Genomic DNA, 164311 nt, shown 5'->3' on the forward strand with positions numbered 1-164311 from the left:
TGCCTCCGGCGCGGCCGTGCAGAACATGGACCTGATGCTATCGGCATAAAGAGAAAAGGCGGCCTCAACGGGCCGCCTTTTCTCTTTCACGAGCGCGGATATTCGCCGTAAAATCCGCGCCAATGGGCAACCGCAAAGCCGAGAACGACCAGCGCCCCACCCTGATGCAGCAAGGCCCAATGCAAGGGTACCTGCATCACCAGCGTAACGATGCCGATCGCGGCTTGCGCAGTTACCAGCAGGAACAGCACGACGGAACGGCGCGCATGCGTCGTCTGCGGCGCGACACGCAGGGAAGTGATCATGTGCAGCAGGACCAGCGCAAACAGCACGTAGGCGCCGAGGCGATGGACGTACTGCACCGTCTTCGGATTTTCAAAAAGATTGATGAAGGCGGGTTTCTGGATGAAAAGGTCGCCCGGAACAAGGGCGCCATCCATCAGCGGCCAGGTGTTGTAGGCAAAGCCGGCGTCGAGACCGGCCACCAGCGCGCCCAGATAGATCTGGAACATGGCAAAACAGGCGATCACCGCCGCCATTGTGCGTGAACCCGTGGTCGGCGCCCGGTCGGCGGAATGGGGAGAAAGCCCGCGCATGATCCACATGCAGCCGGCGAAGATCAGACAGGCGATGACTAGGTGTGTCGCCAGCCGGTACTGACTGACATCAGTGCGGACAGCAAGGCCTGACGACACCATCCACCAGCCGATGAAACCCTGAAAACCGCCCAATGCCAGCAGGCCGACCAGCGGCCAGCGCAGCCGGCGCTCGATGCGTCCCGTTGCCCAGAAGAAGGCCAGCGGCAGGGCGAAGACGATACCGATGCCGCGTGCCAGCAGCCGGTGCGACCATTCCCACCAGAAGATCGTCTTGAACTCGTCGACCGTCATGCCCTTGTTGATTTCCTGGTACTGGGGAATGCGCTGGTAGAGGACGAACTCCTCATCCCATTCCTCGGCGGACAAGGGGGGAATAACGCCGTGGATCGGTTTCCATTCGGTGATCGACAGGCCGGACTCGGTCAGCCGCGTGGCGCCGCCGACCAGCACCAGACAGAAGAGCGTCACCAGCACGACACCGAGCCAGATGCGCACGGCCAGGCGGCCTCGCGGCTGCCGTGCGTTGACGTCCAGAATGGAGCTTTCGTTTGCCGGATGTGATACTGCCATGATCTTCCTCGTTTCTGGCGGTTGATTTGCCTGACCCGCCTGTGCAAAACAAGGCCCAAGCCTTTGCGGCATCCCGTCGCGGCCGGTTTCGGGCGCTGAAATGGCTGCCGCTTCTGACGAAAGATAGATCATGCCCCTTCGCCTGCGCAAATTCATCGGCACAATCCTGCTCATCGTGCTGGTTCTCGGATATGCCCTGCTGGCGACAACCTTCGCCTCGCTGCTGCTCGGCCAGTCGCCGTGGTGGGTTCATCTGCTCTATTTCACGCTGACTGGTCTTCTCTGGATTCTCCCCGCCATGGTCCTCATCAAGTGGATGGCGGGACCGATCAAGAAATAGAGCTTTTCCATCGGGCTTTAACCGGACGATAACTGCATTCCGCGGAAAAGCCGGCCCCGCCCGCCGGCTTAAACCATTTCTCCGGCATCCCTGCCTAGCATCGCGCCACAAGCGCCAAAGCCAGGGATTTCCGCCGTGCAACCAGACAGGTTAGACCTATCGTCCATGGGATCGGAAGAAAACTCCGTGCCGGCGGCAACGCATGGCGGGGGTGATCCGACGTCCCCGATGACGTTCGAGATCCATCATCGAATGGAGCCGCTGGAGCGCGAATGGCGCGACCTCGAGCGTGACAACGGCAATTCGCTCCACCAGAGCTTTGACTGGTGCGCGGCCTGGATCAAGACCCACGATACGCAACCGGCAATCGTCCGCGTCATCGATGCCAAGGGAACGCTCTTCATCCTTCCGCTCGAAATCGTCCGCCACAACATGGTGCGCACGGCGCAATTCATCGCCGGCCGTTTCAGCAACATCAATACGGGACTGTTTTCATCCCGGTTCCGCAGCGGGGCAGATGAAGCCCGCATGCGCACCATCGGCGAGCAACTGGTGGCGAGCCTGAAGGACAAGGCGGATATCATCACGTTACGGAATGTCCCGCTGCAGTGGCGCGACGAACCGCATCCGTTTCGATACCTGCCGTCGGTCGTCAACCAGAACCATGCCTTCCAGCTACCCTTGCTCGAATCCTTCACGGCAACGATCGCGCAATTGAACGCCAAGCGCCGACGCAAGAAATATCGTTCGCAGGTCAAGCGGCTGGAGGCTTCCGGCGGATTTGACCATATCGTTGCCCGAACCCCTGGAGAGCGCATTGCGCTGCTGGATCTGTTCTTCCAGCAGAAGGCAACAAGGTTCAAGGCGCTCGGCCTGCCGAACGTGTTTCGCGCCCCGGAAACGCAAGCCTTCTTCCATCTGCTGCTGGAAACCGATGGCGGTGGGCGGGACACGCCGCTGCAACTGCATGCAATCAGGCTGAAAGGCGAGTTTGAGGGGCAGATCGCTGCCATCGCCGGCCTTTCGCGCAAGGGCGACCATATCATCTGCCAGTTCGGTTCCATCGATGAAAGCGTGGTGGCCGAGGCGAGCCCGGGCGAACTGCTCTTCTGGCTGATGATCGAAGAGGCTTGCGCCGAAGGGGCGGCACTTTTCGATTTCGGCATCGGCGACCAGGGCTACAAGCGCAGCTGGTGCCCGGTGGAAACGGTGCAGCACGATATCCTGCTGCCGATCAGCGCCGTGGGACGGCTCGCCGTGGTGGCGCAACGCGGCGTGACGCGCACCAAGGCCGCCATCAAGGGCAATCCACGCGTCTACGCGCTGCTGCAACGGCTACGTGCCAAGGCAGACACCGCCGAAAGCGCCGACGACTGACGCTGGAGGTTCAGGCGGCCTCAGGCCGCCTTGTTCTGATGTCCGTGTTGCGGCAATTCACCCGACAGGAAGACGAGATCGTCGAAACCGGCCTTCTCGAAATCGCTGACCACCGTCATCAGCAACTCTTCGGTCGGCTGCGGGATGGACAGGATGATTTCCGCCTTGCGGGAACCCAGCAGGCGCGCCACGGCCGGCGCCGGCGCCGGGCCGCATTCGACGAGCACGAGATCGTAGACCTCGGAAAGCGAGTCGATCACCATCGACAGCCGGTCGGCAGCCCGCATCGCCTTGCGGATGTCGGCGCCGCCCTGCGGGATGAGGTGAACCTTCGAGGCGCGATCCGAATGGATCGTGTCGGCGAAAGCCACGTCTCCCGTCAAAAGGTTGGTGATGCCGGCAAGGCCGGAGGAAACGGCCATCAACCGCGTCGGCCAGGCCGAGCCGGTCAAATCGATCAGCACGACACTCTGACCGCTCTCGGAGATCTTGCGGGCAAGATGCACGGTCGCTTCCGAACCGTCGTCGCCCGTCGGCGAAATGCTGACGGCAATCACAGGCATGCGCGCTGTCAGGAAAGCTGCAACGGTGTCGAGGGAATATTCGTTTTCCGCTGCGGCGGCCACGGCAGGCTCATCCGCAGCCTCACTTGTCTCAGGCTGCAGCGCAAGCAAGCTCTGCGCGACATTGTTGGACCGCTGCGGGCTTGCGCGTTTGACGACCGGCTTTTCCTCGACCGGAACCGGTTGCACCGCTTCCTCTTCCACCAGAGTGTCTTCCCTCCTGGTGGTGACGACGGTCGTGGTCGCGCCGGCGGAAACGGGCCGCAATGCCCGACCGCTGAAAAGCTCCATCAGCATGATGACCACGGCGCTGACGACAAGCGCTGCCATGGCCGCAACGATGACGATCGGGAGCACTTTCGGGAAATACGGTTCCTGCGGCAGGATAGCACGCGAAATGATGCGCGCATCCGCCGGGCTGGAGTCCTTGTCGATGCGGGACGATGCTTCGCGGTAACGGGACAGATAGGTTTCGAGCAACTGACGCTGGGCGGCAGCTTCACGTTCAAGGGACTTCAGTTCCACCTCGTCTCCGCCGGCGCGGGCGGTATCCGCCTTGATGGCGTTCAGTTGCTGCACCAGTTGCTGTTCGCGCAGCTGCGACACCCGGGCCTCGTTTTCCAGGCTCGTCAAAATCTTCTGCGTCTCCCGCTCGCGCTGCGCACGGATGTCGGCCAGTTGCGCCCGCAGGCCCTTCAGGCGCGGATGCCCGTCCAGCATGGCGGTCGAGAGATCGGAAATCTGCGCCTGTACGGTCGATTCGCTTTCTTTCAGCCGCTGGATCATCTGGGAGCCGACCACATCGGTCAGGGTGTCCAGCGACCGACCATCCTTTAACGCCGCACGCACGCTCTGCGACCGCGCCTCCGCCGTGGCGCGCTCGCCGCGCACCCGGGCAAGCTCTGCGGAAATGTCGGTCAACTGCCGGTTGGCGAAAGTGCCGCCCTGCTCATCACCGACCAGCAAAAGGTCGCGGGAGGCGCGGTAGTCGGCAACCTTCTTCTCGGCGTCGCGAACCTTTTCGCGCAGGTTGGCGATTTCCGGCTCCAGCCAGCGCGTCGCGTCGGAATTGGAATCGAGCTTGGCGCCGCTCTGCAGCGCCAGATAGACATCGACGATCGCGTTCGGCACTTCCGCCGCCAGCTTCGGGTCCTTGGAGGTGAACTGGATGCCGATCACCCGCGATTTTTCCGCCTGGTAGACAACGAGCTTTTCGGTGAACTCCTTGATCACCCGCTCTTCCGGCAGCAGCTCCAGCGGGTTTTTCTTGAGGCCCAGGAGCACCATCACATCCGAAATCACCGACGGATTGACGGTGGGATCGAACTCTTCCCGTTCATAAAGCTTCAGATTGCGCGCCACCTGCTTGATCAGGTCCACCGACTGCAGCACCTGCACCTGGCTGGCGATGTTGAGTTCGTCGAGCAAAGGCTGGTTCTCGGGCGTGGCACCCTGTTCGCCTCCGGTGTAGGCCGGTGTTCGCTGTTCGATGAGAATGCGCGTCTCGCTGCGGTAGGTCGGCGAGATCAGTTGCGAGGCGCCAAACGCCAGCGCGGCAGCAGCGGCCGTGATGAACAGCACCCTGCCCTTCCGTTGCCAGATCGCACCGAACAGCTGGCCGAGATCGATATCCACATCCTGCTGGTGATTGTTTACGCTCGCCATACCCGCACTCCGAATACTCGTTTGAAACAAGCGTAAAGGAACATGGTAACCCAACCGTTAAGAGTGAAAACCACCGGATTACGCACCGTGATCGCCGCTTTTTCCAAAATCCCGGCCGGCATTTACCGGGCATTAACCCTAACGGATTGATAACAGCGACATACGAACCGAGTTGGAGCGGCCGACGGATGTCATTCGCGAAGTCAAAACATGTCATGGCACTGGTGTTCGCTGCATCCGCAGTGATCCTGCCGGGCTGCTCGACATACAAACCGGCACCGAAGGCCTTTCACGAAGTGACGATCCAGCCCTACACGCTGGATGCCGGCGACCGACTGCGCGTGACCGTGTTCGAACAGGAAGGGCTGACCAACACCTATACCGTCGACCAGGCAGGCTACATCGCCTTCCCGCTGGTCGGGCAGATTCCGGCCCGCGGCCGTACCCTTCAGCAGCTGGAGGGCCTGCTCGCCCAGAAGCTGAAGCAGGGCTATCTGCGCGATCCGGACATCTCGGTGGAAGTGGATCGCTACCGTTCCGTCTTCGTCATGGGCGAAGTCGGACAGGCCGGGCAATATTCCTACGTGCCGGGCATGACCGTTCAGAACGCCATCGCCATGGCCGGCGGCTACAGCGCACGCGCCTATCAGGGGAATGCAGACATAACACGAAGAATAAACGGAGAAATTCTGACCGGCCGGGTCCCGATCTCGGACCCGCTGATGGCCGGTGACACCATCTATGTCCGAGAGCGGTTCTTCTGACCGTCCAATGCAGACCTCCGACCGTCCGCTACGCATCCTCCACTGTTTCAGATCCCCGGTTGGCGGAATTTTTCGCCATGTGCGCGATCTTGCGGAAGAGCACAGCAAGGCAGGCCACGAGGTCGGCATTCTCTGCGACAGCTCGACGGGCGGCAGCTACGAAGATCGGCTTTTCGATCAGATCCGGCCCTATCTGGCGCTGGGACTGACACGGCTGCCGATCCAGCGTTCGGTGACGCCCTCGGACATTGCTGCGCTCTGGCACAGCTACAAGGAGATCAAAAGTTTGCGGCCTGATGTTTTGCACGGGCACGGCGCCAAGGGTGGCGCTGTTGCCCGCATCATCGGCTCAGCCCTGCGGGTGAACAGGTATCGCGTAGCCCGCCTCTATTCGCCGCACGGCGGCAGCATGCACTTCAACCGGCACTCGCTTGCCGGCCAGTTCGTGCTGCGGCTGGAGCGGCTGCAGGAAAGACTGACCGACGCGCTGGTCTTCGTCTGCAATTACGAGCAGAAGACCTACGAAACGAAGGTCGGCAAACCGCGCCCGGTGGCGCGGATGATCTATAACGGCATCGCCGATGGCGAGTTCGAGACCGTGCCGACGCGCTCGGATTCCGTCGATCTCCTCTATATCGGCATGCTGCGCGACCTCAAGGGACCGGATGTCTTCATCGAGGCCTTCGCCAAGGCGGAGCGGCTGGTCGGCCGGCCGCTGACGGCGCTGCTCGTCGGCGACGGGCCTGACAGGGACCGATACGAAAAATTGATCGTGCAAAGCGGCCTCGGCCGGCGCGCCAACATCTTGCCGGCGATGAAGGCACGCGATGCCTTCACGATGTCGCGCATCGTCGTGGTGCCGTCGCGGGCCGAATCCATGCCCTACATCGTCCTGGAGGCGCTGGCCGGCGGCAAGACCGTAATCGCTTCGCGGGTCGGCGGCATTCCCGAGGTGCTGGGAACCGAAAGCCAGGCGCTCGCAGCACCCGGCGACCCCGGCGATCTCGCCCGCATCATGGCGACAGCGCTGACGACACCCGGCTGGCACGATGCCGTGATGCCGCGCCCGGAAGCCTTCAGGGCGGCATTTTCGGCCAAGGTGATGGCGGAAAACGTCTTGAAACTGTACTGCGAGCTGGTCAGGGGAGATCAACCGTCATCCCATTGAAGGCAAAGGGTAAGCGTTTTTTAGGGCCTTTCTGGTATTGGCTGTTCACTGAGAGGCAAGGTGAACGCGATGAACCAGTTTCACAGACCGGAAAACTTCGACCTTGAAGCCGTCCGACGGAAGGTTTCCGAGATCCAGTCCCGTGATCGCACGGCGGAGCCTGACGGCGAAACGCCCGAAAATCCCGAGCTGAATTCCTTCGCCCGGCGCATCGCCGCACAGTTTCGCGAGACCAGCTATTCGCCCAACATGATCCTCGGCCAGATCAGGCTGCTCGAGTTTCTGGCGCTTTTTGCGATCGGCCTCGGCGTACATGCGTTCTATTGGGGCGATGACGTGCTGAGTTCGCCGATTTCACTCGGCGTCATGGCGCTCGGTACGGCGCTTGCCGTGCTCCTGCTGCAGATTGTCGATGCTTATCAGGTGCAGTCGTTGCGCGGGCCGCTGCGCGCCCTGCCGCGCATCCTCGGGGCCTGGGCAATCTCCTTCGCCCTGATGGCGTTGGCGCTGTTCCTCCTGAAGTCCGGCGATCAGTATTCCCGTCTCTGGTTCGTCACGTGGTTCGGCGTCGGTACGGTCTACCTGGCCATCGAACGCAAGCTTCTCGCCGACGCATTCTATCGCTGGGGCCGCAACGGCGTCATGGAGCGGCGTGCCGTCATCATCGGCGGTGGAGAGCCGGCAAAGAACCTCATCCGTGCGCTCGAACAGCAGCCGGACAACGACATCCGCATCTGCGGCATCTTCGACGACCGCGACGACAGCCGCTCGCCGGCCATGGTCGCCGGCTATCCCAAGCTCGGGACCATTGCCGAACTGGTGGAGTTCGCCCGGCTGGCACGCATCGACATGCTGATCATCTCGCTGCCGCTCAGCGCCGAAGGCCGGATCCTGCAGATGCTGCGCAAGCTCTGGGTACTGCCGGTTGACATCCGGCTGGCAGCGCACGCCAACAAGCTGCGCTTCCGTCCGCGTTCCTATTCGCATGTCGGCGCCGTGCCGATGCTGGATATCTTCGACAAGCCGATCCGTGACTGGGATTCCGTCGCCAAGCGCATCTTCGACATCACCTTCAGCCTTATCGCGCTGACGCTGCTCTGGCCGGTGATGATCGGCGCAGCGATTGCCGTGAAGGCGACCTCGAAGGGGCCGATCTTCTTCATGCAGAAGCGCCACGGCTTCAACAACGAGATCATCAACGTCTTCAAGTTCCGCTCGATGTACACCGACATGGGCGACCCGACGGCCCGCAAGGCCGTCACCAAGGGCGACCCGCGCGTGACCCCGGTCGGGCGCTTCATCCGCAAATCCTCGATCGACGAACTGCCGCAGCTTTTCAACGTGCTGCGCGGCGACCTGTCGCTCGTCGGTCCCCGGCCGCATGCGGTGCTGGCACAGACACACGACCGGCTGTTCGTCGATGTCGTCGAAGGGTATTTCGCCCGCCACCGCGTCAAGCCGGGTGTCACCGGCTGGGCCCAGATCAACGGCTGGCGCGGCGAGGTCGACAATGACGACAAGATCAAATTCCGCACGGCCTACGATCTCTATTACATCGAGAACTGGTCGCTGCTCTTCGACCTCAAGATCCTGTTCCTGACGCCGATCCGGCTTCTCAACACGGAAAATGCCTATTGAGCGCGATCGTTCATCACGATGTCGTTCTCCGGCCGCAGCTTGCGACGCTGCGGCTGCTCGGCTCGGCGCTGACCGCGTTCGGCGTTTTCCTCTCCGGCTTCGTGATTTCGGAACCCGCGCCTTACGAGCTGGTGATGGTGGTGCTCGTCGCCATCAGCTTCCTGTGCGGACTGAAGATCTCCCGCAGCGTCGCACCGCTGCTTGCCCTGCTGCTGCTCTTCAACGTCGGCGGTATCTTCTCGCTGACGGTGATGTCGGATCTCAACGACGGGCCGATGTATCTGGCCGTTTCGCTGTTTCTGGCCCTGACGTCGGTCTTTTACGCCGCAGCGATCGAAGAAAACCCCTCGCGCTTGCGTCTGCTGTTCAAGGCCTGGGTGGCGGCTGCGGTAATCACTTCCGCCCTCGGGATTCTTGGCTATTTTCAAGCGGTGCCCGGCTTCGAGGTCTTTACCCTCTATGACCGTGCCAAGGGTGCCTTCCAGGACCCGAACGTTTTCGGACCCTTCCTGATCGCCCCTGCCCTCTACCTGATGCATGGGCTGCTCAACGACAAGATCAGCCGTTCACCGCTGAAGGTCGCCGGATTGCTGGTCATCGCGCTCGGCGTTTTCCTCTCCTTCTCGCGTGCAGCCTGGGCGCTGTTTCTGTTTTCCGCCTGCGCCCTGGTCTTCATCATGCTCCTGAAGGAACGCACCGGCGCTTTTCGCCTGAAGATCCTGGTCCTGTCGCTTGCCGCAGTGCTGATCCTGGTCGCAGCGCTGATCGGCGCGCTGCAATCGGAAAAGGTGTCGAACCTGTTTTCCAGCCGTGCGCAGCTGGAACAGGACTACGACGCCGGACACCTCGGGCGCTTCGATCGCCATCGCATCGGCTTCCTGATGTCCATGGAAGCGCCGCTCGGTATCGGGCCGATGGTTTTCAGCCAGATCTTCCCCGAAGACGAACACAATATCTGGCTGAAGTCGCTCACCACCTATGGTTGGCTCGGCTTCGTCACCTATGTTTCAATGATGATCTGGACCTTGTCGATGGGTTTCCGAAACATGCTGCGCAACAGGCCGTGGCAACCCTATCTGATGATCGCCTGGATCGTCATCGTCGGTCACGTCGTCATCGGCAACGTCATCGATACCGATCACTGGCGGCACTTCTATCTGCTCCTCGGCATCATCTGGGGCTGCGGCGCGCTCGAAAACCGACATCAAAAAACGGTACGGCAATAATGATGCAAAGGGTCTCTCCCACCCATCTTTCCATCCTGCAGGTTCTCGAGCCGAGCGGCGGCGGATCCGGACGGCATTTCATCGATCTGTGCGGCGGACTGAAAGATCGCGGACACCGTATCACCGCGGTCTATTCCCCGTTGCGCGCGGAAGACCGCTTCCTCGACGAATTGAAGGCACTCGACCTCCCCAGCGTCCATGCCATTGACATGACGCGCGCGCCGGGACTGTCTGACATCCGCAGCTGGCGGCAACTTGGCAGCATCCTTCGTCGCGAAGGACCGTTCGACGTCGTCCATGCCCATAGCTCGAAAGCGGGCGCCCTCAGCCGCATCCGCCTGCCTGGACCGCACGTCCCGCGCGTTTACACACCGCATGCCTTCCGCACCATGGACCCGACGCTCGGACGGGTCGGCCGGCTTGTGTTTGGCGGCATCGAATCCTTGCTTGGCCGCTATCTCTCCGATTGCATCGTCTGCGTTTCGCAGGATGAGTACGACCATGCCGTTTCCCTCGGCATTCCCGCCAAGCGGCTGCGAACCGTCATCAACGGCACGACCCCTCCCCCGGAAGGCCGCCGTGACGAACTGCTTCAACGCTTCGCCATTCCGCAGGAGGCCCTCGTCTTCGGCTTCATCGGCCGTCTCTCGCAGCAGAAGGCACCGGAGCGCCTGGTCGAAGCATTTGCCAAAATTGCCGGCAGATTGCCGGCCGCACATCTCGTGATGATCGGCTTCGGAGAGCTGGAGGCGGATATCCGTGCGATGATCGCCGCCAGCGGCTTCGCCGATCGCATCCGGCTTACCAGCGAGATCACCGGTCGGGATGCAATCTCCTGTTTCGACGTACTGGTGATGCCGAGCCGCTACGAGGCGATGTCCTACGTCATGCTGGAGGCAGCCGCTGCCGGCAAGCCGATGATCCTCAGCCGTGTCGGCGGCGCCAGCCGCGTGCTCGAAGACGGATGCAACGGCATCCTCATCGAAAACAGCGACGACACAACGGCACTGGCGCAAGCGATGGCCAGCTTTGCAGATACCGAACGCCGGCGCGCCTTCGTCAAGGAAGCGGACGCCCGCAAGCACCGCTATGCTCTCAAGACGATGGTCGACGGCATCGAAGCCATCTATTGCAATCTCATCGACCCAAAAGGCGCACGCCGGACATTGAACAAGTCGATCCGCGCACTAGCTTTCGAGGCATGACGACACCAGCCCAGATCCGCGCTGCCCGGGCCATGCTCGGGCTCACCATAGGCGAAGTTGCAGCCATCACCGGTCTCTCCGAGGCGTCGGTCGAAGACGCCGAACGGCCGAGCGGCAATGACGACACCACAGTCCTGCGCATCGTGACGGACGCGCTGGAAGGTCGGGGCGTTCTGTTCCTCTCGGCGGGCGACGAGGAAGGTGGCGGACCCGGTATCCGGCTGAAGCGTCCGCCGCAAGCCGACGATGCAACCCGCCCGGAACACCTCAACGCCGCCAACGACGACTGAAGCACTGTCGAATACGTTTACGCCACGAGGCTTTGGCTCATGCCCGCCGGCGCAGGCTCGTCGGGCGCTTCAATCCCCACAATTGCATCAATTCCAGCGGCGCGGAGATGTCCGTTTCGAGAATGAAGCGGTCGGATTTCGCGCCTGCCCCTCGGGCTGCGGCCTTCACCGGCAGACCGTGCCCCATGCCGCGGATTCGATAGAGGCTCACAGCTGCCCGTCCGTCGGCATTCCAGCGACGGATCTCTCCCCATGAACGGTCAGTCCTGGTGCCTTCCACCGCGTTCAGGCCATGAACGTCCAGCCACTGGTCGCGACATGCCTCGGCATTGACGGGGCTGACAACCCTGTCGTCATCGCCCTGCCAGATGGAAATATCGGGCCAGCGCCGCGCTTGCGGCGAAACCGCCCGGACGAGATCGCCCCATTCCTGCGGGGTGCGGCTGGCCCCGGAGTTCATCACGGACAGCGCGGTCATCGCATCGCGGGCGGCACCGACCGGCAGGCCGGCAACGATTGCGCCCGCGGCAAAACTGTCCGGATAGGTCGCCAACAGCGCATTGGCCATCGCGCCGCCCGCCGACAATCCGACGATGTAGACACGCGAGGCATCGAGCCGGTGCTTGGCGCAGGCATGATCGATCATCTGTCTGATCGACAGCAGTTCGCCACGGTCGCGGGCGACGGCGCTCGGGCGGAACCAGTTGAAGCAGAGATTAGGATTATTGCTATGCGTCTGCTGCGGATAGAGCACCGCAAACCGCCGTTCCGCCGCCAGCCTGGCAAAACCGCTTGCATCGTCGAAGGCCTGCGCCGTTTGCAGGCAGCCATGCAGCACCACCACCAATGGCGCACGCTCCGGCAGATGCGGCGGACGATAGAACAACATGCTGAGCCGGCCCGGATTGCTGCCGAAGCCTTCGATTTCAACAAGCCTTTTCGAGGCGACGCTACGCGCACGGCGCACGCGTTTCGGCTTGATCGCAGACCGGGTCGCCCTGGCGGTCCTTTCGAGCAGACGGCGCAGCTGCTTCTGGCGCTTGAACAGACGGGCGAGCGAGATCGGCAATTTCAGCGTCATCGATGGTTCCTTCAGAAATCCGGTATCGACGCTCGCTCCTGCGGCCTCCCAACCACCCATCGATGCAGTTCTGCTTAGTTCAATAGCGTGGCAAAGCCTTGACAGCCATTCACGATTTCCGGCGCAACGATCCGGCGCCCACATCGAACAAGTTGGCAGACACGAAAAGACGGCGGACAACGCCCGCCGTCTCGTCAGACCATATTTGCCGTTCAATACGGGGAATTGCAGCGATGCCGGCGACCGTCATTGCCGACGTAGGTATCGGTGCGCACACTGTAGGAACGATAGCGGTTGGCGCACCACTCCTCGTGCGAACCACCATCGTTGCGACTATTGGCAATGGCGCCGCCGATGATCGCACCGGCGCCGAAGGCTGCGAGCGGATACCAGAAACCGTCGCTATGACGGCGATAACCGCGGCGACGTTCGCGATAGCCGCGATGACCCTTCCAGTGCCCGCGACGGTCGTGGTACTGCACGCCCTGGACATCCGAACCGATGCTGAAAGATTTTACGGCCATCGGTGCTGCCTCGACCGGGAGCAGCGAGGTGAGACCGATGATGGCGCTCATGGCGCAGGTGGTGAAGAATTTCATAACGGAACCTTTCACGAGAACATTTCCGTTTCCGTCGATGACGGAAACGTCGTATTTTCTTGTTTTTCCAGCGAAGCTTGGGCATGTGCCGGCGGCGCTGCAGACCAGGATTAACGCCGTCCAGCAAGGATTGTTCCTTGCTGGAGAGATCCTCGTTGCGCGCTTATCGTAAAACCGCCATACGGCTTGCCAGACACCGATCAGTTCTGCTGTTTCGTGCCGGCACTCTTGCCGTCGGAGCTTCTGGAGCGTTCCTCGAATCGGTCAGCACCCTTTGCAAGGGCCGAACCTTTCTCTGCTTCCACCTTGCGCTCCTCGGCGCTGGTTTCTCTCCGCAAACCTCTTGCGCCTTCCTTGCCCTGCGGCGTTGGTGCATTTTCGATACCCATGACCGTTCCTCCGTCAAACAAACGAGCAAACAGCGATGAACGAGGATTTGTTCCACCGGCAGGCAATATCCAGCCGCCGCATCAAATGCGGGAAAATAAATATCATATTGAAGATATTGAAGAAAATGGTCGGAATGGCGGGATTCGAACCCACGACCCCTTGACCCCCAGTCAAGTGCGCTACCGGGCTGCGCTACATTCCGACCCGGCCTAAAAGGCTTGGGTTGTTTATGGTTTTCGGTTCCCGAGCGCAAGGGGGAAAATGCAGCGGGACAACAATAAAATGGATTCCTTCGGCCCGCCGCAGAAAAGATTACCGCACCTGGTCGAGCAGGCGTTTGCACTCCAGAAGGTCGTAAAGGGCTTCCTGCAGCAAGGCACGGTCCTCTTTGTTGACACTGCCCTTGCCGATAGACACTTCCGGAACCGCATCGTCGTCGCCCGCCATGAACGAAAAGAAACGACGGCTTGCCGGCGGTTTGGCGCGGCCGACGATCTGGTCCTCTTCGGCGTGGCTGATCTTCGGTTCTGCGTGCGGTTGCGGTTCCTCTCCCGCGGCCGCCAGGGCTTCGACGGTGGCAAGGTCGCCGGTGGCGATGGCGGCGACGAACTTGTTGCCGTTGGTCTTCAACAGCTTCTGCACGCCCTTGATCGTATAGCCATGGTCGTAAAGCAGATGGCGGATGCCCTTGAGGAGATCGACATCCTCCGGCCGATAATAACGGCGCCCGCCGCCGCGCTTCATCGGCTTGATCTGCGGAAAACGCGTTTCCCAGAAACGAAGGACATGCTGCGGCAGGTCGAGATCGTCGGCAACTTCGCTGATGGTGCGAAAGGCATCCGGGCTCTTGTCCAACTTTTTAGATCTCCCAACGCAGCGAAAACAGTATGCCGAAAACGATCCAGGCAGGATACGACAAGGCCAAATAGAGCGGTCCTTCGCTCGGAAGACCGCATAGCCTTGCCCGCATCAACGGGCATGGATCGAGCCCAAAACTCGAATCATCCATATTTCAACGGCTTATAGAGACAAATTCAAGTCCCGCAGCGCCTTGTCTACGGCTTTCGCCGGTCACACGACTCTCAGGTCGCGGGATTGGCCGGCTTCTGCTTGGTCTTGCGGATGTTGTGCGCCTTGAGAACGCGCTGCTTCAGGACGTTGGACGCCTTGAAGGTCATCACCCGGCGCGGCGAAATCGGAACTTCCTCGCCGGTCTTCGGATTGCGGCCGATACGCTCGTTCTTGTCACGAACCTGGAACGTGGCGAAAGAGGAGAGCTTGACGGTTTCACCCCGCACGATGGCGTTGCAAATCTCATCGATGACGGTCTCGACGAGTTCTGCCGATTCCGTTCGCGAAAGCCCGACTTTCCGGAAAACCGATTCCGCCAGATCCGCACGCGTCACTGTCTTCCCCGCCATGAGTTCCCGCCCATTATCTCAAATGAATTTGAAAGCCGGCAGAGAGTATTGCCCTTGGCCCGAGCGGTCAAGCTCTTGTTAGGTGGTGATTTTTTCGACTCACCACTACCAGCGCAACAGCACGGCACCCCAGGTAAAGCCGCCGCCCATGGCCTCCAGCATCACCAGGTCGCCCTTCTTGATGCGTCCGTCGCCGGCAGCCACGGCCAAGGCCAGCGGAATGGACGCCGCCGAGGTGTTGCCATGCTGATCGACGGTGACGACGACCTTCTCCAGCGGAATACCGAGCTTCTTTGCCGAACCGTCGATGATCCGGCGATTCGCCTGGTGCGGCACCAGCCAGTCGAGATCGTCCGGCCCAGTGCCGGTCGCCTGGAAGGCGGCGTCGATCACATCGGTGATCATGCCGACGGCATGTTTGAAGACCTCTCGGCCTTCCATGCGCAGGTGGCCGACTGTGCCTGTGGTGGAAGGACCACCGTCGACGAACAGCTTGTCGCGGTGCGCGCCATCGGACCGCAGGTGCGAGGTCAGCACGCCGCGATCGGCAATGACGCCCTCGCCTTCGGCTGCTTCCAGCACAAGCGCGCCGGCACCGTCGCCGAACAGCACGCAGGTGGTGCGGTCAGTCCAGTCGAGAATGCGCGAAAAGGTTTCGGCACCGATGACGAGAACACGTTTCGCCAGGCCGCCGCGCAGATAGGCGTCCGCCGTGGTCACGGCATAAACGAAGCCGGTACAGACGGCCTGCACGTCGAAGGCGAAGCCGTGATGCATGCCGAGGCGGTTCTGGATGTTGACCGCGGTTGCCGGAAAGGTGTTGTCCGGTGTCGAGGTGGCGACGATGATCATGTCGATATCGGCAGGCGTCAGCCCGGCATTGTCGAGCGCGGCGCGCGCGGCCTGTTCACCGAGAGAAGCGGTCGTCTCGCCTTCGCCGGCGATGTAACGCTGGCGGATGCCGGTGCGCTGGACGATCCATTCATCCGATGTCTCGACCATGCCCTCCATATCGCGATTGGTGACCACCCGCTTCGGAAGCGCTGCCCCGAAACCGCGAACCACTGAACGGATCATTCTTGTCTTACCCCGCCATTCATGCTGCTTCCGGCCCGGCAGGGGGCAAGCGCCTTGCATGGTATTTTTTCAAATCGTTTTGTATTTTTTCGGTGAGCCCGTTGCGCACCATGTCGTAGCCCACATCCACGGCCGCCGCAAATCCTTCGGCATCCGTGCCGCCATGGCTCTTGATGACGATGCCGTTCAAACCCAGGAAGACGCCGCCATTGACCTTGCGCGGATCGAGCTTTTCACGTAGCCGGTCGAAAGCGCTGCGGGCAAGCAGGTAGCCGATACGCGACAGGAGCGTCCGCGACATGGCGTTGCGCAACAGTTCGGCGATCTGCCGCGCCGTGCCTTCGGCGGCCTTGAGCGCGATGTTGCCGGTAAAACCTTCTGTGACGACGACGTCAACCGTGCCCTTGCCGAGATCGTCGCCTTCGACGAAACCGTAATATTCGATGGTACCGAGGTTGGACTCGCGCAGCATGCGCGCCGCTTCCTTGACCTCTTCGAGGCCCTTGACCTCCTCGACACCGACATTGAGCAGGCCGACCGTCGGACGTTCGATTTCGAACAATGCCCGCGCCATGGCGCCGCCCATCAGGGCGAAATCGAGAAGCTGCTGCGAATCGGCGCCGATCGTGGCGCCGATGTCGAGCACAACGCTTTCGCCCTTCAGTGTCGGCCAGATGCCGGCGATGGCCGGCCTTTCGATATTGGCCATGGTGCGCAAGCAGAACTTCGCCATCGCCATCAACGCGCCGGTATTGCCGGCGGACACGGCGACATCGGCCTCGCCCGTCTTCACCGCCTCGATCGCCCGCCACATCGACGAGTGGTAGCGGCCGCGGCGCAGGGCCTGGCTCGGCTTCTCATCCATCGCAACAGCGACTTCACAGTGATGGAAGACCGATTTTTCCTTGAGCTTGGGGTATTTGGCCAGGATAGGCAGGCACTGCGATTCGATACCGAACAGAATGAAATTGACATCAGGATGCCGGTCCAGCGCCTTGGCGGCACCGGGGATGACGACATCAGGACCGAAGTCGCCACCCATGACGTCAAGAGAAATTTTGATCACGCGTTCCTGATCCTTCCGTTTCGCCGAGTGGCAAAAGTTCGGCCAAATTACCTGTTTTGCGGCTGCTTACAACTCTATTATGTCAAAAGCTCAACGCCTATTCGCCCTTTTTCCAGTCCTTGAGCGCGGCAAACGGGTTGGGCCGAACGTCTTTTTCGGCGCTGTCTTCGATATGTCCGGAGAAGGCTATTCCAGGCTTTCGGGGATAGGGATCGATCGCCATCGCGGCAAATTCCGTGACGACGGCGCCGGCATCGATTGTGTCGCCGGTGAACATTTCCGGCATGTCGGGACCATCGGGATCGAGCACCATCTCGCCGCGCTCGTCGGTAACGATGCGCGCCAGCTTCGAGCCTTCCGGCACGAAGATCTGATCGACCGGCTCATCGATTGCCGACTCGACGGGATCGAGCGTGACGACGCAGGACTGGGTCAGGCGCGCATGGACGCGGCCCCTGATCCGCACGCCGTCTTTCTTCCATTTGCCGATCTGCAGTTCCGCCGTCAGCGCCTCGACGGACACGACATTCCAAAGCCTTGCGAGGCCGACGCGCTCTGCGGCATCCGCCTCCAGATTGACGGTGACGGGATTGGCGGAGATATGGCCCACCTTGACGTCATAGGAGAACGGAACCTCGTCCTTCACAGGCTTTTTCATGAGCGTTGCTCCACGGCGGGGATGGGAAAGAGAGCGGAGCCGGTGGCAATGTCGTTTTCCGGCACCGTGGCGAGTGCCGCTTCGGCTTCGAGCGCCCAGCCGGCCAGCCGCACCATGGGAGAAGCCGCCTCGCCGGCCTGAGGATACACGTTGCGCGACAGGGCCGCGGCCAGTGCTGCAGCATCACCGGAATCCAGCGCCGCGGCATAGGATTCCAGCCGACCGTAAAACATGCCGGCGAGCTTCTTCATGCGCTTGGGCACGCTGGTATCGCCGATGCCCAGTTCACGGATCGAATAGTCGATATCCTGGAAGAAGGCGTCAACGATTTCCTGGGCGATCTCCTGACCGCTGGTCTCGGATGCCCGTGTGCGGCGGAAATAGAGGATCAGCACCAGCGACAGCATCTCGAAACGGCCCATGACAGTGTCGGGCACGTCGAAATCGAGATAGAAGACCGGCTCGCGCGCGACGGAGGTCAGTGTTGCATACTGCCGATCGACGATCGAGCGATTGTGATTTCTTTTGCGAAAAAGACCGAAAATCATCAAAAATCCCAGAATAGATCCACGCGATAACCGGTTCGGCGCTCCGGCTTGTTGCATGATTGCCAAAGCTGGTTTACCGAAGCAGGCACGAATTGCAATGCCGTTTGTGCAGGGTTCCCTGCCGTCGGGAAGCTCTTCCGGCGGTTCGCCAAGACCTGTCGTCACATTCATGCCAGCCGGACGTCACCGTCCTTGAAAGGCCACAATGAGTGTGCAGCAGGTCTAGAGCCAAATGGGGCGTATGTGTGGTTAAGTGGGGAAGATGTCGTTGAGGACACGGTATTTCAAGTCTGAGATCAAATTTGTCAGCAGTGCCGCCCTCGCCCTGATGCTCGCAACCGGGACATTGACCGGATGCGCCTCGACGGGCGAAGTGCTGAACAACGGCTACATCGTCGATGAACAGTCCCTGGCACTCGCCCCGGTCGGCGCAAGCCGGGAGCAGGTGCTCCTGTCGCTGGGTTCGCCCTCGACGACGGCGACCTTCGATGGCGAGGTTTTCTATTACATCTCGCAGAAGCGCACCCGTCCGGTCGCCTTCATGAAGCCGAAGCTGGTGGATCAGAGCGTGCTCGCCATCTATTTCGACAAGGACGGCGTGGTGACGCAGCGTTCCAACTATACGCTCCAGGACGGCAAGGTCTTCGACACGATCTCGCGCACGACGCCAACGGGCGGCAAGGACCTCACCTTCCTGCAGCAGTTGCTTTCGGGCGGCAGCGCCGCGAACCTGGCGAAGGGCATGATCGGCGGCCAGCCGCAGCAGTAACGGCAGGCATTGACATCAAAAACCCCGCGGGATGGACAATCCCGCGGGGTTTTTCTTTGTCAACAAACGCTGTGTATCAGGCCAGGACGGCGAGAAGCAGCAACGCCACGATGTTGGTGATCTTGATCGCCGGGTTGACGGCGGGACCCGCCGTATCCTTGTAAGGATCGCCGACGGTATCGCCGGTCACCGAAGCCTTATGCGCCTCGGAACCCTTCAGGTGGCGAACGCCGTCCTTGTCGACGAAGCCATCCTCGAAGCTCTTCTTTGCGTTGTCCCAGGCACCACCGCCCGAGGTCATCGAGATCGCCACGAACAGGCCGTTGATAATGACGCCGAGCAGCGAGGCACCCAGCGCCGCGAAGGCCGAGGCCTTGGAGCCGGAGATGACCAGCACGCCGAAATAGACGATGATCGGCGCCAGCACCGGCAAGAGCGACGGAATGATCATTTCCTTGATCGCCGCCTTGGTAAGCAGGTCGACGGCCTTGCCGTAATCCGGCTTCTCGGTTCCCTGCATGATGCCGGGCTTTTCGCGGAACTGGCGGCGTACTTCCTCGACGATGGAACTCGCCGCACGGCCAACGGCCGTCATGGCGATACCGCCGAAGAGGTAAGGCACCAGACCGCCGAACAGCAGACCGGCGACGACATACGGGTTCGACAAGTCGAAGGAAATCGTACCGACATCGGCGAAGTACGGATACTTGTCGCCGTTCGATGCGAAATACTGCAGGTCGTTGGCATAAGCAGCAAAGAGCACGAGGGCGCCGAGACCGGCGGAACCGATCGCATAACCCTTGGTGACGGCCTTGGTGGTGTTGCCGACGGCGTCGAGCGCATCGGTGGATTTGCGCACTTCCGGCGGCAGATGCGACATTTCGGCGATACCGCCGGCATTGTCGGTGACCGGGCCGAAGGCGTCGAGCGCCACGATCATGCCGGCGATGCCGAGCATGGCGGTAACGGCGATGCCGGTGCCGAACAGGCCACCGAGCTGATAGGTGGCGATGATGCCGCCAACGATGACAATCGCCGGCAGCGCCGTCGATTCCAGCGACACGGCCAGGCCCTGGATGACGTTGGTGCCGTGACCGGTCACCGATGCCTGGGCGATGGAATTCACCGGGCGCTTGTTGGTGCCGGTGTAATATTCAGTGATCACCACGATCAACGCCGTCACCACCAGGCCGACAAGGCCGCAGATGAACAGATTGGTGCCGGTGATGTCCTTGCCGGCAACGGTGCCGATCGAACCCCAGCCGATGCTGAGCTGAGTCGCGACCGCAAGTCCGGCGATAGACAGCACGCCTGTGACGATCAGGCCCTTGTAGAGCGCGCCCATGATCGAGCCGTTGGAGCCGAGCTTGACGAAGAAAGTGCCGACGATCGAGGTGATGATGCAGGCGCCGCAAATGACGAGCGGATAGATCATCGCCGAATCGAGCACCGGCGCGCCGGCGAAGAAGATGGCGGCGAGCACCATGGTGGCGACCACCGAAACCGCATAGGTTTCGAACAGGTCGGCGGCCATGCCGGCGCAATCGCCCACGTTGTCGCCGACGTTATCGGCAATGGTGGCCGGGTTGCGCGGGTCGTCCTCGGGAATGCCGGCTTCGACCTTGCCGACGAGGTCGCCGCCGACGTCAGCACCCTTGGTGAAGATGCCGCCGCCGAGACGGGCGAAGATCGAGATCAGCGAAGCGCCGAAGCCGAGGGCGACCAGCGCGTCGATGACTTCGCGCGAGCCGCTGGCATGACCGAGCAGGCCGGTCAGGATGTAGAAGTAGATCGAGACGCCGAGAAGTGCCAAGCCCGCGACCAGAAGGCCGGTGATGGCGCCGGACTTGAAGGCGATGTCGAGGCCCGCGGAAAGGCTGTGCGAGGCGGCCTGGGCAGTGCGCACGTTGGCGCGCACGGACACGTGCATGCCAATAAAGCCTGCGGCACCGGAAAGAATGGCACCGATCAGGAAACCAATGGCGGCTTCGCCCGAAAGCAAAAGCCATGTCGCTATGAATACAACGATACCAACAATCGCAATCGTCTTATACTGGCGTGTAAGATAGGCCTGAGCCCCTTCGCGTATGTAGCCGGCAATCTCTTGCATGCGGCTGTTCCCCTGGTCGGCGGCAAGCACCGACTGGGTCGCCCAGATGGCATAAACCACCGAAAGCAAACCGCATGCGATAACGCCAAATAAAATGGTCATTTCGCTTTATCCTCTCCCAATATGCCGGGCTCACTCCCTCCCGGCAGCCTCGCAGGCAGACCCCACGCTCCTCTTTCATGGCCGGTCCCCACGTGGAGGCGAGATTGCGTGCAGGATGTCGTGGCGTCAAGCCCCGGCTTTTTACGCTGTGCATAAGGAAAGGAAGGCCGGAGACATGGCATTAAACTATGACATGTCGCGGCAGGAAATCAGCGGCTTGCGCGGGAGCGTGACCGCAGAAGCAGGGCAACCAGCAGCAGGCAGAAAATCGTCACCGGCCAGATGACGAGGTTCATCACCGACCACCCAAAGGCCGAGAAAACCTTGCCGGATGCGAAGGATGACAGCGCCACCGTGCCAAACAGGATGATGTCGTGGAAGCCCTGCACCTTGTCGGCTTCCTCGGGGCGGTAGCTCGATGCGACGATGGCCGTCGAACCGATGAAGCCGAAATTCCAGCCGATGCCAAGCAGGATCAACGCCCCCCAGAAATTCCAGAGTTCGATGCCGGCATGGGCGACGATGGCGCAGCCCATGAGAATCACCAGGCCGGCCGCCACGACCTTTTCGCTGCCGAAGCGCGAAATAAGCATGCCAGTGAAGAAGCTCGGCGCATACATGGCCAGCACGTGCCACTGGATGCCGAGCGTGGCGAGATCGGAGGAAAAACCGCAACCGATGACCATGGCGAGCGGCGCGCCGGTCATCATGAAGGTCATCAGCGCATAGGTGGAGATGCCGCAGACCATGCCCGTGGCGAAACGTTGCGTCATGACGATTTCGGACAGCGGCCGCGTCGGCACCGTCGAGGCAGCGGCGGACGCTTTCTGGTCTGGCAGTTTCAGGAAGGCAAAGATGCACAGGGCGACGAGGCAAAGCGGGATCAATGCCATGAACGAGCCGGCAAAGGTCACCGGGCTGAAGATATCCTTGGCCCAGATCGCCAGCTGCGGCCCCAGCACGGCAGAGACGATGCCGCCGGCAAGGATCCACGAGATCGCCCGCGGCTTGTAGAAACCCGGCGAGGCATCGGCAGCGGCAAAGCGGATCTTTTGGGCAAACCCGGCCGAGATGCCGATCAGCGCCAGGCTGACGGCAAACATCCAGAAATCCGAGCGAAACAAGGAGATGGCCGCCATCGCGCTGCCGAACGCGCCGACGACGGAGCCCAGCATGAAGCTCATCTTCCGGCCGATCCGCTGCGACAGAAGCGCAATGAGCACGGCACCGGCGGCGACGCCGATGTTGAAGCCGGTCAAGGGAGCGGTGGCGAGTGACTTGTCCTCGCCGAGCAGCTGGTAGCCCACCAGGCCGCCGACGGCAAAGCTCACCGGCGGCGCACCGCCGAGCACCGCCTGGGCGGCGGTGAGGATGAAAACGTTGCGTTTGGCGGAAGATAGCTGCCGCTGGGGATCTGCGGCTGCCTCGGTCTCGATCGTCATGGCGGCGTTTCCTCCCCCGCTTCACGTCACAGTGGATGCGGGCGGCGATCTTTCACCGTCCACAAGCCTCGGCTTGAGATGGGAAGCGAGGGCGTGAGACCGCCCTCAGTCCTTCTTCTTCTGGTCGCCGCGTATCTGCTTGGCGATACGGTCGAGGACGGCATTGACGAGCTTGGGCTCGTCTTCGGAGAAGAATGCCTGGGCAATCTCGACATATTCGGTGACGATCACCGCGACGGGAACGTCCTTGCGCTCGATGATTTCGAAGACGCCGGCGCGCAGGATGGCGCGCACGGTGCTGTCCATGCGCGACAATGCCCAGTCGTCCTGCAGCGCCGAGCCGATCAGCGGATCGAGCTTCGTCTGGTCGCGCACGACACCGGCAACGATCGAACGGAACCAGCCGGCATCGGCCTTCAGATAGGTCTCGCCGTCCACTTCCTGGCCGAGGCGATGGACTTCATATTCCGCCACCACCTCGAGGACGCCGGCACCGCCGATGTCCATCTGGTAAAGCGCCTGCACAGCCGCAAGGCGGGCTGCGCCGCGCTGATTGGCGGTCTTTACGGGTTGTCCGGGTTCCTGCTTGCTCATTGCTCGCCACCGAATTTCTGCCGGAGAGCGACCATGGTCAGCGCCGCGCGTGCGGCAAAACCGCCATTGTCCTTTTCCGAACGGCGCACGCGCGCCCAGGCCTGGTCGGCATTCTCGACGGTCTGGATGCCGTTGCCGATCGCCAGGGATTCGCTGACGGCAAGGTCCATCAGGGCGCGGGCCGACTCGTTGGCGACGATGTCGAAATGATAGGTCTCGCCACGGATAATCATGCCGAGAGCGATGAAACCGTCGTAAATCGTGCCGCCGTCATCGGCAGCGTCGAGCGCCATGGCGATTGCCGGCGGAATTTCGAGGGCGCCGGGAACCGTGACGATGTCATAGGTCGCACCGGCTTCGTCCAGCGCGAATTTCGCGCCTTCGAGCAGGGCGTCGGCCATGTCACCATAAAAACGGGCTTCGACGATCAGAAGATGGGGGTTTGAGCTGGACATGCGTCACCTGATTGTGCGGGGGGCGCGATGCGCCCGACATAGGCGGGTCAAACCACGGAGCATAGCGCTTTGCAAGCATTTTCGCTGCAGGACCCCGATTTCCGGCGTTGTATCGGCAGACGGAAAGCTTGCCGTCATGCTAGTTTTTCAGGACAACAAAAGGGGAATCACGCGCCTATGAGCAAGAAACCGATCGTCAACATCGCCGATCTCGACCTGAAGCACTGGGTTCGCGGGCAGCGGTACGAAAGCGCAGATGCTTCTTTCGGAAAGCAGCTGGGGTTGACCAATCTCGGCATCGGTTACAGCGAATTGCCGCCGGGAAAGATGGGGTGCCCGTTTCACAACCACTATGTCGAAGACGAGATGTTCATCGTGCTGGAAGGCACCGGCGAATATCGTTTTGGCGCCGAGCGTCACCCGATCCGGGCCGGAGATGTGCTCGGGGCACCGGCCGGCGGCCCGGAGACCGCGCATCACATCATCAATACCGGTGACGTCCCGCTCAAATATTTTTCCATCTCGACCATGGTGAAGACCGATATCGTCACCTATCCAGACTCCGGAAAATTCCTGACGAAGACCATGGGAAGCGACGGCTATCCCCGCTTCCACCATATCGGCCGGGAACAGGACGAGGTGGATTACTGGCACGGCGAAAAGATCGATTGATGCAGCGGGCAGGACACAATCGATGACGACGATTCCCATGCTGGAAACCGAACGCCTGCTGCTGCGCGGCCATCGGCTCGACGATTTCGAGGCCTACCGGGCGCTCTGGAGCGATGCCGATGTCGTTCGTTACATCACCGGCTCGCCGATGAGCCGCGAACAGGTCTGGGCGCGGCTGATGCGCATCGCCGGCATGTGGCACCACATGGGTTTCGGCTTCTTCGCCATCGAGGAAAAGGCGACCGGCCGCTTCATCGGCGAAGCCGGCTTCCATGATCTGCACCGCGAAATGACGCCGTCCATTGAGGGAACGCTGGAGACCGGCTGGGCGCTGATGCCCGACTGTCACGGCAGGGGCTATGCCACGGAATTGCTGAAAGCCCTGCTGGCGTGGGGCGAGGAGAATTTTCCGGAAAAGCGCATGACCTGCATCATCAGCCCGGAAAACACGGCTTCGATCCGGGTCGCCGGCAAGATGGGTTTTCGAGAGACGACCCGTACCGACTACCACGGAGAAACCATTTTGATGGAACGCAGCGGATCAGCCGTTTGACGAAGGTGACGTTGCCGGCTCAGCCGCGGCTGACCGGGAATTCCGCCAGCCGCGCCGCATACCGGGCCATGGTGTCGACCTCGAAATTGACGAAATCGCCGGCCTTACGCTCGCCCCAGGTGGTAACTTCCAGCGTGTGTCGGATCAAAAGCACGTCGAAATCCGTGCCATCCACGGCATTCACCGTCAGCGACGTACCATCGAGCGCCACCGAGCCCTTCGGCGCCACGAACCGCGCCAGTTGCTCCGGCGCCCGGAGGCGATAACGCGTCGCATCGCCTTCGGCCGTGACGGAAAGGATTTCCGCCTTGCCGTCGATATGGCCGGAAACGATATGGCCGCCGAGTTCGTCGCCGATCTTCAGCGAACGCTCGAGATTGATGTGGCTGCCCACCTTCCATGTGCCGACGGTGGTCAGACGCAGCGCCTCTTCCCAGGCTTCCACCTCGAACCAGCGGCCGTTGTCGCCATCCGCCGGCAGGCCGGTCACGGTGAGGCAGATGCCGGAATGGGAAATCGAGGCCCCCATGTCGATGGTGGCCGGATCGTAATGTGTCGCCACCCGCAGCTTGATGCCTTCCTTCAGCTGCGAAACGCTGTCGATCGTGCCGATATCGGTGACAATTCCGGTAAACATCAAAATTCTCTTTCGTATTCGTCGCAGCGGTCGCCGCCATAAAGGAAGGTGCGGGTGTGAACAAAACCCGTTGGCATATCGGTGGCCGACAGCGGCGATTCAATACCGGCGGCGCCGATTTCACCCGGCCCTTGGTAGAGCAGGATGCGATCGACCAGGTCCGCATCGAGGAAAGCGCGGGCGACCCGTGCTCCGCCTTCGACCATCAGCGAAGAAATGCCACGCGTGGCAAGCGCCGGCAACAGTTGGTCGATCCGTTCGGGGCTGCATTGCAACACTTCGACACCGGCGGCAACCAGCGCGTCCCGTCGCGCCTGGAAAGCCTGGTCGGGATCGTCGTCGAGCGAAGGCGGTTCACCGGCGACGGCGATCACCGGCACATGACCGGCAGTGCGGACGAGCTTGCTCGTGACCGGCAGTTCCAGCCGCCGGTCGAAGACGATCCGGAGCGGCGAGCGCTGTTCGAGGCCGGGCAGCCGGCAGGTCAGTTCCGGATCGTCGGCAATCGCCGTACCAGAACCGACGAGGATGGCATCGGCTTCCGCCCTCAAGGCGTGAACCTGCGCCCGCGAAATCGGCCCGGTGATCGCCACCTGGCCCGAGCCGAGGTGACCGATCTTGCCATCGGCAGAAACAGCAAGCTTGAGAATCACATAGGGCCGCTTCTTCGTCTGACGTGTCAGATAAGCGGCAAGCGCCGACCGGCTTTCGGCCTCCAGCACACCGGCATCGACGACAATGCCTGCGGCTCGCAACATCTCGACGCCGCGGCCGGAGACACGTTCATCCGGATCGGTGACGGCAATGACGACACGGGCGACGCCGGAGGCGATCAGCGCCTCGGCGCAGGGCGGCGTCTTGCCGTGGTGCGAACAGGGTTCGAGCGTGACATAGGCCGTTGCTCCCCTCGCCTGTTCCCCGGCTTCGGCAAGCGCCTGCGGTTCTGCGTGCGGGCGACCGCCGATAGCGGTCACGCCACGACCAACGATCACGCCGTCCTTGACGACAAGGCAGCCGACGGAGGGATTGGTGGAGGTCTTGCCGGTGTTCCAGCGCGACAGGCGGATGGCTGCCGCCATGAACCGCCGGTCGTCCGCCTCGTCCACCATGAGCTTACGCGTCCGAGCCGGAATCGCGGCCAATCTTGGCGTTGATCTCGTTGATCACCTTCTCAAAATCCTCGGCATGCGAAAAATCGCGGTAGACCGAGGCGTAACGCACGAAGGCAACGTCATCGAGGCTCTTCAGCGCTTCCAGCACCTGCAGGCCGATTTCTTCGGAGGTGATGTCCGTTTCGCCGGAGCTTTCCAGCCGCCGGGCGATGCCGGAGACGGCCCGTTCGATACGGTCGGCATCGACAGGCCGCTTGCGCAGCGCGATCTGGAAAGACCGCACCAGTTTGTTGCGATCGAACGGCTGCTTGCGGCCGGTCTTCTTGACCACCGTCAGCTCGCGCAGCTGCACCCGTTCGAAGGTGGTGAACCGCCCGCCGCAATCCGGACAGATGCGCCGGCGGCGGATGGACGTTCCATCCTCCGCCGGGCGGCTATCCTTGACCTGGGTATCTTCCGAACCGCAGTAGGGGCAACGCATGGGATCAGCCCATATAGCCGTACATCGGGAAACGGTCGGTCAGCTTGACGACCTTTTCACGTACGCCAGCTTCAACGGCCGCATTGCCCTCGTCGGAATTGGCGACCTTCAGGCCATCGAGCACTTCGATGATCAGGTTGCCGATTTCCTTGAACTCGGCTTCCTTGAAACCGCGCGTCGTGCCGGCCGGCGTGCCGAGACGGACACCGGAGGTGACGAAGGGCTTTTCCGGATCGAAGGGAATGCCGTTCTTGTTGCAGGTGATGTAGGCGCGGCCAAGTGCTGCCTCGGCGCGCTTGCCGGTAGCGTTCTTCTTGCGCAGGTCGACCAGCATCAGGTGGTTGTCGGTGCCGCCCGAAACGACATCGACGCCGCCGGCGACCAGCGTTTCGGAGAGCGCCTTGGCGTTCTTGACGATCTGCGCAGCATAATCCTTGAAGGACGGCTGCAGCGCTTCACCGAGCGCGACCGCCTTGGCAGCGATGACGTGCATCAGCGGGCCGCCCTGCAGGCCGGGGAAGACGGCGGAATTGAACTTCTTCGCCAGATCCTCGTCGTTGGTGAGGATCATGCCGCCGCGCGGGCCACGCAGCGACTTGTGGGTCGTGGTCGTTGCGACGTGGCAATGCGGGAACGGCGACGGATGCTGGTCACCGGCGACAAGACCGGCAATGTGGGCCATGTCGACCATCAGGTAGGCGCCGACGCTGTCGGCGATCTCGCGGAACCGCTTCCAGTCCCAGATACGCGAATAGGCGGTGCCGCCGGCGATGATCAGCTTCGGCTTGTGTTCTTCCGCCTTGCGGGCAACTTCGTCCATGTCGAGCAGATTGTCGCCTTCGCGTACGCCGTAGGAAACGACGTTGAACCACTTGCCGGACATGTTGACCGGCGAACCATGCGTCAGGTGACCGCCCGAGTTCAGGTCGAGGCCCATGAAGGTATCGCCCGGCTGAAGCAGCGCCAGGAATACGGCCTGGTTCATCTGCGAACCGGAATTCGGCTGGACGTTGGCGAAGTTGACGCCGAACAGCTTCTTGGCACGCTCGATGGCAAGTTCTTCGGCGATATCGACGAACTGGCAACCGCCGTAATAACGCTTGCCCGGATAACCCTCGGCATACTTGTTCGTCATGATCGAACCCTGCGCTTCGAGCACGGCGCGCGACACGATGTTTTCCGAGGCGATAAGCTCGATCTCGTGGCGCTGGCGGCCGAGTTCCTTCTCGATCGCACCGAAAATATCCGGATCGGATTCGGCAAGCGGACGGGTGAAGAAGGCTTCGGTGTTCGTCATTTTCGGATGGCTCCCTGAACTGGAATGGCGCGCTTGGGTCTTAGCGGGATGCCGCACCGAGAGCAATACGACTAGCGACATTTGCTGCGCAAACTACGGTGAAGAGCATAGAAACGCAAAAGGCCGGGCGGAAAACCGGCCCGGCCTCAGGTTTATTCAGAAAGCGCTGCTTATTGCGGCAGTACGTCTTCATCCGGCGAGAAGGAACCGGCCGGCTGCTCCATGCCGGCAGTGGTCTGCAGCGCCAGTTCCTCGGCACCGTCCATGCCGTAGATGTCGTCGCGGAACTGCACGACACGGTCGCTCGCCGACCAGGCCGAAATATAGACGAAATAGACCGGCAGTTCTTCGGCCAGCTTGATCGGCGTGTTGACGCGGGCGTTGATCACCTTCTCGATCTGCTGGCGCGGCCAGCCGGGCGTCTCCTGCAGGATCCAGCTGATCAGGTCGCGAACGTTCTGCACGCGGACGCAGCCGGAGGATTCGAAACGCATCAGCTTGTTGAACAGGCCCTGCTGCGGCGTATCGTGCATATATTCGTTGTTGGGATTGTGGAAATTGATCTTGGTCGACGCCATGGCGTTGATCTTGCCCGGATCCTGGCGGAACATCAGGTTCGGCGCCTTGGCGGCGTTCCAGTCGACGCTTTCCGGCGCCACTTCGGTGCCTTGCCCGTCGAACAGGCGGATGTTGTTGCGTGTCAGATAGGTCGGATCCTTGCGCATCAGCGGCACGATGTCCTTTTCGACGATCGAGCGCGGCGCGGTCCAGTACGGGTTGAGGATGACCTCGTAGATCTTCGAATTGAGGATGTGTGTCGGGCGGCTGGCGCGGCCGACAACGGCGGTGTGGCGAAGCGCCACGCGGCTATCCTGAACGGCTTCGATATAAGCGGCCGGAATATTGACCATCACGTAGCGGCGGCCGAGGTCGCCCGACATGGTCTGAAGACGGATCAGGTTGGTATTGAGCTGTGCCAGGCGTGTCGTCGCCGGCACGTTGAGAGCCTTCAGCGTGTATTCACCGATGACACCGTCTGCCGGCAGGCCGTGGCGCGCCTGGAAACGCTTCACTGCACCATCGACGTAGGAATCGAACGCATTCGAAACGCCGGCCGTACGCGACAGGTCCCCGGAAACCATCAGGCGCTGGCGCAACGACTGGACGCCGGCATCCGAAACGCCGAGTTGGAGCTTTGCGCCGCCGGCATTGACCTGCGGCCAGCCGCCATTGGAAACAATCGCCTGATAGTCGTAGATCGCCTGCTGGGCATTCGGCACGGCGCCGGTGCCGAGGATCGGGTTGTTGGAGACGATGGCCGTTGCCGAGCGCGATGCCTTGGCATCGAACTGGTCGTCCCAGTTGCCGCGCCGCGGCGCATTGATCAGATCATCGACAGCCGACTGCGCGAACACCGGGGCCGCAAGCGCCGCGGCGCCAGCCGTTGCCGCCGAACGGAGAAAAGCCCGGCGTGAAAAAGCTGCAAGTTCGGTTTTTTTCGACATCATCCCTACCATCGTCCTCGCAAAGGCAATAATATTCATGCCTTATCATTGCTATGGTTAACAAACGGCCACCGGCTCGCCGCCGCTACAGATCGACCGTTTCCATGTGGTGATTCCCGGCGCATAGATGGCGCCGTATTCCATTGAAGCGGCTCACATATCAATATGGCCAATTCGTGTCACCGGGGCTTTCATCACGCCGGCGTGTCCGCAGACACGGTAAAACCGGAGGCGTTTCCGCCCCCGGTTTTCGGTATAACTCAGGTCGTTCCGACTTAGAGGCGATACATGATCGTATCGTTCCAGAAGCGGTCCAGCCGCTGCAGCAGCTTGTTCATCTGGGTGAATTCGTCGTTGCCGATGCCGCCGACCTTCTGGATCGAGCCGATGTGGCGATCGTAGAGCTTGGCGACGGTTTCGGCGATCTCCTGGCCGGCATCCGTCAGGCTGATGCGGACCGAACGACGGTCGATGCGCGAGCGCTGATGGTTGATGAAGCCGAGATCAACGAGTTTTTTCACATTATAGGATACGTTGGAGCCGAGGTAATAACCACGGGAGCGCAGTTCGCCGGCCGTGAGCTCGGAATTGCCGATGTTGAAGAGGAGAAGCGCCTGAACGGCATTGACGTCGTCGCGTCCCTGACGGTCGAATTCGTCCTTGATGACATCGAGAAGACGGCGGTGCAGGCGTTCGACGAGATGCAGCGATTCCATGTAGAGGGAACGGATTGCATCTTCCTGCGGATCGGCAACGGGCGCCGCGACTTGCGGTTTCATTTTGGTATTCATTGGACTGCCTCACTGTTTTGTTTGGCGGTGTTTGTTTTTCCCGCCTTGAGAGACACCCTATCGAATACGCCTAAAATTCTACTTAAAACGCAGCCTTAACAGGGCCTTACTATTTCACGACCCTGTCTCAGGGTAAATCAACTCCTACCAGGCGCTGTTCCTCCTGCCGCCGCTGCAGCCAAAGCGCGATGCGGAAGGTCGCATAAAGGAAGATGACGATGCAGTGCAGGATCGGCACGATGATGTTGCGGCCGAAGGTCTCCGGCCAGACCAGAAACATCAGCAACTGGCTGCCGGCTGCCGCCATCCAGATAACCGGCCCCCAGGACACCGTCAGCCAGAGACCGAGAGCGGCGACCGGGAAGATCACCGCCAGCGCCGCCGCCGCGACCTTCCAGGGAAGATTGAGAAGATCGAAACGCCCCTGCCCGCCCAGCGAATAGCCGACCAGCATCGCCCAGTACTGCAGACCGAACCAGAAGCAGGAGAGCGCGATCAGCCGGAGGAAGATCACGAAAAGCAGCTGTGTCAGCGTGCGGCGCGGCACGGTCTGGGAATCACGGGTCATGGCGCGCAGCATACGTCGCCGCGGCCATTTGTCACCAGCGGGATGTTGGGTTGCGCGGCGATCGCCTGTATACAACGGACAAGGTGCGTTGTACGCGGGCGCACCGGTTGGAAATGGAGATGAGGACGATCATGCAAGACAAGACCCATCTGGTCGACGAGATTACCGGCCATCGGCGCATGCGCCGCAACCGCAAGGCGGACTGGACGCGGCGGATGGTGCAGGAAAACCGACTGACGGTGGACGATCTCATCTGGCCGATCTTCCTTGTTCCCGGCAGCGGCATCGTCGATCCGATCCCGGCCATGCCGGGCGTCAACCGCATGAGCATCGACAAAGCCGTCGAGGCCGTGAAGGAAGCCGCCGATCTCGGCATTCCGGCCATTGCCACCTTCCCGAACATCGAGATGAACCTGCGCGACGAGACCGGTTCGCACAGCCTGGTTGCCGATAACCTGATCAACCAGGCGACGGCGGCGATCAAGAAGGCGGTTCCCAACATCGGCGTCATTACTGATGCGGCGCTCGATCCCTTCACCAGCCACGGCCACGACGGCATCCTGCGCGGCGGCGAGATCGTCAACGACGAAACGGTCGATCAGGTGGTGCGTGTTGCCATCATGCAGGCCGATGCCGGCGCCGACATCATCTCGCCGTCCGAGATGATGGATGGGCGCATCGGCGCGATCCGGCGCGGGCTGGATGCAGCCGGGCACCAGAATGTCGGCATCATGTCTTATGCCACGAAATTCTCCTCCGGCTTCTACGGCCCCTACCGCGAAGCGATCTGTACCGGCGGGCTGCTGAAGGGCGACAAGAACAGCTACTACATCAGCCCCGCCAACGGCACGGAAGCCATGCGCGATGCGGCCCTCGACGTGGAAGAAGGCGCCGACATGCTGATGGTCAAGCCGGGCCTCGCCTATCTCGACATCTGTTGGCGGCTCAAGGAGGCATACGGGTTACCAACCTACGCCTATCAGGTCTCCGGCGAATACACCCAGATCAAGGCGGCGGCCATGAACGGCTGGATCGACGGCGAGCGGGTGATGATGGAAACGCTGCTCTGTTTCAAGCGCGCCGGCTGCGACGGCATTCTCAGCTACTTCGCCGTCGAGGCGGCGAAAATATTGGCCAGGCGCGCCTGACACCGAATGAGCAGACATTGTTTTCGATGAACCACACCCCACATAGGGTGAAGGACCAACGGAGCACGACGATGAGCATCAACCCCAACCCGCTTTCCGCAGCACCGGACGACTGGCGCGCCTATAGCGGCGTGCTGTCCCGTCGTGTGGTTGCCTTTGTCATCGACTATGCGCTGGTCTTGCTGTTGTGCATTCCGGCGGCAGTGCTGGTGTTCTTCATCGGCGTCTTTACCCTCGGCCTCGGCTTCTATCTGTATCCGCTGCTGTTCTTCATCGTTGCCGGCCTGTATTTCGGCCTGACTGTGGGCGGACGGGCGCAGGCATCGCCCGGCATGCGTGCCGTCGGCCTTGCCATGGTCAGGCTCGACGGCCAGCCGATCGATTTCCTGACGGCGATCATCCATATCGTGCTGTTCTGGATTCTCAATTCGGTGCTGACGCCGCTGATCCTGCTTGCCGGCCTGTTCATCGAACGCAGCCGCCTGGTCCACGACCTGCTCTTGGGCACGGCTGTCATCCGCACGGGTTACTGAAAAAGGACGTGGCCTTTATCCGAGCCGCAAGATAGGCGGGTGATTCGTCATACGAAACGATGCATCACCTGCCGAAAATATCGTTCCACACCCGAAATTCGGTCCGTTCTCAAGGGGATAGGCCAAAAATATGAGGGCAAGGCGCAGTTTTTCCGTCCCGATATGGCCATCGTGACGGCGTAAGGTTGACGTTTTTTAATCTTACGCCATGGTAGGATCGCCATCGACGTGAAAAGGGATTGAACTCCGCCGCAATGAATACACAGGCCGCACCTTCACCGCAGTTCTATCTGACGGCTCCTGCTGCCTGTCCTTATTTGCCAAACGAGATGGAACGCAAGGTGTTCACCCATCTCGTCGGGTCGCGGGCGCCGGAGATGAACGACCTGCTCACCCAGGGCGGTTTCCGCCGGTCTCAGAACATCGCCTATCGTCCCGCCTGCGAAGCCTGCCGCTCCTGCATTTCCGTGCGCATCATCGCCGGCGAATTCGAACCGACGCGCTCGATGCGGCGGGTGATGGCCGCCAACGAAGACATCATCTCGACGGAATATCCGGCTCAGCCATCGACCGAGCAATATTCGCTCTTCCGCCATTATCTCGACCATCGCCATCAGCGCGGTGGCATGTCCGACATGTCGGCGCTCGATTATGCGATCATGGTCGAGGATACCCACGTCAATACCCGGATCATCGAGTACCGCATTCGCGAGGAAGGCGCTGGCCTGCGCCGCAATCCGCGCGGGGAGCTGATCGCCGCGGCCCTCACCGACATGATGAGCGACGGGCTTTCCATGGTCTATTCCTATTTCAATCCCGACCTTGAGAAGCGGTCGCTGGGCACCTTGATGATCCTCGACCATATCCGCCGGACAAAGCAGCTCGGCCTGCCGCATGTCTATCTCGGCTACTGGGTGCGCGGTTCGCGGAAGATGGACTACAAGACCCGCTTCCTGCCGCAGGAACACCTGATGGCCCGCGGCTGGGAACGTTTTACGCCGGCCGACGGCGACGTCCAGAACGATTGATCATGCCCTTCCCGAAAATGTCGAGCCACACCAAAGGCCTTGTTCTGACCACCATCGGCGGGCTGGCCCTGTCGCTCGACGTGCCGCTGGTACGGCTCGGCAACGGCGACGTCTGGTCGGTGATCACGCTTCGCAGCCTGACGACGGTTGCCGCGACCTTTGTCCTGTGGTTCCTGGTGCGTCACTTCACGACGGCCCGCCCGGCGCTCGTTCCCGGCCGGGCCGCGGCCTTTGCCGCCCTGCTCTATGGCCTGTCGTCGATCGCCTTCCTCGGCGCGGTGTTCAACACCACCACTGCCAACGTCGTGTTCATCGTCGCCTTTACCCCTATGTTCGCCGCCTTGCTCTCCTGGCTTTTCCTGCGCGAGCAACCCAGTATTTCGACGCTGGTGACGATGGCGATCATGATCGTCGGTGTCGGCTTCATCGTCGAAGGCGGGCTTTCCGCCGGCCACTGGCTCGGCGACCTGCTCTCGGCGCTAACCGCGCTGCTGATCGGCGGCGCCATCACCATCGGCCGGGCGACGCAGCGGGACATGGGTTTCGTGCCGCTGATCGCCACCGTCATTCCCGCCGCCTTCGGGCTGCTGATGGTTCTGCCGGGCGGTGACTATCATGTCGCCAACCCCTTCTGGGTCATGCTCGACGGTGGTATCATGCTGCCGCTCGCCTTCTGGTGCCTGGCGACGGGGCCGCGCTACCTGTCGGCTTCGGAAGTCGGCATGTTCTACCTGCTGGAAACGATCCTTGCCCCCATCTGGGTGTGGATGATCTTTTCCGAAGTGCCCGCGCTGCAAAGCCTCGCCGGCGGCGGCATCCTCATCGGTGCGCTGATCGGCTATTCGCTGTGGCAGATGCGCAGCCGCTCGCGCATCCTGGCGACCTCCCATCCTCACTGAACGGCAAGATTGCCGACGGCGCGGATCAATGTTATAACCCTGTTATAACTTGAAGGAATTCGCGATGAACGTCACCATCCGCAAGATCGGCAATTCCGAAGGCGTGATCATTCCAAAAGAAATCCTCGACCGGCTGGGCTTGAAGGCGGGGGATACGCTGGATCTCACGGCGGAGAACGGTGGCCTCCACCTGCGGCCCGTCGAAGAGGACTTCAATCGCCAACTCCAGGCGGCGGAATATTTTATGGAAAAATACAAGGTCGCTCTCAAGAAGCTGGCGGAATGAATGACACCGATCTTTCTTAGTCGCGTCGTCGTCGAACGATTGCACCAGATGCAGATCGAACGTTTCGGCGGCGCCTTTGGCCTGCGTGATGAGGGGATACTGGAATCGGCGCTTGCGCGGCCGATCAACAAGGCCGCCTATGGCTGCGACGATATCATCGAACTCGCAGCAGCCTATCTTTATGGCCTGGCCAAGAACCATGCCTTCATCGATGGCAACAAACGTATTGCCATCGTGGCCGCCGCTGTCTTTCTCATGGAAAACGGCTTTGAGATCGAAACGACAGAGGCAAATCTCTATACCTTCGTTCTCGCCGTAGCCGCCGGGGATATCGACGAGGAAGGAGCCGCACGGTTCCTAAGGGATGTCTCCGTTCCCTACTCACCGCAATAGGCGGGCCTCGTTTCCCGAAGCCTACCCCAAAAACTTCCCGCTACGCGGAAAACCCTTCGGCACGGTGCGCCCGGCGGAAGCACGTTCGGCGAGCCATTCGGCCAGTTCGTCCTTGTTCTTCGTGAACGTCCGGCCGGCGCTGTCTTCCCAAGTCAGGCCCTCGGCGATGGAGAAGCAGCGGATGTCGGAAATACCGCCGTCCTTGTAACGCTGCAGGCGTACGCCCTTGCCGCGCACCATCTCCGGAAGCTGCACGAGTGGGAACACCAGCATCTTGCGGTTTTCGCCGACGACGGCGACGTGATCGCCCGAAACGGTCACGACCAATTTCGCCTCGTCGGGCATGCTGACATTCATGATCTGCTTGCCCTTGCGGGTATTGGCGATCATCTCGCTCTCGGCGACGATGAAGCCGTTACCCGAGGTGGAGGCGAGGATCAGCTTGCGGTTCGGATCGTGGACGAAGGCCGTCAGCACGTCCTGGTCGTTTTCCATGTCGACCATGATACGCAACGGCTCGCCATGGCCACGCCCGCCCGGCAGCTTGTCGGCGCCGAGCGTATAGGCCTTGCCACCGGTGGTGACGAGCAGGATCTTGTCGGTGGTCTGCGCCGGGAACGCCACCTTCAGCGCATCGCCTTCCTTGAAGGTCAGGGCGGACGTATCGGAAATGTGTCCCTTCAGCGCCCGGATCCAGCCCTTTTCCGAAACGACGACGGTCACCGGCTCCTTCTCGATCATCGCCTGCTGGATCGCCTCGACATCGGCGTCCGGCGCGTCGGCGAACTGTGTGCGTCGGCGGCCGAGTTCGGTCGCCTTGGCATACTTCTTCTTGACCTCGCCAATTTCCCAAGCGACCGTCTGCCACTGCTTGTCGTCGGAGGAAAGCAGCGCCTCGATCTCGGCCTTTTCCTTGGTCAGGTTGTCGAATTCGGTGCGGATCTCGAATTCTTCCAGCTTGCGCAAGGAGCGCAGCCGCATGTTGAGGATCGCCTCGACCTGGTTGTCGGTGAGATTGAAGCGGGCAACCATCACCGGCTTCGGCTCATCCTCCTCGCGGATGATGCGGATCACCTCGTCGATATTGAGGTAGGCGATCAGGAAGCCGCCCAGAATCTCCAAACGCCGGTCGATGGCGGCCAGCCGGAAACGCGAACGGCGGACGAGCACCTCCTTGCGGTGCTGCAGCCATTCTGTCAGCACCTCGCCCAAGCCCATCACCTTGGGCACACGACCGAGGGAGAGCACGTTCATGTTGAGCGGCAGGCGGCTCTCCAGTTCCGTCAGACGGAACAGCGATTCCATCAGCAGCGTCGCATCGACCGTCCGGTTCTTCGGCACCAGCACGACGCGGATGTCTTCAGCGGATTCGTCGCGCACATCCTCCAGCAGCGGCAGCTTGCGGGCGATCAGCAGTTCGGCGATCTTTTCGATCAGCCGCGACTTCTGCACCTGGAACGGGATTTCGGTGACGACGATCTGGTAACCGCCGCGGCCAAGATCCTCGGTCTGCCACTTGGCGCGCACGCGAAAACCGCCGCGGCCGGTCTTGTAGGCCTCGACGATGCTGGCATGGCTGTCGATGATGATACCGCCGGTCGGCAGGTCCGGGCCGGGAATGAATTCCACCAGCTTCTCGACGCTGGCATCCGGATGCTTGATCAGGTGCAGCGCCGCATCGCAAAGCTCATGGGCATTGTGCGGCGGGATGGACGTCGCCATGCCGACGGCGATGCCGGAGGCGCCGTTTGCCAAAAGGTTCGGAAAGGCACCGGGCAGAACCACCGGTTCGGAATTCGACTCGTCGTAGGTGTCGCGGAAATCCACCGCATCCTGATCGATGCCTTCGAGCAGAAGTTCGGCGACCGCCGTCATCTTCGATTCGGTGTAACGCATCGCGGCCGGGCTATCGCCGTCGATGTTGCCGAAATTGCCCTGGCCGTTGACCAGCGGATAGCGCAGCGAGAAATCCTGCGCCAGACGCGCCAGCGCATCGTAGATCGCCTGGTCGCCGTGCGGATGGTAGTTACCCATCACTTCGCCGACGATCTTGGCGCATTTGCGGAAAGCGGAGTTCGGCCTGAGCCCCATTTCGCTCATGGCGTAGACGATGCGGCGATGTACCGGCTTCAACCCGTCGCGGACATCCGGCAGGGCGCGATGCATGATGGTCGACAGCGCGTAGGCGAGATAACGCTCCTCGAGCGCCGCCTTCAAGTCGACCGGTACGATGTTGTCGTCGCCATCCGATGGTGGCAAAATATCCTTACCCATGTGACTTGACTAGACGACAAGCCGATTCCCGGCAAGGAATCCAGGGCATCCGCCTGTGGATAGTGCACTGCACAGGCGTCATCGGTGCGTAAAATCCACAAGTTAAAGCAGCTTTTAACCGATGGTTACGTAGGAAACATCGCCACGAAACAGTTTTGTGGCATCTCCCTTTTCGCCGCCACAATGTGCCTTACATTGTGCCCCGTCGCTTTTACCAAAAACAGTTCGGCGCATCGTCTGGTGCTCGAATATCCGCTGAATATAACAACGACCACAAACGTTTATAGACCTGACTGGCTGGCTTCTCGGTCAAATTTCACAAAGAAGGACACGTTATGAAACACCTCCGCACTATTCGCTACGCCTTGACCGCCGCGACCTTCCTGACGCTGAGCGGTTCCGCCTTCGCCCTCGATGGCAACGACCTCGTTGCAAAGCTCAATGCGGCCTTCCAGGGCACCACGCTGCACCCGACCTCGATCAATGTCGATGGCTCGAATGTTACCCTGACGGGTGTCAAGGTTCGTATCCCGAGCCCCGAAGCTGCCGGCGAAGGCGCACCGATCGGCAATATCGTCCTGACCGGCGTCGAAGAAAATGGTGGCGGCTACACGATCGAGAAGGCCGCGTTCGACAACATCAACCTTACCAATGAAGGCGTGACCGTCACCGCTTCCGACATTTCGCTCAGCAACATCACGGTTCCGGCCGATGCCACCAAGGGCACGCTCGACTCGATGATGATGTATGAGGAAGGCCATGTCGGTCCGGTCAGCGTCACCAAGGCCGGCGCCGAACTGTTCTCGCTCGCCAGCACCGATTTCTCCCTGTCGAAGCGCGATGGCGACGCCGGTTTCGACTTCGAAGCAACCGCTGCCGGCCTGAAGGGCGACCTGACCAAGGTCGAAGACCCGCAGGCGAAGGACACGCTGCAGAAGATCGGCCTGACGACGCTGGAAGGCGAAATCAACATGGCCGGCGGCTGGGACGTCAAGACCGGCACGCTCGACGTCACCAATTACAGCTTCGATTTCAAGGACATCGGCAACCTGTCGCTGGCCTTCAGCATCTCCGGCTACACGCTCGAACTCATCAAGTCGATGCAGGACCAGATGAAGGCGATGGAAACCAATCCGAACAAGGAAGAGGCCCAGGCAGCAGCCGGTATGGCGATGATGGGCCTGATGCAGCAGCTCAGCTTCAACAGCGCGTCGGTTTCCTTCGAGGATGCGTCGATCACCAAGCGCCTGCTGGACTATGCCGGCTCGCAGCAGGGTGTCACAGGTGAGCAGATGGCTCAGTCGCTGAAGGCCATGGTTCCGATCATGATCGGCCAGCTGAACATTCCGGAACTGCAGAACTCGGTTACCGAGGCCGTCAACACCTATCTCGACGATCCGAAGAGCCTGACGGTCGCAGCAGCCCCTGAAAAGGCGGTTCCGTTCCCGCAGATCCTCGGCGCCGCCATGGGTGCTCCGAACAGCATCCCGGCCCTGCTTGGCGTGACGGTTTCGGCCAACGACGAAATGTAAGCCTCGCAGAGGCGCATGAACAGCGAGCCCGGCCAAAACCGGGCTCGTTCTGTTTCAGGGGTTCTTACCACTGTCGAGACAAAAGACCCGCACAGGTTTTCCCATGCGGGTCTTTTTTGTTTGGAGCATTTCCGGACGCGAAACCGCTGCGCTCTTTTGCTGGAATTGCTCTACCTGCGTTTATTCCAAAACCTGAATGACCATGCGCGTCTGCGGATTGACGATCACCCGCCTTTCGTTGACGACGCTGTAGGCATAATCGCCGTAACCATCGACCGCGTGGATTTCCACGGTGTCGGGAAGCGGCGAGCCGACCACGACGTCGCCTTCATAGACGACAGATGGCACCTGCTGCTCCATAACGTAGGTGCGGACCTCTCCCGGAAGCACGACGGTGGAATTTGTGACCGTCGGATCGGGTTGCTGGACGATGATGGTGTCCTGGGCGAAAGCCGCTCCGGAAACCATCACCATTGCCGCCGATGCGGCCAGAAAAGTCTTGCGCATGTCCATCTCCTGTTGATGCGTCCCACCCACTAACCGCAGAACGCACCGATTGTTCCCACAGGATCCGGCCACACTTTCCTATTCGGCCGGCAACGGCGTCACCTCCTGCCCCGCCTTCTTGCGATTGCCACCCGTCGACCAGTCGATGTTGCGGGTCGAATACATGGTGGCCGCGATGGTGACGAAGGAGATCAGCGCACCGGCGAGCAGCGCATATTCGTCCTCGCGCAGGATCAGGTACATCACCGCATAGGCGAGCGTCAGAACCAGTCCCAGCAGGATGCCGCTCTTCCAGCTTTCCAGCACCACCGCGACATACGAAGCAATCAGCAGGATCGTCGCCACCGATGCCACCAGATAGGCGATTTCGAAGCCGGTATGTTCCGCAAGCGCCAGCAGCATGATGTAGAAAATGATCAACGCCAGGCCGGTGAGCACATACTGGATCCAATGGACCATGCGGTCGCTCTTCAGCTCGATGATGAACACCGCCAGGAAAACCACGGAGATGAAGGCGATCGCATATTTCAGCGTGCGGCTGACCACCTGGTAGAATTTTACCGGCTCGACCAGATTGACCGTCATCAGGCTATCGCTGAGCGGCAGGTCGGAGCCGAGCACCACCCGGTCGACACCGCGGGCGAGATAGGGGATCGTCCATTTCGCATCGAAACCGGTCTCGGCGATGGTCTTTTCTTCCGGCAGGAAACGTCCCTCGAAGCCGGGGTGGGGCCAGTTGGCGCGGGCCGTCAGCACCGTCGTCTGTCCGGCCGGCGCCACCGCGAAGCTGCTCGATCCGTTAAGCGACAGATCGATGGCGAAATCAAAGCCGCTCGTCAGCTTGTCGGCCGGCGGGATGAAATGAATGCCGGAATCCGGACGGCTGCCGTAGACATAGGCGCCGCTGGTCGCTGTGATCGACTTCATGCCCGGCTGGAAGGATGCCTTCTCGCCACCATCGATGCTGATGGCCGCGTCGGAGCGGATGCCGGAGATATCGCCGATATTCATCACCAGCATGGCACGCTGCATGTCGGGCTGGCCGCCGAGGCCAGCGACGTCTTCCTTAAGCGAGGCGGGAAAACTGCCCGACAGGGTGATCTTGGAATTGTAGACGGGCAGCTTGTAGATCGACAGGCGACGCTCTTCCGTCGTCAGCCCGGCATCTATGTTGAGCTTTTCCGGCATGATCAGCGCCCAGTTGGTGACGCTCTGCCAAACGGTCTTGCCGTCCACGACACTCTGCTGGTTGACGTAGAAAGGAACGGCCAGATAGGGACCGTTGATGGTCTGCGGGCCGCCCCACCCCTGGGCGATGCGGGCGGAGATTTCCGCGGCGCGGCTGGCACGCTCTTCGGTCAGCCCCCAGACCAGCAGCGCCGGCACCAAAAGGGCAAGCGAAATGAAGCCGATCATGAAGAATTTCAGGCCCGGCGAGCGCGACATCGCGGTCAGGGATGGGCGCGGCCCGGCGGCCGGTTGCGGCGCCTCATCCGGCGTATCGGATGCGGAATGCATGTCGTCAGTCACGATAACCCCCTTTGAAAACTCTTGAACCCTGCATCTGCAGGCGTCTCAGGTTCCGCGTGCATTGCGGCTTTCTGAAAACTGGACGTTGTCCGGCAGCAGGTTCTTTTCCGGCAAATTGACGGCCGGAGATGGGGAGTTATTCAGGGAGGCGTGGCGCAACCCGGTGGACGCGGGTTGCGCCTGAGAAATCAGGCGACCTTTCGAGCCGCGAGCCGATCGCCCTCGTGGGATGCAGGGCGACCGGATGTGGCGGCCGCCAGGCGGAATTGCGACACCAGCTCGCGCAACCGGTCGGCCTCGTCGGCGAGGACTGAACTCGATACGTTGTTTTCCTGGACAAGGCCGGCGTTCTGCTGCGTGCCTTGGTCGAGAATGTTGATGGCGGCGTTGATCTGGGCCAGACCGGTGGCCTGCTCTCGGGTGGCGACGGCAATGGCATCCATGTGGCTGTCCATGACGTGGACGAAGTCGCCGATCTCGCGCAGCGCGGTGCTGGTGTCGCGCACATGGCGAGCGCCCTCCTCCACGCCGGCGTTGGAGCGCTCGATGAGTTGCTTGATCTCCTGCGCAGCGGTGGCCGAACGCTGCGCCAGCGCGCGGACTTCGTGCGCGACGACGGCAAAACCGCGACCGGCTTCGCCTGCCCGTGCCGCCTCAATACCGGCGTTGAGCGCCAGAAGATTGGTCTGGAAAGCGATCTCGTCGATCACACCGATGATGCTGGTGATGGTGCCGGCGCTTTCCTCGATACGTCCCATGGCATTGATTGCCTCTTCGACCAGTGTGCTGGTCTTGGTGGCGCTGGTACGGGCACGGCTGGCGACATCGCGTGCCTCCTGGGCACGTCGGGATGCCTGGGTGACGTTCGCCGTCATCTCGTCCAGTGCCGCAGCGGTTTCCTCGAGCGAAGCCGCCTGCTGTTCGGTGCGCTGCGCCAGATCGCCGGCACCGCCGCTGATCTTGCGGCTGGTGCCATCGATGGATGCGGTGGAGTTGGCGATATCGCCCATGACCGTGCCAAGCTGGCGCAGCGTCTGGTTCAGGTCGTGGCGCAGGCTCTCGAAATCCGGCGCGAAAGGCTCGGCGATCGCGAAGGAAAGGTCGCCGCCGGCAAGGCGGTTGAGGGCATTGGCCAAGGCGGCTGTTGCATGAGACAGCCGGTCGCGCGCAGCCGCCTCCGCCTCTTCCTGCATGCGCAGCCGGTCGGCCTCCGCAGCCAGGCGCGCTTCGCGTGCTTCGTCTTCCAGGGCATGTTTGGCGATGGCCGCCTGGCGGAAGATATCCAGGGCCTTCGCCATTTCGCCGATTTCATTCTTCCGGCCGAGTCCGGGAATCTTCAAAGCCGTTTCGCCGGTTGCAAGGCGATGCATCGCGCTGCTCATCGACACGACCGGACCGGCAATCGACCGTCCGATGACAAAAACACTCGTCAACAGGATGACGACGGTCGCGGCCAGCAAGCCGCTGACGATGATCAGGTTGCGTTGTGCGACGTGCTGGTTTTCACGCAGATTGGCATCCTTCGCTTCGGCATAGGCGCTCAATACCTCACCGATGACGGGCGTGATGGCGGCATAAGCATCGGAGACAGAAGTGCGTGCCGCCGCCTCCTCCAGGGTCGATGCCGAGTACAGCCGGAACGCGCTGCCGTAAACGTCCAGCGCTTCCATGACCCGCTGGCGCTGCGCGCCGGGACGGAAGAGCTTTTTCGCCAGCACGGTGAAATTCTGGACTTCGGCGGCATGCTTTTCGATGTAGGCGGCATCACGGCGGAGGATGAAATCCTTTTCGTGCCGGCGCAGCATCAGCATGCTTGCCCGCATTTCGCTGTCATCGACCGACTGCAGCTGCTTTTCGATGGAATGCACGGCGCTCCGCATCGCCCCTTCGAGACCGGATGACGGGGTGAGGCCAAGCGCGCGGTTGGCCTTCACCAAGGTCTCGAACGCCTGCGTGTAATGACCGAGCGCCGCCTGGACCGCCGAGATCAGGCCGCCGACCTGCGGGTCAGCACCGGCCTTCAGCTCGTCGAGCAGACGCTGTGCCTCGGCGCGGGCCTGTTCGAACTGGCCGACATCCTCCTCTTTCTTGTTGAGCAGGAAATCCTGTTCCCAGAGCAGGCTGTCTCGAATGGCAGCATTCACACGGCCGACATTGGCCTCGCTGCTTGCCAGGGCTTCCGCTGCGGCGCGGTACTGCGCCTCCACCTGCCGCTGGCCAAGAAAGATCGCCGCGATCATGGCAAGGCCGGCAAGAGCGACGAGCCCAAGCAACATGACACGATGGGCAATTTTGAGGTTGGCGAGAAAAAACGACATGCGGACACCTACTGATAAATCTTCACCTTCAAGAATCGCGTGAAAGATTTAAGCAAAGCTCAATCGGGCATGAAGTTTGCGTGACATTTTACAAAAATGTCATAAAGGCGATGCGCATATTGCAACGCAAAACTGCGGCACGAGGGCCGCAGTTCCGATAGGTTGATTGTCGCAACCGTTTTAGCGTCAGTCTTTCTTCTGCGGCGGGATCACGCGCAGCGCCAGTTCGCGCAGCTGAGTCGGCGTCGCTTCCGAAGGAGCGTTCATCAGCAGGTCCTGGGCCTGCTGGTTCATCGGGAAGAGCGAGATTTCGCGCAGGTTCTTCGCACCGACGAGCAGCATGACCACGCGGTCGATACCGAAGGCGCAGCCGCCATGCGGAGGCGCGCCGTACTGGAATGCACGGTACATGCCGCCAAAACGGTCTTCGACGTCCTGCTGGCTGAGGCCGACCTTTTCGAAGGCCTTGACCATCAGTTCCGGCGACTGGTTACGGATCGAGCCCGAAGCGATTTCGAAGCCGTTGCAGACCGCGTCGTACTGGTAGGCCTTGAGCGACAGCGGCTCCTGGTTTTCCAGCGCTTCCAGACCACCCTGCGGCATCGAGAAGGGGTTGTGCGCGAAGTCGAGCTTCTTTTCTTCGTCGCTCCATTCGTAGAACGGGAAGTCGACGATCCAGCACATTTCATAGCGGTCGCGGTCGACGAGGTTCAGCTCCTCGCCGGCGCGGGTGCGGGCTTCACCTGCGAACTTGTAGAACTTGGACGGTTCGCCGGCGACGAAGAAGCAGGCGTCGCCCGCTTCGAGGCCGAGCTGCTGGCGGATCGCCTCGGTGCGTTCTTCGCCAATGTTCTTGGCGAGCGGGCCGGAGCCGCCGATCTTGCCGTCTTCTTCCTTCCAGAAGATGTAGCCGAGGCCCGGCTGGCCCTGGCTCTGCGCCCAGGCGTTCATGCGGTCGCAGAAGGCGCGGGAACCGCCGGTCTTGGCCGGGATCGCCCAGATCTCGACCTTCGGGTTCGAGGCGATCATGTTCGCGAACACCTTAAAACCGGATTCGGCAAAGTGCTTCGTGGTTTCTTCCATGACGATCGGGTTGCGCAGGTCCGGCTTGTCGGAGCCGTACTTGCGGATCGCCACGTCGTAGGGAATGCGCGGCCACTCCTTGGTGACCGGCTTTCCGTCGGCAAACTTCTCGAACACGGCCGTCATCATCGGCTCCATCGTGTTCCAGACGTCTTCCTGGGTGACGAAGCTCATCTCGACGTCGAGCTGATAGAATTCGCCCGGCAGGCGGTCGGCGCGCGGGTCTTCGTCACGGAAGCACGGCGCGATCTGGAAGTAGCGGTCGAAACCGGCAACCATCAGCAGCTGCTTGTACTGCTGCGGCGCCTGCGGCAGCGCGAAGAACTTGCCCTGGTGGATACGCGAGGGCACGAGGAAGTCACGCGCGCCTTCCGGCGAAGAAGCCGTCAGGATCGGGGTCGAGTATTCGGCAAAACCGGCATCGGCCATGCCCGAGCGCATGGCGGAGATGATCTGCGTGCGCTTGACGATGTTCTTGTGCAGCGTTTCGCGGCGCAGGTCGAGGAAGCGGTATTTCAGGCGCACGTCTTCCGGATAGTCCGGCTCGCCGAACACCGGCAGCGGCAGTTCCTTCGCGGCCGACAGGACTTCGATGTCCTGGGCGTAAAGCTCGATTTCGCCGGTCGCCATGGTCTTGTTGACGGTGTCTTCCGAACGCGCCTTGACGAGGCCGTCGATGCGGATGACCCATTCGCCGCGCACGGTTTCCGCCGCCTTGAAGGCCGGGCTGTCCGGATCGGCGACGACCTGGGTGATGCCATAATGGTCGCGCAGGTCGATGAAGAGAACGCCGCCGTGGTCGCGGACGCGGTGAACCCAGCCGGACAGGCGGACGGTCGAGCCGACGTCCGACTTGCGGAGGGCGGCACAGGTGTGGCTGCGGTAACGATGCATCGTATTCTATCCTGGACTTCTTGGGGCCGGCGGCGAAGGCGCGGATGCGGCCTATCCAGCTGCCGATGGAAAATCGGGCGGAAAAGCGCACGTGCGCTCCGATTTGTCAAGGCTCGACCCCGGAGGCGCACGTTTTAAGCTGTCTTTATGCGGCAAGCTTGGCTAATAAGGAAGCATCTTTTCCGCCGTTCGCCCTTTCATGCCTTCCCCCGCATAGCAGGCCAGTTTCATGAACCAGATTCGCCCCCTGATTCCCCTTCTCGTCACAGCGGGGATCCTGATCGGCGGCAACGGCTTGCAGGGTACCTTCATCTCGCTTCGGGCATTGCAGGAAGGCTTTTCTCCTTCGGTCATCGGCCTGGTCGGCACCGGCTACAATCTCGGCTTCGCCATCGGCTGCGTCTACATCACCCGCGTCATCCGCTCGATCGGCCATATCCGGGCCTTTTCAGCCCTGGCGGCCATTGCGTCCGCGGCGTCGATTTCCATGGTGTTGCTGATCGATCCGTTCTTCTGGTTCCTGATGCGGCTGATCCAGGGCGTCTGTTTTGCCGGGTTGTTTGCCGTCGTCGAAAGCTGGCTGAATGCCCGTGTCACCAATGCCACCCGGGCGCGCACCCTCTCCGTCTACCGTTTCGTCGATCTCGGCTCGGTGACGCTGGCGCAATATCTCATCCCCACCGTCGGCATCGATGGCTTCCAGCTGTTCGCCATCATCTCCATGGCGCTGACGCTGTCGCTGGTGCCAATCTCGTTTGCCGACCGCAGCAGCCCCGAACCGCCGGATGCGGTGCGCTTCAATGTCAAGACGCTGTGGCAGATCTCGCCGCTGGCGACGGTCGGCTGTGTCGTCGTCGGCCTCACCAATTCGGTCTTCCGCTCGCTCGGGCCGGTCTATGCAGAAGGCATCGGCATGTCGATTGCCGCCATCGCCACCTTCATGAGCGTCGGCATCTTCGCCGGCGTGGTGTTGCAATATCCGCTGGGGCACTATTCCGACAAGCTCGACCGGCGCAAGATCATCCTCGTCGCGACGCTGGGGTCGCTGGCCGCCGGTGTCTTCATCGCCTTCGTCGCCGGCGACAGTACCCTGTTGAATTATGCCGGCATCTTCTTCTTCGGCGCGTTCGCCATGCCGCTCTATTCGCTCTGTTCGGCGCATGCCAACGATCATGCCAAGGAAGGGCAACACGCACTGGTTTCGGCCGGCACCCTGTTCTTCTGGTCGATCGGCGCGGTCATCGGCCCGCTCTTCGCCTCCTTCATGCTGGATATCTTCGGCCCGCATGCGTTGTTCATCTACATGGCCGTCGTGCTGGCGCTTTTCCTCGGCTACACCGTGCAGCGCATGACGGTGCGCGAGGGCGTGCCGACGGAAAGGCGGACAATGAGCTTCCGCAACCTGCTCCGGACCTCCACCTTCTTTAACAAGCTGGCGACCCCGCCCTCCGAGGATAAGCCGGAGAACAAATAGGCTGCGGCAAGATGCCGGGCGTCCGGGGATTGATGACGCGCCTGCTCAACTTTAAGAGTGAGGCAACACAGGAGCATTTCCGCTCTTCTCTTTGTTTTTACGCAATTCCGGACGCAAAATCGCTCCGCACGTTTGCTGGAATTGCTCCAAGCCGGAGACGACCATGGCCCAGTTCAGCCGCCGCAACCTGCTCAAAGCCTCGGCGCTCGTTGCCGGAGCCTATGGCCTCGGCATCGGCGCCGCCGCCCGCTTCGGCGCCGCCTTCGCAAAGCCCAAGCCGGTGCTGCTGGAGGCGCGCTCGACGGAAGCCACCCTCTCCGGGGCTGCTGCCACCAAAGGCGTGATGACCTATGGCACCGACGGCATGCCGCCGACACTCAGGATGGCGAAAGGCAAACCCTTTGCCGCCCGGCTGGAAAACCGTCTCGACGAGCCGACCACCATTCACTGGCATGGCTTGCGCATTCCCAATGCGATGGACGGCGTTCCCTTCCTGACCCAGCCCTACGTCTATACCGGCGACGGCTTCGACTATCTGTTCACTCCGCCGGATGCCGGCACCTTCTGGTATCACCCCCATTGCAACACGCTGACGCAGATGGGCCGGGGCATGACGGGCATGCTGATCGTCGAGGACCCGGACGATCCGGTCTTCGATGCCGAAATCGCCCTCAACCTGCGCGACTGGCGGCTTGGCGGCAACGGCCAGTTCATCGAGCAATTCAAGGCGCGCGATGCGGCCAAGGCCGGCACCTACGGCACATTGCGCACCGCCAACTGGCAGCAGGAACCGCAATACGATGCCCCCGCCGGTGGCTTGTTGCGCCTGCGCCTGGTGGTCAGCGACGTGACGCGCCTCTATTCGCTGAAGCTGAACGGCGCGGAAGCGCATGTGATCGCCATCGACGGCAATCCGGTGCCGAACCGTTTTGCCCTGGATTTCCTGATGATCGGACCGGGCCAGCGGCTCGACCTCGCCGTCCGCATGCCGGATACGGAAGGCACCATCGTCGAGTTGGAGGATATCAGGGGATCGAAGCCGAAGATCGTCGCAAGGCTGCGGGCCGTCGGACCTTCGCTGAAGCGCGACTTGCGGGATATCGGCCCGCTCGGCAGGAACCCGGTGCCGGAACCGGATCTCGGCACGGCACAAAACATCCCGCTCGTCCTCAGCGCCACGGCTGAAAATGCCGCGGTCGACAGCATCTGCGGCACGTTGGGTTACTCCTTCTGGGCAATCAACAAGCGGCCCTGGCCCGGCGACACCGCCGATCCGACCGCCCCGCTCGCCGAGATGAAGCTCGGCAAAAGTTACATCCTAGAGGTCGCCAATCCGACGCCGCATATTCATCCGATCCACCTGCACGGGATGAGCTTCAAGGTGGTCTCGTCTTCGGCGCGACCAATCCAACAGTTCGTTTCCGACACCTACCTCATCCTTCCCGATGAGAAAGTGCAACTGGCCGTGGTGGCGGACAATCCCGGCGACTGGGTTTTTCATTGCCACATCATCGAGCACCAGAAGACCGGGATGACCGGCTATTTGCGCGTTACATGACCACTTGTATTGACATCGGAGGCCGAAAGGAGAAGGAAAGATCACGAGATCGTAATCCCTGTCCGACGAATGAATTGAGATGATCGAAACCACCGCCGACCTGAAGGCAGCCTGCGCAGAACTCGCCAAATCCGACTTCATCACCATCGATACGGAGTTTCTCCGCGAGACGACCTTCTGGCCGGAGCTGTGCCTGATCCAGATGGCGAGCCCCGATACGGAAGTCCTGGTCGATCCGCTGGCGAAGGGCATCGACCTTGCGCCGTTTTTCGAGCTGATGGCCAATCCCAATGTGCTGAAGGTGTTTCACGCAGCGCGGCAGGATATCGAAATCGTCTATCATCTCGGCAATCTCATCCCCCATCCGATCTTCGACACGCAGGTCGCCGCCATGGTCTGCGGTTTTGGCGATTCGGTGTCCTACGACCAGCTGGTGCAGCGGGTGAAGGGCGTGCAGATCGACAAGTCCTCGCGTTTCACCGACTGGAGCCGGCGGCCGCTGTCGGAAAAGCAGCTCGACTATGCACTGGCCGACGTCACGCATCTGCGCGAGATCTACCTCGCCCTCAAGGCACAGCTCGAGCGCGAAGGCCGCGCCTCCTGGCTGCGTGAGGAAATGGACATCCTCGAAGCGCGAGAAACCTACGACATTCATCCGGACGATGCCTGGCAGCGGCTGAAGATGCGGCTGAAGAAGCCGCAGGAACTCGCGGTGCTGAAATTCGTCGCCGCCTGGCGCGAACGCGAGGCGCGCAACCGCAACGTGCCGCGCTCACGGGTACTCAAGGACGACACCATCTACGAAATCGCCCAGCAGCAGCCGAAGGATACCGAGGCGCTGTCGCGCCTGCGCACCGTCGCCAAGGGCTGGGAGCGCTCGACCGGCGGTGCTGCCGTCGTCGAGGCCGTCAATGCAGCATTGGCCCTGCCGAAATCCGAGATGCCGCACGTGCCACGCCACAACCAGGCGCCCGAAGGGGCCGCCGCCGCCACCGAACTCCTCAAGGTCCTGCTCAAGCTGACGGCGGAAAAGCATGGCGTCGCCGCCAAGGTGCTCGCCAACAGCGACGACCTCGAAAAGATCGCTTCCGAGGGCGACAAGGCCGAAGTCCCTGCCCTGTCGGGCTGGCGCCGCGACCTGTTCGGCGAAACGGCGTTGCAGCTGATCAGCGGCAACGTCGCCTTGCGTTTCGTCGGCAAGCGCGTGGAAGCCGTCCAGCTTTAGATTTGTTTTACGCAATTCCGGACGCAAAACCGCTCCGCACTTTTGCTGGAAATGCTCCAAGCATCGGAGATTTTCCATCGGGAGCGGGCCGAATCGCTGGCGAAGCCGGCTGCGGCTAACTATATTCGCTCGCACGGTGTCCGGGCTTGCAAGCACCGCCCAAACTGCTGGATCGCTCTATGAAACGGGACGTCATTATCTCCTGGACCCTAGTCGTGGCAGCAGTCGCGCTGAGCGGCGTCGCCTACAGCATGCTCGTCTACGGCAATCGCCCGCTGATCGGCGCGATCTTTTCCCTCTTCATCGGCATGCCGTTGATCGCCTTCGAACGGCGTTTGGTGCTGCCGCGCTTCCATGCCTGGCTGCATGGGCTTTCGACACCGGCCTTCCTGCTTTTATCGATCGTGACCTATTATTTCCTGGTCCTTGCAGGTTACATCTCCGGGGGAACGCTGCTGAACCTCGTCGGTGCCATTTCGGCGCCATGGAAGGAGGTCTTCATCCTGCCGTGGAACGTGGTGATCTACAGTTTCGTGGTGACGGGTACGATCACCTTCATGCTGCGTGTCCGCGAACTCCTCGGCCGCGACATCTTCACCAACCTGCTGCTCGGACGCTATCGCAAGCCGGTGCAGGAAGAACGGGTGTTTCTGTTCATCGATCTCGTCGGCTCGACTTCCTTCGCCGAAAAGCACGGCGACCTGCGCACCCAGCAATTCCTCGCCGCCCTGTTTACCGCCCTCGCCGAGCCGGTTCGCCGCTACAGGGGCGCCATAGATGACTATATCGGCGATGCGGTGATCATTACCTGGCCACTGGAACGCGGCATCAAGCATGCCCGCTGCGTCAATTGTGTCTTCGAGATCATCGAACAGATCGAGGGCAATTCAGGCAAGTGGATCGCCAAGTTCGGGCAGATGCCACGGCTGCGCGCTGCCTTGCACGGCGGTGAGATCATCACCGCCGAAATCGGCGTCGATCACCACAAGATCGCCTATTTCGGCGACACGGTGAATACCACCGCCCGCCTGGAAAGCCTGTGCCGCTCGCTGGAACGGCCCGTACTGATCTCCGAGGAACTGGCGCAGCGCCTGACGCTGCCGCCGACGATCAACGCCGACTATCTCGGCGAACACGCCGTACGCGGCCGCGGCCAGAAAATCGGGGTGATGTCGCTGACCCGGGTTCGCGAAAGCGCTGCAAACCTGCTGCAGGCCCGGATCGTCGGGCAGCCGGCGGAGTAAAATCCGCCCTTTGGCCGCTGTTGCCCGTCACCAAAGCTTCACCTGACCTTTATCGCGCCGACATCTTCGCGCCTTAACGCATCCGTCGTTATCCTCCATTTCACAGGGTTGAAACGATGAACAAAATCCTTTTGACGTCTGCTGCACTCGGCCTGCTCTTCGCCGGCCAGGCATTCGCCGACGAAACCGAATTCAAGGCCAAGCTGGTTGGTCAGGTCATCATTCCGGCAAACACCATCATTGCCGCCCCTGCCGATGCCCCGGAATTCCTGAAGACCTCCGGCAAGTTCACGACGCCCGACCGCAAGCGCACCGAAGCGTTCGGCACCGTTCCGGGCAAGGACGGCGCTCGTATCACCGACGTCAAGCTGCCCCTCGACGGCCAGCCGATGCAGGGCTTCTCCGGCATCAAGACCATGGAAGACGGCTCGTTCTGGTCGCTGTCCGACAATGGTTTCGGCTCGAAGATCAACTCTTCCGACGCCGCCCTGATGCTGCACAATGTCAAGTTCGACTGGGCGACCGGCAAGGCCGACGTCGTCAAGCACATCTTCCTCACGGACCCGGACAAGAAGGCGCCGTTCCCGATCACGCTCGAAGGCGCTGAGAAGCGTTACCTGACCGGCGCCGACTTCGACGTCGAATCGATCCAGCCGACCGCTGACGGCTTCTGGGTCGGTGAAGAATTCGGTCCCTACCTGCTGAAATTCGACACCGAAGGCCGCCTCACCGATGTCTTCCCGACGCTCGTCGACGGCAAGGCGGTGACCTCGCCCGACAATCCGACGCTCACCGTTCCGGCCAACCCGACGCTGAAGTTGCCGGTCTTCAACCTGAAGCGCTCCGGCGGCTTCGAAGGCCTGGCGATGAGCAAGGACGGCGCCAAGCTCTACGGCCTGCTCGAAGGCCCGCTCTTCCTCGAGGACGGCTCGGTCGAGAAGGCCGACGGCAAGACCGCGACCCGCATCATCGAGTTCGACGTCGCCGGCAAGGCCTGGACGGGCCGCAGCTGGCTCTATCCGCTGAACGAAAAGGGCGTCGCAATCGGCGACTTCAACATGCTCGACGAAACGACCGCCCTCGTCATCGAGCGCGACAACGGTGCCGGCACGCCGGACAAGGCCTGCGCCGATCCGAAGCAGCCGAAGCCGGATTGCTTCGATGCGCCGGCCGTGCTGAAGCGTGTCTACAAGATCGAGTTCAACGACGCAAACGTCGGCCAGGCCGCCCGCAAGATCGGCTACATCGACCTCCTGAAGATCGAAGACCCCGACAACAAGAAGCAGGCCGGCAGCCAGGCAGGCATCTACGACATGCCGTTCGTGACGATCGAGAACGTCGACCGCGTCGACGCCACCCACATCATCATCGGCAATGACAACAACCTGCCCTTCTCCGCCGGCCGCGCCGTGGACAAGGCCGACAACAACGAATTCAGCCTGCTGGAAGTGGGTGAATTCCTGAACGCGAAGTAAGACCGCAAAAGCTGCATCGCGCGTCTTTCGGGATGCGCGGTGCGGCATCGTTTCCCATCCGCCGAATATGAGACCGCGTGAAGTCGCGGCTTCCCCATCTCAGTCGAGCCAATTCGTCGTGTCACGCGGGCCGTAGACTATGGCCACTACCAAGATGCCGTATGGCATAGGTTCATAAATGACGATGTAGCGTCCCTCGATCAAAATCCGGGCTGTAGGGCTTAACACCGGCCGGGGTGAACCCATCAAAGGTTGGCCGGCCGCCAATTCGGTCTTTTCCAGAATCCACCTGAGCAAGGCATCGGCGGCGTGTTCGTTGTCGAACGCGATGCTGCGCCAGATTTCGCGCAGCTGTTCCTCAGCGCGAGGGCTGAAAACAGATTTAGCCACGCGAACGCGCTTCAGCTTTCAGCTCAGCCATCAGCGTGTCGAGGTCAATTTCCCGGCCTTCACCGCTGGACTTGCCTTCGTCGTACGCCTTTTTCAGGCGAGCCAGCTCCAACTGCCGCACTTCTTCACGCTGCTCCCACAGGCGCAGAGCATCGCGGACGATCTCACTGTTGGACGCATAACCGCCGTTTTCGACCGCGTTTTGCATCATCGCCGCCTGATGCGGCGTTAAGGATACGGTAAGGGTGCGCATGTTTGTCGCTTTCATGATCCAGCCTTCAACATCTTAACACCCGCAACAAGCTTTAACAAATATTGTTAAAGCTTGTTGGAGCGCCGCCACCTACTCGAAAACGAAAGCCAGCCGCCGACCGGTCAGCTTGCCCAGTTGTTGCAGCCGTCCGTCCAGACGTTCGCCGGCAAAGCCGATATATTCGTGCGGCACGACGAATTCGAGGTCGATATCCGGATTGCTCGACTTGCGCAGGCTCAGATGGCGGACGATGCCGGGCATCGATGCCGAGAACAGGTAGACCACCCGCAGAAGCCCGCCAAGAAGCTTGGCGCGGTCGATGTAGTGCTGGGTGGCGATGGCCGCCAGCGGGCCGGTGGCGCCGTCGTCGTGCAGGCCCTCGAAGCGATAATAATTGGTCAGCGCGATGAAGGCGCGGCCGGGATGGGTGATGCCGACGAAGGAGGAGTGGGCGATGATGTTCAGCGCCTGCAGGCCGCGATAATCCGGATGGGCACGCCAGCTGATGTCGGCAAGCAGGCATGCCGCCTGGCGATAGCGGCTTTCCTCGGCGGTTTCCTCGATGCCGAAATAGGGCATCATCCGACCGGTCCATTCGGCCAGTTCGCGAGCATGCTCCGGAGACCGGGCGCGCAAAATCGCCAGTTCGTCCGCTGCCGCCAGCAACGGGTCCATCCGGCGTTCGTCCTCGGACAGCAGCGAATAGAGATAACCCTCGCGCACACCCTGCGCCGAGAAACAGACCTTGGCCGGCTTCATTGCGTCCAGCACCTCGCGCATGGCGATGGCGCCGAAGGGAAGCAGGCCGCGACGGTTCTTGGAGACGGCGGCAAAGGCCGGGTTCTTGGAATCGCGCGACTGCACCACCTCGTCGAGAAAACGCATGGCTTCGGCGAGCGGCAGTTCGTAGCCCTGCATCATGTGCAGCGGGTATTGCCGCATCTCCATGTGCAGCTTGGCGATGTTGCGCCAGGTGCCGCCGACTGCATAGAAGGTGCGGCCGGCACCGTTCTTCAAAAGATCGGCGCTCTTGATGTGCTTGCGGGCAAAATTGCTCGCCTTGGTCAGCGAGTTGCCGGCATATTCGGAAAGACGCAGGCCGCCGAGCGGCAGCGTGATGCCCTTGCCGAAATCCTTGCCCTTGATGTCGATGAGTTCGAGGGAGCCGCCGCCGAGATCGCCGACGATGCCATCGGGATCAAAAAAACCGCTGATGATGCCAAGCGCCGAAAACTGCGCCTCTTCCTCGCCGGAAAGAACCCGCACCGGCTGGCCGAGGATCTGCTCGGCGGCATGAATGAAGTCGGGGCCGTTGCTCGATTCGCGCGCTGCGGCGGTAGCGAGTACATACATCGTCCTCGCCCGCCCCTGGTCAGACAGCGCCCGGAAGCGATGCAAGGCCGACAGCGCCCGCTGGACGCTGTCCTCATCCATCTTGCCCGTCAGCGCCATCCCCTTGCCGAGACCGCACAGGACCTTTTCGTTGAAAAGAATCGTCGGCGACCGCGACAAGCCCTCGTAGATGACCAGACGAATGGAATTCGAACCGATATCGACGACGGAAACGGGAGCTATGCCAGGTAGCCGCCCCTGAGCTTCAGATTCAACCATGCAATTCCAGTTATCTCTTCTTGCCGGAAATCCAGCCGGCTATCAGTTTGGGCGCACTGGAGTTCAGAGCCTCCCCGCGGCCTGACAGGCTGGGGTTGGTCATGAAATAATGCTGCGCGTTGAAAGGCTCTTCGCCTTGGCGCACTTCCATGCGCCTGGATGTACCATCCGGCAATATCTCGTAGCTCTGCTGGTTGTCAATCAGATTGCCCAACATGATCTGGGAGAGAACCTGCGCATGCACGGTCGGGTTGATCAGCGGCACCAGCGTTTCGACGCGCCGGTCGAGGTTGCGCGGCATCATGTCCGCCGAGCCGATATAGACGAGCGCCTTTTCCGACGGCAGGCCGAAACCGTTGCCGAAGCAGAAGATACGGCTGTGTTCGAGGAAACGTCCGACGATGGATTTGACGCGGATATTTTCCGAAAGCCCGGCGATCTGCGGACGCAGGCAGCAGATGCCGCGCACCACGAGATCGATTTCGACGCCGGCATTGCTGGCCGCATAAAGCGCGTCGATGATCTGCGGATCGACGAGCGAATTCATCTTCATCCAGATCGCCGCCGGCGCGCCGTTGCGGGCGTGCACGGTTTCTTCCTCGATATGGCTGAGGATTCGCGAGCGCATGGTGTAGGGCGAGACGGCAAGCTTCATGCTGGCCGCCGGTTCGCCGTAGCCGGTGATGAAGTTGAAGACGTTCGCCATGTCGCGGGCAATCGTTGGATTGCACGTGAAGAACGACAGGTCGGTGTAGATCTTGGCGGTGATCGGATGGTAGTTGCCGGTGCCGAGATGGCAGTAGGTCCGAAGCTTGCCGTCCTCGCGGCGGACGACCATCGACATCTTGGCATGCGTCTTCAACTCGATGAAGCCGAAGACCACCTGCACGCCGGCCCGCTCCAGATCGCGCGCCCAGCGGATGTTGGCCTCCTCATCGAAACGCGCCTTCAATTCCACCAGCGCCGTCACCGACTTGCCGGCTTCGGCGGCATCGATCAGGGCGCGGACGATCGGGCTGTCGTTCGAGGTGCGGTAGAGCGTCTGCTTTATCGCCAGAACATCAGGATCGCGTGCAGCCTGGAGGAGAAACTGGACGACGACGTCGAAGGATTCGTAGGGGTGGTGGACGACCATGTCCTTTTCGCGGATGGCGGCGAAACAATCGCCGGCATGGTCGCGGACCCGTTCCGGAAATCGGGCATTGTAGGGCTCGAAGCGCAGGTCGTCGCGCGGCGCCTTGGCGATTTCGGACAGCGTGTTGAGCGCCAGCAGGCCGGGCAGAACCGCGACGCGGTTTTCCGGCACGCCGAGCTCCTGCACCACGAACTGGCGCAGCGACGCCGGCATTTCCGAATCCGTCTCGATGCGAATGACCGAGCCACGGCGGCGGCGCTTCAGCGCCGTCTCGAAGTAGCGCACCAGGTCTTCGGCTTCTTCCTCGACTTCGATATCGCTGTCGCGGATGAGCCGGAAGGTACCGAACCCCTTTACCTCGTAGCCGGGGTAGAGCTTGTGGATGAACATGCCGACGACGTCTTCAAGGGTGATGTAGCGGATCACCGGGCCGTCGTCCGGCAGGCGCACGAAGCGGTCAAGCGCCGTCGGCAGGCGCAGCAGCGCCGTCATCGGCTCCTTGTCGCGTTTGCTGACCAGTTGCAAGCCCATCGAGAAGCCGAGGTTGGGGATGAAGGGGAAAGGATGCGCCGGGTCGATCGACAGCGGCGTCAGCACCGGGAACATCGACTGCTCGAATTCGCCGGTCAGCCAGGTGCGGTCATCCTCGGACAAGGCGGCCGGGCGGACGATGAGGATGTCTTCCTTGGCGAGATACTGCTGAAGAACGGCGAGCGATGCCTGCTGTTCCATCTGCAGGTTGTCGATCTCCTTGAGGATTTCCTCCATCTGCTCGGCGGGCGTCTTGCCGTCCGGGCTGCGCACGTTGATGCTTTGCCGCACCTGGCCTTCGAGGCCGGCGACGCGCACCATGAAGAACTCGTCGAGGTTGGCCGCCGAGATCGACAGGAAACGGACCCGCTCCAGAAGCGGATGGGCCGTGTTCAGCGTTTCTTCCAGGACACGCCGGTTGAACTGCAGCCAGGAGAACTCCCGATTGATGAAGCGGGCCGGGCTGCTGAGCAACTCGTTTTCAGGCGCTGGCGCCGTGCCGCTGTCCGTAGTCTGCATGTCTTTCACCGCCGTATCCATGTCCCTGCCCTTTTTGTTCGTCCGCCTTGGCCCGTATTACAGTTTGACGACACTTCTATGACAGTCAATCGGGCTGGTCGTCCTTTCCCAGCGCATTCAAAACCTCCGCGGCCAGCGGCCGGGTGATGCGTGTTCCGCGGGCCAGTGCCAGACGATCGAGGCGGTCGACGATGGTCTGCGCCGCTTCCAGAGACCGCTCCATGCGATTGACGATATAGGCCACGAGTTTGTCATCCGTATAAAGCTGCCGATCGGCGAAGAGCTTGACGATCACCTGGCTCAGCAGGTCTTCATCCGGCTCGCCGATCTCGACCGTGGTCGCCGCCTTCAGGCGTGACTTGAGGTCCGGCAGCGTCACCGGCCATGACATCGGCCAGAGGCGCGAGGTCATCAGCAGGTGTTTGCCGTGCTGGCGCACGCTGTTGATGACGTGGAACAGCTCAGTTTCGTCAAAAGCGATCCGGTCGGCATCCTCGAAAATGACCGGTCCCGCCGCCGCCTGTTCCGACGCCCCCGAACCCATCAGCGGCACGATGTCGACGGCATGAGCGCGCTCGCGCCAGATACTGGCAAGATGCGACTTGCCCGAGCCGACAGGGCCGGCCAGAATGACAACGGGCGACGGCCATTCCGGCCAGCGGTCGATCATCGCCACGGCAGCGGCCAGCGGGTCGCTGACCAGCAGGTCGTCACGCCCGCGCGCTTCCTCGTGGCCGAAGCGCAAGGTGAGTTGCTCCGCACCGCGGCGCGTTGCATCGGTGTTTTTGGGTTCAGTCATTGTCGTAGGCTCAAGGAATCTCGTCTTCTTTCACCGGATTGGGGATATGCGCCGGCCGCTCCCGTCCGTAATAGAGATCGCTGTCAAGGTAGCGCGAGAGCGCGAAGCGGACAAGCACGCCGACCGCCGCTGCGGCCGGTACGGCGACCAGCAGGCCGACGAAGCCGAAAAGGGCACCGAAGGCAAACAAGGCAAACATCAGCCAGACCGGATGCAGCCCGACGCTTTCGCCGACGAGCTTGGGCTGGAGGATATTGCCCTCGATGAACTGCCCGATGAAGAAAACAGCGAACACGACGCCAACCCAGATGTAGTCGGGCCAAAACTGTACGATGGCAACACCGATGGCGAGCACCAGGCCGACCAGCGAGCCGACATAAGGAATGAAGCTGATCATGCCGGCGAAAAGACCGATCAGCAGGCCGAAGTTCAATCCGACGAGCGACAGGCCGACAGCATAGAAGATGCCGAGGATCAGGCACAGCGATCCCTGCCCGCGAATGAAGCCGGCGACGGCCTGATCGATTTCGGACGCGATCTGGCGAACGCTGTCGACGTAGTCGCGCGGCATCCAGCGGTCCACCTTGGAGACCATGCGATCCCAGTCTAGCAACATATAGAAGGCAACGACGGGGGTCACGACCAGAAGCGAGATGACGTCGACGATGGCCTTGCCGGAATTCCAGATCTGGGCAAACAGGCCGGTCAGGAAACCCATGCCCTCCGAAAGAATGGCGGAAAAATTGTCCTTGATGGTGATCAATTGCGCCTTCACCCACTCGGGAAGGACCGAGTTCTGGGTATCGGCGATCAGCGTCCTCAACAATTCGATGTATCCGGGCAACCGCTGCGCCAACTCGTTGAACTGGCTGACGAGCACCGGGATGAGGATCATCAGCGCCAGCACGAAGACGACCAGGAACGTCACAAGGATGACCACCGTCGCCATCAGGCGGCTGAGGCCGAGCCGCTCCAGCCGATCGGCGATCGGATCGAGGAAATAGGCGATCGCCATGCCGGCGATGAACGGCAACAGGATGCTGCTGAACAGATACAGGAAGAAAATGAAGCCGACGAGGACCGACAGCCAGAAAAACACCTGACGCTTGAGCGTGCTGCCGCTGAGATGTTGTGGCATGATCGTCCCCGTTGACCCGCGTGCCGCACCGCACGAACTGTATTCCCAATTAGGCCGCAGGCGCAAACATGGTCAACCCTGCTGCCGTAAATCCCCCACAACGATGAGGAAACGGCGGGAAACCGAGGGTTTCCTCCGCGCACGCCTTGCATAAACGGCCTTCTCATGCAATTGCGACCGGCAGATGACGCGGTATGTTTACCGCACGGATGGGCGATCGGAGATCATCATGAGCCAGTCGGGCAAGAACGGTTTGACCTATAGCGATGCGGGCGTCGATATCGATGCCGGCAACCTGATGGTGGAGAAGATCAAGCCGGCCGTGCGCTCGACGCGCCGCCCCGGCGCAGACGGCGAAATCGGCGGCTTCGGCGGCCTGTTCGACCTCAAGGCCGCGGGCTTCAACGATCCGATCCTCGTGGCGGCCAATGATGGCGTTGGCACCAAGCTGAAGATCGCCATCGACGCCGGCAAGCACGACACTGTTGGCATCGACCTCGTTGCCATGTGCGTCAACGACCTCGTCGTGCAGGGCGCCGAACCGCTGCTGTTCCTCGATTATTTTGCCACCGGCAAACTCGACCCGGATCAGGGTGCCGCCATCGTCACCGGCATTGCTGCCGGCTGCCGCGAGGCGGGTTGCGCGCTGATCGGCGGCGAGACGGCGGAAATGCCCGGCATGTATTCCGACGGCGACTACGACCTCGCCGGCTTTGCAGTGGGTGCCGCGGAACGCGGCAAGCTTCTGCCGGCAGGCGATATCGGTGAAGGCGACGTCATCCTCGGCCTCTCCTCCTCCGGCGTGCATTCGAACGGCTTTTCGCTGGTGCGCAAGATCGTCACCCTCTCCGGCCTCGCCTGGGATGCCCCGGCCCCCTTCGCCGACGGCAAGACGCTGGGCGAAGCCCTGCTGACGCCGACACGCATCTACGTCAAGCCGCTGCTCGCCGCCATTCGCGAGACGGGCGCGCTGAAGGCGTTGGCCCACATCACCGGCGGCGGTTTCCCGGAAAACATTCCGCGCGTGCTGCCAAAACATCTGGCCGCCGAAATCGATCTCGGCGCGGTCACCGTGCCGCCGGTCTTCTCCTGGCTTGCCAAGACGGGCGGCGTGGCAGCCAACGAAATGCTGCGCACCTTCAACTGCGGCATCGGCATGATCGTCGTCGTCGCCGAGGGTGACGTAGCGAAGGTCACGCAGTCGTTGCAGGCGCAAGGTGAAAGCGTCGTGACGCTCGGCCGGATGATCGCCCGCGCCGAAGGCGGCGCCGGAACGGTCTACAAGGGCACGCTCGCCCTATGACGTCTCCGCGCAAACGCGTCGTCGTCTTCATTTCCGGAGGCGGGTCGAACATGCTGGCGCTGGTCAAGGCCTGCGCCGCGCCGGATTTCCCCGCTGAAATCGTCGGCGTCATTTCCGACAAGGCCGATGCCGGCGGCATCGCCAAGGCTGAGGCGCTCGGCATTGCCACCTTCACCTTCGTGCGCAAGGATTTTGCCAGCAAGGAAGCGCACGAGGCAGCGATCTTTGCGGCGCTGGACACGCTCGCCCCCGATATTCTCTGCCTCGCCGGCTACATGCGGCTTTTGACCGCCACCTTCATCAATCGCTACGAAGGCCGGATGATCAACATTCATCCGTCGCTGCTGCCGTTGTTTGCCGGCCTGCATACCCACCAGCGGGCACTCGATGCCGGCGTGCGGGTTGCCGGCTGCACCGTGCATTTCGTCACCGAAGGCATGGATGAAGGGCCGATCATCGCCCAGGCGGTCGTCCCCGTTCTGCCGGCCGACAGCGCCGACACGCTGGCCGCCCGCGTCTTGACTGTGGAACACCGGACGTATCCGCTGGCGCTGAAACTGCTGGCCGAAGGCAAGGTGTCGATGCGTGACGGCCGTACCGTCTTCACCGGCCCTGTCACGAGCGATGAAACAGGCGCGCTGATCAGCATCGGCTGACAACGCCGCATATACCGAAAATTTACCAAACTCGCAGAAATTGTTCCGCATCGTCTTTTTGCGCTTGACGCAATCCGATCGTCGTTCTGCGAGGTTATATCATGGTCTTCTTCCGGTCCCCGGCGATGCTGGCTTGCCTGACCTCGGCTGCACTGGCCCCGGCCCTTCCCGCGCTTGCCGGAGACGAGACCGTCTCGGGCTCGATCGGCGTCGGCCTCGCCAATATTTATGCCACCGAGACGGTCCATTCCAACGGCATGAAAATCAGCCATCTCGATTGGGAATCGCGCGGTGTGAAAGTGTTGCGCGGCGCTCTCGATGTCGAGGTTGGCGGCGGCTGGAACGTCAAGGTCGAGGGCAAGGTCGGTATCGACGGCGACGGTCAGATGACCGACTACGACTGGGTATGGCCCTTCTATTCCGACACATCGAGAGGCGGTTGGAGCCACCGTTCGGTGCATGACGACAACCGGCTGGACCACTACTACACCGGCAGCATCGAGATCAGCCGGCGCCTGTTCGGCGACCATATCCAGAACCTCAATTTCGGCCTGGGCGGCCGCTACACGGATGTGAAATGGAGCGCCTATGGCGGCAATTTCATCTACAGCGTCAACGCCCCGCGCGACACGATCGGCTCCTTTTCGAAAGACGAACGCGGCATCAGCTACCAGCAGAAGATCCCGGTGCTGTATGCGACGCTGAACGGTTCGCAGGATCTTGGCCGTTGGCGGCTGACCGGTGCGCTGGAAGCCGGCGCCACGATCAAGGCCAAGGATGTCGACGACCACTGGATGCGCGACCTGCGCTTCAAGGACGAACTCGCCATTTCCGCCATGTTCGGCGGCAAGGCGGGCGTCGAATACAAGCTGACGCAGGGTATCTCGCTTTATCTCGACGGCTCTTTCGAAACGACGGATTTCCGCAAGGGAAATATCAAGATGAGCAACACCGTCTCCGGCGAGACCGCTACGTACAAGGACAGCGCCGCCGGCAGTTTTGCCGCGGTTTATATCGGCACCGGCATCCGGGGTTCGTTCTGAGGCCGAAGCAGCGTCCGCCTGTCGAAACGAGACGCAGCGCCCTTTCTCTCCTCAAAGGGTAGTCGGGCTGCTAACGCATGCCCAGAACGACGGCCAGCACATTGCCCTTCTTCGACGGGCAATTCCCTGCCTTCTGCTTGGTTGCCCATCCCGCCTTCTTGAGCTTGTCGCAGACGACGGCGACGTCCTTCGGAGTCGTGATGAAGTTACGGCTGTGGTAGATGCCGGAAATGCCGCCAATGCGGGACGAAGCCCCACCTGCCCGCAGGACACGCATCACAAGGTCGGAGCAGTTCTTGCGATACAGCTGGTAGTGGGAGCCGCGCTTGTCGCGCGCTTCCCGCCAGCATTTGCGCATGGCGGAAATATCGAGCCCATAAACGTCATAAACGACATGAGGCTCCGATTCCTCCTCCTCGATATCCTCGTATAGACCAAGCTTCGGCTGCGAAGGCCCCTGGGGCTGGATCAGGTTGGCACCGTCATCATCCGGCCACCAGCTGACATAGTTGTCGTTGAAGTGAAGCCTCTCGATACCGAAGCGTTTTTCTATTTTTTTCGGCGCCCAATAGAGTTCGTCGTTGCCTGGGTCGATCGACAGTTCGAATTTCTTGCCGACCTCGTAATTGCCAATGTACATCGACGCATGGCCGATCTTGTCGAAACCTTCCGGGTACCAGATATAGACGCGCCCGCTGACCGGCCCGCTGGTTGGCATGTGACTCTCCCAATTTTTGAAGCATGCACCGCTGCGCGCACCCGCAAAAGGCTGCTATCGCTATCTTTGAAATTACCGGATGAAAGGCGTGTTAATGTCCTGTTAGGGATAAACGAACCACCAATGGGGTGCGTTGTCAACGCCTGCCGGACACGCAACCGTACATGTCGACAGTTGTGCGTTCAGATGCCCTTCAACTGCCGAGCTTGCCGCGGTTAAGGGCCGCCCATTGCAGCATCATGATCGTCTTGGCATCGCAGATCTCGCCGCGCTCGATCATCGCCATGGCGTCATCGAGGCCGATTTCCATCACTTCGATATCCTCGTATTCGTCGATCAGGCCACCACCATCGCCGGCTTTTTCGGTCACGTCGATCAGTGCCACAAAGAAGTGGATGACCTCGGTCACGGCGCCGGGCGACATGAAGCTGTGGAAGAGCGGCCGCACCTCGCGCACGACGTAACCCGTCTCCTCCATCACCTCGCGGCGGATGGCGTCGGCGGGATTGTCGCCGTCAAGCAGACCGGCCGGCGTCTCGATCAGCCAGCCGGAGCTTTCGTTGAGATAGGCCGGCATGCGGAACTGCCGCACCAGGATCACCGATTGCCGCTTCGGATCGTAGAGAAGGATGGTGGCGCCGTTGCCGCGGTCGTAGACCTCGCGCTTCAGCCGCACGGTCTTGCCGTCCGAACCGGTGTAATCGAAGGTGACGTTGCGCAGGTGGTACCAGTTCTTCGACAGCGTCTCGTCCTTGACGATGTCGATCTTTACATCCTTGAACTTCGTCATCCAGCGGCGTCCCTGACCATCCATACCTTGTTGTCGTGCACCGCCGCACCGCCATAAGGCGCCACCTGGTCGGCGCCGGTCAGCACGTTGATGCCCTCGCCATCCAGATGTTTCTTGTTCGGCCAGATGCCTTCGGCGATCAACAGGCCGGGCTTGACGGTGTCAGAGACCCTGGCATGCAGCCGCACGCTGCCGCGGCGGTTGCCGAGCGTGACGATGTCGCCGCTTGCGATACCCTGCGCTTCGGCGTCGGCGGGATTGACCAGCACTTCCGGCCGACCTTCCTTCTGGATCGACGTCTTCGTTTCGGTAAAGCTCGAATTCAAAAAATTGCGTGCCGGCGAGGTTGCAAGGCGGAACGGATGTTCCTCGTCCGTCAACTCGATCAGCTCGACGTGGTCGGGAAACTCCGGCAGGGCCTCATAGGGGCCGAGCGTGCCGAGGGAACGCGGCGGACGCGTCGCCGCCGGCGTGTTGACCCAGTCGGGGCGGAAACGGAACTTCTTGTCGGGAAAATTGAAGCCGTCGACATAATGCGCCTCCTCGAAGGAGATGCCAGCGTCGAGCCACTTGTTGTCGGAAAGATAATCGAAGCCCGGCCGGCCGCTGGCGGTCAGCATGCGGTCGATGATCTCGCGTTCCGTCAGGCCGAAGCCGGGGCGGTCGCCGACGCCGAGGCGCTTGGCCAGTTCCTCGATGACAAAGAGGTTGGTGCGCACCGTTTCCGGCGGCTCGACCAGTTTCGGGCCAAGCAGGATGTGGCTCTGGCCGCCGCCGCGATAGATGTCGTCATGCTCGACGAACATCGTCGCCGGCAGCACGATGTCGGCGGCATCGGCGGTATCGGTCATGAACTGCTCGTGGACCGCGACGAACAGGTCATCGCGCATAAACCCTTGGCGCACCAGCCGCTGCTCCGGCATGACGCAGAGCGGATTGGTGTTCTGGATCAGCATCGCCGTCACCGGTCCACGATGGCGCAGTGCCTCGGCATCGCCGGTGAGGATGCGGCCGATCTGCGACTGGTCGAGCACGCGGATATCGCGGTCGCGCATGCGCGAGCCGACCAGTTCGGAATTGTCGAACTTGAAGATGCCGCTGTTGGAGTGGAAGGCACCGCCGCCTTCATATTGCCAGGAGCCGAGCACGGTGGCGATCGAGGCGGCCGCATGCATGGCGACCGAACCGTTGCGCTGGCGGGTAAAACCGTAGCCGAGGCGCAGGAAGCTCTTTTTCGTCTCGCCGATCAGCCGGCCGAAGGTCTCGATTTCCTCAACCGAAAGCCCGGTGATCGCAGCCGCCCATTCCGGCGTGCGGGTTTTCAGATGTTCTTCGAGGCCGGCTGGATCGTCGGCATACTTGGCCATGTAGGCGCGGTCGGCATATCCGTCGCGGAAGGCAATGTGCATGGCGGCGCAGGCGAGAGCGGCATCGGTGCCGGGCCTGACGACCAGCGCCAGGTCCGCCTGCTTCATTGTCGGGTTGTCGTAGATGTCGATGACGACGATCTTCGCGCCGCGTTCCTTGCGGGCGCGGATGGCATGGGTCATGACGTTGACCTGGGTGACGACGGCATTGGTGCCCCAGATCACCACGCAGTCCGACTTCGCCATCTCGCGCGGATCGGGGCCGCGCAACGCGCCGGTCGCCATGGTGAAGCCGGTCCAGGCCATGTTGACGCAGATCGTGTCGAAGAAGCCGGAATATTTCTTGGCGTGCCGCAGCCGCTCGATGGAATCGCGCTGCACCAGCCCCATGGTGCCGGCGTAATAATAGGGCCAGACCGCCTCGCTGCCGTGTTTCACTTCGGCCTTGATGAAGGCATTGGCGATCTCGTCCAGAGCGTCCTGCCAGCCGATTTCCTGCCAACTGCCCGCCCCCTTGGCCCCCTTGCGGCGCTTCGGCGTCATCAGCCGGTCGGGATGGTAGAGGCGTTCGGCATAACGCGCCACCTTGGCGCAGATGACGCCGGCGGTGTAGCTGTTGTCTTCTGCGCCGCGCACCCTGCCCATCCGCCCCTCCGCGCTGATCTCGATGTCCAGCGCGCAGGTGGAGGGACAGTCGTGCGGACAGGCCGTGTGACCGATGCGGGATTTGGCGTGAATGGGGGTCGCAATGTTCATGTCATTTCTATATTGCAAGAGGCAAGGCGCCAAAAGGCCAAAACCGGCCGGCCGCCAATTTTCATCACCCTTGCAGGAACGTCCATGAACTACCGGCACATCTATCACGCGGGCAATTTTGCCGACGTCCTCAAGCATGCCGTCCTGGCGCGGCTGATCCGCTACGCGCAGCAGAAGGAAGGCGCTTTCCGGGTTCTCGATACCCATGCCGGCATCGGCCTCTATGACCTGACCTCGGAAGAAGCCCAGAAGACCGGCGAATGGCAGGAAGGCATCGGCCGCCTGATCGACGCCGAGCTGCCGGAAGCGGCGGCGGCGCTGCTCGAACCCTATCTTTCCGCCGTCCGTGAGCTCAATCCCGAAGGCGGCGTGCGGCGTTATCCCGGTTCGCCAAAACTTGCGCGCATGCTGTTCCGCCCGCAGGACCGGCTTTCGGCAATCGAGCTGCATCCGGAGGATTTTTCCGCCCTCAGCCGCGTGTTCGAGGGTGATTTCCAGGTGCGCGTTACCGAACTCGACGGCTGGCTGACGCTTGGCGCCCATCTGCCGCCGAAAGAAAAGCGTGGGATCATCCTCGTCGATCCGCCGTTCGAAAAGCCTGATGACTACGAGCAGCTGGTCGACGGCCTCGCCAAGGCCTACCGGCGTTTTTCCACCGGCACCTATTGCCTATGGTATCCGATGAAGAAGGGGGCGCCGATCGCCGATTTCCATGAGGCGCTGAAGGCGCTGGAGATCAAGAAGATGCTCTGCACCGAACTGACGGTCAAAAGCGACCGCGAAACCACCGGCCTAAACGGCTCCGGCCTGATCATCGTCAACCCGCCCTATACGCTGAAGGACGAGTTGCATACGCTGCTGCCGGTGCTGAAGGAAAAGCTCGGCCAGGACCGTTATGCCTCGCAGCGCGCCTTCTGGCTGCGCGGAGAGAATTGAGACAGGCTGCCAACGGCCAGGCAATGTCGCCCTCTTGACCGTCCGGCATCTTTGGCAACATTCTACTATCCTGTATCCAAGGAGTTTCCCTGATGAAATGCCGCCTGTTTTTCGCCGCCGCTGCGCTTCTCGCCGGGATCGCCGGTACAGCCCAGGCGGCCTCGACACCGCCTTGCACGGCCGGCGGCGTGGTCAACTCCGTGGTCAACCGGTTCGATCGCTATAGCCATCGCTATATCGGCTATCCGATGACGATCACCGCGGTCGAGGACATCCACGAGCGGCGCATCGAGCGGATGGAAAAGCAATACCCCGTCGAGCGGCGCTATTGCGGCGCCTCGGTGGTGACCAGCGACGGCGAGCGCCGCAAGCTGTGGTATCTCATCGAGCACAATTTCGGCTTTGCCGGCCTCGGCTCCTCGGTGGAATATTGCGTCAGCGGCCTTGACCGTTGGCATGTCTATGGCGCGGCCTGCAAGTCGCTGCGTTGATGCGCCGTTTTTCGGGCCTCGGCGCCCTGTTGATCTTCATGGCCGCCGCCGCATGGTTCGCCATCGGTGACGGCGGCAAGCAGGCGCCGCGAGACAATGACTGCTCGACCGGCGAGAATTGCCGGCCGACCTCGCGCGAAACCGTTCCGCCGGCGGCAAGCGGCTTCGATTTTTATATCCTGGCGCTGTCGTGGTCGCCGTCCTACTGCTCCAGCGACGAAGGCAGCGGCAATCGCCAGCAATGCGGCGCCGACAAGGATTTTGGCTTCGTCGTCCACGGCCTCTGGCCGCAGAACGAACGGGGCTATCTGGAATCCTGCGATAGCCGCCAACCGGAGCGCGTGCCGGACAGCCTAGGGCGCAGCCTGTTCGATATCATGCCGAGCATGGGGCTGATCGGTCACCAGTGGCGCAAGCACGGCACCTGCTCCGGCCTTTCGCAGGCCGATTATTTCAAGACGCTGCGCGCCGCCTGGAATCGCCTGTCCATCCCCGCCGACCTGCGCAAGCCGCAAGCCAGCAAACGCCTGTCCGGCGACGAGATCATCCGCAAGATGACGGCCGCCAATGCCGGTCTCGGCAAAGATGCGATTGCCCTGACCTGCAATGGCGGGCAACTCGACGAAATCCGCATCTGCTTCACCAGGGATCTGAAATTTCGCGACTGCGCCAATGCCGGTCGCCAGAGCTGCCGGAAAAACCCTCTCGTGCTACCGGCGGCACCGTAAACCCAGAAGGATCAGCCATGGAACTGTTCTATTCGCCTACCTCGCCCTATTCCGCAAAGGTGCGGCTGGCCGCCCGCTATCTCGAACTCGACATCACCGAAACCATTGTCGATACCAATGCCGATCCGGCCGAACTGATCGCCAACAATCCGCTTGGCAAGATACCGACGCTTGTGAGCGAAGACGGCCCGATCTTCGACAGCCGTGCCATCATGCAGTTTCTCAACCGCGTCACCGATGGCGAACTCTACCCGGAGAAGGATGCGAAACGGACGAAAGCGGAGGTGCTGGAAGCACTGTGCGACGGCATCAACGATTGTCTGCTCGCCATGGTCTACGAACGTCGGCAACGCCCGGCAGAGATCATCCATCAACCCTGGCTCGACCGGCAATGGGCAAAGGCCAAGCGCGGCCTCGACCATCTCGAAGCCAACCCGCCGAAAATCGGCAAGAATCTGCATGGCGGCCATTTCGCCCTGGCGGCGACGCTCGGTTATCTCGGCTTGAGATTTTCCGGCCAATGGGAAAGCGACCATCCGGCCCTCGTCGCCTGGGTGCAGGCCTTTGGCGAACGGTTTGTCGACTATGACGGCCTGTCCCCGAAGGCTGCGGCTTAAGCTGATATCACCGGCTGTAGCGGCTACTGTCGTTGCAGCCGGTAGACGACCAGATCCATCATGATCACCAGCGCGCCGTCTTCGGCCGTGTGGAAATCGAAGACGCCGGTGTCGCAGGCGAGTTGCAGCGTGCGCGACGGATCAGGCAGGCCAGCCGCGCTCGCGAACCGTTTGGCGTCCAGCTGCGCATTCGCGGCATATCCCTGGAAAAAGCCATCGGCCGGCATGTCGGCATAGTCATAGGTGGCGCCACCGCAGGCAAGCGGTCCCGGACCGTCGACGCGATCCTTGCCGAACGTCACCGTCTTGCCGAGGTAAATCGCATCTGCGGCCGGAGCAGGCTGCAAGACATCGCCTTCGAAGCGGTCGGCTTTCGAAAACAGCCATTCACCCGCCGGCGGTTCGGCGGCCGCTGCACTCCCGATCTGCAGGGCCAGCAAACCGGCAAACACCAGAACCTTACGCATCACCTGCATCATCCCCTCCCCGTTTTCCGGCGCACCATCCTTAAACGGCTGCCGGCGCCGTTGCATTCGAACCGAGAAGCAAAATTTAGGCAATAAAAAAGCCGGGACGGACCCGGCTTCTTTATCATGATGCGGAACGATATCAGAACTTGACGCCGATACCGACCTTGACGCTGTGCTCGTCGTAGCCACGCGAGACCGAACCGCTGTTCAGGTCGAAGTCCTTGTTCTGGAAATCGCTGTAACGGTATTCGGCGCGTGCCGTGATGTTGTTGGTCACGAAGGCTTCGACACCGCCGCCGACCGTGTAGCCAACAGCCGTGCGGCTGTCGGACGAGGTCGCATCGGATGCCTTGCTGTTCTGGGCAGCAACACCGGCCGTGCCGTAGACGAGGAACGGGTTCATGTCGTAGCCGACGCGGCCTCGAACCGAACCGTTGACGCCCTGGCGGCTCTGGATGCCGTTGCGGACGGCATCGTTGCCGGAGTAACCGACGTCACCTTCGACGCCGTAAACGATCTGGCCGTTCTGCATGTTGTAACCACCGTAAACGGCACCGCCGAGGGCGTGAGCGTTGCGGTCGCCACTGGCGAAGCGGCCAACATTGTACGAGCCCGAACCACCGATGTAGGCGCCAGACCAGTTGCCGGTCGGGGTGGCTTCCTCGACGGCGATCGGCGCTTCCGGGATCTGATCGATGGCATCGGCAGCGTGAACTGCGGAAACGCCCAGAACGACCAGCGAAGAGGTCATGAGGGTCTTGATAAGAGTACGCATACTTTTCTCCTTTCAACCCCGCACTGTGCCATTCTGTCCAAGGCGATTGCGCGGGTAATGCATAAAATGTCCCTGCCCGGTTCAGACTGGAAAATGATGTGCAATTGCGGAATTGAAAGAGCCAAATTGTGAAATAATCGTGGCAGAAGGACGTCTAAAATTGGATGTTGCTTCATAGCCACAGGTAATTTATTAACCTTAATCAAATGTTACAATGCCATCCCACAAATATAACTTACAATATTCAAAAATATACTTAAATAGAAAAAATCAACTCCGTGTGAAGCAAAGCTATTTATCGTCGCCGCCGGAAATCCTATATGGGTGAACACGAGTAGGTTCGACCATAAGGCAGCACGTTGAGACATCGGAAATTCAAAACCGCGCTGATTACCGGCGCGGCGCGAAGAATAGGCAAGGCAATCGCCGAAGATCTGGCAAATCAAGGGTTTGCCGTTGCCATTCATGCACACCGGTCAATGGACGAGGCCGCCTTGCTGGCGCAGGCGTTGCAGGACAAGGGCGCGGTTGCCACCGCTTTTCGGGCCGATCTGGAAAACGAAAATGAGACCGCCGCGCTGCTGCCGGCTGTCACGGAACGGCTAGGCCCGGTCGACCTCCTCATCAACAATGCCTCTCTCTTTCATGACGACAGTGCCGCCACATTCGATGCGCGTGCCTGGCGGTCGCATTTTGCCGTACATGTGCAGGCGCCGTCGATCCTGGCGGCCGATTTCGCCAGGCTCCTGCCCGATGACGCCGAAGGGTCGATCGTCAACATCATCGACCAGCGCGTCTGGGCGCTCAATCCGCGCTTCTACTCCTACACGCTGTCGAAATCCGCCCTCTGGACAGCGACGCAGACCATGGCGCAAAGTTTTGCACCAAGGATTCGCGCCAATGCCATCGGGCCGGGACCGACGGCGCAGGGTGCGCGCCAGACTTTGGACGATTTTCAGGCGCAGATCGACGGACTGATTCTGAAGGCGGGGCCGACCCTCGAAGAGTTCGGCCGGACGATCCGCTTTCTGTACGAAACACCCTCGATCACGGGACAGATGATTGCCCTCGACGGCGGCCAGCACCTTGCCTGGCAAACGCCCGACGTGGCGGAGATTGTGGAATGAACGGACAGAAGCTGCCGGAAGGCGGCGTTCTCTATGACGAAGCGGAAGACGACGAGGACGATATCGTCGAGGCGGGTGAAGCAGGCCCGGGCCTGACCGCGTCGGTCGACTGGAACGAGGGCTGGAAGAACGAGACCGGCCTGAAAGGCGCCGACCTCATCGCCGAATTCGTCAAGCATCTGCCGAACAAGCCCGGCGTCTACCGCATGTTCAACGAAGGCGGCGATGTGCTTTACGTCGGCAAGGCGCGCAGCCTGAAAAAGCGCGTCACCAATTATGCCCAGGGCCGCGTCCATTCCAACCGGATCGCCCGTATGGTGCGCGAGACGGCCAACATGGAGTTCGTCACGACCCGTACCGAGGTCGAGGCACTGCTGCTCGAAGCGAACCTGATCAAGCGCCTGCGGCCGCGCTTCAACGTGCTGTTGCGCGACGACAAGTCTTTTCCGTATATCCTGATTACCGGCGACCACCGGGCGCCGGCGATCTTCAAGCATCGCGGCGCCCGCTCACGCAAGGGCGATTATTTCGGCCCCTTCGCCTCGGCCAGCGCCGTCGGGCGAACGATCAATTCGCTGCAGCGCGCCTTCCTGATCCGCACCTGCACCGACAGTGTTTTCGAGACGCGCACCCGCCCCTGCCTGCTTTACCAGATCAAGCGCTGTTCCGGCCCCTGCACGCATGAGGTCAGCGATGCGGGGTATGGGGAGCTTGTTCAGGAGGCCAAGGATTTCCTCTCAGGCAAGAGCCAGAACGTCAAGGAAGGCATTGCCACGGCGATGGCGGCTGCGTCCGAAGACCTCGATTTCGAACGGGCCGCCGTCTACCGCGACCGCCTGGCGGCGCTCAGCCACGTGCAGAGCCACCAGGGCATCAATCCGGCCAGTGTCGAAGAGGCAGATGTCTTCGCCATCCATCACGAGGGCGGAACGTCCTGCATCCAGGTGTTCTTCTTCCGCACCGGGCAGAACTGGGGCAATCGTGCCTATTTCCCCAAGGCCGACCCGTCGCTATCGAGCGCAGAAGTGCTCAGCGCCTTCCTGGCGCAGTTTTACGACGACAAGCCGATCCCGCGGCAGATCCTGCTTTCCGAAACGGTGGAAGAACTCGACCTGCTGACGGCAGCCTTCAGCGAAAAAGCGAGCTACAAGGTGCAGATCCTCGTGCCGCAGCGCGGCGACAAGAAGGACGTCGTCGACCACGTGCTTGCCAATGCCCGCGAGGCGCATGGCCGCAAGCTGGCCGAAACCTCGTCGCAGGCGCGGTTGTTGCAGGGTTTTGCCGAGACCTTCAAGCTCACCACCGTGCCGCGCCGCATCGAGGTCTACGACAACTCGCACATCATGGGCACCAATGCGGTCGGCGGCATGATCGTCGCCGGGCCGGAAGGTTTCGTCAAAAACCAGTACCGAAAATTCAACATCAAATCGACCGACATCACCCCCGGCGACGATTTCGGCATGATGCGCGAGGTGATGACCCGCCGCTTCAGCCGGCTGATCAAGGAGGAAGGCATTCCCGACCGCTCGGCGCCGCCGGCTGCGGACGATCCCGCCGACGCCGCCTTCCCGGCCTGGCCCGACGTCATCCTCATCGACGGCGGCCAGGGGCAGATGACCGCCGTGCGCGCTATCCTCGACGAACTCGGCATCCGTGAGTCGGTGACGGCCATCGGTGTCGCCAAGGGTGTCGACCGCGACGCCGGGCGCGAGCGATTCTTCGCCGATGGTCGCAGCGATTTTTCGATGCCGCCGCGCGACCCTGTCCTCTACTTCATTCAGCGGCTGCGCGACGAAGCGCACCGCTTCGCCATCGGATCGCACCGGGCACGCCGCAAGAAGGAGATGGTCAAGAACCCGCTGGACGAGATTTCCGGCATAGGTCCGACTCGAAAACGAGCGTTGCTGCAGCACTTCGGCACGGCAAAAGCGGTGTCGCGGGCGGCTGTCGCCGACCTGATGGCGGTAGAAGGGATTTCCGAAGCGGTGGCGCGACTGGTCTACGATCACTTCCACGATGGCGCCGCCAAGTGAGATCGCCCTAAAAACCGCATAAACACCGTGAATTCAGGGAAAGACCCGTTGACGCTCCCCGGAGAAGACCGTCATCTACAGGCACGAATTCCAAAGGCAGGATAGAATGGCTTCCCGCGCATATAGCATACCGAATATTCTCACCTACGGCCGCATCCTCTGCGTGCCGCTGATCGTGCTCTGCTTCTTCATCGAAGGCCGGCTGCAAAGCTCTGACTTCGCCCGCTGGGCGGCTTTGTGGATCTTCGTCATCGCCTCGATCAGCGATTTCTTCGACGGTTATCTCGCCCGTATCTGGAACCAGACCTCCAACATCGGTCGAATGCTCGATCCGATCGCCGACAAGCTGCTGATCGCTTCGATCCTGCTGCTCGTCGCTGCCGACGGCACGATTGCCGGCTGGTCGCTCTGGGCGGCGATCATCATCCTCTGCCGCGAGATCCTGGTGTCTGGCCTGCGCGAATATCTTGCCGAACTCAAGGTCAGCGTACCGGTGACGCGTATCGCCAAGTGGAAGACCACGGTGCAGATGGTCGCCATTGCCTTCCTGCTGGCCGGCCCGGCCGGCGACACCGTCCTGCCCTATACGACACAGATCGGCATCGTCCTGCTGTGGGTTGCGGCGGTCCTGACGATGTACACCGGCTATGACTATTTCCGCGCCGGCCTCAAGCACATCGTCAACGAGGAATGAGATGACGAAGCTCGTCTATTTCGCCTGGGTGCGCGAGCGGATCGGCAAGGCCGAGGAGGAGTTGTCCCTGCCGGCCGAGGTGGTGACGGTCGACGATCTCCTGAGTCATCTCAAGGGCCTGAGCGAGGAATATGAAGCAGCGCTGCAGTTCCCCGACGTCATTCGTGTGGCGATCGACCAGGAACATGTCGAGCATGACGAGCCAATTGCCGGCGCCCGGGAAATCGGCCTGTTCCCGCCGATGACGGGTGGGTAAGCACGTGGCCGGCGTGGCCGACCAACGTCCTGAGCCCGCACAAAGCCGGGCATCGGTTCGCAGGAGTGACGACATGACGACCATTTCCCCCACTGTCCGCGTCCAGCATCAAGATTTCGACCAGCAGACCGAAATCGAGCTGATGACGGAAGGTCGGCATGACATCGGTGCCGTCGTCACCTTCACCGGCCTCTGCCGCGGCGAAAACGGCCGGCTGGAAGCGCTGGAGCTGGAACACTATCCCGGCATGGCGGAGGCGGAGATCACCCGCATCGCAACGCTTGCCATCGAACGCTTTTCGCTGCTCGGCCTGACGGCCATCCATCGCTATGGCACCATCGCCACCGGCGAGAACATCGTGCTGGTCATTGCCGCCTCGCCGCATCGCCAGGCCGCGTTCGACGGCGCCAATTTCGTCATGGACTATCTCAAGACCTCGGCCCCCTTCTGGAAGAAGGAGCATGAGCGCGACGGTAAGGCCGGCGACTGGATCTCGGCCAAGGATGCCGACGACCATGCCAGAGACAAGTGGCAGGGCTGAGCGTCAGGGAATGACCTTTTCGCGACGACTGACGACGAGCACGAAAACCAGCAGCGAAAAGACGAACAGGTCACGCCAGACGATGGGCGCAAAAGCGCTCCAGATCGTCTCGACCAGCCCGAGCAGGGCCGCGCCGCCGGCCGATCGCAGCGGGTCGGTGTAGCCGCCGATCGAGGCGACCATCAGCACCTTGAGGCCGAACATCAGGCCGGAGCCGAAATCCATGTTGCCGTAATAGGATGTGGCGAGGATACCGCTGACGGCAGCGATCATCGCCGCAACCCAGTAGGACAGCAGGAACACCCTGACGGCATTGATGCCGCAGAGTTCGGCTGCCTTGGGATCGTCCGTCACCGCCCGCCAGATACGGCCGACGAAACTGAACCGCAGCAACGCCGCACCGGATGCGATGATCAGAAGCATTGCCGCACAATTCAGCAACTGGATCACTGTCAAGGTCACCGGATAGGCGCCATCGCTGACGAAGACGACGGGCCGGTTGAGGAAAGGCGGCAGCCACAGGCTGCGCGTTTCCGAAGCCAGACGGGCAGTCTCCATCAGGAAGATCAGGACGCCAAGTCCGGCGACGATGACCGTGTTCGGCGACCGGCGCACGACCTGCGCCATGACGTTTCGACCGACGATAAAAGCCACGCCACCGCTGAAGGCCAGCGAACAGGCAGCACCGAGCGCCAGCGCCGCCGGCAGCACGAGCCACAGCCGGTTCCAGCCGATATCGGCAAACAGCACGTAGATCTGCCCGGCAAAAGCAAACAAGGCGCCATAGGTCAGATCGGCGCGCTTGGTGACGCCGAAAGCGATGGCATAACCGAAGGCGAGCGCCGCATAGAGCGCGGCGAGCGGTATCGCATTGGCAAGCTGCTGCAGCAGATACATGGCGAAGGCTCCCGGTTCCCTATGAAAGAATAACTGGTAAAACTGATTTTGCCAGTTATAATTTTGCCATGACCTTTGCCTGGACCCCGCATCGTTTCGCCGGTGGTGCATTGGCGCTGGATGTCGCCAACAGCGTCGTCCTGCGCTTTGACCCGGCGCGCCGTATCGATCGCTTCGCCGTGGCCGAACAGATCGACGATTTTCCGCGCGCAGCCAGTGCGTTTTGTGCCGAACGGGCACTGTTCGGGCCGTTGAAGCCGGTGCGGAAGCAGGATCGCCCCGCGTTCATCTCCTTGCGTGAAGCCATAGACGGGCATTTTCGACGCAGGGTTCAAGGTGAGGACGCGCGTCTGGAGCTTGCAGACTTGTTGGAGAATGCCGCCACCATCCTGCGGCAGGCGCCGTCGGCAGACGATCTCGGTCTGGCGACGGCGCATTCGGCGCTTCGGCTCATCGCCGGTCCCGAGACGGAGCGGATGAAGATCTGCCCAAACTGCTGCTGGCTGTTCCTCGACCGCAGCAAAAACAGAAGCCGGGCCTGGTGCGACATGGCGGTCTGCGGCAACCGTGCCAAGGCCAGCCGCCATTATCACCGCAAGAGGCAGGAGATTGCGACATGACATTGAAATTTCTAAGATATTCCGGCCTCGTCGCGCTTACCTTGCTGGCCGCGTGCCAGCGGGATTCCGGGGACGGGCTGACGGAGATTTCCGGCAAGCTTTTCGTCTTTAATTACCGCGTGGCGACAGCCACCTACGTCATCACCCTGCAGCGCAAGGCGCCGCTGCCGGAAAACGGCGTGGTCGAGGCGGAATATGAAAATCCGCGCGGCGGCGCGCCGCTGACCACACGCTCGAAAATCTATCCGTTCTGGGAAAAGATCGTGCTCGAGAGCCCACCGCTGCACTGTATCGTCAAGGACAGGCGTTACGCGGTGAAGATCCGCATTCTCGACAGCGACAGCAAGCTGCTGCAATCGCTGGAGACCACCGTCGTTTCCAACCTCGACCAGACCATCCTGCCGGCAAAACCGCTGGTGATCGGCCCGGTCTACACGAAAAATCCGGAGGTCTACAAGGCGGATGGAACAGCCGACTATTCGCCCGACGCCGGATGTCCGGCATGAAAAAACCGGGACGTTGCCGCCCCGGTTTTTCGATTCCGATCAGGAGGTTCCGCGCATCGGCGCAGAAGCTGGATCAGCCGACGATTTCGGTGTCGGAGAACCAGTACTTGATTTCCTGGGCAGCGGTTTCCGGAGCATCCGAGCCGTGAACGGAGTTTTCGCCGATCGACAGAGCGTGCGTCTTGCGGATGGTGCCTTCGTCGGCGTTGGCCGGGTTGGTGGCGCCCATGATTTCGCGGTTCTTGAGGATGGCGTTTTCGCCTTCGAGAACCTGAACGATGGTCGGGCCGGAGGTCATGCCTTCGACGAGTTCGCCGAAGAACGGACGCTCCTTGTGAACGGCGTAGAAGCCTTCGGCTTCGCGCTTGCTCATCCAGACGCGCTTGGAAGCAACGACGCGCAGGCCGGCGTCTTCAAGCATCTTGGTGATGGCACCGGTCAGGTTGCGCTTCGTCGCGTCCGGCTTGATCATCGAAAACGTGCGTTCAATCGCCATGTCTCATATCCTCTTCTTGTAGGGAAAGTGGGCGGTGTTTACCCGCCCGAACGCCCGAAAACAAGAGGCCGGCGGCAATTTCACGCCGGTGTCACAGTCCGCCCGCGCGCATTGAACAGATCCAGGCACCGGTCGAACCAATGACCGACCGGGTCCTCATCGGCAAACAATGTCAGGCCGGCGGTGATCCGTCCCCACTGGAATGCGCCAAAGACGATGTAATCGGCGAAAAGCGGCGTCTCGCCCCCGAAATACGGCTGGAACTTCAGCATGTGCCGCAGCGGCTCCAGCTTGGCGGGAAAGGCAGCCTTCTCCGCTTCGGCCTCGGCGGCCACCTCCTCCAACGTCTTGCCGAAACGCGCTTCGCGGCTGGCGCGGAAATAGGCCTGGTCCTTGTCGGCCAGCATGCCGTGGATGGACAGCAGCGCCATCTTGGTGATGGCCGGATGCAGCAACGTCTGGGAGAAACCCTCGACGAAACGCGACAGCGCCTTCCCGCCCTCGCCGCCGAACAGCGACGGCCGGTCCGGATAGGCTTCATCGAGGTACAGCGCGATATCAAAACTGTCGCGCACCAGGAGATCACCGTCACGCAGCACCGGCACCGTTTTCGAGAAGCCGTTTTCGACCGTGGGTATGGCGGTGAAGGGGCCGGGCATTTCAGAAAACTCCAGGCCCTTGTGATCGAGCGCCATCACCACCTTCCAGCAATGCGGCGAAAACGGCCGCTCTACATCGGCACCACACAGGGAATAGAGGATTCTGCTCATCGACGGCTCCTTTGTCTCGAAAACTGAGGCATAGGAAAACAATCGTGACCAAGAATCAAATCACGAAAATTCATCGCAGCGATCATCCTTCGTGACGGGTTTTGGCGATAGCATGCGAGAAACCGGGAGAGAGCCATGCTCAAGCATTTTGGAATGTTTGCCGACTACAATCGCTGGGCCAACGAACAGCTTTACGCCGCGGCCGCAAACCTTGGCGATGCAGACTATCGCAAGGATATGGGCGCCTTCTTCGGATCGCTGCACGCAACGCTCAACCATCTGCTTTCCGCCGATCGCATCTGGATGAAGCGCTTCACCGGAACCGGAACGGCACCGACAACCCTGAATGCCATCCTCCACGACGACCTGCCGGCGCTGACGGAGGCGCGACGGGCGGAAGACCACAGGATCATCGCTTGGATCGCCGGCCTCGAGGCAGACGCCCTTTCCGGCACCTTCACCTACACACCGATCACCGCTCCCACCGAAATCACCCAGCCGCTCGCCCCGGCTTTGGCACACGTCTTCAACCACCAGACCCACCATCGGGGGCAGTGCCACACGATCCTCACGGCGCTGGGCCAGCCGAGCCTCGGGCTGGACCTCGCCTATTTCCTGCGTGGCGAAGGGGCGAAGTGGGTGTGAGGCAGGCAAGCCGTCATTAACCGCGTTGGCGGAGAAAAGTTTTAGCCCAACGGCATATTCAGCCGATCTTAACACCGGCGGCGCATAGCGGAGGTTGTGGGCCGCACGAAAACAAGACGGCCGGGATGGCGGGGCCGATATGAAGAACGCTCTGGTGGCAATATCGAAAGACGGCGGTGCAACCGTATCCGCCGATGCGCAAAAAATCATGCAGGTCATGGCGCGGCGCGGCATCGCCGCCCTGCCCCGCAACTACGAACTTGTCTTCGAAGCGCTCTCCGGGCGCAATCCGGAACTCTCGGCGGATTTTGCCGCCCTGGGCGACCAGCCGCGCCAGGCGGAACTGGACGAGATGGGCTTCTATCACCGCCTGGTCGGCCATTGCGGCGTCGCCGCCGTCAAGGCGCAGACGGAAACCGGCGCACTGCTGCGCGGCCTCAAAGAGCAGCTTGCCACGGGCCTGTCGCACAAGCGCACGTTCCTGCGCGCCCTGGAACTGACCTCCCGCTCGCTGCGCGAAGACGATACCGACATCGCGGAAACGCTGGCGTCGCTCGATTATCTCACTGCAGCCATGACCGAATTCGTCACCGTCGAAACGGCACTCGGCAAGACGCTCGGCGATGGCGCAGCCGCCCTCGACAAACTCACCAGGGGTCTCGGCGCCGTCGAAAAGACGATGCTGATCGACAAGCTGACGCAACTGCCCAACCGCATCGCCTTTCGAAAGCGGCTCGATTCGCTTTACGCTGAGGGAAGCACACCCGAACGCACGGCGGTCATCCTCGCCGATATCGACCATTTCGGCCTCGTCAATGCCAAATTCGGCCATCAGGCGGGCAACCGGCTGCTGAAGCGCCTCGCCTCGATTTTCCGCAAATCGGTGAAGAAGAACGACTTCGTCGCCCGCATCGGCGGCGACGATTTCGCGTTCGTGTTCAGCGACGTCGACCAGAACGACATGAAGGCGATCAGCGAGCGGCTTCGCGGCACGATCGAGGAGAACCTCGTTTTCGCCACGTCCGATGCCGGCGCCGATGCCACGCTGACGGTTTCGATCGGCGTCGCCCTCTCCGCCTCGGCGCCTTCGGCAGCACAGCTCCAGGTCAATGCCGAGGCTGCCCTCGCTGCAGCAAAGAACAACGCCCGGCATCCGATCCGTTTCGCCGTCTGAAACGACACCTGCCCCTCCAAACGAAAAAAGCCGCGGCTCAACCGCGGCTTTTCTGTTCATGCCTGCTTTTTGGGTCAGGCCGCGTAGCGATGCCGCGCCTGACGTGCACCCTTTGCGGCGGTGCGGAACCGCGACAGCAGATCCTCCAGGGTGGTCGCCTCATTGGCCAGCGCCACCGTCGCGGCGGAGGATTCCTCCACCATCGCGGCATTGCGCTGGGTGTTGTTGTCGATACTGGAGATCGCCGCATTGATCTCCGAAAGGCCGGCCGCCTGCTCGCGCGCACCGGAAACGATGGTGGCGACGTGGACGTTCATCTCGGCGACCTGGCCGGCGATGGCGCGCAGGGCTTCCCCGGCCTCGCCAACCAGCGTGACGCCGCTGTTGACGTGTTCACCCGAGGCGTTGATCAGCTGCTTGATTTCCTTGGCGGCGGTTGCCGACCGCTGGGCCAGTTCGCGCACTTCCTGGGCAACGACGGCGAAACCCTTGCCGGCTTCGCCAGCACGCGCCGCTTCGACGCCGGCGTTGAGCGCCAGCAGGTTGGTCTGGAAGGCGATCTCGTCGATGACGCCGATGATGTTGCTGATCTCGCGCGAGGAGGTCTCGATCCGACCCATGGCATCGACGGCCGTCGTGACGATCTGGCCCGACCGTTCGGCACTGCTGCTGGTGTTTGCCACCAGCTTGCCGACTGTGTCGGCGACGGCACTGGTGCGTCGCACCGCCTCGGTCACCTGCGTCAAGGAGCTCAGGGTTTCCTCGATGGAGGCCGCCTGGCGCTCGGTGCGGGCGGAAAGATCCTGCGTGGCTTCGCTGATCTGGCTTGCGCCGTTGCGCACGCTGTTGGTGATCGAGCTGACCTGGCCGATGGCTGCTTCGAGATTTTCGACCGACAGGTTGAAGGAACTGCGCAGGCCATCGAGATCGCCCTTGAAGTTCTCGGAAATGCGACAGGCGAGATCGCCGCGCGAAAGATCCGACAGGGCTGCCTTGAGTTTTTCGACGGCAAATTCCAGCGCTGCCGCTTCCGTCTGGCGCTCGTGTTCGTGCTGGCGGCGCTGCTCTTCGGCCTGCCGGTCGGCGGCGCGTGCCCGCTCCGACATTTCCTTCTCGTTGTGCTGAGCCTCCTGGGCCAGGGTGATCGCCTCCTCAGCCGAGAAGAACGACAGGCTGACGGCGCGCACCAGCGTGATCAGGACCGCCGTCTGCAGGACCAGAACGACAGCATGGAGAACGACGCGGCTGAAATCGGACTCGCCGGGGAAAACGGCCAGCGGTGCGGCGACGAACAGCAGCAGGTGATGCACGGCCACCAACGCCGAATAGGCAATCAGCGCGCGCCAGTCTATCCAGGCGGCACAGATCGCCAGCGAGGCGAAGAAGTACATGTGGATGTCGATCTGCAGCGGCGATCCGGAAAACGTATAGACGAGGATCGCGACGGTTGCGGCATGCGCCATCGACGTCACGACGCGCGTCGTCGGACCGGTGCGATCCGTGACCCAGCCGACGCTGACGGCAACCGCAACGACGACGGCGGCCAATACCGGAAGGATCTCAAAACCTTCATCGCGAAAGACGGTGTGGGCAATGATGAGCAACACATTGATCCAGACAAGCCCGAAGATAGCCGGAGCAATCTTCTCGCGGAGTCGATTCAAGGCATTCATTTGATATCCCTCTGTAGGCAGCCGACGGCCAAACTGTGGTTGAGCACCAGAAGTGCTCCGGATTGCATGAGACGCATCGGAAAATCCTTTGCGTCGGAATAGGCGATCGCCATCCATGGACGCCGGCCGGGGCCGACGAAGGCCCCTCCGGCATCTCCGATGACCGACAGCATGTGAGCGGCCGGGGCGGAAGGATCCGTGACGACGAGCACAAAACGTCCGTTGGGCAGCGCCCAGACTGCGATCAGCAGCGCCAGAAACAGACAGAAATGGGCCGCGACAACGACACGGTTCATTGGATTGATCACCCGAAATTGGATGCCGGATCGCCAAGCCCCCAACAGACGGCGGTTTCCGTGCTGGACTACATTATGATAACGTAATTAAAAAATCGTTATTATTTCAATACCTCCATGTTCACCGCCAATATTGATAAATAGATTTTTTTATTACATGGAAAATGCTGAAAACAGCGACGAAATTGATAAATATCAATTTATGCAATTTGAAATATACTTATTATTGCTTCCTATCCTGCTTTAAACGAGGAAAGCACGGTGGAATTGCACTCGACATCGGTCACCGGCCTTCAATCGCCCCGGATGGGAATGCGGCAGACCGTCGCCAGCACGCTCTTGCGTTCCCGATGGAGTTCGGCGAAAACGCCGGCATGATTACGCTCACCAACCTCTCCGCCCGTATTGCCGGGCGCTTGCTCATCGACCAGGCCAACGTGACGCTTCCGGCGGGCACGAAGGCAGGCCTTGTCGGCAGGAACGGCGCCGGCAAATCCACACTCTTCCGCATCATCACCGGAGAGATGGAAAGCGAGAGCGGATCGGTGTCGATGCCGCGTCAGGCGCGCATCGGGCAGGTTGCCCAGGAGGCGCCAGGCACCGAGGAACCGCTGATCGAGATCGTGCTGAAAGCGGACAAGGAGCGCGAAGCGCTGCTCACCGAAGCCGTCACGGCAAAGGACCCGCACCGGATCGCCGAAATCCAAACGCGGCTTGCCGATATCCAGGCGCATTCGGCGGAAGCACGTGCCGCCAGCATTCTCTCCGGCCTCGGCTTCGACCACGAGGCGCAGGCGCGTCCGGCCTCCAGCTTCTCCGGCGGCTGGCGCATGCGCGTGGCGCTTGCCGCCGTGCTGTTTTCCGAGCCGGACCTCTTGCTGCTCGACGAACCGACCAACTATCTCGACCTCGAAGGCACGTTGTGGCTGGAAGATTATATCCGCCGCTATCCCTACACGGTCATCATCATCAGCCACGACCGCGACCTTCTGAACACGGCGGTCAACTCGATCATTCATCTCGACCAGAAGAAGCTCACCTTCTATCGCGGCGGCTACGACCAGTTCGAACGCCAGAAGGCGGAAGCCGACGAGCTGCAGATGAAAGCGAAGGCGAAGAACGACGCCGCCCGCAAACATCTGCAGAGTTTTATCGACCGCTTCCGCGCCAAGGCCACCAAGGCGCGGCAGGCGCAGAGCCGCATCAAGGCGCTGGAGCGCATGGGCACGGTTGCCGCCGTCATCGAAGACCATGTCCAGGGCTTCACCTTCCCGGAGCCGGAAAAGCAGCCCGCCTCGCCGATCATCGCAGTCCAGAGCGGCGCCGTCGGCTACGCGCCCGGCAAACCGATCCTGACGCGCCTCAACCTGCGCATCGACAATGACGACCGTATCGCCCTGCTCGGCTCGAACGGCAACGGCAAGTCCACTTTCGCGAAATTCATCTCCGGCAAGCTCACCGCCGAGACCGGAGAAGTGCGGACGGCGCCGAACCTGAAGATTGGCTTCTTCGCCCAGCACCAGCTCGACGATCTCGTGCCGAAGGACAGCGCTGTCGAGCATATCCGGCGATTGATGCCGGAGGCACCGGAAGCCAAGGTGCGCGCCCGCGTCGCCCAGATGGGCCTGGCGACGGAAAAGATGGACACGCCGGCCAAGGATCTTTCGGGCGGCGAAAAGGCGCGACTGCTGATGGGCATCGCCGCCTTCGATGCGCCGAACCTGCTGATCCTCGACGAACCGACCAACCACCTCGACATCGACAGCCGCAATGCGCTGATCCAGGCGCTGAATGACTATCCCGGCGCCGTCATCCTCATCTCGCACGACCGCCACCTGATCGAGGCGACCGTCGACCGGCTGTGGCTGGTGCGTGACGGTACCGTGACCAATTACGACGGCGACCTGGAAGACTATCGCAGCATCGTCGTCTCCAGTTCCAAGCCGAAAAGCGGCGCTGCCAAGACGGATGCGGCCGACGACAGCCGCAACAAGGCCGACCAGCGCAAGGCGGCGGCGGAAAAGCGCGCCACCTACGCGCCGCTGAAGAAAAAGATCAACGATCTCGAATCCTTGACGGAAAAGCTGAACAAGCAGATTCAGCTTCTGGACAAGGAACTTGAAGATCCCGCGCTCTACGAAAAATCGCCCGACAAGGCCGTCGCCAATTCGAAGGAGCGCGCCGCCGCGCTTGCCAAGCTGAACGAGGCGGAGGAACAGTGGCTGGAGCTGTCTGCCGAATATGAGGAGGCGATGGCGGGGTAACCGCCATCCGCGGGTGGAACGAGAGGGTGCCACACGGCAAGACCTGTCCGTTTGGCCCCCTCATCCGACCCTTGGGCCACCTTCTCCCCGCGGGGGAGAAGGGGAAGAGGCGGCGTAGCGCGATATGTGATTGCCAACGCCACCCGCAGAATAGTTAAAGTCCGCAGCGCTGCGGCAACGCTTCGTTAACCATAATCGAGAAAAATTGCTCAACATTATCGATTTGTTGAGTGATTTGATGTCGTCGCGTCTTCTTTTTCCATTGCTTGCCGTGACCCTCGCCCTGACGGGCTGCGGCACCAAACCCAATTCCGAAACCGGCTCCCTCAAGACCTCGTTTGCCGCGACCACGCCGCTGCACCATAAAAAGGGTGCGAACGAGCCTGTGGAGATGGAGCCTGCCGCCTGGGTTAAGCCCAGCCATCCCGGCGGACTTTCCGGCCGGACGCTGACCGTCGGCTCGCTCAGCGAATTGAAGCTGCGCCCCAAGGAAGTGATCCTGACCTTCGATGACGGCCCGATGCCCGGCAAGACGGAAAAGGTCTTGGACATCCTCGACGGTTACGGCGTCAAGGCGACCTTCCTGATGGTCGGCCAGATGGCGGAAACCTATCCGGCGATTGCCCGCAAGGTCGTGCGGCGCGGCCACACCATCGGCACCCATACCTACCGGCACAGCAACCTCGCCGGCATGGGATATGACAGCGCCCTGTCCGAAATCGCCCGCGGCGAAAAGGCGGTCGAAAAGGCGACTTCGGTCAATGCCGGTTTCTTCCGCTTCCCCTATCTTTCCGATACCCGCCGGCTGCGCAGCGCGCTTGCCGGACGCGGTCTCGTGGTCCTGGATGTCGATGTCGATTCGAAGGATTACTTCAAGGTCGGGCCTTCGGCCGTGACCATGCGAACGATGGAATCGCTTCGCCGGCGCGGCAGCGGCATCATCCTGATGCATGACATCCACAAACGTACGGCCACCATGCTGCCCGCCCTGCTCAACCAGTTAAAGAACGACGGCTACAAGGTGGTGACGCTTCGCTACAAGCGCAGCCGCATGCCCGGCTCGATGCTGATGGCCTCCGCCGAGTAAAATCGGACAGCCTTTCCGTACCGGATACCGCAAAAGCCGCCCTTGCCGAAGGGCGGCTTTCTGCTAAGACTGCCCGGCAAACAGACACTTCGAGCGAAACACCCGTCAAAGAGCATTCCCATCATGGCCCCCATCAAGCTCGCCATCGTCGGCGTCGGCAAGATCGTCCGCGACCAGCACCTCCCCGCCATCGCCGCCAACGGCAGCTATGAACTGACCGCCACCGCGAGCCGTCACGGCACGGTGGACGGCATTCCGAGCTATCCGACCATCGGCGCGATGCTGGAAGCCGTACCGGAAATCAACGCCGTTTCGCTGTGCATGCCGCCGCAGTATCGATACGAGGCAGCCCATGCCGCGCTCGCCGCCGGCAAGCACGTGTTCCTCGAAAAGCCGCCGGGCGCCACCCTCAGCGAAGTGCAGGACCTGAAGCGGAGCGCCGACGAAAAGGGCCTGACGCTGTTCGCCAGCTGGCATTCGCGCTATGCGCCGGCCGTGGAGGCAGCAAAATCGTTCCTCGCCGCCACCACGATCCGCAGCGTCAACGTCATCTGGAAGGAAGACGTCCGCCACTGGCATCCGAACCAGGACTGGATCTGGCAGGCCGGCGGCCTCGGCATCTTCGATCCTGGTATCAATGCATTGTCGATCGTCACGCATATCCTGCCGCGGGCAATCTTCCTCACCAAGGCCAGCCTGGAATTCCCGGAAAACCGCGATGCGCCGATCGCTGCCGATCTTCGCTTTACGGACATTGCCGGCCTCGACGTGCACGCCGAATTCGACTGGCGCCAGACCGGCAAGCAGAGCTGGGATATCGTCTCCGCCACGGACGCCGGCGAAATGGTGCTCTCTGAAGGCGGCGCCAAGCTGTCGGTCAATGGCGAACTGAAGTTTTCCGCGCCGGAAGCCGAATATCCGGCCCTCTACGAGCGCTTCGCCTCTCTCGTTGCCGCCGGCCAGTCGGATGTCGACCTGGCGCCGCTGACGCATGTCGCCGATGCCTTCATGCTCGGCCGGCGCAAGTTCGTCGATTCGTTCTTCGATTAAGACGGGCTTCAATCAAGTCGAGCTTCGATTGAGATGGGAAGGCGGCTTCGTCCGCCTTTACCCTTTCTTCTCCCAGCGGCCTTCGGCATTCTGCTGCCAGTAGGTCAGCTTGTGCCCCTCGCCTTTCAGCTTCTTCCACTGACCTCGAGCCGCTTCGAGCTGGCCCTGATCGTAGCCGTCGAACATGAAGACGACGCGCTCATAGGCATCCAGCGGCGGCGGTTCGGCGCCGTCTATGATGAACCGCACGGTCGCGCCGTTCGCATTGTCCGTGGTCAGCGTCAAAAGCACTGGCTGATCCTCCGCCATCTCCTCCCCATCGAGACCGTGCGCCAGAAAACTGTCGTCGCGGAACGTCCAGAGATGGCCGTCGAGCTTGTCGCGCAAGGCGGCATCGTTCATCTGCACGGTCACCCGCCAGCCGCGCTCGACACTTTTGTCGAGCAACGGCGGCAAGGCGTCTTCCAGCTTGCTCTCGGTCAGATGGTAGAACAGGACTTCGGTCACGCCGGTCTCAGACCTCGTAGCGGGCGCGGACCAGTTGATCCAGCAACCGCACGCCAAAACCCGATCCCCAGGACTGGTTGATCTCGTTCGACGGCGACGACATGGCCGTGCCGGCGACATCGAGATGCGCCCACGGCGTCTCGCCGACGAAACGCTTCAGGAACTGCGCCGCGGTGATCGCGCCCGCATGGCGTCCACCGGTGTTTTTCATGTCGGCGAACTTGCTGTCGATCATCTTGTCGTAATCCTTGCCGAGCGGCATGCGCCACAGCTTCTCGTCGGTGGCAAGACCGGCTTCCGTCAGTTCGGCGGCCAGCGAATCGCTGTTGGTGAACAGGCCGGCATGGGTATTGCCGAGCGCCACGATGATTGCACCGGTGAGCGTCGCGAGGTTGATCATGAATTTCGGCTTGAAGCGCTCGTTGCAGTACCAAAGCGCATCGCAGAGCACGAGGCGGCCTTCGGCATCGGTGTTGATCACCTCGATCGTCTGGCCGGACATCGAGGTGACGATATCGCCGGGACGCTGGGCATTGCCGTCGGGCATATTCTCGACGAGGCCGATGATGCCGATGGCGTTGACCTTGGCCTTGCGGGCGGCGAGCACGTGCATCAGGCCGGTCACGGCGGCGGCACCGCCCATGTCACCCTTCATCTCTTCCATGCCGGCAGCCGGCTTGATCGAGATACCGCCAGTATCGAAGACAACGCCCTTGCCGACGAAAGCAACCGGCTGCTCCTTCTTGGCACCCTTCCAGTGCATGACCACGAGGCGCGGCGGGCGGACGGAGCCCTGCGCCACACCTAGAAGCGCGCCCATGCCGAGCTTGCGCATTTCCTTTTCCGTCAGGATCTCGACATCGACGCCGAGTTTCTCCAGTTCCTTCGCCTTGGCGGCGAATTCTTCCGGGCCGAGAATGTTGGCCGGTTCGTTGACGAGGTCCCTGGCAATGTTGACGCCGTCGGCAACGGCCCGCGCAACGGCAAACGCCTTCTGCGCCGCCGACGAATCGGCAGTGACGATCGTGACCTTCACCGTCGATGCCTTGGCCTTGTCGTCGTCCTCCCCCTTTTTCGTCTTGTAGGTATCGAAGCTGTAAGCGCGCAAAAGCAGGCCGAGGGCAAAATCGGCGGCCTGGGTCGGCTGCACATCGAGACCGGGCGCATCGAGGAAAACAACCGCCGCCTCGGCTTTGCCGATCTTTGACGCGGCGACACCGCCGGCGCGCAACCAATCATGCGCCGTCACCTCACCCGCCTTGCCGAGACCAAGAACGAACACGCGATCCGCATCAGAACCCTGCGGTGCGACGATATCCAGCACCGACATCGACTTGGCGGAAAAACGCGCCACCTTGGCGGCCTTGATGAAGACGCCGGCGGGATCGGCAACGGCTGAACCGGCAGGTGCGTCGCCATCCGAGGTTTTGAGAAGAACAGCCGTGGCGCCCTCGATACGGGCCGATTTGGCAAAGGAAATTTCGAATTTCGCAGACATTGATTCTCCGCTGCAACATTGTCATCATGATCGTGGAGCGATCATGGGGTTTTATCGTCTGAACGCAAGTGCAAGCTGCTTATGCCGAAATGCACGGTTCTGCAAAACCGGCTCTCGGATGATCATTCTGCTGTCGCACTCGACTGTTAGGCACGGACCGCATGTTCGAGGGAGCAAAACGGAATGAATCCGGGATTTTTTCGTGACAACTGACTTGGGGAAACCCGGCGCCAGCGGGGAAACTGGCGGCCTGATGCGTCCTTACGCATATACGCAGATCTTTTGCGTTATATTCGCACTGTGGTGGGTGACGCTCTGCTTCTTTCACGTCTTTCCACAGATAGACCTCATCGTCGCCAAGTGGTTTTTCGTGCCCTTCACCTGCCAGGAAACGCCGAATGCCCTCGGCATCTGCGGGCATTTCCCCTTCAGCCGTGACGAGTTCCACAAGGGACTGCGCAAATTCCTGTTCTTCCTGCCGTCGGCCATCGCCATCATCTTGGTCTGTATGACGGTACTGGAACTGCGCCGACGGCGGCGCGGGCTTAGAAAGCTCGACCTGCGCTATTACGGCGCAGCGCTCGTCTCCTTCGTCGTCGGGCCGTACATCCTCGTCAATCTCTGGCTCAAGTCGCATTCGAATCGGCCCCGTCCCTACGAGACCGACATTTTCGGCGGCAAACACATGTTCGAGCCTGCCGGGTCCTTTGCCGGCACCTGCAACAATAACTGCTCGTTCATTTCGGGAGAGGCCGCCGGGGCAGGTTGGCTGTTTTGCCTGATTATCCTCATTCCTCCGCCGCTGCGGCCGTTGCTCGTGCCGCCCCTCGTCATCGTCGCTTTCTTGACGCCGGCCCTGCGCGTTGCCTGGGGCGGCCACTATCTGTCCGACGCCGTACTCGGCTGGATGTCTTCGCCGGTCATCTTCTTCGGCGTGCTGGCATTGACCGAAGTGACACGCCGCCGGAAAATTTTGCTGGCCTAACGGAAATTTGACGGGCGGCCTGTCGCCAAAAATTCACAAACAGCGTAGAGAAAACGCGTCGCCGGCAGGTCTTCACGAATGCCGGCTTGAGTTTGAAGGCCTGCATGAAACTGATCGAGTCATATATTCTGCGGCGCGTGAGCCAGATGTTCCTGGTGGCGTTGCTGCCGGTGCTGGCCATCATCTGGACGACCCAGGTGCTCGGCCGCATCAATCTTGTGACCGATAGCGGCCAGTCGATCGGCTCGTTCGTGCAGTTGGCGACACTCATCCTGCCGACCATCATCCCCATCGTCCTGCCGTTTGCCATCGTCATCGGCATCACCCAGACGCTGGCGGCGATGAACAACGATTCGGAGTTGACCGTCATCGAGGCCGCTGGCGCCACGCGCGCGACGATCATGCGGCCGATCCTGCTTTTGGCTGCGGGCCTTAGCGTCTTCTCCTTCTTCGTCGACAATGTCATTGAACCGAAGGTCCGCGTCGCAGCCCGCGAAATGGTCGCCGCCGCCTATGCCGATCTTCTCTCCTCGGTCATCGAGGAAAAAACGTTCCGGCGCATCGAGGACGGCCTCTACATCCAGATCTCCGAGCGCCATTCCGGCCGCATCCTCAAGGGCCTGTTTGTCGCCGATTCGCGCGATCCGAATTTCGACCTCATCTATTATGCCCGCGAAGGCGCGGTGAATGTCGAGGGCACGGCCCTGATCATGCATGACGGCGAGGTGCATCGGAAGATTCCGAACGGCAACGTCTCGATCATCCGCTTCGATTCCTATTCCTTCGACCTGTCGGACCTCACCCAGACGCGCGGCCAGGCCACCCTGCGCTCGGGCGACCGGAGCCTCGGCTTCCTCCTCAATCCGGATCCTGAAGATTCGCATTACAAGCAGAAACCCGGGGAATATCGCGCCGAACTGCACCGACGGCTGACGGAGTGGTGTTTCCCGCTGCTCTACGCAATGATTTCACTGCTGATTGCCGGCGACGCCCGTTCGCACCGCGATGCCCACCTGCATCCGATGGTGTCGGCCCTGGCGATCAGCTTCGGCCTGCGCTGGGCATCCTTCTACGCATCGAACCAGTCGGAGCACGACGTTACCTATGTCTATGTCGCTTACGCGGTGCCGATCGTCGCGGGCGCCGTTGCCGCCTTCCTGCTGTCGCGCAACATGAAGCTCCGGATCCCGGCCTTCCTGCGCTACCGGACCGCCGACATCTGGCGCGGGCTGCTGGCGCGGCTGAACGGTCAGCGCGGCGCTTCGAAGGGAGATCCGGCATGATCTTCTCGACGCTCGGACGCTACTTCTTCCGCCGTTACCTTGCGACCACCCTGTGGTTCCTGCTCGGCATCGTCTCGATCATCTTCCTGATCGACTTTTCCGAAACTTCCGGGCGATTCTCGTCGCTGGCCGGTTATTCGGTCGGCGGCGCGCTGTTCATGACCTTCGTGCGCCTGCCGCTCATCCTGCAGCAGACGATCCCCTTCATCATGCTGTTTGTCGGCATGACGACGCTGATTGCGCTCAACCGCCGCTACGAACTGGTGGTGACGCGGGCCGCCGGCGTCTCCGTCTGGCAGTTCATGGCCCCCTTCGTGTTCGGCGCCTTTCTTGTCGGTGCGGCGACCACGCTTGCACTCAATCCTTTGGCAGCCTGGGGCCAGCGTCAGGCGCTATTTCTCGAATCGGATTGGAAAGCGGCAAGCAACAAGAGCCGTTCGTCCTCCGCTGTTCCGTGGCTTCGCCAGATCAGCGGCAAGGACGACACGGTGATCGGCGGACGGGTGATCCTCGAAGACGGAACCCTGCTCGTCGACGCCGCCCTGATCCATTTCGATCCGGAAGGCCGGATCATTCTGAGACAGGATGCGGGATCGGCAAAATTGCAAGATGGTTACTGGTTGCTTAACGACGTGACAGAGACTAGGCCAGGTGAAGTCCCTGTGCGACTCCCATCCGTCCAAGTGCCGACCAACTTGAAACGGGAATTCGTGCAGGAGCGTTTGGCTCAACCGGAAACCGTTGCTTTTTATGATCTTTCTCAGAAAATTGCGATTGCCAAGTCCTTCGGTGTTTCCACCCGGGCGCTTGAGACGCAATATCACTCCCTGCTTTCGCTGCCCTTCCTGCTGATTGCGATGACCATGATCGCCGCAACCGTCACGCTGAAGTTCAGTCGTTTTGCACAATCCCGCTCGGTGATTCTGGGTGGAATCCTTTCAGGCTTCGTGCTTTATGTTGTGACCGTGCTTGTGAAAGCATTCGGAAGCAGCGGGGTAGTACCACCGTTCATTGCGGCCTGGATTCCGGTCGTGGTGGCGATGGCACTCGGGGCTACAATTCTGCTGCATCAGGAGGATGGCTAGTGGCGGTAACAAACCGCAAAACGATCAGGAGGCTTTTGACCGCCCTGCTGACCGGGGTGGCTGCGTCTGCGTATTTCAGTGCGACTGTTGTAGCGGCTTACGCTCAGTCGAACAGTTTGCAGTCGCTGGAGCCGAACATTCCTGCCGAGTCGAAGCTCATGCTCGCGGCAAACGAACTCGTGTACGATAAAGATGCCGAGCGGATTTCCGCTGTCGGCGGTGTGCAGATCAATTACGCTGGCTACAAGATGGTGGCCCAGCGCGTTGAATACGATCAAAAAACCGGCCGGATGACGGCGATCGGCAATATCGAGCTGATCGAGCCCGGCGGCAACCGGCTGTATGCCGAAACGCTCGATGTCACGGACGACTTCGGCGAAGGCTTCCTCAATGCCTTGCGCGTGGAGACGACCGACAATACCCGTCTGGCCGCCGAAAGCGCCGAACGCGTCGGCGCCCGCGACATGATTCTCAACAACGGCGTCTACACGGCCTGCCTGCCCTGCGCAGAAAAGCCGGATCGCGCGCCGCTGTGGCAGATCAAGGCCCAGCGTGTCATCCAGAATGGCGAGAAGCATACGGTGCGGCTGGAAAATGCCCGCTTCGAGCTTTTCGGCCAGTCGATTGCCTGGATACCCGTGCTTGAGGTTCCCGATCATACGGTGAAGCGCAAGTCCGGCTTCCTCTTCCCGAGCATGTCGACGACCGAAAACCTCGGCTTCGGCCTGAAGGTTCCGTATTATTACGCCATTTCCAACAGCAAGGATCTGACGGTCAGCGGTACCGGCTACACCAGCCAGGGTTTCCTGCTGGATGCCGAATATCGCCAGCGCTTCGACAATGGCACGCTCACCCTGCGGGCAGCCGGCATCAGCCAGATGAACCCGGATGAGTTTACCGACGGCACCAGCGATGCCGAGGTCAAAGAACGTGGCATGATCCAGTCCACTGGCGCGTTTACGATCAATCCGCGCTGGGCCTTCGGCTGGGACGTCATGACCCAGACCGACAACAACTTTTCGCGCACATACGATCTGAACGGTCTCGACGAGAGCGTCCATACCAACCAGGTCTACCTGACGGGCATGGGCGATCGTAACATCTTCGACATGCGCGCCTTCTATTTCGACGTCCAGGATTCCAATCCGCGCGACACCGAAGAGAACAAGCAGGCGATGGTCTATCCGGTCATCGACTACGGCTACATCGCGCCGGTTCCGGTCGGTGGCGGCGAGCTGTCGCTCGATATCAACTTCACGAATATTTCGCGCTCGAACCCGGATATCTACACATCGAGCGGCTACGATCGTTTCCGTGGGCTTGACGGCCGCATGGCGCGCCTTTCGGCCGAAGCCGAATGGAAGCGTACCTTCATCACCGACGGCGGCCTGTCGCTGACGCCGATCGTCGCACTTCGCGGCGATGCGCTGAACGTCGACATGGCAAGCCCGAACTCCATCGACCCTGCCCGTTACCTCTACGGCGGTGGCTTCGAAGGTGACGATGCAAACGCTCGCGGCATGGTTACGGCCGGCCTGGAAGCCCGTTATCCGATCCTGATGACGACGGCCAACAGTAGCCACGTCTTCGAGCCGATCGCGCAGATTTTTGTGCGCCCGGACGAACAGATGGCTGGCGGCCTGCCGAACGAGGATGCCCAGAGCTTCGTGTTCGATGCTACCAACCTGTTCGAGCGTGACAAGTTTTCGGGTTACGACCGGATCGAGGGCGGCACGCGTGCCAATGTCGGCTTGCGTTATACCGGCACCTTCGACAGCGGCTATACGCTGCACGGCATCTTCGGCCAGTCCTATCACTTGGCGGGTCTGAACTCCTTTGCCACCGACGATCTGGTGAATGCAGGCGCGAATTCCGGTCTCGAAAGCGACGTCTCGGACTTCGTGTCCATGGCGAGCGTCACGACACCGTATGGCCTTTCGCTGACGGCTCTCGCCCGCCTGGACGAAAAGACGCTCGAGCCGATGCGCACCGGTGCTTCCGTCGGCTACGGCAACGATCGTCTGCAGACGAGCCTGACCTACACGCAGATCGCCGAGCAGCCGAAATACGGCGCCTCGGAAGAAAGCACCGAACTGCAGACTTCCGCTTCGTTCCGCCTGACGCAATATGTTTCGGTGTTCGGCTCCATGACCTGGGACCTGAACAACGACGTCGTCAGCCGCCGCAGCGCCGGTTTCTCCTATGAGGACGAGTGCACGATCTTCTCGCTGTATTACACCGACAAGCGTGACATCTCGAACACCGCGGCAAACGACTGGCAGATCGGTGCCCGCCTCAGCTTCCGTACGCTGGGCGACATCCAGGTCGGCGATGCGCCGCAGGGCAACTATCGTTACTGACGAAGTCGCCGATGCCTTGGCGGGAGCCCGCCAAGGCAGTGTTTTTCACGCTGGAATACGCCGGAAAGCTGCTCGGTCATTGTTTTGCCGTAAGAATTACGTTATTCGGCACCTTCGTGGAATTTTCGCAAGATCGGAGCAGCGGGCAGCCCTGGTGGCGCCAGCCGGAGAGGTAGACCGATGAAATCTGGATTGAAGCCGATACGTGCGCTTGTGTTCGGTGTCGCGGCCCTGGCGGTTTCCCTGACGGCACAGCCGTTCGTGCCGGCAGCTTTCGCCGCAAGCCAGATCAGCGCCACCGTCAACAAGACGGCGATCACCACCGGCGACGTCGCCAAGCGCGTTGCCTTCCTCCGCCTGCAGAGAACGAAGGGCAATCTCAACAAGATCGCCCAGCAGCAGCTTGTCGACGAATATCTGAAGCGTCAGGAAGTTTTGCGCGTGCAGATGTCCGTCAGCACGCAAGAAGTCGATGCGGCCTATGCGCGTTTCGCGGCCAGCAACAAGATGGCCCCCGAGCAGCTGAGCAAATTGCTGCAGCAGGCCGGTGTCGGCGCCGATCACTTCAAGGCCTATATCGCCATTTCCATGAGCTGGCCGCGCGTCGTCAATGCCCGCTACGGATCCAGCGGCCGCATGTCCAACCAGGAAGTCGTCAGCCGCATGCTGCAGAACAAGCAGAAGCCGGTGACGACGGAATATTTCCTGCAGCAGGTCATCTTCGTGGTGCCGGCCTCCAAGAAGGGCATCGTCGGCAAGCGCAAGGCCGAAGCCGAAGCCTCGCGGGCGAAGTTCCCGGGTTGCGACCAGGCGAAGATCTTTGCCGCCACCATGCATGACGTTTCGATCCGCAGCCTCGGCCGCGTGCTGGCGCCGGAACTGCCGGAGGACTGGAAGCCGCTGATCGAGAAGGCCAAGGGCAATACCACCGGTACCCGCGTCACCGAACGCGGCGTCGAATATCTCGCCATCTGCAAGACACGCCAGGTTTCGGACGATTATGCGGCGGAAGTCGTTTTCCGTGCCGAAGATCTTGGCAAGCAGAAGGACGGCGAAAATCCGAACGAGGCGAAGTATGTCGAGGAGCTGCGCAAGAAGGCGCAGATCGTCTACAACTAACCCGGCTTCCACAGACGAAAGAAAACCGATGCGCCCGCTTGCGCTCACTCAAGGCGATCCGGCGGGGATCGGCCCGGATATTACCCTGACCGCCTGGCTTGATCGCCGGGCGTTGTCATTGGAGCCGTTCCTCTTTATCGGCGATCCGGCAGTGCTGGCGCAGCGCGCCCGTCATCTCGGCCTTTCCGTGGCAATCGAGGAGACTGGGGCGGAAGATGCGATCGGTATCTTTGATCGCGCTATTCCGGTCATGCCCGTTGCCGCTGGCTCCGACATCCTGCCCGGCGAGCCGCGTGTCGAAAGTGCCGCCGGCACCATCGGCGCCATCGAGCGGGCGGTGGAGCTTTGTTTTGCCGGCCGGACGAGCGCCGTCGTGACCAATCCGATCGCCAAATCCGTGCTTTATGACGCCGGCTTCCGCTTTCCGGGGCATACGGAATTTCTGGCCGATCTCGCCGAACGTGCAACTGGAAAGCCGGCATTGCCGGTGATGTTGCTGGCCGGCCCGAAGCTGAAAGCGGTGCCGGTGACCATTCACATCCCGCTGAAAGACGTGCCGGCCGCGCTCGATGCCGCGTTGCTGCTTGAGACCTGCCGCATCACCCATGCCGACCTGAAACACCGCTTCGGCATCGCCGCGCCACGCCTTGCCGTCGCCGGCCTCAATCCGCATGCCGGCGAAGGCGGCGCACTCGGGCTGGAGGACGACGCGATCATCCGCCCGGCAATCGAGGTGCTGCGTGCCGAGGGTATCGATGCCTTCGGTCCCCTGCCCGCCGATACAATGTTCCACGACCGTGCCCGCCAGGGTTACGACGTGGCGATCTGCATGTACCACGATCAGGCGCTCATCCCCGCCAAGGCGCTGGGCTTCGACGATTCGGTCAATGCGACGCTCGGCCTGCCGTTCATCCGCACCTCGCCCGACCACGGCACCGCCTTCGGCATCGCCGGCAAGGGGATCGCGCGGCATGACAGCCTCGTTGCAGCCCTGACGCTCGCAGCGGACCTCGCGCGCAACACCGGAGCCCGTTCCTGATGGCAACCCTGGACGGCCTGCCGCCACTGCGTGACGTCATCCAGCGGCACGGGCTCGACGCCCGCAAGGCGCTGGGGCAGAATTTTTTGCTCGACCTCAATCTCACCCAAAAGATCGCCCGTACGGCTGGGCCGCTGGAGGGCGTAACAGTCTTCGAGGTCGGCCCCGGCCCCGGCGGTCTGACCCGCGCCATTCTTTCGCTCGGCGCCAAGAAGGTCATCGCCATCGAGCGCGATTCCCGCTGCTTGCCGGCGCTGGCGGAAATTTCCGACCATTATCCCGGCCGGCTGGAAGTCATCGAGGGCGATGCGCTGAAAGCCGATTTCGAGGCCCTGGCACCCGAAGGGCCGGTGCGCATCATCGCCAACCTGCCCTACAATGTCGGCACCCAGCTTCTGGTCAACTGGCTGCTGCCGAAGACCTGGCCGCCGTTCTGGCAGTCACTGACATTGATGTTCCAGAAGGAGGTCGGCGCCCGCATCGTCGCCGATGAGCAAGACGACGCCTATGGCCGCCTCGGCGTGCTCTGCGGCTGGCGCACAACGGCACAGATGGTCTTCGACGTGCCGCCGCAGGCGTTTACGCCGCCGCCGAAGGTCACCTCTACCATTGTCCATCTGCTGCCGAAGGCTACGCCCCTTCCCTGCGATGCGGACAAGCTGGAAAGGGTGACGCAGGCCGCCTTCGGTCAACGCCGCAAGATGCTGCGGCAAAGCCTGAAGCCGCTTGGCGGCGAAACGCTGCTGCTCAAGGCCGGCATCGACCCGGCAAGGCGTGCCGAAACGCTCTCGGTCGAGGAGTTCGTGGCTCTCGCCAATCATCTCTGAGATGGTTTGCCGAGGCTCAGAGCTTCGGCGTCTCTTCCAGAAGGCCGCGCACGAAATCGAACAGGCCATGACGCCGGTCGCGGCGCACCCGCTCGGCCTTGACGATGCACTGCACCGTATCGAAGGCGATGTCGAGGTCGTCGTTGATGAGCACGTAATCGTATTCGCGCCAGTGCTCGATTTCCGAGCGGGAATTGGCAAGCCGGGTGGCGATCACCTCTTCGGTATCCTCTGCACGGCGATGCAGGCGCGATTGCAGTTCGGTCATGGTCGGCGGCAGCACGAAGATCGAAACGACATCGGCCGCCATCTTCTCCTGCAGCTGCCGGGCGCCCTGCCAGTCGATATCGAACAACATGTCGCGGCCTTCGGCCATGGCGACCTCGACGGGTTCGCGGGGCGTGCCGTAAAAATTGCCGTGGACTTCTGCCCATTCGAGCAGCGAATCTGAGTCACGCATGCGTTCGAATTCACGCACGCTGATGAAGTGGTAATGGCGACCGGCGATCTCGCTCGGACGGCGGGCGCGTGTGGTGACGCTTACCGACAGGCTGAGCCCCGGAACCGACTCCAGCAGGTTGCGGGCGATCGTCGACTTGCCGGCGCCGGAGGGCGAGGACAGGACGAGCATCAGGCCGCGGCGTTGGATGATGCTGGACGGCGTGGCCCGGGCGGTCATGGGATTACTCCAGATTCTGGACCTGTTCGCGGAACTGGTCGATGACAACTTTTAGCTCGATGCCCGCCGTGGTCACGGCCGCGGCATTGGACTTGGAGCAGATCGTATTCGATTCTCGGTTAAATTCTTGTGCCAGAAAATCGAGCTTGCGGCCCACCGGACCACCTTTTTCCAGAAGATCCCGGGCGGCGAGCACATGCGCCTTCAACCGGTCGATTTCTTCGCGAAGGTCCGCCTTGGTCGCAAGCAGCGCAGCCTCGGCATGCAGCCGGTCGCGGTCAAGGCTCGGCACGCCCTCGATCAGCGCGGCGATCTGGCCGGCCAGGCGGCGTGCAATTTCTTGCGGCGTGCGGGAAGGATCGTTCTCCACCACGGCTGTCAGGCTGGCGATACGATCGATATGCCCATGCAGCAGGCGGGCAAGTGCCTCGCCCTCGCCTTCCCGCATTGCCTGGAGATCGGCCAATGCACCGACGAGGCCGTCGAGGATCGCCTGGTCTCGGGCACCCATTGCCTGATCGTCATCCTTGGCCTCGCGGAAATCGACAAGGCCACGAATGGTCAACAGCGTGTCCAGCCGCAGCGGCGACGGATCGAGAAGATCGCCAAGCTCCTTGCGCAGGGCCATCACGGCGGCCAGCGCTTCGCTGTTCAGCACGGCCTCAAGCTGGGCTTCGGCCGCTGTAACGGAAAGCGAGATCTGCATGTTGCCGCGGGAAAAACGATCGGCGAGCTGCTTGCGCACCTCCGTTTCCATCTGTTCCAGGCCCGGTGGGAAGCGCAGGCGCAGATCGAGTCCCTTGCCGTTGACGGAACGCAGTTCCCATGCCCAGCGATAACGCCCGACCGTTCCTTCGCGCCGGGCGAAGCCGGTCATGGATTGCAATGGCATTGGGCCTCCGCGCTCAGTTCGTGCTGGTCTTTTTCGCCGAAGGATCGGCCTGGTCCGCCGGCTGGCCGTCGACGGCGATGTTCGGATCGGAGCCCTTGTCCGCCTCGATCTTGCGCCAGCGCTTGACGTTGGCGTTGTGCTCTTCGAGCGTCGCCGCAAAGACGTGGCCGCCCGTGCCGTCGGCAACGAAGTAAAGATCCTTGGTGCGCCAGGGATTGGCGACCGCTTCCAGCGCCGCGCGGCCGGGATTGGCGATCGGCGTCGGCGGCAGGCCCTTGATCTTGTAGGTGTTGTAGGGCGTTTCCTTCTGGAGGTCCGACTGGAAGATCGGCCGGTCGCTCGGCTTTCCTTCGCCGCCGAAAATGCCGTAGACGATGGTCGGGTCCGACTGCAGCCGCATGCCGCGTTCCAGGCGGTTGATGAACACCGACGCAACATGCGCCCGTTCGTCCGCCTTGCCCGTCTCCTTCTCGACGATCGAGGCGAGCGTAACGAACTCTTCCTTCGATGTCAGCGGGATCGAGGTATCGCGTTTTTCCCAGATCTGGTCGATCAGCTTTTCCTGGGCGGCCTGCATCTGTTCGACGATTTCCCCACGCTTGGTGCCGCGCGAGAACTTGTAGGTGTCGGGCCGCAGGCTGCCCTCCCCCGGCAGTTCGGCCGGCAGGTCACCTTCGAGAACCGGATCCTCCTGAAGCCGGCGGAACATCTGCCGCACGGTGAGGCCTTCCGGCAGCGAAACCGAATAGAGGATCGACTTGCCGGATTTCAGGAGATCCATGATCTCCTTCATCGAGGCGCCGGCCTTGATTTCGTATTCGCCGGCCTTCAGCGTTTCGTCGTCGGCCAGATAGGTCGCCGTGACGTAACGGAAGATTCGCGCATCGGAAATGACGTCGTTGCGCTCGAGATTGGAGGCGATTTCCGCCAGCCCGGCGCCGTTGCGGACGATGAAATTGGTGTTGACGGCGAGCGGTCCCTTCGCCTGGTAGGTCGAGATCGCATAATAGAAAGCGAGCACGGCGACGACGGCCACCATCACCGTCAGCGTCATCAGGAAGTTGAGGAAGATGACCAGCTGGCTGCGCGCCTTGCGCGAACGGCGCGGCGGATCGGGCACGCGCTCCGGGCGGAGCGCCTCGGTGGCCGATTTCGGAATGATCGGCCCCTTGGTCACACCCGCGCCGTCGCGGCCGTAGATCGCCTCACTGTTCTGGTTCGTATCGCTCACCGACAATCCTCATCATTTTGGCATTGTCCGCTGTTTGGCGAAGCAATGCGGCAAAAAACAGGTTCAGGAAACGGCCGCACGCCCTGAGCAATATTCACAATCAAGCAAATGGCGGCGGGAAACCCCGCCGATCAGCCTTCGTAACGGCGCAGCACCAACGAAGCGTTGGTACCACCGAAGCCGAAGGAATTAGACACCGCGACGTTGACCTGACGCTTGCGTGCCGTGTGCGGCACGAGATCGATCGCGGTTTCCCGTTCCGGGTTGTCGAGATTGAGCGTCGGCGGCACGATGTTGTCGCGGATGGCCAGCGTCGAGAAGATCGCCTCGATGGCGCCGGCAGCACCCAGCAGGTGGCCGGTGGCGGATTTCGTCGAGGACATGGAAATCTTCGAAGCCGCATCGCCGACCAGCCGCTCGACGGCGCCGAGCTCGATCGTGTCTGCCATGGTCGAGGTGCCGTGGGCGTTGACATAATCGACGTCGGCGGGCGTCAAGCCGGCACGCTTCAGGGCAGCCGCCATGCAGCGATAGGCGCCGTCGCCGTCTTCAGACGGGGCGGTGATGTGGAAAGCGTCGCCGGACAGGCCGTAGCCGACCACTTCCGCATAAATCTTGGCGCCGCGGGCCTTGGCATGCTCCAGCTCTTCGAGAACGACGATGCCGGCACCCTCGCCCATGACGAAACCGTCACGGTCGCGGTCATAGGGGCGCGAGGCCTTCAACGGATCGTCATTGTGCTGCGTCGACAGTGCCTTGCAGGCGGCAAAGCCGGCAAGCGAGATGCGGCAAATCGGCGATTCCGCGCCGCCGGCCACCATCACGTCGGCATCGCCGAGCGCAATCAATCGCGCGGCATCGCCGATGGCATGCGCACCGGTCGAGCAGGCGGTCACGACGGCATGGTTCGGGCCGCGCAGCTTGTGGCGGATCGAAACCTGGCCGGAAACGAGATTGATGAGGCGGCCGGGAATGAAGAACGGCGAGATACGGCGCGGACCCTTGTCGCGCAACGTATAACCGGCTTCGACGATACCTTCGAGGCCGCCGATGCCCGAGCCGATCAGCACGCCGGTGGCGATCTGGTCTTCATCGGTCTTCGGATGCCAGTCGGCATCGGCAAGCGCCATATCGGCGGCGGCCATGCCATAGACGATGAAGGGATCAACCTTGCGCTGTTCCTTCGGCTCCATCCAGTCATCGGCATTGTAGGTGCCGTTGGAGCCGTCGCCGAAGGGGATTCGGCAGGCAATTTTTGCCGGGAGATCATCGACTTCGAATTCGGTGACCAGGCGGGCCCCGTTTTCGCCTGCCAGCAGTCGCGTCCACGTGACTTCCGTTCCGCAACCCAGAGGTGATACCATGCCGGTACCGGTGATAACGACACGTCTCATCGCCCGTAATCCACCCTATTTTTCAGCCGATGTCTTTGTAAACAAAAGCCCGGAAAACCGGGCTCAAGCGGGCGGATCTTTGCAATCCGCCCATAAACTTTCAATCGATCAGGCCTGGGCCTTCTCGATGAACTTCACGGCATCGCCGACCGTCAGAATGGAATCTGCAGCGTCGTCGGGGATTTCAACGCCGAATTCTTCTTCGAACGCCATGACCAGTTCAACGGTATCGAGCGAGTCCGCACCGAGATCGTCGATGAAGCTGGCGCCTTCGACAACCTTGTCGGCGTCAACGCCCAGATGATCAATAACAATTTTCTTTACGCGTTCTGCGATATCGCTCATGTCGGATTCCTCGACCTTTGACTTCACCAGAATGCCCTTCTGGCATTCTACCCTGTTCTAACCCGCGACCCCGAAAAAGTGGCGCCGGCAAACTCGTTCAGCCCCAAGAAACCGGGACCGAAGCCATGCAAAAAGCATAGTGGTCCCCTGCATTTTCGGGACGACTGTTCACAGTCATGGCCCGATTAACACGGTTTAAGTCTGCCGCAAAGCCTGAAAATGGCACAGGGGCAGCTTGGTCAACATGCATTTCTCGGTCTATCGCCGGGAATTGCTTGCCGACCGCCGTTTAAATCATGGCCATGCCGCCGTTGACGTGGATCGTCTGGCCGGTGACGTAGGAGGCCTCGCCGGAAGCGAGGTAGACGACCGCAGACGCGACCTCCGCACCGGTGCCCATGCGCTTCATCGGAATGGCACCCATGATGCCTTCCTTCTGCTTCTCGTTGAGCTTGCCCGTCATGGCGCTTTCGATGAAACCCGGGGCGACACAGTTGACCGTGACGTTGCGGGTGGCGATCTCCTGGGCGAGCGACTTGGAGAAGCCGATCATGCCGGCCTTGGAGGCGCAGTAGTTGGCCTGGCCCGGATTGCCGGTGACGCCGACGACCGAGGTGATGTTGATGATGCGGCCATAGCGGCGGCGCATCATCGGATGGGTGAGTTCGCGCGTCAGGCGGAAGACCGCCGTCAGGTTCACTTCCAGCACCGCGTCCCAGTCCGCATCGCTCATGCGCACGAACAGGCCGTCCTTGGTGATGCCGGCATTGTTGACGAGGATATCGACGCCTTCGAGATCGGCTTCCGCCTTTTCGCCGAGCGCCTTGACCTCATCGCGATCCGAGAGGTTGGCCGGGAAGATCTTGACGCGGTCGCCGAGTTCGGAAGCCAGGGCCTCCAGCTTCTCGACGCGCGTGCCGTGCAGGCCGACGATAGCGCCGCGGGCATGCAGCGTGCGGGCGATCTCTTCGCCGATGCCGCCGGTGGCGCCGGTTACCAGCGCCTTGCGTCCGGTCAGGTCAAACATGGTTTTCTTCCTTCGTTCTATCAGCCGAGAATGGCGGCAATGGCCGCATCGATATCTGCAGGCGTGTTGATGGCGGTTCCGGTCACGGTCTTGTCGATGCGGCGGGCAAGCCCCGTCAGCACCTTGCCGGCTCCGACTTCGTAAAGTGTCGTGACGTTGTTGGCGGCGAACCATTCGACGGTTTCGCGCCAGCGCACCTGGCCGGTGACCTGCTCAACCAGCAGGCCGGCAATTTCCTTGGCATCAGTCACCGGAGCAGCGCGAACGTTGGCGATCACGGGCACGACCGGATCCTTGAGCGAGACGCCGGCGAGTGCCGCACGCATCGCCTCGGCGGCAGGCGCCATCAGCGAGGAATGGAACGGCGCGGAGACGGGCAGCAGGATGGCGCGCTTGGCGCCCTTGCCGGTCGCAAGGCCGGCCGCCTTTTCCACGGCTGCCTTCTCGCCGGAGATGACCAACTGGCCGCCGCCATTGTCGTTGGCGATCTGGCAGGCGCCGGCATCGGATGCCTCGGCGCAGATGGAAACGACATCGGCATGTTCGAGGCCGATGATCGCCGCCATGGCGCCGGCACCGACCGGGACGGCTGCCTGCATGGCGTTGCCGCGGATGCGCAGGAGGCGCGCCGTGTCGGCAAGCGTGAAGGTTCCGGCGGCACAGAGCGCGGAGTATTCGCCAAGCGAATGGCCGGCGACGTATGCCACCTTGTCCTTGAGGTTCAGCCCCTTGCTTTCGAGCACGCGGATCACGGCCACGGACACCGCCATCAGCGCCGGCTGGGCATTCGCCGTCAGCGTCAGGACGTCCTCGGGGCCGTTCCAGATGGTTTCGGAGAGTTTTTCGCCGAGCGCCTCATCGACTTCTTCGAAGACTGCGCGGGCTTCCGGGAAAGCGTCTGCGAGGTCCTTGCCCATGCCGACGGCCTGGCTGCCCTGACCGGGAAATGTGAATGCTAACGTCATTGGGATTGTTCCTTCCCTTGGTTTTCACCTCCATTCACCTTGTTGAAAGCCGGTGTCAAGACTGCGGCATGGCAGACACGATATGCTCGCAACTGCGAAATCACAGGATTTTGCGTATTGCGCTTCCGCAAAACGCTCCTAAATTCGCGACAGCCTTCCAAACACCAGGAATTCATTTCATGAAGTACAATATATTGGGTCGCACCGACATGTCGGTGTCGGAAATCTGCCTTGGCACCATGACATGGGGCGGCGGGCAGAACACCCAGGACGATGCTTTCGCGCAGATGGACTATTCCGTCGATCAGGGCGTGAATTTCTTCGACACGGCAGAGCTTTACCCGACGACGCCGCTTTCGCCCGAGACCTATGGCGGCACCGAGGAGATTATCGGCAACTGGTTCGAAAAAACCGGCAAGCGCAAGGACATCATTCTCGCCACCAAAGTCGCCGGTCCGGGGCGGCCGTATATCCGCGACGGCCGGCCGGCCGATGCCGCCGGCATCCGCGAGGCGCTCGACCTCAGCCTTAAGCGCCTGAAGACGGATTACATCGACCTCTACCAGATTCACTGGCCGAACCGGCCGCACTTTCATTTCCGCCAGGCCTGGGATTTCGACCTCTACCAGAAGCCGCGTACGGATGCCGCCGCCGATATCCTGATGATTCTCGAAACGCTCGACGAGGCGGTGAAGGCCGGCAAGGTCCGCGCCATCGGCCTGTCGAACGAGACCACCTGGGGCACGCAGAAGTTCCTGACGCTGTCGGAGCAGAAGGGCCTGCCGCGCGTCGCATCGGTGCAGAACGAATACAATCTGCTCTATCGCCACCACGATCTCGATATGGCGGAAGTCTCCTATTACGAGGACGTCGGCCTCCTCTCCTATTCGCCGCTCGCCGCAGGCCTTCTCTCCGGCAAGTATGTCGGCGGCCAGGTGCCGGCCGGATCGCGCGCCTCGATCAACGGCAATCTTGGCGGACGCCTGCAGCCGCTGCAGGAGCCGGCGGTAAAGGCCTATGTCGAGATCGCCGGCAAGCATGGCCTCGACCCGTCGCAGATGGCGCTGGCCTTCTGCCTCACCCGCGGCTTCATGGCCTCCGTCATCATCGGCGCGACGACGATGGAGCAGCTGAAGACCGATATCGCCGCCAAGGACGTGACCCTTTCCGACGACGTGCTGAAGGAAATCGCTGCGGTTCACCGCCAGTACCCGATGTCGATCTGAGACGGGGCGCCGGCAATTCATGGCCGTCCCCACCAATAAGAACGAACTGCGCAAGGCGATCGAGGTCGCCTTCGCAAAACTGACGGCTGAGTTGGAAAATTTTCCCGAAGATCTCGCCTCGGAAGGAACCATGCCGGGGCATGCGGCCGGCACGCTGATGAGCGTCGACGACCTGCTTGCCTACCTGATCGGCTGGGGCGAACTCGTGCTCAAGTGGATCAGGCTGCGCGACGAAGGGCAGGAGCCAGATTTTCCGGACACCGGGTTCAAATGGAATCAGCTCGGTTCACTGGCCCAGAAATTTTATCGCGAATACGAAACTTTGAGCTTCTCCGAGCGGCTTTCCCGTTTCGAGGAGGTTAAGATTGACATCCTGACACAAATCGACCGGCGCACCGATGCCGAACTTTATAGCGGTGGCTGGTACGAAAAATGGCCGCTCGGCCGCATGATCCAGTTCAATACCGCATCTCCCTACGTCAACGCGCGCAGCCGCGTGCGCGCCTGGAAGAAAAAGCGGGGACTGCTGCAAAAGTAGCGACGGCCCTTGCCTTCCGGCGAAAAATGCGTATAAGCGCGCCTGTTCGCAAACCCGGTCTTCTGGCTGGTGGCTGAACGGAGGGCCGGTTTCTCTCGGGAAACCGTTTGGGCCAAAAGGTTCCAGCCTCCCGTGTCTCCGCTCTCGACCGTCTCGAAATAACGCTTTCTTGCTTGGGTGAAAACCCTGACAGGAGCAGTCGTTGAGGCTTAGCCGCCGATTTCCGGGTTCAATGAAACGCAAGAAAGGCAAGCCCACCATGGCTCTTTATGAACATGTATTCCTTGCCCGACAGGATGTTTCCGCACAGCAGGTCGATGCCCTTATCGAACAGTACAAGGGTGTTATCGAAGCTAACGGTGGCAAGGTCGGGCGCGTAGAAAACTGGGGCCTCAAGTCCCTGACCTACCGCATCAACAAGAACCGCAAGGCGCATTACGCGCTGATGGACATCGATGCTCCGGCTGCCGCCGTCCAGGAAATGGAACGCCAGATGCGCATCAGCGAAGACGTTCTTCGCTACATGACCATCGCTGTCGAGAAGCACGAAGAAGGCCCGTCTGCCATGATGCAGAAGCGCGACCGCGACGACCGTCCGCGCCGCGATGGCGACCGTCCGGAGCGCAGCTTCGGCGATCGTGGTCCGCGTCCGGACCGTGGCCCGCGTGAAGGCGGCTTCGAGCGCCGTCCGCGCGAAGACCGTGCATAAGGAGATCTGAACATGGCTGAAACCTCTTCCTCCCCGGCACGCCGCCCGTTCCACCGTCGCCGCAAGACCTGCCCTTTCTCGGGCGCAAACGCTCCGCGGATCGACTACAAGGACGTTCGTCTCCTGCAGCGCTACATTTCCGAGCGCGGCAAGATCGTTCCGTCGCGCATCACGGCCGTTTCCCAGAAGAAGCAGCGCGAACTCGCCCAGGCGATCAAGCGTGCCCGCTTCCTCGGCCTGCTGCCTTACGTCCTCGCCTAATCCTTAGGTAAGGCGCCTGACTCTCAGGCATGACTCCGGGAAAGGCGATCCGCTCGCCCTTCCCTTCTTCCTTCCGCGTTGGGCGCGGATCGAAACCAGAAAATCCCATGTTGGGGACCGACTTTCCGTAAGGTCAAGTTTCCCCTAACTGCTCGACAGCAGGACAGCGACGTGAAGAAACCGGAACCAAAAACGCTGCTTTTCGGCATTCTTGCCGGCATTACCGCCGCACTTCTGGTGCTTGGGGCGAATGCGCAGCCGTCTTTTGCCGCGATCCTCTACGCCGCCTCGGCGCTTCCCATTCTCATTGCCGGCCTCGGCTGGGGCAACATCTGCACGATCGCGGCCATCGTTACCGCTGCGGCACTCGGCGCCGTCATGGTCAGCCCGAGCTTCGCCGTGGTCATGACCGTCGTGACGCTCGCGCCGGCGGGCTGGATCAGCCATCTCGCCAACCTGGCGCGGCCGGCGTCCGAACTCGGCGGCCCTTCGCATCTGACCGCCTGGTACCCGCTCTCCGACATCCTGATGCAGCTCTGCGCCATGGTGACGGTCGGCGTGGTCATCGTCGGCTTCATGATCGGCTACGGCCCGCAGCTCACCGACCAGCTGGTCGACGTGATGATGACGCAGATGCAGCAGCAGGACCCGACCTTCGCCAGCAATGTCGAGGTGATCGACCAGACCAAGCGCCTGGTCGTTCTGGTGCTGCCGATGACGCAGGGCGGCCTCTGGGTCATCCTGCTGTTTGCCGCCTACTATTTCGCCACGCGCCTCGTCGGCGCATCCGGCCGGTCTCTGCGTCCGCGCGAAGACATGCCGTCGGCGCTGCGCATGAACCGCAATGCCATCTTCGTCTTCCTCGGCGGCCTGCTTGCCTGCTTCTTCGGCGGCGTGCCGGCGCTGATCGGCGCCACCGTGTTCGGCACGTTTGGCGCAGGGTTCCTCATTGCCGGCTTCGCCGCCCTGCATTTCCGCAGCCGCGGCAAATCCTGGCGGATACCGGCGCTGATCCTCGCATACCTGGCAGCCACCATGGTGCTGCCGGCGCTGGCCATTCTCGTGCTCGGCCTGACCGACACGCGGCGGGCCATCGCACTGACGCCTTCGGGCGCACCGCAATCCAAAGACAATGAAACAACACCTGACATCTAGCATCTGAAAGGACACTGAAATGGACGTCATTCTCCTCGAACGCATCTCCAAGCTTGGCCAGATGGGCGAAACCGTAAAGGTTCGCGACGGCTTTGCCCGTAACTACCTGCTGCCGCAGGGCAAGGCGCTGCGCGCCAACGAAGCCAACAAGAAGCGCTTCGAAACCGAGCGCGCAACGCTTGAAGCCCGTAACCTCGAGCGCAAGTCGGAAGCCCAGAAGGTTGCCGACGTTCTCGGCGGCAAGTCCTTCATCGTCGTCCGCGCCGCCGGCGAAACCGGCCAGCTGTACGGCTCGGTCGCTGCCCGTGACATCATCGACGCACTGGCCGCTGCCGGCTTCAACATCGGCCGCAACCAGGTTGACCTCAACAACCCGATCAAGACGATCGGCCTGCACGACGTCACCCTGCACCTGCACTCCGAAGTCGAAATCACCGTCCAGCTGAACGTTGCCCGTTCGGCCGACGAAGCCGAGCGCCAGCAGAAGGGTGAAACCCTGACGTCTGCCGACGCCATCTACGGCGTTGACGAAGACGCCCTGCGTCCGGAAGATTTCTTCGATCCGGATGCAGACCGCGACGGCGACGAAGAATAAGAATTTCCTTCCTGCGGGAAGGGAATCGGGCCCGGCTGCACTCGCAGCCGGGCTTTCTTTTTTAAAGGCACAACGATACGGCCTCGTGCTACTCAGGCCGCTCGATTCGGCAATGGCCGGCAACGATCACAGTCAAACGGATTCGCTAATTTTGCCGGATTTTCGCGCAAGAACGGCACCGTCCCTGTGGATCGCTGTGGGTAGCGAATTTGGCGATGATCTGGAGGGTGAACTCCGCTAGGGTGAGCGCTTCCAGCGCAGCAGAAGATAGGTAAACGACATGAACGACACCGCGCGCAAGATCACGCCCCCCTCGCCCTCGGAGCCGCACTACCGCGAGGCGCCGAACAACATCGAGGCGGAACAGGCGCTGCTGGGAGCCATTCTGGTCAACAACGATGCCTATTACCGCGTCTCGGACTTCCTGAAGCCCGTTCATCTCTACGAGCCGCTGCACCGCAAGATCTTCGAGGTTGCCGGCGACATCATCCGCATGGGCCGTATCGCCAACCCGGTGACGATCAAGAACTTCCTCGCCGCCGACGCCAAGGTCGGCGAGATGACCGTATCGCAATACCTGGCGCGCCTCGCCGCCGAAGCCGTGTCGATCATCAACACCGAGGATTACGGCCGAGCGATCTACGACCTCGCCTTGCGCCGCGCGCTGATCACCATCGGCGAGGACATGGTCAACATCGCCTTCGACGCGCCGCTCGACATGCCGCCCCAGGCGCAGATCGAAGATACCGAGCGCCGCCTGTTCGAACTGGCCGAAACCGGCCGTTATGACGGCGGTTTCCAGGCGTTCAACGATGCCGTGGCGACCGCCATCGACATGGCAGCCGCCGCCAAGGAGCGCGACGGCGGACTTTCCGGCATCTCCACCGGCATCCACAGCCTCGATTCGAAGATGGGCGGGCTGCAGCGCTCCGACTTGATCATCCTCGCCGGCCGTCCGGGCATGGGTAAGACCTCGCTTGCCACCAACATCGCCTACAACATCGCCGCCTCCTACGAGAGCGAAGTCCAGGCCGATGGGACGATGAAGGCGAGAAACGGCGGCGTCGTCGGCTTCTACTCGCTGGAAATGTCGTCGGAACAGCTCGCCACCCGTATCATCTCCGAGCAGACGGAGGTCTCCTCCTCGAAGATCCGCCGCGGCGAACTGACCGACACCGATTTCGAAAAGCTGGTCGCCTGCTCGATGATGATGCAGAAGGTGCCGCTGTTCATCGACCAGACCGGTGGCATCTCCATCGCCCAACTGGCCGCCCGCGCCCGCCGCCTGAAGCGCCAGCGTGGCCTGGACGTGCTGGTGGTCGACTACGTGCAGCTGATGACCGGCTCGGGCAAATCCAACGAGAACCGCGTCCAGGAAATCACGCAGATCACCACCGGCCTCAAGGCGCTCGGCAAGGAACTGAATATCCCGATCATCGCGCTCTCCCAGCTCTCCCGCCAGGTGGAAAGCCGCGACGACAAGCGGCCGCAACTTTCGGACCTACGTGAATCCGGCTCGATCGAGCAGGACGCCGACGTGGTTCTGTTCGTTTTCCGCGAGGAATATTACATCAAGAACCAGGAACCCCGCGATATCCACGATCCGAAATATCCGGAATGGGAAGCGCTGTTCGAAAAGGTCAAGGGCACGGCCGACGTGATCATCGCCAAGCAGCGTCACGGGCCGACCGGCACGGTGAAACTCGCCTTCCAGGCCGAGTTCACCCGCTTTGCCGATTTGGCCGATCCGTCCTTCACCCAGTACGAAGAACACTGATCCGGGATCAGAGGCCGACGAACCGCAGCAGGGCCACCGTCGCGACGCCGAGCGCGACGGCCGCAAGCATCGGGAACCGGAAGGCTGCCAGCGCGGTGACGAGGCAAGCGGCACTTTCGGCCGGGCCGGTCGCAAAAGCCGTCGGCGCCACGACCGCCATCAGCACCGCCGGCGGAATGGCATCGAGGGCACGGCGGCTCCGCGGCGAAAAATTGACATAGCGCAGCAGCAGAAGCCCGCTCAGCCGGGTCAATACCGTTGCCGCGGCCATCGCCAGGATGGCTGCCAGGGTCGCAAACTCCACCGTCATGCCGGCACCTCCTCGCCTGCGCCGCCGGTCAGCGCAGCAGCGACAAGTCCGCCAACGGCGCCGGCAGCGATGTACCATACGCCCGGAACGAAATGATGGACGGTGAGCGCGCAGGCGGCGCTGGCAAGCAGGATCAGGCCCGTTTCACTGCCTTTCCAGAACCCCATCACCAGCACGATGAACACGGCCGGAAAGGCGAAATCGAGCCCGATCAGCGCCGGATCGCCGATAAAGGCGCCGAGCAGGCTGCCGGCGAGGCCCGACAGCACCCAGGCGCCGTAGAACGGCAGGACGAGGCCGAGATACCACAGCGGCTTCAGCACCGTCTCGCGGGCGCGGAATTCCGACATCGCCCAGATCTCGTCGGCGAGGAACAGCATGGAAAAAACCTTCTGCGGCCCGGAAAAGGCCTGCAGCTTGGTGCCGAGCGACGCACTCATCAGCACGTGCCGGACGTTGACCAGCAGGGCGGCGAAACCGAGGCTCACCCAGCTTGCCGGGTGCGTCCAGATATCCAGCGCCACGAATTGCGAGCCGCCGGCAAAGACCAACATGCTCATCAGCACCGTCTCCAGCGGTGATAGGCCCTTGGTCGCAGCCACCGCACCATAAACCATTCCGATCGGGATCACCGCCACGATCAAGGGTGCTATTCTCCGCGCGCCGGCAGCAACATCCGCCAGCGCTTCTTTCCATTTCGTCATCTGATGTCTCAAGGTTCGTTGCATCGGGATGCGGGTTCTAGCTGCCCGCATCACGCCCGTCTTGAACGAAAGTGTCACCGGCGGCGGAACTGGCCGGGCGTTATGCCGGTGCGCGCCTTGAAATGGCGGGTGAAATGCGCCTGGTCGGCAAACCCGCAGGCGAGCGCCACCTCGGCCGGGCTTTGCCCCAGCCGCAACAGGCGGCGCGCCTCGCGGATGCGGAGGTCGGTGAGGAAGGCATGCGGTGTGATGAAGAATTCCCGGCGGAAGGCACGGATCATATGCGCGCGGCTGAGGCCGGCGATGCGCGCCAGTTCGTCAAGCCCGATGTCGCTGTCGAAATGCGCCGTCAGGTAGTCGCGCACACGGTCGACGGCGGAGCGTTCCCGCGTTGCAAGCTGCGGCAACACCATGCTGCCGTGACGCAGGAAAAGGGCGGCAAGCACCCGGAACATTGACTCGTCCGATTCGAGCTGGCCGGCGCCCGCCTCCATCATCCGGTGGGCGTGGGTGAAGGCGGCGGAAAGCTGGGGATCGCGCGGCAAGCGGGCGGCAAAGGACGGCATGCCGTGCAGGCTGCGGCCGGAGACATCCTCCAGCACGTTGGTCACCAGCTGGGCGTCCGGATAGATCATCCGGTAGCGATAACCCGCCTCGCCCGGCGCGCCGTCGTGCACGTCGCCGGGATTGATCAGATAGAGGTCGCCCGGTCCCGTTTCCTCGCGCGTGCCGCGGATCGTGGCAATCTGGCTGCCCTTCTCGATGGCGCCGATGCTGAATGTGTCGTGGGCATGCAGCGCGTATTCGTGGGTGTGAAAAGTGGCGCTCAGGCATTCCATGCCGCCGAATCGGGACGCCCGCCAGAAACGGGTTTCCTCGAAGCCTGAAAGCGGCATTTCGTCCGCGGCCTGCTTTTGCGACACACTCTGCATGCCGCCATTGTAGCGCGGAACGAAACGGCGTCTTGCATAAAAGTGACGCTTTCCCATCAGGCATTTTGTGTTAGGGCTTGTTTCCCACTCCCTGCCAAGACTGATGCCATGACCTTTTCCGCCGACGACCACGACCTTCCCGATCCGTTCGATTCCGCACCGCTGCGGCTGACCATCGACCTTGCCGCCATCGCCGACAACTGGCGCGAGATGGCGCGCCGTTCCGGCCGCGCCCGCACCGCAGCCGTCGTCAAGGCGGATGCTTATGGGCTTGGCATCGAGGATGTCGGCGCAGCGCTCTATTTCGCCGGCGCCCGCGATTTCTTCGTCGCCCTACCGGCAGAGGGCGCGATCCTGCGCGCCTTTGCCCCGGAGGCGCGGATCTTCGTGCTCTCAGGCATCTGGCCCGGCATGGAAGAGCTGTTTTTCGAAAACGACCTCGTTCCGGTGCTCGCATCCCAGGAGCAGTTCGCCTTCTGGATGGGCGTGGTGGCCGACTACGGCGACTATCCTTGCGCCCTGCAGGTCGATACCGGTTTCAATCGCCTCGGCCTCTCCGTCGAGGATGCCCTCATGCTCGCCGACGACACGTCGCGGCCAGCAAGCTTTTCGCCGGTGCTGGTGATGAGCCACCTTGCCTGCGCCGACACGCCGACGGCCGTGATGAACCGCACGCAACTCGACCGTTTTCGCACGGTCGCAACGGCATTCGAGGGAATCGACGCCAGCCTCGCCGCCTCCGCCGGCATCATGCTCGGCGAAGACTATCATTTCGACCTCACCCGCCCGGGCATTGCGCTTTACGGCGGCGAATCGGTCAACGGCCTGCCGAACCGGATGCGCAACGTCGCCACGGCGGAAGCCCGCATCCTGACAGTACATGGCGCCCGCAGCGGCGAGACCGTCAGCTATGGCGGCACCGGTATCCTTAACCGTGACAGCCGGCTCGCCGTCGCCTCCATCGGGTATGCCGACGGCTTTCACCGCAACCTCTCCGGCTCGGGTGTTGCCCTGCGCAATGCCGGCCTTGCGGGTGGTTACGGCTGGATCGCCGGCCAGAAGGTGCCGATCGTCGGCCGGGTGACAATGGACCTGACGATCTTCGACATCACCGACCTGCCGGAAACTGCCGTGCACGCCGGTGACTACATCGAACTCATCGGCCCCAACATCGCCCTGGACGATGCCGCCCGCGCCGCCGGCACTATCGGCTACGAACTCCTGACCAGCCTCGGCCTGCGCTACGAACGTCACTATCTCCAGTCGGTCGATTGACGCTTGGAGCGGCCGATTGCCTGTGCTATACGAGAACAAAAGGAGATCAACATGCCTGAAATCCATCTCAGCCAGGAAGATCGGGATTTCGTCGAGGCGCAGGTGAAGACCGGTGTCTACAAGGACGCCGATGCGGTGGTGTCGGCGGGATTGCGGCTGCTCGGCAGCAAGGAAGGTCAGTTGGCGGAGCTTCAGCGCCTCGTTCAGGCAGGATTGGACGACGTGGAAGCCGGCCGGCTTCATCAGTATGCTTCCGGCGACGAGCTTCTTTCCGAGATCAGGCAAATGGCTGCCGAACGCGCGCAGAAAACGGGGACCGGCCATTAAGAACAGAAAACTCGTCTGGACCTCCACCGCCCGCGCCGATCTCCTCGAAGACTATATTTTCATCGCGCAGCAAAATCCGGCAGCCGCCGCCAGATTCGTGCTGGAGCTTGAAAGCAGGCTGCGATCTTTCGCGGAACTCGGACTGACGGGAACCGGCAGAGAGATCTGGGACAAGACATCCGGAGCTTCTCCTACAAGCAGCGCGGCATCTATGTCAGGGCCAGCAGCAATGAGGTGACCGTCCTGCGCATCCTGCATGGCCGCCAGAACATTTCCCCCGAAAATTTCGAAAGTACCGATTGATGGCGAAAGCCCGTACCCAATTCATCTGCCAGAACTGCGGCACCATCCATAATCGCTGGGCCGGCAAATGTGATGGCTGCGGCGAGTGGAATACCATCGTCGAGGAAGACCCGATGGGTGGCATCGGCTCTGGTCCCGGCAAGACGCCGAAAAAGGGTCGTGCCGTGACACTGACGACGCTTTCGGGCGAGATCGAAGAAGCGCCGCGCATCCATACCGGCATGGGCGAGCTCGACCGGGCGCTTGGCGGCGGTTTCGTGCGCGGCTCGGCAGTGCTGATCGGCGGTGATCCCGGTATCGGCAAGTCGACGCTGCTGATGCAGGCGGCGGCGGCGCTTTCCCGCAACAAGCACCGGATCATCTACGTGTCGGGCGAAGAGGCGGTGGCCCAAGTGAGGCTGCGTGCCCAGCGCCTTGGCGCCGCAGACACCGACGTGCTGCTTGCGGCCGAAACCAATGTCGAGGATATTCTGGCGACGCTCGCCGAAGGCAAGCGGCCGGACCTCGTGATCATCGATTCGATCCAGACGCTCTGGAGCGACACGGCCGATTCGGCGCCCGGCACCGTGACACAGGTCCGCACCGGCGTGCAGGCGATGATCCGCTTTGCCAAGCAGACGGGTGCGGCGATCGTGCTCGTCGGCCACGTCACCAAGGAAGGGCAGATCGCCGGGCCGCGTGTCGTCGAGCACATGGTCGATGCGGTGCTCTATTTCGAGGGCGATCGCGGCCATCACTATCGCATCCTGCGCACGGTGAAGAACCGCTTCGGGCCGACCGACGAGATCGGCGTGTTCGAAATGTCGGACATGGGCCTGCGCGAGGTCGCCAACCCGTCCGAACTGTTTTTGGGCGAGCGCAATGCCAAGGCGCCGGGTGCCGCCGTCTTCGCAGGCATGGAGGGCACGCGACCGGTGCTGGTGGAAGTGCAGGCGCTGGTGGCCGCAACCTCGCTCGGCACACCGCGGCGCGCCGTCGTCGGCTGGGATTCGGCGCGGCTTTCGATGATTCTTGCCGTGCTCGAGGCCCATTGCGGCGTCCGGCTCGGCCAGCACGATGTCTATCTCAACGTCGCCGGCGGTTACCGTATTTCCGAACCGGCCGCCGACCTCGCCGTCGCCTCCGCACTGGTTTCGTCGCTGGCCGGTCTTGCCCTTCCCGCGGATTGCGTCTATTTCGGCGAAGTCAGCCTGTCCGGTGCCATCCGGCCGGTTGCGCACACCGCCCAGCGCCTCAAGGAAGCCGAGAAGCTGGGATTTTCCGCAGCCCTTCTGCCTGCCGCCTCAGCCGACCTTCCAAAGGTTTCGGGGGGGCGCTGGAACGAAGTCGAGGCCTTGCCGGATCTGGTGGCGCGCATCGCCGGCTCCAAGGGTGCGTTAAGACAGGTGGAGGACGAGGATTGATCCTTTCGCACTACGGCACGGTGATGCTATAGGAGCGAGCGCATTCGGCAGCGGCAGCCGGGCGATTCTGCAGGACCGTCATGGAGTTCGAAAATATGCCTATTACGATTTTTGACGGCATTGTCATTGGCGTCACCCTGTTTTCCGCGGTGCTGGCCATGGTTCGCGGCTTCTCCCGCGAAGTGCTGTCGATTGCCAGCTGGGGCGGTGCCGCCGCCGCGGCCTATTATTTCTACCCGACACTGGTTCCCTATGCGTCGAAATACACCGATGACAACCGCATCGCGGTTGCCGGTTCAGCCGCCGTCATCTTCCTGATCGCGCTGATCGTCATTTCGTTCATCACCATGCGGATCGCCGATTTCATCATCGACAGCCGCATCGGCGCGCTGGATCGTACGCTCGGCTTCCTGTTCGGCGCCGCCCGCGGCATCCTGCTTCTCGTCGTCGCCGTCGCCTTCTGGAACTGGCTGGTCGATGTCAACCACCGTCCGGAATGGGTGAACAACGCCAAGTCGAAGCCCTTCCTCGATGCGCTGGTGCTGAAGCTGGAAGGCGTGCTGCCGGAAGATATCGAACCGCAGATCCGCGCCCGCATTCTCGGCAAGGAAGCGCCGGCTGAAAACACCACCGACCCGAACACCACGACCGAGCCGGCACCGGAAGAAGACGTACCCGCAACGAACGGTTGACACTCCGTTCGCGTCTTGAAACACTTGATGGCCAGGGCCATTTGTGGCATCGCAACATCGCTCCGTTCCAGGCCGTTGCCGAACGGAGCCAAACGCATTCCAAGATTTGCCCGACCCGTTCTGTAGAAGCAAAGGCCTGCAGCAATGACCCATTCCCATTCCACCCGCATCGATGACGAGATCGACGGCGACACCCTGCATGAAGAGTGCGGGGTGTTTGGCATTTTGGGGCATCCCGACGCCGCGACGCTGACGGCGCTCGGCCTGCACGCGCTGCAGCATCGCGGACAGGAGGCGGCGGGCATCGTCTCCTTCGACGGCAAGCAGTTCCACACCGAAAAGCGCATGGGCCTGGTCGGCGACCACTACACGGATCCGGCGATCCTCGCGAAGTTGCCGGGTTCGATCGCCATCGGCCACACCCGCTATTCGACGACAGGCGAAGTGGCGTTGCGCAACGTCCAGCCGCTGTTTGCCGAACTGGAAGTCGGCGGCATCGCCATCGCCCATAACGGCAACTTCACCAACGGCCTGACGCTGCGCCGCCAGATCATCGCCACCGGCGCCATCTGTCAGTCGACGTCGGATACCGAAGTCGTTCTCCATCTCATCGCCCGTTCCCGCCACGCCTCGACCGCCGACCGCTTCATCGATGCGATCCGCCAGATGGAAGGCGGTTATTCGATGCTGGCAATGACCCGCACCAAGCTGATCGCCGCCCGCGATCCCACCGGCATCCGGCCGCTGGTCATGGGCGAACTCGACGGCAAGCCGATCTTCTGCTCGGAAACCTGTGCGCTGGACATCATCGGCGCCAAGTACATCCGCGACGTGGAAAACGGCGAGGTCATCATCTGCGAAATCCAGGCGGACGGCTCGATCAGCATCGATTCCCGCAAGCCGGTCAATCCGCCGGCCGAGCGCCTCTGCCTGTTCGAATATGTCTATTTTGCCCGGCCGGATTCGGTCGTCGGCGGCCGCAGCGTCTATGTGGCGCGCAAGAACATGGGCATCAACCTCGCCAAGGAAGCACCCGTCAAGGCCGATGTCGTCGTGCCGGTTCCCGATGGCGGCACGCCGGCCGCACTCGGTTTCGCCCAGCAGAGCGGCATTCCCTTCGAATACGGCATCATCCGCAACCACTATGTCGGCCGCACCTTCATCGAGCCGACGCAGCAAATCCGCGCCTTCGGCGTCAAGCTGAAGCACTCCGCCAACCGGGCGATGATCGAGGGCAAGCGTGTCGTGCTGGTCGATGATTCCATCGTGCGCGGCACCACATCGGTGAAGATCGTGCAGATGATGCGCGAAGCGGGCGCCACCGAAGTGCATATCCGCGTTGCGAGCCCGATGATCTTCTTCCCGGATTTTTACGGCATCGATACGCCGGATGCCGACAAGCTGCTCGCCAACCAGTATGCCGATGTCGAAGCGATGGCCCGCTACATCGGCGCGGACTCGCTGCAGTTCCTGTCGATCGACGGCCTCTACCAGGCGGTCGGCGGTGCGCCGCGCAATCCGGCACAGCCGCAGTTCACCGACCATTATTTCACCGGCGACTATCCGACCCGGCTGCTCGACAAGAATGGCGAGACGCCCGGCCGCAAGCTCTCCATGCTCGCCAGCAACGGCTGATCCGTCTATTGCAAGACCATGTTCGGCGCGGAACCTGAAGGCTTCCGCGCTCAAATTCGATTGGGAGGAACGATGACTGTCAACCTCAAGGACCGGATCGCCCTGGTCACCGGCGCCTCGCGCGGCATCGGTTATTTCACCGCTATCGAACTGGCCAAGGCCGGCGCCCATGTCGTCGCCTGCGCCCGCACGGTCGGCGGCCTGGAAGAGCTGGATGATGCGATCAAGGCCGTTGGCGGCTCTGCGACGCTGGTTCCTTTCGACCTCGGCGATATGGCGGCCATCGACAAGCTCGGCGGCTCGATCTTCGAGCGCTGGGGCAAGCTCGACATCCTCGTTGCCAATGCCGGCGTTCTCGGCACCATCTCGCCGATCGGCCATGTCGAGGCCAAGGTGTTCGAGAAGGTGATGACGATCAACGTCACCGCCACCTGGCGGTTGATCCGCTCGGTCGAGCCGCTGCTGCTCAAATCCGATGCCGGTCGCGCCCTTATCCTCTCGTCCAGCGCCGCGCACAAATGCAAGCCGTTCTGGGGCCCCTACTCCGCCTCCAAGGCAGCCGTCGAAGCGCTGGCTCGCACATGGGCCGCCGAGACGCAGCGCACGCCGCTGCGCATTCTCTGCGTCGATCCCGGCGCCACGCGCACGGCGATGCGGGCGCAGGCCGTTCCCGGTGAGGATCCGACGACGCTGCCGCATCCTTCCGAAGTCGCCGCGACGTTGATGCCGCTGGTCGGTCCCGAGCAGAGCGAGACCGGCAAGCTGTTCATCGTACGTGACAGGCAGATCGTCGATTATCGTATGCCGGAGTGAGGCGGCGGTGGAGGCGGCCCCTCATCCGCCTGCCGGCACCTTCTCCCCGCTTGCGGGGAGAGGGTTAGGGTGAGGGGCAAAGCCGCAAACGCACCCCTCTTGATTGGCTCTCCACCCGCTTCCGCGCCCGGCCCTTCGCTTGCGCTCCGGGCGTTCGACGCTGCGATCGATCCACTGGATCGATCGCTCGGGCTTTGCCCGACCGCGTCTCACCCCCCTTGACCAAATCCCTGCTGCGGGCCATAACCACGCCCATGAAAACGGCAATTCGCATCTGCTGGATTATTATTCGCTAGCGCATCCGCTGGCCTGGCCGTTTTCGTCTCCTTGAAAAGCTCACGAAGCAGACAAACGACCCGGTCAAGCCGGCCGCTTGCCTTTGGGAGGTTTTGATGGGCGCGACGCTCAAGTTCTACAACACGCTGACGCGCGAGAAGGCGGAATTCCAGCCGATCGATCCGCAGAACCTGCGCATGTATGTCTGCGGCCCGACCGTCTACGATTTCGCCCATATCGGCAATGCCCGCCCGGTCATCGTCTTCGACGTGCTCTACCGGCTGCTGCGGCATGTCTACGGCGAAAGCCATGTCACCTATGCCCGCAACATCACCGACGTCGACGACAAGATCAACGCCCGGGCGCTGCGCGACTTCCCGCATCTGCCGCTCAACGACTCCATCCGTGCCGTGACCGAAAAGACGGAAAAGCAGTTCCACGACGATGTCGCCACGCTTGGCTGCCTGGAACCGAGCGTCGAGCCGCGGGCGACCGACAACATCACGCAGATGATCGACATCATCGAGAAGCTGATCGGCAAGGGCCATGCCTATGTTGCCGAAGGTGAAGTGCTGTTCGACACCAAGTCGATGGCCGATTACGGCCAGTTGTCCAAACGGCCGCTCGATGAACAGCAGGCCGGCGCCCGCATCGCCGTCGACGCCCACAAGAAGAGCCCCGGCGATTTCGTGCTGTGGAAGCTGTCGAGCGACAATGAACCCGGCTGGGACAGCCCCTGGGGCCGCGGCCGCCCCGGCTGGCATATCGAATGCTCGGCGATGAGCGGCCGTTATCTCGGCGAGGTCTTCGACATCCACGGCGGCGGGCTCGACCTGATCTTCCCGCATCACGAGAACGAAATCGCCCAGTCCCGTTGCGCCCACGGCACGGCAGTCATGGCCAATGTCTGGATGCACAACGGTTTCGTGCAGGTGGAAGGCCGCAAGATGTCGAAGTCGGAAGGCAACTTCGTCACCATCTACGACCTGCTGCACACCGAAAGTTTCGGCGGCCGCAAATGGCCGGGCGAGGTGCTGCGGCTTGCCATGCTGATGACCCATTATCGCGAGCCGATCGACTTCTCCGTCAAGCGGCTAGAGGAAGCCGAACGGCTGCTCGCCAAGTGGCCGGCCGCCGAAGCCGGCGACGCCGCCCCGGACGAAACGGTGCTGGCAGCGCTTGGCGACGACCTCAACACCGTCGCCGCCGTGCAGGCCTTGCATGCGCTGGCGCAGGGCGCCCATGGCGACGCCGGGCAGCTTGCCGCCTTCGCCGCCAGCGCCGCCCTTCTCGGCGTCCTGCCCGAGAAGACGGAAATCGACGAAGCCGTCGCCTCCGCCGTCGACGCGCTCGTCTCCATGCGGCTGGAAATGCTGAAGGCCAAAAATTTCGCCGAAGCCGACAAGATCCGCAACGACCTCGCCGGAAAGGGCATCCAGCTCAAGGACGGCAAGGACCCGGCGACCGGCGAGCGCATCACCACCTGGGAGGTGAAGCGGTAGGCGTTGTCGGGCGGGATCGATCGGCCTATGCTTGAAGCATAGGCCACAGGAGGAAACGATGGGTGCAGAACGTCACGTCAAGCTGTTTCGCAACGGCCGCAACCAGGCCGTTCGCATCCCCGTGGAATTCGAACTCCCCGGCGACGAGGCGATCATGCGCAAGGAAGGCGACCGGCTGATCATCGAGGCGGCAAAGAAGAAAGGCAACCTTATCGAGTGGCTTCAGACCCTGGAACCGCTTGATGAAGACTTTCCGGATCTCGATGAAAAAGGTCCTCTGCCGCGAGAATTCGAGCTGTGAGTGACGTGATCTATATGCTCGATACGAACATTTTGTCCGATGCGATCCGAAATCCATTCGGACGAACCAAGGATTACATCGCGCGCTTCGATGAAAACGTCATCTGCACAAGTGCCATCGTGGCATCGGAAATGCGCTATGGTGCCTTCAAGAAAGGTTCTATTCGTCTCGTAGAACGGGTGGAACTGGCTTTAAGCTGGCTCACAGTGCTGCCCTACGACGATGAAGCCGCCCATGCCTATGCCAGGATCCGCAGCGATCTGGAACGAAAGGGCCAGCCGATCGGCTGGGGAGATCTCTTCATCGCGGCCCACGCCAAATCGCTGGACCTGACGCTCGTCACCAACAATGTCCGCGAGTTTTCGCGTGTCGACGGGTTGAAGGTCGAAAACTGGCTGGAGGAAGCGGCACCATGACCATCTACACCGGCGGCTGTCAGTGCGGCGCGATCCGTTTTCGGGTCGAGGGTGAATTGCGGGACAGTTCGATCTGTCATTGCCGCATGTGCCAGAAGGCGTTCGGCGCTTATTATGCGCCGCTGGTCTCCACTCGCGGTGCCGACCTCAGTTGGACGCGCGGGACGGTGAAGAAATTCCAGTCTTCCAATTTTGGCCATCGCGGTTTCTGCGGCGATTGCGGCACGCCGCTGACCTACGAAGCGCCCGACGGCGTGGCGATCGCCGCCGGCGCTTTTGACGATCCGGCGGCTTTGCCGCCGACCGTGCAGTTTGGCGTCGAGGGCAAGATCGGCTTCGTCGATCACCTGCATGAATTGCCGGAGCGGCTCACCGAGGAGGATGTCGAGGAAGCCCCGTTCATCCTCGACATCGTGTCCTACCAGCACCCCGATCACGACACCACCACCTGGCCAGCGGAGAAGAGACCATGACCGAGACCGTCCGTACCGGCGGCTGCCAATGCGGCGCCGTCCGTTTCCGTATCAGCGGCAAGCTCGGCCGCCCGTCGATCTGCCATTGCCGCATGTGCCAGAAACAGTTCGGCGGCTTCTTTGGCCCGCTGGTCACCGCGCCCGAAGAGGGCATGGAGTGGACCCGCGGCGAGCCCAGCTATTTCCAGTCGTCCATCAACATCGCCCGCGGTTTCTGCCAGAACTGCGGCACGCCGCTGACCTACAAACATCCCGGCGGCCTGGAACTGGCGATCGGCGCCTTCGACGACCGCTCCGATCTCGCGCCGCAGATCCAGGTGAATTTTTCCGCCCGCCTGCCCTGGGTCGAAACCATCTTCGACCAGCCGGTGCATGATGATCCCGATTATTACAGCCGCCAGGAGGAGATCATCTCCTTCCAGCATCCCGACCACGATACCGACGCCTGGCCGTCGCAAGGTTTGAAGATATGACCGACAGTTTTCGCACGCTCTACCCTGAAATCGAGGCTTATGCCTCCGGCCACCTGGATGTCGGCGACGGCCATATGATCTACTGGGAGCGCTCCGGCACGCCCGGCGCCAAGCCGGCGGTTTTCCTGCATGGCGGCCCCGGCGGCGGCTTTTCGCCGAGCCATCGCCGGCTGTTCGATCCGAAGCTCTACGACGTGACGCTGTTCGACCAGCGCGGCTGCGGCAAGTCAACGCCGCATGCGGAACTGAATGCCAACAGCACCTGGCATCTCGTCGACGATATCGAGCGGCTGCGCGAGATGGCGGGCGTCGAGAAATGGCAGGTGTTCGGCGGTTCCTGGGGGTCGACGCTGGCGCTTGCCTATGCCGAGAAATTCCCGCATCGCGTCTCGGAACTGATCGTGCGCGGCATCTACACGCTGACCAAGGCGGAACTCGACTGGTACTACCAGTTCGGCGTCTCGGAAATGTTCCCCGACAAGTGGGAACGCTTCATCGCGCCGATCCCGCCCGAAGAGCGCCATGAGATGATGCTGGCCTACAATCGCCGCCTGACGCATGAAGACAAGGCCGTGCGGCTTGCCGCCGCCAGGACCTGGAGCCTCTGGGAAGGCGAGACGATCACGCTGCTGCCGGAGCCTTCGACCAGCGACAAGTTCGGCGAGGACGAGTTCGCCCATGCCTTCGCCCGCATCGAGAACCACTTCTTCGTCAATGCCGGCTGGCTGGACGAGGGACAGTTGCTGCGCGAAGCTGACAAGCTTACCGGCATTCCGGGCGTCATCGTGCATGGCCGTTATGACATGCCCTGCCCGGCCAAATATGCCTGGGCACTGCACAAGGCCTGGCCGGAAGCGGAATTCTATCTGGTCGAGGGCGCGGGCCATGCTTATTCGGAGCCGGGCATCCTCGACCGGCTGATCTATGCAACGGACAAGTTTGCCGGAAAGCTCGGATAAGGGGCTGCCCCTCATTCGCGCCTCGGCTTCCTTCCTCTCCCCATCCGCGGGGAGAGGAGAAGGGTGAGATCAAACCCCACCCGCACCAAATAAAACATCAGTTCCTCGGGAGGGAACGACGGACATGGCAATGACACGCGAGAAAATCTACCTCTTCGACACGACGCTTCGCGACGGGCAGCAGACGCCCGGCATCGATTTTTCGACCGAGGACAAGATTGCCATTGCCGCCATGCTCGACGATTTCGGCATCGACTACGTCGAAGGCGGTTATCCCGGCGCCAATCCCACGGACACCGCCTTCTTCACCAGCAAACGCACCAACAAGGCCGCTTTCGTCGCCTTCGGCATGACCAAGCGTGCCGGCGTCTCCGCCTCCAACGATCCGGGACTGGCAGCGCTGCTCCAGGCCAAGAGTGACGCCATCTGTTTTGTCGCCAAAAGCTGGGATTATCACGTCAAGGTGGCACTCGGCTGTTCGAACGAGGAAAACCTCGAGAGCATCCGCGACAGCGTCGTGGCCGCCGGCGGTGCCGGCAAGGAAGCGATGGTCGATTGCGAGCATTTCTTCGACGGCTACAAGGCCAATCCCGACTACGCCCTTTCCTGCGCCCGTACCGCCTATGAGGCCGGCGCGCGGTGGGTGGTGTTGTGCGATACCAATGGCGGCACCCAGCCGGCGGAAGTGCGCGAGATCGTCGCCGCCGTCATTGCAGCCGGCGTTTCGGGGCACTGTCTGGGGATCCATGCCCATAACGACACCGGCCAGGCCGTCGCCAATTCGCTGGCCGCCGTCGAAGCCGGCGTGCGCCAGATCCAGGGCACCCTGAACGGCATCGGCGAACGCTGCGGCAACGCCAATCTGGTGACCATCATCCCGACGCTGGCGCTGAAGGAGACCTACAGCAGCCGTTTCGACATGGCGATCGATGCGGAGCGGCTGGTCGAACTCACCCGCATCTCCCATGCCTTCGACGAGCTTCTCAACCGCTCGCCGGACCACCAGATGCCTTATGTCGGCGCATCCGCCTTCGCCACCAAGGCTGGTATCCATGCCTCGGCGCTGCTCAAGGACCCGCGCACCTACGAACACATTCCGCCGGAAAGCGTCGGCAATTTCCGCAAGGTGATGGTCTCCGACCAGGGCGGCAAGTCGAACTTCATCAATGCGCTGAAGCGCCGCGGCATCGAGGTCGGCAAGGACGACCCGCGGCTCGACAAGCTGATCACCATCGTCAAGGAGCGCGAAGCCTCGGGTTATGCCTATGAGGGTGCGGATGCGAGCTTCGAACTGCTCGCCCGCCGCACGCTCGGCACCATCCCGGAATTTTTCGCCATCGACGGCTTCCGGGTGATGGTCGAGCGCCGCTTCGATTCCCACGGCCGGGTGAAGATCGTTTCCGAAGCGGTGGTCAAGCTGGTGATCGACGGCCAGACGCTGATGTCGGTTGCCGAAGGCGACGGTCCCGTCAACGCACTCGACCGGGCGCTGCGCAAGGATTTCGGCAAGTACCAGCACGAGATCGACGACCTGCAACTCGCCGACTTCAAGGTGCGTATCCTCAATGGCGGCACGGAAGCCATCACCCGCGTGCTGATCGAATCGATCGACAGCGACGGCGTGCGCTGGTGGACGGTGGGCGTGTCGGAAAACATCATCGACGCCTCGTTCCAGGCGCTGATGGATTCCGTCATCTACAAGCTGATGAAGAATCGCCAGCTCGCCGGCAAGATCGCCGCCGAATAGGCGAGAGGTACGCTGAGCTTACCATTCTTCACGGAAATGAATTGGTGTATTCGCGCCCGTTGCGTTAAGGCCCAGCCTTAAACACAAAAAAATCGGGCGGGTACACCATGGCAGTCGAAGCGGCGCCGGAACGGAAAAACGAAGACAGCGCGCGCGGCTTTGCCTTTGCGCTGGCGGCCTATCTTCTCTGGGGTTTCTTGCCGTTCTACATGAAGGCCGTGGCGCATATCTCGCCGGCGGAAGTCATCGCGCACCGCATCATCTGGTCCTTGCCGGTTGCTGGAGCGGTACTGGTCGCGGTCGGTCGCACCGCCGATGTCAAGGCAGCCCTCCGTACCCCGCGCATCCTGGCGATGGCGGCGCTGACGGCAGCACTGATCACTGTCAACTGGGGCCTCTATGTCTGGGCGATCGGCTCCGGCCGCGCGCTCGATACCGCACTCGGCTATTTCATCAACCCGCTTCTCAGCGTGCTGATGGGCGCTGTGCTGCTCGGCGAAAAGCTGAAGCCGGCGCAGATGGTGGCGATCGGGCTGGCCGCCTGCGGCGTGCTGGTGCTGACCGTCGAGGCGGGCACCCTGCCCTGGGTGGCGCTGGCGCTGAGCGTCAGCTGGGCCTTTTACGCCTTCTTCCGCAAGACCTTGCCGATCGGCCCGAACCAGGGGTTCTTCCTGGAAGTGCTGATCCTCGGCCTGCCGGCGCTCGGCTACATCATCTATCTCCAGGCGACGGGACAGAGCCACTTCTTTGCCGGAAATGCCAGCGACACGACCCTGCTCATCGGCGCCGGCATCGTCACCGCAGGTCCGCTGATCATCTATGCAAACGGCGCCAAGCTCTTGAAGCTCTCCACCATCGGCATCATGCAATACATCGCACCGTCGATGATCTTCATCATCGCCGTCTTCGTCTTCGGAGAGCCTTTCGGCACGGAGAAGATGATCGCCTTCCCGCTGATCTGGCTGGCGCTGGTGGTTTACACCTGGTCGATGCTGAGAAGCAGCCGCCGCGACGGGGCGTGACTGCTTTCGATCACAGCTTGTCGATGACGGACTTCTCGCCGTCGCGGCTGACACCTTCGACCGAGTGCTTGCGAATGGCGGGAACGATGTCCTCGACGCGGTCGATGAGCATCGGCTGCACCAGATGCGAGGTGTGCAGGAAACCCTGCTCGGTCATGTGCAGCAGAAGATCCATCATCGGGTTCCAGAAACCGTTGATGTTGGCGAAGACCATCGGCTTGCGATGCCGGCCGAGTTGCGCCCAGGTCATGATCTCGACGATCTCTTCCAGCGTGCCGATGCCGCCCGGCAGGGCGACGAAGGCGTCGGCGCGCTCGAACATCCGGTGCTTGCGCTCGTGCATGTCGGGTGTGACGATCAATTCGTCGAGCTGGCCGAGAGAATGGCGGGTTGCCTCCATATCGACAAGAAATTCCGGTATGATGCCGGTCACCTTGCCGCCGTGGGACATGACGCCGCTGGCAACGGCGCCCATGATGCCCTTGGTGCCGCCGCCGTAGACGAGCGACAGACCGTTTTCGGCGATGGACTTGCCGAGCGTACGGCCTGCCTCGATATGGGAAGGGTCGCGCCCGGGCCGGGAGCCGCAGTAGACGCAGATGGATCGAATCGGAACAGTTTGATCAGTCATGGGTCCAGAGAACTATGCTGCACCTGCTGCGTCAAGAAAATTGACGGAAAAAGCGGCGCTTAACCTGTGCCGGCGGCGGAGAATGCTTGTGCAAAGCAGCAGGAATCGTTAGCAGTTTCAGTAGGGTTTCCTCAAGTTTTTCCAGTGTGCGTCAACGCGTCCATGCTGCGGGGATGCCGGATCCGCAAGGTCGAGGACCTGACCGGAGCCGGCAATTGCCAAGCGCCACGGATGCAAGGCGCGGTCGGTCCACGAAGACCGGCCCTGCAGAGACATTCCAAAGCTTGAGGACTTGCAGTGGGGATATGGCGGGCGATCCGCTTGGAGAATCGAGATGAAGAATAACCGGGCCGGTTTGCTGGCACTGTTGGTCCTTGTGGCAGCCGCCGCATTGATGGTCTTTTTCGTGCTTCCGCGGGTGACCGGCGACAAGCAGCCGGCCGACGACAAGGCAAGCCAGATCGTCAGCCAGACCGCGGGCAACACCACCCCGGACACCAAGGTCGAGCCGGAAAAGCAGACGCCTGCCGTGGAGGATGCCACAACGGTGACGCAGAAGATGGGACGCCTTTCGGCGGATGCCATCGCGGCGACCGCGGACCTCAAGGCCCTGTTCATCGGCGGCAAGGCGCCGGAAGCCCAGGCGCTTGCCGGTGCCAAGGCCAAGGCCGAGACGACGATCCGTGCCGTTGCCGAATTCGAGCTGCCGGCGAGCCTCGATGCAACCGTGACCGCTTCCCTGACGAAATTCCGCGATGGCGCCGCCAAGGCCCTCACCATCCTGCAGACACTGCCGGTCGAACCCGCTGCAGCTCTCGAAGCGCTGACGCAGCTTGAGGGCATCCTGACCGGCAAGCCCGTCGAGACGGCCGAAAAGACGACACGCGACGCCTCGCTGCCGCTGACGGAAGAAAAGCCTGCCGCCGACACCAGTACGTCCAACGACACCGCTTCCAACCCGGCGCAGACTTCCGGGCAGACGTCGGGACAGACCGCATCCGACGAGACGGTTCCCGCCTTCGACGTTCTGCGCGTCGAGCCGGATGGATCGACCGTCATCGCCGGCAAGGCGGAGCCCAACACCAAACTCGACATCCTCAACGGCGAGACGGTAATCAGCTCGCTCAGCGTCGATTCCACCGGCGATTTCGCCGCCGTTCTCGACAATCCGCTGCCGGCCGGCGACCACCAGCTGACGCTGAAGGCCACCGACAAGGACGGCAAGACCACCGTTTCCGAAGAGGTCGCCACTGTTTCCGTGCCGAAGACCGAAGGCGGCGAATTGCTGGCGATGATCACCACGCCTGGCAAGGCCAGCCGCATCATCACCGCGCCGACCGAAACGGAAACCGACGCGAAACCGGCAGAGCAGAAGACCGGGCAGGACCAGCAGCAGAACAGCCAGGAAACCGCCATCGGCCTGCCGGACCTGCCGGCGGGTTCCAACGACCTCTCCTCCTCGGCACCGGCGATTGCCACCGACGACGCTGCGTCGAAGACCTCCGAGACCTCGGAAGAACAGGCCGCCGTCACCACCAAGCCGCAGCAGCAACCGCAGATCAAGGTCACTGCCGTCGAAATCGAGGGCAACAAGATCTTCGTCGCCGGCACCGCCAAGTCGGGCGCAACGGTTGCCGCTTATGCCGACGAGAAGCTGATCGGCAAGTCCGTGACCGAACCCGAGGGCCATTTCGTGGTCGAGGGCGTGATGGAGCTTGCCGTCGGCGACCACACCATCGGCGTCGACATGCTGGATGCAGGCGGCAAGCCGCTGGTGCGGGCTTCGGTGCCGTTCAACCGCCCGGCCGGCAACGTCACCGTTGCTGCGCAGACACCTGTAGCCGAAGAGGCTGTCGCCCAGGCAACGCCGGACGGCAAGTTCGGGCGCATGCACGGCGACCTGACGACCGCCTACACGCTGCTGCGCAACCTCTTCGTCAATGGCCGTCTTCCGGGTGCCGAAGAGCTGGCCGCGGCCCGCTCGTCGACGGAAATCGCCCTGAAATCGCTGGTGGAGTTCCGCCCGGCGCTGGAGGCTCCGGACACATTCAAGGCGATCGCCACCAAGACTTCGGAAAGTGCAGCAGCGGCATTGCAGGCGCTGCAGGCCGTTCCACGCGACGCAAAGGCGATGGCGGCAGCTCTCGACAAGATCGGCCCGCTCATTGCCGAGACGCTGAAGATCGGCGGCGATGGCAAGGAAGACGAAATCGTACAGCCGAAGCCGGTCACCGAAAGCAAGACGGAAACCGCCAATGCGGAGGCAAGTTCGAGTGCCGGCGCCGGCGGAGACCCCGTGGTGATTGCCCAGGCGCCGCTGACGGAGAGCAAGAACTCCGTCATCATCCGCCGCGGCGATACGTTGTGGCAGATCTCGCGCCGCGTCTACGGCATGGGCGTGCGCTATACGACGATCTACGTGGCCAACCGCGAGCAGATCAACAATCCGGACCGCATCCGCCCCGGCCAGATCTTCGGCCTGCCGAAGGACGCGCTGCCGGATTCGGAGGAACTGCACCGCAAGCGCCTGCACGGCGACCCGCTGAACTGAGCCGTCCTATCCATCCGCTTTTGGGGCACGCACGGGAAACCATGCGTGCCCTTTGTTTTTCCCGGTTCCATCCACGATCTGGTGAAGTTTCTGCGACGCCATTGTCTTCCCGGGACAAAGAACCTATGTCCGGGATGCGGCGGCCCCTCTGCGGGCTCGCCGCTTTTTGTGTTTGACGCAAGGCGTCGCCAGGAGGCCGCATGGCAACGAAGAAAAAGACGATTTCGGCGGATTCCAGAAACCCCTTGCAGACGCTGCTCAACCTCTGGCCCTACATGTGGCCGACGGATCGCCCCGACCTGAAATCGCGGGTGATCTGGGCCAGCGTGCTCTTGGTCATCGCAAAGGTCGTCCTGCTCTCAGTCCCCTACTTCTTCAAGTGGACCACCGATGCCCTGAACGGCAAGATCGATGCGGCCGGCATCCTGCCGGCCATCATGCTCGGCGCCACGGCGCTGATCATCGCCTACAATGTCGCGCGTATCCTGCAGCAGGGGCTGAACCAGCTGCGGGACGCGCTGTTTGCCCGGGTCGGCCAGTATGCCGTGCGCCAGCTTGCCTATCGCACCTTCGTGCACATGCACCAGCTTTCGCTGCGGTTCCATCTCGAACGCAAGACGGGCGGCCTGTCGCGCATCATCGAACGCGGCACCAAGGGCATCGAGACCATCGTCCGCTTCACCATCCTCAACAGCGTGCCGACCTTCATCGAATTCCTGCTGACGGCGGCGATCTTCTGGTGGGGTTACGGTTTTTCCTATCTTCTCGTCACGGCAGTCACCGTCTGGGCCTATATCTGGTTCACGGTGCGGGCCAGCGACTGGCGCATCTCCATTCGCCGCTCGATGAACGACAGCGATACGGACGCCAACACCAAGGCGATCGATTCGCTCTTAAATTTCGAAACCGTCAAGTATTTCGGCAACGAGGAGATGGAAGCCCGCCGTTTCGACGTGTCGATGGAGCGCTACGAAAAATCGGCGACGCAGGTCTGGACCTCGCTTGGCTGGCTCAACTTCGGCCAGGCCGTCATCTTCGGCCTCGGCACCACCGTCATGCTGGTGATGTCCGGCCTTGCCGTCCAGCGCGGCGAACAGACGATCGGCGATTTCGTCTTCGTCAATTCGATGCTGCTGCAGCTGGCCGTGCCGCTCAACTTCATCGGCTTCGTCTACCGCGAAATCCGCCAGGGTCTCACCGATATCGAACAGATGTTCGAGTTGCTCGAAGTGGAGGCCGAAATCAACGATGCGCCGGATGCCCGCGAACTCGATATCCGCCAGGGCGGCATCGTTTTCAAGGACGTGCAGTTTCACTACGATCCCGAGCGCCCGATCCTGAAGGGCATCTCCTTCGAGGTGCCGGCCGGCAAGACGGTTGCCGTCGTTGGCCCTTCCGGCGCCGGCAAGTCGACGATCTCGCGGCTGCTTTATCGCTTCTACGATATCCAGCAGGGTTCGATCACCATCGACGGCCAGGATATCCGCACCGTCACCCAGAAGAGCCTGCGCTCTGCAATCGGCATGGTGCCGCAGGATACGGTGCTGTTCAACGACACGATCGCCTACAACATCCGCTACGGCCGCCCCGCGGCGAGCGAGGAAGAGGTGAAGGCTGCCGCAGAGATCGCCCAGATCGGCACGTTCATCAGCCACCTGCCCGACGGCTACGATACCAAGGTGGGCGAGCGCGGGCTGAAACTGTCGGGCGGCGAAAAACAGCGCGTGGCGATTGCCCGCACCGTGCTCAAGGCCCCGCCGATCCTCATTCTCGACGAAGCGACATCGGCGCTGGACACCACGACGGAGCGGGAAATCCAGACCGCCCTCGACGTCGTGTCCAAGAACCGCACGACGCTGATCATCGCTCACCGCCTGTCCACCGTCATCGGCGCCGACGAGATCATCGTGCTCAAGGGCGGCGAAATAGCGGAACGCGGCTCGCATGCCGAACTCATGCTCCGCGAGGGCGGCCTCTACGCCTCGATGTGGGATCGCCAGCGCGAGGCGGTGCAGGCGGAAGAACGTCTCAAGCAGGTGCGCGAGAACGACGAACTCGGCATTGTCGTGCGCAAGGCGCCGGCGAATTGACGCAGCGCGCAATGCCCCCTGCGGCAATTCGTTCGCGACAGGTCCTTTTACCGTGCACAGCAGGCCGGGACGACGATTGAACGGTAGCAGCGCGCCCTCGCCGCATTGCTCCCACTGTTTTTTCACGCTACTGCATAGCTCCCAAAATCGGGGGCATTACCGGGAAAATGGCGCAAAAGCCTTGGCGCTTTGAAACCATTGCCTAGGTTAAGCCGAAGAGCGACACCTCCGATTCAAAGCATAAGAACAACAGGAGACCCCCGAATATGAGTTTGGTCAAAACGATACGCAGCACGTTCGTTCCGGTGCATCGGGACGGCTGGAAGTTCGTGGCCGCCTTTTTCGTGGTTTCCGTCGTGCTCGGCCTGCTCTGGGAACCGCTGTTCTGGGCGGGCCTGGTGCTGACGCTGTGGTGCGCCTACTTCTTCCGTGATCCCGAGCGCATGACGCCGCAGGACGACGACCTGGTGATCAGCCCGGCCGACGGCCGCGTCTCGTCGATCCAGATGGTGACGCCGCCGGATGAACTGAACCTCGGCAACCAGCCGATGCTGCGCATCACCGTGTTCATGAACGTCTTCAACTGCCATGTGAACCGTGCGCCGATGCGCGGCCGCATCCGCAACATCTCCTACAAGGAAGGCAGCTTCCTCAACGCCGAACTCGACAAGGCGAGCCATGAGAACGAGCGCAACGGCCTGGTGATCGACACCGCCCATGGCGAAATCGGCGTGGTGCAGATCGCCGGCCTTGTCGCCCGCCGTATCATCTGCTGGTCGGCCGTGAACGAGCCTCTCGAAGCCGGCGAACGCTTCGGCCTGATCCGCTTCGGTTCGCGCCTGGACGTCTTCCTGCCGCCATCCGCCGCACCGCGGGTTTCCCTCGGACAGACGGCGATTGCCGGCGAAACCGTGCTTGCCGAATTCGGTTCGGCCAAGGGGCCGGTCGTCAGCCGCCGTATCTGAACCTTGCAAGGAAGCGCCGATGGACACGCCTTTTCCGCCTTTCGAACCGCATGGACCGAACGATGCCGCCCGCGGCCCCCGGCTCCGGGAAATTCCGCTGCGGCTGATGATCCCCAACCTGATCACCATCCTGGCGATCTGTGCGGGCCTGACGGGCGTTCGGCTGGCGTTCGAAAGCCGCTATGAACTTGCCGTCGCCATGGTGCTGGTGGCGGCGTTTCTCGACGGCATCGACGGACGCATCGCAAGACTGATGAAGGCGACGTCGAAATTCGGCGCCCAGATGGATTCGCTCGCCGACATCGTCAATTTTGGCGTCGCGCCGGCGCTAGTGCTCTATGTCTTCCTTCTCGACCAGGCGCGCTCCATCGGCTGGATCGCCGCGCTGATCTATGCGATTGCCGCCGGCCTGCGCCTGGCGCGCTTCAACGTCATGGAAGAACGCGAAACCAAGGCGACCTGGCAATCGGAATATTTCGTCGGCGTGCCGGCCCCCGCCGGTGCCATGATCGTGCTGCTGCCGGTCTATATCGGCTTCCTCGGCGTCGAGATCAGCCAGACCTTCGCTTATATCGCTTCCGTCTACACCGCGATCATCGGCCTGCTGCTGGTCAGCCGCCTGCCCGTCTGGTCGGGAAAATCCGGTGGCAGCCGCGTCCGGCGCGACCTCGTCCTGCCGCTGATGCTGGCCGTGGTTATCTACGTCGCCCTGCTGATGAGCTTTACCTGGCAGGTGCTTTCCCTGACAGTCATCGCTTACCTTGCCACCCTGCCCTTCGGTGCGCATGCGTGGAAAAAGAAATATGGCACCCTTATTATCGAGGATGTGGTCCACGCCGATTCGACAGGTGACGCGACCAAGGAAGACGATCTCGACCGCGGCATCTAAACTCTCTGTGGGAAAGCATCTCCCTGCATCTCTTCTTTAAGTCTTCTTTAAAACACGCCTGCTAAGCGGCCCTCTCGCGAAATATGGTCAACGTTGATTAAATTTGATCTCCGCGGCCTCGCTTTCGTCACGAATCCGTGATGGAATCGCAGACTTACAACAAAAGGCAGGAAACACGTGAAGGAGATGACAATGACCGCGCCGAAGAATACACCGGGAAAGACGCAAGCCGGTAAGCCGCAGAAGACCGATCTGGCCTCGCTCTACCGCCCGCTCGGCCTCAAGGCTGTCCTGGCTGCGGCACTGATGCAGAAGCCGAAGCAGAAGAAGAAGTTCGCCTGACAGGCTTTTCGCCAGGCATCAGCGCCTTGCGTTTTCCATGATGTGCGACCCGCCTGAAGGCGGGTTCGGAGGGCGGCGCAACCGGCCGCTCCGCTGCATGCCGTGGCCGCATAAGAACCACATGTGATAGGGCGGCCGACGATACACACATCCTCGAATCACGATAGGTCCGGCTGCGCACCATAGGTCCGGCCGCGATTGTCTCGCCCGTGCCGCTGTCGATGTTTTCAGAACAGGCTCATCTGGCCCGAATCAGGCTTTGCGGGTTTGGTTTTCTCGACCGGCAGAACCTCGGCAACCGGCGCTTGAATGTCCGGCCCGCTATTGGCCACCTTGTTAACGAGGTCGGAGACCGGAACAGCCTCGAAAAAATCCTCCTGCACCGGCGCCATCAGGTCCGCGACATCACGCGGTTCCTGCGTCTTGCAATCGAGCCAGCGAGAAAAATCCTCCGGCTGGATGACGACCGGCATGCGATCATGGATGCGAACCATGGATCGGTTCGCCGACGTGGTCAGGATCGCGCCGGTATCGACTTCCGAGCCGTCGGCGGAAGACCAGGTTTCCATCAGCCCAGCAAAGGCGACGATGCCGCCCCGTTTCGGCCGGATCCAGTAGGCTTGGGACTTTGCGCCGCTTTCCTTCGATGGACGATGCCACTCGTAAAACCCCGTTGCCGGCACAAGGATACGGCGATGGCGCATGGCGGCGCGGAACGATGCCTTGCCGACCGCCGTCTCGGACCGGGCATTGAGCAGCAGCGGAAAATCCCGCGGGTCCTTTACCCAGCCGGGCAGGAAACCCCAGCGCACCAGCATGGCGCGCCGTTCGGGCAAATTGCTGCCACGTTCCTGCCGTTCGCCGGCGACGACCACGAGGATCGGCTGCGTCGGCGCAATGTTGTATCGCTCCGGAAAACCTTCCAGTTCGGCGAGGTTCAACGCTTCCCGAACCAGTTCGGGTTTTGCCGTCAATGCAAACCGTCCACACATGGCTCTTACTTGGCACCGCCGATCCCGGGGGTCAAGGATCGGCGTCAGCCGCGCGGTCCGAGCAGGATGATGCCGGTGCCGAGCAGGCAGACGAACGCACCCGACACATCCCAGCGATCCGGCACGCGCTGCTCGACGAGCCAGAGCCAGAGGATGGAGGCAAGGATATAGATGCCGCCATAAGCGGCGTAGGTGCGGCCGGCCGCCTCGCTCGGAACGAGGGTCAGCAGCCAGGCAAAGGCCGCCAGCGCCACCACACCAGGCGCCAGCCACCAGATCGGCTTGTCGAGGCGAAGCCATGCCCAGAAGGCGAAACAGCCGGCAATCTCGGCCAGGGCGGCAAAGGCATAGATCACCAGCGACATGGGTTGGACGTCTCCTGCTTCCGGCGGGCGGAATCACCCGGTGCCCTTCTGCCGAAAACCTATTCGGCCGGTGGGCGGAAACCAACCCTTGGCGGCTTGGGCGGGACTATTTATAGCTGGAACAGCATCATCAACGGACCCTGCCGCCATGACCTCCCGCCCATCGCCCGCCTCTTCCGCCGTTCTCGAACGCGACGGCCGTTACCTCCTGGTGCGGCGGGCCAATCCGCCAGCGGCCGACATGTATGCCTTTCCCGGCGGCAGGGCCGAACCGGGAGAAACGCCCGCCGAAACGGCGATCCGCGAGGTTTTGGAAGAAACCGGCCTCACTGTTTCCAATCCCCGCCTGTTTGCCACCTACGACCTGAAGACGCTGGCCGATGACGGCAGCGTCAGCAGCCATTTTTTCCTGTCCGTCTTCCTCGTCGACGGCGAGCCGGATGCAACGGCGCTTGCGGCCGACGATGCGGCCGAACTCGGCTGGTATACGGCGGAAGAGATTCGCGCCCTGCCCGTTCCGCCAAGCGTGATCGATTGCGTCGACAGGCTCCTGCTTGCCCGGACGTAAGCCTGAAAAATGCGCTTCCGCGCTTGCGTCCTGCCGGATCTGGCTGTCAATTGAGCGCATGATTCATCCTCGTTTTCTCCTGTGCGCGCTCTTGCTTTGTGGCGGCTCCAGCCTGGCGCCAGCCTATGCGCAGAAAAATACCACCGAAGCCGAAACTCCTGCGGCGGCACTGCCGGAGGAGAAACCGGCGCCTTATGACGACAAGCTCGGCCGCCTGGCGGAAATACTGGGCTCCGTGCATTACCTGCGCGGGCTCTGCAACCCGGGCAAGGAGGATGATTGGCGCACCGTGATGCAACAGCTTCTCGACGCCGAAACACAGAACGAACCGAAGCGGCGCGAGGTGCTGACAGCCGCCTTCAACCGCGGCTACCGGTCCTTCGCGTCGGTTTATACCGATTGCACCCCGGCAGCCGTCATGGCAGAAGAACGCTACCGTATCGAAGGTGCAACACTGGCCACAGAAATTACCGCGCGGTTCGGAAATTAGCGAATTGTTAACCTCTTTTCGTGGCATCCCGTGCCGTTTTAAGAAAAGACTGCTAAGACGTTAACCGAGCGGTAACGACCGGACGCTCTCGAGGATGGAATAATGGAAGCAAGCCTCAACGACATCGATGACATGATCGTGCACGAGAAGATGCAGGCCGCCCTGGAATACCAGAACGAAGCCTGGGCTGACGGCATGGCTGATGGCATCGAGCCGGAAATCATCGCCGATGCGGCAATCGTGCTCGCCATGCGCGAGACCGTGCGCATCCACGGCGAGGACGGCGCGGAGGCCATGCTCGATTCCCTGCGTGAACGTATCCTGGCCGGCGAATTTTCTCCCAAGCGTTGCCTGCAGTAAGGCATGGGGGTGTGACGATGCTGATTTCGGCGAAGACATCTGCTCGTATTGCCCTGACGTCGCGCCTTCTGGCCGGTGTTTTCAGTGCAAGCCTGATTTTCGCCTTGCCGCAGCCGGCAGCTGCCCTGTCGGAGCTGAAACAGGTTCCGGGGCAGACGACCACCCAGAACAATACCACCCAGACTCCCGTCGACGGCGACGAACCGGCCGACGATGCCGGCGCCACGGACGGCCTGCCCCAGCCCGACCCGCTGATCGACCCGACGAACAAGACCGCCCAGGCGGACGACGGCAAGCCTGTCGAAGTCCTCTACGACGTCAACAAGGCGCCCGAGCCGGTGCGGCGCATGCGCCAGCTGATCGTCGAGGCGGCGGCTTCCGGAGACATCGAGCGCCTGCGGGCGCTGATGAACCCGGGTCCGAACCAGACCCAGGTGACCATCGGCGACACCGCCGACGACCCGATCCGGGCGCTCAAGGAACTGTCGGGCGATTCGGAAGGCATCGAGGTGCTGGCGATTCTGCTCGACGTCATCTCGACCGGTTTCGTGCACACCGGACAGGGCACACCGGACGAAATGTATGTCTGGCCCTATTTCACCGAAAAGACCCTTTCGACGCTGACGCCGCCTGAAAAGGTCGAGCTGCTGCGCATCATCACCGCCGGTGACTACTCCGACATGCTGGAATTCGGCGGATACAATTTCTACCGTGTCGGCATTTCGCCGGATGGCCAGTGGAAATTTTTCGTCGCCGGCGATTGAGACGCATCGAAGCCTTGCGGTTGCCGCGGCGACCTCTTACCTCGTTCACCGGACGAACCGGAATGGGCCGAGACAATGACACATGCCTATCTGCCTGAACGCGCGCTGATCCGGATCGGCGGCAGCGATGCGGAAGCTTTCCTTCACAGCCTGATCACCACCGACGTCGAAGGACTGCCGGAAGGCGAGGCGCGGCCGGGAGCATTGCTGACACCGCAGGGCAAGATCCTCTTCGATTTCCTGATCTGGCGGGATGCGGGCGGTTTCCTGCTTGAAACCGATACCATCCAGCGGGACGGCCTGTTGAAACGGCTCGCCATGTACAAGTTGCGCGCAGCGGTCGACCTTTCGGCTGAGCCGGGGGACGGCGTCACCGTTTTCTGGGACGGCGAAGCCGGCGGTATCGTTGACGGGCGATTCGCCAAGGCTGGCCAGTCGGTGACACGTCGGCCGGGCAAACATGGCGATGGCGGGGCGGAAGCCTACGACGCCCTGCGGATCGGCGCCGGCATCGCCCATTCGGGCAGCGATTTTGCCCTGCAGGACGCCTTCCCGCACGATGCGCTGATCGATCTCAACGGCGGCCTGTCTTTCCGCAAAGGATGTTATGTCGGGCAGGAGGTCGTCTCGCGCATGCAGCACCGCTCGACCGCACGCCGGCGTGTGGCAATCATCACCGCCGAAAGCCCGCTGCCGCCAGCCGGCACGGAACTGACCGCCGGCGGCAAGCCGGTCGGCACGCTCGGCACGGTGGTCGGCAACCAGGGCCTCGCCATCATCCGCATCGACCGTGCCGGCGAAGCGATCGCCGACGGCAGCGGCGTGTTTGCCGGTGACGTGCCGGTTTCAGCGCGGCTGCCCGAATGGACCGGCCTCTCCTTTCCCGCCTCGACCGACGAGGCGCAGGCGTGACACCGGAAAAGGCGCCGCGCGCCTGGCAACGCATGCTCTCCGGCCGGCGGCTCGATCTGCTCGACCCCTCGCCGCTCGACGTGGAGATTTCCGATATCGCCCACGGCCTTGCCCGCGTCGCCCGCTGGAATGGCCAGACATCCGGCGACCATGCCTTTTCGGTGGCGCAGCATTCGCTGGTGGTCGAGGAGATCTTTCGCCGCTGCAACAAGGCGACGGCTGACGAATTGCAGATGGCTCTGCTGCACGACGCGCCCGAATACGTGATCGGAGACATGATCTCGCCGTTCAAATCCGTCGTTGGCGGCGGGTACAAGAGCGTCGAGAAGCGGTTGGAAGAGGCAGTCCATCGACGCTTCGGCCTGCCCCCGCACGCCTCAAGGGAGTTGAAGGCCCAGATCAAGAAGGCCGACCGCATCGCCGCTTATTTCGAGGCGACGGAGCTCGCCGGGTTTACGCCGGAAGAAGCCCGCAAATTTTTCGGTCAGCCGCGCGGTATCACCCTCGACATGCTGTTGATGGCACCGCTGCCGGCCGTGGAGGCGCAGCGCCTCTTCCTGCGACGCTTTGCGGCCATCGAAACGCAACGGGTGGAAACGAAGGACACGGCCAAGTGACAGCGATCGTCGTCACCCCCCTCGCCCGGATGGCCGAAATGGCGGTCAAGCACCGGACCCGGGAGATGGTCAGCCTGCTCGCCCAGGGACAGCAATTTCACCGGCCCGCCGTCATCGACAAGGCGCGCCATCTCATCCTCGGCATGAACGACATCACGTTCGCCGGCACGGCGAATCTTGTGGCGCCGCAGGAAAGCCATGTCGAGCAGATCATCGATTTTGCCCGGGTCTGGGATCAATCGGCCCCTGTGCTGATCCACTGCTGGATGGGTATCTCCCGCTCTCCCGCGGCCGCCCTGATCACTGTTCTTGCCCTGCATCCCGATCAGGACGACGCAGTGCTGGCAAACCGGCTCCGGCAGGTCTCCCGATACGTCACACCGAATGCACGGCTGGTCGAAATCGGCGACCACATGCTCGGACGCGGCGGCCGGCTGGTTGCGGCGGTACGCGCCATCGGACGCGGCGCCGATACGGATGGCAACGTGCCGTTCGTCCTTCCGCTTCGGCCATCGGACGATGTTGCTTCGAACTGAAGCCTGCTGCAGCCTCCGCTGGCCCAGCGCCAGAGGTTGACCGGCCCTGATGGCCGCTCCATGTTCTCCTGCAACATCAACAGACTGGAGCATACGCCGGACAATGAATCAGGAAGCGACCGATTTCATCCTTGCCACGCGCGCAGCCGTCAGCCAGGCGAGTGCGCTGGCGGTGCATTATTCATTCTCGATTCTCGGTGCAGTCATCATCCTCATCATTGGCTGGCTGTTTGCCGGTCTGCTGCGTCGCTGGGCTCATCGCGGTCTGCTCAGCATTCATGGCGTCGATGAAACGTTGGCGGGGTTTTTCTCCAATCTCATCCGCTATGTGGTCCTTATCCTCGTTTTCATCACCGTTCTGGGGCAGTTCGGTGTCCAGACAGCGTCCATTATCGCGGCGTTGGGTGCGGCGGGTCTCGCCATCGGCCTTGCCTTGCAAGGCACGCTGCAGAACATTGCCGCAGGGATCATGCTGCTCGTTCTGCGGCCATTCCGGGTCGGAGAATATATCGAGACCTCGACAGTCTCCGGAACGGTCCAGGAAATCGGCTTGTTCGCGACAGAGTTGCGCACGGCAGATGGCCTCTACCGCCTTGCGCCGAATTCGACCCTGTGGAACACGCCAGTCACCAATTACAGCCGTGAAAATACCCGCCGCCACGACCTGAACATCATGCTCGACGTCAAGGACGATCTTCAGGATGCTGAGGCAAAACTCCGCGAACTCGCCCGGCAGGTCGTGGATGTCGAGACGTCGCCGGCACCACACACGTTCATCGCCGATGTTACAGAATCGAAAGTAACGCTGACGCTACGATACTGGGCAAGCACCCGAAACTGGGATGAGACGACAGGCGCCGTGCGGCGCGCCGTCAGGCGGGCCTTCTACCAGGAGCCGGAGGAAATCCGCACCGGCTCCTGACGAAACGATCCTATTCAATCACACCGCAGGCCAGTCTGTCGCCAGCATCGCCGGACGGCTGGCTGCGATAATCGTCCGAACGCGCATGGATCATCAGCGCCTTGCCGCGAATGGCATTCTTGTCGTTCAGCGTCACCAGGTTGTTGAAGACATGCGCGCGTGCCGTGCCATCGGCGCCGACATAGATGTTCGGCATGTCGCCGGCATGCTGCCCCTCTGCGGCCAGGAAACCGTGCTCTTTCTTGTCCGGATTGAAATGACCGCCAGCGCTCTCGTGATGTGAGGCCGCATCGCAGCGGCCGTTTTCATGGACGTGAAAGGCCACCCAGCTGTCCGGCGGCAGGTTGGAAACCTCGACTTCGATCAGCACGCCGTTCCTTGCGCCCGTCAGCGCCGCGCGGCCAATCTCTTTGCCATCGGAACCGACAAAGTTGGCGATGGCGTTCTGGGTCTGCTGCGCGGAGGCCGGAGCGGCAAAGGCGATGGCCGCCAGCACCGGCAAGAGAATGTTCTTCATCAGGAGATCCTTCCTCGATCCTCGTTTCACGACGTGAAAGCCCAACGCCTGAGCCGGCATGCAGTTCCAGCAGACGACTGGCAGGACCACAAGGCGAGCTTCTCTTGACCGGCGGAAATTCTTCGTCCAGCCTTGCAGCGAGAAAGACAGAATCAACAGAATATTAACCTCGCTCGCCCAATCTGGACGGGGGGAATTTCCTCGGATCGCATTTGTTTCGATGCTGTTTTCTCTTTGAGGAACCAGTAGTTACGGCATTTTTTGGATATCGTTATCTTGTTATCTGCGGAGAAAATAATAAATGTTTCGATTAAATTTGGGGTACGTACCGCATAACGTTGATCCTTGCCATCCTACGCATTCGTAAGATGCACTGATGCTCTCGCCTGAACAACAGTTCAGCCAGCAATGGCGCCTCGCCGCCAACGGCGGCACGATCGATTCCGAACGGCTGATGGATCTTGTCGTCGGGGCCTACCGCGACTACCAGACGGAAATCCGCCTCGCCGAAGAAGCGATGGACACGATGCGTTCCGTTCACGAGACGGTGACGGCAGACCTCGATCTCCGTCTTGCCGCCGCCAAAGCGCGGAATACCCTGTTGCAGAGCGTGCTCGACAATGCGCCTGTGGGCATCAGCCTTTTCGACAGGAACGGTACGCTTGTCGCCTGCAACAAGCAGTTCTGCCAGCACCTCGACCTTCCGCCCGCCAGCGTCCAACCGGGGGTGAACTTCGAAACCTTGCGCCCGCTGGTCAAGGGCAAGGAGAGGATGCGCAGCGCCCTCCTGCCGCAAGCGCCCGAAATCGCGCAGCCGCAGCGCACCGAATTTCGCGAATGGGAAATGGATGACGGTCGGATCATCCATGTCGTCCTGACGTTCCTGCCGGATGGGCAGTGTGTCGCCATCCACCAGGATGCGACAAAGGAGCGAAAGGCCGGCGACCGGTTGCGGGAAATCGCGCTACGCGATCCGTTGACCAACCTCGCCAATCGCCTCGCCTTCCGCCAGCAACTGGAGGAACGGCTTGCTGGGCTGAAGGAGGGCGAAAAGCTTGCCCTGCTGCAGCTCAACCTCGATTTCTTCAAGACGATCAACGACACGATGGGCGCCTCGACCGGCGACGAAGTGCTGAAGCTCGCCGCCGAACGGCTCCTCGAATGCCTCGGCCCGCAAGATGTGATCGCCCGGCTCGGTTCCGACGAATTCGTGATCATCCAGACGAAGTCCGGCCAGCCGGAAAGTTCAAGCGATCTCGCCCACGCCATCATCGACCAGCTCGGTTATCCGTTTTCGGTCGATGGCAAACAGATCCTGCTCAGCGCCTCGATCGGCATCGTCATCGCGCCGGACTACGGACACCAGCTCGATATCCTGCTGCGCAGCGCCGGCATGGCGCTGGCGCGCGCCAAATCCGAGGGCCGCAAGACGCTTCGGTATTTCAGGCCGGAGATGGATGCCCGCCAGCAGGCGCGGCGGGAACTGGAGGCCGATCTGCGCAAGGCGGTTCAGAACGGCGAATTCGAACTCTATTACCAGCCGATCTACGATCTCCACCGGGAGAAGGTCTCGACGCTGGAAGCGCTGTTGCGCTGGAACCACCCGCAACGCGGCCGCGTGTCGCCTGCCGACTTCATTCCGCTGGCGGAGGAAATGGGCCTGATCGTCGATCTCGGGCGCTGGGTGCTTTACCAGGCCTGCCTGGATGCGGCGCAATGGCCGGACGGAGTGAAGGTTTCCGTCAACGTTTCCGCCATCCAGTTCAAGAGCGCCGATCTCTTCGGCGATATCGTTTCGGCGCTGGCTGTGGCCGGGCTTCCCCCGGAGCGGCTGGACCTGGAAATCACCGAAAGCGTCATCATCCAGAACCGTGACCAGACGCTGGCGCTGCTCCATGACCTGAAGTTCCACGGCGTCAGCATCTCGATGGACGATTTCGGCACCGGTTACTCCTCGCTGAGCTATCTGCGCAGCTTCCCGTTCGACAAGATCAAGATCGACAAGTCCTTCGTCGACGACATCGCCGAAAACCAGCAGGCGCTGGCGTTGATCCGGGCGATCATTTTCCTCGGCAAGACGCTCGGCATGGCGATCACGGTCGAGGGCGTCGAAACCAGCGAACAGTTTTCGCTGCTGCAGAAGGAAGCCTGCGACGAGATCCAGGGATATTACGTCAACGCCCCCCGGCCGGTAAGCGAGGCCCAGGCGATGATGGAATTCTGCCCGGCAGAATAGCGGCAAGGCTGAATAAAGCGTTTCCGGCGCGCGTCTTTTCGACGGCCGGTGATGGTATGCGTGCGAAATCCGTCAAAAGCCGGCCAGACCGTCTTCCCGCGTGCCGCCAATACGTTAGATTGGTCCGCGGCGGCTACTCGATTTCTGGTGGGGCATGTTCGAAATTCTCCTTGTTCTCGTCTTCATCATCGGCTTTGTCATGCAGCGCGGCAATGACCGGCGTCTGCGGACCATGGAGCGGGAAATCAACCGGCTGACCTCGCAGTTGGCCGAGTTGCAGCGCGCGCCTCCGGCTGTGGCCGACGTGACCGCGACGCAAGCCACCGCGCTTGCACCCGCAGACGGCGAAACGGCAGAGGTGCAGGAACAGGTTGCCGCACCGACGGACACGGCCGAGGCAACCGAAACCACGCTGCCCGCAGCGGATGTCGTCTTGCCCGAAACGATCCCGCCGGCAGACGACATTCCTCCCCAAGTCGCTGCCCGGGAATTGCCGAACAGGGAAAGCCTGGAAAGCTGGCTCGGCGCCCGCTGGGCAGTCTGGGTCGGCGGCCTCGCCCTGGCTTTCGGTGGCATCTTCCTGATCAAATATTCCATCGAAAGCGGCCTGCTGAGCCCTGCCGTGCGGCTGGTCATGGCGGCCATCTTCGGCCTCGCCTTGTTCGCCGCCGGCGAAGTGGTGCGTCGCCGGGCATTGCCGCTCGAAAAGGATGCCTTCCGCAACGCCATGATTCCCGGCGTGCTGACGGCAGCCGGCGCGGTGACCCTGTTCGGTGTCGTCTATGCCGCCTATGCCATCTACAGCTTCATCGGCCCGACGCCGGCCTTCTTCATGCTCGCCATCGTCGGGTTCGCGACCCTTGGCCTGTCGCTGCTGCACGGCCAGGCACTGGCGGGTGTCGGCCTGCTGGGTTCGATGCTCACGCCGGCGCTGATCTCCACCGACGCGCCGGATATCCGCGCCCTCTTCGCCTTTCTCGCCATCAGCTGGCTGGCGACGGTCGCCACAGCTCGTTTTCGGCGCTGGACGATCGTGCCGGCGCTTGCCAATGTCGGCATGGCGATGTGGGCGCTTGCCTATGTCGTCCAGACGCCGGTTATCGATCCGGTTCCGCCAACGCTTGCGCTGCTGGTCATGCTGGCCGGCACGATATTCCTCTGGCCCGGAAAGAGCTTCGGCGAAGCCGCGGCGATCGCCGATACGGACGACGCGCCAGCCGCAGAGACCGACGCTGCCGCTGCCCCGGTTGCCGTCAATCGCGGTTGGCAGCCGGGACCGTGGGAGCGTCTTTTCGCCCGCCCGCCGGCCGCGCTCACCGTCACCGCCAGCCTTGCGGCCATGCTGCCGGAATTGGCGATGATCGCCGTACCGACGCCTTCGACGATGGACCCGGCCTTCACCTTCGCAGCCGTGATCGCTACGATTGCCGCATTCGGCGCCGGCCGGCTGTATGCGGCACTGGCCGCAATCTTTGCCGCGCTCGGCACCGTCGCCGGCATGATGCTCCTGGCCGTCACCAGCCTTTATCCGGAAGTGATGGGCCTCGCCGTCGTGCCCGGCACCACGGGCACGAACTACGGTACCGAGATCGCCCTTTGCCTCGGACTGGGGGCCATGTTCGTGCTGTTCGGCTTCAGCTTCCTATACCGGCATGGCCGGGGTGAGCCGCAGTTCTCGACCCTGTGGTGCGCGCTTGCCGTCGTGGTGCCCCTGATCGGCGCCGGGCTCAGCTTTGTGAATTTCGGCAATCTCGACCGGGACTGGACGCATGCGCTCTATGGCATCGGGCTCGGCCTTGCTTATCTCGCCGGTGCCGAATGGCTGTCACGGCGCAGTGACGGCGAAAGCGACGGGGCGACGGTCGGCTGGCTGGTTGCCGGCGCCTTTGCCGCCTTTGTCTTCGCCCTCCACTGCCTGACCCACGACGTGCAGACGATTGTCGGCACCGCGATCATCGGTTTTGCCTTCGTCGTTGCAACACGCTTCCGGCCATGGGCAATGTTGCCCTGGGCGATGGCTGCGGCATGCGTTCTCGTCCTGGCGCAAATTGCCGTCGACCCAACCATCGTCGGCGTGGAACGTCTCGGCACCCGCCCGATGTTCAACGTGCTCGCCGTCGGCTACGGCATACCGGCGTTGCTGGCGGCCATCGCCGCATTCGAACTGCGGGCCTGGGCGGATCTCCGGATCCGCAACCTGCTGCAGGCGCTGGCCAGCCTGATGGTGTTCCTCACCATCGCCATCCTGGTGCGCCATGCCATGAACGGCGGCGTGCTGCAGGGCGATGTGCCGACGCTCAGCGAGCAGTCCATCTACACGTTGCTGACCATCGGCGCCTCGGCCGTGCTGATGACGCTCGACTTCCGTTCGCCAAGTTCGGTTTTCCGCTACGGCTCGATGCTGGCCGGCATCCTGTCGATGCTTACAATCCTCGGCGCCCACCTCTTGACGCTCAATCCCTACTTCACCGGCGAAAACACCGGCCGCCTGCCGTTCCTCAACCTGCTGCTGATCGGCTACCTGCTGCCCGGCATCGCTTATGCCGGCCTCGCCTACTATGCTCGCAACCGCCGTCCGATAGCCTATGTCACGGCGCTTGCGGTCGCAGGAGCCGTGCTGGGTTTTGCCTGGGCAACGCTGTCGGTGCGACGGTTCTGGCAGGGCGAAAACCTGCAGGACTGGAAAGGTTTTCTGCAGGGCGAAACCTACAGCTATTCGGTCGTCTGGCTGCTGATCGGCGTCATCCTGCTCGGCCTCGGCTCGCGCTTCGACGCCAAGAGCCTGCGGATCGCGTCCGCGGTGCTGGTGTTCCTGACGGTCGTCAAGGTGTTTCTCATCGATATGTCGAACCTCGAAGGCGTGCTGCGCCCGATCTCCTTCATCGGCCTCGGCATCGTGCTGATCGGCATCGGCCTGTTTTACCAGCGCATCCTCACCAGCAAGGGAAGCGGCGGGCCGCGCCGGGAGGTCACGGCCGAGGAGTGATTGCCGACCGAAGCCGAAGACGGTAAGGATCGCACATGTCGCACCAAAGCCCTTCCCTTCCGTCCCCGCACGCTCTCAGTTCTGCCTTCGCGCCATACCAGTCGCTGGCGGCACAGTTGTTGCCGCATGCAACGGAAGGCGATGACGGTTCGCACGATGTTGCTCATCTACTGCGTGTCTATCGCAACGCCATGCGCATCCACGCCGCCGAAGGCGGTGACGGGCAGGTTCTGGCTGCCGCCGTGCTGCTGCACGATTGCGTCGCCGTCGAGAAGAACTCCCCGCTGCGCGCCCAGGCCTCGCGGCTTGCTGCGGATAAAGCCGCCGGGATCCTCGACAATCTTGGCTGGCAGGCGCGGGATATCGCTGCCGTCGCCCACGCCATCACGGCGCACAGCTTTTCGGCAAACATCGCCCCGGAAACGCTGGAGGCCAAAATTCTGCAAGACGCCGACCGCCTCGACGCGATCGGCATGGTGGGCGCCGCCCGCTGCTTCTATGTCGCGGGCCGCATGGGATCGGCGCTCTACGACGTCGCCGATCCCAAGGCGAAAGACCGGCCACTCGACGACCGGACCTATGCCATCGATCATTTCGCCGCCAAGCTTTTCAAACTGGCGGACGGTTTCCAGACAGCCGAGGGCGCGAAGCTGGCGCAAGAACGTCACGACCGGCTGCAACAGGTCTACGACCTCTTTCTCGACGAAATCCAAGGGAGTTTTTGATGCGCGTCACCAACCTCTTCGTCTATCCGTTCAAGAGCGCCCGCGGTATCGCGCGGGATAGCGCCAGGATCGATGCCTTCGGCATGGCAGGCGACCGTTTCGCCATGCTGACCGATCCGGACGGGCATTTCATCACCCAGCGAGACATGCCGGCGCTGGCGCGCATCAGTGTCGAACCGGTCGAAGGCGGCGGGCTTCGGCTGGCGATGGACGGCAAAGGTGAGATCATCGCTGCCCGGCCGACGGGCGAAGATCGTCTCGGTGTCGACATCTGGAAATCCGAGTTGAGCGCAGCGCTCTCCGAAGAATCGGTCAACGCGACGCTGAGCGACTGGCTGGAGCGGCCGGTGCGGCTGGTTTTCTTCGACGACGCTTCGAAGCGGATCGCCAGCACCGAATGGGCCGGCGAAGGCACGCCGGTCCGGTTTGCCGATGGCTACCAGATCCTGGTGACGACGACGGGTTCGCTTAAAGCCTTGAACGACGACATGGCAGCCCATGGCGAGGCAGGTGTCGGCATGGATCGCTTCCGGCCCAACATCGTCATCGACAGCGATGAACCATGGGCGGAAGACCGGTGGGCTGCCATCGAGATCGGCGGTTTGAGGCTCGACCTCGTCAAGCCCTGCGCCCGCTGCATCATGACCACGCAAGACCAGCGCACCGGCTCCCGCGACGTCGCCTCACCGATGCCGGCGATGGGCCGCATCCGCATGTCGGCCGACCGCCGCGTGCCCGGCCCGCTGTTTGGCTGGAACGCCGTACCGCGTGGCGAAGGCAGCATCGGCATCGGCGACCAGGTGAACATTGTCGCCGAGCGGCCGGAAGGCTGGGCGATCAAGCGGCGGGCTTCCTGACTGCTGATAAGGCGCAGGCCGCATCGGCAACAGGTCTTGCTGTCCCTACCGGGCGAGGTTCGCCAGCGGGAAGATGGCGCAGGTCTCCGTGCCATGAGCAATCAACCGACCCCTGGCGTCGCGCAAAAATGCCTCGGAGGTTGCCAGTGTCTTGCCGCGATGCACCACCCTGCCCTCGCAGCTCACCTCACCGCCATCCGGCAGCAGCGGGCGCAGGAAATTCACCTTGAATTCCACCGTCGTATAAGCCTCGCCGGGTGCAAGCGTCGTCATGACAGCGCAGGCAAGCGCCGAATCCATCACCGTCGCCGTCCAACCACCGTGGATCGTGCCGAGCGGATTGAGATATTCGACCTTGGGTAGCCCACGGAACACCACGCGCTCGGCCTCCGCTTCGGTCAGCACGAAACTGAGCGTGGCGGCAATCGGCGGCGCGGGATGCAGACCGTTCACCAGATCCTGCAAGATCTTCAGCCCGCCGTCACGCGCCAGGGCTTCGAGCGGAATCGTGCCGAGGCCGGCGACCTCGACCCCGGGGATCACTTCCAATGTCATGCGCGCATGGTCTCCAATGATGGTCCCGCCGAAGGATCGGAAGGTTTGAGCGCTTTCAGGGCGGCCTGGACAAAACCGTCTCGCGCCGATGTCACCGTCAGGCCACGCGGCTCGTAGACGTGGCGATGGAGGAAAAATGCCGTGAGGCGGAAGGCAGCGTCCAGGCTGTGGTAATCGGCGGCTTTGCTGTCGCTCGCTGCAAGAAACGACGGCAGGGCGAGCAGGCGTTCGGCATAGGGTGCGCCCGCCGAGCGGCAGACGGCACGGCCGGATTTCGGGGAAACATAGATGAGATCGTCATTGCTGCCAGTTGCGGCGCATTCGTTGAGATCGAGGCCGTAACCGAGGTCGTTGAGCACGGCAAGCTCGAAACGGATGAACAGTTCGCCGGCGCCCGCGGGTTCGTGCAGATGGCCGAGAATGACGTCCAGCGCCTCGAAAAGATGCGGATGCGGATCGCGCTCCGGCAGCAGGCGCAACAAGGCGGCCATGGCCTGGATGCCATAGACGGCGGTCGCCGTTTCCATCAGTTGCGCGGCGCGCAGTCGCACCGGTTCGATCTTGAATTCGCCGAGATGTTCGTCGAGCCGCGCCCGCCAGGTAACCTCGACCTCGTTTCCGGCCTGCAGCACCGGCTGCATGCTGCGCGAACGGCCATTGCGCACCAGGCCGAGATGCCGGCCGCGCCCACGCGTCATCACTTCGGCGATGACGCTGGTTTCACCGAGCCGCTTGATACCGAGAATGATCGCCTGTTCCTGCCACTGCATCGGCGGGATAACCGTCCTGATTTGTTTTGCCGAACCTAGCGCAACGGGTGGCGAAGGGAAACCGTCAATGACACGCCCTGCCCATGCCGCCGATGCTGGCGGCAACTCGAACCGTCAACCGCGCTTGCCAAACACGTCGGCGAGATGTTGCAGGATGGTATCCTCGCCGAAGGGCTTGCGCAGAAGCGAGATGCCCTTCAGGTCGTCCGGGAAATCCGTATTGTCCGGGTAACCGCTCGAAAAACCGAAAGGAACGCCCTTTTCACGCAGCGACCGGGCGAAATCGAAGCTCATGGTCGAGCCGAGGTTGACATCCAGAAGCGCAAAATCGATCGGATGGACATCGATCAATTCCTCTGCCTCGCGCAGGTTGCTGGCGACATAGATTTCGCTCGCTCCGAGGCCACGAAAGATATCCTCGGCCTCCATGGCGATGATCAGGCTGTCCTCAAGGACAAGAATGTGGTGCGGCGTGATCAATCGTTCTCTCTCTTCTGGCATTTGCCCTTTGGCGGCAAGACGGCCCGTGCAACCGCATATCCTTGCCACGCGCCATGCCAAAAGCACTCGGCGTCATCGAACGGAAACACTCCGCACCGCAATCCTTCCGCCGACGAAGCGGCCTCCAACTGGATCGATTTCATCGCCTCGCACTTACCCTATGGCGAAAACACTCGCCTTCGCCCGCCCCGTTTTTCTCGCCTCCCACCTGTCGATGGGAATCGATGATGGCAGAAAGCTGCGTTCACCCTATTCCGGCGACCCCGCCGGCGCATTTAAAAAAGATATAAACCTTCGTTGCAAATCGTTCAAATGAAAGGTCGAGACTTTTCTTCCACGCCGTACCATCCCGAGATCGCCCGCAAGGCTTCCTGGTCAACCACATCGCAGCTGCGATCGCGCCAGACGATGGCGCCACGGTCGGCGAGTTTCTTCAAGGTCTTGTTGGTGTGAACGATGGAGAGGCCGAGCGTATCGGCGACATGCTGCTGGGTGATCGGCAGCAACATCCGGCCCTCCACCATCTTGAGCACCTTGGCCCGCTGCGCCAGAAAGGCCAGCAGGTAGGCAGCCCGCTCGATCGCCGTTCGCCGGCCGATGCTCAGGAGATGTTCATCGAGAATGCGTTCCTCCCGGGCCGCGATCCAGGTGATATCGTAGGCCAGAGTAGGATAACGCGAAAACAACGTATGAAGCTGGGTCCTCTCGAAGACGCACAACGTCACGGTCGACAGCGCCTCGACCGAATGCTGCATCTCACCGGTGATCGATCCTTGCAACCCGACGAGGTCACCCGGCATGACGTAGTTGAGAATCTGCCGGCGACCATCCTCCAGCATCTTGTAGCGGAAGGCCCATCCCGTAAGCACAGTATAAAGATGCGCGCTGCGCGCACCTTCGAGAAGCACGACTGCGCCGGGATCGACGGTCAGTTCGCCTTTCTTGAAATCGGAAACGAAATCGAGTTCTTCCGAGGTAAATTCCCGAAAATGCGGCAGGGGCCGCAGCGGACAAAGCTCGCAGGGGGTCTTTCTGGAGTTGTTGAGCTTGGAGGCCATTGTTACCCGAGGTTAGAGAAAGTGGCCGGACAGACGACCACCGATGCTCTAACGCTCGAATAGCGACAATGTTCCCGGTTGTTCCCGCTTATCCGCGTGGAAACTCCAGACCCATCTCACGGAAACGCTCGGGATCGTCGCCCCAGTTTTCACGCACCTTGACGAACAGGAAGAGGTGTACCGGCTGCTCGAGGATTTCGGAAAGCTCCTTGCGCGACGCCGTCGAGATCGACTTGATCGCTTCGCCGTTCTTGCCGAGCGCGATCTTCTTCTGGCTTTCGCGCTCGACGTAGATCACCTGTTCGATGCGAACGGAGCCGTCCTTGCGCTCTTCCCACTTCTCGGTCTCGACATGCGAAGAATAGGGCAATTCCTGATGCAGCCGCAAAAACAGCTTCTCGCGGGTGATTTCGGCGGCGAGCTGGCGCATCGGCAGGTCGGAAATCTGGTCTTCCGGATAATACCACGGCCCCTCCGGCAGGGTTTCGGCCAGATAATCCATGATGTCTTCGCAACCCGAGCCGGTCGTGGCCGAAATCATGAAGGTGCGTTCGAAGGCAATCTTCTCGTTGGCAGCGGCGGCAAGCTTCAAAAGATCTTCCGGGCGCACCTGGTCGATCTTGTTGAGCGCCAGGATCTTGGGCTGCGGCACGTCCTTGAGGCCTTCGAGAATCGCCTCGGCATCGCCGCGCAGGCCGCGTTCGCTGTCGATCAGCAGCATGATCAGGTCGGCATCCTTGGCACCGCCCCAGGCCGACGTCACCATAGCACGGTCCAGCCGGCGGCGCGGCTTGAAGATGCCGGGCGTATCCATGAAGACGATCTGGGCGTTGTTATGGATGGCGATGCCGCGCACCACGGCGCGCGTCGTCTGCACCTTGTGGCTGACGATCGACACCTTGGCGCCGACAAGGCGGTTAAGCAGGGTCGACTTGCCGGCATTGGTCGGGCCAATCAGCGCGACGAAGCCGGAATGGGTGGGGCCTTGCGCGACCGAAACGTCGTCTTCCGTGCCGGGCGTGTCTTGATCTTCTGCCATCTTGTCCGTCATTTTTCTGCAGGCGCCGCCTGCCAAACGCCTTCGCGTTCCAATAATCTCATCGCCGCGACCTGTTCCGCCGCCCGCTTCGAGCGCTCGACGCCTGTCTCAGGCGCTACACCGGGTATTTCGACCGTCACGGTGAAGCGTGGATCATGATCCGGACCGGAGCGATCTTCAACCCGATATTGCGGCGTCACCGCGAATTTCGCGTGGGCCCATTCCTGCAGCTCGGTCTTGGCGTCCCGGCGGGCGGCATCGGCGCGGGTGGCGCGCTTTTCCCAATATCGCAGGATGAAGCCGCGGGCCGTCTCCAGACCGCCGTCGAGATAAAGTGCGGCAATCAGGCTTTCCACCACGTCGGCACGGACGTTGAGCATGCGCTTGCCGGTCAGCTTCTTGACGTCGGCGCCGGTGCGGATGAAGCGGTGCAGCTCCATTTCGTCGGCCACTTCGGCACAGGTCTCGGCGCTGACAAGCTGGTTGAGGCGGACTGAGAGTTCCCCTTCACCGGCATTTGCGAAGGTGCGGAACAGCAGTTCGGCGATGCACAGGCCGAGCACCCGGTCGCCGAGGAACTCCAGACGTTCGTAGTTCCCCGCCTTGCCAGAACGGGCGCTCGAATGGGTGAGCGCCCTGTCCAGGCGCTCCTTCTGCGCGAATTCATGACCGATCACCGTTTCCAGCCGGAGGCGATCCGCCGGCGAAAGGGCTACCGGCTTGCTCATTCGACAACCTTGAACAGGCGATCCCAACGCATGTTGGCGGGCCAACGCCAGATCTCGCGGAAGGCCGTATCATTGCCGAGCGAGAAGAAGATGATGCTGGCGCGGCCGATCAGGTTTTCCGCCGGCACGAAGCCGACATCGAAGCGGCTGTCGGCGGAATTGTCGCGGTTGTCGCCCATCATGAAATAATGGCCGTCCGGCACGATGAACTCACGCGTGTTGTCGCCACGCGAATTCGGCGACTGATCGAGCGTGTCGTAGGCCACGCCCGTATCCAGCGTCTCGCGGAACACCGGCACATCTTCGCCCGGATCCATCTTGTAGTCAGATGTGAAGGTGCCGTCCGGCTCCTTCGGCACGGCCTGGCCGTTGACGTGAAGCACGCCGGCAATCATCTGCACCCGGTCGCCGGGCAGGCCGATGACACGCTTGATGTAATCGATGTCCGGGTTCGGCGGGAAGCGGAAGACGACAACGTCGCCACGCGCCGGCTCGCTGCCGAAGATGCGACCGCTGAACAGGTTCGGCGAGAACGGCAAGGAATATTTCGAATAGCCGTAAGCGAACTTGTTGACAAAGATGTAGTCGCCGACCAGCAATGTCGGCATCATCGAGCCCGACGGAATGGTGAAGGGCTGGAAAAGAACGGTCCGGATGACCATCGCCAGAACCAGAGCCTGGACGATGACCTTTATGTTTTCCCAAAGCGCATTCTGCTTCTTCTCAACTTTTTCGGACACGCAGGCATCTTCCTTCAACACGGTAATTGGCCTCTCTCTAGCTGCTTCATCGGCTCGCGGCAATGCCGACGCTCAAGAAACCCCATGCTATACGGTTCCTGAGGCGATTTCCGGGCGGGCTTCGATGATGACGAAAGCTTGAGCATAAGGGTGCTCGTCGGTGATCGTCAGGTGGATGACCGCCATGTGTCCCTCCGGCAGCAGGGCCTTGAGGCGCTCCTCGGCACCGCCGGTCAGCTTCATCGTCGGCTTTCCCGATGGCAGGTTTATGACACCCATGTCCTTCCAGAACACGCCTTCGGCCAGGCCGGTGCCGAGCGCCTTGGAGCAGGCCTCCTTGGCGGCAAACCGTTTGGCATAAGAGGCGGCGCGATTGGCGCGGCGATCCGAGCGTGCCCGCTCGACATCGGTAAAGCAGCGATGGGTGAAACGCTCGCCAAACCGTTCGATGGATTTTTCAACTCGCGTGATGTCGATGAGATCGCTGCCGATGCCGATGATCATTCTTTCCAACCTTCCACACAGTCGCCTCCGGCGCGAAAGACGCCGGCAGCCATCCAATATCGTCAAACGCTTGAAATTTCGTCGGGATAACGCAGCTGATTTCGCGCCCGCTCAAGCAGCCGCAAATGCCGGCGGCGCTGGAAGCTGCGCACGGCAAGAAACGCCAGTCCGTAAAGAAGGGTGGAGCTGATGGCGGCGAAAGGAATAGCGCCGACCAGCATCGGCTTGAGCACCGGCTCCCAAAGCTGCGCGAAATCCAGGCTCTCGAACAGAGCCGCAAGATCGATATGGCTCTTTTCGCCATTCGTCCCCAGAAGCCATTTCCCGGTTTCCCAGGTCAGGGCCGAGATGAAGGGAAAGGTCGCGGGGTTGCTGACGGTAGTACCAAGGGCGGCCGCGACGAGGTTTCCGGCAAGCAGGTAGGCAACGACGATCGCCAGAACGAGATGAAATCCGAGGAACGGTGTCCAGGACAAGGCAATACCGCAGGCAAAGCCGGTCGCGATGGAATGGGGCGACGCGCTTAGTCGCAGCAGCCGCATTCGGAAATAGCGGAATGACCGCATGAAGCCTTTGCGGGGCCAGACGAACTCCCGCAACTTCTCAGACAATCGGGCAGGCTTGCGGCGTCGAAACAGCATGGCGCACATGTAGTGCATCGAGGTCCGACATGACAAGACCACACCCGCCGCGCGGTTGCCAAAGCAACCACGCTTTCCTATGACGCAGCCGCATGGCTGACATCATAAAATCGGCGGAGCTTAGAAGCCGCGACGGAACAGGCCGCGATCAACCTGACGCTGGCGATATTCCAGATCCACACGGTCGCCGGCGCCGTTGAGATAAGCCATTTCCCGTTCTTCAACGCTGGGAACGCGCAGGGCACGGGCGATTTTCTTGATTTGACCGAACATGACGTGGTCCTTTCCTTCAATCTTTTCGATGAGATGAAGATAGTCCTTCGCCTGGCTTTTTACTAATGTTGCATCGCACAATCAGCCATGCGCAATGCGCATATCTTGACGATCTGATCGCCATTTTCTTGCCCATTTGAAAGGCATTTGCCAAACAACACGGCCACAAAGGGGCGAAAATGCACAACGGATGGGTGCAGGCCGGCACAGCAGCGCGTCGGGCACCCCGCAGGGCGACCCGGCCAATTGAGAGGGAAAGAAGCGCGACCTCAGTCGAAGACGCGCTTGACCGTCGCAATGCAGTCGAGATCCTTGATCTGTGCCAGCAGATGGTTCAGCTGGCGCAGATCCCACACTTCGACATCGACCGCCATCTCGGTGAAGTCGGTGGCAACGCCGATCATGGTCAGGCCGCGAATGTTGACGTCCAGGGTCGCGATGGTCTGCGCCACCTTGGCCAGCGTGCCCGGCTCGTTCAGCGCGTTGATCATCAGGCGCGCCATGAAGCGTGACTTGTTGGCTTCGTCGAGATCCCAGCGGATATCGATCCAGCTTTCCGGCTCGTCATCGAAGCGCTGCAGTGCCGGCGCCTGGATCGGGTAGATGGTGATCCCCTTGCCCTTCTCCATGATGCCGACGATACGATCGCCGGGCACGGCGCCGGACGACGAAAAATGCACCTCGGCATTGTTGGTAATGCCGCGGATCGGCAGAACCTCCAGATCGCTGCCGGCCTCTTCGCCAAGTTGCGAGCGATCGAGGTCGGCCTTGTTTTTTCCGGGGATGCGGAACACCATGCCCGAGGCGCTGCGCATGTTGAACCAGCCTTCGTCACTGTTCGGCTTGACGGTGACGCGCTCGTCCTGGTGATCGGGATAGACTGCCCGCAGCACGTCGAGCGATGAAATCTCCCCTCGCCCGACGGAGGCGATGGCATCCTCGACTTCCTTGCGGCCGAGCCGGTGCAGCGCCGGCTTCATCACATCCTTGGAAAATATCTTGCCGGCTCGCTCGAAGGTACGCTCGAGAATGCGATGGCCGAGGCCGGCATATTGCTTGCGGATGGCCATGCGCGTCGCGCGGCGGATGGCGGCACGCGCCTTGCCGGTGACGACGATTTCTTCCCAGGCGGCCGGCGGAACCTGCACGCCGGAGCGGATGATCTCCACCTCGTCGCCATTGGCCAGCCGCGTCACCAGCGGCATGATCCGGCCGTTGATCTTGGCGCCGACGGTGGTGTCGCCGATATTGGTATGGACGGCGTAGGCGAAATCGATCGGCGTCGCCCCACGCGGCAGGGCGATCAGCTTGCCTTTCGGAGTGAAACAGAAGACCTGGTCCTGGAAAAGCTCAAGCTTGGTATGCTCCAGGAACTCTTCGGGGCTATCGCCTTCCGCCAAGGATTCGATCGTGTGACGCAGCCAGGAATAGGCATTGCTTTCACGCGAGAGAAGATCGCTGTCGCCGCCCGTCGCACCGTCCTTGTAAAGCGTATGCGCCGCGATGCCGAACTCGGCGATCTCGTGCATGCGTCGCGTGCGGATCTGCAGTTCGATGCGCTGGTTGGAGGGGCCGACGATGGTTGTATGGATGGAACGGTAGTCGTTCTGCTTCGGCGTCGAGATATAGTCCTTGAAGCGGCCGGGCACCACGCGCCAGCGCGTATGGACGATGCCGAGCGCCCGGTAACAGGCCGGAATATCGTCGACGATGATGCGGAAACCGTAGACGTCGGACAGCTGCTCAAAGGAGAGCGATTTCGACTGCATCTTGCGGAAAACCGAATAGGCCTTCTTCTGGCGCCCCTTGACGAAGGCGTTGGTCAGCCCGTTGGCAACCAGCAGATCGCGCAACTCCTCCTCGATCTTGCGGATCAAGCCTTCATTGCGGGCTGAAAGCTCCTCCAGACGCTTGGTGACGGTCTCGTAGGCTTCGGGATTGATGTACTGGAAGGAGAGCTGTTCCAGCTCCTCGCGCATGTCCTGCATACCCATGCGGCCGGCGAGCGGCGCATAGATGTCCATGGTCTCTTCGGAAATGCGGGCGCGCTTCTCCTGGTTCATATGCTCCAGGGTGCGCATGTTGTGCAGGCGGTCGGCAAGCTTGACGAGCAGAACGCGAACGTCGTCGGAAATCGCCAGCAGCAGCTTGCGCAGGTTTTCGGCCTGCTTGGCCTTCTTGGTGACGAGGTCGAGCTTCTTGATCTTCGTCAAGCCTTCGACAAGCGCACCGATATCCTCGCCGAAAAGCTCATCGATCTCGGCTCGCGTTGCGGTCGTATCCTCGATCGTATCGTGCAGCAGGGCGACGGCGATGGTCGATTCGTCGAGATGCAGTTCCGTCAGGATCGCCGCGACTTCCAGCGGATGCGAGATATAGGGGTCGCCGCTCGCGCGTTTTTGCTGCCCATGTTTCTGCATCGCATAGACATAGGCCTTGTTGAGCAGCGCTTCATTGGCATCCGGCTTGTATTTCTGAACGCGCTCGACGAGCTCGTATTGCCGCATCATCCAAAGCTACTCCGGGAGAAAATAAAAAACGCGCCAATCATAGGATTGGCGCGCGCCATTGCAACGCGAAAGAATACATAGAGGAATAAAGATTGACGATTAGTAATCGTCGCTCTTTTCCGGCGGCACGAGGCCTTCGATACCGGCCAGCAGATCTTCTTCCGACATCTGGTCGAAGGTCAGCGTTTCCGGCAGATCGTCTTCCTCGTCGCCCTTGTCGGCAGCAACGCCGCCCTGGGCGCCGATCAGCGCAGCCGGATCGTGTTCCGGTTCGTCGACTTCCACATGCTTCTGCAGCGAGTGGATCAGGTCTTCCTTGAGATCGTCGGGCGACAGGGTCTCGTCGGCGATTTCGCGCAGCGCGACGACGGGGTTTTTGTCGTTGTCACGGTCGATGGTGATCGATGCACCTTGCGAAATCTGACGGGCACGATGGCTGGCAAGGAGCACCAGTTCGAAACGGTTATCAACCTTGTCGATGCAATCTTCTACTGTGACACGGGCCATTGCCTGTCCTTTACGGTCGAGTTTTCATGAATTAGCACGCCCGATACAATCAAAGTGCGGCGAATTCAAGTTTTTCCTGCAGGCTGCCATCGCCGCCATGTCCCATATTTTATACAGCCGGCACGCTTACCGCGCAAATTCTACCCTCGGTTGCTTGGATTATCTTGAGTCGTGCCCTAAATGAAAGATATATGAATAGTTCTTAATGTACATGAATTATTCCGTTCCGCGACCAGGGCATGACCTCGTTTACTTGATGGCGGAACATATATCATTTCGCGCGAACGGGAATTGAAGCGCCATGTTTGATCCACGGGAAAAAATTGCTCTTTTTATAGATGGGGCAAATCTTTACGCAGCGTCGAAAAGTCTTGGTTTCGATATCGACTATCGCAAGCTACTGAAAGCGTTTCAAAAACGCGGCTATCTTCTTCGCGCATATTACTATACCGCCCTTATTGAAGACCAGGAATACTCATCGATCAGACCGCTTATAGATTGGCTTGATTACAACGGTTACAAGGTCATTACTAAGCCTGCCAAAGAATTTACCGATTCCATGGGCCGACGCAAGATCAAAGGCAACATGGATATTGAACTTGCTATCGACGCGATGGAACAATCCGAGACCGTCGATCACCTGGTTATCTTCTCCGGCGACGGTGATTTCACAACTCTTGTGGAAGCCCTGCAGCGCAGGGGGCGCAAAGTGTCCGTCGTCTCGACGATGGTGACACAACCGCCGATGATTGCCGACGACCTGCGCCGGCAGGCCGATCACTTCATCGACCTGATGAGCCTGAAAAGCGAAGTCGGGCGTGACCCTTCCGAACGGGCACCGCGCCCTGCGGAACCGGCCGACGACGAGTTCCAGTCCTGACCCTTTCCGCCCTGTGGAACGACGGTCTCCGCGAAGCGGCGCGAGAGATCGCCACACTGGAAATTTGCCGATAGAATATAAGCGATTACGTATATCCCGATACCGGCCCTGCATCTTCTCAGAGATCAATAGTTGGGGCCGGCATTAACACCATTTTAAGGATAAATTAGCCAGAGTGAATTTGTGCGCGGCCGACTTCATCGGCACGTCGTGAATTTTTTTCTCATTCCGGGCGATATTGTTGATGAGTGGCCATACTTCGAAAAGCAAACTTCTGAACGACAGGATGGACTTTCTCGGCCTCGGGTCGGAACAAAAAAGGGCCATTGCGGAAATCGCCCCCGTCATCGTCGGTTCGCTCGATCGTTCGCTCGACCTGTTCTACGCCAAGGCGAAGACTCACCCGGACACGAAGAAGTTCTTTTCCAGCGAGGCCCATGTCCAGCATGCCAAAAGCATGCAGAAGCAGCATTGGTCGCGGCTTGCCGGTGGCAAGATCGACGAGACCTATGTCGATGCCGTCTCCGCCGTCGGCCGCACCCATGCGCGGCTGGGGCTTGAGCCGAGATGGTACATCGGCGGTTACGCACTCATCCTTGAAGAAATCGTTCGTGCAATCGTCAGCGCCGAACTGAAGGGCTTCATGCTGGATCGCAAGGCCAAGAAGGTTGCCACCGATATCGGCGTGACCATGAAGGTCGCTTTCCTCGACATGGATTACGGCATCAGCGTCTATCTCGATGCTCTCGCCGCCGAACGGAAGAAGGTCGAGGATGAACGCGTACGGCTGGAAGCCGAACAAGAAGAAGCGCTGCATGCCCTGGATACGGCCCTGAACGGCCTGGCCGCCGGCGATCTCACCTCGACGATCAACCAGTCGCTTGCGCCGCAATTCGATCGGCTGAAATCCAATTACAACAAATCCATCGCCAAGCTCGAAAACGCCTTCTCGGAAATCATCCGCGCCTCGACGCTGGTCGCGTCCAACACAACCGAGCTTTCGGCAGCGACCGACGACATGGCCAAGCGCACCGAGCAGCAGGCAAGCTCGCTCGAACAGACCGCCGCCGCCATCGAGCAGATCACCGCGATCTCGCAACAATCCGCCGTCCGCACCCGTGACGCGCAGGCTGTCGTCCGCAACTCCGCCGAAGAAGCAATCCGCTCGGGCGAAGTGGTCGGCCAGGCTGTCCAGGCGATGAGCGCGATCGAAACGTCGTCGCAGAAGATCACCCAGATCATCGGCGTCATCGACGAAATCGCCTTCCAGACCAATCTTCTGGCGCTCAACGCCGGCGTCGAGGCGGCCCGCGCCGGTGAAGCCGGTCGTGGATTTGCCGTCGTGGCCCAGGAAGTTCGCGAACTGGCGCAACGCTCCGCCAACGCCGCCAAGGAAATCAAGTCGCTGATCGACAAGTCCTTCCAGGACGTGGTCCTCGGCGTATCGCTGGTCAACAAGACCGGCGAAGCCCTGACCAGCATCGGCCAGCAGGTTCACTCGATCAACGAGCACATCACCGCCATCGCCTCCTCGGCGCAGGAACAGTCGGCAGGTGTCAACGAAATCAATACCGCGATCAACAACATGGACCGGGTGACACAGCAGAATGCTGCCATGGTTCAGGAAACCAACATGTCGACCCGCAGCCTCACGGAAGCCAGCAATACGCTGGCACGCCTGGTTGCGAGCTTTACGGTTTCCGGTTCCGTCCGCTTCCAGGAAAGCGGCGCCTCGTTCCAGCGCCGCTACGCCTGATCCCCTGACTTTGCTTTCGAAGCGGTGAAGCTACACCGCTTCGAAATGGATCGGCTGGGCGCCCTGCCACAGCACCATCTTGCCCATTGTTTCCAGATGTTCCTGACCGCTGATCACGGTCAGGAAATGGTTGCCGGCAAGCGCCCCCATCTTGCTGGCGAAGGACGAACTGCCATAAGCAAACAGCAGTTCCGTCTCGCTGTGACCGCCGGGGTACAACAGAATATCGCCGCGGGAGGGATGGCAGGTGTGGTTTTCGAAACCGACACCGAAGGTGAAATCGCCGAGCGGCACCCAGACCGCCTCGCCGCTCCAGCGCGAATGAATCGTCTGGTTTTTAAACGGCAGGAAACTCTGGAAGACGCGGCAGGTTTCCGGCGCTTTTTCGAGTTCCATCCTGGCCACAAAAACGTGCGGACCGACCGTGATCTTCAGATTGCTCATGGCCGCTCTCAACCGGTCTTCAAAAGCCGCGACTTCTGGCGATTCCAGTCGCGCTCCTTCTCGGTCTCGCGCTTGTCGTGCAGCTTCTTGCCCTTGGCGAGCGCCAATTCGAGCTTGGCCCTGCCCTTGTCGTTGAAATAGATCTTCAACGGTACGAGCGTCATGCCTTCGCGATTGATGGCGACACGCAACCGGTTGATTTCCCGCTTGGACAGCAAAAGCTTGCGGCGACGGCGCGGCTCGTGGTTGAAGCGATTGGCCTGCAGATATTCCGGCAGATGCGAATTGATCAGCCAGATCTCCTCGCCCTCATCGGACGCATAGGATTCGGCGATATTGGCCTTGCCGTCACGCAACGACTTCACCTCGGTGCCGGTCAGAACCAGACCGGCCTCGTAGGTATCGATGATCTCATAGTTGAAGCGGGCCTTGCGGTTTTCCGCGACAATCTTGTTGACGGTGCGCTGGCTGCCTTTGGGGGCCATGGTGGATGATCCGATCACTCTGTCTCGATGCGATGCCCCGCCGGCGAGCGGCAGGGCAAGTCCCTTATGTAAGACAAGGTGACGGGAATGTGAAGACGAAGCGGTGATGCTTCGTCTTTCCTATCAGTTCAGCAGACCGGCGTGACGCAGGGCAGCGTCGATGGCCGCCTCGGTTGCTGGTTCCAGCGTCGACAACAACGGCGAACGCACGGCACGGCTCATGCGGCCGAGCTTCGACAGGCCGTATTTGGCGCCGCAAAGACCAGGTTCAAGGAAGATCGCCTTGTGCAGCGGCATCAACAGGTCCTGGAACTCAAGTGCTCGGGCATAATCGCCGGCGAGCGTCGCCGTCTGGAATTCCGCACAGAGGCGCGGGGCGACATTGGCGGTGACGGAAATACAGCCGACGCCGCCATGGGCATTAAAGCCCAGCGCCGTGGCATCCTCACCGGAGAGCTGCACGAAGTTGCGGCCACAGGTGATGCGTTGTTCCGATACACGCTCCAGCTTGCCGGTCGCATCCTTGACGCCGATGATGTTGGCGTGCGCCTTGGCAAGCACGCCCATGGTTTCCGGCGACATGTCGACGACGGAGCGGCCAGGAATGTTGTAGATGAAGATCGGCAGCTTGGTGCTTTCGGCAATCGCCGAAAAATGCGCGATCAGGCCCTTCTGGGTCGGCTTGTTGTAATAGGGGGTGACAACGAGCAACGCATCGGCGCCTGCTTTTTCGGCATGCTGGCCAAGTTCGATCGCCTCGCGGGTATTGTTGGAACCGGCGCCGGCAATCACCGGTACGCGCTTATTAGCAACAGCGATGCAGACTTCGACAACACGTTTGTGTTCTTCATGGGAAAGGGTCGGAGATTCGCCCGTCGTGCCAACCGGCACGAGGCCCTGGCTGCCTTCGGCGATCTGCCATTCGACATGCGCCGCGAAGGCATCCTCGTCCACCGCGCCCGTGGCGGTGAACGGCGTGACGAGAGCGGGAATGGATCCCTTGAACATGCATAACTCCTCGAGGCCGCGCCCATGCTTCGGCCGTATTCCATGATTAAAACTCGCGCACCATAAAGCGACAAACCTGCCTCGACAAGACAAGAGAAGGCCCATGTCACGATTGGCGAGAAATCAAAAGCCGGCGTGGCAAATGCCCGAAAGGCGGTCACCGCACGGACATGAGCAAAGTTTAATATTCGTGATAAGGTTTCGTTAACGGGGATCACGGTTAATGGAAAACAAAGGGTCATTGTTGCGAGTATCCCGGATGATCATAAGGTCCATCCTGACATTGTCGGCCGTCGGCGGCGGTATCATCGCCTGGAACGTCTTTGCGTCTCCGCTCGAAAGCAATTTCGTGCCGGTGCCGGAAAGCAAGCCTTTCGAGGATATGGGCCTGATCACGCCGACACCGGAGATCACCGGCACCATTCCGCGGAACTCGCAGCTTGTGCCCGCCAGCGCCGAACTCAAGGCCGGGCTCGACGCGCTTTCGAACAAGGACGCGGTGCGCGCACTCGCCGTTCGCGATAGCCTGCCCAAGACCTCGCTCGACCGGCATATCCTGACCTGGGCAATCGCCGTTTCCGGCCAGCGCGGCGTGCCATCGCGGGAAATCGCAGCCGCGCAGCGCGAATTGCAGGGCTGGCCGGGACTTTCACGCCTGCGCGGCAACTCGGAACGGGCGCTTTACGCCGAAGATCCGCCAGCCGCCGAGATCATCGCCGCGTTCGGCAACACCGCGCCGGAAACCGTGGAGGGCAGCGTTGCCCTGGCACGTGCACTGGCGGAGACCGGACAGGCCGCCAAGGCCGGCGCATTGCTGCAACGGCTTTGGGTCAGCGAGCCGCTCGACAAGGCGTGGGAAGACCGTCTGATCAAGGAATTTCCGGGCTTCTTGTCTGTCTCGACCCACAAGGCGCGGATGGACTACCTGATGTTCCGCAGCCGCGTCGACCAGGCCAAGCGGTTTTCCGAACTGGGCAAGGCACAATCGCTTTACAAGGCATGGGCGGCAGTGATCCGCAAGTCGGCAAATGCCGGCGCGCTGCTGAGCGCTGTCGATGCCAAGTGGCAATCCGATCCCGGTTACCTCTTTGCCCGGATCGAGCTTCTGCGTCGCCAGAACAAATATGTCGAGGCGGCCGCTCTGCTGAAGCTGATCCCGTCCGAGCCTTCTGCGCTGGTCAATCCCGGCGAGTGGTGGACCGAACAACGCATCGTCAGCCGCGGCCTTGCCGATCAGGGCAAATACAAGGCCGCCTACCAGCTTGCCGCTTCGCATGTGGCCAGCAGCGCCACCGATGTCGTCGAGGCGGAGTTCCATGCCGGATGGTATGCCCTGCGTGGCCTCCAGGATCCGGCGGCGGCGGCCAAGCACTTCGAGCGAATCCTGCAGGCATCGAACAGGCCGCTTTCGGCATCACGCGCCCTCTACTGGCTCGGACGGAGCGCCGAAAAGGGCGGACCGGGCAAGGCCGGCGATTATTTCGCCAAGGCCGCCGCCTATCCCAGCACCTTTTATGGCCAGCTCGCTGCGGCGCGGCTGGGCAAGAAGGCGATTGATGTCTCCTATCCGAAGCCGAGTGACGAAGACCGGCAGCGTTTCGAGGCGCGGGAGGCCGTGCAGGCCATTGCCCGGCTGGAATCCGCCGGCCACGGCTGGCGAGCCGATAGCCTCTATCGCGCCCTTGCCGAACAGATCGACAATCCGGGCGAACTCGCCATCCTGTCGGCGCGTGCCGAAAAGAGCCGCAGCCACCAGCTGGCACTGCAGGTCGGCAAGCTGGCTTACGGTCGTGGCGTCGATGTTGCGGCCCTCGCCTTCCCGGTCGGCGTGATCCCCGACAGCGCCAACATCACCTCGTCGGGCAAGGCACTGGCTTATGCCATTGCGCGGCAGGAAAGCGCCTTCGACCCGGCTGCCGTTTCCCCGGCCAATGCCCGCGGGCTGCTGCAGCTTTTGCCGGGCACGGCCAAGAATGTCGCCGGGCGTCACGGCATTGATTTTTCGAAGGACAAATTGACCTCGGATGCGGGCTATAACGCCACGCTCGGCTCGCATTATCTCGGCGAACAGATCGATGCCTTCGATGGCTCCTATATCCTGACCTTCATTGCCTATAATGCCGGGCCGAAACGGGTGCCGGAATGGATCGCCCGCTACGGCGATCCACGCGGCAAGCCGATCGACGAGGTCGTCGACTGGGTCGAGCGCATCCCGTTTTCGGAAACCCGCAATTATGTGCAGCGGGTGATGGAGAACTACCAGGTCTACAAGACCCGGCTGGGCCAGAGCGCCGATATCGAGCACGATCTGCGTTACGGACGATAAGCGGTTCACGATCTTCCGGATTCGCTTTCACGCTTCCGTTCCTTGTTTCCGCATGTCGTTTTCGCAAGACGGCTGCGCACTTTTGCGCGACATGCTTTCGGGCCGGCTTTCCGAGCATCGCGAAGCCGTCTACATATGCCACTGTATCGACCGGATCGGCAGGAGGCATGGCGCTTGACCCAGGATTACGAGGGCGGATTTTCGTCGCGGACGTTCCACACGCATGACGGCCTGAAACTTTATGCGCGCGATTACGGATATGACGATCCGAGAACGGCGGGGCGTGCGGCCCTCGTCTGCCTGCCGGGGCTGACGCGCAATTCCCGCGACTTTCACCAGTTGGCGGTCTTGCTGTCGAGCCAGGGCGAAAAGCCGCGGCGTGTCGTGAGTTTCGATTATCGCGGTCGCGGATTTTCGGACTGGGATGAGGACAAGAGCCATTACAATCTGCTGGTCGAAGCCGACGACGTGATCGCCGGCTGCGCCGCCCTTGGCATCGAGAGCGCGGTATTTCTCGGAACCTCGCGAGGCGGCCTGACCCTGCATCTCATCGCCGGCATGCGCCCTGCCCTCCTGAAGGCCGTGATCCTCAACGATATCGGCCCGGTCATCGAAGGGGCCGGGCTGGCGCAGATCAAGGCCTATCTCAATCGGGGCGAAAAACCCCGGGACTGGCACGAAGCCGTCAAGCTGCTGCAGGACATCCACGGCCGTGCCTTCACCGCCCTGACCGAGCAGGATTGGGTGGACATGGCCTACGCGATCTATGCCGAAATCGACGGCAAGGTAGTTGGTGACTTCGATCCGGCCATCGCGCAGCAGATGAAGGATCTCGATCTCAGCCAGCCGGTGCAGACGCTGTGGCAACAGTTCGACGCCTTGACTGCCATTCCGCTGATGGTGATCCGGGGAGAAAACTCTGCCCTGCTTTCGGAAGTGACCATCGATGAGATGCGCCGCCGCCATCCGCGCCTGACGGCGTTGACGGTGGCCGGCCACGGCCATGCACCCATCGTTCACCTGTCGGGCATTCCCGACGCCATTCTCCGTTTCATCGGCGACCTGTAGTCCCGACCCCTCTCCCTCTCTGCCCCGCGCTCAATCCGCAGCCGCCACAGCATTTGCGCTTTTCTCCGAAACGCGAAAACGCTGTGTCTTTTTGTTTTGCCGCAATCCCTGACGCAAGACCGCTGCGCACTTTTGCTGGAATTGCTCTATCGGCAGCGATGACGGTTGTCGTGAGGATGTTGCGTCAACTCGCCAATTCAACCCAGAAATACGTGATGGCGATCGAAATTTACCTATGAGGGCAAAATCTCATT

General features: G+C 61.7%; 165 protein-coding genes, 1 tRNA gene and 1 pseudogene (1 of these 167 running past the window's edge). 92 read left to right on the forward strand and 75 right to left on the reverse strand.

From position 1 onward, the window contains the following. Positions 1 to 49: the final stretch of an N-acetyl-gamma-glutamyl-phosphate reductase gene (gene argC / locus ACSQ3I_RS19380; RefSeq protein ID WP_436001633.1), read on the forward strand. 884 nt of this gene lie to the left of the window's left edge; 49 of the gene's 933 nt are visible here — the last part of the coding sequence; its start codon lies beyond the left edge, outside the window; the stop codon is at positions 47 to 49. A gap of 37 nt (positions 50 to 86) precedes the next feature. Here argC and ACSQ3I_RS19385 read toward each other — a convergent pair whose 3' ends face one another. After that, the gene (locus ACSQ3I_RS19385; RefSeq protein WP_436001634.1) at positions 87 to 1169 is read right to left on the reverse strand and encodes a COX15/CtaA family protein; all 1083 of its coding nucleotides are present in this window, start codon (positions 1167 to 1169) and stop codon (positions 87 to 89) included. A 130-nt stretch (positions 1170 to 1299) separates the two neighbouring features. On the opposite strand from ACSQ3I_RS19385, the gene ACSQ3I_RS19390 reads away from it, so the two are divergent. Together ACSQ3I_RS19390 and ACSQ3I_RS19395 are read left to right on the forward strand one after the other, a co-directional pair. Next, positions 1300 to 1509, forward strand: a complete 210-nt coding sequence (locus ACSQ3I_RS19390) for a DUF2842 domain-containing protein (protein ID WP_436001635.1) — start codon at positions 1300 to 1302, stop codon at positions 1507 to 1509. A 228-nt stretch (positions 1510 to 1737) separates the two neighbouring features. After that, positions 1738 to 2886 carry a GNAT family N-acetyltransferase gene (locus tag ACSQ3I_RS19395; protein WP_436001636.1) on the forward strand — a complete coding sequence of 383 codons (1149 nt, stop codon included), beginning with the start codon at positions 1738 to 1740 and terminating at the stop codon, positions 2884 to 2886. Between the two features lie 20 nt (positions 2887 to 2906). Here ACSQ3I_RS19395 and ACSQ3I_RS19400 read toward each other — a convergent pair whose 3' ends face one another. After that, a complete protein-coding gene (locus tag ACSQ3I_RS19400; RefSeq protein ID WP_436001637.1) occupies positions 2907 to 5114 on the reverse strand; it encodes a GumC family protein in 2208 nt (735 codons plus the stop codon). 188 nt (positions 5115 to 5302) lie between these two features. Between ACSQ3I_RS19400 and ACSQ3I_RS19405 the strand changes: the two genes are divergently transcribed. From ACSQ3I_RS19405 to ACSQ3I_RS19430, 6 genes are all read left to right on the forward strand, one after another. Next, complete coding sequence (locus ACSQ3I_RS19405; protein WP_436001638.1) at positions 5303 to 5878, forward strand: polysaccharide biosynthesis/export family protein; 576 nt, start codon at positions 5303 to 5305, stop codon at positions 5876 to 5878. Between the two features lie 7 nt (positions 5879 to 5885). After that, the gene (locus ACSQ3I_RS19410; RefSeq protein WP_436001639.1) at positions 5886 to 7046 is read left to right on the forward strand and encodes a glycosyltransferase family 4 protein; all 1161 of its coding nucleotides are present in this window, start codon (positions 5886 to 5888) and stop codon (positions 7044 to 7046) included. Between the two features lie 69 nt (positions 7047 to 7115). Next, positions 7116 to 8684 carry an undecaprenyl-phosphate glucose phosphotransferase gene (locus ACSQ3I_RS19415; RefSeq protein WP_436001640.1) on the forward strand — a complete coding sequence of 523 codons (1569 nt, stop codon included), beginning with the start codon at positions 7116 to 7118 and terminating at the stop codon, positions 8682 to 8684. After that, the gene (locus tag ACSQ3I_RS19420; protein ID WP_436001641.1) at positions 8681 to 9910 is read left to right on the forward strand and encodes an O-antigen ligase family protein; all 1230 of its coding nucleotides are present in this window, start codon (positions 8681 to 8683) and stop codon (positions 9908 to 9910) included. Before ACSQ3I_RS19415 ends, ACSQ3I_RS19420 begins: the two co-directional genes overlap by 4 nt. After that, positions 9910 to 11115 (forward strand): glycosyltransferase family 4 protein, encoded by a 1206-nt coding sequence (locus tag ACSQ3I_RS19425; RefSeq protein WP_436001642.1) that lies wholly within the window; start codon positions 9910 to 9912, stop codon positions 11113 to 11115. The genes ACSQ3I_RS19420 and ACSQ3I_RS19425 overlap by 1 nt, the downstream gene beginning before the upstream one ends. Continuing rightward, positions 11112 to 11405, forward strand: coding sequence for a DNA-binding protein (locus ACSQ3I_RS19430; RefSeq protein WP_436001643.1), 294 nt, complete (start codon positions 11112 to 11114; stop codon positions 11403 to 11405). The genes ACSQ3I_RS19425 and ACSQ3I_RS19430 overlap by 4 nt, the downstream gene beginning before the upstream one ends. A gap of 37 nt (positions 11406 to 11442) precedes the next feature. Here ACSQ3I_RS19430 and ACSQ3I_RS19435 read toward each other — a convergent pair whose 3' ends face one another. From ACSQ3I_RS19435 to ACSQ3I_RS19480, 10 genes are all read right to left on the reverse strand, one after another. Beyond that, positions 11443 to 12486, reverse strand: coding sequence for an extracellular catalytic domain type 1 short-chain-length polyhydroxyalkanoate depolymerase (locus tag ACSQ3I_RS19435; RefSeq protein ID WP_436001644.1), 1044 nt, complete (start codon positions 12484 to 12486; stop codon positions 11443 to 11445). A gap of 212 nt (positions 12487 to 12698) precedes the next feature. Further along, a complete protein-coding gene (locus ACSQ3I_RS19440) occupies positions 12699 to 13085 on the reverse strand; it encodes a BA14K family protein (RefSeq protein ID WP_436001780.1) in 387 nt (128 codons plus the stop codon). A 200-nt stretch (positions 13086 to 13285) separates the two neighbouring features. Next, on the reverse strand, positions 13286 to 13474 hold the full coding sequence (locus tag ACSQ3I_RS19445; RefSeq protein ID WP_436001645.1) for a hypothetical protein: 189 nt from the start codon (positions 13472 to 13474) through the stop codon (positions 13286 to 13288). 126 nt (positions 13475 to 13600) lie between these two features. Beyond that, a tRNA-Pro gene (locus tag ACSQ3I_RS19450) sits at positions 13601 to 13677 on the reverse strand. A gap of 110 nt (positions 13678 to 13787) precedes the next feature. Beyond that, complete coding sequence (locus ACSQ3I_RS19455; RefSeq protein WP_436001646.1) at positions 13788 to 14330, reverse strand: MerR family transcriptional regulator; 543 nt, start codon at positions 14328 to 14330, stop codon at positions 13788 to 13790. A 227-nt stretch (positions 14331 to 14557) separates the two neighbouring features. Next, positions 14558 to 14896 carry an integration host factor subunit alpha gene (locus tag ACSQ3I_RS19460; RefSeq protein WP_436001647.1) on the reverse strand — a complete coding sequence of 113 codons (339 nt, stop codon included), beginning with the start codon at positions 14894 to 14896 and terminating at the stop codon, positions 14558 to 14560. Between the two features lie 105 nt (positions 14897 to 15001). Further along, the gene (locus ACSQ3I_RS19465) at positions 15002 to 15973 is read right to left on the reverse strand and encodes a beta-ketoacyl-ACP synthase III (RefSeq protein ID WP_436001648.1); all 972 of its coding nucleotides are present in this window, start codon (positions 15971 to 15973) and stop codon (positions 15002 to 15004) included. A gap of 19 nt (positions 15974 to 15992) precedes the next feature. Continuing rightward, a complete protein-coding gene (plsX, locus tag ACSQ3I_RS19470) occupies positions 15993 to 17039 on the reverse strand; it encodes a phosphate acyltransferase PlsX (RefSeq protein WP_436001649.1) in 1047 nt (348 codons plus the stop codon). 97 nt (positions 17040 to 17136) lie between these two features. Further along, complete coding sequence (locus tag ACSQ3I_RS19475) at positions 17137 to 17697, reverse strand: YceD family protein (RefSeq protein WP_436001650.1); 561 nt, start codon at positions 17695 to 17697, stop codon at positions 17137 to 17139. Further along, positions 17694 to 18302 carry a ubiquinol-cytochrome C chaperone family protein gene (locus tag ACSQ3I_RS19480; protein ID WP_436001651.1) on the reverse strand — a complete coding sequence of 203 codons (609 nt, stop codon included), beginning with the start codon at positions 18300 to 18302 and terminating at the stop codon, positions 17694 to 17696. The genes ACSQ3I_RS19475 and ACSQ3I_RS19480 overlap by 4 nt, the downstream gene beginning before the upstream one ends. Positions 18303 to 18507: 205 nt before the next feature. Between ACSQ3I_RS19480 and ACSQ3I_RS19485 the strand changes: the two genes are divergently transcribed. Next, positions 18508 to 19014: an outer membrane protein assembly factor BamE gene (locus ACSQ3I_RS19485; protein ID WP_109462161.1), complete on the forward strand. Its 507-nt coding sequence runs from the start codon at positions 18508 to 18510 to the stop codon at positions 19012 to 19014. Positions 19015 to 19090: 76 nt separating this feature from the next. On the opposite strand, the gene ACSQ3I_RS19490 is transcribed toward ACSQ3I_RS19485, so the two are convergent. The 4 genes from ACSQ3I_RS19490 to ribH form a co-directional block, all read right to left on the reverse strand. After that, a complete protein-coding gene (locus ACSQ3I_RS19490) occupies positions 19091 to 21226 on the reverse strand; it encodes a sodium-translocating pyrophosphatase (RefSeq protein WP_436001652.1) in 2136 nt (711 codons plus the stop codon). Positions 21227 to 21435: 209 nt separating this feature from the next. Next, positions 21436 to 22668, reverse strand: coding sequence for an MFS transporter (locus ACSQ3I_RS19495; protein WP_436001653.1), 1233 nt, complete (start codon positions 22666 to 22668; stop codon positions 21436 to 21438). A 105-nt stretch (positions 22669 to 22773) separates the two neighbouring features. After that, positions 22774 to 23262 carry a transcription antitermination factor NusB gene (gene nusB, locus ACSQ3I_RS19500; RefSeq protein WP_436001654.1) on the reverse strand — a complete coding sequence of 163 codons (489 nt, stop codon included), beginning with the start codon at positions 23260 to 23262 and terminating at the stop codon, positions 22774 to 22776. Continuing rightward, entirely contained in the window at positions 23259 to 23717 is a 459-nt protein-coding gene (gene ribH / locus ACSQ3I_RS19505; RefSeq protein ID WP_109456875.1) for a 6,7-dimethyl-8-ribityllumazine synthase, read from the reverse strand. Before ribH ends, nusB begins: the two co-directional genes overlap by 4 nt. A 177-nt stretch (positions 23718 to 23894) precedes the next feature. Between ribH and ACSQ3I_RS19510 the strand changes: the two genes are divergently transcribed. Then, positions 23895 to 24389 (forward strand): cupin domain-containing protein, encoded by a 495-nt coding sequence (locus ACSQ3I_RS19510; RefSeq protein ID WP_436001655.1) that lies wholly within the window; start codon positions 23895 to 23897, stop codon positions 24387 to 24389. Between the two features lie 22 nt (positions 24390 to 24411). Continuing rightward, positions 24412 to 24942 carry a GNAT family N-acetyltransferase gene (locus tag ACSQ3I_RS19515; RefSeq protein WP_436001656.1) on the forward strand — a complete coding sequence of 177 codons (531 nt, stop codon included), beginning with the start codon at positions 24412 to 24414 and terminating at the stop codon, positions 24940 to 24942. 19 nt (positions 24943 to 24961) lie between these two features. Here ACSQ3I_RS19515 and ACSQ3I_RS19520 read toward each other — a convergent pair whose 3' ends face one another. The 7 genes from ACSQ3I_RS19520 to ACSQ3I_RS19550 form a co-directional block, all read right to left on the reverse strand. Next, a complete protein-coding gene (locus ACSQ3I_RS19520) occupies positions 24962 to 25579 on the reverse strand; it encodes a riboflavin synthase (protein ID WP_436001657.1) in 618 nt (205 codons plus the stop codon). Then, a complete protein-coding gene (gene ribD / locus ACSQ3I_RS19525) occupies positions 25579 to 26688 on the reverse strand; it encodes a bifunctional diaminohydroxyphosphoribosylaminopyrimidine deaminase/5-amino-6-(5-phosphoribosylamino)uracil reductase RibD (RefSeq protein WP_436001658.1) in 1110 nt (369 codons plus the stop codon). Before ribD ends, ACSQ3I_RS19520 begins: the two co-directional genes overlap by 1 nt. Positions 26689 to 26692: 4 nt before the next feature. Then, positions 26693 to 27172, reverse strand: coding sequence for a transcriptional regulator NrdR (nrdR, locus tag ACSQ3I_RS19530; RefSeq protein WP_436001659.1), 480 nt, complete (start codon positions 27170 to 27172; stop codon positions 26693 to 26695). 4 nt (positions 27173 to 27176) lie between these two features. Continuing rightward, positions 27177 to 28469, reverse strand: coding sequence for a serine hydroxymethyltransferase (gene glyA, locus ACSQ3I_RS19535; protein WP_436001660.1), 1293 nt, complete (start codon positions 28467 to 28469; stop codon positions 27177 to 27179). Positions 28470 to 28639: 170 nt separating this feature from the next. Beyond that, positions 28640 to 29974 carry a L,D-transpeptidase family protein gene (locus ACSQ3I_RS19540; RefSeq protein ID WP_436001781.1) on the reverse strand — a complete coding sequence of 445 codons (1335 nt, stop codon included), beginning with the start codon at positions 29972 to 29974 and terminating at the stop codon, positions 28640 to 28642. Between the two features lie 275 nt (positions 29975 to 30249). After that, positions 30250 to 30765: a transcriptional regulator LdtR gene (ldtR, locus tag ACSQ3I_RS19545; protein ID WP_109456869.1), complete on the reverse strand. Its 516-nt coding sequence runs from the start codon at positions 30763 to 30765 to the stop codon at positions 30250 to 30252. A gap of 127 nt (positions 30766 to 30892) precedes the next feature. After that, positions 30893 to 31333, reverse strand: a complete 441-nt coding sequence (locus ACSQ3I_RS19550) for a DUF6163 family protein (RefSeq protein ID WP_436001661.1) — start codon at positions 31331 to 31333, stop codon at positions 30893 to 30895. Positions 31334 to 31464: 131 nt separating this feature from the next. Here ACSQ3I_RS19550 and hemB point away from each other — a divergent pair, with 131 nt between their 5' ends. The 6 genes from hemB to ACSQ3I_RS19580 all read left to right on the forward strand — a co-directional run bounded on the left by hemB (position 31465) and on the right by ACSQ3I_RS19580 (position 35620). Continuing rightward, positions 31465 to 32481, forward strand: coding sequence for a porphobilinogen synthase (gene hemB, locus ACSQ3I_RS19555; RefSeq protein WP_436001782.1), 1017 nt, complete (start codon positions 31465 to 31467; stop codon positions 32479 to 32481). A 71-nt stretch (positions 32482 to 32552) separates the two neighbouring features. Continuing rightward, the gene (locus tag ACSQ3I_RS19560; protein ID WP_436001662.1) at positions 32553 to 33014 is read left to right on the forward strand and encodes an RDD family protein; all 462 of its coding nucleotides are present in this window, start codon (positions 32553 to 32555) and stop codon (positions 33012 to 33014) included. A gap of 254 nt (positions 33015 to 33268) precedes the next feature. Then, positions 33269 to 34042: an arginyltransferase gene (locus tag ACSQ3I_RS19565; RefSeq protein ID WP_436001663.1), complete on the forward strand. Its 774-nt coding sequence runs from the start codon at positions 33269 to 33271 to the stop codon at positions 34040 to 34042. Between the two features lie 2 nt (positions 34043 to 34044). Next, a complete protein-coding gene (locus tag ACSQ3I_RS19570; RefSeq protein ID WP_436001664.1) occupies positions 34045 to 34941 on the forward strand; it encodes a DMT family transporter in 897 nt (298 codons plus the stop codon). Between the two features lie 64 nt (positions 34942 to 35005). Continuing rightward, positions 35006 to 35227, forward strand: a complete 222-nt coding sequence (locus ACSQ3I_RS19575; protein WP_436001665.1) for an AbrB/MazE/SpoVT family DNA-binding domain-containing protein — start codon at positions 35006 to 35008, stop codon at positions 35225 to 35227. Then, positions 35228 to 35620: a type II toxin-antitoxin system death-on-curing family toxin gene (locus ACSQ3I_RS19580; protein WP_436001666.1), complete on the forward strand. Its 393-nt coding sequence runs from the start codon at positions 35228 to 35230 to the stop codon at positions 35618 to 35620. A 21-nt stretch (positions 35621 to 35641) separates the two neighbouring features. Here ACSQ3I_RS19580 and parC read toward each other — a convergent pair whose 3' ends face one another. Beyond that, the gene (gene parC / locus ACSQ3I_RS19585; protein ID WP_436001667.1) at positions 35642 to 37894 is read right to left on the reverse strand and encodes a DNA topoisomerase IV subunit A; all 2253 of its coding nucleotides are present in this window, start codon (positions 37892 to 37894) and stop codon (positions 35642 to 35644) included. Between the two features lie 335 nt (positions 37895 to 38229). Between parC and ACSQ3I_RS19590 the strand changes: the two genes are divergently transcribed. Continuing rightward, positions 38230 to 39426 carry a hypothetical protein gene (locus ACSQ3I_RS19590; RefSeq protein ID WP_436001668.1) on the forward strand — a complete coding sequence of 399 codons (1197 nt, stop codon included), beginning with the start codon at positions 38230 to 38232 and terminating at the stop codon, positions 39424 to 39426. A gap of 180 nt (positions 39427 to 39606) precedes the next feature. Here the strand turns inward: ACSQ3I_RS19590 and ACSQ3I_RS19595 are convergent, their stop codons facing one another. The 4 genes from ACSQ3I_RS19595 to aspS form a co-directional block, all read right to left on the reverse strand. Next, positions 39607 to 39933: a DUF1236 domain-containing protein gene (locus ACSQ3I_RS19595; RefSeq protein WP_436001669.1), complete on the reverse strand. Its 327-nt coding sequence runs from the start codon at positions 39931 to 39933 to the stop codon at positions 39607 to 39609. Positions 39934 to 40011: 78 nt separating this feature from the next. Further along, positions 40012 to 41463, reverse strand: coding sequence for a cell envelope integrity protein CreD (gene creD / locus ACSQ3I_RS19600; RefSeq protein ID WP_436001670.1), 1452 nt, complete (start codon positions 41461 to 41463; stop codon positions 40012 to 40014). Between the two features lie 188 nt (positions 41464 to 41651). Next, positions 41652 to 43781 (reverse strand): methyl-accepting chemotaxis protein, encoded by a 2130-nt coding sequence (locus tag ACSQ3I_RS19605; protein WP_436001671.1) that lies wholly within the window; start codon positions 43779 to 43781, stop codon positions 41652 to 41654. A gap of 186 nt (positions 43782 to 43967) precedes the next feature. Next, on the reverse strand, positions 43968 to 45758 hold the full coding sequence (gene aspS, locus ACSQ3I_RS19610; RefSeq protein ID WP_436001672.1) for an aspartate--tRNA ligase: 1791 nt from the start codon (positions 45756 to 45758) through the stop codon (positions 43968 to 43970). Between the two features lie 229 nt (positions 45759 to 45987). Between aspS and ACSQ3I_RS19615 the strand changes: the two genes are divergently transcribed. The 5 genes from ACSQ3I_RS19615 (at position 45988) to ACSQ3I_RS19635 (ending at position 52734) form a co-directional block, all read left to right on the forward strand. Continuing rightward, a complete protein-coding gene (locus tag ACSQ3I_RS19615) occupies positions 45988 to 47232 on the forward strand; it encodes an MFS transporter (protein ID WP_436001673.1) in 1245 nt (414 codons plus the stop codon). Positions 47233 to 47395: 163 nt separating this feature from the next. After that, positions 47396 to 48790 (forward strand): multicopper oxidase family protein, encoded by a 1395-nt coding sequence (locus ACSQ3I_RS19620; RefSeq protein ID WP_436001674.1) that lies wholly within the window; start codon positions 47396 to 47398, stop codon positions 48788 to 48790. Positions 48791 to 48869: 79 nt separating this feature from the next. Then, the gene (gene rnd, locus ACSQ3I_RS19625; protein WP_436001675.1) at positions 48870 to 50015 is read left to right on the forward strand and encodes a ribonuclease D; all 1146 of its coding nucleotides are present in this window, start codon (positions 48870 to 48872) and stop codon (positions 50013 to 50015) included. Positions 50016 to 50194: 179 nt separating this feature from the next. Continuing rightward, positions 50195 to 51259, forward strand: a complete 1065-nt coding sequence (locus ACSQ3I_RS19630) for an adenylate/guanylate cyclase domain-containing protein (protein ID WP_436001676.1) — start codon at positions 50195 to 50197, stop codon at positions 51257 to 51259. A 116-nt stretch (positions 51260 to 51375) separates the two neighbouring features. Then, complete coding sequence (locus tag ACSQ3I_RS19635) at positions 51376 to 52734, forward strand: esterase-like activity of phytase family protein (protein WP_436001677.1); 1359 nt, start codon at positions 51376 to 51378, stop codon at positions 52732 to 52734. A 99-nt stretch (positions 52735 to 52833) separates the two neighbouring features. Here ACSQ3I_RS19635 and ACSQ3I_RS19640 read toward each other — a convergent pair whose 3' ends face one another. The 6 genes from ACSQ3I_RS19640 to ACSQ3I_RS19665 form a co-directional block, all read right to left on the reverse strand. Beyond that, the gene (locus tag ACSQ3I_RS19640; protein ID WP_436001678.1) at positions 52834 to 53124 is read right to left on the reverse strand and encodes a type II toxin-antitoxin system RelE/ParE family toxin; all 291 of its coding nucleotides are present in this window, start codon (positions 53122 to 53124) and stop codon (positions 52834 to 52836) included. Further along, positions 53117 to 53392 (reverse strand): type II toxin-antitoxin system ParD family antitoxin, encoded by a 276-nt coding sequence (locus ACSQ3I_RS19645; protein WP_436001679.1) that lies wholly within the window; start codon positions 53390 to 53392, stop codon positions 53117 to 53119. Before ACSQ3I_RS19645 ends, ACSQ3I_RS19640 begins: the two co-directional genes overlap by 8 nt. 75 nt (positions 53393 to 53467) lie before the next feature. Further along, positions 53468 to 54988 carry an exopolyphosphatase gene (ppx, locus tag ACSQ3I_RS19650; protein ID WP_436001680.1) on the reverse strand — a complete coding sequence of 507 codons (1521 nt, stop codon included), beginning with the start codon at positions 54986 to 54988 and terminating at the stop codon, positions 53468 to 53470. A 10-nt stretch (positions 54989 to 54998) separates the two neighbouring features. After that, positions 54999 to 57194: an RNA degradosome polyphosphate kinase gene (locus ACSQ3I_RS19655; protein WP_436001681.1), complete on the reverse strand. Its 2196-nt coding sequence runs from the start codon at positions 57192 to 57194 to the stop codon at positions 54999 to 55001. A 64-nt stretch (positions 57195 to 57258) separates the two neighbouring features. Further along, positions 57259 to 57972: a DnaA regulatory inactivator HdaA gene (gene hdaA, locus ACSQ3I_RS19660; RefSeq protein WP_436001682.1), complete on the reverse strand. Its 714-nt coding sequence runs from the start codon at positions 57970 to 57972 to the stop codon at positions 57259 to 57261. 10 nt (positions 57973 to 57982) lie between these two features. Next, positions 57983 to 59110, reverse strand: coding sequence for an AI-2E family transporter (locus ACSQ3I_RS19665; RefSeq protein WP_436001683.1), 1128 nt, complete (start codon positions 59108 to 59110; stop codon positions 57983 to 57985). Positions 59111 to 59339: 229 nt separating this feature from the next. Between ACSQ3I_RS19665 and purM the strand changes: the two genes are divergently transcribed. The 3 genes from purM to ACSQ3I_RS19680 all read left to right on the forward strand — a co-directional run bounded on the left by purM (position 59340) and on the right by ACSQ3I_RS19680 (position 62112). Further along, on the forward strand, positions 59340 to 60413 hold the full coding sequence (gene purM / locus ACSQ3I_RS19670) for a phosphoribosylformylglycinamidine cyclo-ligase (RefSeq protein ID WP_436001684.1): 1074 nt from the start codon (positions 59340 to 59342) through the stop codon (positions 60411 to 60413). Beyond that, on the forward strand, positions 60410 to 61069 hold the full coding sequence (purN, locus tag ACSQ3I_RS19675; RefSeq protein WP_436001685.1) for a phosphoribosylglycinamide formyltransferase: 660 nt from the start codon (positions 60410 to 60412) through the stop codon (positions 61067 to 61069). The genes purM and purN overlap by 4 nt, the downstream gene beginning before the upstream one ends. A 101-nt stretch (positions 61070 to 61170) precedes the next feature. Further along, positions 61171 to 62112: an omptin family outer membrane protease gene (locus ACSQ3I_RS19680; RefSeq protein ID WP_436001686.1), complete on the forward strand. Its 942-nt coding sequence runs from the start codon at positions 61171 to 61173 to the stop codon at positions 62110 to 62112. A gap of 70 nt (positions 62113 to 62182) precedes the next feature. Here the strand turns inward: ACSQ3I_RS19680 and ACSQ3I_RS19685 are convergent, their stop codons facing one another. From ACSQ3I_RS19685 to ACSQ3I_RS19695, 3 genes are all read right to left on the reverse strand, one after another. Beyond that, a complete protein-coding gene (locus tag ACSQ3I_RS19685; RefSeq protein ID WP_436001687.1) occupies positions 62183 to 62830 on the reverse strand; it encodes a hypothetical protein in 648 nt (215 codons plus the stop codon). A 193-nt stretch (positions 62831 to 63023) separates the two neighbouring features. Continuing rightward, positions 63024 to 63620, reverse strand: a complete 597-nt coding sequence (locus ACSQ3I_RS19690; protein ID WP_436001688.1) for an NUDIX domain-containing protein — start codon at positions 63618 to 63620, stop codon at positions 63024 to 63026. Next, positions 63617 to 65743, reverse strand: coding sequence for a molybdopterin-containing oxidoreductase family protein (locus tag ACSQ3I_RS19695; protein WP_436001689.1), 2127 nt, complete (start codon positions 65741 to 65743; stop codon positions 63617 to 63619). The genes ACSQ3I_RS19690 and ACSQ3I_RS19695 overlap by 4 nt, the downstream gene beginning before the upstream one ends. Before the next feature lie 84 nt (positions 65744 to 65827). On the opposite strand from ACSQ3I_RS19695, the gene ACSQ3I_RS19700 reads away from it, so the two are divergent. The 4 genes from ACSQ3I_RS19700 (at position 65828) to ACSQ3I_RS19715 (ending at position 68515) form a co-directional block, all read left to right on the forward strand. After that, on the forward strand, positions 65828 to 66679 hold the full coding sequence (locus ACSQ3I_RS19700; protein ID WP_436001690.1) for a 23S rRNA (adenine(2030)-N(6))-methyltransferase RlmJ: 852 nt from the start codon (positions 65828 to 65830) through the stop codon (positions 66677 to 66679). A gap of 92 nt (positions 66680 to 66771) precedes the next feature. After that, positions 66772 to 67170, forward strand: a complete 399-nt coding sequence (locus ACSQ3I_RS19705; RefSeq protein WP_436001691.1) for a hypothetical protein — start codon at positions 66772 to 66774, stop codon at positions 67168 to 67170. Continuing rightward, the gene (locus tag ACSQ3I_RS19710) at positions 67170 to 67898 is read left to right on the forward strand and encodes a ribonuclease T2 family protein (RefSeq protein ID WP_436001692.1); all 729 of its coding nucleotides are present in this window, start codon (positions 67170 to 67172) and stop codon (positions 67896 to 67898) included. The genes ACSQ3I_RS19705 and ACSQ3I_RS19710 overlap by 1 nt, the downstream gene beginning before the upstream one ends. Positions 67899 to 67915: 17 nt before the next feature. Beyond that, positions 67916 to 68515, forward strand: coding sequence for a glutathione S-transferase (locus ACSQ3I_RS19715; RefSeq protein ID WP_436001693.1), 600 nt, complete (start codon positions 67916 to 67918; stop codon positions 68513 to 68515). A gap of 23 nt (positions 68516 to 68538) precedes the next feature. Here the strand turns inward: ACSQ3I_RS19715 and ACSQ3I_RS19720 are convergent, their stop codons facing one another. Together ACSQ3I_RS19720 and ACSQ3I_RS19725 are read right to left on the reverse strand one after the other, a co-directional pair. Continuing rightward, a complete protein-coding gene (locus ACSQ3I_RS19720; RefSeq protein ID WP_436001694.1) occupies positions 68539 to 68985 on the reverse strand; it encodes a hypothetical protein in 447 nt (148 codons plus the stop codon). Between the two features lie 139 nt (positions 68986 to 69124). Continuing rightward, positions 69125 to 69760, reverse strand: a complete 636-nt coding sequence (locus ACSQ3I_RS19725) for an outer membrane protein (RefSeq protein ID WP_436001695.1) — start codon at positions 69758 to 69760, stop codon at positions 69125 to 69127. A gap of 359 nt (positions 69761 to 70119) precedes the next feature. Between ACSQ3I_RS19725 and ACSQ3I_RS19730 the strand changes: the two genes are divergently transcribed. From ACSQ3I_RS19730 to ACSQ3I_RS19750, 5 genes are all read left to right on the forward strand, one after another. Beyond that, a complete protein-coding gene (locus ACSQ3I_RS19730; protein WP_436001696.1) occupies positions 70120 to 70887 on the forward strand; it encodes an SDR family oxidoreductase in 768 nt (255 codons plus the stop codon). Continuing rightward, positions 70884 to 72920 carry an excinuclease ABC subunit UvrC gene (gene uvrC / locus ACSQ3I_RS19735; RefSeq protein WP_436001697.1) on the forward strand — a complete coding sequence of 679 codons (2037 nt, stop codon included), beginning with the start codon at positions 70884 to 70886 and terminating at the stop codon, positions 72918 to 72920. Before ACSQ3I_RS19730 ends, uvrC begins: the two co-directional genes overlap by 4 nt. A gap of 106 nt (positions 72921 to 73026) precedes the next feature. Beyond that, complete coding sequence (gene pgsA / locus ACSQ3I_RS19740) at positions 73027 to 73614, forward strand: CDP-diacylglycerol--glycerol-3-phosphate 3-phosphatidyltransferase (RefSeq protein ID WP_436001698.1); 588 nt, start codon at positions 73027 to 73029, stop codon at positions 73612 to 73614. Position 73615: 1 nt separating this feature from the next. Further along, a complete protein-coding gene (moaD, locus tag ACSQ3I_RS19745) occupies positions 73616 to 73870 on the forward strand; it encodes a molybdopterin converting factor subunit 1 (protein WP_436001699.1) in 255 nt (84 codons plus the stop codon). 73 nt (positions 73871 to 73943) lie between these two features. Then, positions 73944 to 74411, forward strand: a complete 468-nt coding sequence (locus ACSQ3I_RS19750; protein WP_436001700.1) for a molybdenum cofactor biosynthesis protein MoaE — start codon at positions 73944 to 73946, stop codon at positions 74409 to 74411. A 3-nt stretch (positions 74412 to 74414) separates the two neighbouring features. Here the strand turns inward: ACSQ3I_RS19750 and ACSQ3I_RS19755 are convergent, their stop codons facing one another. Further along, positions 74415 to 75308, reverse strand: coding sequence for a branched-chain amino acid ABC transporter permease (locus ACSQ3I_RS19755; RefSeq protein WP_436001701.1), 894 nt, complete (start codon positions 75306 to 75308; stop codon positions 74415 to 74417). A gap of 68 nt (positions 75309 to 75376) precedes the next feature. Here ACSQ3I_RS19755 and ACSQ3I_RS19760 point away from each other — a divergent pair, with 68 nt between their 5' ends. Continuing rightward, positions 75377 to 75928 carry a CGNR zinc finger domain-containing protein gene (locus ACSQ3I_RS19760; protein WP_436001702.1) on the forward strand — a complete coding sequence of 184 codons (552 nt, stop codon included), beginning with the start codon at positions 75377 to 75379 and terminating at the stop codon, positions 75926 to 75928. Then, positions 75925 to 76434, forward strand: coding sequence for a hypothetical protein (locus ACSQ3I_RS19765; RefSeq protein ID WP_436001703.1), 510 nt, complete (start codon positions 75925 to 75927; stop codon positions 76432 to 76434). The genes ACSQ3I_RS19760 and ACSQ3I_RS19765 overlap by 4 nt, the downstream gene beginning before the upstream one ends. Positions 76435 to 76507: 73 nt before the next feature. Here the strand turns inward: ACSQ3I_RS19765 and ndk are convergent, their stop codons facing one another. Beyond that, entirely contained in the window at positions 76508 to 76930 is a 423-nt protein-coding gene (ndk, locus tag ACSQ3I_RS19770) for a nucleoside-diphosphate kinase (protein WP_028736091.1), read from the reverse strand. A gap of 80 nt (positions 76931 to 77010) precedes the next feature. After that, on the reverse strand, positions 77011 to 77700 hold the full coding sequence (locus tag ACSQ3I_RS19775; protein WP_436001704.1) for a glutathione S-transferase family protein: 690 nt from the start codon (positions 77698 to 77700) through the stop codon (positions 77011 to 77013). Between the two features lie 135 nt (positions 77701 to 77835). Between ACSQ3I_RS19775 and ACSQ3I_RS19780 the strand changes: the two genes are divergently transcribed. Beyond that, entirely contained in the window at positions 77836 to 78345 is a 510-nt protein-coding gene (locus ACSQ3I_RS19780) for a DinB family protein (protein ID WP_436001705.1), read from the forward strand. A gap of 139 nt (positions 78346 to 78484) precedes the next feature. Beyond that, positions 78485 to 79519, forward strand: a complete 1035-nt coding sequence (locus ACSQ3I_RS19785) for a diguanylate cyclase domain-containing protein (protein WP_436001706.1) — start codon at positions 78485 to 78487, stop codon at positions 79517 to 79519. Between the two features lie 74 nt (positions 79520 to 79593). On the opposite strand, the gene ACSQ3I_RS19790 is transcribed toward ACSQ3I_RS19785, so the two are convergent. Continuing rightward, a complete protein-coding gene (locus ACSQ3I_RS19790; RefSeq protein WP_436001707.1) occupies positions 79594 to 81192 on the reverse strand; it encodes a methyl-accepting chemotaxis protein in 1599 nt (532 codons plus the stop codon). After that, positions 81189 to 81488 (reverse strand): hypothetical protein, encoded by a 300-nt coding sequence (locus tag ACSQ3I_RS19795; protein ID WP_436001708.1) that lies wholly within the window; start codon positions 81486 to 81488, stop codon positions 81189 to 81191. The genes ACSQ3I_RS19790 and ACSQ3I_RS19795 overlap by 4 nt, the downstream gene beginning before the upstream one ends. Before the next feature lie 374 nt (positions 81489 to 81862). On the opposite strand from ACSQ3I_RS19795, the gene ACSQ3I_RS19800 reads away from it, so the two are divergent. The 3 genes from ACSQ3I_RS19800 to ACSQ3I_RS19810 all read left to right on the forward strand — a co-directional run bounded on the left by ACSQ3I_RS19800 (position 81863) and on the right by ACSQ3I_RS19810 (position 85889). After that, positions 81863 to 83752 carry an ABC-F family ATP-binding cassette domain-containing protein gene (locus ACSQ3I_RS19800; protein ID WP_436001709.1) on the forward strand — a complete coding sequence of 630 codons (1890 nt, stop codon included), beginning with the start codon at positions 81863 to 81865 and terminating at the stop codon, positions 83750 to 83752. A gap of 238 nt (positions 83753 to 83990) precedes the next feature. Then, complete coding sequence (locus ACSQ3I_RS19805; protein WP_436001710.1) at positions 83991 to 84839, forward strand: polysaccharide deacetylase family protein; 849 nt, start codon at positions 83991 to 83993, stop codon at positions 84837 to 84839. Between the two features lie 123 nt (positions 84840 to 84962). After that, positions 84963 to 85889: a Gfo/Idh/MocA family protein gene (locus ACSQ3I_RS19810; protein ID WP_436001711.1), complete on the forward strand. Its 927-nt coding sequence runs from the start codon at positions 84963 to 84965 to the stop codon at positions 85887 to 85889. 57 nt (positions 85890 to 85946) lie between these two features. Here ACSQ3I_RS19810 and ACSQ3I_RS19815 read toward each other — a convergent pair whose 3' ends face one another. Both ACSQ3I_RS19815 and ACSQ3I_RS19820 read right to left on the reverse strand, forming a co-directional pair. Next, on the reverse strand, positions 85947 to 86396 hold the full coding sequence (locus ACSQ3I_RS19815; protein ID WP_436001712.1) for a DNA polymerase III subunit chi: 450 nt from the start codon (positions 86394 to 86396) through the stop codon (positions 85947 to 85949). 7 nt (positions 86397 to 86403) lie between these two features. Further along, entirely contained in the window at positions 86404 to 87894 is a 1491-nt protein-coding gene (locus ACSQ3I_RS19820) for a leucyl aminopeptidase (protein WP_436001713.1), read from the reverse strand. 202 nt (positions 87895 to 88096) lie between these two features. Here ACSQ3I_RS19820 and ACSQ3I_RS19825 point away from each other — a divergent pair, with 202 nt between their 5' ends. The 7 genes from ACSQ3I_RS19825 (at position 88097) to rsmA (ending at position 96592) form a co-directional block, all read left to right on the forward strand. Next, entirely contained in the window at positions 88097 to 88879 is a 783-nt protein-coding gene (locus ACSQ3I_RS19825; RefSeq protein WP_436001714.1) for a phosphatase PAP2 family protein, read from the forward strand. Positions 88880 to 88983: 104 nt separating this feature from the next. After that, the gene (lptF, locus tag ACSQ3I_RS19830) at positions 88984 to 90162 is read left to right on the forward strand and encodes an LPS export ABC transporter permease LptF (protein ID WP_436001715.1); all 1179 of its coding nucleotides are present in this window, start codon (positions 88984 to 88986) and stop codon (positions 90160 to 90162) included. Continuing rightward, positions 90159 to 91247 (forward strand): LPS export ABC transporter permease LptG, encoded by a 1089-nt coding sequence (gene lptG, locus ACSQ3I_RS19835; RefSeq protein WP_436001716.1) that lies wholly within the window; start codon positions 90159 to 90161, stop codon positions 91245 to 91247. The genes lptF and lptG overlap by 4 nt, the downstream gene beginning before the upstream one ends. Continuing rightward, positions 91247 to 93607, forward strand: a complete 2361-nt coding sequence (locus ACSQ3I_RS19840) for an LPS-assembly protein LptD (RefSeq protein WP_436001717.1) — start codon at positions 91247 to 91249, stop codon at positions 93605 to 93607. Before lptG ends, ACSQ3I_RS19840 begins: the two co-directional genes overlap by 1 nt. A 180-nt stretch (positions 93608 to 93787) precedes the next feature. Continuing rightward, the gene (locus ACSQ3I_RS19845) at positions 93788 to 94726 is read left to right on the forward strand and encodes a peptidylprolyl isomerase (RefSeq protein ID WP_436001718.1); all 939 of its coding nucleotides are present in this window, start codon (positions 93788 to 93790) and stop codon (positions 94724 to 94726) included. Between the two features lie 28 nt (positions 94727 to 94754). Then, positions 94755 to 95765: a 4-hydroxythreonine-4-phosphate dehydrogenase PdxA gene (gene pdxA / locus ACSQ3I_RS19850; RefSeq protein WP_436001719.1), complete on the forward strand. Its 1011-nt coding sequence runs from the start codon at positions 94755 to 94757 to the stop codon at positions 95763 to 95765. Then, complete coding sequence (gene rsmA, locus ACSQ3I_RS19855; RefSeq protein WP_436001720.1) at positions 95765 to 96592, forward strand: 16S rRNA (adenine(1518)-N(6)/adenine(1519)-N(6))-dimethyltransferase RsmA; 828 nt, start codon at positions 95765 to 95767, stop codon at positions 96590 to 96592. Before pdxA ends, rsmA begins: the two co-directional genes overlap by 1 nt. Positions 96593 to 96608: 16 nt before the next feature. Here the strand turns inward: rsmA and gmk are convergent, their stop codons facing one another. The 7 genes from gmk to fabD all read right to left on the reverse strand — a co-directional run bounded on the left by gmk (position 96609) and on the right by fabD (position 103125). Then, complete coding sequence (gene gmk / locus ACSQ3I_RS19860; RefSeq protein WP_109456819.1) at positions 96609 to 97271, reverse strand: guanylate kinase; 663 nt, start codon at positions 97269 to 97271, stop codon at positions 96609 to 96611. A 4-nt stretch (positions 97272 to 97275) separates the two neighbouring features. Then, a complete protein-coding gene (locus ACSQ3I_RS19865) occupies positions 97276 to 98163 on the reverse strand; it encodes a YicC/YloC family endoribonuclease (protein ID WP_436001721.1) in 888 nt (295 codons plus the stop codon). Between the two features lie 13 nt (positions 98164 to 98176). Further along, on the reverse strand, positions 98177 to 99394 hold the full coding sequence (mltG, locus tag ACSQ3I_RS19870; RefSeq protein ID WP_436001722.1) for an endolytic transglycosylase MltG: 1218 nt from the start codon (positions 99392 to 99394) through the stop codon (positions 98177 to 98179). Between the two features lie 131 nt (positions 99395 to 99525). Further along, positions 99526 to 100788 carry a beta-ketoacyl-ACP synthase II gene (fabF, locus tag ACSQ3I_RS19875; protein WP_436001723.1) on the reverse strand — a complete coding sequence of 421 codons (1263 nt, stop codon included), beginning with the start codon at positions 100786 to 100788 and terminating at the stop codon, positions 99526 to 99528. Positions 100789 to 100896: 108 nt separating this feature from the next. Then, positions 100897 to 101133, reverse strand: a complete 237-nt coding sequence (locus ACSQ3I_RS19880; protein WP_003502080.1) for an acyl carrier protein — start codon at positions 101131 to 101133, stop codon at positions 100897 to 100899. Positions 101134 to 101422: 289 nt separating this feature from the next. Further along, the gene (fabG, locus tag ACSQ3I_RS19885) at positions 101423 to 102160 is read right to left on the reverse strand and encodes a 3-oxoacyl-[acyl-carrier-protein] reductase (protein ID WP_436001724.1); all 738 of its coding nucleotides are present in this window, start codon (positions 102158 to 102160) and stop codon (positions 101423 to 101425) included. A gap of 20 nt (positions 102161 to 102180) precedes the next feature. Next, positions 102181 to 103125 carry an ACP S-malonyltransferase gene (gene fabD, locus ACSQ3I_RS19890; RefSeq protein ID WP_436001725.1) on the reverse strand — a complete coding sequence of 315 codons (945 nt, stop codon included), beginning with the start codon at positions 103123 to 103125 and terminating at the stop codon, positions 102181 to 102183. Between the two features lie 179 nt (positions 103126 to 103304). On the opposite strand from fabD, the gene ACSQ3I_RS19895 reads away from it, so the two are divergent. The 7 genes from ACSQ3I_RS19895 (at position 103305) to ACSQ3I_RS19925 (ending at position 109386) form a co-directional block, all read left to right on the forward strand. Beyond that, the gene (locus tag ACSQ3I_RS19895) at positions 103305 to 104351 is read left to right on the forward strand and encodes an aldo/keto reductase (RefSeq protein WP_436001726.1); all 1047 of its coding nucleotides are present in this window, start codon (positions 103305 to 103307) and stop codon (positions 104349 to 104351) included. A 19-nt stretch (positions 104352 to 104370) separates the two neighbouring features. Next, a complete protein-coding gene (locus tag ACSQ3I_RS19900) occupies positions 104371 to 104889 on the forward strand; it encodes a ClbS/DfsB family four-helix bundle protein (RefSeq protein ID WP_436001727.1) in 519 nt (172 codons plus the stop codon). Positions 104890 to 105148: 259 nt separating this feature from the next. Beyond that, a complete protein-coding gene (gene rpsF / locus ACSQ3I_RS19905; RefSeq protein WP_436001728.1) occupies positions 105149 to 105598 on the forward strand; it encodes a 30S ribosomal protein S6 in 450 nt (149 codons plus the stop codon). Between the two features lie 12 nt (positions 105599 to 105610). Then, positions 105611 to 105859: a 30S ribosomal protein S18 gene (gene rpsR / locus ACSQ3I_RS19910; RefSeq protein WP_109456811.1), complete on the forward strand. Its 249-nt coding sequence runs from the start codon at positions 105611 to 105613 to the stop codon at positions 105857 to 105859. Positions 105860 to 106030: 171 nt separating this feature from the next. Further along, positions 106031 to 107014, forward strand: a complete 984-nt coding sequence (locus tag ACSQ3I_RS19915) for a DUF2232 domain-containing protein (protein ID WP_436001729.1) — start codon at positions 106031 to 106033, stop codon at positions 107012 to 107014. Between the two features lie 19 nt (positions 107015 to 107033). Next, positions 107034 to 107609, forward strand: coding sequence for a 50S ribosomal protein L9 (gene rplI, locus ACSQ3I_RS19920; RefSeq protein WP_436001730.1), 576 nt, complete (start codon positions 107034 to 107036; stop codon positions 107607 to 107609). Positions 107610 to 107889: 280 nt separating this feature from the next. Beyond that, positions 107890 to 109386 carry a replicative DNA helicase gene (locus ACSQ3I_RS19925; RefSeq protein WP_436001731.1) on the forward strand — a complete coding sequence of 499 codons (1497 nt, stop codon included), beginning with the start codon at positions 107890 to 107892 and terminating at the stop codon, positions 109384 to 109386. Between the two features lie 7 nt (positions 109387 to 109393). On the opposite strand, the gene ACSQ3I_RS19930 is transcribed toward ACSQ3I_RS19925, so the two are convergent. From ACSQ3I_RS19930 to ACSQ3I_RS19940, 3 genes are all read right to left on the reverse strand, one after another. Continuing rightward, on the reverse strand, positions 109394 to 109696 hold the full coding sequence (locus ACSQ3I_RS19930) for an AzlD family protein (RefSeq protein WP_436001732.1): 303 nt from the start codon (positions 109694 to 109696) through the stop codon (positions 109394 to 109396). Then, positions 109693 to 110400 carry an AzlC family ABC transporter permease gene (locus ACSQ3I_RS19935; protein ID WP_436001733.1) on the reverse strand — a complete coding sequence of 236 codons (708 nt, stop codon included), beginning with the start codon at positions 110398 to 110400 and terminating at the stop codon, positions 109693 to 109695. Before ACSQ3I_RS19935 ends, ACSQ3I_RS19930 begins: the two co-directional genes overlap by 4 nt. 74 nt (positions 110401 to 110474) lie before the next feature. Then, the gene (locus ACSQ3I_RS19940) at positions 110475 to 111332 is read right to left on the reverse strand and encodes an AraC family ligand binding domain-containing protein (protein WP_436001783.1); all 858 of its coding nucleotides are present in this window, start codon (positions 111330 to 111332) and stop codon (positions 110475 to 110477) included. Positions 111333 to 111440: 108 nt separating this feature from the next. On the opposite strand from ACSQ3I_RS19940, the gene alr reads away from it, so the two are divergent. From alr to rarD, 14 genes are all read left to right on the forward strand, one after another. Further along, complete coding sequence (alr, locus tag ACSQ3I_RS19945) at positions 111441 to 112607, forward strand: alanine racemase (RefSeq protein WP_436001734.1); 1167 nt, start codon at positions 111441 to 111443, stop codon at positions 112605 to 112607. A gap of 51 nt (positions 112608 to 112658) precedes the next feature. Continuing rightward, positions 112659 to 112934, forward strand: coding sequence for a type II toxin-antitoxin system ParD family antitoxin (locus ACSQ3I_RS19950; RefSeq protein ID WP_436001735.1), 276 nt, complete (start codon positions 112659 to 112661; stop codon positions 112932 to 112934). Between the two features lie 302 nt (positions 112935 to 113236). After that, complete coding sequence (gene radA, locus ACSQ3I_RS19955; protein WP_436001736.1) at positions 113237 to 114640, forward strand: DNA repair protein RadA; 1404 nt, start codon at positions 113237 to 113239, stop codon at positions 114638 to 114640. 95 nt (positions 114641 to 114735) lie between these two features. Then, positions 114736 to 115332: a CvpA family protein gene (locus ACSQ3I_RS19960; protein ID WP_436001737.1), complete on the forward strand. Its 597-nt coding sequence runs from the start codon at positions 114736 to 114738 to the stop codon at positions 115330 to 115332. Between the two features lie 144 nt (positions 115333 to 115476). Beyond that, a complete protein-coding gene (purF, locus tag ACSQ3I_RS19965) occupies positions 115477 to 116967 on the forward strand; it encodes an amidophosphoribosyltransferase (protein WP_436001738.1) in 1491 nt (496 codons plus the stop codon). Positions 116968 to 117039: 72 nt separating this feature from the next. Then, complete coding sequence (locus ACSQ3I_RS19970; protein ID WP_436001739.1) at positions 117040 to 117780, forward strand: SDR family NAD(P)-dependent oxidoreductase; 741 nt, start codon at positions 117040 to 117042, stop codon at positions 117778 to 117780. 392 nt (positions 117781 to 118172) lie between these two features. After that, on the forward strand, positions 118173 to 119558 hold the full coding sequence (gene cysS, locus ACSQ3I_RS19975; protein WP_436001740.1) for a cysteine--tRNA ligase: 1386 nt from the start codon (positions 118173 to 118175) through the stop codon (positions 119556 to 119558). A 58-nt stretch (positions 119559 to 119616) separates the two neighbouring features. After that, entirely contained in the window at positions 119617 to 119859 is a 243-nt protein-coding gene (locus ACSQ3I_RS19980; RefSeq protein ID WP_436001741.1) for an antitoxin, read from the forward strand. A 14-nt stretch (positions 119860 to 119873) separates the two neighbouring features. Beyond that, positions 119874 to 120275 carry a type II toxin-antitoxin system VapC family toxin gene (locus ACSQ3I_RS19985; RefSeq protein WP_436001784.1) on the forward strand — a complete coding sequence of 134 codons (402 nt, stop codon included), beginning with the start codon at positions 119874 to 119876 and terminating at the stop codon, positions 120273 to 120275. Continuing rightward, positions 120272 to 120748: a GFA family protein gene (locus ACSQ3I_RS19990; RefSeq protein ID WP_436001742.1), complete on the forward strand. Its 477-nt coding sequence runs from the start codon at positions 120272 to 120274 to the stop codon at positions 120746 to 120748. The genes ACSQ3I_RS19985 and ACSQ3I_RS19990 overlap by 4 nt, the downstream gene beginning before the upstream one ends. Continuing rightward, on the forward strand, positions 120745 to 121221 hold the full coding sequence (locus ACSQ3I_RS19995) for a GFA family protein (protein WP_436001743.1): 477 nt from the start codon (positions 120745 to 120747) through the stop codon (positions 121219 to 121221). The genes ACSQ3I_RS19990 and ACSQ3I_RS19995 overlap by 4 nt, the downstream gene beginning before the upstream one ends. Further along, positions 121218 to 122180, forward strand: a complete 963-nt coding sequence (gene pip / locus ACSQ3I_RS20000; protein ID WP_436001744.1) for a prolyl aminopeptidase — start codon at positions 121218 to 121220, stop codon at positions 122178 to 122180. The genes ACSQ3I_RS19995 and pip overlap by 4 nt, the downstream gene beginning before the upstream one ends. A gap of 130 nt (positions 122181 to 122310) precedes the next feature. Then, on the forward strand, positions 122311 to 123927 hold the full coding sequence (cimA, locus tag ACSQ3I_RS20005; RefSeq protein ID WP_436001745.1) for a citramalate synthase: 1617 nt from the start codon (positions 122311 to 122313) through the stop codon (positions 123925 to 123927). A 107-nt stretch (positions 123928 to 124034) separates the two neighbouring features. Then, complete coding sequence (rarD, locus tag ACSQ3I_RS20010) at positions 124035 to 124949, forward strand: EamA family transporter RarD (RefSeq protein WP_436001746.1); 915 nt, start codon at positions 124035 to 124037, stop codon at positions 124947 to 124949. 10 nt (positions 124950 to 124959) lie between these two features. On the opposite strand, the gene ACSQ3I_RS20015 is transcribed toward rarD, so the two are convergent. Continuing rightward, a complete protein-coding gene (locus tag ACSQ3I_RS20015) occupies positions 124960 to 125580 on the reverse strand; it encodes a TIGR00730 family Rossman fold protein (RefSeq protein WP_436001747.1) in 621 nt (206 codons plus the stop codon). A 334-nt stretch (positions 125581 to 125914) separates the two neighbouring features. Between ACSQ3I_RS20015 and ACSQ3I_RS20020 the strand changes: the two genes are divergently transcribed. From ACSQ3I_RS20020 to ACSQ3I_RS20040, 5 genes and pseudogenes are all read left to right on the forward strand, one after another. Further along, the gene (locus ACSQ3I_RS20020; RefSeq protein ID WP_436001748.1) at positions 125915 to 128131 is read left to right on the forward strand and encodes a LysM peptidoglycan-binding domain-containing protein; all 2217 of its coding nucleotides are present in this window, start codon (positions 125915 to 125917) and stop codon (positions 128129 to 128131) included. A gap of 200 nt (positions 128132 to 128331) precedes the next feature. Further along, positions 128332 to 130221 (forward strand): ABCB family ABC transporter ATP-binding protein/permease, encoded by a 1890-nt coding sequence (locus tag ACSQ3I_RS20025; RefSeq protein WP_436001749.1) that lies wholly within the window; start codon positions 128332 to 128334, stop codon positions 130219 to 130221. A gap of 263 nt (positions 130222 to 130484) precedes the next feature. Continuing rightward, positions 130485 to 131186: pseudogene (locus ACSQ3I_RS20030) on the forward strand (phosphatidylserine decarboxylase); the annotation flags it as partial. 19 nt (positions 131187 to 131205) lie between these two features. Beyond that, positions 131206 to 132075: a CDP-alcohol phosphatidyltransferase family protein gene (locus tag ACSQ3I_RS20035; RefSeq protein ID WP_436001750.1), complete on the forward strand. Its 870-nt coding sequence runs from the start codon at positions 131206 to 131208 to the stop codon at positions 132073 to 132075. Positions 132076 to 132267: 192 nt separating this feature from the next. Then, positions 132268 to 132417: a hypothetical protein gene (locus ACSQ3I_RS20040; protein ID WP_436001751.1), complete on the forward strand. Its 150-nt coding sequence runs from the start codon at positions 132268 to 132270 to the stop codon at positions 132415 to 132417. Between the two features lie 227 nt (positions 132418 to 132644). Here ACSQ3I_RS20040 and ACSQ3I_RS20045 read toward each other — a convergent pair whose 3' ends face one another. Both ACSQ3I_RS20045 and ACSQ3I_RS20050 read right to left on the reverse strand, forming a co-directional pair. Beyond that, the gene (locus tag ACSQ3I_RS20045; protein ID WP_436001752.1) at positions 132645 to 133409 is read right to left on the reverse strand and encodes an SOS response-associated peptidase; all 765 of its coding nucleotides are present in this window, start codon (positions 133407 to 133409) and stop codon (positions 132645 to 132647) included. A gap of 44 nt (positions 133410 to 133453) precedes the next feature. Next, positions 133454 to 133774: a YnfA family protein gene (locus ACSQ3I_RS20050; RefSeq protein WP_436001753.1), complete on the reverse strand. Its 321-nt coding sequence runs from the start codon at positions 133772 to 133774 to the stop codon at positions 133454 to 133456. Between the two features lie 148 nt (positions 133775 to 133922). Between ACSQ3I_RS20050 and ACSQ3I_RS20055 the strand changes: the two genes are divergently transcribed. The 8 genes from ACSQ3I_RS20055 to ACSQ3I_RS20090 all read left to right on the forward strand — a co-directional run bounded on the left by ACSQ3I_RS20055 (position 133923) and on the right by ACSQ3I_RS20090 (position 138943). Continuing rightward, positions 133923 to 134342 carry an NUDIX hydrolase gene (locus ACSQ3I_RS20055; RefSeq protein ID WP_436001754.1) on the forward strand — a complete coding sequence of 140 codons (420 nt, stop codon included), beginning with the start codon at positions 133923 to 133925 and terminating at the stop codon, positions 134340 to 134342. A gap of 58 nt (positions 134343 to 134400) precedes the next feature. After that, positions 134401 to 134832 (forward strand): TIGR02301 family protein, encoded by a 432-nt coding sequence (locus ACSQ3I_RS20060; protein ID WP_436001785.1) that lies wholly within the window; start codon positions 134401 to 134403, stop codon positions 134830 to 134832. Between the two features lie 102 nt (positions 134833 to 134934). Further along, positions 134935 to 135192: a hypothetical protein gene (locus ACSQ3I_RS20065; RefSeq protein ID WP_165823343.1), complete on the forward strand. Its 258-nt coding sequence runs from the start codon at positions 134935 to 134937 to the stop codon at positions 135190 to 135192. A 17-nt stretch (positions 135193 to 135209) separates the two neighbouring features. Beyond that, positions 135210 to 135956, forward strand: coding sequence for a hypothetical protein (locus tag ACSQ3I_RS20070; protein ID WP_436001755.1), 747 nt, complete (start codon positions 135210 to 135212; stop codon positions 135954 to 135956). Between the two features lie 75 nt (positions 135957 to 136031). Further along, on the forward strand, positions 136032 to 136868 hold the full coding sequence (gene ygfZ / locus ACSQ3I_RS20075; protein WP_436001756.1) for a CAF17-like 4Fe-4S cluster assembly/insertion protein YgfZ: 837 nt from the start codon (positions 136032 to 136034) through the stop codon (positions 136866 to 136868). 32 nt (positions 136869 to 136900) lie between these two features. Next, positions 136901 to 137485: a YfbR-like 5'-deoxynucleotidase gene (locus ACSQ3I_RS20080; protein ID WP_436001786.1), complete on the forward strand. Its 585-nt coding sequence runs from the start codon at positions 136901 to 136903 to the stop codon at positions 137483 to 137485. Further along, a complete protein-coding gene (locus tag ACSQ3I_RS20085) occupies positions 137482 to 138021 on the forward strand; it encodes a tyrosine phosphatase family protein (protein ID WP_436001757.1) in 540 nt (179 codons plus the stop codon). The genes ACSQ3I_RS20080 and ACSQ3I_RS20085 overlap by 4 nt, the downstream gene beginning before the upstream one ends. Positions 138022 to 138124: 103 nt before the next feature. Beyond that, entirely contained in the window at positions 138125 to 138943 is an 819-nt protein-coding gene (locus tag ACSQ3I_RS20090; RefSeq protein WP_436001758.1) for a mechanosensitive ion channel family protein, read from the forward strand. Between the two features lie 10 nt (positions 138944 to 138953). On the opposite strand, the gene ACSQ3I_RS20095 is transcribed toward ACSQ3I_RS20090, so the two are convergent. Next, positions 138954 to 139460: a superoxide dismutase family protein gene (locus ACSQ3I_RS20095; protein WP_436001759.1), complete on the reverse strand. Its 507-nt coding sequence runs from the start codon at positions 139458 to 139460 to the stop codon at positions 138954 to 138956. Between the two features lie 376 nt (positions 139461 to 139836). On the opposite strand from ACSQ3I_RS20095, the gene ACSQ3I_RS20100 reads away from it, so the two are divergent. The 4 genes from ACSQ3I_RS20100 (at position 139837) to ACSQ3I_RS20115 (ending at position 146264) form a co-directional block, all read left to right on the forward strand. After that, positions 139837 to 141696, forward strand: coding sequence for a putative bifunctional diguanylate cyclase/phosphodiesterase (locus tag ACSQ3I_RS20100; protein WP_436001760.1), 1860 nt, complete (start codon positions 139837 to 139839; stop codon positions 141694 to 141696). A gap of 154 nt (positions 141697 to 141850) precedes the next feature. Further along, complete coding sequence (locus ACSQ3I_RS20105; protein WP_436001761.1) at positions 141851 to 144682, forward strand: DUF2339 domain-containing protein; 2832 nt, start codon at positions 141851 to 141853, stop codon at positions 144680 to 144682. A 35-nt stretch (positions 144683 to 144717) separates the two neighbouring features. Beyond that, the gene (locus ACSQ3I_RS20110) at positions 144718 to 145407 is read left to right on the forward strand and encodes an HD domain-containing protein (RefSeq protein WP_436001762.1); all 690 of its coding nucleotides are present in this window, start codon (positions 144718 to 144720) and stop codon (positions 145405 to 145407) included. Further along, on the forward strand, positions 145407 to 146264 hold the full coding sequence (locus ACSQ3I_RS20115; RefSeq protein ID WP_436001763.1) for an MOSC domain-containing protein: 858 nt from the start codon (positions 145407 to 145409) through the stop codon (positions 146262 to 146264). Before ACSQ3I_RS20110 ends, ACSQ3I_RS20115 begins: the two co-directional genes overlap by 1 nt. Before the next feature lie 45 nt (positions 146265 to 146309). Here the strand turns inward: ACSQ3I_RS20115 and ACSQ3I_RS20120 are convergent, their stop codons facing one another. The 12 genes from ACSQ3I_RS20120 to rpoZ form a co-directional block, all read right to left on the reverse strand. After that, entirely contained in the window at positions 146310 to 146819 is a 510-nt protein-coding gene (locus tag ACSQ3I_RS20120) for a PaaI family thioesterase (protein ID WP_436001764.1), read from the reverse strand. Further along, positions 146816 to 147589 carry a DNA repair protein RecO gene (gene recO / locus ACSQ3I_RS20125; RefSeq protein WP_436001765.1) on the reverse strand — a complete coding sequence of 258 codons (774 nt, stop codon included), beginning with the start codon at positions 147587 to 147589 and terminating at the stop codon, positions 146816 to 146818. Before recO ends, ACSQ3I_RS20120 begins: the two co-directional genes overlap by 4 nt. Before the next feature lie 114 nt (positions 147590 to 147703). Beyond that, entirely contained in the window at positions 147704 to 148069 is a 366-nt protein-coding gene (locus ACSQ3I_RS20130; protein ID WP_436001766.1) for a response regulator, read from the reverse strand. A gap of 329 nt (positions 148070 to 148398) precedes the next feature. Further along, positions 148399 to 149148, reverse strand: coding sequence for a Crp/Fnr family transcriptional regulator (locus tag ACSQ3I_RS20135; protein ID WP_436001767.1), 750 nt, complete (start codon positions 149146 to 149148; stop codon positions 148399 to 148401). 88 nt (positions 149149 to 149236) lie between these two features. Next, entirely contained in the window at positions 149237 to 150187 is a 951-nt protein-coding gene (gene era, locus ACSQ3I_RS20140; RefSeq protein ID WP_436001768.1) for a GTPase Era, read from the reverse strand. An 8-nt stretch (positions 150188 to 150195) separates the two neighbouring features. After that, entirely contained in the window at positions 150196 to 150915 is a 720-nt protein-coding gene (gene rnc / locus ACSQ3I_RS20145) for a ribonuclease III (RefSeq protein WP_436001769.1), read from the reverse strand. Beyond that, entirely contained in the window at positions 150912 to 151655 is a 744-nt protein-coding gene (gene lepB, locus ACSQ3I_RS20150; RefSeq protein ID WP_436001770.1) for a signal peptidase I, read from the reverse strand. Before lepB ends, rnc begins: the two co-directional genes overlap by 4 nt. Before the next feature lie 87 nt (positions 151656 to 151742). Then, the gene (gene acpS, locus ACSQ3I_RS20155; protein ID WP_436001771.1) at positions 151743 to 152159 is read right to left on the reverse strand and encodes a holo-ACP synthase; all 417 of its coding nucleotides are present in this window, start codon (positions 152157 to 152159) and stop codon (positions 151743 to 151745) included. A gap of 62 nt (positions 152160 to 152221) precedes the next feature. Next, on the reverse strand, positions 152222 to 152800 hold the full coding sequence (locus ACSQ3I_RS20160) for a DUF2062 domain-containing protein (RefSeq protein WP_436001787.1): 579 nt from the start codon (positions 152798 to 152800) through the stop codon (positions 152222 to 152224). Between the two features lie 120 nt (positions 152801 to 152920). Continuing rightward, a complete protein-coding gene (locus ACSQ3I_RS20165) occupies positions 152921 to 153073 on the reverse strand; it encodes a DUF3563 family protein (RefSeq protein ID WP_109456773.1) in 153 nt (50 codons plus the stop codon). Positions 153074 to 153342: 269 nt separating this feature from the next. Beyond that, positions 153343 to 155583, reverse strand: coding sequence for a RelA/SpoT family protein (locus tag ACSQ3I_RS20170; RefSeq protein ID WP_436001772.1), 2241 nt, complete (start codon positions 155581 to 155583; stop codon positions 153343 to 153345). Positions 155584 to 155682: 99 nt separating this feature from the next. Then, complete coding sequence (gene rpoZ / locus ACSQ3I_RS20175; protein WP_436001773.1) at positions 155683 to 156090, reverse strand: DNA-directed RNA polymerase subunit omega; 408 nt, start codon at positions 156088 to 156090, stop codon at positions 155683 to 155685. 301 nt (positions 156091 to 156391) lie between these two features. Between rpoZ and ACSQ3I_RS20180 the strand changes: the two genes are divergently transcribed. After that, positions 156392 to 156970 carry an NYN domain-containing protein gene (locus tag ACSQ3I_RS20180; protein WP_436001774.1) on the forward strand — a complete coding sequence of 193 codons (579 nt, stop codon included), beginning with the start codon at positions 156392 to 156394 and terminating at the stop codon, positions 156968 to 156970. A gap of 244 nt (positions 156971 to 157214) precedes the next feature. Then, positions 157215 to 158726 carry a methyl-accepting chemotaxis protein gene (locus tag ACSQ3I_RS20185; protein ID WP_436001775.1) on the forward strand — a complete coding sequence of 504 codons (1512 nt, stop codon included), beginning with the start codon at positions 157215 to 157217 and terminating at the stop codon, positions 158724 to 158726. 30 nt (positions 158727 to 158756) lie between these two features. Here the strand turns inward: ACSQ3I_RS20185 and ACSQ3I_RS20190 are convergent, their stop codons facing one another. The 3 genes from ACSQ3I_RS20190 to dapA all read right to left on the reverse strand — a co-directional run bounded on the left by ACSQ3I_RS20190 (position 158757) and on the right by dapA (position 160663). After that, positions 158757 to 159170: a DUF3830 family protein gene (locus ACSQ3I_RS20190; protein ID WP_436001776.1), complete on the reverse strand. Its 414-nt coding sequence runs from the start codon at positions 159168 to 159170 to the stop codon at positions 158757 to 158759. An 8-nt stretch (positions 159171 to 159178) separates the two neighbouring features. Then, a complete protein-coding gene (gene smpB / locus ACSQ3I_RS20195; RefSeq protein WP_436001777.1) occupies positions 159179 to 159655 on the reverse strand; it encodes an SsrA-binding protein SmpB in 477 nt (158 codons plus the stop codon). A 123-nt stretch (positions 159656 to 159778) separates the two neighbouring features. Then, positions 159779 to 160663 carry a 4-hydroxy-tetrahydrodipicolinate synthase gene (dapA, locus tag ACSQ3I_RS20200; protein WP_436001778.1) on the reverse strand — a complete coding sequence of 295 codons (885 nt, stop codon included), beginning with the start codon at positions 160661 to 160663 and terminating at the stop codon, positions 159779 to 159781. Between the two features lie 262 nt (positions 160664 to 160925). On the opposite strand from dapA, the gene ACSQ3I_RS20205 reads away from it, so the two are divergent. Next, positions 160926 to 162989: a transglycosylase SLT domain-containing protein gene (locus tag ACSQ3I_RS20205; RefSeq protein ID WP_436001788.1), complete on the forward strand. Its 2064-nt coding sequence runs from the start codon at positions 160926 to 160928 to the stop codon at positions 162987 to 162989. A gap of 135 nt (positions 162990 to 163124) precedes the next feature. Next, complete coding sequence (locus ACSQ3I_RS20210; RefSeq protein WP_436001779.1) at positions 163125 to 164057, forward strand: alpha/beta fold hydrolase; 933 nt, start codon at positions 163125 to 163127, stop codon at positions 164055 to 164057. The last annotated feature ends 254 nt before the right edge of the window (positions 164058 to 164311 follow it).

The sequence above is a fragment of the Rhizobium sp. LjRoot30 genome (genome assembly GCF_964253915.1).
In the GTDB taxonomy this organism is placed as follows: Bacteria; Pseudomonadota; Alphaproteobacteria; order Rhizobiales; family Rhizobiaceae; genus Metarhizobium.

Excerpts from the sequence above, each read along its gene's own strand:
- ACSQ3I_RS19385 (WP_436001634.1), bottom strand. The coding sequence starts at position 1,169 with ATGGCAGTATCACATCCGGCAAACGAAAGCTCCATTCTGGACGTCAAC.
- ACSQ3I_RS19390 (WP_436001635.1), top strand. The coding sequence starts at position 1,300 with ATGCCCCTTCGCCTGCGCAAATTCATCGGCACAATCCTGCTCATCGTG.
- ACSQ3I_RS19395 (WP_436001636.1), top strand. The coding sequence starts at position 1,738 with ATGACGTTCGAGATCCATCATCGAATGGAGCCGCTGGAGCGCGAATGG.
- ACSQ3I_RS19400 (WP_436001637.1), bottom strand. The coding sequence starts at position 5,114 with ATGGCGAGCGTAAACAATCACCAGCAGGATGTGGATATCGATCTCGGC.
- ACSQ3I_RS19405 (WP_436001638.1), top strand. The coding sequence starts at position 5,303 with ATGTCATTCGCGAAGTCAAAACATGTCATGGCACTGGTGTTCGCTGCA.
- ACSQ3I_RS19410 (WP_436001639.1), top strand. The coding sequence starts at position 5,886 with ATGCAGACCTCCGACCGTCCGCTACGCATCCTCCACTGTTTCAGATCC.
- ACSQ3I_RS19415 (WP_436001640.1), top strand. The coding sequence starts at position 7,116 with ATGAACCAGTTTCACAGACCGGAAAACTTCGACCTTGAAGCCGTCCGA.
- ACSQ3I_RS19425 (WP_436001642.1), top strand. The coding sequence starts at position 9,910 with ATGATGCAAAGGGTCTCTCCCACCCATCTTTCCATCCTGCAGGTTCTC.
- ACSQ3I_RS19430 (WP_436001643.1), top strand. The coding sequence starts at position 11,112 with ATGACGACACCAGCCCAGATCCGCGCTGCCCGGGCCATGCTCGGGCTC.
- ACSQ3I_RS19435 (WP_436001644.1), bottom strand. The coding sequence starts at position 12,486 with ATGACGCTGAAATTGCCGATCTCGCTCGCCCGTCTGTTCAAGCGCCAG.
- ACSQ3I_RS19440 (WP_436001780.1), bottom strand. The coding sequence starts at position 13,085 with ATGAAATTCTTCACCACCTGCGCCATGAGCGCCATCATCGGTCTCACC.
- ACSQ3I_RS19445 (WP_436001645.1), bottom strand. The coding sequence starts at position 13,474 with ATGGGTATCGAAAATGCACCAACGCCGCAGGGCAAGGAAGGCGCAAGA.
- ACSQ3I_RS19460 (WP_436001647.1), bottom strand. The coding sequence starts at position 14,896 with ATGGCGGGGAAGACAGTGACGCGTGCGGATCTGGCGGAATCGGTTTTC.
- ACSQ3I_RS19465 (WP_436001648.1), bottom strand. The coding sequence starts at position 15,973 with ATGATCCGTTCAGTGGTTCGCGGTTTCGGGGCAGCGCTTCCGAAGCGG.
- ACSQ3I_RS19475 (WP_436001650.1), bottom strand. The coding sequence starts at position 17,697 with ATGAAAAAGCCTGTGAAGGACGAGGTTCCGTTCTCCTATGACGTCAAG.
- ACSQ3I_RS19480 (WP_436001651.1), bottom strand. The coding sequence starts at position 18,302 with ATGCAACAAGCCGGAGCGCCGAACCGGTTATCGCGTGGATCTATTCTG.
- ACSQ3I_RS19485 (WP_109462161.1), top strand. The coding sequence starts at position 18,508 with ATGTCGTTGAGGACACGGTATTTCAAGTCTGAGATCAAATTTGTCAGC.
- ACSQ3I_RS19490 (WP_436001652.1), bottom strand. The coding sequence starts at position 21,226 with ATGACCATTTTATTTGGCGTTATCGCATGCGGTTTGCTTTCGGTGGTT.
- ACSQ3I_RS19495 (WP_436001653.1), bottom strand. The coding sequence starts at position 22,668 with ATGACGATCGAGACCGAGGCAGCCGCAGATCCCCAGCGGCAGCTATCT.
- nusB (WP_436001654.1), bottom strand. The coding sequence starts at position 23,262 with ATGAGCAAGCAGGAACCCGGACAACCCGTAAAGACCGCCAATCAGCGC.
- ribH (WP_109456875.1), bottom strand. The coding sequence starts at position 23,717 with ATGTCCAGCTCAAACCCCCATCTTCTGATCGTCGAAGCCCGTTTTTAT.
- ACSQ3I_RS19510 (WP_436001655.1), top strand. The coding sequence starts at position 23,895 with ATGAGCAAGAAACCGATCGTCAACATCGCCGATCTCGACCTGAAGCAC.
- ACSQ3I_RS19515 (WP_436001656.1), top strand. The coding sequence starts at position 24,412 with ATGACGACGATTCCCATGCTGGAAACCGAACGCCTGCTGCTGCGCGGC.
- ACSQ3I_RS19520 (WP_436001657.1), bottom strand. The coding sequence starts at position 25,579 with ATGTTTACCGGAATTGTCACCGATATCGGCACGATCGACAGCGTTTCG.
- ribD (WP_436001658.1), bottom strand. The coding sequence starts at position 26,688 with ATGGTGGACGAGGCGGACGACCGGCGGTTCATGGCGGCAGCCATCCGC.
- nrdR (WP_436001659.1), bottom strand. The coding sequence starts at position 27,172 with ATGCGTTGCCCCTACTGCGGTTCGGAAGATACCCAGGTCAAGGATAGC.
- glyA (WP_436001660.1), bottom strand. The coding sequence starts at position 28,469 with ATGACGAACACCGAAGCCTTCTTCACCCGTCCGCTTGCCGAATCCGAT.
- ACSQ3I_RS19540 (WP_436001781.1), bottom strand. The coding sequence starts at position 29,974 with ATGTCGAAAAAAACCGAACTTGCAGCTTTTTCACGCCGGGCTTTTCTC.
- ldtR (WP_109456869.1), bottom strand. The coding sequence starts at position 30,765 with ATGAATACCAAAATGAAACCGCAAGTCGCGGCGCCCGTTGCCGATCCG.
- ACSQ3I_RS19550 (WP_436001661.1), bottom strand. The coding sequence starts at position 31,333 with ATGACCCGTGATTCCCAGACCGTGCCGCGCCGCACGCTGACACAGCTG.
- hemB (WP_436001782.1), top strand. The coding sequence starts at position 31,465 with ATGCAAGACAAGACCCATCTGGTCGACGAGATTACCGGCCATCGGCGC.
- ACSQ3I_RS19560 (WP_436001662.1), top strand. The coding sequence starts at position 32,553 with ATGAGCATCAACCCCAACCCGCTTTCCGCAGCACCGGACGACTGGCGC.
- ACSQ3I_RS19565 (WP_436001663.1), top strand. The coding sequence starts at position 33,269 with ATGAATACACAGGCCGCACCTTCACCGCAGTTCTATCTGACGGCTCCT.
- ACSQ3I_RS19570 (WP_436001664.1), top strand. The coding sequence starts at position 34,045 with ATGCCCTTCCCGAAAATGTCGAGCCACACCAAAGGCCTTGTTCTGACC.
- ACSQ3I_RS19575 (WP_436001665.1), top strand. The coding sequence starts at position 35,006 with ATGAACGTCACCATCCGCAAGATCGGCAATTCCGAAGGCGTGATCATT.
- ACSQ3I_RS19580 (WP_436001666.1), top strand. The coding sequence starts at position 35,228 with ATGACACCGATCTTTCTTAGTCGCGTCGTCGTCGAACGATTGCACCAG.
- parC (WP_436001667.1), bottom strand. The coding sequence starts at position 37,894 with ATGGGTAAGGATATTTTGCCACCATCGGATGGCGACGACAACATCGTA.
- ACSQ3I_RS19590 (WP_436001668.1), top strand. The coding sequence starts at position 38,230 with ATGAAACACCTCCGCACTATTCGCTACGCCTTGACCGCCGCGACCTTC.
- ACSQ3I_RS19595 (WP_436001669.1), bottom strand. The coding sequence starts at position 39,933 with ATGCGCAAGACTTTTCTGGCCGCATCGGCGGCAATGGTGATGGTTTCC.
- ACSQ3I_RS19605 (WP_436001671.1), bottom strand. The coding sequence starts at position 43,781 with ATGTCGTTTTTTCTCGCCAACCTCAAAATTGCCCATCGTGTCATGTTG.
- aspS (WP_436001672.1), bottom strand. The coding sequence starts at position 45,758 with ATGCATCGTTACCGCAGCCACACCTGTGCCGCCCTCCGCAAGTCGGAC.
- ACSQ3I_RS19615 (WP_436001673.1), top strand. The coding sequence starts at position 45,988 with ATGAACCAGATTCGCCCCCTGATTCCCCTTCTCGTCACAGCGGGGATC.
- ACSQ3I_RS19620 (WP_436001674.1), top strand. The coding sequence starts at position 47,396 with ATGGCCCAGTTCAGCCGCCGCAACCTGCTCAAAGCCTCGGCGCTCGTT.
- rnd (WP_436001675.1), top strand. The coding sequence starts at position 48,870 with ATGATCGAAACCACCGCCGACCTGAAGGCAGCCTGCGCAGAACTCGCC.
- ACSQ3I_RS19630 (WP_436001676.1), top strand. The coding sequence starts at position 50,195 with ATGAAACGGGACGTCATTATCTCCTGGACCCTAGTCGTGGCAGCAGTC.
- ACSQ3I_RS19635 (WP_436001677.1), top strand. The coding sequence starts at position 51,376 with ATGAACAAAATCCTTTTGACGTCTGCTGCACTCGGCCTGCTCTTCGCC.
- ACSQ3I_RS19645 (WP_436001679.1), bottom strand. The coding sequence starts at position 53,392 with ATGAAAGCGACAAACATGCGCACCCTTACCGTATCCTTAACGCCGCAT.
- ppx (WP_436001680.1), bottom strand. The coding sequence starts at position 54,988 with ATGGTTGAATCTGAAGCTCAGGGGCGGCTACCTGGCATAGCTCCCGTT.
- ACSQ3I_RS19655 (WP_436001681.1), bottom strand. The coding sequence starts at position 57,194 with ATGGATACGGCGGTGAAAGACATGCAGACTACGGACAGCGGCACGGCG.
- hdaA (WP_436001682.1), bottom strand. The coding sequence starts at position 57,972 with ATGACTGAACCCAAAAACACCGATGCAACGCGCCGCGGTGCGGAGCAA.
- ACSQ3I_RS19665 (WP_436001683.1), bottom strand. The coding sequence starts at position 59,110 with ATGCCACAACATCTCAGCGGCAGCACGCTCAAGCGTCAGGTGTTTTTC.
- purM (WP_436001684.1), top strand. The coding sequence starts at position 59,340 with ATGAGCCAGTCGGGCAAGAACGGTTTGACCTATAGCGATGCGGGCGTC.
- purN (WP_436001685.1), top strand. The coding sequence starts at position 60,410 with ATGACGTCTCCGCGCAAACGCGTCGTCGTCTTCATTTCCGGAGGCGGG.
- ACSQ3I_RS19680 (WP_436001686.1), top strand. The coding sequence starts at position 61,171 with ATGGTCTTCTTCCGGTCCCCGGCGATGCTGGCTTGCCTGACCTCGGCT.
- ACSQ3I_RS19685 (WP_436001687.1), bottom strand. The coding sequence starts at position 62,830 with ATGCCAACCAGCGGGCCGGTCAGCGGGCGCGTCTATATCTGGTACCCG.
- ACSQ3I_RS19690 (WP_436001688.1), bottom strand. The coding sequence starts at position 63,620 with ATGACGAAGTTCAAGGATGTAAAGATCGACATCGTCAAGGACGAGACG.
- ACSQ3I_RS19695 (WP_436001689.1), bottom strand. The coding sequence starts at position 65,743 with ATGAACATTGCGACCCCCATTCACGCCAAATCCCGCATCGGTCACACG.
- ACSQ3I_RS19700 (WP_436001690.1), top strand. The coding sequence starts at position 65,828 with ATGAACTACCGGCACATCTATCACGCGGGCAATTTTGCCGACGTCCTC.
- ACSQ3I_RS19705 (WP_436001691.1), top strand. The coding sequence starts at position 66,772 with ATGAAATGCCGCCTGTTTTTCGCCGCCGCTGCGCTTCTCGCCGGGATC.
- ACSQ3I_RS19710 (WP_436001692.1), top strand. The coding sequence starts at position 67,170 with ATGCGCCGTTTTTCGGGCCTCGGCGCCCTGTTGATCTTCATGGCCGCC.
- ACSQ3I_RS19715 (WP_436001693.1), top strand. The coding sequence starts at position 67,916 with ATGGAACTGTTCTATTCGCCTACCTCGCCCTATTCCGCAAAGGTGCGG.
- ACSQ3I_RS19725 (WP_436001695.1), bottom strand. The coding sequence starts at position 69,760 with ATGCGTACTCTTATCAAGACCCTCATGACCTCTTCGCTGGTCGTTCTG.
- uvrC (WP_436001697.1), top strand. The coding sequence starts at position 70,884 with ATGAACGGACAGAAGCTGCCGGAAGGCGGCGTTCTCTATGACGAAGCG.
- pgsA (WP_436001698.1), top strand. The coding sequence starts at position 73,027 with ATGGCTTCCCGCGCATATAGCATACCGAATATTCTCACCTACGGCCGC.
- moaD (WP_436001699.1), top strand. The coding sequence starts at position 73,616 with ATGACGAAGCTCGTCTATTTCGCCTGGGTGCGCGAGCGGATCGGCAAG.
- ACSQ3I_RS19750 (WP_436001700.1), top strand. The coding sequence starts at position 73,944 with ATGACGACCATTTCCCCCACTGTCCGCGTCCAGCATCAAGATTTCGAC.
- ACSQ3I_RS19755 (WP_436001701.1), bottom strand. The coding sequence starts at position 75,308 with ATGTATCTGCTGCAGCAGCTTGCCAATGCGATACCGCTCGCCGCGCTC.
- ACSQ3I_RS19760 (WP_436001702.1), top strand. The coding sequence starts at position 75,377 with ATGACCTTTGCCTGGACCCCGCATCGTTTCGCCGGTGGTGCATTGGCG.
- ACSQ3I_RS19765 (WP_436001703.1), top strand. The coding sequence starts at position 75,925 with ATGACATTGAAATTTCTAAGATATTCCGGCCTCGTCGCGCTTACCTTG.
- ndk (WP_028736091.1), bottom strand. The coding sequence starts at position 76,930 with ATGGCGATTGAACGCACGTTTTCGATGATCAAGCCGGACGCGACGAAG.
- ACSQ3I_RS19775 (WP_436001704.1), bottom strand. The coding sequence starts at position 77,700 with ATGAGCAGAATCCTCTATTCCCTGTGTGGTGCCGATGTAGAGCGGCCG.
- ACSQ3I_RS19780 (WP_436001705.1), top strand. The coding sequence starts at position 77,836 with ATGCTCAAGCATTTTGGAATGTTTGCCGACTACAATCGCTGGGCCAAC.
- ACSQ3I_RS19785 (WP_436001706.1), top strand. The coding sequence starts at position 78,485 with ATGAAGAACGCTCTGGTGGCAATATCGAAAGACGGCGGTGCAACCGTA.
- ACSQ3I_RS19790 (WP_436001707.1), bottom strand. The coding sequence starts at position 81,192 with ATGAATGCCTTGAATCGACTCCGCGAGAAGATTGCTCCGGCTATCTTC.
- ACSQ3I_RS19795 (WP_436001708.1), bottom strand. The coding sequence starts at position 81,488 with ATGAACCGTGTCGTTGTCGCGGCCCATTTCTGTCTGTTTCTGGCGCTG.
- ACSQ3I_RS19800 (WP_436001709.1), top strand. The coding sequence starts at position 81,863 with ATGATTACGCTCACCAACCTCTCCGCCCGTATTGCCGGGCGCTTGCTC.
- ACSQ3I_RS19805 (WP_436001710.1), top strand. The coding sequence starts at position 83,991 with ATGTCGTCGCGTCTTCTTTTTCCATTGCTTGCCGTGACCCTCGCCCTG.
- ACSQ3I_RS19810 (WP_436001711.1), top strand. The coding sequence starts at position 84,963 with ATGGCCCCCATCAAGCTCGCCATCGTCGGCGTCGGCAAGATCGTCCGC.
- ACSQ3I_RS19820 (WP_436001713.1), bottom strand. The coding sequence starts at position 87,894 with ATGTCTGCGAAATTCGAAATTTCCTTTGCCAAATCGGCCCGTATCGAG.
- lptF (WP_436001715.1), top strand. The coding sequence starts at position 88,984 with ATGAAACTGATCGAGTCATATATTCTGCGGCGCGTGAGCCAGATGTTC.
- lptG (WP_436001716.1), top strand. The coding sequence starts at position 90,159 with ATGATCTTCTCGACGCTCGGACGCTACTTCTTCCGCCGTTACCTTGCG.
- ACSQ3I_RS19845 (WP_436001718.1), top strand. The coding sequence starts at position 93,788 with ATGAAATCTGGATTGAAGCCGATACGTGCGCTTGTGTTCGGTGTCGCG.
- pdxA (WP_436001719.1), top strand. The coding sequence starts at position 94,755 with ATGCGCCCGCTTGCGCTCACTCAAGGCGATCCGGCGGGGATCGGCCCG.
- rsmA (WP_436001720.1), top strand. The coding sequence starts at position 95,765 with ATGGCAACCCTGGACGGCCTGCCGCCACTGCGTGACGTCATCCAGCGG.
- gmk (WP_109456819.1), bottom strand. The coding sequence starts at position 97,271 with ATGACCGCCCGGGCCACGCCGTCCAGCATCATCCAACGCCGCGGCCTG.
- ACSQ3I_RS19865 (WP_436001721.1), bottom strand. The coding sequence starts at position 98,163 with ATGCCATTGCAATCCATGACCGGCTTCGCCCGGCGCGAAGGAACGGTC.
- fabF (WP_436001723.1), bottom strand. The coding sequence starts at position 100,788 with ATGAGACGTGTCGTTATCACCGGTACCGGCATGGTATCACCTCTGGGT.
- ACSQ3I_RS19880 (WP_003502080.1), bottom strand. The coding sequence starts at position 101,133 with ATGAGCGATATCGCAGAACGCGTAAAGAAAATTGTTATTGATCATCTG.
- fabG (WP_436001724.1), bottom strand. The coding sequence starts at position 102,160 with ATGTTTGACCTGACCGGACGCAAGGCGCTGGTAACCGGCGCCACCGGC.
- fabD (WP_436001725.1), bottom strand. The coding sequence starts at position 103,125 with ATGACGTTAGCATTCACATTTCCCGGTCAGGGCAGCCAGGCCGTCGGC.
- ACSQ3I_RS19895 (WP_436001726.1), top strand. The coding sequence starts at position 103,305 with ATGAAGTACAATATATTGGGTCGCACCGACATGTCGGTGTCGGAAATC.
- ACSQ3I_RS19900 (WP_436001727.1), top strand. The coding sequence starts at position 104,371 with ATGGCCGTCCCCACCAATAAGAACGAACTGCGCAAGGCGATCGAGGTC.
- rpsF (WP_436001728.1), top strand. The coding sequence starts at position 105,149 with ATGGCTCTTTATGAACATGTATTCCTTGCCCGACAGGATGTTTCCGCA.
- rpsR (WP_109456811.1), top strand. The coding sequence starts at position 105,611 with ATGGCTGAAACCTCTTCCTCCCCGGCACGCCGCCCGTTCCACCGTCGC.
- rplI (WP_436001730.1), top strand. The coding sequence starts at position 107,034 with ATGGACGTCATTCTCCTCGAACGCATCTCCAAGCTTGGCCAGATGGGC.
- ACSQ3I_RS19925 (WP_436001731.1), top strand. The coding sequence starts at position 107,890 with ATGAACGACACCGCGCGCAAGATCACGCCCCCCTCGCCCTCGGAGCCG.
- ACSQ3I_RS19930 (WP_436001732.1), bottom strand. The coding sequence starts at position 109,696 with ATGACGGTGGAGTTTGCGACCCTGGCAGCCATCCTGGCGATGGCCGCG.
- ACSQ3I_RS19935 (WP_436001733.1), bottom strand. The coding sequence starts at position 110,400 with ATGACGAAATGGAAAGAAGCGCTGGCGGATGTTGCTGCCGGCGCGCGG.
- ACSQ3I_RS19940 (WP_436001783.1), bottom strand. The coding sequence starts at position 111,332 with ATGCAGAGTGTGTCGCAAAAGCAGGCCGCGGACGAAATGCCGCTTTCA.
- alr (WP_436001734.1), top strand. The coding sequence starts at position 111,441 with ATGACCTTTTCCGCCGACGACCACGACCTTCCCGATCCGTTCGATTCC.
- ACSQ3I_RS19950 (WP_436001735.1), top strand. The coding sequence starts at position 112,659 with ATGCCTGAAATCCATCTCAGCCAGGAAGATCGGGATTTCGTCGAGGCG.
- radA (WP_436001736.1), top strand. The coding sequence starts at position 113,237 with ATGGCGAAAGCCCGTACCCAATTCATCTGCCAGAACTGCGGCACCATC.
- ACSQ3I_RS19960 (WP_436001737.1), top strand. The coding sequence starts at position 114,736 with ATGCCTATTACGATTTTTGACGGCATTGTCATTGGCGTCACCCTGTTT.
- purF (WP_436001738.1), top strand. The coding sequence starts at position 115,477 with ATGACCCATTCCCATTCCACCCGCATCGATGACGAGATCGACGGCGAC.
- ACSQ3I_RS19970 (WP_436001739.1), top strand. The coding sequence starts at position 117,040 with ATGACTGTCAACCTCAAGGACCGGATCGCCCTGGTCACCGGCGCCTCG.
- cysS (WP_436001740.1), top strand. The coding sequence starts at position 118,173 with ATGGGCGCGACGCTCAAGTTCTACAACACGCTGACGCGCGAGAAGGCG.
- ACSQ3I_RS19980 (WP_436001741.1), top strand. The coding sequence starts at position 119,617 with ATGGGTGCAGAACGTCACGTCAAGCTGTTTCGCAACGGCCGCAACCAG.
- ACSQ3I_RS19985 (WP_436001784.1), top strand. The coding sequence starts at position 119,874 with ATGCTCGATACGAACATTTTGTCCGATGCGATCCGAAATCCATTCGGA.
- ACSQ3I_RS19990 (WP_436001742.1), top strand. The coding sequence starts at position 120,272 with ATGACCATCTACACCGGCGGCTGTCAGTGCGGCGCGATCCGTTTTCGG.
- ACSQ3I_RS19995 (WP_436001743.1), top strand. The coding sequence starts at position 120,745 with ATGACCGAGACCGTCCGTACCGGCGGCTGCCAATGCGGCGCCGTCCGT.
- pip (WP_436001744.1), top strand. The coding sequence starts at position 121,218 with ATGACCGACAGTTTTCGCACGCTCTACCCTGAAATCGAGGCTTATGCC.
- cimA (WP_436001745.1), top strand. The coding sequence starts at position 122,311 with ATGACACGCGAGAAAATCTACCTCTTCGACACGACGCTTCGCGACGGG.
- rarD (WP_436001746.1), top strand. The coding sequence starts at position 124,035 with ATGGCAGTCGAAGCGGCGCCGGAACGGAAAAACGAAGACAGCGCGCGC.
- ACSQ3I_RS20015 (WP_436001747.1), bottom strand. The coding sequence starts at position 125,580 with ATGACTGATCAAACTGTTCCGATTCGATCCATCTGCGTCTACTGCGGC.
- ACSQ3I_RS20020 (WP_436001748.1), top strand. The coding sequence starts at position 125,915 with ATGAAGAATAACCGGGCCGGTTTGCTGGCACTGTTGGTCCTTGTGGCA.
- ACSQ3I_RS20025 (WP_436001749.1), top strand. The coding sequence starts at position 128,332 with ATGGCAACGAAGAAAAAGACGATTTCGGCGGATTCCAGAAACCCCTTG.
- ACSQ3I_RS20035 (WP_436001750.1), top strand. The coding sequence starts at position 131,206 with ATGGACACGCCTTTTCCGCCTTTCGAACCGCATGGACCGAACGATGCC.
- ACSQ3I_RS20040 (WP_436001751.1), top strand. The coding sequence starts at position 132,268 with ATGACCGCGCCGAAGAATACACCGGGAAAGACGCAAGCCGGTAAGCCG.
- ACSQ3I_RS20045 (WP_436001752.1), bottom strand. The coding sequence starts at position 133,409 with ATGTGTGGACGGTTTGCATTGACGGCAAAACCCGAACTGGTTCGGGAA.
- ACSQ3I_RS20050 (WP_436001753.1), bottom strand. The coding sequence starts at position 133,774 with ATGTCGCTGGTGATCTATGCCTTTGCCGCCCTGGCCGAGATTGCCGGC.
- ACSQ3I_RS20055 (WP_436001754.1), top strand. The coding sequence starts at position 133,923 with ATGACCTCCCGCCCATCGCCCGCCTCTTCCGCCGTTCTCGAACGCGAC.
- ACSQ3I_RS20060 (WP_436001785.1), top strand. The coding sequence starts at position 134,401 with ATGATTCATCCTCGTTTTCTCCTGTGCGCGCTCTTGCTTTGTGGCGGC.
- ACSQ3I_RS20065 (WP_165823343.1), top strand. The coding sequence starts at position 134,935 with ATGGAAGCAAGCCTCAACGACATCGATGACATGATCGTGCACGAGAAG.
- ACSQ3I_RS20070 (WP_436001755.1), top strand. The coding sequence starts at position 135,210 with ATGCTGATTTCGGCGAAGACATCTGCTCGTATTGCCCTGACGTCGCGC.
- ygfZ (WP_436001756.1), top strand. The coding sequence starts at position 136,032 with ATGACACATGCCTATCTGCCTGAACGCGCGCTGATCCGGATCGGCGGC.
- ACSQ3I_RS20080 (WP_436001786.1), top strand. The coding sequence starts at position 136,901 with ATGCTCTCCGGCCGGCGGCTCGATCTGCTCGACCCCTCGCCGCTCGAC.
- ACSQ3I_RS20090 (WP_436001758.1), top strand. The coding sequence starts at position 138,125 with ATGAATCAGGAAGCGACCGATTTCATCCTTGCCACGCGCGCAGCCGTC.
- ACSQ3I_RS20095 (WP_436001759.1), bottom strand. The coding sequence starts at position 139,460 with ATGAAGAACATTCTCTTGCCGGTGCTGGCGGCCATCGCCTTTGCCGCT.
- ACSQ3I_RS20100 (WP_436001760.1), top strand. The coding sequence starts at position 139,837 with ATGCTCTCGCCTGAACAACAGTTCAGCCAGCAATGGCGCCTCGCCGCC.
- ACSQ3I_RS20105 (WP_436001761.1), top strand. The coding sequence starts at position 141,851 with ATGTTCGAAATTCTCCTTGTTCTCGTCTTCATCATCGGCTTTGTCATG.
- ACSQ3I_RS20110 (WP_436001762.1), top strand. The coding sequence starts at position 144,718 with ATGTCGCACCAAAGCCCTTCCCTTCCGTCCCCGCACGCTCTCAGTTCT.
- ACSQ3I_RS20115 (WP_436001763.1), top strand. The coding sequence starts at position 145,407 with ATGCGCGTCACCAACCTCTTCGTCTATCCGTTCAAGAGCGCCCGCGGT.
- ACSQ3I_RS20120 (WP_436001764.1), bottom strand. The coding sequence starts at position 146,819 with ATGACATTGGAAGTGATCCCCGGGGTCGAGGTCGCCGGCCTCGGCACG.
- recO (WP_436001765.1), bottom strand. The coding sequence starts at position 147,589 with ATGCAGTGGCAGGAACAGGCGATCATTCTCGGTATCAAGCGGCTCGGT.
- ACSQ3I_RS20135 (WP_436001767.1), bottom strand. The coding sequence starts at position 149,148 with ATGGCCTCCAAGCTCAACAACTCCAGAAAGACCCCCTGCGAGCTTTGT.
- era (WP_436001768.1), bottom strand. The coding sequence starts at position 150,187 with ATGGCAGAAGATCAAGACACGCCCGGCACGGAAGACGACGTTTCGGTC.
- rnc (WP_436001769.1), bottom strand. The coding sequence starts at position 150,915 with ATGAGCAAGCCGGTAGCCCTTTCGCCGGCGGATCGCCTCCGGCTGGAA.
- acpS (WP_436001771.1), bottom strand. The coding sequence starts at position 152,159 with ATGATCATCGGCATCGGCAGCGATCTCATCGACATCACGCGAGTTGAA.
- ACSQ3I_RS20160 (WP_436001787.1), bottom strand. The coding sequence starts at position 152,800 with ATGCTGTTTCGACGCCGCAAGCCTGCCCGATTGTCTGAGAAGTTGCGG.
- ACSQ3I_RS20165 (WP_109456773.1), bottom strand. The coding sequence starts at position 153,073 with ATGTTCGGTCAAATCAAGAAAATCGCCCGTGCCCTGCGCGTTCCCAGC.
- ACSQ3I_RS20170 (WP_436001772.1), bottom strand. The coding sequence starts at position 155,583 with ATGATGCGGCAATACGAGCTCGTCGAGCGCGTTCAGAAATACAAGCCG.
- rpoZ (WP_436001773.1), bottom strand. The coding sequence starts at position 156,090 with ATGGCCCGTGTCACAGTAGAAGATTGCATCGACAAGGTTGATAACCGT.
- ACSQ3I_RS20180 (WP_436001774.1), top strand. The coding sequence starts at position 156,392 with ATGTTTGATCCACGGGAAAAAATTGCTCTTTTTATAGATGGGGCAAAT.
- ACSQ3I_RS20185 (WP_436001775.1), top strand. The coding sequence starts at position 157,215 with ATGAGTGGCCATACTTCGAAAAGCAAACTTCTGAACGACAGGATGGAC.
- ACSQ3I_RS20190 (WP_436001776.1), bottom strand. The coding sequence starts at position 159,170 with ATGAGCAATCTGAAGATCACGGTCGGTCCGCACGTTTTTGTGGCCAGG.
- smpB (WP_436001777.1), bottom strand. The coding sequence starts at position 159,655 with ATGGCCCCCAAAGGCAGCCAGCGCACCGTCAACAAGATTGTCGCGGAA.
- dapA (WP_436001778.1), bottom strand. The coding sequence starts at position 160,663 with ATGTTCAAGGGATCCATTCCCGCTCTCGTCACGCCGTTCACCGCCACG.
- ACSQ3I_RS20210 (WP_436001779.1), top strand. The coding sequence starts at position 163,125 with ATGCCACTGTATCGACCGGATCGGCAGGAGGCATGGCGCTTGACCCAG.